Raw genomic sequence first — 230,686 nt, forward strand, 5'->3', positions numbered from 1 at the left:
CGCGTTTGCCTGACGCAAACCCCTCAACAACCGGCCCTTCAGGTGAAATCCCGCCTATTGTGCTTTTCGAGCGCTTGGTTCAGGTCTAGCGGTTGTTCCACGGCCGCTGGACACGGTCACGCCGCTGCGCTCTTCGAGCTCGGTGGCGTGGCCAATTCCACCCTGCGGGTGAACCCAGACCGCCGCGCCGCCTCGCTGGAGGTTCCCACCCGCGTCCACCATCAGCCGCTTGAAGTACTCCGTCTCGAACGCCGGGACCGCCTCGGAAAACGGCAGCTCGAAGCACCCTGGCGAGTTGGGTGACCGGGAGCCGCGCACATCACGCCAAATGGGACATCGATGTCCCATTTGGCGTGATGTGCGCGACCATGGCGGGCGACTGGTTGCTCGCGAGATGCACGGCCAGACCCATTGGATGGGTGCCCTGGGCTCGCGAGATGCATGGCAGACCCATCGGATGGGTGCCGTGCGTGTGGCACGAAGCCGAGGGCCCCCATCCGACGGGGTGCGGGCGCATGCAATCGCGCGGTGACGACCCCTCGGATGGGTCGCCGGTGTATGAATCCTGGCCGGTGGCCCCATCGGATGGGTCCCCCGTCGATGAATCGAAGCCGGTGAACCCATCGGATGGGTCACCGGCCTCGGGGGAGCAACGTCGGGAGGGGTCGATCAGCGACCAAGCGTCGATCAGCGAGCGACCAGCTCGAGGTCCTCGCGGTGCCCCGCGGGGTCGTCGGGCTCCGGGGCAGCGGGCTCGGTCGTGAGGTCGTCGGCACTCTCGGGGCGGCGGCGTTGGGGCTTGCGGCGGGAGCCCCCGCCCGAGCCCCAAGGGGGGATGCGACGCCGCTACACGCATTGGTAGCAGTCGGCGCCGCAGCTCTGCCCGTCGTAGCACTCCCAAAAGCAGTTCAGGTTCTCGCCATCGATGCTCGCGCAGGACTCGTACATCTCCCCCGTGCTGCCGCCCGGTGCCGGATCGCACTGGTTGCAGGCAGCCCCGCAGACCTCGTCGTCCGCGCAGCTCCAGTAGCAGGGATCGCCGGCAGCATCGGTGTCGCTACAGTCGTGATCCGGCTCGAACGTGTAGGGGCACAGCCCCGTCTCGTTGCGGAACATCGAGCAGACGGCGGGGAGGGTGTTGAAGCAGACCTCGCCGGCATTGGGGGTGGGAGCGGCGTCGCACTGGACGTCGTGGCTGTTGCACGTGGTCCCGGCTCCACCCATCGCCTCGCAGGCCTGAGTCCTGGCCCATCCCGGCGGGCTGGGATCGCCGCCCTCGGGTTGGATCCAGCATGCGTAGGAGCTGTTGCTCTGCGGCTCGATGAGACAGTACTTCTGCATCCCCGGCGTCGAGTATTCGAACTCTACGATGTTGATCTGGTGGGCCGCCGTGCTCCCGTCCGGCTTCGTATACGACATGTAGTACTGGCAGATGTTGTAGCCGTTGTTGCGACCCCACATCTCGCACGCATAGGCAAAGTCATCGCAATCGAACAGATCGGTGCCCGGGAGACCGCAGTTGTACTCCATGCCGGCCACGGGACAATTGAAGTTGGTGGGATCACCAGAGACGGGTCCGACCTCGCTCGCGCACGCGGGCACGCAGCACTCTTCCGGGGGTTCGTCGCAGACCGGCACGCACTGTCCCCCGAGGTCGGCGCCCGTGGACGAGCCATCCCCGGGATCTCCCGAGCTGGTGGAGCCGTAGCCGTAGCCTGTGGAGCCGTAGCCGTAGCTGGTCGAGCCGTAGCCTGTGGAGCCGTAGCCCGTGGAGCTGTAGCCTGTGGAGCCGTAGCTGGTCGAGCCGTAGCTCGAGCTCGCCATCATTCGGAGCTCGTAGTCTTCCTCCCGATCGTCACCTGCACCACAGCCGAATGCGAGCATCGACGCCGATGTGAGCGCGAGCGAGCGGAGCCAGGGACGAACGAGGGGTTGAATGTATGTTCCGATCACATCGAAACACGAGGCAAGGGGTGTGCCATGAGGTGTGCTCTTCCGTCCATCTCCCGCTTCGCGTCCGTCGTGCGTCCTACGATGGGGCACTCGGATCCCGACGACCATCGAGCAGGCTCGGATTCGCGGATCGAATGGCCCAGCGCTTGGGCAAGCCGCGCAATCGGTGGGCGAGGTGCCCAGCGATTGCGCGCGCGACGGGGCGGTCGTGGTCGTCCAAGACGGAGCAGCGGCGGCAGGGCTATGGGGATCTTGGCCGACGCGACCCTGCCACGGGGCGCTCGCCAGCCTACGGTCGAGGATCACGGACCACGAGCAACCAAGCGACGCGCTCGAGGGCGCAGCATGCCGCACCATCGGCGGTGGTCGAGCCCGAGATCAGAAACCGAGGCACATCGAATCGGGGAGATTGTTGCAGGGCATGACCCGCGGGCTCGCATCCGGGCGTCGAAGGGTGCGATGATGGTCGCATGCAGCGCTGGGCGGCAACCATGCGGTGGGGTGGACTTGCGGGGATGCTGGCGTTGGCCTGCGGCGCGCCCGGTGGCGAGACCACCGGGCCGGGCTCGACCGGATCGGACGAGACGACGGACGAGCCGGGCTCGGGCACGACGACCGGCTCCGACGGCACGACCGTGGCAGGGAACCCCACGACCGATGGCGGCTCCGAAGGCGTAGACGACACGACCACCACGGGCGAGCCGCCCCTCGGGACGGGTGGGATCTGGATCTCGATCGAAGAGGTCATGGCGCTCCCGACCTCCGGTGCCGCATGGGACGAGCTGCTCGCGGTGGCGATGCAGGGCCCCGGGGTGCCGAACCTCAGCGATCAGGATCAGGACGACAACGTGATGGTCCTGGCCAAGGCGCTGGTGTGCGTGCGGCTCGACGACGGGGCACTGTGCGACGAGGTGCGGGCCTCGGTGATGGCGGCGATGGAGACCGAGAACGGCGGTCGCACCCTCGCGCTGGGTCGCGAGCTGTTGGCCTACGTGGTGGCGGCCGACCTGGTGGGCCTGTCGGACGCCGATGACGCGATGTTTCGAGCATGGCTGGCGGACGTGATCCACGAGGACCTCGAAGGCCGCACGCTGGTCACGACCCACGAGGATCGCCCCAACAATTGGGGCACCCACGCGGGCGCGAGCCGAGTGGCGGTGGCGGTCTATCTCGGCGATCAAGCGGAGATGGACCGCTGCGCCGATGTCTTCCACGGCTGGCTCGGTGATCGCCAGACGTATGCCGGCTTCGCCTACGGCGACTTGTGGTGGCAGAGCGATCCGAGCAACCCGGTGGGGATCAACCCCGTGGGGGCCACCATCATGGGAGAGAACGTCGATGGCGTGCTGCCCGACGACCAGCGCCGGGGCGGTCCCTTCGCCTGGCCGCCTCCCCAGGAGAACTACGTCTACGAGGCCCTCCAGGGTGCGATCGCTCAGGCGGTGATCCTGCATCGCCGCGGCCATGACGTATGGAACTGGGAAGACCAAGCCCTGCTCCGCGCCTACCTGTGGCTCGACCAGCAGGCCTCCTACCCCGCCGCGGGGGACGACACCTGGCAGATGCACCTGGTCAACCACTACTACGGGACCACCCTGCCCGCGCCCGAGGTCGCGTCGTCGGGCAAGAACATGGGCTGGACCGACTGGACGCACGCCGCCCCGGCGCCCTGAGTCGTGCCGCAACCGGCACGAGCATTGCCACGCTCCCGGGCTGACACCCGACGCTGCCTGGCAATACGGCAGGATGAATCCGGTCGTGTTCGGGATGACCTCTGGCACGGCGCCACATCGCAGACCACTTCACCCATCGTCGAGCTCGGCGAGCACCTGCCTCGCGAGCATCACGACCTCGCGATCCTCCGCCGTGATCTCACCATCTTCCGCCTTGGCCTCCGCCTCCATCTCCTCGAACGTCGCGACGTACTCGACGAGCACCTCACGAGCACAGGTCGGCCGGTGGCGACGAAGAAGGCGGATCGCATCCGCCCGTGCGCGCGGGCTCGCGTCGTCGAGCGCTCCGTAGTGGTACTCGGGCGGGTCGTCGACGAAGCGGCCGGTGTAGGCCGTCTTCAGCTCCGGGTCGGGGATCAGCGTGAGCGCCTCGATCGCCGCGATCCGGGTGAGGATGTCCTCGTCGCGGAGCGAGCGGCGGAGCTCCGGCACCGCTGGCCGGTGCCGGAGCTTGCCGAGCGCCGTGGCGGCCTCCATGCGGGTGAGGAAGTACCGATCCTCGAGCGCCTCGATGAGCCGTGGCGCGAGCGCTTCGAGCCCGAGCAGCCCGGCAAAGAGCGCCCCCGCGCGCCGCTCCTCCGACGCCTCGTGGTCGAGCATCGTACGCACGCGCGCCGTGATCGCCTCGCCCAGGGTCGGCAGCGCCTCGCGGATCGCAGCGACCGTCCGCATCTCGCAGTGCACCACGTAGTCGTCCATCAGGATCATGAGGAGCTCGATGTCCCCCCGCTCGGCGGCCCAGCGCGCGACCTCGGGCAGCCGTCGATCGCTTTGCTCGATCAGCGCCTCGATCCAGGCCGAGAACGCCTCGGGATCCCCGTCGAGCGCCTCGAGCCGCGTGCGCGTGTCCTCGTCCGTCACGGGCGCGAGCATACCCCGGCGACTCCGAGTCCCGGATGAACGCCGACAGCCCCGTGATTCACCCCCGCACGCCCTTCACCCCCGCACCACCGCAATCGCCCGTCCTCCAGGCGACTCCACCCGCTCGACCCTCACTCGCCCCGCAAGCCTCCCTGCATTGCTACGCCGGTCGAAGATCACCAGCCACCCCCGATCGAGCCCGAGCCCGCACAGGTATCCATCGAGCTGCTCGAGCCCCTTCGCGATCGGATCGGCCTCCTTGTCGCGCCACACCTTGATCTCGATCGCCACGCGCTCGTCCCCGTACCGCAGCAGCAGATCCATCCTCCCGGACCCGATCGCATACTCCCGCTCGATCGACCCCCCACCGTTGACCACGCGATGCAGGAACGCCATGGTCACCAGGTGCGGCGCGATCTCGTGGTAGGGCGCCGCGGCCAACAGCGGCTCGCCGTGCTGTCGCCAGAACTCGACGAACGAGTCGAGCAATCGCTCGGCATCGAGGCCCGACGCTGCTCCGCTCGTCCCGTTCCCATTCTACTGCGCCCCGCCCAGCTCCACGCTCCGCTCGATCCACCCCACCCGGCAGCTCCCCACCCGCACCGTCACTCGCCCCGCACCCCGCACCACCCAGCGCAGCATCCTCGTGCTCACGCTGCCGCTCCCCCGCGGAAAGCCGGGGCTGCCCAGCGTCATGCCCCGCCCGCGCCCCCAGCCCTCGAGGTGCCCCAGCGCCCGCAGCCCCTCCGCTTCGTCCACCAGCGTCGCCCCCCCGTCCACCGCGACCTCGGCTCGCAGCGGCTCGTTCCACTCGTGAGCCTTCGACGACGGCACCACGTACGTCGCCAGGTAGCCGCGGTTGTCGACCTGCAGCTCGAGCTGCCACAGCCCCTTGGCCAGCGCCGTCACCCGCAGCTCCGAGGCCCAAAGCCGCGGTGCCATCGCGACCAGCCGCAAGAACGCCGCCGTCTGCTGCTCGCACAGCCGCGGCAGCCGCTCGGGCGGCGGGTTGCGAACGCCGAAGCGAATGTCCATGCCCCCCACCTCCACCGGCCCGAGCTGCGGGTGCTCCACCGGTACCCACGGTCGAAACACCCGCGACCCGTTCTCGCTTGCGTCCCATCGCGCCAGCCGATGCAGCAGCTCCCGATCGAAGCGGCCGTAGTGGTCCACGAAGCGAGGCGGACGCGGCATCTCCAGCACGCGGAACAGATCCCACAGCTCGCACACGTAGGCCAGCGCCCCGCGCGAGTGATAGGCGAACTCGGTCAGGTCTCCGTGCAGCGGCGTGTCGGGCTCGTAGGTGAAGTCGGTGAACCCGCTGACCATCGGATACCCGGTCAGCGGCTCCATGAACGCCTCGAGCTCGCGCCAGATCGCGAGATCCCCGGGATGCATCTTGTTGTCGGGCTGGGTTCCCAGCGGTCGAATGAGCACCCCGCCGTAGGTGTGCAGATCGAGCCATGCGAAGATCGTGGGATGCGCCGCCACGAAGTCGACCACCGCGCGCGACTCGGGCTCGGACAGCGCAAACGGACCCGCGCCCGCCTGCACGTGCTCGGGCGCCCAGTCGTAGGGAAAGTTGCGGTTCAGGTCGGGGCTGTTGTCGCCGGTCATCGTGGGCGTGGGCACCGTCCGACCGTCGAAGCCCTCGATGCTGCCCTCGGGCCAGATCTTGTAGAACGGGCCGACGTCGTCGAGCTCGCGAGGCAGCATGAGCCCGGGGATCTCGGTCGACTCCACGAACTCCCCGGTGGGATCGCGCCGCCGCAGCAGCAGCGCCAGGCCGTCGCCGTCGAGATCGTGGCTGCGCCAGCGAGGCGAGCGCTGCGGTCGCTCGTCGCGAGGCACCGAGCGAATGAAGCGACCGGTTCGCAGCACCTCCTCGGCTCCGTCGGGCGACATGCGCGGCAGCACCATCAGGCGAACCTCGCGGATCACCTCGCAAAGATGCGGCGGCAGCCCGTGCACGGCGGCCGAGGCCTGCAGGTGCAGCCGCAGCGCGTCCTCGGCGATCGCCAGCGCCACCGAGCTGCCGGCCAGCTCGGACGCATGCATGTTGGCGTCGACCCACGCGCTCGGCCGCTCGCGCCCGGGCTCCGGGCCGATGAGCAGCAGCCACAGCTCGCGCCCCTGGGGGGTGCGCCCCAGCGAGCGCAGCTCGCAGAGCTCGGGGTAGGCGTCGGCCCACGCGTTCACCTGCTCGGTCAGCGCGTCGTGGTCGAGGATGCGGTCGCGAAAGCCCCGTGAGAGCGAGGCAAGGCCCGTGGGATCGGTCATCGCGAGCGCGATCATAGGCCGCCTCCGGCCGCATGCGATATCGTGGGCCATGCCCGCCGACGACCTCGACTACGGTGCCGCCCACGAGGCCGAGCGCGAGGTCCTGTCCGAGATCATGGGCCATGCGTTCGCCACCACGCCCGCGGGCATGGTGGGCTGGCTCGAGCGGCTGGGCTACGACCAGCTCCGGGTGCTGCGGGGCCCCGATGGCGTGCGCGCATGCCTGGGCCTGGTGCCCATGGGGCAGATCTTCGGCGGGCGCTCGCTCCCGATCGTCGGCATCGTGGGCGTCGCCGTCCGCAGCGACTGGATGCGCCGCGGCATGGCCACCGCGCTGATGGGTCGTGCGCTGCACGAGATCCGCGCGGGTGGGGTCGCGGCGTCGAGCCTGTATGCCTCCACGGCGTCGCTCTACCGCCGCGTGGGCTACGAGTGCGCCGGCTCGCGCCACCTCGCCGAGCTCCTGCCGCTGCTGGCTCCTTCGTTCCGCGAGCCCACACCACCGCTGCGCGCGCGCCAGGCCACGCCCGATGATCTTCCCGCCGTGCAGGCGCTCTACCGAAGCGTGGCCGGTCACCACGAGGGCTTCCTCGATCGCGGCCCGTACGTCTGGGCGCGGCTATGCGACGAGCGCTTCGGCGTTCGTGCCCACGGGCTGCTGTTCGACGACGACGATGGACTCGCGGGCTACCTCTACTACCGCAAGCACCCCGGCGCCGATCGCCACCGCGTGGAGGTGACCGACGCATGTGCCCGCTCCCCCCGGGCCTGGCGGCGGATCTGGATCGCGCTGGGCGACCTCGGCACCATGGTCGATTGCATCGAGCTGCCCACCGCCCCGCACGACCCGCTGTACCTGCACCATCCCGACCCTCGCTTTGCCGTGCGGCTGCAAGAGAACTGGCTGATGCGGGTGACCGACGTGGTCGCGATGCTCGAGGGGCGTGGCTACGCGCCCGGCGTCGCGGGGCGCGTGGAGCTGCGGCTCGAGGACCCCGTGCTGCCCGAGCAGGCGGGCGCGTGGCAGCTCGAGGTCGAGGGCGGTCGCGGCCGCCTGGTGCGAGGCGGCGCGGGCCGGTTGCAGCTCGATGCGAGAGGCCTCGCCGCGTGGTGCTCCGGCTTCGTCTCACCCCATGCGCTCGTCCAGCTCGGGCTCGGGCAGGGGCCGCCGCCGGTGCTCGAGCTCGCTGGCGCGATCATGGCGGGACCGCAGCCGTGGATGCGCGAGATGTTCTGACGCACATCCACGGCCCGCGGTCCCGGGCGCCCGCTCACTTCGCGGTATGGCCGAGGATCGACTTGGTCTCGAGGAACTCGTGCAAGCCCCACTCGCCGAACTCGCGCCCGTTGCCCGACTGCTTGTAGCCGCCGAACGGCACCGTGATGTCGACGTTGGCCCCGTTGATGTGCACTGTGCCCGCCCGAATTCGACCCGCCAGCGCGATCGCCCGCTCGCGATCGGCCGAGCTGACGTAGGCGCACAGCCCATAGGGCGTGTCGTTGGCGATGCGGATCGCGTCGTCCTCGTCGTCGTAGGCGATGATGCACAGCACCGGGCCGAAGATCTCCTCACGGGCGATCCGCATGTCGTTGCGAACGTTGGAGAAGATCGTGGGCTTGACGTAGTAGCCGCGCGACAGCCCCTCGGGGCGACCCAGGCCTCCACACTCGAGCGTGGCACCCTCCTCGATGCCGGCCGCGATGAGCCCCTGGATCTTGTCGAACTGCGCCGCCCCGGCGACCGGGCCGAGCTGCGTGCTCGCGTCGCTGGGGTCTCCGACCGTGATGGCCTCGGCCGTGGCCTTGGCGATCGCCGCGGCCTCGGCCATGCGTGCCCTGGGCACCAGCATGCGCGAGGGTGCGTTGCACGACTGGCCCGAGTTCATGCACATCAGCCCCGTGTCGCGCGCGACCACCGTGGCGAAGTCCACGTCGTCGAGCAGCACGTTGGGCGACTTGCCGCCCAGCTCCTGCGTCACCCGCTTGATGGTCTTGGCCGCATGCTCGGCGACCGAGATCCCCGCGCGGGTCGAGCCGGTGATCGAGATCATGTCGATGTCGGGGTGCGAGGACATCGCCACCCCCGTCGTCGGGCCGTCGCCGTTGACGAGGTTGAACACGCCCGGCGGAACCCCGGCCTCGTGCAGCACCTCGGCGAACAGCAGCGCGCTGAGCGGGGCGAGCTCCGACGGCTTGAGCACGACCGTGCAGCCCATCGCCAGCGCGGGCGCCACCTTGGCGCCGATCTGATTGAGCGGCCAGTTCCACGGCGTGATCAGCCCACACACCCCGATCGGCTCGCGCACCACCACGTGCGGGCCACGCTCCTCCCGCGCGGAGAAGCTCGCCAGCGCCCCACGAGCCGTCGCGAGGTGGCCCAGTCCGCAGGGGGCATGCACGGCCTTGGCCAGGCCCATCGGTGCGCCCATCTCCTGGGAGATCGCGGCGCCGATCTGGGCCATGCGCGTCTGATACTGCCCGATGATCCGATCGAGCAGCGCCAGCCGCTCCTCGACGCTGGTGCGGGAGAAGCTCTCGAACGCGCGACGGGCCGCCTTCACGGCCCGGTCGACGTCCTCGGCTTCGGCCACGGCGATGCTCGCGATGGGCTCCTCGCTCGCGGGGTTGATGACCTCGAGGCGACGCGAGCCGAGCGGCTCGACCCACGCCCCGTCGATGAAGAATTGTCGTTGATGCTCCATGGATCCTCTACGCTCTACCTACGCACTACCCAGCTGGTACGACTCGTGCCATCAAAATCGTCCAGATTCGATCGCTCGCATGCCCGTCGCCCCGAGCGCGAGGACCATCTGGTCGAGCGCCCCGAATCGCGGGTCCTTGGTGTAGCCCTTGCTCCACCGGTAATAGATCTGCTGCAAGATGCCCGCGAGCTTGAGCATGGCGAAGCAGTAGTAGAACAACATGTTCGATACGTCGGTCCCGGTCCGCTCGGCGTAGCGCTCCACCAGCTCGCGGCGGGTCATGGCCCCGGGGGCGGTCGTGGGGCCGAACGCCATCGCCTGCCAGCGCGGATCGTCGTCCTGCTGCACCCAGTAGCCGATCGCGGTGCCCAGATCCATCAACGGGTCGCCCACCGTGCACAGCTCCCAGTCGAGCACCGCCACGATGCGCGTGGGGTCGGCCGGATCGAGCATCACGTTGTCGAACTTGAAGTCGTTGTGAACGAGCGTGGGCTTGCCGTCGGGTGGGATCCGCTCGTGCAGCCAGGCCCCGAGCCGCTCGATGTCGGGGACGTCGCTGGTCTTGGCCCTTTCGAACCGGCCGATCCAACCCTCGACCTGGCGCCGCACGTAGCCCTGCGGCCGGCCGAAGTCCTCCAGCCCCGCCGCCTCGAGATCGACCGCGTGCAGGGCCGCCAGCTCGTCGACGAGCGACTCGCACATGCGCCGAAGCATCGGCGCATCGCCCTTCAGCTCCTTGGGCAGGGTTCGACGCAGGATGATCCCCCGACGCCGCTCCATCACGTAGAACGTGGCGCCGATCACCGAGGGGTCTTCGCACAGCAGCAGGGGTGCGGGCGCATTGGGGTAGATCCCCTGCAGCGCCGCCAGCACCCGATGCTCGCGCTTCATGTCGTGCCCCGAAGCGACCTGCACCGCGAACGGTGGCCGCCGCAGCACCAGCTCGGTGTCGCCCTTGCGCAGCAGATAAGTGAGATTGGAGTAGCCGCTGGGGAACTGCTCGATCACCAGCTCGCCGGACAGCTCGGGTCGGTGCTGCTCGAGGTAGGCGTCGAGCGCCGCCAGATCGAGCGTCTCTCCCTCGCGTACGGGCTTGCTGCCGTCGATGGGCGCGTCGCTGCTCATGCCTCGCTCCCCTTCGTGCTGCCCGCGGACTCGTAGCGGCGCAGGATCCTGCGTGCCACCACCGTCTTGTGCACCTCGTCGGGCCCGTCGTAGATGCGAGCCCCTCGCTCGTGGCGGTAGATCCACGAGAGCACGGTGTCATCGGTGATGCCCAGCGCGCCGTGGCACTGGATCGCGCGGTCGACCACCCGCTGGAGCACCCCCGCGGTGTGGAACTTGATGAGCGAGATGTCCTCGCGCGCGGCCTTGACCCCGACCTCGTCGATGCGCCACGCGGCGTGCAGGACCAACCATCGCGCCGCGTCGATCTCGGCGCGAGACTCGGCAATCCAGTGCTGGACCGTCTGCGTGTCGCCCAGGCGCTCGGTGGGCGACAGCCGGCGCTCGATGGCTCGCTGGGCCATGAGGTCGAACGCTCGCTCGCACAGGCCCAGCCAGCGCATGCAGTGGTGGATGCGCCCCGGCCCGAGCCTCGCCTGCGCCAGCGCAAAGCCCTTGCCGGGCGCTCCCAGCAGGTGGTCGTTGGGGACCCGCACGCCCTCGAGGCGAAGCTCGGAGTGGCTGTTCCAGCCGTCGCCCGGCTCCCCCATGATGGGAATGTTGCGCACGAGCGTGAAGCCCTTGGCGTCGGTGGGCACGATGATCATGCTCGCGCGATCGTGGGGCGCGGCCTCGGGATCGGTCACCGCCATCACGATGCAGAACGCGGCTCCATCGGCGGCGGTGGTGAACCACTTGTGGCCGTCGATCACCCAGTCGTCGCCGTCACGACGGGCGCGGGTGGACATCCACACCGGGTTGCTGCCCGCGTGCTCGGGCTCGGTCATGCCGAAGCAGCTGCGGATCTCGCCGTCGAGCAGCGGGCGCAGCCAGCGTTCGCGCTGCATCGGAGTGCCGAACTCGAGCAGCAGCTCCATGTTGCCGGCGTCGGGAGCCTGGCAGTTGAGCACGTAGAGCCCCAGCGGCGAGCGCCCGAGCACCCCGGTGACCAGGCCGTGCTCGAGCACCGACAGACCCATCCCGCCGTGCTCGGCGGCGATCTGGGGCAGCCACATTCCCTCGGCGCGGGCGCGCCGTCGAAGCTCGCGAAGCCGGGGCTCGACGGCGCCAAAGCCCGCCTCGCGAACCTCGGCCTCCAGCGGCACCAGGTGGTCGTCGACGAGGCTGCGGAGCTTGGCGAGGGTGGGAGCGAGCGACGGAGGGATCGACAGATCCATGGATGCTCCTGGCAAGCGGTCCACGCGTTCGGCGTGGCAAAGGGGGGGTCGTGGAGGGGACCGGACGAGCGGTGGCCCGTCCCTCGAGGGGCTCGGCCGGATGATCACCCGAGCCCCTCGCGTGCATCCGATGATACCACGGAACGCTCGCAAACCAGCACCACTCGAGCCGAATGCGAGCGCACTTCGAGCGGCCTGCGAGGGAGATTACGAGCTCGTCGCCGAGCTCCTCGTCCCGCCGACTCGAGCCATGCGACCGGTCGCGAGAAGGCGTCGACGCCGGCTCGAGCGACGTTCATCGGAACGTCGCTCGAGCCCGACGTGCTCGCGCCTGGTTCCGATGGTCGCGGGCCGGGGACCGACGTCGAGAACGACGAGCAGCGGGCTCCTGGTGCGTCTCGATGGCCGTGTCCACGAAGTCGAGTCGACCGCCGACTCGTGTCAGTGCATCGCCCGTCGAGGGCGCACACTCGTCCTCGTGCACCGTCGTGCGCACCCGTCGATCCTGCACGTCCGCGATCGATCTTTGTTGTTTCGGACCCATTGCAGATGAGACACTGTGACGGTTGGTGTGAGCGGTGAGCGGGGTAGACGAAATGTACCGGGATGACCGGCGCGACGAGGACGTTCCGACCGTCATGGTCCTCAACGCCGCGGCATTGGAGCGGCTCTTGGTCACGGACGGTACGCGGGACGACGCACGCGGCGAGGAGGTCCCGACCGTCATGGTTCGCAGCGCCGCCGTGGCAGGGCCGACCGTGGCCATGGACGGGGCGGGCGTCGACGACCGGACCCTGACCGAGGAGGGGGACCTCCAGCAGATCGGTCACTTCACCGTGCTCCACGAGATCGCCGAGGGGGGCATGGGGGTCGTCTACGCGGCCCACGACGACCAGCTCGGGCGCAAGGTCGCGATCAAGCTCCTGCACGCGCGAGGCGACCACGGCGATCAGGCCCACGAGCGGATGATCCGAGAGGCGCGGGCGTTGGCCCGCCTGTCGCATCCCAACGTGGTGCAGGTGCACGAGGTGGGGACGTTCGAGGGCAAGACCTTCGTGGCCATGGAGTACGTCGAGGGGCAGACCCTGCGGCGGTGGCTCGAGGCCGGGCCCCACTCGTGGCGCGACGTGCTCGACATCTTCCGACAGGCCGGGCAGGGGCTGGCCGCGGCCCACCGGGCCGGCATCGTGCACCGCGACTTCAAGCCCGACAACGTGGTGGTGAGCAAGGACCAGCGGGTCAAGGTGCTCGACTTCGGCCTGGCCCGCTGGAACGCCGACGGAGGCCAGCTCGAGGGCGAGGAGCCCGAGCTCTCCCACGACTCCCATCCGCCCGACGCCGACGAGGAGCGCAGCCTGACCAGGACCGGCTTCGTGCTGGGCACGCCCGCGTACATGTCCCCCGAGCAGCACGAGGGCGAGGCGGCCGATGCCCGTAGCGATCAGTTCGGGTTCTGCGTGGCCCTCTACGAGGCGCTCTACGGCCGTCGCCCGTTTCCGGGGCGCACGTTCGCGAAGCTCTCCCGGGCCATCACCAAGGGCGCGCCGCTGCCCCCGCCCTCCGGCACCGAGGTGCCCAGGTGGGTGCACCAGGTGGTCATGCGCGGGCTGTCGCGCGACCCCTCCGAGCGCTTTCCCTCGATGGACGCGCTGCTGACCGGCTTCGAGGACTTCAAGGCCAGCGTCGACGCCTACAACACCGAGATGCTGCGGCTCGAGTCGGGGCTGGGCACGATCATGGTGCTCGCCTTCTGGATCCTCGACTGGATGTTCGTCCCCGAGCACGTCCTGCTCGCGCTGATCATCCGCCTGGGCATCGGCGGTGCCGCCCTGTCCGTGCACGTGCTGTGCCGGCGCCGCCCACGGCTGGTCGAGCGCCACATCGACGACCTGTCGCTGGTGATCAACATCCTGACCGGATGGGGCATGTCCGCCATCATCTGGCTGGCCGGAGGGTACGAGTCGGGCTACTACGCCGGGCTGAACCTGTTGGTGCTCAGCCTCGGCATCATGTTCCTGTGGACCGTGCGCCGGGCCCTGCTGCTCAACGGGATCGTCTACGCCTTCTACATGGCCCCCCTGGTGCTGGGCCTGGTCGAGGTCCGCGATCCCTCCGTGGTCCTGAGCAATCAGTTCTTCCTGCTGAGCACCATGATCATCGTGGTGGCCGCGCAGCGACAGCGCTACATCCAGCAGCGGCGCCAGTTCATCGCGGAGCAGGAGCGCACCCAGCTCCGCGAGGAGGTCGCCGCCATGGCGCGGGGCCGCCGGCGCGTCGATCTGTACGAGCGCAGCCAGTTCCTGCTGCTGGCCGACGACGAGTTCCAGCGCTCGCGTCGCGATCGACGACCCGTGTGGTGCGTGGTGGTGGGCGTGGACGGCTTTGGCGAGCTCGACGCTCGCTACGGCGACGAGGTGAAGGACGAGCTCCTCGCCGGCCTGCGGCAGCGCCTCGCCGAGGACCTGTGGCGGTTCGATCTGGCGGGTCGGTATCGCGGCGACGAGTTCGTGTTCCTGCTGTCCGATGCCCAGCCGGCCTCGGTCCGGCAGCTGACCGAGCGGCTCCTCGAGGCGCTCGGTGGTGAGCCGGTGCCCACGCAGGCGGGGCCCGTGGCGCTCACCTTGAGCGCGGGTCTGGCCTCGTCGAGCGCCACCGAGCATCTGACGACCCTGCTGTCCCATGCCATCTCGGCGCTGGAGCAGGCCAGGCGGGCAGGAGGGGCCCGCGTCGTGGTGTGGAGCGGCGAGCACCTCGTCACCACCCAGTCGTCCGTGCTGCCCAAGGACGTGGGGGCCTGAACGGCGTTATTCGTCACGAATCATCGTTCACCGGGCATTTACCGGAAAGCCTCGCGCTCCCGCCCCAAATTGACTTGCTTGCTGCCAACAAGTTGTATTAAAAAAGGATCGGTAAAAGGACCAAGGGGAATCGGAAAAACCTGGCAATCGACCAGGCCGGCTCCCCCAATGCTCCCCGAGAGTGACGCGACCATGTCCACCGAGCAGCGAATCATCCCCGCCGCCCAGCGCCGCAACCATTGGATGAACCAGATCGCCGGCCACGCGGCCATGCGACCCGAGGCCACCGCGTTTCGGCACCGCGGCGTCACGACGACCTGGAAGCAGGCTCACGAGCGGATCACCGCGTTCGCGGCGGCCCTCGAGCGACGGGGCGTGGGGTTCGGGGACCGGGTGCTCATGCTGGTCCTCAACCGCACCGAGGTGATCGAGGCCGTGATGGGCATCAACACCCTCGGAGCGATGGCCGTGCCGATCAACGTGCGCCTGGCCCCGCCCGAGATCGCCTACATCGTCGACGACGCCGACGCCGACGTCCTCATCGTCGACGAGCCGCTCGTCCCATTCGTCGCGGCCATTCGTCAGGCCACCGATCGGCTGAAGCGGGTCATCGTGCTCGGGACCGCGCCGGAGGGGTCATCGGGGATGGAAGCGTTCGACGCGCTCGTGGCCGAGGACCCGGGGCAGTGGCAGGCGCCCGACGTCCCCGAGAGCACGCCGGCCCTCATCATGTACACGTCGGGCACCACGGGTCGACCCAAGGGCGCGATGCTCGACCACATCAACATGGGGGCGCAGGCCATCACCTGCATTCGCGCGAACGAGATCTTCAAGGAGGACGACGTCGCGTTCATGACCGCCCCCCTGTTCCACATCGCCGGGCTGGGATCCATCGCGCCCAACTTCATGCTGGGGATCCCCACGGTGATCCACCCGCTGGTGGGCTTCGACGCCGGGGTGCTCCTCGACGCCTACGAGCGGGAGGGGGCCACCATCGTGTTCAACGTACCCGCCCAGTGGCAGGCGATCTGCGCCCACCCCGACGCCAGGGAGAAGGGCCGCAGGCTGCGGATCATCAGCTGGGGAGCGGCGCCCGCCTCGGAGACCCTCTTGCGACAGATGGAAGAGACCTTTCCCGGCGCCCTGAACGTCGCGGTCTTCGGGCAGACCGAGATGTCGCCGATCACCTGCGTGCTGCGGGGTCAGGACTCCCTGCGCAAGCTCGGCTCGGTCGGCCTGCCGATCCCCACGATCCAGGTGCGCATCGTCGACGACGAAATGAACGACGTCCCTCGCGGGCAGGTCGGCGAGATCATCTATCGCGGCCCGACCCTCATGCAGGGGTACTGGCGCAAGCCCAAGGAGACGGCCGAGGCCTTCGAAGGCGGGTGGTTCCACTCGGGCGACCTCGTCCGCCAGGACGACGAGGGCTACGTGTGGGTGGTCGATCGCAAGAAGGACATGATCATCTCGGGCGGCGAGAACGTGTACTGCGCCGAGGTCGAGAACGCCATCGCCTCCCATCCCGACGTGCTCGACGTCGCCGTCTACGGGCGTCCCGACGACAAGTGGGGCGAGGTCCCGGTGGCGGCGGTGGTGCTGGTCGCGGGGTCGAAGCTCGACACCGATGCGCTGCGGACGTTCCTCGGCGATCGCCTCGCCCGCTTCAAGCAGCCCAAGGCCATGGTCGTGATGGACGCGCTCCCCCGCAACGCCGGCGGCAAGGTCACCAAGCACGTCCTGCGAGCGCGCGATCCGGCGGTGAGCTGACCCGAGGAGCCACTACGGGCACCCCACGATTCGCCCACGAACGCCATGAATTCTCCACCCTCCCTCCGAATTGGCTTGACGACGCCCGGCGGTCCAAATAACTTACTTGTCATCAACAAGTAAAAACGGAAGACAGTCGGTGACCAGAAGCAGCGATTTCGAGGAATGCTCGGGTAGATGACGGCGGAGGCAAAACGAAGGACCCAGGAGGAGCGCACGGCCTTGTCCGAGCAGCTGATGACCGAAGCGGCAGTGAGCTTGTTGGTGGAGCGGGGCATCGCCAGCACCACCCTGGCCGCCATCGGCGAGCGCTCGGGCTACTCGCGGGGACTGGTCACCCATCGCTTCGGGTCGAAGGCCGGGCTGCTCGCCCACGTGCACGACAGCGTGGCCGCCGAGTGGGTGAACCGCGTCAACACGCTGGTGGGGCGAGCCACCGGGGTCACCGCGCTGCAGCGCGTGGTCGATGCGCTCTACCAGTTCATCGTCGACGAGCCCGAAGAGCTGCGTGCGATGTACTTGCTGCGCTACTCCAGCATCGATCCGGGGGCCGAGTTTCGGGCCAACGTGGCCAAGGTCAACCGGGCGCACGTGCGGGCGCTCGCGCGGTGGATCGAGGAGGGCAAGACCCACGGCGAGATCCTGCCGATGGTCGATGCCCGCATCGCCGCCGAGCTGTTCGCCAGCGTCGTGGACGGTCTGCTGTATCGCTGGGCCGTCGATCCAGAGATTCCCGTGAGTGAGCTCTACGAGCTGATTCGTGCTCACCTCGGATATGCACTACGGGTGCCCTCCCCCTGAGGGAGGGGAAGCGGCGGGAGGTATCGTATGAACTCGAAGACAATGCGAGCGGGGCGCTTCTTCTTGATCGGAATGCTGGGCGGCTGTGGTGGCGATGCCACCGGCGTCGGGAGCGGTGGCTCCACCGAAGCGGGCACCGACGGCAGCAGCAGCGGCGACGTCACCTTGACCACCGGGATCACGGCCGACTCGACGGGCTCGGAACCGGCCGACTCGAGCAGCGGCGAGCCGCCCGTTCCCACGGCCTGCGGCCAGGGCTTCCCGATCGCCGCGACCGAGCAGGTCCCGGGAGATGCCGACGCCGGCTACTACGCGCTGCTCAACGAGGGCTACGTGACCTGCGGGATCCCGGTGGGACTGTTCCCCATCGCCCAGCCGCTCCTGGGTGCGTTCGCCCAGGGTGATCCCCTGCCGGGCCGCGAGGGTGCCAACGCATGGGTGCCCTACAACTGGACCGTGCACACCGCGGCCAGCGGGGCCGAGATCGTGTCGCTCAATTGCCTCGAGTGCCACGCCGGCGAGTTCAACGGCGAGCTCATCCTCGGCCTTGGCAAGGCCGACGCCGACTACACCGAGGACATCGCCGGGTTCATGGCCGACATCCCGATCCCGGGCATCCCGCTGCCGGGCCTCGAGGAGATGACCCGGATGGCGCAGCGCTATCAGGCGATCGGCGACTACACCCGCATGTACACGGTGGGCACCAACTCGGCCGACAGCCTGGCCGCGGTGCTCTCCGCCCATCGCAACGCCGACACCCTGGAGTGGTACGACGAGCCGCAGATTCCTCCCCCCGATGTCGTCCTGCCGGTCGACACCCCGCCGTGGTGGCACACCAAGAAGAAGACCGGGTTGTTCTGGAACGGCATGTCGCGCGGCGATCACCGCTCCACGATGATCTACGCCAGCGCGCTGTGCACCGACTCGGTGCCCGAGGCCGAGGCCATCCTCTCGTACTTCAACAACATCAGGGCCTACATCGAGTCGATCGAGGCGCCGAGCTACCCGTTCCAGATCGACGAGGAGCTCGCGGCACAGGGGCAGGGGATCTTCGAGAGCGACTGCTCGTGCTGTCACGGTACCTACTCGGCGGATCCCAGCGCCGAGACCTATCCCAACCTGTTGCTGCCGGTCGACGTGATCGGCACCGATCCGCTCCTGGCGGTCGAGGCCGACGCGCGGCCGTTCAAGGACTGGTTCAACGACTCCTGGTACGGCGACATCGGACAGCTCACCACCGGAGAGCCGACGCCGGGCTACGTGGCGCCGCCGCTCGATGGCATCTGGGCCTCGGCCCCGTACTTCCACAACGCCTCGGTGCCCACGCTCGAACTGGTGCTCGACAGCACCGCGCGCCCGCAGTACTGGAAGCGCGAGGACTACGACAGCACCAACTTCGACGAGGACGCGGGCGGGTGGCCGTGGATCGAGCTGCCCTACGGCCAGGACGGAGCGCCCGCCGACGAGCGCAAGCACGTCTACGACACCTCCATCGTCGGCCACTGGAACACGGGCCACACGTTCGGCGACCACCTCGATGCGGACGAGCGACGCGCCGTGATCGAGTACCTCAAGACGCTCTGAGGGGCCCACGGGAGGGCCCACGGGAGGGCCCACGAGAGGGCCCGAGGGCACACGGCGCCCCCGGCTCCCGGGCATCTCCGTCCTTCGGGGCCCGTCACTGGGCCCAGCATTCGGCCAGCCAGCGCCGAATGATGCTCGAACAAGAAACTTGTTGGCAACCAGCAAATTCATGAGGCATGAATGAGCAGGCCAAGAGGGCACCGGATCCCATGACCCCGCGAACCATCTTCGAGCCCGAGCACGAGCTGTTCCGCGACTCGGTAAGGAAGTTCTTCCGCGCCGAGGTCTCGCCCCAGGTGGAGCGCTGGCGCTCGCAGGGCGTGGTCGATCGCGAGACGTTCCTCGCCGCGGGACGGCAGGGCTACCTGCTGATGTGGGCGCCCGAGGAGCTCGGCGGCATGGGCATCACCGACATGCGCTACGAGCAGATCCTGCAGGAGGAGAACTACCTGCACGGTGACCCTGGCCTGTGCCTCACCCTGCACTCGCGCGTGGTGGCCCCGTACATCGGCCACCATGGGACCGACGAGCAGAAGCAGCGCTGGCTCCCCGCGGCGGCGGCCGGCGAGGCGATCCTGGCGGTGGCGATGTCCGAGCCCGCGGCCGGCTCGGATCTGGCGGGCATGCAGACCCATGCCGAGGAGCGCGGTGATCACTGGGTGCTCCACGGCTCCAAGACGTACATCTCCAACGGGCTGCTCGCCGACTTGGTGATCGTGGCCGCGCGCACGAGCCCCGACTCGCGGCATGCCATGGGCCTGTTCGTGGTGGAGGCGGGCATGGCGGGGTTCGAGCGCGGGCGCAAGCTCGTCAAGATGGGCCTCGATGCTCAGGACACCGCCGAGATGTTCTTCGATCAGGTCGCGGTGCCCAAGGCCAACGTGCTGGGCGATCCCACGCAGGGGTTTCGCTACCTCGCCCAGGCGCTCGCGGTCGAGCGCCTGCAGATCGCGATCGGAGCCATCGCGCACGCCCAGGTGGCGTTCGAGCTCACGCTCTCGTTCGTCAAGGAGCGCCGGGCCTTCGGTCGGCCGGTGGGGACGTTCCAGAACCCGCGCTTTCGCCTGGCTCGCATGCGCGCCGAGATCGACGCGACGCAGGCCTACGTGGACCACTGCGTGATGCTGGCCAATGCCGGTACGCTCACGGCCGAGGTGGCCAGCGCGGCCAAGATGCTGGCCACCGAGCTCGAGGGGCGTGTCATCGACGATTGTCTGCAGCTCCACGGCGGCGCGGGCTACATGGAGGAGTACCGCATCTGTCGCATGTATCGCGATGCTCGAGTCACGCGGATCTTCGGAGGCACCAACGAGATCATGGCCGAGATCATCGGCCGTCACTTGGGTCTGGACGAGCGCAAGTTGGGGCTGGACGGGCGCAAGTCGAGGGAGGGATAGTAGGGCGATGGATGGTGGAACCTCGAACGTCGACCGCGCGTCCACACGCGACGCGGCACGGGAGACCACGGAACAGGAGACCTTTCGCGCGTGGTGCCGGGCGTGGTTGCGCGAGCACATGCCGGCGCGGCCGAGCTTCCACCTGCCGCAGGGGCCGCTCGAGATCTCCACGGAGGCCCAGCTCGAGTACCTGTGCGCATGGCAGAAGTCGGCGTACCAGGCGGGGCTGGTGGGCTGCGACTACCCCCGCGAGTATGGCGGCCGGGGCCGACGCGATTGCCAGCGCATCGCCAACGAGGAGCTGCAGACGGCCGGTGCTCCGTTCCTGCCCAACCTGGTGGGTCTGGGCATGGCGGGTCCCACCATCTTGCACCACGGCACCCAGGCGCAGAAGGAGAGGCTCTTGCCGCCCCTGCTGTCCGGCGACGAGATCTGGTGCCAGGGGTTCAGCGAGCCCGGGGCGGGCTCCGACCTCGCCAACGTGCAGGCGTATGCCGAGCGCCGCGGTGACCAGTGGGTCATCAACGGGCACAAGGTATGGACCACCCTCGCGCACTTCGCCACGTGGATGATCCTGCTGTGCCGGACCGACAAGGCCGACAAGTACCGCGGGCTCACCTACTTTGCGGTGCCGATCAAGGCCGCGGTGGGCAAGGGCGTCGAGGTTCGCCCGCTGGTGAAGATGACCGGTGAGGCCGGGTTCAACGAGGTGCTGTTCGAGGATCTCGTGGTGGGCGACGACTGCCGGCTCGACGAAGTGGGCCGGGGGTGGGCGGTCGCCATGACCACCCTGATGCACGAGCGCGGGGCGGGTACCCTGGTCACGCCCTCGTCGGGAAGCTCGGGCGGCGACGAGCTGGGGCCCGATGGGCTCGTCGAGCTGGCATGGCGCAGCCGCCGAGGGGGGCGACCGGCGGCCGAGGACCCGCTGGTCCGCGACGGGATCGTGCGGCTGCTGATGCGCCGTCGCGCGTTCGAGCAGTCGCGGCGACGGGCCTCGGTGCCCGCCTTGGTCGATCATCCGCAGCGGCTTCCCTTGCAGCACAAGCTGGTGCTGTCCGAGATGCTGCAGGACACGGCGCGCCTGGCCTGCGAGATCGAGGGCATGGGCAGCACGCTCGTTCGCACCGACGAGCACGCGCCGGCCGAGGGTCGCTGGCCGCTGGCCTACATGAACTCCTACGGCTTCACCATCGCGGCGGGCTCCAACGAGATCCAGCGCAACATCTTGGGCGAGCGGGTGCTCGGCCTGCCCAAGACCAAGTAGGCAGCGATGACCACGACCCAGCCCACGACCCAGCCCCGAGACTTCGGCTTTGGCGAGGAGGCGCAGCTGCTGCGCGATGCGGCGCGACGTCTGCTGCTCGAGCGCTGCCCCCCCGAGCGGCTCCACCGGCTGGTGGCGGCCGACGAGAGCCCGGCACGCGCCACGGAGTGCGTGTGGGATCCCGAGCTGTGGAGCCAGATGGTGGAGCTCGGCTGGACCGCGGTGGCGGTACCCGAGGAGGCGGGAGGCTTCGGCATGTCGCTGGCCGCGATCGCGGGGCTCTGCGAGGAGCTGGGGCGGGCGGCCGTCCCGTCGCCGCTCATCGGTACCCTGTGCGCCACCCATGTGCTGGCGGCGTGCCAGACCGAGGCCGCGCGCCTGCAGATGCGGCGCATCGCCGAGGGGGCGGCGCTGAGCGTGGCCCTCACCGATCGCTTCGGCTCGTGGGACTTCATGCAGACCGAGGTCGAGGCGGTGGGCTCGGGGCCGGTGCTGCTGCGGGGCACCGCGTGGTTCGTGCAGGACGCTCGCAAGGTCGATGCGTTCGTGGTCAAGGCGCGCGTTCCGGGTGGTGGGGTGGGCCTCTACGTCGTGGATGCCGATGCGCCGGGGGTGACGGTGGTGCCCGATGCGATCGTGGATCTGACCCGCGATCAGGCCCACGTGGAGCTGCGCGACGTGGAGGTCTCGGCCGACCGCGTCGTGGGGCTCATGACCACGCCCGAGCAAGTGGCGCGGGTGCTGGGACGGGCCGAGGCCGCGATGCTGGTGCTGGTGGCCGCCGACATGGTCGGCGCGGCCGAGTGGCAGCTCCAGACCACGGCCGCCTACGCCCGCGAGCGGGTCCAATTCGATCGCCCCATCGGGTTCTTCCAGGCGGTCAAGCACCCGCTGGTCGACATGATGGTGATGATCGACGAGGCGCGCTCGCTGCTCTACGACGCGGCGTGCACGTTCGACCAGGATCCAGAGGCAGCGGAGGTCCCGGCGCGCATGGCCAAGGCCGCCGCCAGCGATGCGGCGTCGTACTGCTCGAGCCGCTCGGTGCAGCTCCACGGGGGCATCGGGTTCACCTGGGAGTGCTTCGTGCAGCTCTACTTCAAGCGGCAGAAGCACAACGAGGTGCTGCTGGGCGATGGCTCTCACCAGCGAGCCAAGCTCGCGGACGTGCTCATCGGGCCCATTCGCGAGGGTGAGGCATGAAGATCGTGGCCGCCGTCGCGCGCGCGGGCCAGCCGTTCTCGCTCGAGGAGTGCGAGCTCGGCCCGCCCGGACCCGGCGAGATCCAGATCGCGGTCGAGGCGTGCGGGATCTGTCAGACCGATCTCTCCGCCAAGGATCACGGCTACGGCACGCCGCTGCCGGCGGTGCTCGGTCACGAGGGCGTGGGTCGGGTCGAGGCGCTGGGCGACGGGGTCCTTGGCCTCGCCAAGGGCGATCGCGTGGTCATGAGCTTTGGTGCGTGCGGGCGCTGCGGCAGCTGCCGCGACCACCATCCGGCCTACTGTCGGCATGCGGTGGGCTACAACGTGCTCGGGCGCCGCGAGGATGGAAGCTCGCCGCTGACGCTGCGAGGCGAGCCGATCACCGGGCACTTCTTCGGGCAGTCGTCGTTCGCCACCCACACGGTCGCTCGCGCCACCAGCGTGGTGCGGGTGCCCGACGACCTGCCGGCCCGGCTGCTGGCGCCGCTTGGCTGCGGGGTCCAGACGGGGGTGGGGGCGGTGGCCGACGTGCTGGCGGCGGGACCCGAGCATGGCCTTTGCGTGCTCGGCTGCGGCACGGTGGGGCTGTCGGCCGTGATGGCGGCCAAGCGGGCCGGGTGCGCGCGCATCGTGGCGGTGGACCTGCGACCCGAGCGGCTCGAGCGAGCGCTGGCGCTGGGGGCCACGCACGCGATCGACAACGGTCGGCAGGAGCTGTCGACCGCGCTGCGCGAGCTGTCACTCGGCCTCGCGCTCGACGTGACCGGCCAGCCCGAGGTGATCGAGGCGACCCTCGCCGCGCTGCGCCCTCGTGGCACGCTGGTGCTGGCCGGCCTCAGCCCGCGCGGGGCCCGACTCTCCCTCGATCCCAACCGGCTGATGGCCAGCGGTCGCACGGTGCGGGGCACGGTGGAGGGCGATGCCGACCCGAAGGTCGCGATCCCGCGGCTGCTGCAGTGGCACCGGCGGGGGCAGCTCCCGCTCGAGGCCATCGTGACCCCTTATCCCTTCGAGCGGATCAACGAGGCCGTCGAAGACATGCGTACGGGCACCACCGTCAAGCCCGTGCTGATGATGCCATCACCATGACCCACCCCGAGCCCTCACTCGTGGCCCCGCCCGGGGACTCACCCGGGGACCCACCCGGGGACCCAGTGGCCCGATTCCAGGCGCTGGCCGATCGCGCCGATCCGATCGCGGTCGACGAGCTGTTCGCGTTCTACGATCAGCTCGCGCCCGTCGACACCGCCTTCATGCTCGGCGAGTGGACCGGTGACGTGCTCCGCACCGGGCACCCCGGCGAGGCCCAGCTCGGGGCGCTGGGCTGGGTCGGCAAGTCGTTCCACCACGAGGACGACGTCGATCCCATCGTGACGCGCAGCCGCGAGGGAGAGCGACGCGCCGATCCGGTGATGGGCAAGGCCTCGCTGCGGGTGGTGCTCTACCGCGGCACCTCCACCGCGACCATGGTCTACGACAAGCACCCCATCTTCGATCACTTTCGCCGGGTTCACGACGATCTGGTCCTGGGTGTGATGGAGCGCAAGGGCCAGGAGCGGCCGTTGTTCTTCTACCTGCAGCGGCTCGTGTCTCGCTCGTCCTCACCTGCATGACCCGGGCGCCTTCATCATCCACGCTCGAGCTCCACGAACTGACACCTCCATGAACACGCTCGAGGGCTCGGCTCGCGCACGAGCGGGACGGCCCTCGACCCAGGCAGGACACCAACGACGATGTCAACGAGTGCCTTCATCTACGACGCAATGCGGACCCCTCGGGGCAAGAACAAGGGCGGTGCGCTGCACGGCATCAAGCCGATCGATCTGGTGGTCGGCTTGCTGCACCAGCTCGAACCACGCAACCCGGGGCTCGAGCTCGGTCGCATCGACGACATCGTGCTCGGGGTCGTGTCGCCGGTCGGGGAGCAAGGCGGTGACATCGCCCGGATCGCCGCGCTGGTGGCCGGGCTGCCCGAGACCGTCGCCGGGGTGCAGATCAACCGCTTTTGTGCCTCGGGGCTCGAGGCGGTCAACATGGCGGCGGCCAAGGTCGCATGCGGCTCGGACGACTGGGTGGTCGCGGGCGGCGTGGAGTCGATGTCGCGGGTGCCGATCGGCTCCGACGGCGGGGCCTACGCCCAGGACCCGATGACCGCCTACGACACCTACTTCGTGCCTCAGGGCATCGGGGCCGATCTCATCGCGACCATGGAGGGCTTCTCCCGCACCGACGTGGACGCGTTCGCGGTCGCGTCGCAGCAGCGGGCCGAGCAGGCGTGGAAGGGCGGCCTCTTCGCGCGCTCGATCGTGCCGGTGGAGGACATGAACGGCCTGGTGGTGCTCGCGGACGACGAGCACCGACGGCCGGACTCCACGGTGGAGTCGCTCGGGCGCCTGTCGGCCTCGTTCGTCAAGATGGGCGAGCTGGGGGGCTTCGATGCGGTCGCGCTGCAGAAGTACCACGGGGTCGAGCGCATCGAGCACGTGCACACGGCGGCCAACTCCTCGGGCATCGTGGACGGCGCGGCGCTGGTGCTCGTGGGGAGCGAGGCCGCCGGCAAGGCGGCGGGGCTGCGGCCGCGGGCGCGCATCGTGTCGATGGCGGTGACGGGCAGCGAGCCCACCATCATGCTCACCGGCCCGACGCCCGCGACCCGCAAGGCGCTGGACCGCGCGGGCCTCACGATCGACGACATCGATCTGTTCGAGCTCAACGAGGCGTTTGCCTCGGTGGTGATGAAGTGGATGCGCGACCTCGACGTTCCGCACGACAAGGTCAACGTCAACGGAGGCGCCATCGCCATGGGGCACCCGCTCGGGGCCACCGGAGCCATGATCCTGGGCACGCTGCTCGACGAGCTCGAGCGCCGCGAGCTCCGCTATGGGCTGGCCACGCTGTGCGTGGGAGCCGGCATGGGCATTGCCACCATCATCGAGCGCGTGTGAGCCGCTCGAAACACCCAACGACCTACGAAGAGACGAGGAGCGACGATGACCACCAAGGCCTCTGCGATCCACTGGCAACGCGATCAAGACGGCGTCGTGATCCTGACGATCGACGACCCGAGCGCGAGCGTCAACACCATGAACCTGGCCTACACCGAGGCGATGGGCGCCGCCGTCGATCGGCTGGTGGCCGAGCGCGACACCGTCAAGGGGGTCGTGCTCGCCAGCGCCAAGAAGAGCTTCTTTGCCGGCGGTGACCTCGAGCTGCTGCGCCGGGTGACGCCCGACAACGTGGCCGAGCACCAGGCCCACATCGAGCGGGTCAAGAGCGACCTGCGGCGGCTCGAGACGCTCGGCCTGCCGGTGGTGGCCGCGATCAACGGTACGGCACTGGGCGGCGGCCTCGAGGTCGCGCTGGCGGCCCACCACCGCATCGTGGCCAACGTCGAGGGGACCGAGCTGGGGCTGCCCGAGGTGACGCTGGGGCTGTTGCCCGGCGGCGGCGGCATCACCCGCACGGTGCGGATGCTGGGGCTGCAAAAGGCGCTCACCCAGGTGATCCTGACGGGCACGAAGTACAAGCCCGCCGATGCGCTCGCGGTGGGCCTGGTAGACGAGGTGGTGGACTCGGTGGACGAGCTGCTGCCGCGGGCCAAGGCCTGGATCGCGGCGCACCCCGAGTCCGTGCAGCCGTGGGACGTGAAGGGCTCTCGCATTCCCGGGGGCTCCGCTGCGAGCCCGGGCGTGGCCACCGTGCTGCCGGCGATGGTCGCCAACGTCCGCAAGCAGGTCCGGGGGGCACCGATGCCCGCGCCCAGGGCCGCGCTCGCGGCCGCGGTGGAGGGCTCGAGCCTCGACTTCGACACCGCCTCGGTGGTGGAGACGCGCTACCTGGTGAGCCTGACCACCGGCAAGGTGGCCAAGAACATGATCAGCGCGATGTTCTTCGACATGCAGGACATCCGCTCGGGCAAGAGCCGCCCGGCCGGCTTCGATCGCTACCAGGCGCGCAAGCTGGGGGTCATCGGGGCGGGCATGATGGGGGCCGGCATCGCCTACGTCGCCGCCAAGGCCGGGATCGAGGTCGTGCTCGAGGACGTGTCGATCGAGGCGGCGCGCCGCGGCAAGGCCTACTCCGAGAAGATCGAGCGCAAGGCGCTCGAGCGCGGCAAGACCACCAAGGAGGCCTCCGAGGCGCTCCTGGCCCGCATCCACCCCACCGCCGACCCGGCCGACTTCGAGGGGGTCGACTTCGTGGTGGAGGCCGTGTTCGAGAACGTCGAGCTCAAGCAGCAGGTGTTCCAGCAGATCCAGCACATCGTGAGCCCCACGGCGGTGCTCGGATCGAACACCTCGACCCTGCCGATCCGCGTGCTGTCGGAAGGGGTCGAGCGGCCGGGTGACTTCATCGGCATCCACTTCTTCTCGCCCGTCGACAAGATGCGCCTGGTCGAGATCGTGCGCGGCACCAACACCTCCGACGAGGTGCTCGCCAAGGTCTTCGACTTCGTGCTGCAGATCCGCAAGACGCCGATCGTGGTCAACGACGCGCGCGGCTTCTTCACGTCGCGGGTGATCGGGTGCTTCACGGCCGAGGCGGTGGCCGCGGTGGGGGAGGGCATCGAGCCGTCCACCATCGAGCAGGCGGCGCTCCAGGCCGGGTATCCGACCGGGGCGCTGCAGCTGCTCGACGAGCTGACCCTCACCCTGACCCAGAAGATCCAGCGCGAGAACAAGCGCGCGGTCGAGCTCGAGGGCAGGACATGGGAGGCCCACCCCTGCGAGGCGGTGTTCGATCGTCTGATCGACGCGCTCGGTCGCAAGGGCCGCTCGACCGGCGGGGGCTTCTACGACTACGACGAGTCGGGGCGGCGCACGGGGCTGTGGCCGGGCCTGCGCGAGGCGTTCGGCTCGGGCTCGCGCCGGATCCCGCTCGTCGACATGCAGGAGCGCATGCTGTTCGCCGAGGCGATCGACACGGTGCGCTGCCTCGACGACGGCGTCCTGACCTCGACCGCCGACGCCAACGTCGGCTCGATCATCGGCATTGGCTTCCCGGCCTGGACGGGAGGCGTGCTGCGCTACATCGACCAGTACGAGGGGGGTCTGCGTGGCTTCGTGGCCCGCGCCCGCGAGCTGGCCGCGGCCTACGGTCCCCACTTCACGCCCCCGCCGTCGCTCGTGGCCAAGGCCGAGGCCGGCGAGACCTACTGCTGACCCCGGCCCCAATTGGTGGTGATCCATGGCTGGCACCCAGCTCGCGAACAAGACCCTGTTCATCACCGGCGCCAGCCGGGGCATCGGCAAGGCCATCGCGCTACGGGCCGCGCGCGACGGCGCGAGCGTCGTCGTGGCGGCCAAGACCGCCGAGCCGCACCCCAAGCTCCCCGGCACCATCTTCACCGCGGCCGAGGAGATCGAGGCGGCCGGCGGCAGGGCGCTCCCCCTCGTGGTCGACGTGCGCCACGAGGACGAGGTCCAGGGAGCGGTGGCCAAGGCCGTCGAGCACTTCGGTGGCATCGACGTCCTGATCAACAATGCATCGGCGATCAGTCTGGGCGGCACGCTGGCCACGTCCATGAAGCGCTACGACCTGATGCACCAGATCAACGCGCGCGGGACGTACCTGTGCTCGCAGGCCTGCCTGCCGCACCTGCTGCGGGCCGAGAACCCGCACGTGCTCAACCTGGCACCGCCGCTCTCCATGGACGCGAAGTGGTTTCGCGACCACGTCGCCTACACCATGGCCAAGTACGGCATGAGCATGTGCGTGCTGGGCATGGCCGAGGAGTTTCGCGGCAAGGTGGCCTTCAATGCGCTGTGGCCCCGCACCATGATCGCGACCGCGGCGATCTCCATGCTCGGCGGCGATCCCATGACGAGGCGATCGCGAACGGTGGAGATCATGGCCGATGCCGCCCACGCGATCCTGGTGCGGCCACACGCCGAGTGCACGGGCAACTTCTTCGTCGACGAGGACGTGCTGCGCGAGGAGGGCGTGACCGACCTGGCGGGCTACGCGGTCGATCCCTCGCAGGAGCTGCTCCTCGACTCCTTCCTCGAGCCCTGAACGCGGCTGCGCGGTCGCGGCCCTGAACACGGTCGCGACGTGAACGCGGTCGCGTCACCGATCACGGCCGCTGGCGGTCCCGGCAAGCGGGCCTGAACGAGCCGAGATTCCGCGTCGGCATCGGACCGCCGTGCCCTCTCGGGTCGCGGCGCTCGTCTCGAGGTCCGACTATGAACGCCGTTCAAGCCCCGATATTGACTCGTTAACAACGTTCTTTAAACCGCGTGATTTTTGGCTTGCCACCCGGTGAATGATTCACATAACTTGCTTGTTGCCAGCAAGTTTCTGGCATCCGGGAGAGCCCCGGGGGGAGCGAGCTCACATGGTGCAGGTTCAACGATCGTCGTCCTTTGCTTCGCTGTTGTTGCTGATGCCGGTGGCATGCAGTCCGGGGCCATCCGAGGTGACCTCCGATACGGCCACCGACACGGATGCGTCCGATACGGGCTCGATCACCTTCGGCCCCGCCGACAGCACCGGGTCCGGCTCCGACACCGAGGCCGACACCGAGGCCGCCGACGAGACCGGGACCGGGGGCGAGGAGGAGGAGCCCTTCTACTGCGGCGACGTCGAGGGCTACGACTCGGTCTCCGATCCCGAGCCCAGCCAGGTGCTGTGGAGCAGCCGCGGCGGCTGGGCGCTGTGGGACTACTGCCTGTGCCGACCGGATGACACGGTGCTGCCTCAGGACCCGCGCTCGATGGTGCAGCCCGGGGTCTCCGATGGCCGAGCGGTGGCGTACAACACGTTCTGGAAGGACTGCCACGTCGACCCCGAAGCGGTCGGTGAGGCGGGACCGCCGACGACCTGCGGCGAGCTGCGCGAGCGGATCGAGGCGGGCGCAAAGCTGATGACCCCCGGTGAGGTGGGCGCGGGCGCCATGTTCTCGGGCACGGAGCCCGTCAGCATCTCGGCCGGGTTCGGCATCGCCACGTTCCCGGCGAGCGCCTACAACAGCATGTGGCTGAGCTGGGGGCTCCCGTTCCGACCGGCCAACTTCGACGAGCTGGTGTCCGAGCGCTACGGGGCGCCGTTCGGTCCCACCCACAACCCGTATCCGCTTCCGGGCGAGGATCCGAACCTGACCAACGGCGGCTCGGGCCAGCTTCCCTACTTCTTCACCCAGATGCGCGAGCCCGACGGAGCCTGGACGGGCACCATCGGCATGAGCTGCCACGGCTGCCACAGCGGTGCGATCACCGGTGTCGACGCCCCCGGGTTCATGCTGGGGAGCGGCAGCCCGCTCGCCGACCACAACCTGTTCCTGCGCGACATGCTGCCGCTGGGCTATCTCGCATCCGTGGCGGTCATCGCCAACCTCAACCGCATTCGCGGAGCGAACAACGCCAGCGACATCAACCTCGCGTTCTTCTTCCCCGAGGCGGGCTATGGCTACGACATCGAGACGTTCCTGGGGCTGCTCAACTCGGGATCGACCGCCGGCATGAACACGCCGGCGTGGTGGAACATGGGGCACCGCGCGCTCAAGTTCGTCGATGGCGTGTTCCCCATGGACTCGCCGCGCATCGACATGGTGTTCTTCACGCCCTTCTTCGGCCTGTTCGGTGGCCTCCTGGGTCCGATCAGCGAGGAGGGTCAGGACTGGATGCGCGAGCACGGTCCACCGGCCAACGACTGGGTCTCGATCCTCAAGTCTCCCGAGTACCCCTACGAGATCGACGAGGAGCTCGCCATGCAGGGGGCGCAGATGTTCCACACCCTGGATCTGTGGGCGCCCGAGCGCGACAACCCGGTGCGCGATCCCGAGGCGGGCAATGGATCCTGCGCGTCGTGCCACGGGGCCTACTCACCCCTCTACTTCAACGACCCGTCGTTCGTGGCCTCGCCACGGATGGAGGGCGTGGCCAGCTACATCACGCCGATCGATGTGATCGGGACCGATCCGGTGCGGCTCGAGACCAACAACGAGGCCGTGCAGCAGGCCGGCTCCTCGAGCTTCTTCGGCTACCCCCAGACCTACGGGACCGATCAGGACTGCGGGCCGCAGAACCGCGAGGATCTGGCGGGCGACCGCGAGCCCGGCTACCTCGCGCCTCCGCTGTTCGGGGTCTGGGCGACCGCGCCGTACTTCCACAACGGGTCGGTGCCCAACCTCTGGGAGGTGCTAAAGCCCGACGATCGCAAGCGCATCTGGGAGCGCCGCTCGACCCCATCGCCGGCCGGTCAGGAGAACATGGTGATGGGCTTCGACATCGACCTCGAGCGTGCCTTCGACAAGGAGCACATCGGCTGGATCTACGACGAGATCGCGTGCGAGGTCTCGCCCCCGTGGGAGCCCAACCCGAGCCCGTACCTCGAGTGCGATCCATCCGGCAACGGGGATCCGCTGCTGCAGATCCTGCTCGCGGAGCTGTTCGACAACATCGTCCTCGCGTGGAACATCCTGTACCTGCCTCCGCTGACCAAGAACCAGATGGAGGAGCGCAAGGTCTTCAATACCCATATGTACGGACAGGGCAACGAGGGCCACGAGTTCACTGCGGTGCTGACCGATTGGGAGCGCGCGGCCCTCATCGAGTACCTCAAGACGCTATAGCCGTAGTAGGGTGGTCGGAGGATCCGCGCATGAACGAGCCCGAGCCCGAGCCCGAGCCCACCACCACCCGCAAGCCATCGACCGGGGAGCACCGCGACCGTGCTCCCCGGCCCCGGTCTCGGCCTCGAGTCGACTACCTGCGTCCGGAGGGAGCTCCCGCCCTCTACGCACCGGACTCGATCGCCTGGCACGTGTTCAAGAACCCGGTGTCGTTGTTCGTGGGTGGCATCGCGGCGGTGCTCCTCGAGCTCGGAGAGCCGCGGGTGCGATCGGGCGTGTGGGGGCACTCGATGTTCCCCTACGACCCGATCACGCGGCTGCGGCGAACGGGGCACGTGACCCACGTTTGTGCCTACGCGCCGCGGGAGGTCGCGCAGCGGGTCATCGCCGGGGTGGTCCGCATGCACGAGCGCGTGCGAGGGCACACCCCCGAGGGCACGCCCTACCACGCCAACGATCCGGAGCTGCTCGACTGGGTGCAGGCCACGGTCGACTACGGCTTCCTCGAGGCCTACGCGGCCCACTGCCGCGCCCTCACCGACCACGATCGCGATCGCTTCTATCGCGAGTCCGTGCCCACGGCCGAGCTGTTCGGAGCCACCGGTGCGCCCCGATCCCTGGCCGAGCAACGCGAGCAGTTCGAGGCCATGCGGCCCAGGCTCGAGCCCCATCCCATCGTGCTGGAGTTCCTCGACATCATGACGCGGACGCCCGCGGTTCCGCGACCGCTCGAGGGCTTGCAGGGCATGATGGTCCGCGCCGGGGTCGATCTGCTCCCCGACTGGGCCATCGAGCGTCTCGAGCTGCGGCGCTACGCCCTGCGCGGGTGGGAGCGCCGAGTGCTCTGGGCCACCGGGCACCTGCTCGAGCGCGTGCCCCTGCCCGGCAGCCCGCCCGTGCTGGCCTCGCGGCGCATGGGGCTGCCCGGCTCGTACCTGTACTGGGGTCGCAGCTGGTCATGAAGGGCCTAGGGTCGGGCCCCCCCGGTGTGGGTTCGGACGTGCGTCGCGATCTCGGCGATGGCTTCGCGGGCCTGTGGGATCCGCATGATCACGAAGGCGTGGACCATGTCCGGGTAGATGGAGAGCGTTGCGTCGACGCCCGCTTCGATCGCCCGGCGGTACAGCAGCCGCGCATCATCGACGAGGGTCTCCACCTCGCCCGCCACGATCAGCAGCGGGGGCAGATCGTGGAGCCGCCCGTGGGCGGGGGAGAGCAGGGGATGGGTGCGGGTGGTGTCACCGGCGTAGCGCGCCGCGTAGAGCGAGAGGATGTGCCGGGGGATGAAGTCGTAGCGATCGTTGGTCTCGATGCTCCGCCCGCTCAGGGTGAGGTCGACCCAGGGAGAGAGCGCGACGGCGGCGGCCGGCAGCGGCTCGCCGGAGTCCCTGGTCTCGAGGAGCGTCGCCATCGCCAGCCCCCCGCCGGCCGATTCCCCGGCGATTGCGACGCGCGACGGGTCGACGCCCTGCGCGAGGAGCCAGCGCCAGGCGACGCGAGCGTCCTCCACCGCGGCCGGGAACGGGTGCTCGGGGGCCAGCCGATAGTCGACCAGGAGCGCCCGCATCCGGGCGGCACGGGCGATGCGGGACACGTAGTGTCGGTGAGAGGCGATGGAGCCGTATGCATAGCCGCCGCCGTGGAAGTAGAGGAGCACGCGCTCGGGATCGGCTCCGTCGGGAATGAGCCACTCTCCGGGGATGCCGTCCATGTTCACGGGCAGCAGCCGCACGTTCCACGGGCGGCGCTTGGGGACGGCGGCATTGATGAGCCTACGCTGGACCGGCAGCGGCACCCAGCTCATGCGCCGTGCGTAGTGGTGCAGCACTCGCGTCAGCGCCTCCACTTCGACGGACCAGCCCTCACGAAGAGGTCCGCGCTGAAGTCTCCTGAGGCGAGTCGCTTCGATCACGGCGCGGCGATAGAGGCGCAGTGGCATGGCCGAAGGATATCGTGCTCATGGCCCGGTCGCACGGGCTCATGAGCGCCAAGTGACCTGAATTCGTAGAGGGTCGCAGAGGGCATCATCACGAGACCATCGAGAGGTGGCAAAGGCACATGCAGAAGCTCAATTTGACCGATACATCATGGTTGCTCGTGGAGTCGCGTGAGACGCCGATGCACATCGGCACCCTCTCGATCTTCTCGTTGCCCAAGGACGCACCGGACGAATTCGTGCAGAACACGGTGGCCCACTTGCGCGACACGCGGACGTTCGCGCCGCCTTGGAGCCTGAAGCTGGCCAGCGGCGCGATCGACAAGGCGATTCCCAATTGGGTCGAGGATCCGCACATCGACATGGACTATCACTTCCGCCACTCGGCGCTGCCCAAGCCGGGGGGCGAGCGCGAGCTCGGGGTGCTGATCTCGCGCTTGCACAGCCATCAGCTCGATCTCAACCGACCGCTGTGGGAGGTGCACTTGATCGAGGGCCTGGAGGGCAACCGGATGGCGCTCTACACCAAGATGCATCACTCGATGATCGACGGGGGCAGCGGGGTGCGGTTGCTGTGTCGCATCTATTCCAGCGACCCCAGTGCACGCAGCATGCTGCCGCCGTGGTCGGTGCCGCCGCCGGCGAGCAAGGATCGCGCGGAGGTGAGCGAGATGGCGCCGCTGCGCGCGTTGCTGTCGCAGGTGCGCTCCGGCGGGAGGACCAGCGCGGCGCTGATCAAGGCGCTGGGCCGCATGATCGAGGGCTCGCGCAGCCAGGAGTCGAGCCTCAAGGTGCCGTTCTCGGCCCCGAGCTCGGCGCTCAACACCCGCATCAAGGGCGGCGCGCGGCGCTTCGCCACCCAGCAGTACGAGCTCGCCCACATCAAGTCGCTGGCCAAGGCCGCGGACTGCACGCTCAACGACATCGTGCTGTACCTGTGCGGGACCGCGATCCGTCGCTTCCTCGGGGAATCCTACCTCTCGGCGAATGCGCCGCTGACCGCGGGGATCCCCGTCGACGTGCGGCCGGCCGACGGCGATCAGAACATGGGCAACGCGCTCAGCCTCATGATCGCCAGCCTGGGCACCGACGTGGCCGATCCGCTGGAGCGCCTCGCGGCGATCAAGGCGTCCACGAAGGAGGCAAAGGAGCACCTGCAGGCGATGCCGAGAACGGCGCTGACCCAGTACATGATGATGATCATGGCGCCGTACATGCTGCAGATGATGACCGGGATCGGGGCGAGGACTCGGCCGGTGTTCAACATCATCATCTCCAATGTTCCGGGGCCCAGGGAGACGCTCTACTTCAACGGCGCCAAGCTCGAGGCGCTCTATCCGGTGTCTCTTCTCGCCCATGGAGGGGCGCTCAACATCACGTGTCTGTCCTATGCGAGCACGCTGAATTTCGGGTTCACCGGCTGTCGCGACAGTCTGCCGCACATGCAGCGCCTGGCGGTGTATACCGGAGACGCGCTGGCGGAGCTCACCGAGCTCCTGCGTCCGGCCACGCCCGATCGGGCGTGACCGCTGCTCGGCCTGGGCAGGCCGAGCAAGTCGCCCGGACGCCCGGAGTCAGGGGCGGAGTCGTTGGCGCCGGCGTGGCGCCGCACCACGCCAGTCGAGCCCCATGGGTCACGACTGGCGGTGCTTGCGGCGGCTCATCAGCCGCAGGCCCTCGTGCATCAGGCGCGACGGCATCACGTCGTTGGCCAGGGTGGCCAGGCGGAATTGCCAGCCCACCGGATTGTGCATCAGCCGGGTGCCGCCGGTGACGACCTCCCAGACCGTCTTTGCCACGTGATGGGCGCTGAGTCCGACCCCGAACCGGTCGATCAGCACCGATGCATTGCTCCTGACCATCCCAGTGTCGACGAATGGCGGCATGATGTCCCGCACCGTGATGTCGTCGTGGCGCCACTCGATCTCCAGCGCCTCGGTGAGCGCCCTGATCGCGGCCTTGGTGGCCGAGTAGGTGGCGAGGTCCGGGGTGCCGTGCAGCGCCGACGCGGAACTCATGTTCACGACCATCGCGCCCGGTGTGTCGCGAAGGTGGCGATGGGCGGCGTGGCTGAGGTTGATCACTCCGGTGATGTTCACGTTCACCAGCTGCGCGTGTGCCTTGGTCGGGATCTCCTCGAACCGCCCCGTCTTGAGCAACCCGGCGTTGTTGAACAGCACGTCGATCCGCCCCTGGTGGTCCTCGGCAAAGGCGTCGACCACCTCCACCGCGGCCTGGGCATCGGTCACGTCGAGCACCCGCGACCAGGTTCCCTGCGGTCCCATGGCGTTGGCGGTGGCGGTGAGCGCGGCCTGGTCGATGTCGGTCAACCCGACCTGCCATCCGTTGCGGTGGAACAGCTCGGCCGTGGCTCGGCCAATACCGGCGGCGGCGCCGGAGATCAGAATGGTCTTCATGTGGGTACCTCTTGCTGCCTGGCTAGTGGTTCGATTCGGCCAGCTCGCGAGCACGGTCGAGGAAGAACTGCAGGTGATCGAAGGCGGGGTCGGTGACGCCGAGGAACTGGCCGACCTCGTCGAGGTGGTCGGCGCTCATCAGGCCGCGGAAGTCGCCCCACTGCGCGCTCTGTACCGTGACCAGGCCGTCGTTGGCCCCCCGGGCGGCCTTGAGGATCCCGTAGGTCAGCGTCCAGATCGGGTCGACCACGTCCTGGCAGTCGTTTTGGGGGTCGAGGAATTCGGCGGGGGCGCAGCTGATTCCGGTGTACGAGATGTACTCGACGCGCGGGTCGTCGGGGTTGTTCGGGTTGAACTCGCTCTGCATGTGGGCCTCGGACAGGCTGTGCAGCGACGCCTCGACGTCGGCCTTCTCGTCGTCGGTGACGGCTCCGAGGAAGTCGAACAGGAGGAACAACACCTCCTGCGATGGCCCCGGTGCGAGGCCGAGCGCCACGTCGACGGCATAGCTGCCCTGGTGCGGCGAGCCGATGGTGACGAGCGCCGCGACGCGATCACCATGGCCCAGCGTGCTGATCAGCGCGCGCGCGTCGATCCCGCCCTGGCTGTGGCCGATGAGGTCGACCTTGCGTGCGCGCCACGAGGACAGCAGCACGTCGACCTGCTCGGCCAGCTGCTCGGCGCGCACGAGGCTGGTGTTGTACTTGTCGGTCTCGGTCACCGACACGGGGTAGCCGCGCTCGGTGAGGTGGCCCGGGACCTCGAAGAAGTAGTCGACGGGGCCGATGTTCGCGAAGCCGGTCCAGCCGTGCACGAGGACCATGGGGAAGCGCGTGGTCTCGAGCTCGCATCCGCTCTCGCAGGTGATCTCGAGCTCGTACTGCGCGTCCGCGAGCTCCTCGGAGGCGGCGATCTGGACGGCGAACTCGCCCGAGCGCGGGGCCTGGAACAGCAGCGTCTCGGTCGCTCTTGCGCCGCTTTCAAGCGGCCCCTGCAGGGTGTCGCCGTCGATCACGGCTGCGAGCTGCGGCACGTCGGGATAGCCCACGAGGGCCTCGACGGCGATGTCGTCGTGACCCGTCAGCGCCAGCTCGACCGTCGAGCCCGCCGGCGCTGCGAAGTACCAGCGATGCCAGCGCTCGCAGGGGGCGAGCTGGACGAGCCCGGTCTGGCCAGGGGTCGGCAGGAAGCTCTGGACGACCTCGGTCTGACCGTCGGAGCACTCGATGCTCGCTGCCGTGGAGTCGGCCTCGAGCGTACTGCTCGATCCCGGGGTGGTCGTCGAACCCGTGGCGGAGGTCTCCCCGCCGCCGGAGCCGAGCACCGAGCCCGGGTCCGCGCAGCCGAGCAGGGGCAGCGCGAGCGCGGGGCCCAGTGCACGCGCCGCGATCGGGGTGACGCGGCGAGTCGGGCGGGGCGCGGATCGGGAGAGGTGGGGCTCACGCGCGGGCATGGTCGAGTCTCGAAGATACTTGTTGACGACAAGTAAGTTATGCCATGGAGCCCGCACGGGTCAAGGGGCCCGGCGAGGTTCACGAGAACGCCGTACCCGTGGGTGCGTCACCCGGGATCGACGAGGGTCGCGGGGCGACCCCACGGCGACGGCCCGGGCTTGCTACTCCGCCGCGTCGGTGCGCCCGGGATCCTTGACGTAGATCTCGCCCCCGGTCGCCTGGAATTCCTCGGCCTTCGCGCGCATGCCCTCCTCGATGGTGGTGTCGAGGTCGCGGACGTCCTGGGTCAGCTTCATCGAGCAGAAGTGGGGCCCGCACATCGAGCAGAAGTGGGCGGTCTTGGCTCCCTCGGCCGGCAGCGTCTGGTCGTGGAAGGCCCGCGCGGTGACGGGGTCGAGGCTCAGGTTGAACTGGTCGACCCAGCGGAACTCGAAGCGGGCCTTGGAGAGGGCGTCGTCGCGGGCCTGGGCGCCGGGGTGACCCTTGGCCACGTCGGCCGCGTGCGCGGCGATCTTGTAGGTGATGACGCCGTCCTTGACGTCCTGCTTGTCGGGCAGCCCCAGGTGCTCCTTGGGCGTGACGTAGCAGAGCATGGCGCAGCCGTACCAGCCGATCATGGCGGCCCCGATCGCCGAGGTGATGTGGTCGTAGCCCGGCGCGATGTCGGTGGTCAGCGGACCCAGCGTGTAGAACGGCGCCTCGTGGCAGTGCTCGAGCTGGAGGTCCATGTTCTCCTTGATCTTGTCCATGGCCACGTGGCCGGGGCCCTCGATCATCACCTGGACGTCGTGCTTCCACGCGATCGTGGTCAGCTCGCCCAGCGTGCGCAGCTCGGCGAACTGGGCCGCGTCGTTGGCATCGCGAAGGCAGCCCGGCCGCAGGCCATCGCCCAGCGAGAACGACACGTCGTACTTCTTCATCACCTCGCAGATGCGCTCGAACTCGGTGTAGAGGAAGCTCTCGCGGTGGTGGTGCAGGCACCACTTGGCCATGATCGAGCCGCCGCGCGACACGATGCCGGTGACGCGGTCCTTGGTGAGCGGGATGAACGGCAGGCGGACTCCGGCGTGGATCGTGAAGTAGTCCACCCCCTGCTCGGCCTGCTCGATCAGCGTCTCCATGAACACGTCGATGTCGAGCTTCTCGGGGCGGCCCTTGACCTTCTCGAGCGCTTGGTAGATGGGCACGGTCCCGATCGGCACCGGCGAGTTGCGGATGATCCACTCGCGGGTCTCGTGGATGTTCTTGCCGGTCGACAGGTCCATGACCGTGTCGGCACCCCAGCGGATCGCCCACTGTAGCTTCTCGACCTCTTCCTCGATCGAGGACGACACGGCCGAGTTGCCGATGTTGGCGTTGATCTTCACCAGGAAGTTGCGGCCGATGATCATCGGCTCGCTCTCGGGGTGGCGCACGTTGGCGGGGATGATGGCGCGGCCCCGGGCGACCTCGTCGCACACGAACTGCGGCGTCACCTGCTCGCGCAGGGCGCAAAAGCGCATCTCCTCGGTGATGATGCCCTGGCGGGCGTAGTGCATCTGGCTGTGGTTGCCGTCGCCCACCTTGGCGTTGGTGGCGGCACGCGCATCGATCCACGGCTGCCGCAGCTTGGGCAGGCCGCGACGCGGATCGGGGTTCTCGGGGCCGGTGGTGTCGTAGACCCGCAGCGACGGCTCGCCGCCGCCGAGCGCGATCTCGCGGAACGGCACGCCGAGCTCTCCTTCGTAGACCCGCCGCGAGCTGGGGAAGTGCTCGTGCAGCGGGGGAAGGGTGGCAATGGGTTGGGTCTCGGGGCTCGCGACCTGCAGTCGCGCGCCGGGGCGCTCGCTCGGATTCTCAGTCATGACGCTTTCCTCCGCCGGAATGACCCGGATCAGGTTCGAGGGGACTCTCTCAGGCGCCCGGAAGAGCCCGGACGCCACCCCCAGCGTTGGTCGCCGACCATACACCACCGGACCGGCGCGCTGCACGAGGTCCGAGGGGGGCGCGATCCGAGGGGTGTGCAGGCTCGGGCGCAGCCGGAGTGGCTGCTATGCTCTGGCCGCGCCGTGCCCGTCTACGCCCTGACGGACGAGATCAGCTTCCCCCCTCCCGAGCTCGCCCGGGACGACGGCCTGCTCGCGGTGGGAGGTGACCTTTCGCCCGAGCGGCTGGTCCTGGCCTATGCCAGCGGGATCTTCCCCTGGACCTGCGGCCCCGGTCCGATCCTCTGGTGGTGTCCGTCCCCCCGGTTCGTGCTGCTCCCCGACGAGCTGCACCTGTCCCGAAGCCTGCGCAAGCAGCAGCGGCGCGCGCCCTATCGGCTGAGCCTCGACGAGGCGTTCCCGCAGGTGATCCGCGAGTGTGCCAACCAGCCGCGGCCCGGCCAGCGCGGCACGTGGATCGACACCGACATGCAGGCCGCCTACACCCGGCTGCACGCGCTGGGGCTGGCGCACTCGGCCGAGGCGTGGGAGGGCTCGACCCTGGTCGGAGGGCTCTACGGGGTGGCCCTGGGCTCGGTGTTCTTCGGCGAGAGCATGTTCGCCCGCCGTCCCGACGCGTCCAAGCTCGCGTTTGCGGCGCTGGTGGAGCAGCTGAGCGCGTGGGGGTTCTCGCTGGTCGATTGCCAGATGCAGACCGAGCACCTCGAGCGCTTCGGGGCGCGTGACATCCCGCTCGAGGAATTCCTGGCCACGCTCGACGAGGGGATCGAGCGGCCCACTCGGCAGGGGCGCTGGCGCTTCGATGGCCAGCCGCCCGAGTCGGCGGCGCCGGTCTCGGGCGGCTGACGTCGGCGACGTCCCGACGCCGTCCGATCCAGATCTAGATCCCGCCGTAGGGCTCCCAGGCCGGCCCGCCGTCGAGCCACCACGCCTCCTTGTCCTCCCAGCACCAGGTGTGGATCTGAACGTTGCTGTTGATCGCCCACTCGGCGCACCACACCGGGTGTCCAGCGCGCGTCCCGTCGTAGTAGTAGAAGTACGCGTCTCCTGCCGCGGGCGGGTTGTAGAGCGACCACGGGATGATCGCCGCGACCACGTAGAACGCCATCACTGCGTCGCCCCCCAGCTTGGGGACGAGCCCGAAGAGCCCGCCGCCCATGCATGCGATTGCGTTCTTCGGATCGCTCTTGCAGACCGCGTCCATCAGCAGGTACGGCGGATCCTCGTTGTCGAGGAACGTCCCCGTGGGCGTGGGCGTGGGCGTCGTCAGCTTGCTCCACGCCGGCCACGCGGGATCCTCGGCGTCCGGCCACGGCTCGCCGGCCCGGGCGTAGGCGGTGAGCCCGTCGTAGGGCAGCGGCGCCGCGCCTCCGGTGACCGACAGGTTGCGGAAGTGCACCGTCTCGAGCGCCTCCGCGAACAGCCCCACCCGACCGCCGTCGTGCTCCGGCCACGGCTCGTCGTGAACGAGCTCGTAGCCGTTGATCGAGATCGTGTGCCGCCGCATGCCTCCGTCGTCCACGTGCTTCACCTCGAGCGTCCCCCAGGGGGCGTTCGGCGGCATGTGCAGCCACCACAGGTCCGGCTCCTCGATCAGCTTGTACGGGACGCCGCCGGTGAACACGGTCAAGTCGACGCCCTGCGATCCGAACCTCAGGCGGTAGTAGTTGTCATCGTCCTGGTAGCCGTAGATGAGGCCCAAGCTGCCGTCGATGCCCGCGTCGTAGCCCATCCTGAAACCGACCGAGATCTCGGTCGGGGATGGGAACGGGAACGCGGGGTCGAGCTCGAAGCGCGGGGGCGCCAGCATGTTGACCCCGCGCTGCACCCTCCAGTGGTTGTCGTTGGTGTAGAGGTTGAGCGCGGCCCCGGTCCAGGTCATCACGTCGGAGACCGGGTCGTAGTCGACGATCCATGCCCCTTCGTCGACCTCGGTGTGCCGCGGCCAGGTGCGGCGCCCGGACTCGAGATCTCCGTGCCAGCGGTAGCTCCACCGCGCCAGGCTCTGGGTGGAGATCACGTGGTCGTAGATCCGCACGTCGGCCAGCGTGGCCTGCAGATGGCCCGCTTCCGCGAGCTGAGGGTTGTGACCGATCCCCATCGGCATGCTCGAGCCCTGCATCAGCCCGCCCGCCGGCCCCTGGCTGCGGGCGCGCACCTTGCCGTCCACCATCAGGCGCAGCTGCCCCGACTCGGCGTCGTACGAGGCCGACAGCGTGCGGGCGTAGTGATGGTCGCCGATTCCCGCCAGATCGGCGGTGGCGGTGAGCGCTCCGTGCCCCGCGATCGTGACCACGGCCGTCGCCGAGGTCTCGTGCAGGTAGAGCTCGTAGCCGCCGTCGAGGCTCCGGTTGGCCACGATCCACTCCGGGCCGTCGGTCGGCGTCGACCACTGGCGGTGCACCCGTCCCCCGAACGTGATCGCCTCCTCCGGCTCGAGCCCGTGGTCGCCCATTGCCATGAGTCCCATCCCCGGTCCGAACTCCCGCTCGTTGCGCTGCCACTCCCCCGACCACAGCAGGCACTCTTGCGGGAACCCGTTCTCGTCCAGCGGGACGTCCGTGCCGTCGTTGGGGCACCAGCCGTCGATCCCGGCCTCGATCGAGCAGCTGGTGAACGCGGTGGTGTCCACGCTGGTCGACACCGGCACCTCGCCGAAGTTGCCGTAGAAGCAGTCGAGCAGCGGCCACGAGCCCAGCAGGCCCGGCTCGGGCACCAGGGCCGTCGTCTGCGCCAGCGCCGCGAGCGGCTCCACGCCCGACGACTCGGTCTCCACCACGTAGAGCGGCCCGGTCTCCAGCGCCGAGCGCAAGCCGCTGGCGTCGCGGCCGATCGAGAGCTGCTCCTGCAGCACCATGTCCTCGAAGTGGATCCCCGGGGCGCTCGACAGCACTTCTTCGCCGTCGATGTACAGGGTCTGCCGGAAGGCGCCCTGCGGGGTGAGGTCCAGCGCCAGCGCGAGCGTGTGCCACTCGTCCTGCGTGGGAGGGTCCATGTTCGCGCTGCTGGCCGTCGCAAAGTGGCGCCCCAGTTTCCAGCGGGTATCGGCCACGTCGTAGTACACGTGGAGCTCCTCGCCGAGCGGCCCCGTGACCCGCAGCCACTCGAAGTTTGGGCTCAGCAGGTCGAGCTGGTCCTGGACGTCCTCGCCCTCGGCGGCGCGCTCCTGGAGGTTGGTCAGCGTCGCGTCCCGGTGCCACCGCACCGCGCTCGTGTAGATCACCGTGCGTCCGCCCTGCACCTCGTGATTCCGCAGATCGGTGGCGCTCCACGAGGGAGACGCGGAATCGATCGACAGCGTGCGGGTGCCGTAGCGCGTGACGGCGAGGCCGATTTCCTCGGCCTCACCGAGGCTCGTGGCCTGGATCTCGTAGGGGTCGTCCAGCCCCACCGCGCACAGCGGCTCGAAGTCCTCGCAGCAGTCGCCGTAGCCGGTGCACAGCTCGTCGCAGTAGCACGTGCCGGCCTGCTGTCCGCACAGCCCGTCGCATGACGACCCGCAGGTCGTGGGGTAGTCGGTACAGCAGTCGCCGTAGCCGGTGCACAGCTCGTCGCAGTAGCAGGTCTCGGTGTCGTTGCTGACCGATCCGTCGCAGGCGCCGGCGCACGACAGCGTCTCCGCCTGCGCGACCGACGGTACCAGCAGCAGCGCTCCGACCCAGCTCAGCGTGCCCACGAGGGTACCGAGCGTCCAATTCATCGTTCTCATCGAGTTCGTCCTTTGCCTGACTCCGCAGGCCTTGGACTAACGCGGGACCCCGTCCCCCTCCATGAGGGCTCCGCCTCATTCGGGGGGAGGGCTCCTCCTCAGCGGGGGTCGGGCGGCGCCTGCATCCGAGGGGCGCTGCCCGTCACCCGCAGCGACAGCGCGAACCGGGTGCCCTTGCCGGGCGCGCTGTCGAGCACCATCTCGCCGCCCAGCGCCTCCACGCGCTCCCGCACGCCCAGCAGCCCAAAGTGCCCGTCCGACACCGCCCGCGGATCGAAGCCCACGCCGTCGTCGGTGATCACCAGCCGCAGCACGCCGCCCCGGCACACCAGCTCCACGTCGATTCGCGTCGCGTCGGCGTGGCGGATCGCGTTGGTCACTCCTTCTTGCAGCATGCGGAACGCCGCGATCGCGGTGTCGGCGGGCGGCTCGGGCGGCTCGACCTCGAGCGCGAGCGCGAGCTCCACGTCGCTGCGCTCGTCGACCTCGGCCACCCACACCCGCACCGCTCCCGCCAGGCCCAGGGCGTCGAGCTCGGCTGGCTGGAGCGCCCGCACGAGGCGCTCCTTGGCCTCGAACATCTGGTCCACGATGGCGTCGAGCCGCGACAGCGGCTGCAGCTGCTCGGGGGCGGCGCGCTGGGCCAGCCGTAGCTCCAGGCGCATCGCGGTCAGCAGCTGGGCCAGCTCGTCGTGCAGGTCCCGGCCCATGCGCTGGCGCTCCTGCTCGCGGCTGCGCTCGAGGTGATCGGTCAGCCGCCGCAGCGACGCGGTGCGCTCGGCCACCCGCTGCTCGAGCGCGTGGGCGCGCACTGCCAGCTGCACGCGCTGCTCGAACGCGGTGCGCAGCAGCCGGAAGTGCGAGTGCCCGATGAGGATGGCCACCAGCGTCGTGCCCACCAGCGCAACCGCGATCGTGGGCAGCTCCGGGGCCTGGAGGTAGCGCGGCTGAGAGAGGAAGTACCCCGCCATGCAGCCCCCCGTCGCCAGCGCAGTGAGCAGCAGCCGCGGGACCAGCGACACCGACAGCGGGAACACGGCCAGGGGCACCACGTAGAGGGTGTGGAACCATGCCTCGTCGGGGCCGCCTGCCGCCGCGAGGGCTCGGCCCGCGCTGGCGGCCAGCAGCAGCGCGAACGACCCGACCCCGCCGATGATGACGAGCGATGGCCAGCGCCGTCCCGTCGGCGCCAGGGCCACCGCCGCCACCGCCAGCCCGATGAGCTCGAGGCGCCACACCCCGAACGCCTGCCGCACCTCGGGCCGCGCGGGGAACAGCAGGCGATCGGTGGGCCACAGCAAGAGCGCCCCCAGCCCGAATGCCACGCACATCATCACGCCGTGCCGCAGGGTGACCAGCGCCGCGTAGCGCTCGAAGCTCCCCGCCTCGAGGGGCTCGGCCGGGGCCGGGATCGTGCGCGTGATCGCGGCCCGCCAGGTGCCCTCGCTACTCATGGATCCACGAGCCCGATCCGGATCGCATGCCGCACCAGATCGGCGAGCGAGTGGGCGTCGAGCTTGCGCATGATCCGAGTGCGATGGTTGTCGATCGTCTTGGCGCTGATGCCCAGCGCGGCCCCGATCTGCGCGTTGGTCAGCCCCTGGCTGACCAGCCGCAGCACCTCGTGCTCGCGCTCGCTGAGGGCGCGTTCCTGGAGCTCCCCGGTGAGCACCCCCCCGGCCAGCGCGGCGCTCACGAACCGCCGGCCCTCCACCGCCGCCCGGATCGCGTAGAGCAGGTCGTCGAATGCGTCCTCCTTGAGCACGATCCCGTGCACCCCGTGCTCGAGCGCGCGGCGGGCCAGCTCGGGGGCGCGGCGGGCCGTCAGCATGACCACGCGGGTGCTCGAGGGGCCGTCGGCCTCGAGCGCCATGGCCACCTCCAGGCCGCTGCGCCCTGGCATCGACATGTCGAGCACCGCCACGTCGGGGACGAGCTCGCGGATCTTGGCCAGCGCCGCGTCTCCGTCGGTGCACTCGGCCTGCACGTGAAGATCGGGCTCGCCGTCGAGCAGGCGTGCCAGCGCCTCGCGGACCAGGTGGTGATCATCGGCGACGACCAGCCGAGTCGGCGTCGTGCTCACCGCCGGATCCTACCCGGATCCAGGGCCACGCGCGGCCCAAGGCGGGTACTTCGTGCGCGTGTTCGCCGCGCCCCCGGCGCGTACGATCGGTCCTCGGCCGCATCCCACGACCGTGGTCGTTGACCACACCATCCATGGAACCGTACATTCGTCCGGTTTTCGCGCCCCGAGACATGGTCCAGATCACCGCCAAGGGCGAGCGCGCCCGCCAGCAGATCCTCGACGTGGCCGAGCGCCTGTTCGCCGCCCGCGGGCTGCACGGGACCTCGGTGCGCGACGTGGCCGGGGAGCTGTCGATCCCCACCGCGTCGCTGCTGCACCACTTTCCCCGCAAGGAGCGGCTCTACGGCGCCGTGCTCCACCGCATCGCCGAGCAGCTCGTCGAGGTGCTCGATCGCGGCACCGCGGGCACGGGCGATCACGCCACCAAGCTGCGGCGGCTGACCCGACGCTTTTGGCGGTGGAGCCAGGCACGCCCCGATCACTGCGTGCTGCTGCTGCGCGACATGCTCGACCGCGGCGCCCGGATCGAGGAAGCCAGCCGGATCCCGCTGGCTCCCGTGATCGAGCGCTGCGCCGCCTTCATCCGTGAAGGACGGGCGGCGGGGGCCTTTCGCCCGATCGACCCGGTGATGTTCGTCATCCACCTCGCGGGCTCGGTGAGCTACTTCGGGGTGGCCCTGCCGGTGCTCGCCCGCGCGGTGGGTCGCGCTCCCCAGTCGCTGGTGAGGGACTACCGGCGGGACCTCAAGGAGTCGGTGGAGCGCCTGGTGCTCGTCGACGGCGGCGAGAGTTGATCCGGCTCGAGCACCAGGCCGGGGGTCGTGTCCGGGCGACGGAGCCAGTGCCCCAGGGTGCTGCGAGGCACGCCCAGCGCCTTGGCGGCGCGACGGATGCTGCCCTGCTCGTCGACCACGTGCCGCAGCAGGGCGCGGTGCATCGTGGAGTAGTCGCCCCGTGGGATCATCACGTAGGGCGGGTGCTCGACGTCGGGCGTGGTGGCCCCCGCCGGCAGCAGCGCATGCGCCTCGATCGGACCGTCGGCCAGGGCCCCGGCCCGCAGCACCGCGTTGCGCAGCGCCCGGATGTTGCCGGGCCACGAGTAGCGGACCGCGGCCGCCACGGCGCCATCGGTGAGCTCCACCGGGTAGCCCAGCTCGCGCGTGGCCCGGGTGGCGAAGTGACGCAGCAGCGCGGGGATGTCCTCGGGGCGCTCGCGCAGCGCCGGCAGCCACACGGTGAGCACGCCCAGGCGGTGGTACAGATCCTCGCGTAGCTCGCCGTCCTCGACCATGGACTCGAGGTCGCGATGGGTGGCGGCGACGATCCGCACGTCGACCGCGATCTCTTGCTCGGCCCCCACGGGCAGCACGCGCCCGGTCTCGAGCACCCGCAGCAGCTTGGCCTGCTGGAGCGGCGGCAGCTCGGCCACCTCGTCCAGCAGCAGGGTGCCGCCATCGGCCCGCAGGAACGCGCCCTGCCGGTCGCGCAGCGCCCCCGTGAATGCGCCCCGGACGTGCCCGAACAGCTCGCTCTCGGCCAGGGCCTCGGGAATGGCCCCGCAGTTGATCGCCACGAACGGATGGTTGCGACGCTCGCTGCCGCGGTGCACCACCCGGGCCGCCATCTCCTTGCCGGTGCCGGTCTCACCGCGCAGCAGCACGGGGGAGCGCACCCGGGCCGCCCGCTCGAGCGTGCGCAGGGCGTCGCGGAACGCCGCGCTGTCGCCCACGACGGGGCCCTCGGGGAGCTGCTCGCGCGCGGCCAGCTCGGCGACGGGCTCGGCGACGGCATGACCCGACACCACGCGCACGCTGACGCGGCCAAAGCGGATGATCGCGCCCAGTCGGGCCCAGCCACGCTCGATGGCCACGCCGTCGACCCAGGTGCCGTTCTTGGAGCCCAGGTCCTCCACCACCACCCCATCGCGCGCGATCCGAACGGTGGCATGGCGGGTGCTGATGTATGGGTCGTCGAGCGGCAGGTCGACCTGCGGGCCGGCGCCGACCGAGAGCGGGCGCTCGGGGTCGATGCGGACCCGCTGGCCGCCGTCGAGCTCGAGGGCGACGGGAAGCGGGCGCTTGGGCCGGGGGCGGACGTCGGACAGGGTACCGACCTCGACCACGGCGGAAGGGGGCAGCTCGAACGCGTGGGGAGGGCAAGAGTCGCTCACGCCTACCTTCATCGGCCACCGACGCCGAGCGTTGCAGGCCGAGGCGAAAAAAGATCGAGAAAAGGCGATCTGCCACGCAGGGGCAGGATCTCAGGGCCCCTGGCCGATCCAGACCGCGCCGCCCTCGGCCACCTCGCGCTTCCAGATCGGGACGTCCCGCTTGAGGGCCTCGATGGCCTCGCGGCACGCGGCGAACGCCTCGGCCCGGTGGGGGGCGCTGGCTGCGATCACCACCGCGGTCTCCCCGACCTCCAGGCGCCCGATGCGGTGATGGATCGCAACCCGGGTCCCCTCGATCTCGGTCTCGATGCGGGCGCGGATCTGGTCCATGACCTGCAGCGCCATGGGCACGTAGGCCTCGTACTCGAGGTGCTCCACCGTCTGGCCACGGCTTTGGCGGCGCACGTTGCCCGTGAAGGTGGCGATGCCTCCGGCCCCCGCGTGCTCGACCGCCTCGACCACGGCCGAGAGCTGCAGGGGAGTCGGGAGGACCGCGACGCGGAGCGGTCCGTCGTGCCCACCGCTGACCGGGGGAATCACGGCGATCTCGCGGGCGCCGGCCACCGGCTCATCGGCACGCACGAACACATGGTCGAGGGCGACCCGACAGGGGGGGAGGCGAGGGGCGAGGGCCGGGTACTGCTCGCCGAGCGCAGCGAGGAGATCTCCCGCAGTGGCGAGATCGCCGAGCTCCACCGCAACGGTGGGTGCGTGGGCGATCTCGCGGAGACCCGCGAACAAGAGCACGTCGACGGTGGGCATGGGCGCGATGAAGGAGGGCAAGCGGTGGGTGTGGGGGGCGATCGGCCGATCTCGGCCAACAAGGCAAATTCACGCCTGGATCGGGGTTCGCGGTCGCCTCGGTCCCGGAATTTCTCGGGCTCGGAGGCAGATCATATCCTAGTCGTGCCTCGACGCTCGCCGCCCACGATGCCGCCATCGAACGCGTGTTCGACCCGGTGGTGAGCTCGTTTCGCGAACGACCACCATGGTTCAAACTCCATTTGGGTGCGCGGCCGCTCCGTGCGCCTCGCCGTCCGCGTTCATGTGTCCTCCTCCCAAGCCGCGGTCCTCCGCGCCGGCCGTTGCTCGGGCCGAGCCCGAAGGCAACCTCGCGCGACGGCTGCCGGTGCCCGAGCCCCAGCCGCCGCCAACGGAACCCTCGCCGTCGGCCGACGAGCTGGATGTTCAGCTCGATCCGATCCTGGATCCCGGCGAGGAAACCGGTGGGGATCCCAGCGGCGAGCACGACGAAGAGCCCATCGCCGCCGGGCGGCTGCGCTGGACCGAGGCCAACGCCGAGCAGCAGGAACGGGCGCGCGCCGAGCTGCAGGACCGCATCGCCGCCTACATGCAGCGCGCGCGACCGCGGGTGGTGCTCACCGACAACCTCCACACGATGCTCTCGATCAAGCGAGGGCACGGCGTGCTCACGTTTCGCCTGCACCACATGTTCGTGGGGGCCCCGGCGGCGGTGATTCGTGCCGTGGCCCGCTACGCCGAGACGCAGGAGCGCGAGGCGGCCAACCTGCTGCGCGACTACGTCGACGCCAACGAGCCGCTGATCCGCCGCCGCGAGGAGCCACGCCCCGTCACCCTCGACGTGCAGGGGCGCTGGCACAACCTGCAGGAGATCTTCGACCAGCTGAACGCGGTCTACTTCGACGGCGCGATCAAGGCCCGCATCACCTGGGGCGCTCGCGGCAAGCGACGACGGGCGCGGGACTCGATCAAGCTCGGCAGCTACACCGTCGAGGACGAGCTCATTCGCATCCACCCGGTGCTCGACGCCAAGGACGTGCCGCGGTTCTTCGTGGAGTGGATCGTCTATCACGAGATGTTGCACGAGGTGCACGACATGCCCGTGGTCGATGGCCGACGCGTCTACCACACGGCGGAATTTCGGCGGGCCGAGACTCGCTTCGAGCGCTACGCCGAGGCCGTGATATGGGAGCACGCCAACCTCCACAAGCTGCTCGAGCGCTGAGAGGCGCGCGCGGCGTCGCGCGTGGGGGCACGGCTGGATCCCCGAGCGGCACGCTTGGATCCCCGGCTGGAATTCCAGGGCGGAGCGAGCGGCTCGGGCGGCGGTGCGAAAAGCCTTGCGCGGACGAGGCGGCGTGGGCGAGTGCTGGCCCTTGGTTGGTCCTCGCCGGCTCCGAGCGGCGCGCCGGCGTGCATGTTGACCGGGTGACCGCTTGGCGGTAGGCCGCTCGTCCGAGACCGCGCCCACGCACGGCATTTGGGGGCTTCGTGAGACGCTTGAAATTCCTCGGCACCGGGCGTTGCCTGCCCGACAAGGTCGTGCGCAACGACGACCTCGCAGTCCGGCTCGAGACCTCGGATGCCTGGATCCGCGAGCGTACGGGGATCGGGGCTCGCAGGACCGTGGAGGGCAAGACCTCCACCTCCGATCTCGCGGCCGGAGCCATCGCCGACGCGTGCCAGGAGGCGGGGATCGAGCCGGGCGAGCTCGACGGCATCATCGTGGGCACCTGCTCGCAGGACACCCTGTTTCCCTCGACCGCGTGCTGGGTGCAGGACCACCTGGGCATTCGGGGCATGCCGGCCTTCGACGTGATGGCGGGGTGCTCGAGCTTCCTCTACGGGCTCGAGGTCGCTGCCAACTGGATCGAAGCGGGACGGGCCAAGCGCGTGGCGGTGTGTGGTGCCGAGGTGTTCAGCAAGATCCTCGACTGGGACGACCGACGCACCTGTGTGCTGTTCGGGGACGGTGCCGGCGCTGCCATCGTGGGCCGGGCCGAGGGCGACTGCGGGATCTTGTCGGCCAACTGGGGCAGCGACGGTACGCTGGCCTCGATCCTCCAGGTTCCCGCCGGTGGCACGCGCCTGCCGGCCAGCCACGCCACCGTCGACGAGCACGCCCACTTCGTCTACATGGAGGGCTCCAAGGTGTTCAAGCACGCGGTGCGGGCGATGAGCGGGAGCCTGTTGCAGGCGATGGAGGACGCGGGCATCGGCCCCGACGACGTCGACGTGTTCATCCCGCACCAGGCCAACATCCGCATCATGGAGGCCAGCCGCGAGCGGGCCGGGATCCCGGTGGAGAAGGTGTACTCGGTGCTCGAGGACTACGGGAACATCTCGGCGGCTTCGATTCCGGTGGCGATCTGCGAGGCCAGGCGAGCGGGGGTGCTCCGCGACGGGCACATCCTGGCGATGACCGCGTTTGGCACCGGGCTGACCTGGGGTGCGGCCTTGATGCGGTACTAGCCATGCCCCCCCGCATCCAGCGGTAGGCAAGCGGTGCATGGGAGGTGCCCCCCGAGGGGGGCATGGTTGGCGTGCATGCGGGGTTGGAGGTAGGGCGCCCCGCATCCAGCGGTAGGCAAGCGGTGCATGGGAGGCCCCCCGAGGGGGGCATGGTTGGCGTGCATGCGGGCGGTAGGCAAGCGGTGCGGCTTGGCCCGGAATTTCTGGGGCGGGAGCGCGGTGGGTACGATCCATGATCGCAGTGCCGTCGCTCGATCTCCGACCCGCGCGTGTGCGCCTGGTGCAGGATCGCGAGCACCACGAGCTCGTGGTCGAGGCGGTGCGTCGGGCCGCACGGAGCGTGTGGATCGCCACCGCCAACCTCAAGGAGCTGCGGGTGCCCGGCCGTCGCAATGGTCGCTACGTCCCGGTGCTCGACGTCTTCGATCAGCTCGCGCGCGACGGGGTCGAGCTGCGGATCCTCCACGCGAGCCTGCCGTCGCGGGCGTTCCGGGCGGCGTTCGATGCTCGACCTCGCCTGGTGGCCGGCGGGCTGCGGCTGCGGCAGTGCGCCCGCGTGCACATGAAGGCAGTGATCATCGACGGCGCGCTGCTCTACCTCGGCAGCGCCAACTGGACCGGGGCAGGCTTGGGTGCCAAGGGCGACGACCGGCGCAACTTCGAGCTGGGCATCGTCACCGACGACGACGCCATGCTCGACGCGGTCCAGGAGCGCTTCGACGCGCTGTGGCGGGGGCGAGCCTGTCGGACCTGCCGGCTCCGAAACGAGTGCGAGGCACCGCTCGACCTCGATGCGAGGCCGCCCGCCCGCGGTCCCCTGGTGCGCCTTCGGCCGCCGACCTGAGGTACCCTGAGCGCCGATGGGATCGCATCGACGCGTGAGGGTCGTGAGGCTCGCAGGCCTCGTCGTGATGCTCGCGCTCGGCTCGGGCTGCGGTGACGACGGCACCAGCGACTCGGGCGCGAGCTCGGTCGGCTCGTCGGACGGCGGCGGGTCGACCGGCACGTCGACCACCAGCGGCTCGACCGGCAGCAGCGAAGACGCCACCAGCTCCAGCAGCACCGGGCCGGGGACCACCAGCGCCGTCGACGACACCAGCGCCAGCACCAGCCTCGATCCGAGCGGCAGCAGCGACGAGACCGCGATCCCCGACGTGGCCTTCGGCGAGGTGCTCGTGGTGATCGGCGACAATTGCTTCTGCCATCGCTCGCCGATGTTCCAGGGCCAGCTCGATCTCCGAGACGATGCGGCGTATGCGTCGCTCGTGAGCGTTCCCTCGATCCAGGCCCCGGGCGTCGATCGCGTGGTTCCCGGCGATCCCAGCGGTAGCTACCTCTATCTCAAGCTCCTGGGCGACCAGGCCACGGTGGGCGGCTCGGGCACGCGGATGCCCCAGGGGTTGCCCATGCTGCCTCCGGAGGAGCTCGACCTGTTCCGTTACTGGATCCAGGGCGGCGCCAACCCTTGACACGCCACGGGGCCCCGGGCCATGGTCCGCCTCCCTCCGCACTCGGTCGAGGACGTCATGGCTCAGGTTTGCATGGTCACCGGAAAGCGCCCCATCGTGGGGATGAACGTGTCGCACTCGCACATCCGCACCAAGCGGCGCCTGATCCCCAACCTTCGGAACAAGCGCTACTGGGTGCCCAGCGAGAACCGCTGGGTGCGCCTGCGGCTGTCCACCAAGGGCATGCGCATCATCGACAAGCTCGGCATCGAGGCCGTGCTCGCCGACATGCGCGGGCGCGGGCTCAAGGTCTGAGCCGGATCCCACTGCGGATCCATCCGCAGCCATCCGCGGATCCATGTGATCCGCGGTGAGCCGGAGTGACCCGGGCGCAATCGTTCCGCCGACGCCATCGCGCCGGTCATGACCAACGATTCTCGTCCGCCATCGTTTGGCGCTGCTCGTGCAAGGGGCACCGGCTGGAGCCCCTGAGATGAACCGCAGCACGACATGGGCCGGATTCGGCTCGCTTTGGCTGAGCAGCGCGCTCGTGATCCCGGCCTGCACGGCCGGGGACGGCAACCTCGGCTTCGATTCCCACGGCACCGCGACCACGGGGGTCACCACCGGCCCCACCGGGAGCTCGGCCGACGATTCCTCCGAGGACACGGGGCCTCGTCTCGACCTCGCCATCGTCGACGTCGAGCCCGACAGCTGTGCCGATGTGATGGCCCAGATCACGCCGGGCGAAGCCACCATTGCGCTGCTCATCGATCAGTCGGGCACGATGTCCGCCTCGCTCGGTGGCTCGGGCGTCGATCGCTGGCAGGCGGTCTACGACACCCTGCTCGACCCCGACACCGGGGTCGTGGCGGGCTACGAGTCGGAGATGAAGTTCGGGATGACGCTCTATACCAACGGCGATCCTCCCCCGGGCTGTCCCGACCTCACCGTGACTCCACCCGCCTACGACAACCGCGATGCCATGGCGGCGTCGTTCGCGATGGCGATGCCCGTGGGCGACACCCCCACCGGCGAGTCGCTGCTGGCGGTGGGCCAGGCCCTCGCGGCCCTCGACGACGGCTCGGCCAAGGCGGTGATCCTGGCCACCGACGGCGAGCCCGACACCTGCGCGTGCCCCAATGCCTGCGCCGGCGCCAGCAAGGGCGTGGCGATCGAGGCCACTGGGCAGCTGTGGGACATGGGGATCCGCGTGTTCGTGATCGCGGTGGGCGACAGCATCACCGATCTGGCGCACCTGCAGTACCTGGCCAACGTGGGGGCCGGCAAGGCGGTGTACTTCGACGATCCGGGCATCGACGAGTGGAACGACCCCTGGGTCATGCCGACCGACCCGCCCGATCCGGCGCCGTTGTTCACCGCCAACGACCCCACCGCGCTCGAGCAGGCGTTCGGCTCGCTCATCGCGGGGTTCGTGCCGTGCGACTTCGTCATCGAGGGGACCATCGAGGACGTGGCGAAGGCCTGCCAGAGCGGCAAGGTGCTGCTCGACGGCGTGGAGCTCGAGTGCCCGGTGGACTGGGAGGTCGTCGACGAGTCGACCCTGCAGCTGCTGGGGGCCTCGTGCGAGGCCCTGCAGGACGGCATGGAGCACGAGGTCACCGCCACCTTCCCGTGTGGCGTGATCATGCAGGGCTGAGCCCTCGGCCCGAGCGTGCGGCCCCTGCCCGCACGCTCGCGAGCGAGGGGCCCCGCACGTCGGCGGCGGCGAGATCGGGAATCAGGGCGCCGCGCGCTGCACGAAGTGGTCGGTGCCCGCGAGCTGGACCGTGTACTCGAACAGCCCGATCTCCTCGGCCACCAGGCGATCACGGGCCTCCTCGGCCAGGCAGGTCTCGCCCCCGGCGCCCCCGTAGTAGTAGCTCGCCATCAGGCCGCTGATGCAGTCGGTCACCTCGGGCGCATCGGCGGCCACCTCGGCCAGCTCGGTCAGGCCATCGAACGTCAGGGGATCGGCGTGTACGTCGACCAGCATGTTCCCCGTGGCATCGATCGGCAGACCGCTCTCGTCGGCGCGGTAGCGGCCCACGTGGTCGAAGTGCTCGAACCCGAAGCCGATGGGGTCGAACAGCCGGTGGCACACGTTGCAGCTCGGATCGGCCGCATGTGCGAGCTCGTAGCGCTCGCGCGTGGTCTGGGCGCCGACGTTCGCGGGCCCGATGGCGGGCACGTCGGCCGGGGGCGAGAGCCGGGCATTGCACAGCAAGCGCTGGAACACCAGCACGCCGCGCAGCGTGGGCGACGATGCATCGGTGTGTGCGTTGGCGGCCAGGAGCGAGCCCTGGGCCAGCAGGCCCCGCGCCCACTGCTCCGGGCGCTCCACACGGGCAAAGTCCCCGCCCGGTGAGCCATAGCCGTAGAACGCAGCCAGCTCGTCGTTCAGCACGGTGTAGGGCGCCGTCAGCAGCTCCCGCACGCCGCCGCCGTCCTCGTAGACCACCGCATCGATGAACCGCCGGGTCTCCTCCTCCATCGAGCCGCGCACGGCCTCGAACTCCGGCTCCTCGGCGCGCACGGTGCCCACCACCTCGCCGTAGCCCACCCACTCGCGGAAGAACCGGCGCAGCACGGTGCCGCCGGGGGTGGTGGCGAGCAGGCGCCGCGCCTCCTCGATGCGCGCGGCGGGATCCTGCAGCTCGCCCGCCTCGGCGCGTGCGAGGAGGATCTCGTCGGGAGGCTGCCCCGCGAAGTCGTACGAGAGCGAGCTGGCGATCTCGTAGGGGTCGAGCCGATACACGTCACCGTCGCGCTGGCCGAGCTCCGAGCGGTAGACCATCTGGGGCGACTGCATCATGGCGACCAGCGTCCAGCGGATCCCCGTGGCGAAGTCGGAGCGCGACGCGATGGAGTCGAAGTGCTCCACGTAGCGGGCGATCTCCTCGTCGTTCAGCGGGCGGCGGAACAGCGCGGCACCGCGTTGCTCCACCAGCTCGGTGGCACAGCCCGCGTCGGGCGAGCTGGCCGCGCACGGGAGCATCGCCTCGAGCGTGCCCGAGGCGACCAGCCGCGTCGCCGCGTCTTGTGCGGTCTCGAGCAGCTCGTCCGCGGTTTGGTTGCCCACCACCAGCGTCTGCGCGTCGTTGCCAAAGCCCAGCTTCGACACCGGATCGGGCCCCACCGCCACGCCGGGCCAGCCCGGCAGCAGCTCCGGGAACGCGGCCTCGATCGTGGCCTGGAGCTCGTTGCGGGTGAGGCGACGCAGCAGCGGGGGGCCGACGCGGCTGTCCTCGCAGCGCGCGGCCACTCCATCGCCACCGCCGTCATCGGGATCGACGGTGTCGAGGCCGTCGTCGTCGGCCTCGCCTTCGCCATTGCGATCGCGGCACCCGGTGGCGAGCAGGCCAACGAGCACCAGGCCCCACGTGGCATGAACGTTCGTGCTCATCCCTTCAGCTCCTCGATGATGCCGACGCCCTGGCCGCCGATCTGGGTCACGGGTACTCCCATGGCATCGCTCAGGGTCGCGAGCATGTCGAGGTGGTTGCGCGACACGTCCACCACCCGACCCGGCGCGAGGTAGCCACCCGCGCCGCCGATCAGCACCGCAGGCAGGTAGGTGTAGCGGCTCATGCCGTCGATCCACACCTCCGACGAGTCGGAGTTGTGGTTGAAGCCGTCGGAGATCTCGCTGCACACGTAGATGAGCGAGTTGTCGAGCACCGTGCGCGTGGGGTCGGTATCGGCCGGGTCGGGCGTGTCGAGCACGGTGAGCATGGTCTGGGCCAGCCGCTCGTAGAACCACCGCTGGCAGCTGGCGAACTCGGCCCGCCCCGCCGCGTCGTTCGAGTGCGAGATCGGCTCGTGGTGCCCCTTGGCGACCCCCGGGCCCCCGGGGAACCCGAAATCGAGGTTCGAGTTGGTGTAGAGGTTCTGCATGGTGATGACCTGCGCCGAGCCGCACACCATGGCGTAGGCGGCCGCCTGCAGCTGGGCGTCGACCACCTTGGCGAAGTTGGCCTGCACCATCGGATCGAGCCCCTGCATGGCATCGACCGCGGGCAGCGAGGGGCGCTCCTCGCAGCTCAGGATCGCGGGGGGACTGCCGCCGCCGCTGGCCTTGAGCTCGCGAATCGCCTCGAGGTGCAGCGCGAGCTTGGTCTGCTCGTCGGTCAGCCCGCTCACCGCGTCGTGCAGATCCTCGAGCTCCCGCTCGGTGAGCGCGAGCGTCTCCTGCCGGAACATCGCGTCGTCGGTGGGCGGGGGCTGGTCGGGCGGCGGCTGGGCCATGCCGAGGCCTTCGAACAGATCGTCGGCGGTCGCGCTGGGATCCTCGGTCGGCCGCACCCAGGTCCCGTGCTTGGTCAGGTGGGAATCGACGCTGAAGCCCGCGATGGGATCGTAGGGCATCGCGCCGATCACATGGGGGGTGACGTCCAGGCCCTTGGCGATCGAGGCATCGATCGAGTCGACGTCGCCGCCCTCGGCAAAGCCGGTGAGCACCGCTCGCACCGCCACATGGTTGTTGGCCCCGTCGTTCATCGAGAGGCCGCGGACCACCGTCACCTTCGACGCAAACGGCTGCAGCGGTCCCAGCACGGTCGACGCCGAGAGCTCGCCCGCGCTCACCGGCTCCACGTGCTCGATGGGCCACCCGTGGGGCACGTAGTACACGAACAGGCGCACGATGCGATCGCCCGGTGCGGCATCGGCTCGCTGGGCGATGCGATAGGCCAGGGGGGCGGCGATCCCCAGGCCCAGCGCCTTGAGGAGCGTCCGACGTCGAAGGAGGTGCTCGGCCCGCATGGAGATTCCTGCTCGGCGATCATGAGGCGCAATTGACCGGGACTCGATGAAAGTTTTTCATCGATTTCCGCTCGCCCGCGTCCCTGGGCAGGCGCCATGGTCTCATGCTGGCGGCGGTGCGCTCCCCTTCTGTTCGTGATCGGTACGGCCTGTGGTGAGGAGCCCCCACCCGAGGATCCGCCCGCATCCACCGGTCTGACGGCGTTCGGGGACAGCGGCACGTCGACGGGAGCCGACGAGGCCCCGCCGGTCGAGACGTCGCCGACGAGTACATCATCGACGACGACCGGGGATGCCGAGGACTCGAGCGGGGCGGACGAGGTCTCCTCGGGCGACCCTCCCTCCACCGATCCCTGTGACGGGGCCGACATCTTGTGCGACGACTTCGAGGATCCCGCGCTCGATCCCCAGTGGGTCTATACCGGGGCCCCTGGCAACATGCCGGTGATCGACGAAGGCCGGGCGTTCGCGGGCACGCGCTCGCTGACCTTTCCCACCACCGACACCCAGGGCGCCTTCGTGTATCCCGCCGCGGGCCTGCCGGTCGCGGGCGATCGGATCTACGTGCGGGCCTACGTCAACTTCGAGCGCGAGATGAGCGCGATGGGCGGGCACGTCTCGTACATCGTGGGAGCCAACGCCCCGTCCAACGGGGCCGAGCTGCGACTGGGCGCCAGCCAGAACTTCGGCAACGGCCAGATGATGGTCGACGTCAACCTGCTCGGCAACGGGCCCGAGTACACGCAGTTCTCCAACGGCGACGTCACCGGCGGTGCTCCCTCCGGGGCGCCGGGCGTGACGCTGGTCGCCGACACCTGGTACTGCATCGAGGCGCTCTACGACGGAAGCGCGCACGAGTTTCGGCTGTGGATCGACGGCATGGAGCTCTCGGCCATGCACGTCACGGACTGGCAGATGGGCGTGACCAACTGGTCGCCCGTGTACTCGGTGGTCAAGATCGGCGGGCAGAACTACAGCGGCTCGCTGGGCCAGATCTGGTTCGACGACGTGGCGATGGGCACCCAGCCGCTCGGCTGTCCGTAGCGTCGCACGGCGTGGCCGATCGTCGGGTCGGGGCTCGGCGCCGGAATCGATCGTGCCCATGCGTGCGGCATGCGGAAGCGTTCGATCCGAGCGAATTCTTTTCATCGATGACGACGGCGGCGTTCCACCTTGGATGTTCGTGGGAAGCCCGCTGATGCACCGAGTCCCGTCCTTCCTCCTCCGCTTCGCCGGGACGTGCACCGTCCTCCTTCCTGCATGCACTGGTACGTCGTCCGACGAGGGTGGGACCGACCCCACCGGCATCAGCGAGGTCGGCGGCAGCACGGGGGACTCGGGCGCGGATGCCACGGCCGGTACCGACGCCGGCTCCGACACCACCGGCCCGGGAACCACCACCGGACCGGGCACCACCACCACCACGGGTCCGGCCGATGACAGCACCGGGCCGTCCAGCGACGACGGTCCGCTCGACTGTCAGGGCGACGTGCTCGAGACCCTGCCCATCGACTCGAGCGGCTGGATCCCGCGCGAGTGCACGATCTTCGAGATCCAGGGCGCCTGGTACTGCTTCGACGACGGCGTGACCGACACCAGCTGCGTGGCGGGCTCGACACCCTACGACGACGATGCCATGTGCCTCAGCGGAACCGCGCTCGGTCCGATGCCGGGAGCCTGGGGCGGAGGGATCGGCGTGGGCCTCAACGAGACCGGCGGCATGGCCTCGGAGAAGCTGCCCTACGACGCGGCGGGCCACGACGTGATCGGGTTCGCGATCGAGATCTCCGGGGACACCGGCGGCAACGAGCTGCGCGTGGGCTTCACCGGATCGGACGCGCCCAGCGGTCCTTCGCCGTTCGTGGCCGTCCCCGGTCCGGGCTCCTACGAGATCATGATCGCCGATGCGCTCGTGCCCGAGTCGTGGATGCTCCCCGAGTCGGGCACGTCGCCCGATCCGAGCGCCATCTACGACGTGCAGGTGCAGATCGCCTCCGACGGCACCCCGGGCCCGTTCGACTTCTGCATCACCAGCCTCACCCCGATCCTCGAGGGTGGGGGCGGAGGCGGCAGCGACGATCCACCGCCGCCCTACGGCACCGAGGTCTGCGGACAGTTCGCGACGATCTCGCTGACGAACCAGTACCTCGTGCACAACAACGTGTGGAACGGCGCGGTGTACGGCAGCGGCGGCTCTCAGTGCGTGAGCGCCCTGTGGGACGGCGTCAGCGACGTGGCGGGCTTCGTGGCCGAGCCGAGCTTCGACGTCAACACCCCGCAGCCCGGCTCCTATCCCGCGATCATCTACGGCTGGCACTACGACTACGACGTGCCTGGCTCGTACGTTCCGCAGCAGATCTCGACGATCTCGGCGATCCCCTCGGAGTGGTCGTGGGACGTGCCCGCCGCGGGTCAGTACAACGTGGCGTACGACCTGTGGATGCACCAGAACCCCGGCGTCACCACCCCCGATGGTGGGCTCGAGCTGATGATCTGGACCCAGACCCGCGACGTCCAGCCGATCGGCTCGTATCAGGGCTACACCATCGACACCGGCGGCGGCACCTGGGAGGTGTGGTACGGCTCGCCCGGCGGCTGGAACACCGTGACCTATCGCCGCACCGTGAACACGGACTCGGTGGACATGGATCTCCTGCCGTTCGTGGAGCACGCGGTGAGCCAGGGCTACGCCCAGCCCTCGTGGTTGCTCTTGGGCGTCGAGGCCGGCTTCGAGATCTGGGAGAGCTTCCAGCCGCTGACCACCACCTGGTACCACGTGCACGTGGAGTGAGCTCCATGCGACCCTCTGGCCCATGCCCGAGTCGGTCGAGTACGAGGACGTCGACGCCGCCTACCTCGAGCAGCGCACCTTGCAGCGCAGCGCCGGGCCCGTGCTCCTGTGGGGGCTGGGCGTCGGCTACGTGATCTCGGGCGACTACTTCGGCTGGAACTTCGGGCTCAACGCGGGCGGCTTTGGTGGCTTGCTCATCGCCACCGCGATCATGGCCACCCTCTACGTGACCATGATCTTCTCCATCGCCGAGCTGGCCACGGCCATGCCGGTGGCGGGCGGTCCCTATGCCTTTGCCCGCCGGGCGCTGGGGCCCTTTGGCGGCTACCTCACGGGGCTCGCGGTCACCATCGAGTACGTGGTGGCGCCGGCGGTCATCGCCACCGGCATCGGGGGCTACGTGGCCGGCATGTTCGCGGCCCCTCCCGCGTGGGTGGAGCCGGTGGTCCCCGTCATCGCCTACGTCGCCTTCGTGGGCGTCAACCTCCTGGGCTCGCGGACCTCACTGCGCTTGCTGCTGGGGATCACGGTGATCTCGGTGGTGGTGCTGCTGCTGTGGGTCGTCGCCGTGCTGCCACACGTGGACTGGTCACGGCTGCTGGACGTGCCGCCCGAGGCCGGCGGCTCTTGGTTCCTGCCCCACGGCCCCTGGGGCGTGCTCGCGGCCCTGCCCGCGGCGGGGTGGTTCTATCTCGCGGTGGAGGGCGTGCCGCAGGCGGCCGAGGAGACGCGCGACCCCGCCCGCGATCTGCCGCGAGGCATGATCGCGGCGATGCTGTCGCTGGTGGTCCTGTCGGCGCTGGTGCTGGTGCTCGGCCCCGCCGCCGCGGGTACGGCCCAGCTGGCCCAGAGCGCCAACCCGCTGCCCGCCGCGATCGAGGCGGTCAGCGGTCGCGGCGTGGTCTACTGGATCACCACCGTCGTGGGTCTGGCCGGTCTGGTGGCGAGCTTCTTCGGGATCATCTTCGCCTACTCGCGGCAGATCTTCGCGCTCTCGCGCGCGGGCTACTTCCCGCGCTGGCTGTCGCGCACCAACCGTCGTCGTGCGCCCCACTGGGCGCTGGTGATCCCGGCTGGCGTGGGCTACGGCACGATCCTCGTCGTCGACGCACTCAACGATGGCCGCGTGGCCACCGGTGACCTCTTGATGCAGGTGGCCGTGTTCGCGGCGCTCTTGTCCTACGTGGCCATGATGGTCAGCCACCTGGTGCTGCGGCGACGCGAGCCCCGGATGCCGCGGCCCTACCGTACTCCGGGATATCCGGTCACCCCCATCGTGGCCCTGGTGCTCTCGCTCGTGGCCATGAGCTCGTCGCTGTTCTACGGCGGGGGGGCGGTGGCGGTGGTGCTGGGCACCGCCGCCATGATCGGGGTGGGCCTGCTCTACTTCGGTCTCTACAGCCGCCATCACCTGGTCGCCCACGCGCCCGAGGAGGAAGCCTCGCTGGTCCGGGCGGCCGAGGCCGAGCTCGATGGCCCGTAGATCGACGGCCCCACGCACGACCGGGCGCGAGGAGGATTTTCGATGTCACCGAATCCCTGGCGGCCCGTAGAGTGGGGCACGATGCCCAAGCGACGCTCCTTTCTCACCCAGGCCGCGCTTCCCCTCCTGCTCCTGCCCTGGGCATGCGCCGGTCAGGCCGATGATCCCGCATCACCCGAGGTTCGCAGCGGCGATGCGCCCGATGCTCCGCTCCAGGCCATGCGGATCGAATTCACCGTGCCCGCCGCACACGCCAACGCCACCGACATCGCCGCGCTGGTCGAGCACATCGAGGGGTTGGCCGACGTCGCGCAGGCCAAGGCGATGGTGCACAAGGCCGATCCCGAGGGCGATGCCGAGGTCGCGATCGATCTCTACGGCCACGACCTGCCCACCGATGACGAGCTGAGCGCGGACCTGACCGCCGAGTTCCCCTATCTGGCCGGCGTACCACTGGCGGTGTCCGGGCTCGATCCCGAGGCCGCGCCGACCCCCGCGGAGGATCACGAGGAAGACCCCGAGGCGCTGCGCCAGCGCATCATCGACGACCTGCGCGCCAAGGGCGTGGAGGGGGAGATCGACGTGGTGATCACCGACCACCCCGACGGTCGCCGCGAGGTCGAGGTGCAGGTCCACGACGACGAGCCGCCGCCCGCGTAGGGCCGAGGCAACGCGGCAAGGACCAACGCGAAGAGGCCGTGCTCCGAAGGAGCACGGCCTCTGGTGATTTCCGGCTGTCAGCGCCTAGCGGCGGCGGCGACGGGCCACGCTGCCGAGCCCGAGCATCAACAGCACCATCGCGCCCATGCCCATTGCCCCGCGGCCGGTGGGATCGACGGTGCAGGAGATCGAGCCGCCGGCCTCACCCTCGCAGCGGCCGTTGGCACAGCTGCCCTCGGCGTAGCCGGTGACCTCGATGTCGAGCAGCACCCGCAGCGAGTCGATGCACTCCTCGAGGTTGCCCCCGTGGTCGACGTACTGGCCGTCGCAGAACAGCGCGCCGTCTCGATCGCACTCGGCCCGGCAGCCCCCGGTCAGCTCGCCCTGGCACTCGACGTAGCCGCTGCGCTGGCACTCGATCTGGCAGTCGACGTTGGCCTCGGCCTGGCAGTAGCCCTGGCAGCTGGCCTGGCACTGACCGCTGCAATCCACGTCGGGGGCCACCAGGTCGCACTGGCCCGAGCACTGGGCCTCGAGGGTCGCCTCGCACGACGCGTAGCACTCGCTGTCGGCACAGCGGCCGTCGCATGACGCTCGTCCCTCCGCGAAGCAGTTGGCCTGGCAGTCGAAGCGTCCCGGGTCGACCTCGCACTCGGCCTGGCAGTCGACCTCGCAGCTCCCCGCGCAGTTCGCCTCGAAGTTCGCGTTGCACTGCCCTTCGCAGCCGACGTAGAGGTCGGCGGCGCACTGGCCCTCGAAGGCGACGGGCTCGCAGCGAGCCTCGCACTCCACGCCCACGCTCACCTCGCACTCGGCGCTGGCCTCGACGTGGATGTTTCCACAAGCACCAAGGCCGGCGTGAGCGACACCGGCCATGGCAAGGGGGGCCACGAAGGCCAAGGAGGGGAGCAGGAACTTCAAGGCAGATCGCATGATGACAAAGACCTTTGAGTGGACGAGGACGCGAGGCTCGCGGTATTGCCGCGCAGGGGCCGGGCGAGCGTGGGGCCTTGGACGAGAGTACCGGGAGTTCGATGCAATGCGGGGGCATTCGTCGTGGTTCGGGTGCTCCTCGTCGCGCACGACGGCCCTCGACCGCGCTCGAGGGGGCTTCCGTATGGCGCAAGCGGCGCGTTCCTGATAGCGTGCCCATCCCCCGTCGACCAGGTCGAGGTCCCGAACGGGCCGCCCGAGGACCGCAACGAGGCGGGGGACGAGGATGCATGCAGGTCGACAAGATCTTCGAGCAAATGCCCGGTCGCTACATCAAGGGCAAGGCGACCAAGAAGACCGTCTACTACTTCTCCATCGGTGACTTTCGCTGCACGGTGACGCTCGAGCCCGAGGGGGTGACGGTGGAACCCGGCAAGAAGGTCGGCGACGCCGACGTGGTCCTCAAGACGACTCCCGAGCTGTTCGAGAAGATGGTGCTCAAGGGCAAGATGCCCGGCCCCATCGACATCGCGCGCGGCAAGGTCAAGACCAACGATCCCGTGGGGCTCAAGGGCCTGCGCGACTACTTCGACTTCAGCGGCCTTTGAGCGACCGCCAAACCGAAACGAGCACGAACCATGTCGTCCATCGCCCGTACCGCCGCGACCGGCGGAGATCTCGATCCCGACTTCCTCGCGTGGTCCACCTCGCTGCCCGTGGATCGCCGCTTGCTCGAGGTGGATTGCCGCGGCAGCGTGGCTCACGTGCGCGGCCTCGAGGCGGCGGGGCTGTTGACCGCCGACGAGGCCAAGATCCTCCGCGAGGCGCTCGAGTCGCTGCCCGGCAAGGTGGCCAGCGGCGAGGTGAAGCTGCGCGAGGACGAGGAAGACGTGCACATGGCGGTCGAGGCCTGGCTCGGCACCGCCGTGGGCGAGGTCTCGGCCAAGCTCCACACCGGCCGCAGCCGCAACGACCAGGTGGCGACCGACCTCAAGCTGTGGTGCCGGGACGCGGTCGCCAAGATCGAGGCGGGCATCGACGTCGTGCTGGAGCGCGCGAAGGAGTGGATCGAGCGTCACGGCGACGTGGCGATGCCCAGCTACACCCACCGCCAGGTGGCGATCCCGGTGATGGGCCGGGTGTGGATGGAGGGCGCGCTGTCGATCGGGCTGCGTCGCGATCGTGCGTTGCTGGGGGCGGTTCGGGAGGAGCTGGCGCGCTCACCCCTGGGCGCCGGAGCCATCGGCGGGACCACCCTGCCCATCGACACCTCGGTGACGGCGGCGGCGCTCGACTTCCAGGCCGGGCCCGAGAACCCCATCGACGCGGTGGGGGAGCGCGACCACGCGATCACGCTGCTGTTCGTGTGCACCCGCATCGGCATGCACGTGGCGCGGTTCTCCACCGACGTCATCGAGCTGTCCTCGGATGCCCTGGTCAAGCTCGGCGGTGCGATCGCGGGGGGCTCGTCGATGATGCCCCACAAGCGCAACCCCGATCTGTTCGAACTGCTGCGCGGACAGTCGGCGCTGCGGCGGGGCGAGCTGGTGGCGCTGATGGGCACGTTCCACGGGCTGGGCAGCGGCTATCACCGCGATCTGCAGCAGGACAAGGAGATCGTGTTTCGGGCCGTCGACGGCACCCTCGACGTGCTGCGCATGATGGCGATCGCGCTTGCGCAATTCGAGCCGGTCGAGGACGCATGCCTCGCCGCGCTCGCCAAGGGCGACGCGATCGCGACCGATCTGTGCGAGATGCTGGTGGCCGCGGGCACGCCGTTCCGCGACGCCTACGGCAAGGTGGGGGCGCTGGTGGTCCGGCAGCGCGAGGCCGGCAAGCGCCTGGTCGATCTGACGGCCGACGACCTGGTCGCCCTGGGCCTGGGCGCCGGCGAGCTGGCGCAGCTGAACCTCAAGGAGAGCGCCCGCCGACGCGCGGCTCGCTTCGGGCTGTAGGCGGCCGATTGCCCGCGTGAGCCCAGGAGCCACGCGGGCCTCACCCACGCAGCACGCGAGCGGAAAGGCGGGCGTCAGACCTTCTTGGCGACCCGCTTGGTGGGCGCTTCCTTGGGCTTGGCCTCGCCCTTCTTCTTGGCCTGCTCGGCGGCCACGGCCGCGTCCTTCTCCTCGGGGAAGTGGCCGATCCAGTAGAGCAGGCGGCCGCAGGACTCGCAGGCCAGGATGTCGTCGCCCTGGCGCAGGTGCACGTAGATCTGGTGGGGGACCACCATCTTGCAGGCGCTGCACCGGCGCTCGCGGACGGCCACGAACGCGAGCCCGCCACCCTTGCGGCGGATCCGCTCGTAGGCAGACAGGGTATCGGGCACGATCTGCGAGGTGAGCTTGGTTCGACGCCCGCGCAGCTTCTCGAGCCGGGCGGCGATCTTGCCCTGGGTCTCGAGCAGTCGACCCTTCTCTTCCTCGGCCTGGGACTGGAGGCCGACCAGGCTGTCGTTCATGGCCGCGATGCGCTGCTCGGCTTCGGCCACGCCGGCCTTGATCTTCTCGATCTCCTCCGCCCGCGAGGCCGAGAGCCGGCGGGTGGTCTCGATCTCGCGCTGGGTCGCGGTGAGCTCCCGGGAGGTCTTGACCTGGTTCAGCTTGGCCTTGCTGTTGCGGATGAGCTCTTCCTCGTCCTCGAGCTGCATCTCTTGAGCACGCTGGAAGCCGCGGGTCTGCTCACACTTCTCCCGCTCGGTGTCGAGCATGGCGCGCAGCTTGTCGAGGTCCTCGTCGAGCTCCTTGATTCGTCGGGGTATCAGATCGAGCTTCCGCTCGAGTCGCCCGAGTTGACGATCCTGTTTCTGAAGCTGATGGAGCGCAGCGATCTGCGGATTCATGAGGTGACGCGGGGGTAAAGGAACGGTGGGCCCACCTGGGCTCGAACCAGGGACCAGCCGGTTATGAGCCGGCCGCTCTGACCGACTGAGCTATAGGCCCATGAAAGAGCGTTCGGTGGGCTGGACGATAGGGATAGGGCCGAAGACCGTCAAATCCGCGGTCGACGCAGGTCTACGGATTTTGCGGATCCTGCGCGCTCAGGCCCCCCTGCGGCTCGGTTTTGGCGACTCGTCGCCGGACCCGGGTTCTCGACCGGGCCAGGGGATCGGCCGGAGGGGCGACTTCGCTCTCGCCCGGGGGCAGCCGCGAGACCAGGTGGGCTCCGCCCCCGGCCACCGAGCGGACGGTGATCCAAGGGGAGGTCGACGCGATGTCGTGCGGAACGATGTCATCGACGAGCCACGCTCGAGAACGGTACGGGCACCGCGAGGGCGGCGGGAAGCTGGCACCGCGCGTCGAGCCATTGTGCTACAACGCCGCCCCGCGACGGTGCCCCATTGGGAGCGGCAGCGTTGCTCTCGTGTTCGCTCGTTCTGGTCGCGCTCTCGTTTCCGAGCTCGATTGCTCCTTCTCCCCAACCAACCACTCATGCAACCACTCCAGGAGGGCTCCCCCATGAAGGGTGTTCTGCGCCGCCCATTGGCGCTCGTTTCCATCTCGATTCCTCTGCTCGTGCTGGCCGCGTTCGTGGCCGAGCCGGCTCTCGCGGCCGGGCTCGGACCGGCGGCCGAGGCTGCGCCCGCCGCTCAGGCTCCGGCCTCGGGCGGCAATGACTTCGTCGCCTGGGTCAGCGCGCATCTCTCCGGACCCGCGCTCAAGATCGGCGGTGCGCTGCTGTTCTTCATCGTGGGCTGGGTCGCCGCCAAGTCGCTGTCCTACGGGGTGTTCACGCTGCTGTCCAAGACCGAGCTCGACAACAAGCTCGCGGAGCGGCTGGGCATCAACCTCCTCATCAAGGAGGGGCGCAAGAGCGAGGACGGCGGTGCGCTCGAGCGCTTCATCGCCCAGGTCGTGTACTGGCTGCTGATGCTGCTGGTGCTGGTGGGCGTGCTGCAGATCGCCGGGTTCACCCAGGTGGCCGAGCCGCTCGCGGGCCTGGTGGACACCGTGGTGCAGGCGCTGCCCCGCGTGGCCAAGGCGGGGCTCATCCTGATCGTGGCCTACGTGGCCGGTCGGATCCTCAAGCTGGTGATCAGCGGCTCGCTCGATCGGCTGGGGGTGGACACCCGCTTTGCCCAGCTCACCGAGAGCAAGGAGGACGACGTCGCGGGCAGCCCGGCCAGCTTCTCGCAGGTCACCGGCACCGTGGTGTTCTGGCTGCTCATCGTGTTCGGTCTGGCCGGCGCCCTCGAGGCCCTGGAGATCGAGCCCCTGGCCGCGCCGCTGCGCAACGCCATCGACCGCGTGGTGGGCCTGCTGCCCTCGCTGGGCGTCTCGATCGTGATCGTGGCGGTCGGCTACGCGCTCGGCCGCATCCTGCGGGTGCTGGTCCGCAACGTGCTGCAGGGTCTGGGCTTCGACCGCCTGGTGGCGCGCGTGGGCCTCGAGAAGCTCACGGGCAGCAGCTCGGCCAGCGATCTGATCGGCCTGGCGCTGATGGTGTTCGTGATGCTGCAGGCGACGATCGCCGCGCTCAACGAGCTGGGTCTCGAGACCCTGGCCGGCCCGCTCACCGGCATGGTGGCGCGGTTCTGGAACATGCTGCCCGCGCTGGCGGCCTCGGTGCTCATCGTGGCGGTGGGCGTGTTCGTGGGCGGCTTGCTGCGCAAGCTCGTCGGCGCTGCGCTGCGCAACCTGGGCTTCGACCGCCTGATGGCGCGGCTGGGCTTCGAGAAGATCTCCGATCGCGAGGATCACCTGGGCGAGTTCTCGGAGATGCTGGCGTTCGCCGTGCAGGTGGGCGTGGTGCTGCTGGCGGTGGCGCAGGCCCTCGACAACCTGGCGCTCGACACCTGGTCGACCTACGTCAACAACTTCCTGTCCTACATGCTCAAGAACGTGGCGGTGGCGCTGGCGATCGTGCTGGTCGGCTTCGTCATCGGCGGCTACGTTCGTGACCTCATCGTGGCTCGCCAGCCCGACGAGGCCGAGGGCAGCAAGTGGATCGGCGAGTTCGCGCGCTACGTGGTGCTGGTGTTCGCCTTCACCATGGCGGTGGCGCACCTCGACGTGGCCGAGAACTTCGTGCTGATGACGTTCGGGCTGTTGTTCGGCGCGCTGTGCCTGGCGATGGCCCTGGCCTTTGGCCTGGGCTCGCGCGACGTGGCGGGCGACATCGTCAAGCGCCGCTACGAGGCGGCTCGCAACAAGATGAGCGCGAGCCGGCCCTCCACGGGCGGCTTCGGCAAGAGCCCGATGGGCGGCGTCAAGCCGCCGTCGGCCGGGTCGGGCACGCCGCCGTCGACCTGAGCCCATCCCTCGTGGGATGCTCCGCCGAGCCCGGTCGCCCCATCATCGGCGCCGGGCTCGCTTCGTTCGGCCCATGTGCACCCTCGTCGTCGCCACTCGCGTGTGGGAGTCCGCCTCGCTGGTGGTGGCGGCCAATCGGGACGAGCAGCTCGCCCGTCCCGCCGCGCCTCCGGCCACGTGGGCGCGCGACGACGAGGCGACGATCTTCGCCCCGCGCGACCTCCAGGCCGGTGGGACCTGGCTGGGGATCCGCGGGGTGGAGTCGTCGGGGGCGACCTCGAAGATCCTGTTCGTGGGCATCACCAATCGCTTCCGTGGCCGGGTCGACGCGCCGGGTCCTCGCTCGCGCGGAGAGCTGGTGCTCGATGCCCTCGCCGAGGGCGACGTGGAGCGAGCCGCAGAGCGGATCGCCGGGCTCGATCCCTCGCTGCACAATCCCTTCCACCTGGTGATCGCCGATCGCGAAGCGGCCCACCTGGTGTGGAACGATGGGGCGCGACATCACCACGAGGTGCTCGCGCCCGGGCTGCACGTGATCAGCGAGCGCAGCCGCGGGGCGGCACCGACCACCCGCGATGCGCTGCTGCAGCGGCGGCTACGGGGCTGGGTGGACGACGGCGAGCCGAGCCTCGACGACTGGCGGAGGCTGCTGTCCGAGCACGCGACCGACCCGCTCGAGGGGTCCTGCGTGCACGCCGACGATCGCGGCTACGGCACGCGATCCTCGACGGTGGTGCGGCTGCCCGCGGGGGGCCTCGCGTTCTTCCACGCCGACGGGCGGCCATGCGTGACGGCCTACGAGGACCTGTCGGCCGAGGCGCTGGCGGGGTTCGGGCTCACGCCGGCTGAGGTCCGAGCAGCTCGCTGACGCGGGCTCGAAGGTCGTTGGCCTCGACCTCGTGCGGGGCGATGGGCTCGCCGCAGCGCAGCTCGAGGCGGGCCCGGAAGCGACGCGGGCGCTTGCGCATCGCGGGACCGTCCTTGCGGCTGAAGAAGCTGCCCCACAGGCCGCGCAGCGCCATGGGGATCACGGGGACTGGAGTGCGGGCCACGATCTGGTCGATGCCTCGGCGGAATTCGTTCATGTGGCCGGTGTGGGTGATCTTGCCCTCGGGGAAGATGCACAGCAGCTCTCCGCGCTCGAGCGCGGCGGCGATCGAGTCGAGGGCACGCTCGAGCGCCACGGGATCCTCGTGCCGGGGGGCGATGGGGATGGTGCCCATCAGGCGGAAGAACCAGTGCAGCGCGGGGCTGCGAAAGATCCGATGGTCCATCACGAAGCGGATCGAGCGGCGCGAGGCCACGCCGAGCAGCAGGGGATCGATGAAGCTGATGTGGTTGCACACCAGCACCGCGGGACCGTGCAGCGGCAGATGATGCAGGCCGTGGGCGCGGAAGCGGTAGGCCACGCGGATCCACGCGGTGATGAGCAGCCGACAAAGGCCCTCGAGCAGCTGCGCGAGGCGAGGCGAGGGGCAGGGGGCGGGGTCGAGCGGGCGAGGCGAGAGGGCTGCGTCCGGCATGGCCCCTCGCCAGGAGCAGCAGACGTGCCGCGGCGGGGGAGGAGCGAAGACTCGTGGAATGGCAGGGGGTTGGCGGCATGGCTCGCGCCTTACGCGCACATCATGTGTTCATCCCATGAACGGCCGATGTACATGGAGTGCACACTGCGTCCCGAACCATCGAGAGCGCCAAGACGCCCGGCGCGCCCACGGTGTTGGGGCCTTCTCGGACAGCGCGCGGCAGGGCTCCTGTACATTGGATGCACATGAAGCTCCCACGCGCCGAGGACCGGGCGTTCTTCGAGCGGGTGTCGGCGGCGGTGTTCTCCAATCCCTTCGGGCCGCAGCGACACGCGATCGATCTGCAGCTGGCCGAGATTGCCGGGGCCAAGCCGTCGGCGGTGGGACGCGAGGCGTTGCTCTCGCGCGTGGTCGGACGGGTCGACGAGCGGCTGCACGCGCTGGCCGAGGGCGGCTCGCTGCGGCTGGCGGCGTGGTCGGAGACCGAGCGACCGCTGGTGGAGCAGGCGCTGTTGTTCTCGTGCTTCCACCGCTTTGCCGACGAGATCGACGTGCACGTCGCGGAGCAGATCACCGCGGGTGCCCGACCGGTCCCGGCCGGGTTCGCGCCCACGCTCCTGCGCGAGCTGGTCCACCACGGGATGCCCCGGCCCCAGGCCACGCGCATGGTCGCGGTGCTGTTCCAGATGCGGCGGGCGTTCACCTTCATCGATCGCACGCTCACGGGCGGCAGCCCCTGCATGCGAGCGCTGCGGCAGGCGCTGTGGAGCAACGTGTTCACCCACGACGTGGGCCGCTACGACCGCTGGCTGTGGAGCCGCATGGAGGACTTCTCGACGATCCTGCTGGGGGGCACCGGGACGGGGAAGGGCACGGCGGCGGCGGCGATCGGGCGCGCGGGGTTCATCCCGTTCGATGCGCGCAAGGGCTGCTTCGTGGAGAGCTTCACCGAGGCGTTCGTGGCGGTGAACCTCTCGCAGTACCCCAAGGGGCTCATCGAGTCGGAGCTGTTCGGACACGTCAAGGGGGCGTTCACCGGGGCGATCGAGCGCTACGACGGCGCGCTCTCGCGGTGCAGCCCGCACGGGGCGATCTTCCTCGACGAGATCGGCGAGGCCGAGACCACGGTGCAGATCAAGCTGCTGCGGGTGCTGCAGGAGCGGGAGCTGGTCCCGGTGGGCAGCCACCAGGCGCAGCGCTTCTCGGGTCGGGTGATCGCGGCCACCAACCGCGACCTCGACGAGCTGCGCCGCAGCGGTCGCATGCGCGACGACTTCTACTACCGGCTGTGCTCGGACGTGATCGAGGTGCCGAGCCTGCGGCAGCGGCTGCGCGAGGATCCGGACGAGCTGCCGCGGCTGCTCGAGGCGGTGCTCGAGCGCATGCTGGGCGAGCCCGCGCCGACGCTGGTGGACGAGGTGGTGGCGGTGATCGGGCGCGAGCTGCCGCGTGACTACCCCTGGCCGGGCAACGTGCGAGAGCTCGAGCAGTGCGTGCGTCGAGTGCTGATCACGCAGCGTTACACCGGTGATCGGACGGTGCGGGTGGCCGCCGGGGCGCGCGAGCGGCTGCGGCGGGCGATCGACGGCGAGGAGCTGTCGGCGCGGGAGCTGCTGCGGGACTACTGCCGGATGCTCTACGAGCGCCACGGGACCTACGAGGAGGTGGCACGCAGGACCGGGCTCGATCGGCGGACCGTCAAGCGGCACGTGGACGAGGCGGGGCCGGCGGGCGCGTGATCCGGTGAGCCGGCACGGCCGTCGATGGCGTGGTCGGGGCTTGGCGCCCGCCCGTCATGCTCTATACTCGCGGACGCCATGGTGATGACGCCTTCGCAGATGCTCTCGCTGGGGACCGAGGCCCCCTCGTTTCGCTTGCCCGATCCCTCCGGGCAGATGGTCTCGCTCGATGATCAGCCCGAGGCGAAGGCCTACCTCGTGGTGTTCATGTGCAACCACTGCCCGTTCGTCAAGCACATCCGCGAGGAGCTGGCCGCGCTGTCGCGCGAGCTGCCCGAGCGCGGGGTGATGATGGTCGGGATCAACAGCAACGACTTCGACAAGTATCCCGACGACAGTCCCTCGCGGATGGCGGACGAGGCGGAGAGCTACGGGTATCGGTTCCCGTACCTGGTGGACGAGAGCCAGGACGTGGCCAAGGCGTTTCGGGCCGCGTGCACGCCCGACTTCTTCCTGTTCGACGGGGAGCGCAAGCTGGTGTACCGCGGTCAGCTCGACGAGAGCCGACCGAGCAACGGCAAGCCGGTCACGGGCAAGGACCTGCGGGCGGCGATCGGCGCGGTGCTCGAGGGGCGCGAGGTGTCGGAGGAGCAGATGCCGAGCATCGGGTGCAACATCAAGTGGCGGGATGGCAACGCGCCCGAGTGGTTCGGGTAGCCACACCGCGACCCCGAACACGCCGCTCACTGCGGCGTCGAGCGCGAGTCGGCCGTCTCCTTGCTACGCTTGCTGCGTGGGGACCCTGCTCCAGGCTGCGCTCACTCCTGCCCTCGCGTGGTTGTACGGCCGCTCGCGCGCGCAGCCGCGAGCACTGCCGGAGGTGCGGGGCCTGTCGCCAGGTCGTTTCCGGGAGAGCTTCTACGACCACGAGGTCCCGGTGGTCCTGCGCGGCCATGCACGTGACTGGCCCGCCGTCGAGAAGTGGGATGCCGAGTACCTGGCCGAACACGCGCACGGCCAGGTCTCGGTGGCGTGCTCGGCCTCGTCGGCGATCCAGACCGGCAGCGCGCACTTCGTGTCGATGGGGGCGACCGATGCCGTGCGGCTCGTCCTGGGCGAGCCCGGGCACGCCGCAGGCGCGGGCTACTACTACATCAAGAACCACAGCCTGCTCCGCGGGGCGTTCGCGTCGGTCTTTGCCGACCTGCGGCGCTGTACGCTGGTTCCGGACGAGGTCGTCCAGCTCACGCCTCACGATCTGGAGCAGCCTCGTCCCGCGTCGTCCACGTCGCCCAGCCTGTGGATCGGGCAGCCGCACGTCTCCACGCCGCTGCACTACGACCCCTGGCCCAACGTCATCGTGCAGATCCGCGGCACCAAGACGGTGACGCTCGCGTCCCCTCGCTCGTCGAGTCACCTCTACCCACGCGACCCTCGGCGAGGCTCGTACTGGTACAGCGAGCTGGGCGATCTGCGTGGCGTGAGCTGGTCCGAGTTCCCCAAGGCCCGCGGTGTGGCGTTCTTCGAGACCACGCTCGAGCCGGGGGATGTGCTGTTCGTTCCCGCCGGCTGGTGGCACCAGGTCGAGAACCGCGTGCCTGCGATCTCGGTCAACTACTTCTGCCCCGCACCCTCGATGCTGCGCCGATGGACCAACCCCAACACGGCCCACTACGCGATCGGGCAGTGGTTCGAGGTCGCTCACTACATCCGCTTCTTGCGCTCGGGCGGCATCGACGAGCAGGCAGTGGCCAACTACCAGGCGCGCATCAACGGTCGGAACCTCGCCCATCAACGGCAGTGGTTCGACGACAAGAAGCGAAACGGCACGATTCTCGACAAGTGGCTGCTGTCCAAGTATCCCGACTTCGAGTCCACGCCGTTCTACCAGACACGGTACCGCGACGGGATCCCGCCCGCGTGAGGCGCGACGAGGCCCTCACCATCAGCTCGAGAGCACGCTCGGCGGCAGCCGGTGCCTGACCGAGGCGAGCAACGGCACCAGCACCACCATGAGGGCGGCGAGCGAGAGCCACAGCACCCGGCTGCCCAGCCCCAGGAGCATGGTGAACAGCAGCGGGCCCATCGTGTCGGCCAGCCCGAACGTGGTCTGGTAGACGGCGCTGTAGCGTCCCTTCATCCCCTCGGGAGCCACCTCGTTGGCTGCGGCCAGCATGAGGGGATTGGAGATGCCCTCGCCGATGGCGCCCACGATCACGCCGGACAGGACCACGACGATGAGCGGCACGCCGTCGAAGAGGTCCGCGGCGGTCAGCAGCAGCAGCGCGGCGAGGTAGCAGGGGATCGAGTACCGCAGCAGCATGCGCGAGCGCGAGCTCCGTGCCGCGAGCATCACGGCCGGGCGCTGCGCGAGGAACAGCACCACGTTGCCGACCACGATGGAGCCGCCGGCCAGCCACTCTGGTCCGTGCCAGAAGTCGACGATGACCAGCGGCAGCACGACCACGAACGAACTCTGCACCAGGATGAACACGGCCAGGCACAGGCAGAGCTGCAGGTACGCGGTGTCGCGCCACACCGAGGTCCGGGGACCCGCGGCGGGCTCGTCGGTCTCGGCCGGGGCGGGCGCGGCGGGCCGACCGAAGCGGCGCACTCCGATCACCAGGAGCAGCGCGGCCACGCCGAAGCTCGCCGCGTTGGCCCAGGCAATGGCGTGCAGTCCGGCGACGCTGTCGGCGAAGAAGCCCGCCGCGGCCGCGCCGAGGCCCACTCCGCCGATCCTCAGCATGTTGTTGGTGGCCAGGAACTGGTCGACCGCGCGGCCGCGCACCAGGGTGCTCACGAACGGCGTGCTCGCAGTCCAGTACAGTCGGCTGGCCGAGGCGGTCACGAACGCCAGCACGCCCAGCTCGGGGATCGTCTGCACGAGGGGATAGAGCGCGAAGGTGCCCACGCGGACGATGTTGCTCAGGAGCACCAGTCGGCCGGGGCCGTAGCGGTCGACCAGCCCGCCGCCGAGCTGTCCCACCACCAGCGCGAGCAGGCTGGCGGTGGAGAGCGCGGCGCCGCAGGCCACCATGGGCAGCTCTTGCGCACGCGTGAAGAAGATCAGGCTGAAGGGGAGCCACAGCCCGCTGCCCACCGAGTCGATGAACAGGGCCACGAACACCACGGGGATGCTCGGAGAACCGGAAGTCCTCGGCTCACCATCGGTCACGGGTGCATGGGTGCACGCACGAGTCGTCGTGTCAAGCGCCGGGAGCCTGGTGGTGGCGGAGGTGGGGAAAGTAATCCTCGCACCCTCCCTCGCGGCGGACGTCCCAGGTCGCGCAGTGCAGCGAGCCGCCGAACTCGTAGACGCTCCTGAATGGCACGGTGAGCACCTCGAAGCCGAGTGAGTCGAGCAGCTCGTGCAAGGGCTCCTCGTGGTGCTCGCAGACGACGGTGGTGGGTGAGAGGCTCAAGACGTTCATGGCCAGCCACTTGGACGACTGGCAGTGGAGCGGCATGTCGCGCTCGTCGAGCACCGGCTGCGGCGCGTCCACGAGCTGCCAGTCGCCGTCGCGGAACATCCTGGCCTCTTGCTCGTGCAGCGGACGCTCGGGATTGGTGAGCACCAGCCCCGGGCGCAAGGGCACGAACGTGCAGTCGATGTGCGAGGGGAAGCGGTCGAGTGGGAAGTGCACCGGGTGCACTCGCAGGCCTCGCGGCTCGAGGTGCCGCGCGAGCCATCGGATCCCTGCGCGGTTGGTGGTCATGGACTCCTGCACCAGGATGTCACGCCCCAGCCGAGCGATGTCGGCGGCGTCGAAGACCACCTCGTCCTGCGAGATGCAGAACTCGAACGAGTGCATGGCCTCGTATCGCTGGGACATCGACCACTCCCAGAACTCGGTGCGGTACATCGAGTCGGCCATGGTGGGCTTGGGAGCCACGGTCCAGCGCGCGTTCGGATCCTCGCTCCAGTATCCCTGGACCAGCCGGCGGTAGCACAGGTGCTCGAAGTACCGCGCGCGACGAGACATGGTGGCCTCGATGATCTCGTTGCCGATGGTGATGAGCACGTCGCGTGGACACGTGGCGCAGTACTGGCTGTCGACCTCGAACGTCGGTGTTCGGAGGGGGCGGGAGAACTCGTAGGGGTCGGGGCGTCGCACCACGATGCCTCGCGACTCGAGCAGCGCGACGAGGCCCTCGAGCTCGTGGTTGGCGCGCTCGATGGTGTCGAGCGGCTTGGGCCCGCTTGGGAAGGGCGGAGCGGGCTGCCCCGGTCGCGCTCGGACCTGCGGGCGATGACCGGGCTCCGTGGGTTCGTAGGCCGCATGGTCGGCGGAGCCGACCACGATCTCTTGCAGAGGATCCCACTCGTTCCAGGAATTGACGAGCTGCGGGGGCGATGCCGACACCTCGCGCATTTACACATGTTCTGAAGCACCGGTCCACCGAGCGACGGGTCGATCCCGGTCGCAGGCTCGGAGCATCGATGACGGATGCCGCGTCGAGACCGGTGGGTGCCGTCCAGTGTCGTGAGGGCGGCCGTGCTAGACTCGTGCCGCCTTGGACACCCTACTGGGCGAGTTGGCGGACGAAGTCCGTGCACTGTGGCGAGGGCGGTACGTGGTCCTGGCCGAGAACCTCGACGGCGCGGCGCGTTCGCTGGTGGCCGAGGTCTCGTCCTCGGGAGGCACCGTGCTCGGCATGGTGGTCGCCAACCATCCTGCGCCCGCGCCCGCGCCCGCGCCCGCGCTCGGGCAGCCGCGGGCGCCCGAGGGCGGCGAGGTGCTCGCGCTCGGCGAGCAGGGCGAGCGGGTGACGCGGGCGGGATTCGCCCGAGCGCTCGAGGCCGCGCCGCCGCGGCTCTCACGGTGGTTGGATGAGGTCGACCCGGAGCGCACGGCGGCCCTCGTCGCCACCAACTTCATCGAGCTGCCCCGCATCGCGGATCGTCGAGTGGTCGGTGCTCGGCCGCCGCGGTGGGCCGCGTTCGAGGACAAGACCACCATCGACGAGATCTTTGCGCGCGTCGCTGTTGGTACGCCGAAGAGCACGATCCTCTCGGCCCGGGATCCCGACGTCGGTCGCTGGGTACGCGAGCTGTGCTCCGAGCTCGGCTGCGTGCTCGCCCTGGACTCCAGCACCGACTACCGCGGCGACTCGCACGGCTTGCGGTGGCTCGGGCCGAAGGCCGAGGGACTCGACGAGATCTCTCGCTGGGCCGGCGAGCACGCCGACCGGATCCGCCTGTCGCGGTTCCACGAGGGGGTGCCGTGCAGCGTGCTGGGCATGGTCGCGAGCACCGGCGTCGCGGTCTTCGATCCGATCGAGATCGTGACCCTGCGCATCGAGGCCTCACGGAGGCTCGTGTTCGTCGGCTCGTCGACGTCGTGGCGGCCCCCCGCGGCCATGGCCGAGGAGATTCGCGAGGCGGGGCGTCGCGTGGGCCAGGAACTCGCGCGCTCGGCGGGCTATCGGGGCTTCTTCAGCGTGGACGGAATCGCCGCGGCCGACGGCTTCGTGGCCACGGAGGTCAACCCGCGGCTGGCATCTGGGCTTGGATTGCGGGCCTTCGCCCCCGCGTTCCCCATCTACTTGCTCGCTCGCTCGCTCCAGGATCCCGAGGATCCGCTGCGCTCGCTCGACGTGGCGGCGTTCGAAGACGTGGTGCGACGGGGGGTCCGTGGCGCGCCGTCGTTCTCCTTGCGCTTGCGCGTGACTGCACCGCTGCGCGCGAGCATGGAGGCCGAAGGCCGGGGCACCACGTCGCGAGCGCTGGCCTCCGGTGCGGAGTACCGCATCGTGAACGACACGGTCGAGATCGTCTCGCTCCCGGCCAGGGGCCCGCAGGAGATCGTGGGTCCCGCGGTGGCCGAACTCGCACGCGCGCTCGGATGGGAGGGCATTGGCTGCTATCGGGTCGTCGACCCGTCGGGTCGAGCCGGGTCCGATCCGTTCGCACTCGAGCCCCGCACCGAGGCCGGGCGCAGGGCCGTGGCCCTGGTTCGATCGCTGGCGCCGCGGCTTGGCGAGCTCGCGGTGGAGCACGACGCCTCCGGCGAGTTTGCCCGACCGAGCGTGGAGCTGCTGTCCCGCGAGGGCGTGCTCGCGATCTGTGCGCCGGTGTCGATGGGGGGCATGGGCGTGTCGTCGCTCTACGACATCTGCGTGGTGCTCGTGGAGCTCGGCCGCATCGATGGCTCGCTCGCGGTGGCGATGTCGATGCACCTGGCGCTCACCGGCTATTACGCGCGCATCGTTCGTACCGCGCCGCCCGAGCGCCCGCCGCTGCTGCAGCGCGAGTGGCTGGCTCGGGTGGGGCGCCGCGCCATGCTCGTCAGCTCCGCGGTCGCGGAGCCGGGGCGGGAGTCGTGGCGCGTCATGACCACCGCCTGCAAGGTCGAGGGCGGATGGTCGATCTCCGGGGAGAAGATCCTGGTGTCCGCGTCGCCAGCCGCCACGCACTTCTACACGCGCCTGCGCGCGGAGACACCCGAGGGCTCGTACGTCATGGCGAGCGCGATGATCCCGGCTCACGCCCCCGGCGTGACCGTGTGCGACGACTGGCAGGGCATGGGGCTTCGCGGCTCGGGGAGCGGCCGGGTGCGGTTCGAGAACGTGCGGATCGAGGACGCGGAGCTGCGCCTGGGCGGCGTGTGGGGCGTGGTCGACCGCAGCGATTTCGAGGGACGCGCCGCGGCCTCGATCCCGATCGTCGCCACCTATCTCGGCATGGCCGAGGCTGCCCACGACCTGGCGGTCGCAGAGGCCAGGCGCACCGGGGACGGGCCCGCGTCGGAGGACCTGCCCATCGCAGCCCAGCACCAGCTCGCCGAGATCTTCATCGCCATGGCCGAGGCACGCTCGGTGATGCACTGCGCCATGAACGAGATCGACGCGGCGTTTCGGACGACCGCACCGCGGACCCTCGATCCCGAGGCCGGTCGCGGCCTGGTGCGCGCATCCCTCATCGCCTCGCTGGTCGTGGAGCGTACGGCCGCCAAGGTCGTGGACGCAGCGATGCGCGTGGTGGGCAGCCGGAGCTACGGCGCGAGCTCGGTGCTCGCTCGCATCTATCGCGACATCAAGGCCGCCACGTTCATGAAGCCGTACTCGCTCAGTCGGCGCTACGTCGAGTTCCTCACCCGAGGTGACCTCCACTAGCGGAGCGATGGTGCACGGAGTCATCGTCAACCGCCGTCCGCTGCTGGGCCGACTCGCCGACTGGATTGCGCAGAGCGGGGCCACGGTGTCGGTCATCGTCGCGCGCTCGTCGGTGACCTCCGAGCACGAGCTGTCGATCTTGCGATCGCGGTGTCGCGAGCTCGTCGTGGTCGACGACTACGACGCGCCGAGCGTGGAGCCGCTCATCCTTCGCACCTGCGCCAGCACGGGCGCGAGCGTGCTGATCTCGACCACCGAGACCGACGTGATCCGCTGCGCGCGGGTGCGCGAGGCGCTGGGGATCTCGGGCCAGAGCATGGCCAGCGCGCTGGCGTATCGCGACAAGCTGGTGATGAAATCGCTGGCCGCGGCGGCGGGCTGCGCCGTGGTGCCGGCGGCGTGCGGCAGCGATGCGGCTGCGCTCGAGGCCCTGGTCCGGGAGGGCCGACCGCTGGTGCTCAAGCCCCGGCGCGGCGTGGCGTCCAAGGGCATTGCGCGGTTCGAGCAGCCCGAGCGCGTGCTCGAGGCGATCGAGCCCAGCATGGCCGATGACGTCTTGGTGGAGCCGTTCGTTCACGCCGCCATGGCCCACGTGGATGGGCTGATGCTCGACGGCGCGCTCTACCACGCGTGGCCGTCGCGATACCTGTACCCGCAGTGGCAGACTCGGCACCTGGGCAAGCCGAGCATCAGCGGGCAGATGTCGCCCGACGATCCGCTGCTGCCCCCGCTGCTCGATGCCACCGCGAGCGTGATCGCCTCGCTGCCCGCGGTGGCCGGCCTGAGCGCATTCCATGCCGAGTACTTCATTGGCCCGTCCGGCGTCACACTGTGCGAGATCGCGTCGCGGGCCGGGGGAGCGGGGATCGCCGAGAGCTACGAGGCGAGCTTTGGCACGAGCCTGTACGGCGCACCGGTCGTACAGCAGCTGACGGGCGGCGCGCTGCCGCCGTGCGCGAGCGTTCCGCCCGGCACGCGTCACGGCTGGGCCTGGTTGCTGCCGCGTGCGGGCACCCTCGTACGCGCGCCCCGCTCGTGCGCGCTGCCCGGGGTGGTCGAGTTCCGCTCGACCATGCGCGCAGGAGACACGTTCACCGCGCCCCACCCCGAAACCCAGCCGGTGATGGAGATCGTGTTCGACATCGAAGGACCGGTGCTCGAGCGGCTGCACGCGTTCGATGCGTGGTGGCACGAGCACATCGAGTGGGCATGACGGATGCCCGGAGAGACGAGCCCTGATGACGCAAGCAGCCAATCGCAGCGACTCCGCCCTGTGGCACCCGTGGACGCCGATCGGTCGATCCGTGAGTCGACCGTTCCTGGTGCGTGGCAGCGGCTACCGTGTGTGGGACCAGGATGGTCGCATGTTCATCGATGCCATGTCGTCGGCGCTCAACGCCAACTGTGGCCACGGCGACCCGCGCATCGCCGATGCGGCCCATCGCCAGATGCAGCGCATCGCACACTTCGATCTGGGGGTGGGCACGCATGCCCCGGCACAGGACCTGGCGCGTGCGCTGGCCTCGGTGATGCCCGATCCGGCCCTGCGCTGGACCACCTTCGTCAACAGCGGCTCGGAGGCCACCGAGGCCGCGATCCGGATCGTGCACGACTACTGGGGCAACCGGGGCGATCCGCGACGCCACGTGGTGTCGTTCGCCGCCGGCTATCACGGCAGCACCGTGCTCGCGAAGTCGCTGACCACGATCCCGCGCAACGCCACCGAGGTCACGCTGAGCTTCCCGATCTCGCGGATCCCCATGCCGGCGCCCCCGCGTGCGCTGCGGGAGGGACTTCCGGATGCGCTGCTCGATGCCTTCCGCGAGGCGATGGAGGCCCAGCCCACGGCCGCCGTCGTGGTCGAGCCGCTGCTCAACGTGGGCGGTGGCATCGTGTTGCCGACCGGGTTCCTGCGCGGGCTACGGGCGCTGTGCGACGAGACGGGGGCGCTGCTCGTGCTCGACGAGGTGTTTTGCGGCCTGGGTCGCACGGGCAGGATGTTCGGCTTCGATCACGAGGGCGTGGTGCCCGACATCGTGACCACCAGCAAGGGCCTGGCGGCGGGCTACGTGCCCATCGCCAGCGTGACCTGCCACCAGACCGTGTACGAGAGCTTCACCCTGCCCGGGGGCCTGGGGGCGCTGCACTACGGCCATACCACGGGTGGACACGCGGTCGGGTGCGCGGCGGCGCTGGAGGTGCTGCGCATCGTTCGGGCCGACGAGCTCTGCGGCAACGCGGCTGCGCGCGGGGCAGAGCTGCTCGAGGGTCTGGGTGCACTCGTACGACACGAGCGCGTGGTCGACGTGCGCGGTCTGGGCCTGGTGGTCAGCGTGGAGCTCGCGTCCGAGGACGACGCGGCCGAGGTGCTCGCGCGTGCGCTCGAGCAGGGCGTCATCCCGCGCCAGCAAGGTCGGCACATCATGGCCGTGCCGCCGCTGGTGCTCGATCGGGCGGGGGTGGACGAGCTGGTGACCAAGCTCTCGGCGGCGGTGGACCAGGTGCTGGGGCACGTCCGATCATGAGCACCGTGCGCGAGCGGCTGGTCCAGCGTGCGCGGGCGCCCGCGCGGGGGCGGACCCCTCGGCGCATCGCCGTGGCCGGGGCCACCGGCGCAGGCAAGTCCACGCTCGCCCGCCGCCTCGGTCGGCTCCACGGCCTGCCCTACATCGACATGGACGGCCTCTACTACGACCGCGGCTGGACGCCGAGGCCCGACTTCATGCTCGAGGCCAGTGCCCGGCTCCAGGCCGAGCGCTGGATCACCGATTGGTACTATGAGTCCATCGCGCCCGTGCTGGTCGAGCGCGCCGAGCTGGTGATCTGGCTCGACTATCCGCTCGCGGTCACGCTCACGAGCACGCTGCTGCGCTCGCTGCTGCGACGGCTGCACCACGAGGTGCTGTGGGCGGGCAACCGCGAGGGCGGCGTGCTCTCGTCGCTGTGGAACGAAGACCACGCGCTGCGCTACGCGGTGCGTGGCCGCGCCCGGGTCCTTGCCAGCCTGTCGGTGCTCCTCGATGCCCCCGGCGTGGAGCTGTGGCGCTTTTGCACCCCGGCCGCGCTGAGCACCTGGCTGGTGGCCGAGCTCGAGACCCCCGAGGACGAGGAGGAGCGGCGAGCATGATCCCCACCCACGTCATCGTGGGCGCGGGCTCGGCGGGCTGCGTCTTGGCCGAGGGTCTGTCCCGGGATCCCCGCCACCATGTGCTGCTGCTCGAGGCGGGGCCCGACTACTCGGGCGAGCGCAGCCTGCCGGACGACCTGCTGCTTGGCGCCACGCCGGCGCTCGCGTCCCATGACTGGGGCCTCTGCGCGGAGGGCCCGCGAGGACGGACGATGCCCTTGCCACAGGGCAAGGTGGTGGGCGGCTGCTCGCAGATCAACAGCTGCATCGCGCTGCGGCCCGATCACGGCGACTTCTCTCCGGTCAACGGGGTGGAGCACCCCGCCTGGGGCTGGGACCGGATGCTCGCTTGCCTGCGAGACATCGAGCACGATCTCGACTTCCCCGATCACGATCACCACGGCGCCACGGGGCCGCTGACCCTTCGACGACCGAGCCCCGAGTCACTGACCCCGGCTGCGCGTGCCTTCCTCGACGCCTGCGTGGCGCTCGGCCACCCGCTCGTGGCCGACCACAACGCGCCCCACACGACGGGCGTGGGCATCGTGGCGATGAACCAGACCGCGAGCGGACACCGGATCTCGGCCAACCTTGCGTTCTTGGGTCCGGCCCGCTCGCGCTCCAACCTCGAGATCCGGGCGCGCACGATGGTCGAGCGCGTGATCATGGAGGGCACCAGGGTCGTGGGCGTCTCGTGTCGTACGGCCTCCGGTCTCGAGACGATCGCGGCGCCGCGGGTGATCCTCGCCGCGGGTGCCTACGCCACGCCTGCCGTGCTGCTGCGCTCCGGGGTGGGGCCACACCAGGACCTCGAGGCATGCGGCATCCCGGTGCGGGTGGATCGACCGGGCGTGGGGCACCACCTGTGCGATCACCCGCAGCTCCCCATCTTGGTGGCGAGCGCCGAGGTGTCCGCGTGGCGCTCGTTGCCCTGCGTGCAGGTGCTGGTTCGCTATGGCTCGAGGGCGGGGCCGTACGCCAACGACATGCAGCTGTGTCTCATCAATCACGTGGAGCTGCAGCTCTTCGAGCCGCAGCTGGCCGCGCGCTGGGGAGCCTCGTGCGCCATGGCGGTGACCACCAACCTCATGGCTGCGGTGTCCCGTGGCTCGGTGCGGCTGTTGCCGGGCCGCTCCGGGCCGAGGGTGGTCATCCAGTATCCGTACGACGAGGACGAGCGCGATCTGGTGCGGCATCGCGAAGGCGTGCGGCACGTCTGCGCGCTGCTGGAGCACCCGAGCTTCGCGCCCCTGGTGCACCACAGCTCGCGACCAGACGAGCGCGTGCTGCACGACGACACGGCACTCGACGCGTGGATCCTCGAGAACGTCCAGACCGGTCACCACCCCATGGGGACCGCCCGCATGGCCGAGCCGAGCGACCCGCTGGGCGTGGTCACGCCGGATCTGGCCGTGCGAGGAACCACCGGCCTGTTCGTGGCGGATGCGTCGATCCTGGCCGGCCCGGTCCGCGCCAACACCAACCTCGCGGTGCTCGCGGTCGCACGCAACGCGGTCGGGATCCTGAGCGCCGAAGCCGGCTCGACTCCGTGATCCGCGGGGCTCGGGTCACTCGATCGGCTCCGCCGCGTCCGGCAGCGAGACACCGAGCAGATGGGCCACCGTGCCTGCGATGCGCAGGGTCGAGACCGGCTCGGGCACCCGCCGTGGTGCGAGCCCCGGAGCCAGGATCATGGCCGGGACGAGACGATCGTCCGGGTTGGCGGAGCCGTGACCGGTGGCCTGATCCGGCGGGGACATCACGACCGAGCCCGGACGCGGCGTGAAGTAGATTTCTCCCGAGCGCTCGGGATCGATGCTGCGACAGACCAGCGCCGCGGTGCCGCGGTGCTGGTCGCAGTCGCCGAGCGCTCGGTCCGTTCGCATCACCAGGCCCACGCCGGGCACGTCGGCGATCGCCTCCGCCATGGCGTCGAGCACTTGGTCCTGGAGCTCCGCGGGCAAGGACCGCGCCGCCTGGTCGAGGTAGACCGTCGGACCGTGACCATCCAGGACCCAGTCGCCCGGGCCCACGATCGCCTGGGCCGCGGCCTCGGCTGCGGCCTCGACGTCGGACGGGCGCACTCGCCAGGCATCGAGGCCGGCCGCGTGGCTCCACTCCGGGGTGTGCGTGGCGCCGTGGTCGCTGGTCACCACGATCGCGTAGCGGTCCTCGCCGATGCGCTCGTCGAGCGCGAGGAGCAGCTCCCCGAGCGCGCGGTCGAGCCACAGCAGGTGCTCGAGCGATTCCCACGACTCGGGTCCGTACACGTGACCGATGTCGTCGTGCGCCGACAGGCTGATGGCCACGAGGTCCGGATCGTCGTCGAGCCCCAGGCCCTCGGCCGAGATCGCATGGAGGGCCGCCTCGAGGACGAGGCGGTCGGCCAGCGGAGTCACGCCCAGGGCGCGGTGTGGCTCGGGGGCTGCCCCCAGGTCGTGGGGGAAGCGAGTGCTCATGCCGAGGGGGGCGGACTCGCCGGGTGCATCGTCCGGGATGCCGGTCTCGCGGGCCAGCAGCTCGGGATCCTCGGCCTGCCAGCGCCACGCGAGCCGGGGAGCGATCGGCTGCTGCTCGGCCAGCGCGCGCAGCCAGGCCGGGGGCTCGCGACCGTAGTAGGTGGACGTGGTGAGCGCGACCTGGGCGGGATCGTAGAACACGGCCACGTCCGCGTCGTGACCGCCCAGCATCACGGCCGCCCGCGCCTTGAGCGACAGCGCGATCGTGTGGCTCCGGCCGCCGGTGGCGCGCTCGAGCACGGTGGCGAGGCCGGCTCCTCGGAGCCGTCGCGGGGAGACGCCCGAGCCGACCGTGTCCCCACCCAGCGGGTGCAGCGAGTCGGTGTCGTCGTGCTCGGCCCAGCGCAAGGACTCCGAGCCGCGCTCGTACCACGCGTTCGCCACGATGCCGGTCGAGGCCGGGGGCCGCCCCGTGGCCAGGGCGGCGTGGCCCGGTGCGGTGGAGCTGGCCGCGTAGGGGAGCTCGGCGTGCGGCACGTACACGCCGCGCTCGAGCAGCCGGGCGAAGCCGCTGCGAAACAGGTGCCGACGAGGTTCGAACGACCAGCTCGGGAGCTGATCGATGACCAGCAGCACCACCAGGCGCGGCCGCGGAGAGGCCGTCGCGAGCGGAGCCACGGGCCGGGCGCGGCATCCACCGGCTGCGACGGCGAGCAGCAGCAGCCACGAGGCGATCCGCATGCACTTCATCGAGCTGCGCTCCACGCTCGCGGTCGGCTACCCGACTCGCCTCATCTTCCATGCAACCGAGACCCGGACTCCGCCGAAGTGGCGGTCTGGCGCGGTGGCGTGGTGTGCAATGGAAGCAGGGAAGAACACGGCTCGGTTGGCCTTGTAGGCGATCGCGCGGAGGATCTCCGCGTGCTCGGGTATGGACTTGCCGTCGCTGTCGAGGAACACCAGGCTCCCGCCCATGCCGGTCACGAGCTCCGGGCCGGGGTAGTACAGGAAGGTCAGCTCGCCGTCGTCGTGGTGGGGCATGCCGGACTGACACGCGGTCTGGCCGTTGGCGTAGCACCGCACGAGCTCGAGCGGCCGGCCCAGCCGCTCGCAGACGAGGCCGAACAAGGTGGTGCGGTAGAACTCCTCCTGCTCGAGCCCGTCCATGTGCCAGAACCTCGAGTGCGCGAAGCCGCCGGTGAAGCTCCACTTCGGCCGCTGCATGTCCTCGAGCACGCGCTGGCGGAGCGCCTCGTCCAAGAACTCGTCGAAGATCTCGATCTCCTCGATTGCGTGGTTCATGTGTCGATCTCGTGGTGGGGCTCGGGCTTGGCGCGCATGCGCCAGCTCTCGGCCAGGAACATGGCCCACAGGGCGACGACCGCCAGGGTCATGAAGGTCGGGAACACGTGCTCGAAGAGCACGCCGCCCAGGAACGCTCGCTCGTAGGTCAGGCCGGTGAGCATGATGGCCAGCAGGAGCACGACGGTGAGGACACGCGTGGCTCGGGTCGTGCGCTCGGCGAGCACCATGTCGCGCAGGGCGACCAGGCACGCGGGCAGGATGAACATGGTGTGGTGCTGCCAGCTGGTGGGCAGCACCAGGAACGCGGCCAGGGCGAGGATCGACAGCTCGTGATCGGTTCGTCGTGCACGGGCGTGGTCATCGGCGTGTGCTCGTCCGGCGCGCAGTGAGACCACCACGGTCGCGATGCTCGCTGCGAGCACCCCGATCACCGCGATCGTCACCAGCGGCGCGGCGAGGTCCGGCGCGTCGAGCACGGGCCGGACATGACGGTTGGGCACGAGCAGACGGCTGCCGAGCGACGCCAGGCTGCGGTTCCAGGGCGCTCCGACGGGGATCTCCTCGCCCGCCGGGAGGTTGTGCGCGACCGACATGGGCGTGATCGGACGGACGATGTTGGACAGCCAGCTCGTGAGCAGGCCGTCGGGCAGCAGCAGGACGGTGGCCAGCAGCGAGCACGTCAGCGTCAGCCCAATCCCGAGCCAGAAGCGTGGACGCGGGCGACCGAGCGTGGCCAGGCCGAGCACGGCGTAGTGGGGCTTGAACAGCGCGCAGCCGACGATGAAGGACGAGCCGCCCAGCACCGACGAGCCGGGCTGCCTCAGCGTGCGCCAGAACAGCCACATGAAGAACGCCAGCACGATGTTGACCTGGCCGAACGCAATCGTGCAGAAGATGCCGCCGAAGAGCGCGATGTAGAGCGTGGCGTACGGCCAGAAGCGTGGCGAGGTCGCGATGCTCGACAGATCGCGCGGCAGGCCGGCCAGGAGCACCAGCGCGAGCACGGCGTTGACGACCCACATCAGCAACCCCGAGCCGCTCTCGCTCAGCAACGAGCTGGGATAGAAGAACAGCAGTGCCGGCGGCGAGTAGACGAACTCGTCGGTCGAGCGCACCTCGTTGGCGTCGGTGTACGGATCCTTGCCTTCTTTGAAGACCTCCTGGGCCGCGTTCCAGTAGGCGGCGTGGTCGTAGTCGTTGACGTCGGTCAGCCACAGGTGCACCACGAACGCGACCAGCCCGAGCACGAGGATCACGGCGCGCGAGCCTTCGAGGTGAAGCCGGTGGCGGAGGAACATCGTCGGGAGCGGCGGCGAGGCAGCGCGTGCGGCAGGAGCCTCGAGCGATCGCAGGCTCCACCCGAGCTCGCCTTCATGTCAAGGCGATGCGCGCACGTCCACCGTCACCAACTCGTGCATCTCCTTGCCCGTCTCCAGCGTCACCACCTTGGTCTCGACCTCCTCGTTCGCCCGTCCCCAGTTGCGGGTGATGGTGGCGTGGACCTTGGTGCGGGCGCTGGCGCGGTTGGCATCGGAGGCGAAGTACTTGGCGCGCACCCGGTACTGGCCCGGCGGGGCCTTGGCCAGCACGTACATCTCGGGACCGTAGCCCTGGGTCACGTCGCGGGTGAGCCGGCCGCCGCTACGCGTGTTGGGGTGCGAGTAGAAGCACTCCTCGCCGCTGGGCTCGAGCACGTGCAGATCGACGTCGGTGTTGTCGGTGTTCCAGGTGATGGTGACCAGGATGTCGGCCTCGGCCACGTCGACCCGGCCGCGCAGCACCTCGGCCCGGTGCGTGGCGTAGTCGGCGAGGCTCGGATGCAGGCCCGCGGCCGTCGTGCCCTGCAAGAACCGAAGGTAGTCCTGCATCAGGATCTGCTGGAACTCGCCGAAGCGCGCGTCCCACTGGCCGCCGAGGCCGAGCTCGAAGTAGGCGAGCGCGAGCTCGGGCCGGTTCATGGCGGCGAGGGTGAGCGCCATGGCGCGATAGGTCTGGGGCTCGTGGGGCCGCATGGCCGCGACGCGGGCGAACAGGCCGTAGGCCTGACCGTGCAGGCCCCACTCCATGGCGGAGAAGCCGATGTCTCGTGCGAGCACGCCGTCGCCGGGCTGGGCTTCGACGAGGCTGCTGAGGGCCTTGAGCGCGTCGGAGGGCGAGACCTCGCGATGGCGGCGCTCGGCCTCGGCGGTGAGGGTGTCGTACTCGGGAGCCTGAGCGGCGAGCTGCTCGAGCACGGGCTTGGGGATGCCGTCGCGGGTGCGGCTCTTGGTGCGCAGCGGGGGCACGAGCACCTCGTACGACTCGCGCGGCAGCGCGGCGAGCAAGGTGTCGAGCGGCTTGGGCAGTGCCACCATGGCCCCGGGGGTCTTGGCCAGCCGCAGCAGCCGACCCAGGAACGCGGCCTTGGGGTCGCCCAGGCGCGTGGCGAGCAGCTCGAGCGCTCGAGCCACGAGGGTCGCGGCGGGGTTCTCGATCACGGTGTCGCCGTCTCGCTTGGGCTCGATGCCGAAGCGCTGGTAGTCCTCCTCGGTCTCGAGCATCAAGAGCGAGGTGGACTTGCCGGTCACGCGAAAGTGTCGGGCGTAGGCACCCGCCTCGGTCTCGGTGGCGTCGAGGAATTCCTCGAGCTGCTCGACGGCGAGCTCGCCGTAGGCCCGCAGCGCCAGATCGGACTCGAGCACCACCGGCAGCGGCACGCTGACCCGCTTGGTGGTGGCGCCCTGCGAGAGCTCGAGCACGAGCTGGGCGCCGGGCCTGGGAGCGCCGCGGCCGGTGACGAGCAGGCGCTGGCCGGGAAACACCGCGCGCGGACGCCCGGCCACCAGCAGATCGGTGGCGCCTTCGAGGCTCACGCCCTGCAAGAGCCACGGGCGCGAGGTGTGGGCGGTGGCGGCCGCAGCCACCTCGGACTCGCCCACCACCGAGAACACCGCACCGCCGGTCTGCCGGGTGATGTGGCGCAGCATGGCGTCGTCGCCCCCGGCCATCCCGGTGGTGTAGGCGAACACCGAGCCGGCAAGGCCCCCGCGCAGCGCTTCCGAGAGCGCGTAGGCGTCGGCCTCGCCCCAGGTGGCCGCACCATCGCCGAGCAGGAACACGTCGTAGGGGGGCAGCTCTTCGCCACCACCCATGACCGGGCCGAGCCACGAGGGGTGGCTGGCCTCGCGCAGCGCGGCGCCGAGGTCGGTGGCGCCCTCGAGCGCGAGCGTGCCCGCATGCTCGAGCAGCGCGTCCACGTTCTCGGGCGTGTTGGACACGAACTCCTCGCGAAACCACGCGGTCTCCACGTTGAAGAACACCACCGCGAACTGCTCGATCGTGCCGCGGTCGTCCTCGAGCAAGCGGCGCATCAGCATGAGCCAGACGTTGAAGCGATCGGGGTTGGCGCTGAGCGAGGTGTCGACCATCAGCACCGCACGGGGCGAGCCCTGGGCCTTGGCGCTGCCCTTGGTGCCGACGGGGAGGGAAGGCTCGACGCGGGCGGCGAAGATCGGCCCGACCGAGAGGTCGGTGCCCGCGAGCGCGATGCCCTTGGCCTTGCCCAGGCGCACCGTCACCTCCTGGCCGCTGACGTCGGTGAGCCGTCCGAAGCGGCGCGTGCCCTCGGCGTCGAGCTCGGCGGTGGGGGTGACCTCGAGCGTGGTGCCCTTGGGCACGCTGATGGCGAGATCCACCGTCGAGCTGGGCAGGCCCTCGGGAACCGGCAGCCGCAGCTCGAGGTCGTCGCCCACCGCGGTCAGATCCACGTCGTAGCCGACCACGACCCGGTGCAGCCGGTTGGGGGCGATGGGGAAGATCCGCGCGTCGAACACCCCGGCGCCCGCCCACTCCATCAGCGCGGGGTCGACCCGCTGGCGCACGGTGGCGCCGTAGGCGACCGCGGCGGTCTCTCGCGGCACCATGCGGGCCTCCTTGGGCTCGATCCAGCTCGCCTCGCGGGCCCGCATGATCGCGTCGGGCATCAGCTCCTGCGCCCGCACCTGCGCCCGCTCGTCGTACTGCGGGGACTTGGCGGGCCCGGCCGGGGACTCCCACGCGCTCTGCCCAAAGGCCAGGAACCACGGCGAGGCCCCGCTGGGCAGCCGCAGCTCGAAGTTGCCCTCGTACTGGCGATCGTGGGGATTGAGGAAGAAGAAGTCGATGAGCACGCGCGCTCGAAAGCCATCGATGCGGGCGCGCACGTGCATGCCCTGGAGCGGGAGCGACTCGTCGTCGCCGATCATCAGCCGCGAGGTGTTGGCGACCAGCGTCGAGCGCTTCCAGGTCTCGGGCTTGGTATCCTCGTCCTCACCGCCGTCCTTCTTGGCCTTGTTCTCCTCCATCGCGGCCGGGGCCGCGGCGTCCTCTCTGGCCTCCTCCTTCTTCTCGTCGGCCCGGCGGGTGGGCTCGGCCTCTGCGGCGGCCGAGTCGTCGTTGCGGCTGCAACCGCTCGGCCCGGGTGCGAGCACCAGCAGGAGGAACGCCAACGAGAGGAGCGTGCGAAGGCTCGGCATCGCGGACAATGAGACGGCCTTCGCGGGCGGGATGCAATCACCGAACGTCCCGGACGGCCGCAGCCGTGGGGGCGACGCTCATGAGCCCGCCGTTCTCATGCCCGAGCCCGAGCCCAGCAGGTCGAGCATCGACGCCATCATGCGCGAGCGATAGGCGATGGCTGCCTCGACGTTGCGCATGTGGAGGTCGTAGAGCACCGTGTCGATCTCCCACTTGCCCTCGGCGTTCTTCGACGCCGGGACCTCCGACAGGTTGTCGCCGTCGAGGCTGATGACGGTGCGAGCCGCGAGCACCGACTCCTGGGTGGAGCCCGCTTCGAGGGTTCGGGTCTCGACCTTGAGCACCGCCGCGTCGCTGACGAATTGCGAGACCTTCTCGGCCACCGTGCGCAGGGCTCCCTTGATTTCCGTGACCGCCATGTCGTTTCTACTCCTGCTCGTATCTGGTTGGATCAGCCGATCGAATCGGCGCCCGAGGTGCTCCATCGTCGATGGACGTCTCGGACGCACTTGAAGGCGATGGGCAAGGCCATCAAGGCTCCGCTGGGGGCTGCGATTGCGCTGGCGATCGTGGCGGCTGCGCTCACGATCTTCGCCAGCACGTACATGCGATGGGCGCTCTGGGTGAGCGAGGCCTCGGTCGTGGCCACATGGGCGGCCAGCAGGCTCGCGGGGACGCCGGGCGCGGTCTCGGTGCGGGTGTCTCCCAGCCAGCCCATGCGCGTGCGGATGTACGCTGGACCTTCCCCGGTCTCGATGACGTGGGGGGTGGCGAGGGACGAGAGCAGGCCATCGAGCTTCTCGGCGCTCTCGCGGTAGAGCCGGGCGATCCTGCCCTCGTGGGTCTCGTCGGCGTCGCCGACCTCGAAGCTGATCGGTGCCTCGTCGTCGCGAGCGAGCCCGGCGGGATCGCGCGCCTGCTCGATCATCCACCACAGCTCCTCCACGTCGGCCTCGCCCACGTCGAAGGCGACCATGCCGTCGCCGTTGTCAGCGGCGTTGGCTCGCCGCAGCAGGGCCTGCAGGGTGGCGTCGAGCATCGCGTCGAGCTCGGCCAGCTCGCGCTCGCGGATCACTTGGTGAGCCCCGCGAGGCTGGTGGCGGCCTGGATCACCGTCTCGAGCATCCTCGACCGGGCCTGCTGGGCCTGCTGCACCATCGCGGTGTGGAGGTCGAGGGCGGATCGGTCGATCTCTCCGTCGCGCTCGGGCACCACGACCACCGTGTCACCGTCGAGGCTGATGCGGGTGTAGGCGCGCAGCTCGGCGCCGAGGACCCGTCCGTCCTGGACCCGAACCTCGCTCATCTCCTTGGCGACGTAGGTGGTGACCTCGAGCGTGCCCATGTCGCTGATGGCTTCGGAGATCTTGTCGCCGAGCTTGGCCACGAAGCTTCGCAGCGAGTCGACGACGCCACCGCTGGCAGGGGTGGCCGGGGCCGCGTTCGTGCCCTCGTCCTGGAGCTTGGGCTTGGAGAACAGGCCGAAGGCATCGCCGGCGTCGCCCTCCGAGGGCGTCGTCGAGGCATTGGACGGAGGGGGCGGCTCCTGCTGGACCGCTGCCCCCGTGGCCGCCTGGGGGGGAGGGCTCGCCTTCAGCTCCAAGACGGGTCGTGGTCGGGCCTGCGCATCGTCGGCCACGGGCACACGAACCGCGGGGTCGCCGAGGATCAAGTAGTTGCGGGCGTCGTTGTTCGCGGTCCAGTCGTTGGCGATCTCGAGCTCCGTGACGTCGCCGCCGTACTTCAGCTCCTCGAGCTTGTCGACCAGGCCCGCGGACAGCTCGCCGTAGCGGCTGCCAAAGCACTCCATCGCATGGCCGATGGGCTTGCCCAGCAGCAGCTCGTACATGAAGCTCTCGAACACCGCGATCTGGTGACCGACCTTGGGGGTGTAGAACGAGCAGCCCCACGCGCGCTCCACATGACCCACGGCGGCCAGGGCTCCGCCACGCGGGTGCGACAGCATGCGCCGGGGGAGCCGAGCGAAGAACGGCGTGGGGGCGAGCTCGGTGCGCTCGCCCGAGCGGTGGAAGAAGGCGTCGTGCCTGGGCGTGCCGCCGCCGTAGCAGGCGAACAGGAACGCGATGAGCCCGGCCAGACTCGCGGAGTCGGACAGATCCTCGCCGGAGAAGTAGGCGTCGCGGGGGACCTCGCCGGGCTCGGGCTCCCAGTCCTGACACAAGAGCGCCCCCTGGTGCTGGAGCTGGCCCGCGTAGCCGTTGGGGAAGCCCATGCCGTGGCTGGCGGTGAACAGCACCGCGGGGGTCTCGGGGCCGCCCAGCATGCTCGCGAGCCGAGCCTTGGTGGCCTCGGCCTCGGTGTGCACGTCGATGCTCCAGGCGGGGAGCTTGTGCCGGGCATGCGGGTTGTTCGGTTGCTCTCGCACGTACCGGTCGAGACCGGCGATCAGGCCCTCGGCGCTCAGCCTGGTGGCGCGGTCGTTCTCGACCCCGAACAGGCCCAGGCGCCGCGGCAGCTCGAGCTCACCTCGCTCGGCTGCGAGTACGGTGCGCGCGTAGTTTGCGTACTCGTCGGGGGTGTCGAAGTGGAGGCGACCCACCGCGTTCTGGAGCCCGAGATGGGACTGGAACTCGGTGGGGATCGTCTCGGGGCTGCCCACGATCAAGAGGTAGTAGGGCATGCGGTCGGGGTCGACTGGGCCCGACGTGGGCGCATTCTGCCGCTTGAGGAACGCCGGCTTGCGCTCGCCGGGACGGTAGGCCTTCGAGCCCCAGAACTCGCGGTAGCGCTGCTCGGTGATGCCGGTGGCCTGACTCTTGCGGAAGTCGAGCAGCGGCTGCAGGGCCTCGCGCACCGCGGGGTCCTCGTCATGGGCGAAGATCACCCCCCAGCCGGCCTGGGCGATCACGGTGGGGTCCACGTCGGCCCGGGGAGCGAAGTGCGGCTGCTGCTTCTCCTCGTAGCGCCTGGCGGCGGCCTCCTGCACCTCGTCGAGCGTGCGGCCCTGCGCGAGCTCGGCGATCTGGTGCACGGTCATCGGAGGCGTGATGTAGCCGCCGGTTGCACCGTTGATTCCATTGAAGACGAACTCCTGATCTTCCTCTTCGGCCATTCGTAGCTCTTCGAGAACGATCACTATCATGTTCTGCACTTCGGCGGGTCGATGTGCCCGGAAAACGACATCGACCGGTGTTCGGATCGACGCGGCGGCGGCGATGCTCGATTTCGGACGATTTCGCGGAGCGGTGCAGCTGATCTTCGTCGTCGATCCTGCGATGCTGGATGCTGCATCCGTGCCCATGTCGAACGACGATCTGCTGTACTTCAATGGGATCGACATCGCGACCGGTGGCTACGGGATGCCGCCGATGACTCCCGAGGCGATGAAGGCCCTCGTGCTCGACGAGCCCGACCCCGAGAACATGGAGGACCTCGAGGCTCGGAAGATCGCGGTCCAGACGGAGAGGGAAGGTCACCTCGGGGTCAAGGAAGGCGTGGACCCGCTCGACCTCGCGCAGGCGGGATGGGGCGTGATCTTCCCGGCCACGGCCGATGTCGACGCACGGGCGGCCCAGGCTGCGATTCGGGAGGCGCTGACCGAGCTGCTGGCGCTGCGGCACTCGCAGGCGGGACCGAGGTTTCGGATCTACGAGGGCCCCAGAGGGCACCGCCCCGGGCAGAGCAAGGCCAAGTGGCTGCAGAACAACGGCGCCGCGCCCTCGGGACCAGCCGACCCCGACAAGGTGCCGTACTACCTCTTGATCGTGGGCAGCCCCGAGGAGATTCCCTACTCGTTCCAGTACCAGCTCGACGTGCAGTATGCGGTGGGGAGGCTGTGGTTTCCCACGGTGGCGGAGTACGCCAGCTACGCGCGCAGCGTGGTGGACGTGGAGGTGCAGGGGCTGACCGAGCGCCGCAAGCGACGGCTCTGCTTCTTCGGAGCGCGCACCGAGGGCGATCGCGCGACCGAGCTGAGCTCGACCCGGCTGGTCGAGCCGCTGGTGCAGCAGCTGACCGGCAACGACCACGGCTGGGAGGTGCACGGCTTCGTGGGGCAGGAGGCCACGCACGCCAACCTGCAGACCCTGCTGGGGGGCGAGCAGACCCCGGCGCTGCTGTTCACGGCCAGCCATGGCGCGGAGCTCCCGATGGACGATCCGCGCCAGCGCGCGCACCAGGGCGCGCTCGTCTGCAGCGACTGGCCCGGGCCGCAGCAGTGGCGCGAGCCGCTCCCCGAGCGCTTCTACTTCGCCGGCGAGCACCTGTCGCCCGACGCCGACGTGGCGGGCATGATGCTGCTGTGCTTCGCCTGCTTCGGCGCCGGGACGCCGCAGTACGACGAGTTCTCACGGCTTCGACGAGCCGAGCGTCGCAGGCCGATCGCTCCGGCGCCGTTCATGGGCGCGCTGCCGCTGTCGTTGCTCGGGCGCGGAGCGCTGGCGGTGATCGGGCACGTGGATCGGGCGTGGGGCTGCTCGTTCACCGACGGGGGGCCGCGGGCCAAGAGCCACACCGCCACGTTCGAGAGCACGCTGCGGCGGCTCTTGCAGGAGCAGCCGGTGGGGCATGCGTTCGACTACTTCGACATCCGCTACGCCGAGCTGTCGACCGAGCTGAGCGAAGAGCTGCAGGACGAGTGGAAGGAGCACGACGCCAATGATCTGACGATGCTGTGGACGGCGAACAACGATGCTCGCGGCTACGTGGTGCTTGGTGACCCCGCGGCGCGGCTGACCTTCCGCGGGGGGGCGAAGCGACCGGATGGCGCGGTGCTCCCGACGTCGTTGCAGCCTTCGTCGCCAGTGGGGGAGGCCGACGACCGGGATGCGCCCATACCCGAGGTGATCGCGCGGCCGCCCGAGATCAGCGAGGAAGACTGGAGACACACCCCCCTGGCGGTGCAGAGGTACATCGATCGCCGACGCCAGTGACTCGACCGATGTCGGGAGGGCCGTCACCGCGCTGGGGCGGAGGCATGATCGGCGTGCCACGCTTCGATCTGGTCGACCAACGGGGCGCCGCGCTCTCCGAGGCGCTGGGCCTCGTCACGCGCCCGCTCGAGCAGCCGCAGGCCCTCGTCGCGCGCTCCGTCGTCCCACCGCGCCTGGGCGAGCAGGATTCGCATGCTGATGAGGCTCTCGGGATCGAGCCCTGCCGTCTCGAGCAGCGTCACCGCGCGTTGCAGGTCGGCCGTCCCTCGCGCCGGGTGTCCCATCAGCGTGTGCGTCTGTCCGCGCCCGGCCAGGGTGTAGGCCAGCTCGGGGTGCTGGGGGCCCAGCGCCTGCTCGAGGATCTCGATCGCGCGGTCGAAGCCGGCGAGGGCCTCGTGGAGCTGCCCGGAGTCTCGGTCGACCTCGGCGAGGTTGCCCAGGAGGATCCCGAGCTCGGGGTGATCGGGCCGCAGGTGCTCCTCGAAGATCTCGCGTGCGCGCGCGTAGGTGGCCCGTGCCTCGTCGCGACGCTCGAGCCGGTGCAAGAGCGGGCCCATGTTCATCAGCGATCGACCCACGAGGAACGCCTGCGGTCCGAGCGAGCGCTCGAGCAGCTCCTTGGCCTGCTGGTGCATGCGCAGCGCCTGCTCGAAGCGCCCCATCAGGTAGGTGGTGTTGGCCAAATTGGTCAGGAGCTGCGGGTAGAGCGGGTGCTCGAGTCCCACCGATGCCCGCAGGCCATCGAGGGCCTGCTGGGTGTGCTCGGCCGAGGCCGGGAGCTCGCCGAGCATCTGCTCCACGACGCCGAGGTTGCCCAGGGTGGCGCTGACCTCCGGGTGTCCCGGGCCGTAGACCGCGATGCGATCGGACAAGAGCTCGGTGAGCTGCGCGCGGGCTCGGGCATGGTCGCCGAGGTCGTGGTGGATGAGGGCGAGGTTGCCGCGCATGTCGAGCGCCTCGGGGTGGAGCGGGCTCGAGCGCGCGATGGTGCTGGCGAGCGCGCGCTCGTAGTGCTCGCGCGCACGCTCGGGCTCGCCGCTGGCGCGCCGAAGATTGCCCAGCGTGCCCTCGAGGAAGGTCCTGGTGTCGGTGGGGTCGGCAAGGCGCTCGATGGCGGCACGCGCATGGCGAGCCCAGCGCTCGGCGTCGTCGGGGCGCCGCAGGTGCACGCCCTCGAGCGACACGAGCTGGATGCTCGCTCGGGCGGCGAGCGGGTCGTCGCCCACCGCCTGGGCCTGGTGCCAGGCCTCGACGAGCTCGCGCCGGGCTGCATCGTAGTCACCGTCGGCCATGAGCATCGACCCGTAGAGCTGCTGAGCCTCGGCGGTCAGGGGGGCGTGGCCGAGCGCGGTGGCGGTTGCGCGGGCCAGCTCCGCCTGCGCGAGCGCGCGGTCGTAGTGCCCGGATCGCTTCATCGCCAGCGCGCGTGCGATGTCGTCGTGGACGCGCTCCACGTCGGCCGCGATCGAGGGCGGAGGGGGCGGGGTGGTGGCCACCGCGGCCTCGGCCTCGCACTCGGACGGCGACCGCAGGGCGCCGACGGCCTGTACGGCATTGCGAACGGTGTCGGCGTCGGCGTGCGCGAGCTCCTCGACCGTGCCGCGCAGCTCGGAGAGGCGGCGGCCGAGGCAGGTGAGTCTCCGGTCGTGCTGCGGCCCTCGAGCGTCACCGTGGCGTCCGTCCTCGCATGCGCGCTGGCGTGCGTCCGCCAGCGCCAGCGCGTGCTCGTCGAGACTGCGGTCGAGGCCCCGCAGGGTCTGCTCGACGTAGGGCATGCCCGAGCGGACGAAGGCCTCGTGCACCGTGGCGCGCACCGAGTCGTTCCAGACCCCTTCCACCGCCTCGGCCGCCTGCTCGCACGCGGGCCCAGCGTCCGGGGCGAGCGCGAGCCAGAGCCCAGCCGCGGCCGCTGCGGTCGACGTGATGGCTGCGCCGAGCCACCGACGAGAGCGGGGTCGAGGGGGTCGCAGCCGCTCGATGATCTCGGCCATCGAGGGCCAGCGATCCTCGGGCGCGACCGACAGCCCCCGCACGACGAGCTCGCGCAGGGCCGCAGGGACGCGGGGATCATCGGGTGGCTGCGGCGGTCCGCGTCGCACCTGCTGCATCAGCTCGAACACGCTGCCTCCCGGGTAGGGCCGCGCGCCGTAGAGCGCCTCGTAGAGGGAGGCGCAGAAGCTCCATTGATCGCTGCGTGCATCCAGTGGTCCGCCGGCATAGGCCTCGGGGGCCATGTAGCCGGGGGTGCCCACCGCGTGCCCGGTGGCGGTCATGCGCATGTCCAGGATGTGCCCTTGGCCTTCGTCGGATTGCAGCGTGGGTTGCTCTTCGTCGCCGCGGATCGGGGCCGCCAGGCCGAAGTCGGCCACGAGGATGCGACCGTTGTCGCTTCGCAGCACGTTGGCCGGCTTGAAGTCGCGGTGCACCAGTCCGGCCCGATGGGCGGCCAGCAGGCCCTGGCCGGCCTGCGCGAACGCATCGAGGATCTCGGGCAGCGGACGCTCCTGGCAGAGCCAGGTGTGGAGGCTGCCGCCCGCGACGAAGGCCATGGCGATGAACACGCGGTCGTCGCTCATGCCCACGTCGTACACGTCGATCACGTTGGGGTGCGAGAGCTTGGCCAGCGCCTGGGCCTCTCGCAGCAAGCGGGGGGTGCCATCGGTGCGATCGTGCCGGCGGGCGTGCAGCAGCTTGATCGCCACCTCGCGGTCGAGCTCGGGATCGAGGGCGCGCAGCACCACCCCCATGCCGCCCTCGCCAATGCGCCCGAGCATCACGTAGCGACCCACCTGCTGCGGGAGCTCCGACCACGGTGGCGCCATCGGCTCGGTCGGCGCGGCGCGTGCGTGATCGAGGGGTTCGTCCGAGGCAATGGTTGGGATCGAGGATTGCACCGAGCCCACTCGATGGTTTCAGGCGGTCACGTGACGTCTCCGCGAACGGATCGTAACAGCCCGCAAAACCGTGGATCTACACGAATGCGCGCGAGCGTGGTAGGACCGCGATCGAGCCACCATGAGCGCACCACCCCAAGACACCCGCCTGGGCGCCTCCATCGCGGAGGTGCTGTTCTCGGCCGAGGCGATTGCGAGCAAGGTCTCCCAGATGGGAGCCGCGCTGGCCGCTCACTACGAGGGCAAGCGCCCGCTGGTGGTGGGGATCCTCAATGGCTGCTTCCCGTTCATCGCCGATCTCGTGCGCGCAATGGACATCGAGCTCGAGGTGGATTTCATGTCGGTGTCGTCCTACGGCGCCGGGACCAAGAGCACGGGCGTGGTCCGCTTCATCAAGGATCTCGAGGAGCCCATCGAGGGACGGCACGTGCTCCTGGTGGAGGACATCATCGACACCGGGCTCACGCTGCGCTACCTCACCGAGGCCTTGTACACGCGCAAGCCGGCGTCGATCGAGGTGTGTGCGCTGCTCGACAAGCAGCAGGCCCGCACCCAGAACATCGAGGTACAGTGGCGAGGCTTCGTGTGCCCCGATGCGTTCGTGGTGGGCTACGGGCTCGACTACGCGGGGCGCTACCGCAACCTGCCCTACGTGGGTGTGCTCGATCCTTCGGTGTACACCAAGGGCTGATCGTCCACGGGCCGCGGTCGCTCGGGGGGCTCGCACCGCATGGCGTCCCACGCGGGAAAGCGAGCCGCGAGCTGCTGGCGGTTGAGCCACGCGAGCACGGGGAGCAGGTCCGTCGCGGCCGCCGGGGGCTGACCCGACGGCCGCGATCGAGGGATGGGGGACGCAGCCATGACGGGATGCCGCTACGGCTTGGTGGCGATGACGTCGTCGGGATCGGGTCGCTTGCACTGATCCTCGCCGAGGTCGGCGCAGACGTCGGTGGCGGGCCGCAAGGGCTCCACGATCTCGAGGGCCTGATCGCAGGCCGGAAGCAGCGCAGTGGCGATGAGCAACGACAGGGTGATGGGCTTGGACATCGGGTGGTCTCCAGGGAAGGGGACGACGACGCCCCGCGACGTTCCATGCGCGTGCGGAGGGAGCACCGAGCGGGTCTACCGGATCGGGCCGTGCCCATCCATGGACGGTAGCCATGGGTGGTCGTGGCCGCTCACGGGACGCCGCGGGGGTCGTCGACCGGTTCGCTTGGTTCGACCCAGCCTCGCGACCAACGGTTTTCGTGCTTGACGGCTGTTCTCGTGACCGATGTGGGCCACCGACGAGCTCGGTGTCAACCCAGCACGTCGTCGAGCCACGCCGCCACCGCCGCCGCACCGTCGGGCGGGCAGGTCTGGCGGGCCGCTTCGCGCATGCCGTCACGACGCTCGCGATCGCCGAGCAGCTCGAGCAGCACCGGCGTGAGCAGCTCGGCGTTGCGCTCGGGGTCGATCTCGTCGCGCAGCATGATCGCACCGCCGCCGTCGACCATGGGCTGGGCGTTGTGCCGCTGGTGCTGATCGCGGTGGTAGGGATTGGGCAGGAACACGGTGGGCGCGGCGTTGGCCCAGGCCTCGGCGACGCTGCCGGCGCCGGCGCGGCTCACCGCCAGGTCGGCCGCCGACCAGGCCTGGCCCATGGCTTCGAGGTAGTCGACGACCTTGGCGTGGATCTTCGCGTCATCGTAGGCGCGCTGGAGGCCGGGCACGTCGTGGGTGCCGCACTGATGCAGCACTTGCCAGCCGGCCAGCGCCTCCACGATCGCGGGCCGCCGCAGCAGCGCCTCCATGGTGTGGATGATCGAGGTGGCGCCGTGGGTGGCTCCGGTGACGAACAGGAGCGGACGCTCGGGGGGGAGACCGAGGGCCGCTCGGGCCTTGGCGGGATCGCGGTCGCCCACCGAGGCGGCGCGCATCGGCAGGCCGATCGCATCGGCGCCGGGCAGCAGCTCGGAGCGGTAGGCGGTGAAGACCCGCGAGCACCGGCGCACGAGCAGGCGGTTGGCCTGGCCGGGGACCGCATCGAGGTTGACCATGGCGCGTGGCAATCCAGCGCTGGCCGCCACCGCGATCGCGGGTCCGGAGACGAAGCCGCCGGTGGCCACCACGGCCGCGATGCGGTGCTCGGACAACAAGCGCCGCAGCTGTGCGGTGCCCTGGCGCCACGCGAGCAGGAACGGGAGCGCCTGCCACGGCTTGCGCAGCGAAGGCAGCGGCCGCACGGGGCTCTGCGAGTAGGCCTCGCCCAGGCGCTCCATGATCTTGGGGTCGCCGGGCCGATCGGAGACGAGGAAGCGCACCTTGGCGTCGGGGCGACGCGCGCGGAGGGCTTCCATGATTCCGACGTTGGGATAGATGTGTCCGCCGGTGCCCCCGCCGGCGAGGAGCACGGTGCCTGGGCCCCGTCCAGGACCGTCGTTGGGATCGCGGTCGCTCACGGTCCCGTTCGGTGTGCCACGGGGGGAGCCAGCGCACCAAGAAACCCGGAGAAAGCCTTGCTGGCGGCCGCGGATGCGCGAGCGCCATGGGTGGCGGTAGAGTGTCGCGCGTGGCCGTGCGGGATCGGACGAGACGGGAGGGGTGGACGCTTCTGCTGCTGGGCGGGCTCGCGTGCGGTGGCGGCGACGATGGGCCGTCGGCATGGGACCCCGTGGTGACCGTGGGCGACTCGGGCTCGACCTCGGGCACGCTCACGGAGGGCGAGGGGGAGACCGGTGCGGACGGTACCGAATCGGGCGAGTCGTGCGAGCCGGGGCAGACGGGACCGTGCCTGTGTCCCGATGGCCTGAGCCTGGGGCAGCACGAGTGCGAGGCCGACGGCATGGGCTTTGGCGCCTGCGAGTGCGAGGGCGACGACTCGACCACGGCCGACCCGATGCCGCCGCTGCCGGCTCAGATCTGCTACCTGGGCGGTGATCGGGCCGGGACCACGTGCCTGCCGCTGCAGGCGTTCTACGCCGATCTTCCCGTGGGCTACGAGTACCCCGCGTCCATGCTGCCCGACGGGCAGGACCGTGCGCCGCTGGGGCTCGTGGACATCGAAGGCGCCGATCCGGCGATGATGCTGGCGCCCAACTTCGCGCTCGACGAGCTCGCGCGGCTCGAGGTGGGTCGCTGGGCGGTGGTGCAACCGCATGCGGTGGAATCGCTGCAGGCGATGCGCGACCAGGTGGGCAGCATCGGGGTCGTCGACGGCTATCTCTCGCCGGCTGCCAATGCGGCGATGGGGGGAGCGCTCTACGCCCGGCACCAGTACGGCGATGGCTTCGATCTCACGCCCAATGCAGCCACGATCGGCGAGCTGTCGGCGGCATGTACCGCGGAGGGCGGGTCGGCGGTGGAGTTCGCGACGTTCGTGCACTGCGAGTGGTCGAGCGTGCCGGTGGACGAGGACTTCTTCGGTCCGGCGCCAGGAGCCGCTCCGCCGGGCTCGGACGGCGCCGAGGTGGCGACCGGCGAAGACGAGCTGCCGGGACACGACGCGTGGATCGAGCCCGATGGTCACCAGCTCTGGGCGCCCGCGGTGGGCTTCGTGGAGGGCGAGCCGCGACGGGTATGGACGGCGCTCGACGCCACCGGCACCGAGCTGGCCACCGGCGAGGGGCGCTCGTTCGAGCCGCCGCCGGGCACCGCGGTGGTCGAGGTCACCGTGGGCGGGCGGCTACGGCGGAGCTTCACCATCGACTGAAACCAATGGCCGTGTTTCGGCGAGCCGGAGGGCGAAGCCCGACCACTGGTGAGGGGGTGGAGGTGGAGCGAGGTAGGCGGCGACCCCCTTGGGAGGGGGTGGAGGTGCAACCGTGGTAGGCGGTGACCCCCTCACGAGGGGGTGGAGGTGCAACGAAAGGTCCGTGGCAACCCCCTCGTGAGGGGTGGAGGTGAAACCTGAGGTTCGTGGAGACCCCCTCGTGAGGGGGTGGAGGTGGAACGGAGGTTCGAGGCGACCCCCTCGGGAGGGGTCGTCCTCGAAACGAGGTTGCGCTCGCTGGGCCTCATGGGGGCAAGCGGCCTCAGGGTGATTCGGTCGGTGATCCGTTCGCCGGGTGGATCCGTTCGGTATTCGGGCTACTGCCCGGTTGCAGGGACCGGATGGACTTGATCGTAGCCCCCCGAGACCAGGGAGACCGTCGCGACCTTCTGGCGGCTGATGGCGGCAGGCCCCGGGCCATCCGCGAAGCGCAAGGCGTAGTTGATGACCAGGCACGGTGGCCGGGTGGCGGTGGCTTCGTGGGGACCGAGGAGCACGCCCACGCGCTCTTGCTCGATCAAGATCGAGGCTCCGGGAAACCGGCCCTGCTCGGATGCGATGAAGGCATCGTGGGCCTGGGTGAGCGTGACCGGCATCTGCCCCTGGTCGAGCGCCTGGACCTTCACGTCCGTCAGTCGCACGCTCGAGAGCGTCCCGTTGCGATCGATGCCGATGCGGACGCCCGCGTCGATGATCTGCAGGCCGGCGACGCGTCGGTTGAGGGTGTACTGATACTCGACGATCCATTCCGCTTCGAGCGCGGGCCCGCGGCCTTCGTGCTCCCGCCAGAGGCCCAGGTGCGCCTCATCGGCGTCGTAGCCGTTCGGCAGCACGCTCGTGGCGACGAGTGAGGCCAGCGTGGCGGCCATGACTTCGCGAGCGGTGACCTCACCCACACCTGCGTCCGCAACGACGGGAGCGGGGCCATGCTGGAGCTCGGGCCTGGCCTGCTGCCGCTCGACGTCGAAGATCATCAGGTCATCCTCCCAGGGCTGGTAGAGGACGACGAGCCCGGGCGCCGCCTCGGGGAGCGGGTGGAACTGCAGCGTCTCGTGTGGGTCGGCCAGCGCCTGCTGGGCCCACTGGTGCAGTCGATCGGGCTCGGGCTCTGCGTTGGAGAACAGTGTGAGCACCGACCGTGTGCGCAAGGCGAGGTCGTTCGGGGTTCGTTGGATGCGCGAGAGGTGTACCTGCCGCGCGGCCACGATTGGCTGCTGATCCGCGGGAATCGCCGGCGCGGGGCCGGCCGGGCTCGCCAGGGTGGTGGCGGGAAGGATGCCGAGGATGGCCGAGAGTGCGGACGCTAGGGCTCGCATGTTGGGCTCGTTCCGTGGTCGACCCACGCGTAGTTGTAGATGTCCGGATTCTGGGGCTCGGGGATGACGTTCTCGAGCCCGATGCCAAGACGCATGCGGGCATTGAAGTGACGGTCGACGACCTCCGGTGCGGTCTGGCCGGGGGTGTACACGACCGGCGAGTTCCGCGAGAGTCCGGGCTTGGACTGACCGATGCCGATGAACGCTTCGCGGTTGTGCACGGGAACGATCGTGTCCTTGCCGTCGATGATCGAGGTGCCGGTCTGGTCGAAGAACGAGGCGAGCAGCGGGTCGGAGATGTGCGGCGAGTTGTGCCAGCCGAAGTGCTGGCCGATCTGCGCGCCGACGAAGAGGGTCTCGATCAGCTTGTTGTCGTGGACGTACGCGGTGCAGCTGGTGGCGTAGATGGCCGCGCCCGAGATGTCGCCCACGAGCGATCCGAGCCGCATGGCATCGTTGATAATGAGCTGACACACGCCTTCCGCTCCGGTCGGCGTGGGGCCTGGCTGGCCCCATTGCAGGAAGTTGATGTTTCCGTGGCTGGCATAGACGGTCACGCGTCGCGAGTCGGCGAAGGTCCCCTCCTGACCGAAGGGCGAGCCCTCACTGGCAAATGGATCGTTGAAGTGGTAGGTGGAGCCCTGGGCGTTGTTCAAATACTCTCCCGTCCAACCCGCAGCGAGCATCGCCTGCTGTAGCTGGCTCCCCACGTTGTTGAGGTCGTCGTTGTTGCACCCGGCAACGCCTGGCACCGGAGCAAACTGCGTGGTCTCCTCGATGAAGAAGGTCAATGGGTCGCCGGGGAATTCTTGCTCGCTCCCGCCGCCGGTCGAATCGGCAGTGGCAGTGGCAGTGGCAGTGGCAGTGACGTCTCCCGTCCCTCCACTGTCGGTGGCCGTGATCGTGACGTTTTCGGGTTCGGGACTACTACACGCAACCGCAAGCAGCAGACCCAGGAGCCAGGCATGGGGGACACGGATCGACATTGGCGTCTGGGCCGTCTGGGCCTCATTCAACGGCATAGCTGCCGTTGAATGAGGCGCATCTGCCTTCGATGAAATTATCGAACATCAAACCGGCGGGCCGACTTCTCACTGCCCGTCGGGTATCGTCGATCTGCTGCCCTTGGTGCCGAGCCGCTCACCCGCTCGCGCTGCCCACCCACTCCATGAGCAATCTATTGAAGCCGCTATGTTCCATGATCGCTCCGTCCCGGGTCGGCTCGAATTCGCCGCGAAAGTACAGGTTTCCCGAGGTCTTCGTGGGCAACTCAGGCGAGAGCGGGTAGACACCATAGCCCAGACGAAAGTAGTAGCTCTCGTTGTCGAACGGCTCCGGGGGATCGGGGTTGGGGATTATCTGGAGCTTCTCGATGATGCCAGAGTCCTCGGCGTCGATCTCCGTCCCTACGTTGCCCGCCGCGATGCCGAACGAAACAACCGTCTCCCAGGCCTCGTCGAGCACGCCATCGTCCGTGCGGAGGTGGATCGTGGCTCCAAAGTCGAATGCGTTCGGACAGGCGAGCGAGACGTCCCCCCCGTCCCCCCGCCGATACTCGACCCCGGGCACCCGCCGATACACCGTGGTGCCGTCATGCACCAACCAGGACGAGAAGCCGGTCGTCCCCTCGCTCGGTGTCATGGACGCCCAGTTCCCGCCGCCATTCCACGTCAGCGTCCCCTGCATGGGCACCGTGATGAGCTCGAGGATCTTGCCCGGCTGGAGGTCGTAGCTGAGATCCCCGCCCCAGGGCCCTAGCGAGTAGTCCAGCGGCACATCTTCTTCGACCCACTTGCAGTAGGGTCCATCGTCCTCGTCCCGGCAGCCGGTCACGGATGCGGCGATGGCGAGCACGAGGCACGAGGTCGCCCAGCGACTCGGAACCCACCACGACGAAATGGACCAGCGCATCCCATGATCGTAGGCCGTGGTGGACGACCAAGCAACGCGGCCAAGTGGCCGCCTTGCTGAGGGCCCGCGAAGCCCCGCCGTGAAGGCTCAAGGATCGGAGAGCAGCACGCGGATCACCGCTTCCTCGAAGCTGCCCACCACGATGTCGAGCGCGCCGTCGTGGTCGAGGTCGGCCACCGCGATCTGATCGACGGGGGCGTCGAGCTCGATGAGGGTGGGGCCGTCGAAGCGGCCGTCCGGGTCACCGAGCCAGACCTCGAGGCGGGTGCTCCCCGGCTGCACGCGCAGCAGGTCGAGGTTGCCGTCGGCGTCGAGGTCGTCGAGCACGGCCGGGCCGGGGCTCAGGCCCGGGAGCACGGAGCGGTTGCGCTCCACGAAGAGCGACGAGCCGGGCGGCGGCAGGTCGAGGACGATCAGCGCTTCGTCCTCGAAGCTGATCGCGAGCACCTCGTCGCGGCCATCGCCGTCGAGGTCGCGAACGGTGGCGCCGTCGAGGCGCAGGCCCGGCGGCGCCACGAGCGAGACCTGGGAGAACCACAGGCCCTCGGAGCCCAGCGCCACGCCCAGACCCTCGACGCGTCCGCCGTGCACGAGCAGGAGGTCGGAGTGGGGGTCGCCGTCGTGATCGAGCACGCCGAAGGAGGACGGCTGGAAGTCGGGGGCGGGGCCGACCAGGGGGCTCAGCGCGGGAGGGTCGAAGGCGCCGCCCGGCTGGCGCTCGGACACCGACAACGACACCAGCCCATCGGCGTCGGGCCCCAGCACCACCACCTCGCGCCGGCCATCACCGTCGAGGTCGAGCATGGCCGAGCTGGTGGTCGCCACGCCGGTGGTCACGGTGATCGCGGGCTCGTAGACCCCGGTGGGAGTGCCGCGAAACAGCGACATGGTGGGGGCGCAATCATCGATGAGCACGTCGAGGATCTCGTCGTCGTCGATGTGGCCGAGGGCCGGATGCGCGCTGCAGCCGGTGAGCCCGGGATCCACGGGGAGGACGAAGCCCCCCGCACCGTCGCCGGCCCAGATCTGGGCGGTGACGCTGCCGGCGGGGCCGAGGCCCAGGACCATCAGATCGGCGCGGCCGTCGTCGCCGAAGTCGGCCACGCGCAGGGCGAGCGGGGCGAGGGCATCGATGGTGACGGCGGGCTGGAAGCCCTCGCCCAGGCACACCTCGCCGGGCGAGAGCCGGCCGTCGCCGCAGATGCGGTCGTGGATCACCCGGTCGACGCAGGCGGATGGAACGAGGGCGAGCACGACCACCGCGAGGCCGCGGAGGGCGAGGCCTTCGCGTCGAAGGCTCGTGCGCGTCGTGGGCCTTGGCATGGCGGCGAGGGTCGATCGTAGCGGCAGACGAGGCGCCGCGTCCGAGACCACACGCACGAGCGGGTCCTCGGTTGCCACGGCGCTCGTGCGCAATGCTCGCGGGGGCTCGGGTCGGGCTCGATCAGAACCGCGATTCGAATTGGAACCGGATCCAGTGCTCGGGGTTGGGGTTGCGCACGGTGATCAGCTCGCCGTTCTGGACGTAGAGGACGGTGCTGTCTCGCCGATCGAGGTAGGTGTAGATGTCGTAGCGGATCGAGGGGATCGCCCAGCGGCGGATCTGGTAGCGGGCTTCCACGTAGGCCCAGACCGAGTGCTCGAAGCGGCTGTTGTCGGCGATGTCCTCCCAGTACCAGCGCACGCGGCCGCGCAGGCGCAGGTCGTCGGTGAGCTTGGCGGTGACCATCAAGAACGCGTTGATGTCCTGACGGAGACGATTGCGGCGCTCGAACCGCTCGCGGTCGTCGCTGGAGCCCGAGAATTGGCCCGGCAGCAGGACGCCGCCGGTATAGTCCTCGGTGTCCACGGTGCTGCTGCCGGTTGGATCCTCGAAGTCGTTGTCACGCGGCAGGTCGGTGTCGACGTACTCGGAGTTCTGGAATTCGTGGCGATACTGGAGCGTGAAGTGGAGCTTCTTGTGGGGCTGGAAGCGCGAGCGCGCGGTGAGCTGGACGCGCTGGCCACCGCAGATGATGGGGGTCGTGATCGTCGCGCTGCCCTGCGGGAGCTCCTCGAGCTCGGTGCACTGCGCGAAGCTCCACTTCGACATGTCCTGGGTCTGGTACTCGAGCCACAGCCCCGGGCGCCACCACTTGGTCACGTCGGCGTCGGCACGCACGAAGCTCCGCATGCGGACGCGCTTGCTCTCCGTACGCACCCACACGTCGTTGAAGGCGCGTAGATCCACGCGCTCGGCGAGCGTGCCGTTGTAGCGCACGCGCACGCCGGCCTCGTCTCGCCCCTGGTTGCCGTCGTAGCGGTCGCGCGACGAGATCGGCCGCGCGTAGGGGTTGGCGAAGCGCTGGTCGTAGTAGCGCGCGCTGACCTCGAGCTCCTGATCCTTCCACGAGGCGGTGTGGCGCAGGATCCCCGCAAAGCCCCCGCCACCGTTCTGCTCGCTCGGCGTGCCGTCGAAGCTGCGGGACACCTCGCCGAACACGTCGGCCCAGCGATGCCCCCATGAGAAATCGGCCCCGACCGCTCCGAAGGCGCCGCCCCGGGGGTAGCGCTCGGCCGTCTGGAAGTCGAGGTCGGCCCCCTCGACCCGCCAGCGCGGCACGCTGCCGTAGCCGGTCACCCCGAGGTGGTTGCGCTCGTCGGCCCACCAGGCCAGGTTGGCGCCCTGGGTGACGAGGTCGACCATGTTGGGGAGGGTGGCGTAGCGATAGGCGGTGGTCGGGGCCAGCGGGTCGTCCTGCGCCTTGTAGATGGTGGGAGAGCGGCACGCGGCGTCGTCGCTGCGCGGGTCTTCGCAGGCGGTGCGGTCGTAGATGCGGTACTGATAGAGGTCGAGGTTCTGCATCGACCAGAACACGTAGGCCTGCATCCAGCCCACGGGCAGCGGCAGGTGCTTGGCCCCGGCGGCCGCGCCTTGCAGACCGGGGCTCATCTGGAAGCTCGGGGCGACCCGCAGCGCGGAGCTGTCACACGGGGCCTGCTGCAGCTCGCCGGCCGTCTCCCGGCAGGAGCTGGTGAGGTCGTAGCGATTGACGAGCGCGTCGTCGAGATAGAGGCCGTTGGGGGTGTAGCGACGGCTGTTGTCGAAGGTGAGCCGCTGGCCGAAGCCCGCGCGGTAGGTGCCGGCGATGAGGCTCCACCGGGCCGTGTCCCACTGCACGAACGCCTTGGGGAGGCGCGGCCGCAGACCATAGGGCTCGGCGAGCAGGGCATCGCGGTTGGGGTCGTGGCTCACGGGTCCCATCCGCTGGGGGTCGAGCATCGCGGCCACGCCCATGGTGAGGTTGCCGAGCGCCTTGATCCGCGCCTGCAGGGCCATGGGGGGCACGCGCGGATCCTGGGCCGCGTAGGTCATGCGATAGCGGATCCTCCCGCTCACGCCGCCGCCCTTGGCGGTGGGGTCGGGGACCAGGAGGAACGCCGCGATCGCAGCCAGCTTGCGCCGCGTGAGCACGCCGGCCACCACGAGGTCGGCGGGGTCGGCGATCCGCCCCGCCTCGGCGCGATAGGCCAGGATGCGGTCGACCTCCTCGTAGCTGAGGTTGGGCAGGGCGTAGAGCTCGTCGCGGCTGGCCTCGTCGAGGTTGGTGCCGCGGCGCAGCAGCTCGACGAGATCCTGGTAGGTCTCGTCGCTGATCTGATCGTTGAGGCTCAGCTCGTCGAGATCCTCCTCGTCGTCGACGTCGACGAAGATCTCGTACTCGATGGCCGAGGCCGTCCGTGGCAGGCAAAGCCCTCCCACGGTCAGCGCGAGCGCGAGCGATCCGCCGCGCCCCAGGCCCGACCAGAGCCTAGCCACACGGCGCCTCCACGCCCACGCACGCGCCCCACAGGCCGACCATGCCCGCCTGGGCCCGGTCCTCCGCCGCGCGGTACTCGTCGACGCGATCGGAGCCGTTGGGCGGGATGTGCAGCACGCAGGCCAGGCCGCGCTCGATCAGCAGCTCGTTGACGCTGCGCCCGTCGGCGAGCTCGACGTAGGCGAGCAGCCGATCGTAGCGATCGGTGCACTCGTCGTCGTACGAGAGCCGGACCGTCTTGCCCTCGACGATCGAGCGATTGAAGTCCTTGGCCTCGAACCCGTAGCACTCGGCGGTTCCGCTGGTCTCGGGGGTGTCGACCAGGAGATAGCGGATGTGGTAGGGCGTGCCCGTCACGGGGTCCTCGGCGTCGATCTCGATGGTGTCGCCATCGATCACGCGGGTGACCACGGCCTCGGTCGGACCGCAGTTGGGCGGCTGCTCGGTCTCGCAGGCGGTGCCCAGGACGAGGCCGGCGAGCAGGCCCGCCACTGCGGCGGGGACCAGCTTGGAGGGGGTGATCGAGGTCAGCACGGGGGATTGGCCGCTCCGGGGGTGCCGTCGTTGTCGACGCTGTAAGGGGTGGTTGCGACGCAGAGGTTGCCGGGGACGTCGTTGCCGGCCGGGGTCAGGCTGCCGGGGTCGAGCTGGGTGGCGGCGCCGGCCGTCGAGGTCGCGTACACGACCTGGTCGAGGATCACGTCGGCCACGCCCACGCCGATGCCGGCGTCGGTGTTGTTGAGGCCAAAGGTGAACACGTGATCGGCCGCGGGCAGGCCGCCGTTGATCATGGGATCGAGGTTGCGGGCGAAGACCACGAAGCTGCCGGCGGTGACCGGCAGGCAATCGGCGGAGGTGATCGTGGTCTGCACCGTGAACGGGCCCGCCGCGTCGGTGGCCCGATGGAGCTGCACGTCGTTCAGATCGACGTTGGCGCCCACGTGGACCTCGAACCACTCGCCATTGGCATCGGTGACCACGTCGGGGTTGGGCATCCACTCGGTGATCACCAGGTCGCCGGCCATCGGAGAGACGATGGCCCGCGGCACGCCCCCCTGCAGGCACATGCCGTCTCCCGTCATCATGCCGCACGCGGGGCCCTGGGCGCCCGGGGTGCCCCGATCGCCCGCACCGTAGGGATCGGTGGCCACGCACCAGCTCATGGGGTCGTCGTTGCTCACGGGATCCTCGGCCGCGGGATCGAGCGTCCAGGCCGCGCCGGGGGTGCTGCCGTTCCAGGTCACGGTATCGAAGGCCATGTTGCCCAGGCCGACCGACAAGGTGCCGCCGCCGTTGGTCAGGCTGAAGCTGCCCTGGAGCGCGGCGGGCAGGCCACCGTTGACCATGGGGTCGGCACTGCGGGCGATCACCACGCGCTCGCCGGCCCCCACCGCGATGCAATCGCCGCCCACCGGCAGCGTGCCGTCGGGGCTGCTCGGGTCGTCGCCGAACTGCAGACCATTGAGGTCCACGCTGGCGGTGGCGAGGACCTCGAACCACTCGCCGCTGGTGTCACCGACGGCAGCGGGGTCGGGCATGAGCTCGGTGAGGACGAGGTCACCCGGCTGCGGGGGCACCACGTCGCGCTCGGCACCACCGTCGAGGCAGGTGCCGCTGGGGATCGTCCCGCAGCCGACGTTCTCCTCCCCGGGGGTGCCGAGATCGCCGTCGCCGTAGGCCTCGGTGGCGGGACAGAAGTTGGCCTCGTCGTCGTTGGCGGCGGGATCGGTGGCCGCGGGGTCGAGCTGGGTCGCGGCGCCGGTGGTCGACGAGCTCCAGGTGATGGCGTCGACCGGAGCTTCCACGCTGCCGCCGATCCACACGCCCTCGTCGTTGTTGCGCAGCGAGAAGTCGAAGATCCCGTGGACCTGCGGCAGGGCGCCGTTGACGGTCGGGTCGGCGTTGCGGGCGATCACCGCGTAGTCCCCGGCGCTCAGGGTCGTACAGGCGCCGCCCAGGGTCTCCACCACGTCGTCGTCCGAGCCGTCGACGCGACCGAGGGGCAGCCCGCTGAGATCGAACGAGCCGGTGGCCAGGATCTCGATCCACTCGCCGTCCTCGTCGGCGGCCGCATCGGGGTTGGGCAGGACCTCGGTGATGACGAGGTCTCCGTCCGAGGGGAGAATCACCTCGCGCAGGGAGCCGCCGTCGAAGCACTGCCCCTCGGGAGGCACGATGGCACACTCCACGTTGGCCTCGCCGGGCGTGCCGAGATCGCCGTTGCCGTAGGGGGTGTTCGCGTCGCAGCTGAACCCACGCACGTCGTTGTCCGCCGCGGTGTGGAAGTCCGGATCGAGGTTCCACGCCACGCCCGTGTCGGTGGTCCCGTAGGCGTACTCGTCGAGCATCGTGCCCTGGTAGCTCAGCACGAGCTGGCCGTTGTCCTGGTTGATGCTGAAGTCGAACAGCGCATCCACGCGAGGCAGCCCGCCGTTGAGCGCGGGGTCGAGGTCCTGGCCGAACACCAGGCGGGTGCCCGCGGCCACCGGCACGCAGTCGTTGAGCGCGACGGGGGTGGCGTCGGTCAGGTCGAGCTTCTTGCCCACGGCCACGCCGTTGAGGTCGAAGTCGGCCATCGTGTAGACCTCGAACCATTCCTTGCCGTCGTCGTCGTCGCTCGGGTCGCTCATGATCTCGGAGATCAGGAGGTCGCCCACCGCGGGGGCCACGGCCTCGCGGGCCTCGCCGGTGTCGGGATCGATGCAGGCGATCGGGCCGGAGCCAACGCAGAGATCGTTGCGCTCACCCGGCGTGCCCTTCGACTCGGCATCGAGCGCGGTGGTGGAGTCGCACCACAGGTCGAGGTCGTCGTTGCCCAGGGCGTCCGGGAGCCGGTCGCCGCTGTAGATCCGGGAGGCGGCCTGGGTGGGCTCGCCATAGAGGACGTCGTCGATGGTCTCGTCGCCGCAGGCGATCGCCAGACGACCCGCGGTGTTGCTCATGTCGCCGAGATCGTCCGCGTAGCCGTAGTCCACGTAGGGCACCACGGCGAGCACGGTCTCGTCGTCGAGCAGGGCTCCGACCACGCCGTATTCCTGCGGCCCGAGCACCCAGCTGCGCGCGATCAGGTGGGCCTTGGCCGAGGTTCCATCTTCCTTGCTCAGGATCAGGGTGGTGCCGGCAAGATCGATCTCGTTGGAGCTGGCGTTGTAGATCTCGAACCACTCGCGGCCCGAGTCTGCGCCCGGAGCATCGGCCATGATCTCGGAGATCACCAGGTCGCCCGGAAGCAGCAGGCCGCCGTTGCAGTCCCCGTTCCCGTCGGTGTCGCCGTCGCCACTACCGCCGCAGCCCTCGCCGTCGCCACCGGCACAGCCGGCGATGGCGAGCAGGGAACCCCACGTGATCAAGGTCTGCAGCGGGCGGTGGGGGCGGTGAGCGGTCATGGCAGTCCTCGAGGTCCAGGGCTAGGGGCGAAGCGAGCTGCGGGCAGGCGTGGGTTGGGGCTGCTTGGTGGGCTCGGGTTCGGTGACTTCTTCCGAGGCTCCGGGAGGTGCGGAGTCCTCGGGCCCGGTGGGCTCTGGCCCGGTGGGCTCTGGCCCGGTGGGCTCTGGCCCAGTGGGCTCTGGCCCGGTGGGCTCTGGCCCAGTGGGCTCCGCCGCGGGCGGAGGTTCCACGATCGCGGCTGGAGGCTCGGGCTCGGGCGTCGCGGAGGGGAAGCGAGCCGGTCGCGTGTCGACGAAGGCGATCTGCTCGGGGCGACGGATCTGGATCTGCAGCTGCGACCGCGGCTCCTCGTCCTTCTTGGCCTTGCCGGCGCGCTGGCGGCGGGACTTGAACACGTAGCGACTCACGGTGCCCTGCACCCGCACGTACTCGCCCTTGGCCTCCGCGACCCCCGAGCGCTCGAGCACCTCGTCGTCGAAGAAGATGAGCGGGAAGTCGCTGAACATCTTGCGCGAGAGCATCACCCGGGCGGGTCGCTTGCCCTCGCGAGGGCGGATGTCGCCCACGGTGGCCAGCACCACCACTTCCTTGCCCTCGAGCGCCTCGAGCCGCTCGACCGCGTCCCAATTGGTCAGGGCGATCCAGTCCTCGCGGCCGGCGGCCTCCGCTTCGAAGCGTGCGATGACCTCGGCGCGAGCGTTCCACCAGCGCAGCCTGACGTCGTAGTCGCGGTAGTGCTCGAGCGCGGGGTCCCAGATCCCGCGCTCGGCTGCCATGGCCTCGGCCTGCGCCTGCACGAACTGCTCGTGGAAGCGCCGCGAGTAGCCATACTTGGTGAAGTAGGGGCTCATCCCCGCGCGCACGCACTCGACGTTGTAGTTGATCCAGCGGCCGTCCTTCTCCACGAAGACGTAGGAGAGCAGACGACCGTAGCGACCGCGCAGCTCCTTGGGATGATCGCGCTCGAGCCGGACCGTGCGCACGCCCTCGAAGAACTCCTCGGCCCAGTGCTTGGCGTCCATGCCCAGGGGCGTGGCGACCTTGACCGGGCGCGTGCTGTCGCCCTGCTTCTTGGCCAGGTAGACGTCGAAGCCCTCGTCGTAGAGGCGCAGATCCTTGTCGGACTTGAAGGTCTCCTCGGTGTCGATGGCCAACAGGCGCAGCGTGCCCTCGATGCCGACCACCTTGATGGTGTCGCCGTCGACCACGGCCGGGCTCTGCGGGGTGAACTCGCCGATCACCAGGCCCGCGTCGGGCGCGGGAGCGGCGAGGGACTGGGCGAGCTGGCCACGGTCGTAGTGCCCCACGCCCTGGGGTCCGCATCCGAGCCCGAGCCCGAGCCCGAGCCCAAGCCCGAGCGAGACGAGGGCGAGCTGGCCGAGGGCGAGCCTTCGTGAGGCCCATCGGACGTGGCTGGCGCTCACGCGCATGGTCGGTTGGCCTCCCCGCCCGTGCCCGGGAGTCCGGTCGCCGTCTGGGGGCCGCCGGCGGGCGCCTCGGCGGCGTCGGTGCACCACCGCTGGAGATCGTCGTTGTCCTCGGCGTCGAGCGGGCCGTCGTAGCTCAACGTGCCCTCCTCGGGGAGCTCGGAGTAGACGAGCTCGTCGACGAGGCGATCGCAGGCGTGGAACTGCAGGATGGCGTTGCCGAACAGACTGCGCGGGTCGGCGTTCTCGTCGGGCGGGAGCTCGACCACTCCGCTGGTGACCGTCTCGATGACGGGAGGCTCGCGACGGAAGTCGTCGTTGATGCTGTAGTCGAGCTCGGGGCGCCGCGACTCGTCGAGCGGCAGCGTCCCCAGGACCACGTAGGCGCCCGCCTCCACCTCGAGCGAGTCGCGAACGAGGAACGTCAGGGCCACGTCACCGTCGACCTCCGAGCCCTTGAGCGGTCGCATCGTGCCCCGCAGCCCGTAGAGGTCGAGGGTTCGATCGGTGGCGTTGTACAGCTCGAACCACTCGCCGCGGCTGCCGTCCTGAGGTCCGCGGATCTCGGTGAGCACCAGGTCCCCTTCCTGCAGATCGGCGAGGCACTCGGCGGGCTCGCGCGCGCACCCGCTCGCCGTCATCGCGGACCCGAGCAGCGCGATCGCGGCCACGGTGCGCAGCCACGGGCGTGCGCGCCGTACGGGGTGGAGTTCGCGGACCAGCTCGAACACGAAGGGACCCTGAGCGGGTGCCCAGTCTAGGGCAGCGCCGGGGGGCGATACCACCCCGCGATCGGGCTCGGAGCGGCGCCGAGATCCTCGATTCGAGACGCGCGCTGATCCCGATCTGCGCCCCCCGCGGGTGATCGTGGCGCATGTACGGTGACGTTCGTGCGACAGCGTACTCGTAGGGCTTGCGTGACGAGGCAAGGCATGGTGGCAGCCCCTTTCCCTGCCACCGCCAGAGCGATAGAACGTCTCATGGGTCCTCTGCCGCTCTCGGTGTTCCAGCGCCTGCCCAAGACCGATCTCCATGTCCATCTGGATGGATCGATGCGGCTCGAGACGGTGCTGGAGCTCGCGCGGCAGCAGAAGATCGAGCTGCCGGCGGACGATGTGCCCGGCTTGCGGGCCGCAATGCACCTGGGGGAGATCTCCGGGAGCCTGGTCAAGTACCTCGAGGCGTTCGACGTGACGCTCAAGGTGCTGCAGACCCGAGAAGCGCTGTACCGGGCGGCGTACGAGCTGGCCGAGGACGCGGCGGCCGAGAACGTGCGCTACATGGAGGTCCGGTACTCGCCCATGCTCCACACCCGTCGGGGGCTGCGCACGACCACGGTGGTGGAGACCGTGCTCAAGGGGCTGCACGACGCCGAGCTGCAGCATGGGATCATCAGTCGACTCATCGTCTGTGGGATCCGCAACATCTCACCGGCGTCGTCGCTCGAGATGGCCGAGCTGGTGGTCGCCTACAAGAATCGCGGGGTGGTGGGCTTCGATCTGGCCGGGGCCGAGGACGATCACCCGGCCAAGGATCACCAGGATGCATTCTCGCTGGTGCGGCACAACAACATCAACGTGACGATCCATGCCGGCGAGGCGTATGGACCGCCATCGATCGCCCAGGCGCTGCACATCTGCGGAGCGCATCGCATCGGCCACGGCTGCCGGCTGCGCGAGGATGGCGATCTGCTGCACTACGTGGTCGACCACCGCATCCCGCTGGAGTGCTGCCCCTCGTCCAACGTGCAGACGGGGGCGGTCGGCAGCCTCGATGCCCACCCCATGCGCCTCTACTTCAACCTCGGCGCTCGCGTCACCGTCAACACGGACAACCGCCTCATCACGGACACTTCGGTGTCCAAGGAGCTCTACCTCGTGCATGCGCACATGGGGATGCCGCTGGCCGACATCAAGCAGCTCGTCCTCAACGGGTTCAAGAGCTCGTTCATGCCGTTCCACGAGAAGCGTCGCTTCCTCGAGACCATCAGCGCCGAGCTCCAGGCGTTCGATCCGGGGGTGGACGTGGGGCCGGAGACCGAGCCGGCGCATCCACCCGCCGGGGTGGTGGCGGCGAGGGCTCCCGGTTCGACGGCCGGAACTCTGGGCGCGGTTGGCTAGCCGTGATACGCAGGGGTCGTGGATCCCTCGCGCCTCGTGTCCGTCGTCGGTGCCCTGGTCATGCTGGGCGTGGCCTATGGGCTGTCCACCCACCGACGGGCGGTGAAGCGACGCGTGGTGTTGTGGGGCGTGGGGGCGCAGTGGCTGCTGGGCGTGCTGCTGCTGCGGGTGCCGCAGGGTCGGCAGGCCCTTGCGGACGTCTCCGAAGGGGTGCAGGCCGTGCTCGAGCAGAGCTACGAGGGCAGCCGCTTCGTGTTCGGCTCGCTGGGGGCGCAGCAGGGCGGTGACTCCGGGCTGGGCACGATCTTCGCATTCCAGGTGCTGCCCACCATCATCTTCATCGCCTCGCTGTTCTCGATCCTCTATTACATCGGGGTCATGCAGCTCATCGTGCGCGGGCTGGCATGGCTGATGATGCGCACCATGGGCACCAGCGGCGCCGAGTCGCTGTCGGTGGCGGCGAGCGTGTTCATGGGGCAGACCGAGGCGCCGCTGACCATCCGGCCGTTCCTCGACCGCCTCACCGAGTCGGAGCTGTTCGTGGTGATGGTGGGCGGCATGGCCTCGGTGTCGGGTGCGATCCTGGGCGCCTACGTGGCGATCGGTCAGGTGCCCATCGCTCACCTGCTCACGGCGGTGGCCATGACCGCGCCGATCTCGATCGTGATGGCCAAGCTGATGGTGCCCGAGACCGAGGAGCCGGAGACGATGGGGCGGGTGGACGTGGAGATCCCCAAGACCGACGCCAACGTGCTCGACGCGGCCGCCAGCGGGGCCAGCGATGGCCTCAAGCTCGCGCTCAACGTGGGGGCCATGCTGATCGCATTCGTGGCATTGGTCGCGCTGTGCAACGTGCTGCTGGGCGTGATCCCGGTGGGGGGCGAGCCGCTGACGCTGCAGCGCGTCATGGGCTGGTTGTTCTTCCCCGTGGCCCTGGTCATGGGCGTGCCCTGGGAGGAGGCGCAGTCGGTGGGGAGCGTGCTCGGCACTCGCATCGTGCTCAACGAGCTCTACGGCTTCGACATGATCCGGGGGATGGCCGAGCAGCTCTCGGTGCGCTCGGAGGCGATCGCGACCTTTGCCATCTATGGGTTCTCGAGCATCTCGAGCATCGGCATCCTCATCGGGGGGCTGGGTGGGCTTGCGCCCGCCCGCAAGCACGACATCGCGCGCCTGGGCCTGCGTGCGCTGGTGGCGGCCACGCTGTCCAACTTTGCGTCGGCGTGCGTGGCCGGAGCGCTGCTCTAGATCTAGCAAGCCTCTCGCGTCGATGACCGGTGGATGCCACGATCGCGTCCATGAGCCACGTTCGCTTGGCCATCCCGCTGCTCCTCCTGTTGGTCTGGGTGGTCGTCGTCACCCGGCCCGCTGTGCCAGCTGGGCGGGCTTCGGTGCTGACGGAGCGGGCCGTGCCGTCGTTGGAGACGGCGCAGGTGGATTCGGCTCCGAAGTCGATCGACGAGCTGCGCGCGCGCATCGAGGCGGTGCTCCGGCGCGAGGGGGTTGCGGGCGTGGGGCTGGCGCTGGTCGATCGCGACGGCGTGCGCTGGGCCGGCGGCGTGGGGGTGGCCGATCGCCAGACCGGCGTGCCGGTGACCGGCGACACCGTGTTCAGGGTGGCGTCGATCACCAAGAGCGTGGTGGGGCTGGGCGTGGCCCGGTTGGCATGGCAGGGGCGCCTGTCGCTGGACGAGCCGCTGTCGCGCTCGCTGCCCGAGCTGGTGATCCCCAACCCATGGGACGCCGAGCGGCCGGTCACGCTGGCGCACGCGCTCGAGCACACCGCGGGCTTCGACGACATGCGCTTCAACGAGTGGTTCTCCGAGGACGAGTCGATGGACCCGGCCTCGGCGCTCGGCATCAACCCCCGCTCGCGCGCGGTGCGATGGCGTCCGGGCAGCCGCATGGCCTACAGCAACGTGGGCTATACGGTGGCCGCGCTGGCGATCGAGCGCGCCACGGGAGAGCCGTTCGACGCATGGCTCTCGGCCGAGGTGCTGGCACCGCTGGGCATGGGGAATGCGGCGTTTCGTCGAACCCCCGAGCGCATGGCCCGGTTGGCGACCGGCTATGTCGAGCCCGATCGCCCTGCTCCGTTCTCGCCGATCGCCCATCGTCCCGCGGGGGCGCTGTTGGCCTCTTCGGCCGAGCTGGGCCGGCTGGTGCACTTTTGGCTGCGGCGTGGCGAGGGCCTTCCGGAGATCGTACCGCCCGCGGGTCTTCGGCGCGTGGAGCAGACGGCGACCCTGGCCGCTCCGCCCACCGATGCATCCTATGGCCTGGGCAACTACGGCGACGTGGCCCATCCCGTGCGCGCGCGCGGGCACGACGGTGGGCTGCCGGGGTTCCTGTCGTGCTATCGCTACTTCCCCGAGCTCGGGGTGGGCTACGTGATGCTGCTCAACGGCACGTTCTCGTCGCGTGCCTACGGGGAGATCCGGGCGCTGCTGTTCGCCCACCTCACCCATGGCATGCGGCTGCCCAGTCCCCCGAGCGTCCGTCCCGATCCCGCACGCGCGCGCGACACGGGCTACTACGCCCTGGCCAACCCACGCAGTGAGCTATTCGGGTTCCTCGAGCGTGCGGTGGTGGGCTTTGGCGTCAGCCCCAGCCTCGAGGGGATCTGGTTGAGCCCGCTGCAAGGAGGTTCGGTGGAGCTTCAGGCCAGCGAGCCAGGGGGTGGGTATCGCCATCCGCTGCAGAGCGGGACCTCGGTGCGGCTCCACCGGGACGACCAGGGGCGAGCCACGGTGACGGCGGGATGGATCCATGCCGAGCCCGCGTCGTTCTGGGCGGCGTCGTTGCAGTTCTACCTGCTCGGGCTGACCATGGTGCTGCTGCAGCTCGCACCGCCGTTGGCGGTGGGGTGGCTGGTGATCCGCGTCATCCGGCGACGGTGGTTCTCGGGGGCGGGCCTTTGGCTATGGCCCGCGCTGGCGGGGCTCGCCATGAGCTCGATCCCGGTCCTGCTCTCCGAGGCGTCGGCTCGCGATGCGCTCGGACGCGTCGACGTGACCACGGTGGGCTTGTGCGTGGCCACGCTGGTGCTCGCCTTGGCATCCACGTTCGGGCTCGCGTCGGCGGTGCGCGCGGCCGTGGCTCGCGATCGGATCTCATGGGTGGTGCGTATCTTGCCCACACTCACCAGCACGCTGGCGGTGGGCCTCACCCTCTGGCTGGGCGCGCACGGGATCATCGGGCTTCGCACCTGGGCCTGGTAGGCGCCGTTCGTGGTATCACCGGCGTCGACCAATGGGACACCTCGTCGTCGTTCGCCATGGCCAGGCCTCCTTGATGAAGACCGACTACGACGAGCTCTCCGAGCAGGGCAGGGCGCAGGCCACTGCGCTCGGAGAGCACCTCGCGGCCAGCGGTCAGTGCTTCGACGTGATCTATACCGGGCCTGCGCGTCGACACCACGACACCGCGGCGCTGGCGGCCGAGGCGGTGCGGGCCACCGGCCTGTCCTGGCCCGACGCACAGGAGCTGCCCGAGCTGGACGAGCACGATGCATTCGGTTTGTTTCGGGCGGCCGCTGGGCTCGAGGACGAGCCCGAGCTCGCCGCCGGCCTCCAGGCGCTCTCGCGGACTCGGACCCACGCCGAGCGTTCGCGGGCCTTCCAGATCGTGTTCGAGCAGCTCATGACACGCTGGCTCTCGGGCCAGCTCGAGCCCGAGGGGGTGGAGACCTGGCCTCGGTTCCGCGAGCGCGTGCTCTCGGCGCTGCGCCACATGGTCGAGCGCGCCGCCGGGAGCCCGGGCACGCGGGTGCTGGCGTTCAGCTCGGTGGGACCCCTGGCGGTGCTGCTCCAGCAGGCGCTGCACACCGACGACGCCGCCAGCTTCCGCACCGCGTGGCGCCTGCGCAACGCCTCGATCAACACGTTCGTATTCGATGGCAAGGGGCGCTTCACCCTCGATGGTTTCAACGCGCTCCCTCACCTGCCAACCTCCCAGGCGTGGACCTTTCGCTGAGAGGGACGCAGGGAGCGAGCTCGTCGCCTCGGCACTCGCCTAGGTGAGCACGTCGTCGACGGTCGGCTCGGTGAGCACTCGCTCGGCCCATGCGTCGAGCTGCTCGGACGTTGCAGCATCCACTCGTGTGAGCACGGCCTGCGGCAGCGGGCCAAAGCGCTTGGTCAACAGCCGCAGCAGGAGCGCCGCCTTGCCCTCGTTGCAGCCCTTGGTGCGGCCCTCGTCCCAGCCCTTGGTGCGGCCCTCGTCCCAGCCCTTGGTGCGGCCCTCGTCCCAGCCCTGGTTCCACCCCGTCTGTGTGGCCCTCTCGAGGTTGGCTCGGAGCTCGATCTCGTAGAGCCGGAGATCGTCCTCCCGCCGCTGGGCCCGACGGCGGGCCTCGGGATCCCGTGAGAGTGCTTCGAGGGTTTGCTTGGCCAGGGCCATCATCGGATCCTCTGCAGCGAGGCGCTCGAGCTCGACGGGATCGTCGTAGCGCGTGAAGAACCGCGCCCATCGCTCGACCACCGCATCATAGCCGCTCGCCTCGCTCGTCGACAGCGCCTGGCGCTGCGGCGCACCGAGCTGCAAGAGGTGGATCGACAGCTCCTCGCCGAACGGTGTGCGGCTGTCGCGCTCACCCGCTTCGAACACCACGTGGAGCTGGTTCAGCGAAGGTCAGTGGTCTCGAGGAGGTGGGCGATGCTCGTGGGCGGCTGGCTGCCTTCATGGCCGCTCACGATCGGATCGACAGTTGCCGTGTCACCCGCTGGCCGCGGCGGTCGACCGTGACCTCGATGTGCGACGCATGGCGGAGCTTGCCGTAGAGTCCGGCCACCGCGTCCATCGTCAGCGGCGTACCGCCGACCTCGGTGATCACGTCGCCGTTCTTCAACCCCAGGAGATCGGGCAGGGTGCCCTTGCGGACGCCACGCAGACGAAAGCCAGGGGCGCCGTCCTCGGTGGTGGCCGGGGCTGCACCTCCTTGACCCATCAGCAGCTTGGGCTGGGCGATGAGCTGCTCCACGAACGCGCGATCGACCGTGCAGTCGCCCTTGTCGGTGCACTGGATCGCCTCCTCGGCCCCGGGGATCGAGCGGCTGTTGGCGGGCTCCGCCTTCTTGCCCTCGTCCTTGGTGCGGGTGGTGGGGGCGGTCTTGGGCGTTGGAGGCGGCGCGTCGAAGGGGATGTACTCGAGCTGGCCAGCGTTGCGAATGTGCACCACTCCGGTGGCCACGGCCACGATCTCGACGTCGTCGCCGAGCGTGTCACCCACGCCGTAAAGACCCCCCACGCCCTGCTCCACGTCGACAACGGTGGCCAGCGAGAGCATGGGGTCATCGGCCTCCATGGTGGCGGCGACCACCAGCGGGAGTGCGCTGCGACGGGCACCAGACAGATCGTCCGAGTCGGTGCGCTCCGCTGGGTCCTCCGCGGCGGGAGGCGGAGTGGGACCGCAGGTGGGGCAAAACGGGCTATAGCCCAGGATCCGCTCGGCGGCGCGCTCGGCTCGGCGTGCGCGGTCGTCCGCGCGGGCGCTCGGGGTCGGTACGGTCGAGGCCAGCGCCGTCTCGTCCTCGTCCTCCGTCGGATCGCCGTCCGTCTCGGGGGAGGTGGACGGGGTGGGTGGAGACGAGAGCAGGTACAGACCCAGCACGGTCGTGGTGGTGTTGGCCGCCAGTGCGGTCACGACGACGAGCCCCAGCACCTTGACCAGCCAGAAGTTGTGTCGCAGCAGCCACTCCACGAGCGGAGGAGAACAGCAAGCGCCCGGCCAGGATCCATTTGCTCGTGCTGTCGACGACTTGCCAATTCGTCACCGCACCCACGACCGGTCGATGCGTCGCAGGAGGCCGAGCGCATGTGCCAGGTTGGCACGCCAAGCGGCTCGCTCTAGCTGGCGTCGGCCATGGTCGGCGCTCCCACGCTCCCGGGCTCGCCCTCGCTGGGCAGCAAGCAGCGCACGTAGCCCTCGTGGGTCCGTGTGCGGGTCACGCCGCCCTGACGCCGTGCGAGGCTGGCCTCGGAGAGCTCCTGATACTCGCCGCCTTCGCACACCCGCCGCGCGGTGGCCTTCCAGCGGGAGCGCAACACCCGGGGCGAGGTCAAGGGCCCCCCTTCCACGGCCAGGTAGCGGGTGCCGTCCTCGCCGGGTGGCGACACCATGGTGCGCTCGGACGGGATCGCGGAGGCAACGAGCGGCTTGGCCACGGCACAGCCACCGGAGCCGAGCCCGGATACGAGCAACCATGCGAGCAGGCGGACGCGGAGCATCGCGCTCGCACCGTGCCACGACCGCGCGGGGGCACCAAGAATGTGACCGGAGCCCGGGTGTGGGTCGGCTTCGCACGCTCCTGGCCGAGCGTGGGCTGGTCGATGCGAGCGATGCCGCGCGCTCGATCTCGCGTTGCCTGGCTGCGCTCGGCCATGGGAAGCTCGCCGCGAGGGGCCTGGCGACTTGGCCTACACACCGTAATGAGCACCAACGATACCACCACGCAAAACCTCTTGTTCTTGCTTGCTGCGGCTCCGCTGGGGCTGGGTTGCGTCATCGTCACCGACGATGGCGACGACACCCAGGCCGGGACCACGGGCTCCCAGACCACGGGCTCCCAGACCACGGGTGAGACCGAGAACACGGGTCCGCTGACCAGCGAGGGCACCTCCGAGGGCTCGTCCGGCGGCTCGACCGGGGCCGATGGCTCGACCGGAGTGGTCGACGGATCGTCGGGTGCCGACTCCACGGGAGGCGTGGACCCCAGCGCGTGCGTGGCCTTCGGCGATCACTCCGTGAAGTGCATGATCCCGTACGCCGACTCCACGACCGACTACTGCTACTACAACCTCGACTACCAGGGGTACACCTCGGAGGAGTGTGCCGCCGCGTTCCTCGACTACGTGGCGTGCCTCTCGGAGCTGCCGTGCGAGGACCTCATGGGCGCCATGCCGTGCCAGACCGAGCTCGACGCCCTGCTCGCGATGGGCTGCCCGACGGTGGAATTCTAGCGCTGCGTTCGCTGGCCCTCGGGCCCCCGCGTCATTGGGTCCGCGGCCACCCGGCCGTGGAGCACCGGGCGGGGAGCGGGGGCCTCGTCGCTCAGCTCGATGGCCTGCAGCAGCGCCCGAGCGCAGGCCTCGGCCTGGGCCTCGTCGCGCGCATGGACGACGCACAGCGGAGCCTCGGGTCCAAGCTCGGTCCCCAGGCTCTGCATGCGGCTCAGACCGACGCCGGGATCGATCGCGTCTTCGGTCCTTCGCCGACCGCCGCCCATCGCCAGCAGCGACAGGCCCACCGCGCGCACGTTCATCTTGGCCAGGTACCCCCGTCGGGTTGGGCACACCGGCCGTTCCACGGACCCCAGCGGCAGGTGGTGCTCGGGACGCTGCAGCAGATCGGCAGGTCCTCCCAGCGCCTTCACCATGGCCGCGAAGCGCTCGGCCGCGCTGCCGTCGTCGAGCACCTGCTGTGCCCTGGCGCGTGCGGCCTCGGCATCTTCGGCGAGCCCCGTGTGCTGGAGCAGCTCGGCAGCGAGCGCCACCGTGACCTCGTGCAGCCGCGGCTCGCGGTGCTTGCCGGTGAGGTGATCGATCGACTCGAGCACCTCGTTGGCGTGCCCGGCCGTGAGCCCCAGCACCTGGTCCATGTCGGTGAGCAGGGCCGAGCACGGCAGGCCCGCGCCGTTGGCCACCTCGACCAGGCTATGGGCGAGGTCGCGGGCGCGATCCGGCTCGGGGATGAACGCGCCGCTGCCCACCTTCACGTCGAGCACCAGGCGCTGCAGGCCCGCCGCGAGCTTCTTGCTCAGGATCGAGGCGGTGATGAGCGGGATCGACTCCACCGTCGCGGTCACGTCGCGAATGGCATAGAAGCGCTTGTCGGCGGGGGCCAGGCTGGCGGTCTGGCCGATCACCGCACACCCGACCTCCTTCAGCACCTCGCCGAAGCGCTCGTCGCTCGGCCGCACGTCGTAGCCGGGGATGCTCTCGAGCTTGTCGAGGGTGCCGCCGGTGTGGCCCAGGCCCCGCCCGGAGATCATCGGCACCACCGCGCCGCAGGCGGCCAGCATGGGGGCGAGGATCAGGCTGACCTTGTCGCCCACGCCCCCGGTGGAGTGCTTGTCGACCACGGGCCCGGGCAGGTCGTGGCTCGACCAGTCGAGTACGGTGCCCGATTCCTTCATGGCCAGGGTGAGCGCCACGCACTCGTCTCGGGTCAAGCCGCGGAAGAACACCGCCATCGCGAACGCGGCCACCTGGCCCTCGCTGAGGCGCTCGTCGTGCAGCGCCTCCACGAAGAACCGGACCTCCGCCTCGGAGAGCGCGATGCCGTCGCGGACCCGGCGGATGATCTCCTGCGGAATGAAGCCTTGCCCGCGATTCGTCCCATTACTCGCCATAGGGAACCCAGATGTTCTTGACCTGCACCGCGTGGCGCATGAATTCGCGGCCTTCGCCCTGCTGCCGGTCGAACCAGTCGCGTCGGCGCCCGTTGTTGACCCACGTGCGCTTCATGTTGCCCACCGAGAGGGTCTCGACCAGCTTGCTGCCGGGCTTGGGACCCACGTACCAGTAGGCGTCCACGCGGTCGTGGGCCGCGAGCACGCGGGTGAGGCCCTCGCGCTCGCCGGTGACGATGTTGATCACGCCCCCGGGCACGTCGGAGGTGTCGAGCACCTGGTAGAAGTCGGTGGCGCACAGCGGGTAGCGCTCGGAAGGGATCACCACCACCGTGTTGCCGGTGGCCACCGCGGGGGCCCACAGCGACACGAACGACAGCAGCGGCGCATCGTCGGGGCAGGTGATGCCCACCACGCCGATCGGCTCGTTCATGGCGATGGTCACGTTGCGCATGGGCGGGCTGTGGACCCGCCCCTCGAACTTGTCGGCCCAGGCACCATAGGAGAACAGGCGCGAGACGGTCGCCTGGACCTCGCGGTCGGCGGCGGCCCGGCTGGCTCCGGTCATCGCGACCAGGCGCCGGGCGAATTCGTCGGCGCGTGCCTCGAGGTTCTCGGCCACGTAATAGAGGATCTGGGCCCTGGTGTGGGTGGCAGCGCTGGCCCAGCCCAGGGCAGCGGCAGCGGCCTCGACCGCGTCGCGCACGTCCTTGCGGTTGCCCTCGCCCACCTCGCCCACGAGCGCCCCGTCGGGGCCGAGCACGGGGCGGCTGTAGCCGCCATCGGGTCGCTTCTGCTTGCCGCCGACGTAGAGCTTGGGGGTGCGGTCGATGGAGGGCAGGCCCTCGCCCACGGCGGCCGGGCCGGCTCGCTCGGGCGGCGGTGCGGGGTCCTCGTAGCGCGGCAGCCCGTGCACGAACGCGGGCTCGAGGTAGGCCATCATGCCCTCGATGCCGCCCTCGCGGCCGAAGCCCGACTCGCGGTAGCCCCCGAAGCCGCAGGCGGCGTCGAACATGTTGGTGCTGTTGATCCACACCACGCCGGCGCAAAGGCGCGGGGCCACGTCGAGCGCGAGGTTGATGCTCTCGCTCCACACGCTGGCGGCCAGGCCGTAGCGGGTGTTGTTGGCGATCTCCACCGCCTCGTCGGGGGTTCGGAAGGTCATCGCCACCAGCACTGGGCCGAAGACTTCTTCCTGGGCGAGGGTGGCGGCCGGCTGCACGTTGGTGAGCAGGGTGGGGGGGTAGAAGCAGCCTTCCTTCGGGCACGCCCAGCTGGGCTGGAACAGCGTGGCGCCCTCGCTCACGCCCTGCGCCACCAGGGCCTCCACGCGACGAAGCTGCACGGGCGCCACGATCGCACCGATGTCGATGCACTTGTCGAGCGGGTTGCCGATCCGCAGCGCCTCCATGCGCACCTCGAGCTTGGCGATCATCGCCTCGGCGATGTCCTCCTGTAGCAGCAGGCGCGAGCCGGCGCAGCACACCTGCCCCTGGTTGAACCAGATCGCATCCACCACCCCCTCGACGGCCGAGTCGAGGTCGGCGTCGTTGAACACGATGAACGGGGACTTGCCGCCCAGTTCGAGGGTGAGGTGCTTGCCCTGGCCCGCGGTGGCCTTGCGGATGATCCGACCCACCTCGGTCGAGCCGGTGAACGCGACCTTGTCGATGTCGTCGTGCGCGACGATGAGCGCCCCGGTGGAGCCATCACCGGTCACGAGGTTCAGCACCCCCGGGGGCAGTCCGGCCTGGGCCGCGAGCTCCGCGAACAGCAACGCGGTGAGGCTGGTGAACTCCGCCGGCTTGAGCACCACGGTATTGCCGGCGGCCAGCGCCGGCGCCACCTTCCACGCCAGCATCAAGAGCGGGAAGTTCCAGGGGATCACCTGTCCCACGACGCCCAGCGGGGCCATGCCGGGAAGCTCGGTGTCCATGAGCTGGGCCCAGCCGGCGTGGTGGTAGAAGTGGCGGGCCACCAGCGGGATGTCGATGTCGCGGGTCTCGCGGATCGGCTTGCCGTTGTCGAGGCTCTCGAGGGTGGCCAGCAGGCGGCTGTGGCGCTGCACCATGCGGGCGAGCGCGTAGAGGTGGCGCGCGCGGCCGTGCCCCCCGAGGGCGGCCCAGCCCGGCTGCGCACGGCGGGCCGCCTTCACGGCCGCGTCCACGCTGGCTTCTCCGGCCTGGGCCACGCGCCCGAGCACCTTGCCGGTGGCGGGATCGATCGAGTCGAAGTGCTTGCCCGTGTCGGGGTCTTGCCAGCGGCCGTCGATGAACAGGCCGAACTTGGCGTCGTGGCGGGCGAGCCACTGGCGGGCGGGCCCGTCGCTCTCGGGCGCGGGCCCGTAGTCCATGCTGTGGAAGATCTCGGCGACGCTGGTCATGACGTTTTGGGCGGGTGGCAGGCCGTGGAAGACAGGGATGGCGTGGAGCGCGGGAGGACGGGAGGACGGGAGGACGGGAGGACGGGAGGACGGGAGGACGGGAGGACGGGAGGACGGGAGGACGGGAGGGCGGGAGGACGGGCCCCCCCTTGGGGGGCAGCTGGTTGGTCGCTTGCCTACAGGCGGTCGCGGGGGGGCTAGGCCAGCGGATGGCGGAACTCGGCCGAGTAGCGGCCGGTGACGAAGTGCTCGAGCTGTCGCTCGAGGTCCGACACGAGGGTGGAGGCGCCAAAGCGGAACAGCTCGGGCTCGAGGTAGTCGCGGGGCAGCTCGTCCTTCATGAGCGCGAGGTAGCCCAGGGTCTGCTTGGCGGAGCGGATCCCCCCCGCGGCCTTGAAGCCCACGCGATGGCCGGTGCGCTCCAGATAGGCCCGGATCATCCGCACCATGACCAGGGTCACCGGGAGCGTGGCGTTGACCGCCTCCTTGCCGGTGGAGGTCTTGATGAAGTCGGCGCCCGCCATCATGCACACCAGGCTCGCGCGGGCGATGTTGCGCAGCAGCTGCAGGTCGCCGGTGGCCAGGATCGTCTTGAGGTGGGCGTCGCCGCAGGCCTGCCGGAACGCCTTGACCTCGTCGTACATGGCCTGCCAGTTGCCGGTGAACAGGTGGGCGCGGTTGATGACGATGTCGATCTCCTCGGCGCCTGCGGCCACGGAGGCCTCGACCTCCTTGATCCGCTCGTGCAGCGGCGACAGGCCGGCGGGGAAGCCCGCGGCCACGGCGGCCACCGGGATCCCGCTGCCCTCGAGCGCATCGAGGGCGGTGGGGATCATCTCGTGATAGACGCACACGGCGGCCACCCGCAGGTCGAGGTCGCCCACGCCCATCGCGTCGAGCAGGTCCTGACGTACGGGGCGACGGGCCTTGGCGCACAGTCGCCGCACCCGGCCGGGGGTGTCGTCGCCCGCGAGGGTGGTGAGGTCGGTGCAAGCGATCGCGCGCAGGTACCACGCGGCCTGCCATTCCTTCTTCACGCTGCGGCGGGTGGGAATGGTGGCGGCACGGCGCTCCACCGCGGAGCGGTTGATGCGGACGTCGCGGACCCAGTCGAGCTGCAGCGGCATGCCCGGGTTGCGCTCGTGGGCGTCCTGCGGCGCGGGTGGCGGTACGGCGCGCACGTGACCCTTGTCCTTCTTCTTGTCCTTGCCCATCCGCGGTGCTCCTCGGGGTGGAATCCGGCGTCCTGCGCGGACGCAGGGCGGAGGGCGATTCTGCCCGAAGATGCAGGGGGATGCGAGGCGGGGCCGGCCGGGCGCGGGAGGGGGCCAAACGATGATTGGGGGGAGATCGCCGGCCGATCCGTCGATCGCAGCGGCGGCGCGTGATCGAAGCGCCGTGCGGCGGCACTACCCGTGGCGGAAGACCGTCATCCATGCACTCGTCCTGGCTCGCTCGCTCATCCGCCGTCCTGCTCGCTTCGTCGATCTCGTTCGCCTCGGGGTGCCTGGGAGGAGGGGGCAGCGCCGACGCCGATCCGAGCGCGGGGGACGGCGGCGGCCTCGACGATGGCGACGCGAACGACGACGCCGACGAGCCCGAGGAAGGGGTGAAGGACCCCCACACGGGAGCCCACATCTCGATCGAGCCGCTCGCCGCGTGCACGCGGGGGATGACCCTCGCGGAGATCGAGGATGCGGTGTCCATCACCTTCGACTTCGAACAGAGCGCCCACGAGATGGTGGCCTGCGGGGGGCTGGTGTTCGGGATCGTGAGCGCGCTGGTGGAGGGGATCATCGAGCTGGCCGAGGATCCCTCGGCCTCGACCCTGCCCGAGGGCTACACCTACGACGGCGAGGGCACCTACTACGTCGACCCGGCCACGTTCAACGATCTGCGCATGGAGGTGCGGTTCTACCTCGATCGCGACTACTCGTTCGGATCCAGGGGCGAGCTGGTGCCGGGCAACCTGTTCCTCATGTCGTCGTTCCTGCAGGACGCCCAGACCACGATCGAGATCGACGACAGCGGGCTGTTCCCCGTGATCGACATGCGGATCCACCACGAGGGTCCAGGCCCCATGGTGGAGCTGCTGGGGCTCGGGCCCAACCCGCCGAGCCCCATCGTGGTGACCGACGACGTGTGGACGGCCGCCTACGAGACCCTCGGCGCGCTCGAGGTCGAGGCGGTGATCTTCTTCCGGGATCATCCTGGTGTGTCGACCATCGAGTACGACGTGGACTCGCCGCGCATGCTCGCCAGGTCGTTCCTCGAGGGCTCGGCGATGAGCCTGAACATGGTCGGGGCCGACGGCTGGCGGGCCGACCTCGGGCAGGACCTCGACGTGGACGTGTGGACGGTGGAGTACGCCGACGGGAGCGTGGGGGCGCTCGACGGCGACATCGACTTCACGGTGCGGGGAGGGCCGTTCGACTACGTGTCGAAGCTTCGGTACCACCACTCGGGGTGGCCGGTGATCGGGCTCGAGTGCGCGGGGCAGTAGGGAAGCGAGGCCCGAGCCTCGCCGCTTCGCGTCAGTCGCCGGCCCTGGACCGGTTCCATCGCGCATGGGCGTCGCACAGCGCCTCGAGCAGCGACTCGTCGTCGGTGCCCGTGGGGAAGCCCTGCGAGAAGCTGGCCACGTGCTCGGTGGTCCCGGTGCGGTGGAGCTGGCCGTCGTCGCCGCAAAAGAGGTGGAGGTCGTAGATGTGCTGGCCGGCGTCGTCGACCACGTCGAGCAGCTCGATCAGCGACTCGCCATCCTCACCGTCCGACTCGGCCTGCTCGAGCAAGGGTCCGAGCTGCGCGCGGAGCAGCTCGGGCATCTCGTCGAACGGGGGAGTCGGACGATGGCGGAAGTGAAGGCCCATGGGCGGAAGATGGCAGATTCCGGGCTCGAGCGGGAGCTCGCCGAGCAGCCCTCCTACCCGGCCGTCCCCTGCGCCGCCAGGAACCCCAGCACCAGTCGCGTCAGATCCTCGGCCGCCGCCTGCCCGTAGTGCAGCGTCTGCTCGTGGCTGAGCACCTCGTCCGACAGCCCCGCTGCGAGGTTGGTCAGCACCGACACCGCGGCGCACCGCAGCCCGCAGTGCCGCGCCACGATCACCTCGGGCACCGTCGACATCCCCACCGCGTTGGCCCCCAGCCGTCCGAACGCGCGCACCTCGGCGTGGCTCTCGAAGCTCGGACCCAGCGTGGCCAGGTACACCCCCTCGCGCACGGGCAGCCCGAGGTCGTCGGCCACCCGCCGCAGCGTTGCCAGGTGCTGCGCGTCGTAGGCCCCGTCCATCGCAGGGAACCGCGGCCCGAAGCTCTCGTCGTTGTGCCCCACCAATGGGTTGCCGCCCTGCATGTTGATGTGATCGTTGATGAGCATCAGCTGCCCCGGCACTGCATCGGGATCGAGCGCGCCCGCGGCGTTGGTCGCAAAGTACGTCTCGCACCCGAGCAGCCGAAGCGTGCGCACCAGCGGCACCACCGCCTGTGGCGGATGCCCTTCGTAGAGGTGCACCCGCCCCTGCAGGCACGCCACGTCTTGCCCGCCCAGCCGCCCGAGCACCAGCCGGCCGTGGTGCCCCTCGACGCTCGGCCTGGGAAACCCCGGCAGCTCGCCGAAGTCGACGACGGTGGCGTCCTCCACCCGCTCGGCCAGCGCCCCGAGCCCCGAGCCCAGTGTGATCCCCACCCGCGGGCGAAATCCCGGGACCTTCTGCGCCACCACTGCCGCTGCCTTGCGCGCTTGCTCGCTCATGCCGATCCTTGCCTTCGCCGCCGTGCGATCGGCGTCATGCGATCGCGACGCGTCCGAGACTATCGAAGGACTGCCCCATGAGCGAGGGACGACCGATCCGCCTGCCCCGAGGCACGCTGCCCCACCTACGCCGCGCCGACGCGGGCCTCGCCCGTGTGATCGACCAGGTCGGCCGCTGCCGCATGCGAGTGGGCTACGCCGAGACCCACCTGGCCTCGCTGGTCCGCGCCATCGTCTACCAGCAGCTCTCGGGCAAGGCGGCCGCCACCATCTACGGCCGCTTTCGTGCGCTCTACCCCGAGGAGTGCTTTCCCTCGGCGCAGCAGATCCGCGGCACCCACCATGCCACCTTGCGCAAGTGCGGCCTCTCCCGTCAGAAGCAGGCGGCGCTGCGCGACCTGTGCAAGCACGTGGCGGAGGGACGCCTGCCGCTGCACGACGTGCACGAGCACGACGACGAGGTCCTCATCGAGCGCCTCACCGCGGTGCGGGGAATCGGTCGCTGGTCGGCGCAGATGTTCCTCATGTTCCAGCTCGGTCGGCTCGATCAATGGCCGGTGGACGACCTGGGCGTGCGCAAGGGGGTGGCCCTGATCCTGGGCATGGATGGCGAGCTGCCGGACAAGCGCGCGATGGAGGCGTGGGGCGAGCGCTGCCGGCCCTACCGCACGGTGGCGAGCTGGTACCTGTGGCGGTCGCTGGAGATCGAGACGCCGGAGATCTGAGTCCGCGGGTCCACCACGCGGGACGAGCCCGAAACAGTCGTGCCTGGACGCGGTCGCGCGGCTGGCGACCCCGGGATCGACCCCCGACGTTCCTGGGCGTACCCTTCGTTCGAGCCATGCACCCTTCGTTCAACATCGCCGGCCCCTGCATCCGAGGCGAGCACTACATGCTTCCGCCCGAGCGCCGGCTGGATCGCGTGACCGAGCTCATCGACGAGCATCGCTACTTCACGCTGCACGCGGGGCGCCAGGTCGGCAAGACCACCAGCGCTCGCTGGCTGGTGCAGCGCTACAACGCCGGCGACCGCTTCTGCGCGCTGTGGGTCGACATCCAGGATGCGCGCGAGCTGCCCGATCCGACCCGGGCATTCGAGCTCGTGCTCGACGATCTCGATCGCGCCGTGGAGGTCGACCTTCCCGGGCTGGCGCTTCCATCTGGCCCGGCACGTGCTCTCGAGCCCGCGCATAGCTCCATCCGCCGCTACCTCCAAGACCTCGCGGCCCGCGCCCCCAAGCCGCTGGTCGTGCTCTTCGACGAGGCCGACGGCGTGGTCGGCGAGGCGATGGTCTCGTTCCTCACCCAGCTTCGCCAGGGCTACATTGCGCGCGTGGCTCGGCCCTTTCCCGCGAGCGTGGTGCTGGTGGGCCAGCGCCAGGTGCGGGACTACGTTCTTCGCGAGGAAGATCGCCGCGCGGTCGCCTGGCTGGGAACGACCTCGCCGTTCAACATCAACGCCGAGGCGACCACGCTGGTCGCCTTCACCGAGGCCGAGGTGGGCGAGCTGCTCTCGCAGCATACGGAAGCCACCGGCCAGCGCTTCTCCCCCGAGGCCGTGACGCGGATCTACGAGCTGGGCCAGGGCCATCCGTGGCTCACCAATGCGCTTGCCGATCAGATCGTGCGCCGCGATGCAAAGGATCGCTCCATCGAGGTGACGGCCGCCCACGTCCACGCCGCCAAGGAGACGATCATCCTCGAGCGCCGCACGCACATCGACTCGCTGATGGCAAGGCTCCGGGAGGATCGGGTGCGGCGGGTCCTCGCGCCCATGCTCGCGGGCGACGCGGTCGAGTCGGACGTGCTCGACGACGACTTCTCCTACGTGCTGGGCCTGGGGCTCGTGCGCGATCGAGGCGGTCGCTACGAGCTGGCCAACCCGATCTATCGAGAAGTCGTGCCGCGAGCGCTCACCCATCACCAGCAGCGACAGATCTTCAACGAGCCCACCTGGTACGTGCGCCCCGACGGCGCGCTCGACATGCCCAAGTTGATGGCCGACTGGCAGGTGTTCTGGCGCAAGGACGGGCACCTGGCGGCGGAGGGCTTTCGCTACCGCGAGGCCGGGCCGCACCTGATGCTCATGGCGTTCTTGCAGCGGATCGTCAACGGCGGCGGCCGCATCGAGCGGGAGTACGGCCTGGGGCGTGGCGCGCTCGACTTGGTGATCGAGTGGCAAGGGCAGCAGCACGCGATCGAGGTCAAGCTGCGGCGGGACACCGAGACCGAGGGCGAGGCGCTCGATCAGGTGACGGGCTACCTCGATCACCTGGGGCTGCCCGAGGGCTGGCTCGTCATGTTCGACCTGCGCAAGGGCAAGCGCTGGGACGAGCGCCTCACCACGCGCGAGGTGGAGCACCGCGGCAAGCGGATCCATCTGATCGGTTGTTGACGATTCCGGTCGATCTCGCCGCCAAACCCCCACCAGCCCCCGAATTCACCAACTTGCGCCCTCGCTGCAAGCGCGGCGCGCCGGCCGGCGTTCGGGCGGCATGAAGACAGCAACATCCCTTGCCCTGAGCATGTTGGCGGCCGCGGCCGTGGCATGCGGTCCCAAGGCCGACACGGCCAACCCCGATGATGCAGCGGCCAGCGGCGCCGAGGCCACCGAGGCCGAAGCGGCCGATGGAGCCGAGGAGGCGGAAGAGGCGGCGGCCGATGGGGCCGAGGAGGCGGAGGAGGCCGAGGCGGACGAGGCCTCGGAGGAGGAGGCGGCGGCCGAGGAGTAGCCCTCGACACCGCCTCGCTGACGACATGGGTCGGTCTGCGACGGGGTCATGACCTCGCCGCAGGCCGACCTCCTTCTTTCTTGGATCGGTACCTGGGCGGAGCCCGGTGGCTCAGCGCCCGCCCTTCATCATGCGGTCGTAGAGCACATTGGGCAGCGCGGCCATGGTGCGACCCGCTGCGGCCATCGGCAGCGGAAACGCCAGCACCCGGCGTCGCGCCGCGATCGCCTTGCAGATCCGCTGCGCCGCGTCCTCGGCGGTGACGAGGAACGGCATCTTGCCGTTGCCGGCCGTCATCGCCGTCTCCACGTAGCCGGGGCGAACGTCGGTCACGGTCACGCCCGTGCCGCGCAGGTCGATCCGCAGACCCTCGAGGAACGTGCTGAGGTAGGCCTTGCTGCCGCTGTACACGGCGAGCCGGGGGAGCCCACGATAGCCGGCGATGCTCGAGATCCCCACCAGGTGCCCACGCTTGCGCTTGACCATGCGGGGCAGCACGGCCACCAGGGTCGCGGTGGCACCGGCCACGTTGACGGCGAGCACCTGCGCGCAGTCGTCCCAGCCGAGCTTGCCGCTCCACTGCGTCGTGCCCACCCCGGCGTTGGCCACCACCAGATCGAGGCCGCCGACCGCATCGTCGACGGCCCGCACCGCGGCCACGGTGGCCTCGGGATCGGACACGTCGACGGGGTGAATCGACGCCCGCCCACCGGCTTGCTCGATCGCATCGGCGAGCTCCTGCAGCGCTTCGCGGCGGCGCGCGAGCAGAGCGACCTCGATCCCCTGCGCCGCGAGCTGCTTGGCCAGCGCGGCTCCGATTCCGCTGGATGCTCCGGTGACGAGGGCGGTGCGGAACTGGTCTTGGCTCTGGGCGGACGACATGGCGGCGCCCGCTCCATACCAGAGGTCGACGATGCCCGTCACCGTGGGCGTGCGTGCGGCCCGGGAATCGGGGCCGCACGAGCGGCCCGCGAGCGCGCCCGCGCCCGCACTCAGCCCTTGCCGAGGCGACCGAGGAACTCGTTCATCTGCTGCTGGAGCTCCTTGCCGGCCGCCTTGACCTCATCGGTGAGCTTGTCTCGCGCGGCCTCCGCCTTGCGTTCGAACTCGTGGAGCCTGGGCTCGAGCTTGGCCCAGGCGTCCTTGGCGTCCATGCCCGCGAGGTGGATCTTCACGCGAATCTCGTCGGCCACCCGGCGAAGGTCGCCAACGATGGGCAGGTCGGAGGACGATGGGCCCTGGTCTTTGGTCGTGCTCTGCATTCCGACCCTGGTCTGCCCCAAGAACCTCGAGTTGCAAGCGTCCGGATCAGAACGCGTGATCGGTGGTGAAGTAGATCGCCTGGCCCTCGGGAGAGAAACCCGCGTCCACGCGAAACACGAAGAAGCGATCCCACACGATGTACGCCCCGGGCCCCCCGGAGATGATCGGTCGGGCATCGTCTTGGCCCGGTCCTCGCACGTAGCCCACGTCCATGAACGCCTTGAGGGCCGGGGTGAGCGTGCGCTTGCGGATGCGGATCTCGTAGGGTTCCACCCGCAGCTCCACGCTGCCATAGAGCTTGAGCGGCCCGACGAACCTGCGCCGGAAGTACCCGCGGCCGGTGTCGCGCCCGCCGATCCCCTCGCGCACCAGCAGACCGCCCAGCTCGCCCTGATTCCACAGCGGCGCGTCGCCGACGATCGCATCGGCGAGGAACTGATTGGCCAGGATCACCTTCGGGCTGACGATGGGGCGATAGAAGCGGAACGAGCCGTTGAAGCGGGTGAACACCTGCGTGCTGCCCACCCACGGACCACCCAGCTCGACCGAGACGTCGTGGAGCGAGCCCTTGGTGGGGCTCCAGCCGTTGTCGCGGCTGTCCCATGCCAGCCCCCCGAACACGGAGCCCCGGCGCAGGCTCGTCGCCAGGGGGTTGCCGTCGTCGATCCAGCGCGTGTCGGGCTCGGACTCGATGCGATCGTGGGCGAAGCGGGCCCCCACCAGCCATCGTGCGTAGCCCGTGGTCTCGATGCCGAGCTGCCCCGGCTCGAACACCGCGAACGGCTGCTGATAGTCCATCGCACCCCCGATCGAGCGCACGTGCACGCGCTGCGGAGGTGCCTGCAGCTGGTCCCGAGACAGCGGCTCGAAGTTGGCGATGCCGATGTAGGGAAACACGGGGTCGTCGACGAAGCGAAGGCCGAGGTCGAGGATCTCCTGGCGATGCAAGAGGTCGCGCAGCTGCAGATCGAGGGTATGGTCTTGCACGCGCTTGGTGGACACGCGGCCCACCACGTCGAGGCGGGCGTGGTCGAACGTCTCGCCCGGCGGGCGGTATACGTAGCGCGCACGCAGACCCAGGGTGAGCCCCACCGAGGGCTCGGCCCGAATCGTGGGGACGGGCAGGATGCGGTGCCCCTGCACCCGAAAGCCGCGCGGCTCCTCTTCCTTGGGAGACAGCCGGGGGCCGGGCGCAGGGCGATCCGGAGCCTTGCGCCTGGCCAGCACGCGCCCGGCGGCGGCTCGGGCGGCCGCGCCGAACGAGCCCCCCGGGCCGATCGCCGTGGGAGGCGACGACCCCGGGGCAACCGCGAGGGCGACGGCGAGCCCGAGCGTCCCGAGCATCGTGCGCGCGAGAGTACCAAGGCCCGTGCCTCCCGTGCCCCCAATGCCGTCCCATGTCGCCCCCTGTCGTTGGTTTGGGGCATTGGCCGCGTCCGCGGCGTCGGGTCGGACTGCACTCGGCTCGGCGTCAGGACACGGTCAGGTGGAACCCCGCCATGGCGAGGTATTGCTGCTGCTGGCGCAGATCGGCCGCCGTCATGGGGTGCCCGTCGAGCCAGCCCCCGGGAAGACGCAGCTCGAGCACGGGGCCCGCGGCCGTGAGCTGCAGCGGCGGGAGCTGGGTCGGATCGCGCGCGCGGTTGAGGGTGGCGGCCAGCCGCAGCAGCGCCGCCAGCCGCAGCGCGACCTCGCCTCCGGCCGCCCGCAGCGCCTCCACGCGCTCGGGCTTGGGCCGCCTGCGGTGGGCGGCCACCAGCGCGGCGAGGTAGGCCTGCTGGTCGCGGGAGAAGCCCGGCATGTCGCTGTGGGTCAGCAGGTAGGCCCCGTGGGTGTGGAAGCCCGAGAAGCTCACGATGAGGCCGATCTCGTGCAGGCGCGCGGCCCAGTCGAGCAGCATGCCGTACTCGGGGTGGTGCAGCGACCATGCATGCGCCACCTGGGTCAGGCACGCACGGGCGGTCTGCTGCACCCGCAGCGCCTGATCGCGGTCGATGCCATAGCGCTCGGAGAGCCGCTCGATCGTGCGGTCGCGAACGTCCTCGTGCTGGATGCGGCCGAGCGTGTCGTAGAGCAGGCCCTCGCGCAGGGCTCCCGTGGCCGCGGTCATGCGGTCGATCCGCAGGCTCTTGAACGCGGCCATCAGGATCGCCAGGCCCCCGGGCAGCACCGACGCCCGCTCCTCGGTGAGCCCCGCGATGGTCAGGCGGTCCAGTCGTCCCTGCTCGATCATCGCCTCGCGGAGCGCCTTGAGGCCCGCGTAGGTGATGCCCTCGCTCCAGCCCCATGAGTTGGTGCGCAGGATCGAGTCGATGGCGAGGATGGTGCCCGACGAGCCAACCGCCGACACCCAGCCGAGCCTCCGGAAGTCGCGCTTGATCGGCTCGAGCTCGACCTGCGCCTCGGTGATGGCCTCGCGAAACCCATCGCGCCGCAGCCGGCCGTCGCCGAAGAACGCCGCGGTATGGCTCACGCAGCCCATGTGCAGGCTCTCGGTGCGACGGGCCTCGAAGCGCTCGCCCAGGATCGCCTCGGTGCTGCCGCCCCCGATGTCGATCACCAGGCGGCGCCCCGCGTCGTCGCTGAGATCATGGGCAACCCCGAGGTAGACGATGCGTGCCTCCTCTCGCCCCGAGATCACCTCGATGGGGTGTCCCAGCGCCGTGCGAGCACGACCCAGGAACTCCCGCGCGTTGCGGGCCCGTCGCAGCGTGTTGGTGCCGACCGCCCGCACGCGTGCGTGGGGCAGGGGCCGCAGGCGCTGGGCGAAGCGCTCGAGGCACTCGAGGGCGCGGCGCTGGGCTTCCTCGGTCAGGTGCTTGTTGGCGTCGAGGCCGGCGGCGAGCTTGACCCGCTCGCGCATGCGATCGACGACGTCGAGCTGCCCCCCGACCACCCGAGCGATGACCATGTGGAAGCTGTTGGATCCCAGATCGATCGCCACGAGCTCCGACGGGGTCTCGTCGTCGATGGCTTCGGTGGCTTCGCTGGCCGGCTTTGGGTCCATCCGCGTATGCCCTGGTACCGCGAACGCGGAGCGGGCGCCAGAGTCGGACGCGGGCCCGGCTCCGGCTCAGCTCACGAGGTAGCCTCACACCTTCCGTGCGTCGGTGCTCGTGCGGCTTCAGGTCGCCATCGTCGGCAGGGGATCGGCCACCTCGAACGCGCACCCGGTCTTGGCGCGAACCTCGTCGACGGTGACGCCCGGTGCGATCTCCTGCAGGCGCAGGCCCTGCGGGCTCACCGTGAAGTACCCGAGCTCGGTGATGATCTCCTTGACCACGCCCTTGCCCGTCAGCGGCAGCGTACAGTGCTCGAGGATCTTGGGGTCGCCGCTCTTGGTGGTGTGCTCCATGGTGACGATCACCCGCGGGGAGCCGGCCACCAGGTCCATGGCGCCGCCCATGCCCTTGACCTTCTTGCCCGGGATCATCCAGTTGGCCAGGTCGCCGGTGCGGCTGACCTCCATGGCTCCGAGCACGCACAGATCGATGTGGCCGCCGCGGATCATTGCGAACGAGTCGTGGCTGCCGAAGAACGAGGCCCCCTTGTTGGCGGTGACCGTCTGCTTGCCGGCGTTGATGAGGTCGGGATCGACCTCGTCCTCGGTGGGGAACGGTCCCATGCCCAGCAGGCCGTTCTCGCTCTGGAGCACCACCTCGATGCCCTCGGGGACGTAGTTGGCGACCATGGTCGGCATGCCGATGCCGAGGTTGACGTAGTCACCATCGCGCAGCTCCTTGGCCACGCGTCGACAGATCTGCTCACGGGTCAGCGCCATGGTGGTCTCCTGGATCGATTAAGGTGGTCGCGGGGGGGCTGGATGGCCCCCTTGGGGGCAGCTGGTCGGTTGCTTGCCCGAGGTGGTCGCGGGGGGGCTAAGGAGTCGTCGTACGGAATTCGATGGGCTTTTCGTAGTCGCGTCCCTGGATGATGCGATCGACGAAGACGCCCGGCGTGTGGATGAAGTTGGGGTCGAGTTCCCCGGCCGGCACCAGCTCTTCGACCTCGGCGATGGTGATGCGTCCCGCGGTCGCCATGGCCTGGTTGAAGTTGTTGGCCGTGTAGCGATAGACGAGGTTGCCGTGGGTGTCGCCCTTCCACGCCTTGACGATCGCGAAGTCGGTGCGGATCGCGTGCTCGAGCACCACCATGCGACCGTCGAGCTCGCGGACCTCCTTGCCCTCGGCGACCGGGGTGCCGTAGCCGGTGGGCGTATAGAAGGCCGGGATGCCCGCGCCACCCGCCCGTAGGCGCTCGGCCAGGGTGCCCTGGGGGACCAGCTCGAGCTCGAGCTCCCCCGTGAGATAGAGGCGCTCGAAGGTCTTGTTCTCGCCTACGTAGGACGAGGTCATCTTCTTGATCTGGCCCGCCTGCAGCAGGATGCCCAGGCCCTTGTCGTCGACGCCGCAGTTGTTGGACACGACGCTCAGCCCCTTGATCCCCTTGCGATGGATGGCGGCGATCAGGTTCTCGGGGTTGCCGCACAGGCCAAAGCCGCCCGAGGCGAGGGTGATGCCGTCGACCATGTCCTCGATGGCCGCATCCGCGGAGGGGTAGGTCTTGTCCATGAGCCGGAGCATTGTCGAATGGGCGGAGGCGCGCTGCAAGCTCACGCGAGCTCGCACGACAGAAGCCGGCGGCGGCCGCGATGGGCCGCCCATCGACCCGCCGTCTGCAATCAGGACCTCCGGCCGGGTACATTGCGGCCGATGCGACGTCACGTGCTCCCGCTGCTCCTCTCGATCGTGGCCTGCGATTCGAGCCCCAACGAGCCGCACGCAGACGCGTCCCCCGCGGAGCAAGAGCGCCCTGCGCCCGCCCGGACCGCGCCCGTGCCATCTGCCGAGCCCGAGCCTCCCGTCTCGGTCGCCGCCGCGGCCGAGCCCGCTGTGCCCGAGCCCGCTGCGCCCGATCCACCGTCCGCTCTCGCCCCCACGCTCGACGAGCTCGAGCTCGATCCGATCTCCTGCTACCGCTCCCGGACCCGCAAGGCGCCCGGGCTCTCGCCGCACACCGCCCCTGCGGGCAAGACCTACCTCGAGCTGCGCTCGCAGCTGACCAACCCGAGCCCGCGCCAAGCCACGTTCGACGGCTTTGCGACGCTCCGGCAGGAGGGGCCGCTCGCGCCGCAAGAGACCACGCTGATGAAGCAGATGGCCAAGGGGGGCTCGGAGTACGCTCGGTTCGCGCGGCCGTTGACCATCGCGGCGAGCGACACGGAGCGGGTCGCCTGGATCTTCTTGGTCGACGATGACCTCCGCTCGATGGTGATGGAGGTCCGCGATTCCAAGAATGCCCACCGCATCGTGGTCCCGGTGTCGTGTGAGCCATGAGCACGTTCGCACTGCCAGATCGACCGGGCCAGATCGACCGGGGGCTCGCGACCGGGGCTCGAGAGCAAGCCCGTCCGACGCGCGCTCGGTCGATGTGAGCCGTTTCGACGCTTGACCCGTGGCCCTCGCTCACTTCCCGGGCTCCTTGGCGTGAGCGCCGACGAGCGTGGCCAGCTCCTGCGCGCGGGGATCGTCGGGCCACTTCTCCATGAAGCGAGCGGCGTGGTGGCGTGCCTCCTCGTGCACGTTGCGATTCCAGGTGAGCACCACGAGGTTGTAGCGGGCCTCGGGATGGTCCTCGCGTGCGCGCAGGGCCGAGAGGTAGCCCGACCGAGCCTCGTTGTAGCGCCCACGGCGTTGGGCTATCAGGCCGAGGTTGTAGTGGGCATCGGCGTCCTTGGGGTCGGCCTCGGTCAGGGAGCGCAGCCATCCCTCGGCGTCGTCCCAGCGCTCGCGCAGGATGGCGACCTTGGCCGCCTGCAAGCTCGCGGAGCGTCCGCCTCCGGCGTCGATCGATTCCTGGGCCGCCTCCGCGGCCAGCTCGAGCTGGCCCTGCTGTTCGAAGGACATCGACCGGAGGAGCGCTGCCTCGGCGAGCCCGGCGTCCGCGGGCGGAGCGGGCGATGATGCGTCCGGCACGGCGGGCGTCGGGGTCGGGCTGGGCGCTGCGTCCTGGGTGGGTGTTGGCGGGGGAGCTCCGCATGCCATCACCAGTGCGATCAACACCATGGGTGCCGGGGGTGGACGAAGGGGCAAGCGCACGAGCGCCATCGTACCGCTGCCTCCTGCCGGATTCACCCGTGCACCCGGCCACCTCGACGACGGCGTGCTCGCAGGCGAGCCCGCTTGATCGTCGAGGACCGACGCCGTATCTTGGCAAGACCGCGTCGGTCTCCTACTTGCCCGGCGCGACCCTTGACTTCGAGCAAATGGCTTGGTGTGGACATGCAGTCGTCTTCGTGGCTCCCGTGGTTGGGAGCAAGCCGTCGTGTGCACCGGGAGGCACTGGTCGTGCTGGTGGGCGGGCTACTGGCGTGCGAAGGTAGCGCGAGCAGCACGACCCAGGACCCGAGCAATCCGACCGGAGCTGGAACCGAGGCCGGTGACGAGGCCCACGAGCCCGCGTCCGAGTGCGCCACGGCCCCGGTGTGCTCGGCCGATGCGCTGTGCGAGGTGACGTCCTGCGGCGGCAAGACGGCGGCCTTCAACCATTTCGGCTGCGCTCGTACCACCTGCGAGGCCGATGTCGACTGCATGCCGACCGAGTCCTGCTATCCGCGGGCGATGGGGGCAAGCTGCCTGCCGTCGAGCGAGACCTGCAACGAGGACGACGGCAGCTGTGGATGCGTCGTCACGCAGGACTGCAGCGGGGTCCTTGGTGCCCACTGCTTGCCCACCGAGTTCTATCCGGTGGATGGGTACTGCGACGTCGGTGCGTTCACGTGCGACACCATGGCCGAGTGGCAGGCCGGGCTGCGCGCTGCGCTGGCCCATCACGAGGGGGCAGGGCGAGCCGAGCTCGTCGAGCGCCTGTCGAGCTGCAGCGTGACCGTGGCGGACGCTCGCTCCGCTTGCGGCGAGTCGCCGTGTGCGCTGCTGTGCGGGCTATCGGAGTGCGAGGGGACCGATGCGAGTGCCTGCGTCGCCGCCTGTGAGGGCAGCCCCCTCGATGCCACCGAGCTGCAGGCGTCGATCCTCGCGCTCGCGGCTCGTGGTGCCCCGTCGTGCGTATGCGAGATCTGCGAGTCCGGATCGGCCTGCGAGGCGACATGGGGATGCTGAGGAGCATCACCGCCAGCATGGCCCTGTTGTGCGCCTGCAACGCTCCGCAGGTGGACCTCGATCTCTCGCGAGGCCCCGTGTGTGCGCAGACGGACGCGCGGGCGATCCCTCCGACGACCAACTACCACGGGGATGCCGCTCGCCTCGGCTGGAACGACGCCGAGAGCATCCTGACCCCCGAGGTCGTACGTCGCAATGGGCTCGAGCCGGGGTGGGTCTCGGCCCGCTTCGACGAGGCGGTGATCGACGGCGTGGCGTTCGAGCCCATGGCCTATGCGGCCCCGCTCCATGCCGACGACGTACGGGTCATCACCGCGGACGGCACTGCCCTCGCGTCGATGGTGCTCGCCGCCACCAGCAACGGCTGGGTCTACGCCACTGCGGCCGAGAGCGCGCAGGGGCCCTGTGCCCTCGCGCCGGGCGATCCGTTGTGGCGCACGCAGGTGGTTCGGCCGCTGCCGCTCGAGCGGCTCGACGGCGGGGTGCCCATGGGCGTGCTGAGCACCCCGATCCTCGATCTCGAGGCGTCGATTCCACGGATCTACGTGGTCGGTCTCGATGCCGCCGATGGCTGGCAGGCGTTCGCGCTGGCGCTGGACGACGGACGGATCCTCGATGGCTGGCCCGTGGGGATCGACGACCTCGGCCTCGCTGCGGTCGACACCAACGGGCCGGCTCGCTTCTGGGGCGCCGAGATCATGTCGCAGCGGGGGGCCCTGCGCCTGTCTCCCGGCGGTGAGCGGCTCTACGTGACCTTCGGGACGTTCTGGGGCGAAGGCGCGGGCTGGATCGTCGCCATGGACACCGAGGAGCCCGCGGTCGTGGCCGCATTCTCCTCGGCACCCTCGAGCGAGGGGCGCAGCAACGGTGGCATCTGGGGCTCGGGGGGGCCGGCCGTCGACGACGAGGGGCGAGTATGGCTGAGCACGGGCAACAGCCCTCCGGGCAGCGGCTCGAGCCCGGGGGTCTGGGGCAGCAGCCTGCTCGAGCTGGACGCCGACCTCGTGCTGCGTCGGGCGTACAGCCCGTTCAACCACTGCGTGCTCGACGACGCCAACATGGACCTGGGGGCGAGCCAGCCCGTGCTGCTGCCCCCGTTGCCCGAGACCTCCACCCCTCGGGTGGTCGCGTTCGGTGGCAAGCAGGGCAACGTGTACCTGGTGGATCGCGACGCGCTCGCCGTGGCCGGGGAAGGCCGTGCGCCGTGCCGCGACGATGCCTCCACCGACGCGTCGCTGCTTCCCCCGGAGATCCAGCCCCAGTTCGGGACCCGCGGGCCGCTCAACGTGTTCGGGCCCTACTCCGACGAGTTCGGTCAGATCGACCACGCGAAGATGCGCACCAAGCTGGCCCATTGGCGGGATGCCATGGGACGCTCGTATCTGTTCGCGACCGGCTCCACCAAGGCCGCGCCCGACTCCACCGTGAACGTGCCGCCCTCGATCGCCAAGCTACGGGTGGTCACTCCACGCGATCGGCCCGCCTGGCTGGAGGTGGAGGCGGTCGAGCCCGAGGTGGTGTTCCACAACCCCGGCTCTCCGATCGTCACCAGCCACGAGGGACGCGACGGCATCGTGTGGGTGATCGACCGCAACGCGCCCCGCACCGCCTCGCTGCTCGATCCGAATACGCCCGGCGCCGTCGTGTATGCGTTCGACGCGGACACGCTCGAGCTGCTGTGGCAGTCCGAGCCCGACCAGCTCGGGCCCATCGGCAAGTACGGGACCCCCATCGTCGTGCGCGGGCGGCTGATCGTCGCAAGCGATCGAATCCAGACCTTCTCGCTGCGTTCCGCTCCGCCCGCCCCCGGGCGCGATCGATGAGCGCGTGGCGTACGAGCGCGTGATGCGACGCGAGAGCGGACACGAAGCCTCCTGCTCGTGCCTAGCTCCCGGCCCCCTCGCGAATGGCTGCGATCGCGCCGGCATACGTGGGGTGTCGCGGGTTGCGGAACACGGCCGAGCCCGCCACGAACGCATCGGCGCCGTCGCTCCACAGCTCGCCCACGTTGCGCTCGTCGACGCCGCCGTCGACCTGCACGCGCGTGGGCAGGTCCGCCGCGTCGATGGCGGCTCGCAGCGCGCGGATCTTGGGCCGCACCAGGGGAATGAAGCGCTGGCCGCCGAAGCCCGGGTTGACGCTCATCACCAGCACCAGATCGCACAGCGGCAGGACGTCGCGGATCGATTCCCACGGGGTGTGGGGATTGAGGCTCACCCCCGCCATGACTCGGCCGCCGCCGTGGTGGGGCAAGGCGCGGATCTGCTCGAGGTTGCGGTGCAGGTGCCGGCAGGCCTCCACGTGCACGGTGATGAGGTCGGCGCCGGCCTGCGCGAAGTCTGCGACCAGCCGCTCGGGTTCCTCGATCATCAGGTGGCAGTCGAGAGGCTTGTCGGTGGTGGGGCGCAGGGCCGCGACCACCGGAGCCCCGATGGTCAGGTTGGGCACGAACCGACCGTCCATCACGTCGACGTGGATCCAGTCGGCGCCGGCCTCGTCGATGGCGCGGAGCTCCTCGCCGAGGCGGGCGAAATCGGCGCTGAGGATCGAGGGGGCGATGACCGGGGGCGACTTCGGCATGGGCCCCGATCTACCTCGGAACGGCGCCCTCGGTGTAGGTCGGCGGCACGAAGGCGATGGAGCCGATCAGCCGTCGAGGCGCGGCGCTTGGGGAGAACGCCGCGCCTCGCTGCCTCGCGATCGTCGGTTCCGAGGGCGTGCTCCCTATGGGCAATAGAACTTCACCCGGTAGTCCTCGCACTGGTTGTCGGGCTGGCTGGCGTTCGTGCAGCCCAGCCCGCTGGCCGTGCACGACACGTTCTCACCCATCGAGGTCCACGGCTCGCCGTCGAGGGTCTCGCAGATCGCGTACGACGGGCTGGCACAGACATCGGCCGAGTTGTAGAGGTGGTGGAGCTCGTAGTCGCCGTCGCCGCCGGGAGTGTCGCGATTGAGCCAGCCCGTCCACTCGCCGGTCAACGGCCCCAGATCCTCGATGTAGAAGATCAGATCACAGTCCTGCGCGTCGGCCTTGCTGCGGATGTGGCCACCGTTCCACTCGTTGCCGTAGAGGCTCACCCCGTCGGCGTGGTTGCGGATGCGGTAGCCGCCCATGTACGGGATCAGCTCGAACTCCAGCGCGGGATCGCTCCAGCACTCCGAGTGGCCCACCTCGGCCCCGTCGGTCGAGAGGGTATAAAGGCACTGGTCGGTGCCTTCGTGGCGGATGCGGTAGCGACCGTTCCCCGCGTCGTCGAGCACGAACACCATGCCGGGGCTGTCCCAGCAGCTCCAGTTGCGGGTGTAGCCGGTGTTGGTTCCCCGCGCGTAGATGCACTTGTCGGAGTGCGCGTGGCGGAGCCGCACGCGGGTGCCGTCCGCGAACGGGGTCTGCACGGGGTCGACGGCAGCGGCCAGCGCGTCGAGGTCTTCGAAGTCCTCGGTGTCGCCGAAGACCTCGATGTCGGGATCGGGCTCGACGTCGCAGGCGGCGGTGGCCAGGCCGAGGCCGGCCACGCCGAGGGCGAAGACGCGGGCCACGGCCAGGGCGTCGAGGATGCGGGGCAGACGAATGGGGGCTACGGTGAGCATTGGGTTGTCCTTTCCTTGGGTGGAGCATCGAGGCGTCCGGCGCCTCGCCGACCCCTATCCGCCGAGTCTTCGCGATCCAACGCGGCCCGATGCCACGACCGGTCAACGGCCCCTTCGGGGATCCGAGCCCAGCCAGCATCAGGCCACCGACGGGGCCTTCAGTGCCCCGACGCCGTTGCTCACCGCCGCGACGCGTCCCGATCTACCGCGGAGCGGCGCCCTCGGTGTAGGTCAGCAGCACGAAGGCGATGAAGCCGATCACCAGCAGCATGCCCTCCCAGCGCACGACCCTTCGACCCGTGAGCGCAAACCATCCGGCGAGCGCGGCGCTGACGATCATGGCGATCGCACCCACCCGAAAGTTCGGGGCGATCGTGGACGGCCCGATGACCGACGCGGAACCGGCCACGGCCAGCGCATTGAAGAGGTTGGACCCGAGCACGTTGCCGACGACCAGGTCGCTCTCGTTGCGGCGCACGCCGGCGACCGAGGTGGCGAGCTCGGGGAGGCTGGTGCCCACCGCGACCACGGTCATGCCGATGAAGGCTGGGCCCACGCCCATGGCCGCGGCCAGCGAGGAGCCGCCGCGGACGAGGAGCTCGGCCCCCGCGAGCGTGGCGGCCAGCGAGAGCACGCCGAGCACCGCCTCCTTGCCCACGCTGACCTCGGGCGGGGTGTCCTGCTCGAGCGAGGCCACGCCCACCGCTGCGTCGGCCTTGGACCAGCGCACGATCAACACGGTGCACACCGCCATGCCGCCGAGCAGCACGAGTCCCTCGGTGCGGGTGAGCTCCAGATCCCAGATCATGACGCCGAGGGTGATCACGGCCAGGAGCATGGCGATGCCCTCGCGGCGTAGGACCTTGGCGCTGCCCACCAGCGGAGCCACCAGCGCGGTGACCCCGATCACCATGGACACGTTGGTGACGTTGGAGCCGACCACGTTGCCGATGGCCAGATCGAGCTCGCCTTCGACGGCGGCGAGCACCGAGACCAGCAGCTCCGGCGACGAGGTGCCCATGCCCACGATGAGCGCACCCACCAGCACGGGTGAGACGCCCCAGCGCCGCGACAGCCGGGCCGCGGCCACCACGAAGCGGTCGGCCGCGAACGCGAGGATCGCAAGGCCGCCCACGAGCATGACGATGTCGAGGGTCACGAGCGCAGAGCGTAGGGCGCCCGCGGGGGCGGCGGCCAGCGATTTCTTGCGGAGCGAAGGGGAGCCGCCTCGGCAAGCCGCTCGTGGCGATCGCTGACACGCAAGGGCAACGCCGGCCGCCGCCCGGCGGCGGGTCCATCGAGCCCGATCTCGTCATCCTCGCGCCCGTCCTGGGCGCCGAGTCCGTCCTTGGATGCGGTGGTCCGGCCCCGGCGACCTGGCCCTGCGCCCGTCCTGGGCGTCCCTACGCGCCGTTGAGCACGCTCATGCGCTCGGCCAGGCCCGTCGGATCTCTTCGCACGCGGCCCCGATGTCGCGCCAGCGGCGGCGATGGCCGGAGGGGGCGGTGGCGAGGCCACCCGAGAACACGTCGATCACCATGCACGCGTCCTCGAGAGCTCGGCCGCGATCGCCCATGCGCTCGTGGGCGTACATGCGCAGGAGCGTGGCCACGTACTCGGCCGAGGTCTCGGTGTGCGGGTGAGCCTTGGGAAAGTGCAGCTTGATGGCTCCCACGCGCGGGCGACCCCGTGCGTCACGACCCTCGAGCACCACGTCGGGATACACGCTGATCGCCACCCCCTCGACATCGAGCTTGTCGTGCTCGGGCACGTGGACGGGGGTCAGGCCGCGCAGGTCGAGCCGAGGCTCGAGGTCGAGGAAGCGCAGCACCGCCTCGGCGCTGCCGTGGGCCTGGTGATGAGCGTAGCGGGACTCGTGCTTGGCCATCACCAGCCCCATCGTCCGGCGCAGCATGCCTTCGCGATCCGTGCGGCCCAGCAGGAAGTCGACGATGATCGATCGCGCGGGCTCGTAGTAGGCCCCGATGAACGAGCACGGGTACTTCTGGCGCTCGATGATGTCGCGGCGGCGCAGCGGCGGCGACACGAGGTACTCGCCGAGCTTGTTGGCGGAGATTCGGGGATGGACGCGAGGGGCAGGGCTGCTGGTTTGGGCTGGAGTCATGGATTCACCACCGGCCTTCGTCACGGTCGCCCACGAGCGCCCGCTCGCGTGCTCCGTGGTTGCCGACTTTGTCAGTATACGAGGCGAAATTCGGATGACCAGGGCAGGTCAAGGCCGATCCCGACAGTAGTTGTCAGGAGTCGGGGACCGCCAGAGTGGGCCCGACGGCGTGCAAGAACCCCGTTTCAAGCCCGCTCGAGCCGTGCCACGAAGAAGCCCTCGGTGGCGTCGTCCTCGGGGGTGTAGCAGCGCGACGCGGACACCGAGAACCCGTGGTCATCCTCGGCGAGCACGGCTTCGATCACGCCGGGTCCCTCCTCGGGCTCGGGGCTGCACACGGCGTAGACCAGGCGGCCGCCGGGGCGCACGCGAGCGAGGTGCCGTCGCAGCAGCGCGCGCTGCAGCGTGGCCCGGGCCGCGATGTCCTCGAAGCGGCGAAGCCAGCGGATCTCGGGGTGGCGGGCGAGGTTGCCGAGCCCGGTGCACGGCACGTCGAGCAGCACGGCGTCGAACGCAGCCTCGGGGCCATCGAGCGCGGGAACGGCCTCGGTGAGGTCGGAGACCACGTAGCGATGCTCGAGCGCAGCCTCGGGGCTCCCACGAAGCGGCAGCCGCCCGCGCTGCGCGAGGTCCTCGTGGTCACGGGCATGGCGAGGATCGAGGTCGGCGGCGATCACCGTGCCCTGGCGATGCATCAGCTCGCACAGCTGCAGGGTCTTGACCCCGAGCCCGGCGCACGCATCGAGCACGCGCTCGCCCGGCCTTGGGGCGAGCCAGCGCGCGGGCTGCTGGGCGGCCAGGCCCTGCACCGACAGCAGACCTTCGTCGTGCAGCGGACCGTGGAACAGGTCGCCGGCGCCACGCAGTCGCAGTGCCTCGGGGTGCTCGGGGACCTCCTCGATGGTGGCGCGCGGGTGGTCGGCGGCGAGCCGCTGCAGCAGCCGGGCTCGATCGCCGCGGTCGAGATCGAGCCGCACGTCGATCGGCGGAGCCTCGGCCAGGGCGCGGGCGCGGAGCAGCGCCCGCTCGTCACCGAGCTGCTTGCGCCAGCGCCCCGCGAGCCAGCGAGGGATCGAGAAGCGGCGCTCGAGCACGTCGAGCGCTGCGGCCTCCTCGAGCGTGCGGTCGAGCGCCTCACCCTCGGCCGCGACCTCGGCCAGGATTCCATGCACGGCGCGGCGCAGGCCCTCGCCGCCGCGCAGCCGGGCCGTGGCGTGCCCCACCTCGGAGAGCACCGCGTGGGGGGGGTGGCCGAGCTCTCGCAGCTCGAGCGCGCCCACCCGCAAGAGTTGCCGCACCTCGCCGCGCAGCCCGGCCGGACGGACGGCGTGGGCGTCGACGTGGGCGTCGAGCCGCGTGCGATGCCGCAGCACGCCATAGACGAGCGTGGTGACCAGGCCTCGATCGCGTGGATCCCAGCCGGGGTTGCGCTCGAGGTGCTCGGAGAGCACGCGGTTGCTGAACGCCCCGCGCTGCTCGATCTCCTGCAGCACGCGAGCCGCGAGCCCGCGGGCGTGTCCCGCCGCGGGGCCCTTGCCCGCCGCTCGGCCCCTCGGTTGGGTCGCCATCGAGGCCCTAGCCCTCGTCATTGCGCAGGATCGTCTCGCCGGTGACGTCGATGGCCAGGGTCCAGCGATACATGGGAATGAAGCCGGTCTCGCGGAAGGCCAGGCGGCCCTGCGCATCGACGACGATCAAGGCGCTGTCCTCGGGGCCGAGGCCGAACGCCTCGCGTGCGTCGGCGTCGTCGGAGAGGGTCGTCCAGCCCTTCAGATCCAGGCCCTCGGTCTCCCCCACCAGCACCCCGTGGGAGCGGGTGATGGGCACGCGCATGGCCGAGGCGGCGAGGCGGATCTCGGGGCGACGCATGCGTTCGAAGCACTCGGTACGGCCGCCCTCGAAGCCGTCCTCGATCCAGGGGATGTCGGTGCGCGCCACGGGCTTGCCCAGGAACACGAACAGACACGGCCTTTGGCGGCAGGCCGCGTCGTCGACGTCGCCGAGCTGGAACTTCGGCGCCGGCGGTGGCTCGGGGGGCTCGCTGGCGCCGACGAGCGCGCGCAGCTCGTCGAGCTCGGTGCCACGGAGGCCGCCGCTCTTGCGCAGCAGCACCTGCCCGTCCTCGCCGAGCACGATGAGGCCGTGATGGCCCTTGACGAGCTTGAACACGTCGCCCATCTGTCCATCCCAGTCGACGTAGATCGGAAAGCGCAGCTCCTCGGCGAAGAAGCCCACGAACTGGGTGGCCCGGTCCTCGAACACCCGCATGCCCTCGCCATCCCAGACGATGTAGCCCTTGGTGTCGTCGGGGAGGATCCAGCGGTTGAGGGCGCGGTTGACCTCCTTGCCCTGCTCGCTGCGCATGGACTGGACGCCCTCGAACACGATCACGCTCCGCTGGCCCCGGAGGTCGCGCAGCGGCAGGTCCGGGCCATGGCCGACCGACGACAGCACGACCTCGTCGGGGCTGCGCTCCATGGCGGGGAGCTCGTCGGGCAGCTCCTCGACCCGCAGCACCTGCCAGCCCCAGGCGCCGCCCAGGCACAGGACGGCCGCGAGGAGGCCGCCGAGGATGTAGAGGAGCTTGCGGCGGGCACGGGGCACGGCGCGGGGGAGTATACGTTGGATCCCGTGTCGGATCAGGGGGCGGCGGGCGCGAGGGTGCCGAGCGCGAGCTCACCCTCGACCACGCAGGCCAGCGGCACCTCGCCGTCGGCGTTGGGGCGATCGGCGAGGGCCACCGAGGCACACCGAAGCGAGTCGAGCGCGACGACCTGTCCGGTGCTCCCGGTGGAGTAGGCCGCGTGCACGGCCTCGTCGGCGCCATAGGGCACGAGGAACACCGGCAGGCCTCCCACCGACGAGGTGGCCGGCTCGCCCGTGACGAGGTCGAGCGGCGGCATGTCGTCGGCGCCCAGCGAGGTCTCGTCGACGCCTCCGTCACCGATGTCGTCGATGCCGGTGATGCGCATGCGGCCATTGGCGTGAGCGATGAGCCCGGCGACCGTACGCGAGCCGAAGGCTCCCACCACGGTGGCGAGCGGGAGATCGACGAAGGTGAAGCTGCGATCGCGCCCATCGACCACGGTGGGTCGCATGCGCAGGCCGCCGGCTGGATCGTGCTCGAGCACGAGGGGTTGGTGCTGGTCGGCGCGAATGGTGACCAGCGCGGGCCCGCCTGCCTCGGCCGTCACGCGGTCGAGCGCCGGCCCGAGCCGGTCGAGGTCGACCAGGGAGCCGAGCACGAAGATCCGCTGCGGGGAATCGAGGCTCAGCGGCGGGTCGTCGGGGGCTGCGTTGGGCTGGTCGTGCACGCGCGTCCACAGCAGCGCATGGTCACCGGGGCGCGGCGCCTCCACGTCGACCGGTGCCCACAGCTCGGCGACGAGCAGCTCGCCCAGCAGCCACGGTCGGCCGAGCTCGGCCCACTCGGGGGCGGATCCCGTCACCGCTCCGGCCACGGCGTCGGGCAGCGACAGCGAGGTCCCGGGCGGATGCTCGGGGCTCGCGTCGTCCCAGGCCACGTCGAGCACGTCGATGCGGGTACCGGGGGCGCCCACGCGCCAGGCCACGCGCAGCCGGCCGGGTTCGCTGGCGGTCCGGCCATGGCGGAGGGCGGTCACGGGCAGCACGCGGGGCTCGGTGTCGAGGTCGAGGCCCGCCACGGTCACGGTGCGTCGCCCGTCGAGGTCCCAGCCCTCGTCGGTACGGGGCAGCAGGTGCACGACCGGTTGGCTGGGCTCGGTGTCATCGAGCACCACCAGCAGCGCATCGTCGCCCGTGCCTTGGGCGAGCACGTGACGGGCGGACAGCGCGGTCACCGACGGCGGGTCGGCGGCGGGGATCACCTCGAGGTCGCGGAGGAGCTCGACGTCGATGACCGACGACTCGGTGATCTCGACCGCGTCGAGGGTGCGCATGACCATCTCGTGTCGGCCCGCGACCATGGCGCCGCGCAGGCGCACGGTGAGCTGCTCGGCCTCGAGTCGGCCCGCGCTGGCGCCAGCGCCGAGGAACCCGAGGGTGCGGCCGTCGACCAGCAGCTCGGTCTTGCCGGGCAGGACGTCGTGGACCTTGAGCACGAGATCGTCGCTGCGGGAGGTGGGCAGCAAGAGCATGCCGCTGACCGGCTCGGAGAACAGCGGCCGGGGTGGGGCCTGATCGCCGGTGGTCGAGTCGCCGGCGTCGTCGCGCATGGGGGAGGCGTCGTCGCCGGTGCATCCCAGGCCGAGCACCACGCACAGGCCCAGGGCGGCCGAGCACGGGCGGGGGGCGGGCAGGAGCATCCACGCGACGTTAGCCGGCGAACGCGGTCCACACCAGCGCAGCCGCGGTGCCGTGCAGCGCGCCGAGCCACAGGGCCGCCATGCGGAGCTGGCGGGCCGAGGAGGTCAGCCGCAAGAGCGCGCACAGCAGCAGGCCCGCCACGAACGGAGCGAGCGCGAGCCATGGCTCGGGCACGGGGCCCTCGCCCAGCACCGGGCGACCGCCGAGCACGAGCAGGCCCAGGGCCGACCACCATGCGAGGCGCTCTCCGAGCGCCCGCAGCGGGCGGCGATGGCGTCGGGCGCCGCGGCCCAGTGCGCGCAAGCCCGCGTCCGAGAGCCGCAGCGCGGTGGCCAGCCCTCGGCGGATCACGGGCGCCGCGGCGCGACCGAAGCGGTGACCGAAGCGGCGACAGGCCGCGAGGGCAGAGGGGACGGCAGCGGGCATCGCTGCGAGGGTGGGGGAGCGGACGCGTCCGGGGCAAGTTCTTGACGGATTGGCGGGCCCGGGCCCGGGCGGCATACTCGGAGGCGGTGAGCACTCCCATGAGCGCATGGCTGCTCGCGACCGCCTTGCTGGCGGCGCCCTCGGGTCGGGACTGGAAGCCGGCCGAAGCGCCGCCTCCCACGCCATGGGCCAAGGCCGGGGCGCGGGGCTGGCGGCTTTGCCAGGAGGCCGAGCGTCAGGCTCGGATCGCGCACACCAACGATGGGACCCGGGGGTCGACCAACGACGATCAATCGATGTGGCGGCGCCGTGCCGAGCAGTGCCCGCATGCGGTCGAGGTGCTCACCCAGGCGGCCCGGGGCGAGATCGTGGAGGCGGCCGGGCTGTTCGCCGAGATCGAGGGGGATGGCTTCGGCGACGAGGAACTCACCAAGGCTTCGGTCCAGGCGGTGGTCGATCGCCATCGCGAGCAGGTGCAGCGAGCCCTTCGCTGGCTCGACGCGGCGATCGCCGAGTCCGAGCGCCGCGGTGATCGCCCGCCTCGCGAGGCGCTCTACTACCGGTCCTACGCGCTCACCTCGTTGGGGCGGCTGCCCGAGGCTCGCGAGGCGCTCGCGGTGGTCATCGCGGTCGGCGACGTGGAGCGCTGGCGAAGCGAGCGCATGGCCGCGCTGGTGGAGGTGCAGGCCGGCGACGTGCAGGCGGCGCTGGCCCGTGCGCAGCGCGGGGTGTTCGACGCGCCGCCCGAGGATCGGCTGATCTCCCGCTACATCCGGGCCCTGGTGCTCGATCGGGCGGGGGCCTCGGCGGCCGCGTTCGTCGAGCTGCAGGCGCTGCGTCGCGAGCCTGGCTCTCCGTTCGCGCGGGTCGCCATGGAGAGCGTGCTGCCGGTCCACGAGCGCCTGTTCCTGCGGGGCCTCGATCACCTGGCCAACGACGAGCGCAGCCCCGCGCTGCGCTTCTTGCAGGCCTACCTCGATCGCGCCGAGCCCGAGGAGCCCGAGCGCGTGCTCGCCCGGCGCCACCTCGACGAGCTGATCCCCACCCCGGCCCGGGTCGGCGGCCCCTGAGCACGCGCATGGGGTCCCTCGGGCCCGCTCACGGCTCGTGAGCGACGTTCTTGCGCAGGCGGGGACACTCGCGCCGGCCTGGCGCGTGTTGGGCGGCAAGGGAGGACTTCGACCGCTTGGTCCATGGAGCCGTTTTGGCTACCCTGGATCGTCCAGGGGGCGCTGGCCCTGCAACGGCCCCCGCTCGTCCTCGTTCGGGGATCGGGATCGACGATGACCTGGCTCGTGCACGTGGTGATGACGCTCGTGAGCATGACGTGGCTGTGGAACGGCCACGTCGCGCAGGACGTCGCACGGCCCGAGCCCGAGCCCCCGCTCGGGGCTTCGGCATCGCCGCGCCCGCCGTTGGTGGTGGTGCGCGCGCTCGGTCCGGTCCCCGGCGAGCAGCTGCGTGGGGTGTGCCGAGTGCTGCTCGCCGAGCATCCGGTGCGGTGCGTGGTTCGGGGCAGCCGCAGCGTGACCGAGGCGTTCGAGGCCTGGGATCCCGAGCGCGAGCAGCTCGATGCCCGGCACGCCCTCGACCTGTTGTTCGAGAGCCGCGGTCGCGATGCGGTGGTCGAGCTCGACGTGACCACGCTCGATCTCTACGAGGACGGCAAGCCCTACGTGTTCGGTCTGGCCAGCCTGCCCGATCGCACCGCGCTGCTGTCCACGGCGCGGCTTCGCGACGACGATCCCAAGCGAGCGGAGGCCCGGCTGCGCACCCTGGTGCGCCACGAGTTCGGCCACGCGGTCGGGCTGGCACACCACGACGTGGCCGGGTGCGTGATGCGTCAGGATCCCACCGTGGCCGAGCTCGACGGTGCGCCCGACGGCCCCTGCGAGGTCTGCCACGGCGCGCTCGCGAGTCGGCTCGATCGCCTGGGTCGTCCCGGGCAGACGGCGCTGGATCGCGCCCGAGGCCTGCTCGTTCGCGATCGTCGCGAGGACGCACGCCAGACCTTGGTCGAGGCGCTGTGGGCCTATCGCCTCGACGTTCCCCTGCTCGAGGACTTCGCTCGCGTGTTCTACGAGGCGGGTCAGTACAACGAGACGATCTCGCTGTTGCGCCACGCGATCGAGCAGGATCCCGGGCATCCGTCCACGCACGTGCAGCTCGGGCTGGCCTACCAGCGACGGGGGCGTGAGGGCGATCTGGCGCTGGCGATCGACAGGTTCGAACAGGCGCTCGAGCTGCGGCCCGACTGGGAGTCGGTGGCCGAGCACCTCGCGGTCACGCGCGAGGAGCTGCGGGCTCAGGGTCCCTAGCGCTCGCCGGTCGGGCCCGGCGATGTTCCCCGCGGGGCGCTCCGTGCTAAGCAGCGCCCCATGAAGATCCTGCGCGATCCGGCCGAGGTCCGAGCGTGGCGCCGCGCCCTGCCCCCCGAGCGGCGCGTGGCCATGGTGCCCACGATGGGCTTTTTGCACGAGGGGCACCTGTCGCTGCTGCGCGAGGCTCGGCGTCGGGTCCCGGTCGGGGAGGGCGAGGTGGTGCTCACGATCTTCGTCAACCCCACCCAGTTCGGGCCCAGCGAGGATCTCGATCGCTACCCTCGCGACGAGGAGGGCGATCTGGCCAAGGCGCGCGAGTGCGGGGTCGACCTGGCGTTTTGTCCCCTCGATCCCCACGCGATGTATCCCTCGCGCAGCACCTGGGTCGACGTGGAGGGGCTCTCGGCCGGGCTGTGCGGGAGCAGCCGCCCCGGGCACTTTCGAGGGGTGTGCACGATCGTCTCCAAGCTGTGGAACCTCGTTCGGCCCGACCTTGCGTTGTTCGGCGAGAAGGACTACCAGCAGCTGGCGATCATCCGCCGCATGCACGCCGATCTCATGCTCGACGGTCAGGTGGTGGGGATGCCGATCGTGCGCGAGCCCGACGGGCTGGCGATGTCGAGCCGCAACGCCAACCTCGATGCCGACGCCCGCCGGGACGCGCTGGCGCTGTCGCGATGGCTGCACACGGTGCGGGCGCGGTTCGAGACGGGCGAGCGAAGGGTCGACGCGCTGCTGGCCGGGGCCAGCGAGGCGCTGGCGCCCGGGCGGCCCGACTACATGGAGATCGTCGATGCCGAGGATCTGCGGCCCATCGAGGTGATCGAGCGCCCAGCCCTGTGCGCGCTGGCGGTGTTCGTGAGCGGAGTGCGGCTCATCGACAATGCGGTGCTGCGGCCGTAGCGTGTTGCCGCCTCAGACGTCGGCGCACGAGTAGCCGATCGGCGCATCGAGGTTGCAGCGCACGCTCACTGCGGTCCCGGCCGGCACCGGCACGCCCTCGCGGCGCTCGACCACCAGCTCCACGTTGGAGCCCAGCGTCACGCACTGCGGGGACATGTCGTCGGTGGCCTCGGGCGTCTCGAAGGCGGGGTCGGTCAGCACGCGATAGCACGCGTGCACGTCGGGCGCGGGGAAGTCCCAGCCCCAGTCGACGATGGCGCAGGGCACCACCGCGCGGTCGGGCGTGCCGTCGGCGAAGGTCTCGGTCAGCGCACACTCGGCCTGCATCCCGGGGATGTCGTAGCGCGCATCGCTGACGCACCCCGCCACGCAGGCGCGCGTGTTGACGTCGCCGATCGCATCGGCGATGCCCTCGAGCGCCACGCCGTAGTCGTCGTTGCAGACCGAGAAGATGTTGCGGCTGCCTGCCGATGCGAACGCCTCGGCGAATTCGCGCAGCCGTACCGAGGGGATCCCGGGCGGATCGTCGAGCGTCTCGGTGCCGCGGTTGCACGAGGGCCCGATCCCGTATTCCTGGTTGAACTCCTCGTCGGGCGAGTCGGCGTAGAGGTGCACCCCGGTCTCGGGGTAGTCGAGCGGCACGCCGGCGAGCACTGCGATGAGCACCTCGCTCTGGCCTCCTTGCGCCTGCTTGCGCGCGGCGAGCTCGGTGAGGGTGTCGACGTAGCGCTGCACGGGGTAGACCACGCTCGCGTCGGGAGCGGTGGGCAGGCCGTCCTGGCCCTTGTTCTCGGAGAAGCAGTCCTCGAACACGCCCGGGCCGCCGATGCAGCTCACTCCCGCGAGCCAGCACGAGCCCGACGACGGTCGGTCGGGCGACGACCAGAACACGTCGCCCTCGTAGAGCAGCCAGTCGCGATTGGTCAGCGACATCGAGCAGTCGATCTCGTCGGTGACGAAGATGACGGCCAGGATCGCGTCGTTGCGCAGGAACCCGCTGTCGTCGTCGAGCAGCGCCAGGCGCATCGACTCGAGCGGCGCCTCGAAGCCGTCGCCCGAGATCCCCTGCGGCCCGATGCACTGGAGCGCCTGCGTCATGTCGACGCCGGTGGGCAGGTTGGTCTGGCCGTTGCCCTTCTCCACCCAGGGCTCGGCCAGGGGAATCGAGTCGAGCGCGCAGTTGTCGAGGCAGCCGCGCTGGCGCTCGTCCTTGTCGCCGAACATGCTCGACGATTCGAACTCGTCGAGGCGCGAGCGGCAGCTGGTGGCGCGCAGCGTCCCGCCGGGGGTGTAGAAGTTGTCGGTGGTGGTGATGCCGATGCGATAGTTGGCGCCCACCTGCTGCGACTCGAGCACCTGCACGAACGTGCCGAAGCTGTCGGCGAGCGCGCCCTGCTCGCTGCCCATCGACCCCGAGTTGTCGATCACGAACAGGATGTCGACCGCGCGGCGCAGCGACAGCTCGGCCACGCACAGCTCGGGGGCATCGATGCAGGTGACCTGGCCGCTGGAATCGCTGACGGTGGGCCCGGTGCTGGAGGACCCGTCGCCGCCGCCCCCCCCGGCGTGCGGCGGGAAGTCCATCGGCGTGCGGCCACACGCGAGGGCGACGAGCGCGAACGGGCTCGCGCGGCGCAGCATCGACGAGAGAGCCATGGGGTACGCATGATGGTAGCGCGAACCGTGGGCTCGTGCGCGGCCGAGCCCGAGGTAGCATGCACGCGATGTCGGCGACCCCCTCCCCACGGTCCGCATCGGGCGCCGATGGCCACACCGATGCCCGGCCCGACGCAAGGCCTGACGCCGGGCCTGAAGCCAGGTCTGAAGCCAGATCTGAAGCCAGGTCTGAAGCCAGGTCTGAAGCCAGATCCGATGTCTGGACGTGGATCGACGCGACACCTGGTCTCGAGGCGTTGGTGGAGCGGCTGCGCCAGGCGCCGCGCTTTGCCCTCGACACCGAGTCCAACAGCATGCACGCCCATCGCGAGCGCATCTGCCTGGTGCAGGTCTCGCTGCCCGACGGCGATGCGCTCATCGATCCGCTGGCGGTGGATCTGCGCCCGCTCGCGCCCGTGCTGGCCGATCCGTCGATCGAGAAGGTCATGCACGGGGCGGACTACGACATCCTGTGCTTCAAGCGCGAGTATGGGTTCTCGCTCGCGGGGCTCTACGACACCATGCTCGCGGCGCGGGTGCTGGGCTGGCGCAGCCATGGCCTGGGGCCGATCTTGCACGAGCGCTACGGGGTGGTGGCCAACAAGCGCATGCAGCGGTTCGACTGGGGGCGCCGCCCGCTGCCCGAGGGCGCCCTCGACTATGCGCGCCAGGACACGCGGTACTTGCTCGAGCTGCGGGAGCAGCAGCTGGCGGAGCTGCGTGGGGTCGATCGCGAGGACGAGCTGCTGCACGCGTGCGTGCGCCAGGAGCGGGTCGAGCCCCGGCCGTCGCGTGCGGATGCGCTGGGGATGTGGCGGATCAAGGGCGCGCGCGGGCTGCCGGCGGGGGCTCGCGGGGTGCTTCGGGGGCTGTACGAGCTGCGGGAGGCGGTGGCCGAGCAGCTCGATCGCCCGGTGTTCCAGGTGATGAGCGATGCGCTCATGCTGTCGATCGCGCGGCAGCCTCCCAAGGACGAGCGCGCGCTCGCGGAGCTCCGTGGCCTGCACCCGACGCTGCGCGGGCGCGGTGGGGCGCGGGTGCTGCGGGCGATCGAGGCTGCTCGGGAGGCCGAGCCGCCCCGGCCTCCGGCGGTCGATCGAGGCCCGGGGCGCGAGGTGGTGGCGAGGTTCGATGCGCTACGGGCCTGGCGCAAGGCAACCGCGGCCGAGCGCGGGCTCGAGCCCGACCTCGTGCTGGGCAAGGACACGCTGATGGCACTGGCCGTGGCGGCACCACGGACGATGGAGGAGCTACGGGCGAGCGGGGCGCTCGATGAGTGGGAGGAGCGGCGCTACGGGGATGGGGTGCTGGGGGTGCTGCGGGGGGGCGGCTAGACCGGCCCGAGCACGCCACGGTGCATGATGGGTGCTCGCGCGCGCTTAGATGCAGTCCGAGCAGACCCAGCCTTCGTCGCACACGCCCAGCTGCACCTCGTGGGTGGCGACCAAGCAGTCGAAGCGAGCGAGGTCGTCGGGGTCGGCCAGGCAGGCATCGTAGGCCTCGGGAGTCGGCAGCTCGCCGAGCACGGCATCGCTGACCACGAAGTTCAGGTCCTCCCGCAGCCAGTTGCGCCGCACCGCACTGCCGTCCTCGTTGACGAGCACGTAGCCGTTGTCGCTGATGAGCCCCGTGGCCTCCGAACGGCTCCATGTCACGATCCCGGGGGTGCGGTCCCGCAGCGCCATCAGGGCGCACTCCAGCGCGGCTGGGTCGTCGAGCTCGAACGGAGCGCCCAGCTCACAGAGGTCCTCCGTGCAAGCACCGGCGACGTGGGGGCAGAGCTCCTCGCCGCAGGTGGGGGCGGCCGGTGCCGAATTCAGGTCGGCCGGGTCTTCGTCGAGGATGCACTCGCAGCCGACAATCGGGTCGTCGGTGTCGGTGTCGGTGTCGGGCGGGGCGGTGTCGGTCTCGGTCTCGGTCTCGCCGGGCGAGGTCGTGCTGGTCTCCTCGGTGGGTGAGGTCTGCGTGGTCGACGACGGGTCCTCGGCGGCGGTCGGATCCTCGTTGGTCGTGGAATCGGCCGCGCCCTCATCCCCGGTGTCGCTGTCGGGGCAGCCGGTGAGCAGGGGGAGCGGCAGACAGAGCAAGAGGGCGATGGACGGCAAGCGCATGAGCGATTCGAGCCTCTGTCCACCCGAGTGTCGACGTCGAGCCGCTCGATCGGTCGCGCCGCAAAAATCCCACCCGCGCTCGAGCGGCTCCGACGCGGCGGATGGTCCATCGGGCCTCGGACAGGGTCGTGCCACGAGCCGCCCACCCCCGCTCACGGCATGCAGAACATCCCCAGCACCGGGCACGTCCCCGGGTTGCAGCTGCACGGATCGTGCGGCCCGAGGATCTCCCCGATCGTACACGCCGAGCAGTTGTAGTTCGTCCCGGCGGGGTCGTTCGCGGTGCAGTACCAGCGCCACTCGTTCGAGGGCGGCCCGCAGTTGGATCCGGGGCTCTGCCCCGGCCCGTAGCCCACGATCCCTCCGTTTTGCACCGAGCAGTTGGGCCACTGCGCCATGCAGGCGGCCATCGCCGCCGCCACCGGATCGGGGGCGCAATCCGAGTAGAGACACTGGGCGGTGCACAGCGCGGCCGGCCCTCCCTCGCACTCCTCGCCCGCGGTCGCGTTGACCGTGTCGTCGCCACACACCGCCAGCGTGCAGTCGTCGTCGCAGGCGGCCGACTCCCCCGCGTCGTCGCACTCCTCGGCCAGCGCCACGTTGGCGTAGCCGTCGCCGCACGAGGGCGCGGTGCAGTCCCCATCACAGGTGGCGGTGTCGCCCCCCTCGTCGCACTCCTCGCCCGCGGTCAGGTTGAGCTGGCCGTCGCCGCACGCAGCTGCGGTGCAGTCGGCGTTGCACGTGGCGGTCTCGCCCTGGTCGTCGCAGGTCTCCCCCGCGGTGGCGTTGACGACCCCGTCTCCGCACGCCGCGACGGTGCAGTCGGCGTTGCAGGTGGCCGACTCCCCGCCGTCGTCGCAGTCCTCGTCGCCGGAGAGCACCCCGTCGCCACACCCACTCATCGTGCACTGCGCAGTGCACGTCGGCGAGGGCCCGCCCTCGTCGCACTCCTCGCCCTCCTGCACGATCCCGTCCCCGCACGATCCCCCCAGGCAGACCTGGTTCTGGCAGATCCCCGAGCTGCAGTCGTCGCCGGCGATGCACCCCTGTCCGTCTCCACAGGGCGCACAGCTCCCTCCGCAGTCCACGTCGGTCTCGTCGCCGCCCTGGGCCCCGTCGCTGCACGATGCGGGCAGCTCACCGCTGCTGTCGGCCTCGTCGTTCGACGAGGTGCTCACGCCGGTGGTCGAGGGGTCGACGGGTCCGAAGGTCGGGTCGGTCGTCTCCGTGCTCCCCGGATTGAAGCAGGCGGCGCATACGAGGCTCAGGGCGAGGAATCGGCGCATCACGGCTCCGATGCTGCGGGCCCGATCGCGATGTCGTCAAACGAATTCTCTCGCGAGCGAGCGCGATCGCGCACGAACGGCGTGGTGCATCACGACGCCTGCAAGCACGCCTGGAACTCCACGTCCTCGTCCGCGCAGGGGTAGCTGCCGCCCAGCATGTCGCCCTCGAGCCAGGCCTGGGCCTCGTCGCACGACAGCGCGGTCACGCACTCCTGCTGGGCGATGTACTCGCTCTCGCAGCCGGCCACGTCGCTGTCGATGGTGGCGCAGGGGATTCCGCAGTTGGGGATCATGACCAGCTCGCAGGCCACCAGGTGCTCGCACGCGGTCATGCACACGCCGAGCGGGTCGGGCCCCGTGCCCGTGGCGCTGCCGCTGCCCTCCCCAGGGGCGGTGGAGGGGCCGGTGGAGGAGGTGCCGTCGGCAGAGCCGACCGAGGTCGGCTCGCTCGTCTGCCCGGTCTCGGTTCCCCCGGTGCTGGTGCCGGTGCCGGTGGCGTCCGCGGTGCCGCTGTCAGCCACGGTGGTGTCGGAGGCGTCGTCGCTCCCGGGGCAGGCCAGCAGCAAGGTGCAAGCAAAGGCGATGAAGGTACGGTTCATGGACCGATCCAACCCCAACTCCGACGTCGGATGCAACGACGAGCGCCGACCGGCCCCATTGCCCTCCGGTCGGCCACTGCCCGCGGTCGGCCACCGCGGCCCTGGGCGACCGCCCGAGGTCAGCCGCCGAATTCCCCGATCACCGTGACCACCACGTCGAGCTCGACCACCAGCTCGGGCTGCTCGAACGGTCGTAGACGCACCCAGAGGTGAGCGGGCAGGCCCTCGATGTCCTCGGGGTCGATACCGTCGGGCACGATGATCGGCAGGAACGACGACTGGTAGCTCCCGTCGGGCATCACCACCCAGTCGAGGGTGTAGTTGGCGATCCGCTTGAAGTGTCCGCCGGGGCCGTCGTTGTAGCCCTCGATGTCCATCTCCATGTCGACCAGCGGTCCGGTCTCGTCCATCCAGCTGGTGGGGTTGCCCGGCAGGTAGAACTCGGCGCCGCGCAGGGGCATGGGGAACATCTGCGCTCCCTGGCCGCCGAGCACGATGGGAAAGTCGTCGCCGTCGGCGAGGGGGACGTACTCGCCGTCGCCCCAGCCCACCTCGAACCATCCCACGGGCTCCACGGTGTCGCCCATCGAGGTGTCCGGGATGGTGGTGGAGGTCGTGGGACCCACGCTGGTCGCCGTTGGATTGGAGTCGGACTCCGAGTCGTCGTCACCGTCGTCGTCGGACGAGACCTGGGGTCCACAGCCCAGGAGCAGCGCCAGCGCGCTGGCCAGCAGCGTGGGGGAGCGGAAGCGGCGTGCCCACCAGGGGTTCATGAGTGCCTCGTGACGAACGAAGGAGTAGGCGAGGAAGGGAGAGGGCCCGGCCCGGCCGGCGGCATGAAGCCGGTGCGCAGGCCCTCCCGACAAGGGTGTGGGACGTGACCGTCCCGCGCAAGTGTCGAAGATGTCGGGTCGGATTCAGCTCCCCAGCGCCTTGGTGGTCAGCTCGAACACGTCGCGAGAGAGTCCGTCGCGACGGGAGATCCGCAAGAGCTGCTCGCGCATGCGCTCGCGCCGACCCGCATCGTAGCGCTGCCAGTGCCCCAGGGGCCCCAGCAGGCGCGCGGCCGCCTGCGGGTTGCGGCGGTCGAGCTCGAGCACGTGGTCGGCCAGCAGCGCATAGCCGCGGCCGTCGATCGCGTGGAAGTGGACCTGGTTGCGAACCGAGAACGCACCCAGCAGCGAGCGCACGCGGTTGGGGTTCTTGAGCGTGAAGTCGGGATGCTCGGTGAGCCCGATCACCCGCTCGAGGGTGTCGTGCCCCCCGGACACCGCCTGCACCGAGAACCACTTGTCGATCACCAGCGGGTCGTCCTTCCACTGCGCATGGAAGTCGTCGAGCGCGGCCTGGCGCGCGGGGTCGCCTGCCTCCACCAGGCACATCAGCGCCGCCTCGGCGTCGGTCATGTTGTCGGCGTCTCGCAGCTGGGCCTGCGCCCATGCCACCGCCTGGGCGCGTCCGTCGGCGTCGCTCTGCTCGCCCAGCAGCCACAGCACGCTCGCACGCAGGCGGCGGGCCGCGATCGCCTCGCGATCGAGGCGATAGGGCCCCCCCCGAGGGCCGGGCAGGGCGTCCTCGTAGGTCCGACGCAGCGCCTGCGCATGGGCATCGGCCAGGGCTCGCAGCACGGCCTTGCGCGCGTCGTGGATCCCATCGACGTCGATCTCGTCCATCGCCTGCCCCAGCACGCGCTCGTCGGGCAGGGTCAGCATCAGCGACTTGAGCGAGCCGTCGAGCCGAGGATCGACCAGGATCTTGCCCCAGGCGTCCACGAGACCGGCATCGGCCCGCATGGTCCGGCCGCGGGCGCGGTCGGCCACCATGCCCAGGATCATGCGCTGCGCATAGCTCTGCGCCGCGTCCCAGCGGTTGAACGGGTCGGGGTCGTGCCCCATCGCGAACGCCAGCTCCTGCTCGTCGCGCGGCAGCTCGAGCTTGACGGGCGCCGAGAACCCGCGCAGCACCGAGGGCACGGGGCGCCTGTCGATGCCATGGAAGGTGAAGGTCTGCTCGGGCTCCCGCAGCTCGAGCAGCGCCGTGCCGTCCTGCAGCCGCGCGGCCGGCTCGATGCGCGAGGGCACCTGGTCGCGCCCGTCGGGGTCCACCAGGCCCACCCTCACCGGAATGTGCAGGGGCTCGATCGCACCCTGGGCGGTGGCGGGAGGGCGCTGGCGCAAGGTGAGGGTGTAGCGGCTCTCGCCCTCGTCCCAGACCCCCGCCGCCTCCACCACCGGGGTGCCCACTTGATCGTACCAGCGCGCGAACTGTCGCAGATCGACCCCGCTGCCGTCGGCCATGGCGGCCACGAAGTCGTCGCAGGTCACGGCCCGACCGTCGTGGCGCTCGAAGTAGAGATCCATGCCCTTGCGGAAGCCCTCGGGTCCCAGGAGCGTGTGGATCATGCGGATGACCTCGGCGCCCTTGCTGTACACCGTGACCGTGTAGAAGTTGTTCATCTCGATGTACGCATCGGGGCGGATCGGATGTGCGGTGGGCGAGGCATCCTCGGCGAACTGCGCCGTGCGGAGCGTGCGGACGTCCATGATCCGCTTGACCGCGGGCGAGCCCATGTCGGCCGAGAACTGCTCGTCGCGAAACACGGTCAGGCCCTCCTTGAGGGTGAGCTGGAACCAGTCGCGGCAGGTCACCCGGTTGCCGGTCCAGTTGTGGAAGTACTCGTGGGCGATGACCCCCTCGATGTTCTCGAAGTCGTCGTCGGTGGCGGTGCGCGGCCGGGCCAGCACGAACTTGTCGTTGAAGATGTTCAGGCCCTTGTTCTCCATCGCCGCCATGTTGAAGTCGCTGACCGCGACGACCATGTAGACGTCGAGGTCGTACTCGAGCCCGAACACCTCCTCGTCCCAGGCCATGGCCTTGTGCAGCGATCGCAGCGCGTGCTCGCACGCGTCGACGTTGTGGGGCTCGACCCAGATCTCGGTGCGGACGGTCCGGCCCGAGCGGGTGGTGAAGGTGCCCGCGTGGCAGCGCAGGTCGGCGGCGACCAGCGCGAACAGGTAGCAGGGCTTGGGGAACGGATCGCGCCAGCGCACGAAGTGGCGGCCGTCGGGCAGCTCGCCCTCGCCCTCGCGATTGCCGTTGGACAGCAGCACCGGGTAGCGCTCGCGCTCGGCCTCGATCGTGGTGGTGTAGCGCGCCATCACGTCGGGGCGATCGAGGAAGTAGGTGATGCGACGAAAGCCCTCGGCCTCGCACTGGGTGCAGAACGTGCGGCCCGAGCGGTAGAGCCCTTCCAGCTGAGTGTTGCTCTGGGGCTCGGTGCGGACCACGGTGGACAGCACGAAGCGCTCGGGGACGTCGACGAGGGTCAGGCTCTGATCGTCGACCCGGTAGTGCTCCGGCGTGAGCGCGGTGCCATCGAGCGTCACTTGCTCGAGGGTGAGCGTCTCGCCCTGCAGGACCAGCGGGTGCGGAGGCGTCGTTGGCTCGACGGCCGGGTTGCGCCGCACGTGCAGCGTGGCGTGGGTCCTGGCGTGGTCCTCGAACAGACACACCCGCAGCTCCACCTCGTCGATGAGGTAGGCGGGCGGGCGGTAGTCCTTGCGATGGATGGGTTGCGGGCGAGGATCTTTCATCGGGCCCTCGGGTGGTTCGGTGCCAGCATACGGAAGCCCGGCCATCGGGGCTTGCCCTCGCGACTGGCGCGTTGCCATCACCACCACCGGCAGGGGCGCCTCGGGGGAATGACTCAAATTGGTATGACCAGTTGACCATCGGTCCGAGATCCACTACGGTAGGCAAGAAGGTACGCACCACCCATGGGCCTGCGCCGAATCGCCAAGAAGACGCTCTCCGACGAGGTCTACGACCAGCTCTCGGGGGAGATCGTCGCGGGGCGGCTTGGCCCGGGGGTGAGCCTGCCGGCCGAGCGTCAGCTCTGCGACATGCTCGGGGTCAACCGCGGAGCGGTCCGCGAGGCCCTCAAGCGGCTCGCCCAGGCCGGGCTGGTGACCATCTCCCAAGGGGGTGGGACCAAGGTGCTCGACTTTCGCCGCAGCGCTGGCCTCGACTTCCTCGGTCGCCTGCTGTTCCGGCGCGATGGGACCATCGACCTCCAGGTGGCCCGCAGCGTGATGGAGATGCGCGCGGCCCTGGCCCCCGACATTGCGCGGCTGTGCGCGTGTCGGGCCGACTCGGGTGATGCGGCCGTGCTGCGGCAGCTGGTCCAGCACATGGACACGGCGGCCAAGGCCGACGACCTGCTCGAGCTGCAGGGGCTGTCGCTTCGCTTCTGGGACGCGATGGTTCGCGGCTCCGGCAACATCGCCTACGAGCTGGCGTTCAACACGCTGCGCGAGACCTACGACCAGCTGCGCGAGCTGCTGGTCCACGTGATGGAGGACGAGGTTCGCGACGTTCGCAGCCATCGTGCCATCGCCGAGGCGGTCGCGCGCGCCGACGAGCTGTCGGCCAAGCACGTGTCGGCGGCCTTGATGGAGCAGGGCACCCGCCGGGTGCTCGAGCTGGTGGCCGCGCTCGAGGATGCAAATCGCCGCGGCGGTGGTTCACCCGCCGACGACTCGCCCGATTCGTTCTTCGTGGGCGACGGCGACGACTCCTAGATTCCCTTCTCTCGATCGCGGGTCTCGCCGCGATTGCTGGCCTGGTCCTGGCCCACGTCACCATGGGGGTGGCGGGGCGCTCGCCGACCCCTGGTCGGCCCATGTTCGAATCCGAAGAAGGAGCACGGTGATGAACGCCGCGAGCTCCACCGTGGCGGGCCGGCGAGCCCGCCCGGTGGCCCACGATCCACGCGCGCCTGGGCTGTCCCTGCGCGATGCCTTCCTCATCTTCACCCGTCAGCTGTCGGCGCGAATCATCGCGGGGATGCTGGCGGTCGCGCTCGTCGTCCGGCTGGCGGTGGGCGGCTTGCGGGGCTGGGACCTCGTGGTCCTGGTTGCGCTCTTGTTGGCCCATCCCTTCGTCGAGTGGGTGATCCACGTGGGCGTCCTGCACTGGCGACCGCGGCGGCTGGGGCGGCGGGTCGTCGACACCGAGCTCGCTCGCGAGCACCGGGCCCACCACCGGTCGCCCCACGACCCGCGGCACTGGTTCATCCCCATGCGCGGCGGCCTGCTCGGCTTCTGGCTGGTTGCGGGCCTGCTGGGCCTGGTCGCGCCCACCTTCGCGCTATGGCTGACCTTCCTGGTGGGGGCCTCGGCGCTGGCGCTGGCCTACGAGTGGACCCACTACCTGTGCCACACCAGCTATCGCCCGCGAGGGCGGGTGTACAAGCGGCTGTGGAAGCACCATCGGCTGCACCACTTCAAGAACGAGCACTACTGGATGGGGGTGACCATGCACATGGGCGATCGGGTGCTGCACACCAATCCCGACCCCAGGAACGTGGAGACCTCGCCGACCTGCCGCAACCTGCTGGGGCGCAACCTGCTCGGCCAGGCCGATCCGGCTTGAGACGAGACGAGGCTCGACCGCTCCGCCATGGAAGGCTCGGGGCGGTCGAGGGGCTCGATGCGCCGAGTCAGCGACGGCGTCGGCGACCGAAGCCGAGCACGCCCAGCCCCAGCAGCCAGGCGAAGCCGGTGAGCGGGCGCTCCTGGCCCGCCACGCAGCCGCAGCCACCGCCGCCGTCGGAGATACCGCCCGAGTCCGTGTCCGTGTCGGTCTCGCCGGTTCCGCTCGCATCGGCCCCCGTCATCGGTCCCCCGGTGGTGCCGGCGCTGGCGCCCCCGCTCCCTCCGCCGCTCTCGTCCAGACCGTCGCCCGTGGTGCCGGGCTCCGGCTCGATCGTGCAGTCGCTGCGGCAGCCGTCGCCGTCCTCGAGGTTGCCGTCGTCGCACTCCTCGACGCCGTCGTGCACGAAGCCGTCACCGCACGCGGCGGGGAGGCAGGCCGACGTGCACTCGTCGCCGTCGTCGGTGTTGCCGTCGTCGCACTCCTCCACTCCGTCCTGCAAGAAGCCATCGCCGCAGCTGGCGGCCAGGCAGGTCGTGAGGCAGTCGTCGGTGTCGTCGTCGTTGGTGTCGTCGCAATCCTCCCCGGGGTCGACCAGGCCGTTGCCGCAGCAGATCACCGGGATCTCCACGACCGCGTTGGAGGACGTGCCGTCGTTGAGCTCCACCAGGGCATAGACGAACGGGGTCTCGCCCAGGCCTCGCGCGGCGATGGCGGTGGTGCTCAGCATGTTCTGCACCGTGAAGTCGCCCACCATGTCGTCGTCGACGTCGATGCTGTCGGCGAACGTGGTGAGCACCGGCAGCGACGAGGCCCCCAGGTCGGCCGCGTTGCACGAGAAGAAGATCGTCTCGCGGAAGCTGCCGGCCATCTGGTAGCCCCAGGCGTGCGTGGCCTGGCCCTGGTCGTTGATGGAGGCGAAGCGCAGCGAGGCCTGGGTCTGCAGCGTGACCCCGCCGATCACGTCGCCCTCGCGGATCGTGATCGCGCCGTTGTAGGCGAGGAACTCGTCGGTCGCCTCGTCGGTGTCGGTGTTGCCGGTCGCCAGGTAGTCGCCGTTGGCGTTGATCGACACCAGATCGAAGGAGGCCCAGTTGTCGCCCATGCCGGTGGGCTCGCCCTCTCGCATCACGACGACGTCGTCCACGACCACCACCACGTCGAACGCGGAGTCGCCCTCGACGTTGAGCACGTGGATCCGGTGCGCACCGTCCTCCGAGATCGCATAGTCGCTGTCGACGCCGCCGTCGGAGCCCGAGCCCGCGTCGTCGACCACCAGGCCGTCGACCATGTCGCCGGTGCGGAGCACGACCTCGATGGAGCCCGCGGTGCCGTCGGGGGTGCGGTACAGCGCCTTGTCGTCGGCGGCCGGGCTGCCGCCGGTGTTGATGCCCGCGACCCAGTAGATCGTGCCGTCGGCGGTCATCGTGGGGCGCGAGTGGAACACGTAGGTCGATCCGGGCGCGTAGCCGACGGCCTGATCGTTCGCGATGGCCAGCTGACCCATGTCGGTGAACAGGGCGTCCACTCCGTTGGCCGACGGCGAGTACACGAAGCCGCCCGCGGCGGTGCTGTCCATGGTGGGCTCGCCGATTCCGAGGAACGCCCCCATGAACATGCTGCCCTGCCACACCGCGGCACCGTCGACGAGCAGGGCGTGATCGCCGTCTTGAAGGGTGGCGAGCAGACCCACCGCGCCGCCGTCGTTGACGAAGGGCTCGTACACCGCGGTGACCGGCACGCCGCCGATCGAGTCGTCGGTGCGAAGGATCACTCGACCCGGTACGACGGCGGCGCTGGCCGACGTGGAGGCCAGCACGACCAGCGAGGCGAGGCCGGGGGTGACGATGGAGCGGGAGCGCAGGGAACGTGCGAGAGCGGGGGGTACGACAAGGCCCATACGGCCCAACGATACCAGTCTCCCGAACGCCGAGGCGCTCGCATGAAGGGGCGTCCGCGGCGTCGAGGGAGCGCTGGGTGCGTCCGGAACCTACGCCCCGAACCCAGGCCCGAACCTAGGCCTTGCGAAAACGCCTGAGCAGCCACCCGCCCTTCTCGCGCGCGTAGATTTCGCGCATCAGCACCGCGGCCTTGGGGTGGGCGATACGGCCGGTCACCAGGTCCTTCATGATCTGGGCCGACTCGTGGTACCGGCGGGCACCATCGAGGAAGTCGAGCCAGCCCTCGAGCCAGCTCACCAGCGGCTCTCGCCAATTGGACTTCTTCTTCTTGCGGTTGGGGTCGGCCGGGGCGTTGCCGCCCACGAGGGCGTCGAGGGTGGCCTTGCGCCGTTGGTAATCTGGCTCGACCTTGCTGCGCAGGCGGTCGAGCACGGGCCGCTCGGCGGGGAGCTGGGACTCGTATTCGTCCAGGAACCGCATCAGGAGCCCGAGATCGACCACGCCATGGTCGGCGAAGGCGATGATCCGCTCGAGCGCCGCGATCTTGCCCTCGACGTCGGCCGCCTGGACGTGGGCCCGCAGGTCGCCGAGCACGGCATCGATGGCCAGCCAGCGGTACACGAAGTCGAGGCCGGTGCCCTTGATGTTCTGGGTGCCCATGATGCGCACGTAGGTCCCGGGGGGCACACAACGTGCGCAGGTCTGGACGATGGCATCGCCCTTGGTCTTGGGATCCTCGACGACGACGATCATGTCCTCGAACAGCACCCGGTAGGCCTCGCGGACGCGACCCTCGAACGCGGCCACGTCGTCCGAGCGACGGTCGCGATGGAGCGCGTCGAGCTGACGTGCGAGGCGGGCGTGGATCACCGAGCGGGCGAGCTGCCGCAGGAAGTGGGCGTGCAGCTCGTTGCGTGAGCAGGGGCCGAGCACCTCGGGGAGCCCGTCGGGGCCGGAGGCCGGGCGCTCGCGCAGACCCTGCTCGAGCGCGGCCTGCAGCGCGCGGTCGTGCTCGAGGTCGTGCAGGACCTTGGGCAGCTCGAGCGAGCCGTCACGCTGCAGCGCTCGCTGGAGCTCCGTGGCCAGCGCCGCCTCGGTCGGTGCCGCCGCGGCAGCCTCGGCGAGCTCGAGCCCGCAGCCAGCCGCATACGTCGACAGGCACCGCAGCAGCGCAGCGGGCTCGGGCGCGGGGATCCGCAAGCGCCGCATCAGGGTGGCCAGACGGGCGCTGGTCCGCTGGGCACCCTCGGGCGCTTCGAGGTCGCCGGGGCGCACGATCTGAACGTTGGGCAGGTAGACCGCGAGGCTTCCGCGGACGAATGCCTGCAGACCTCGCAGGTTGGTGCCGATGAGCACGTGGCGGTCGACCACGGTGTCGTTGACCAGGATGCGCGCGAAGACCTCGCTGCGGCTGATGCGGTCGTCGCGGTTGTTGACCACGGTGATCACGACCTGCTCGGGGTCGTCGCTGCCGGCCAGCGCGGCGCAGCCGGTGCGGTCCCAGTTGGCCATGAAGCCGGCGCGCTCGTTGGCGGAGCAGCCGTTGATGAACTCGAGCACCCGCCCGCGCATGCGCACCTTGGGGTAGCTCTTGAGCACGCCGAGGTCGGGCACCACGTGCTGGGCCATGGTGACGATCGCCAGCTCGCGGTCGATCCCGAGCTCCTCGGCCATCGTGGCGACCAACGCGATGTTGCGCGGGTGCTCCTGGTAGGGGAAGAGGTCGAGCAGCTCGCGTGCGATGAGGTCGCCGTCGCGGTTGCCCAGGGCCACCATGGTGCTCCGCTGGCGCTGGCACACCTCGCGAAACAGCGGCAGGAAGTTGATCTCGCTGGTGATCACCTTGCCCCGTGGGGGGATGAAGCACGCGATCGTGGAGGCCACGTCGATGCCGGACGGGCCCTGGATGTCCTCGTGGTCGGGGTACGCGTTGGTGAGGGTGCACAGGTCGTCGCGCATCCACTTGTGCTGCAGCACCTGCACGTACTTGGGATTGAGCGCCATGCACTCCCACAGGAACACGTCGCAGCGCAGGGCCGCGCCGAGCTGGAGCAGGGTGCGCTGCTCCCAGATCGTGGCCTTGCCGTAGGGACGAAACACGAAGATCTCCGAGGAGGGGCCCTCGGGGATCGAGTGGATCATCATGGCCTCGCAGCCGGTGGTCTTGGAGAACACCTGGTAGCCCAGGCCGTGGAACAGGCCCGCCTTGATCCGCTCCGTGCCAGACTTGCCGCGCGTTCCCCAGCCGCCGATCGACAGGGGAATCGACGCTCGGGCGCGGTCGATGGCACGGCGACGGCGATAGGATTCGCCCAGGAACAACCCGAACGCCCCCACGAAGAATGCGGCCAGCGAGTCCTGCTGGTTGGCCTGGATCGACAGGAAGTAGTGAGCGTGGGTCTGGAGCCAGTCCTGGAGCGGCGAGAACGTGGTCGACACCAGACCGCTCGGCGGCAGCAGGGCCAGCGCACGGGTGGGCGGGGTGGATGGATCGTCGTCGTCGGAGGGCGACCTGCGGGTCGCCGCCCTCATGCGCCGCTCCTTTCGAGCCGCTCGCTTCTCGGCCTTCGTCCGCTGCTTCCTCCCGGGTTTGTGGGGGGCCTCGGTGCGCGCGGGGGCCTCGGTGGGCTCGGGGGCCTCTGCGCGCTCGGGGGTCTCGATGCGCGCGGGTGCCATCGCGCGCTCGGGGATCTCGGTGCGCTCGGCCTTCTCCTTCTCTCGCTGTCGCTCCTTCTTCCGGCTCCTCCTCGTCCCTCTCTTCTTCCTGCGGGCGGTGCCCTCGTTCCGGGCCGTGGTGCTCGAGGCCCTCGCCGACGCGGGCTCGTCGCGGTCCGGTGCGCCCTTCTTTGCTGCGTCGGCTCGACGGGGTGCGGCGGGCAACAGCGAGGTGATGCGGCCGGGGAGGCGGCGCTCGTGACCGGCGGTGGGGGGCGGCGGCTCGAACTCCACCTCCACGCCGTACTGATCGCGGAGCATGGTGAGGTAGCGACGCCGCTCCTCGGGCTCGGGCGAGTCGAGGCTGATGCTGCGCTGCGCCGCGACCTCGGGGTAGCGTCGGACCAGGCGCAGGCGGGCCCACAGCCGGCGGACCAGCGAGCGCGCGGGGCGTAGCCTCGTCACTCCGAAGCTGCTGTAGATCTCGACGGGTCGTGGACGCAGCACGGGCAGCGAGCCGGCATCGTCGGCGGTGGGGATGTGGCGGCCCCAGCCCCCGTCGCCCCGAATGGTGACGCGCTCGCCGGGGACGACGGTGGGGGTGACCTCGTCCAGTCGGCCGCTGTGGGCACGAACGTCGCCGATCAGCGTGCGCCCAATGGTGTGACGAAAGCCCTGACGCTTGTTGGGGGCGGGGTGTCGCAGCTCGTGGAGCACCCGCCAGAGCTTGGTGGCGAAGCGATCGCCTCGGTGTAGCCACAGCGTGCGTCGTGACATCGAGCCGAACACGCCCCAGTCGTCACGGGTGAGCTCGGCGAGGGCGCGGCCCACCTCGGTGGGCGTGGCGGCGTCGTGGGGCAGGGGCACCCGGCAGCTCCCCGGGACCCGGGTGTCCTCGAGCGCGGCCCGCAGGCGCCGCACGAGGTTGCGGCGCGGGCCGCTGCGGATCCGATCGAGGGCCTCGAGGGTGGCCGCGGCCTCTTCGTGCACGGCCGCCGCCAGCCCGTCCGTACACGAGAGCTCGACGAGCGCGGGGACGAGCCGATCGAGCGCCGCAAAGGCGCGGTCGTGCTCATCGGCGAGGCGCTGCGCCTGCTGCCGTAGATCCTCGCACATCACCAGCAGCGGCAGTGGATCGCGCTCGTGCTCGAGGCTGATCCGCAGCAGCTCGAGCGCGCGCTCGGTCAGCGGCTCGAGCGGGGGGGCGCTGCCCAGCTCGATCCGCGAGTCGTTCCCCGGCTCGAGCCGGGGCAGCAGCGTCCCCAGCACGCCAACGAGCGACTTGGCCGCGTGGGCTCGCACGCGCGCGCTGCCGTCGCCGGGCCCCTCCGCCGAGGTTCCGAGCTGGGCGAGCACCTCGAGCGCCTCGGGATGGCCGGGCAGCAGGCGCGGCGCCATGACGGCGATGCCGATGCGGACGTGCTCGGTGGGCTCGTCGCGGGTGACCAGCTCCTCGAGCAATCCCACGGCCCACACGTCGTCGCGGTCGACGCGATCGAGCAGCAAGCGTCGCACCAGGAAGTCGAGCTCGTGATCGCCGGGTCGCAGCAGACGCTGCGCGGTGATCGACTTGGCCAGCTCGGGCGCGGCGCGCCACAGCACGTCGATCACGGCGGCGGCGACCCAGGGATGCTCGTTGGGCTCGTCCAGGCGGTCGCGGAGTCGATCGAGCGTTGCCGGGGGGAGCTCGTCGCCGATCCGGATCGTGGCCTCGAGCGCCAGCAGGGCGGCGCGTCGCGTCTGCCAGCGCGGTGAGCGTCCCACGCAGCCCGACAGGAACGCGACGAGATCCGAGCGCTCGAGCAGGGCCCGGGCCTCGTTGGCATCGGCCACGGCGTGGAGCGCCCCCGCGATGAAGGCGAGCAGCAGCTCGATCGAGGCGAGCAGGCGGTGGCGCTCTGCATCGTGGCGCTCCTTGAGCGCGGCCAGATCGAGGTGTCGTCGCAGGGCCGCCTGGTCGGCGCGCGCGCGCCAGCGGTCGGGGGCGGCCCGCCGCAGGTGCTCGGCCAGCAGCCGCTGCCGGGCCTCGGGGGTGGGCTGCGCGTCGTGGGCTCGGCTGAGGCGCCGGAACTGGGCCACCGCGGCGGCGTGCTCCTCCTCGAGCGCAGTCACCACGTAGCGGGCGTGCAACGCGGTCGCGGCCACTCGCGTGGGGCCCACCAGCTCGCGGTAGAGGTCGCTCTCGCCCTCGCGCTCGGCGATCCGACGCGCGAGCTCGTCGAGCATCCGGCGGCGGATCTTGACCTGCAACGGTGGCAGGTGGTCGGCCAGCAGCTTGGCAATGGCACGGCGATGGGTGCCGCTGCGCACGAAGAGCTGCAGCCGGGGATCGGCGGTTCGCCGCAGGCGGGCCAGGGCGGGGATCCGCAGGGTCACGGCGCTCCCTCCTCGACCGGAGGCCTCCACCACTGGGTGCGGTACAGGGGACGGAACAGCAGCTCCATGGGCGCGGTGTCGCGGATGCCCCGGCCGAGGGTGAGCTCGAACGAGAGCACGATGTCGAAGCCGTTTCGGACGGCGAACGGCCGCGAGAGATAGAGCGTATCGCGAACGTCGAGATTGAGGCGACCGATTGCGGGGAAGAGGTAGGTCAGCCCAGCGTTGAGGCTGGGCCCATGGCGCAGGAACGTACGGCTGCGGTCCTCGTCCGCGAGGCGCAGCGACCCACCGTAGCTCCCACCGTAGCGCACGAGCAGCGGCCGGCGGGTGTCCACGATGCCCTGCAGGTCGAGGCTCGCGTCGAGGTGGTCGATGGTGGCCATGTTGGCGTTGGGGGTGGTGCTCACCTCGCCGGCGAGCTGCAGGTCCTGGAACGGGAACCACCGCAGGCGGGCACCGGGCGTGAGTGCCAGCGGATGATCCTCGAGATAGGGCGAGTAGACCTGCGGATGGCTGGGCTCGGCGTCCGGGGCGTAGTCGGGCTCGTCGAGCGACTGATGGATGTAGTCGGCGCGGACGAAGGGCACCAGCACGAGCGCTGGACGAATCGCCATGGGACGATCGATCCGCAGCGTGGCATGCAGGCTCCACGCCGGGGCGCCGGCGTAGCGCTCGGACCACGCCGATACCGAGGCCATGCCACGCAGGCGCCGGGGGCCGCGCTGCGCGTAGAGGGTTGCGGCGGCACCTCCGGCTGCTCCCGCTCCGTCGCGACCTTGGCCATGCCCTGCCAGCTTGATCCACACGTGGCTGGGAGCCAGCTCGCGGCGCCACAGCACGCTGCCGCGGAGCTGGTTGCGGGGTCGAGGATCATCGGCCTCGGCGATGTCGGTGCGGCTGAACGCGAGCGCGGTCTGCCACGAGCCCAGCGGGCTGACGCGCTCGAGGTAGGGCTCGCCCACGTGCTCCCACGGGGTCGCGGCGAGCCCCGACGGCCACAGGATCCGCGCGCGCTCGAATGCCGGGCCGAGCGAGAGGCGCGAGGCGGGCCGTCGACGGGCGGCCTCGGCCTCGTCTTCGGCCTCGCCCTCGTCGGGTGCGGGGGCGGTCGTGGAGCCTCGACGCAGGGAGAGGCGGACCAACACCCCGCCCGTGGCGGCATCGACGACCACGCGTCGGGGTCCGGGCTCCGGCACGAGCACCAGTGCGGGCTCGCCGTTGGTGGGGACCGAGACGACCCGAGCATCGGTCCCATCGAGGCCGCCGAGCGTGACCGTCGCGGGGGCGGCCGTGCCCTCGCGCTCGGGGGCCAGGGTCACCTCCAAGGTCGTGGGCCCCAGCACGATCGACTCCACCGGAGAGTTCGGTCGCGCGAGCAGCCAGCGCATCGGTCGCTCGGGAGCGGGCGGGGGCTCGGTGGGCTCGATCACGGTCCAGCGCAGGGCGCAGCGCTGCTCCTGGTGCCCTGCGGGCAGCGAGACCTCGAGCCGCAGCGAGCCCTCCGAGGCGGGGAGCCGCAGGCGCGTCACCGTCCGCGGACTCGGGACCAGTGCATGCGTGGTGGTGGGGCCCTTGGCTTCGCCCACGCGAACCCGTAGCGGCGCGAGTCCCTGGTCTGGGTCTGGGTCTGGGTCGGGGTCGGGGGCCGACGGTCGGCGCTCGGAGTCGTCGCAGAATGCCTCGAGATCGAGCGTCTGCGGCTCGGGATGCTCGAGCCGCACCACGACCTGCGTGCCCGCACGCAGCACCCGGGCCTCGGTCGGGGACCAGGGCGGTGCGAGCAGAGCCCAGTGCAATCGCTCGCTCGGCGTGGGCTCGTGCCTCGCTCGCTCTTCCCCACGGTCGCGCGTGCCCGCGCTGCGCTCGGCCAGGCGCAATGGATTCCACTCGCTGCTGCTCGCAACGTGGTAGTGGAGCCGACGCAGGACGGGAGTATCGAGCTGCTCTCGCACCGAAGCGGTGATCCCGAATGCGAGCGGCTGCAGGGGCTCGAGGGCGGGATCCACGGGCTCGTCGGCGGTGCGGGGCAGAGCGGCCGCCAGCGCGAGCGCGGCGGCATAGCCGGTCGCGAGCGCATGGGTGCGGGTGTAGATTCGGGCGTGGGCCTCGAAGGCCTCCGCGAGGCGCCCCTCGTGCGCCGCAACGTCGGCGGCCAGCACCTCGGCGCGCAGGGGATCGGAAGGCGCGAGCGCGGCCACGGCCGGCTGCAGCACGATCGGCCGGCCGGTGAACCCGGGCCCAACCTCGACGAAATCGTCGCCGAGGTAGGCGTCGATCCGGGCCTGGAGCGCACGAACGGGCAGCACCAGGGGATCGGAGGGCGACAGCGGCCTGGTCTCGAGCATGCGGACCAGCTCGCCGCGGGCGCGTCGTACGTCGCCCACGTCGAGCAACCGGTGGGCGTGCTCGAGGCGGAGCGAGGCCGAGTGCGGCTCGTCGGCGAGGCTTCGGGTCGACGCCGCGAGGCGCTCGTAGGCATCTTCCCCTGAAGGCACGGATCGAGCACGGAGCGAAGGCGCGGACGCGGAGGTCGAGCCTCGCCCGTCGCTCGCCGCTCCCGCCTCGGTCGACGGACGCACGGGCAGCACGGTGGCCGCCTCGGGGGTCTCCCAGCGCCGCAGCTTGGCCGAGACCGCCACCGCGGCCCCGCCCGTGGGCACGACCCACAGCCGGGTCGCCTTGGCGGACACTGGCACCACCACCCGGGCGCGATCGGAGCTGTGAGTGGACGGCGCTCGCATCGTCAGCAGCCCGTGCGCGGCCGGGCCCGGATCGAGCCACACGCGGTGCCGGCTGCCGTCGTCGAAGTGGATCCACACCTCGATGGGGGCGGCCCGCGAGGGACGCTCGGGCACCCCGACCACGCGCAGGTCGAGCTGCGCCAGCGTGTCTCGTGACAGCGCTCCGAGCTCGAAGCTCACCGGGTGTCCCTCCGAGCGATCGGGCCACATCACGGTGCGCAGCGGGGTCGTCCGCATCGGCGCATCGGTGCCCGGCGCCGGGTGGAGCGTGCTGAACGCCTGGACCCCGGCGGGCGCCTCGAGTCGGACCGAGTGCACGCCGGTCGGGACCGCGACCTCGAACACGTCCGAGGTCCCTTGCATCGGTGCCGACCAGCGCTGGCCATCCACCTCGAGCACGATCATGCCGTCGATCGCCTCGCGGGCGTAGAGCAGCATGCGAAGCACCGGGGTGCGTCCGGCCTCGAAGGGGTGGGGCTCCGCCCGCAGCTGCACCGTGGTCCGCAGCGGCATCGACCACAGCGTCCCCGGCTCGGTCGGCGAAGACGTCGGGGGGCCTGGTGGCGCAGTCTCGATCCACATCCAGGGGCTCACATCGGTGGACGGTCGGAGCCGCGACCACTGCGTCCAGGTCCACAGGCGTACGTGCGCGCTGCGAAGCCGGGCCGTCAGCGGGGCCCGCGTCGCGACCGCGTCGAGGGCTCCCTCCAGGGGCCACAGCGCGCTGGGATCCTCGACGGCATCGACGAGCGCGGGCAGCTCGTCGCCGTTCAGCCACTGCGCCTGCGGGCGCAGGACCTCCACCGCGGCTCGCGGCTGCTCGGCGGCCATGAGCTGCTCGAACACCTCCATGCGCAGCTCGGTGTCGAGCGGGTCGCGCTGGCCCGCGTCGGGGAGGGCGGCGGCGATGCGATCGGCGCGGCTCGCTCGCTCCACCGCGCTCGCGTCCGAGTGGGCGAGCTGCTCGAGCTCGAGCAGCGCTCGGACTCGAGGTACGCGCTCGAGGGCCTGCGGCAGCTCGTCGGGACCCATCCACGGATCGGAGAGCAGCGCTCGCATCACGCTCGCGGCGGGGGACGAGTGATCCTCGAGCGCCGTGCGGGCGCGGCGGAGCGCGCGGGCTCGCGTGTGCGGAGCGTCCGCGCCGAGGGCACGCGGCAGCACGCGACCGAGCCGAGCCGTGAGCCCCACGTCCCCACCGCGCGTCTCCACCCGATACCGGTGCCGCCCTGGCCGCAGCGGCACGGCGAGCACGTACTCCTTGGAGACCCGCTGCCCGGTGCTGGCCACCGCATCCACCAGGGTGGGTATGGGCACATCGCGCTGCGCCGGGTCGGTGGTCCTCAGCGGTGTGGCGATCGTGTCGAGCCGTGCCACCACGCGCTCACGGCCATCGTCGTCGTGGCCGAGCACCACCAGCGAGATCGGCTCGGTCGCCGGGCCCTCGGGGGGAAACAGCGCACGGACCCCCAGGCGGAGCACGCTGGGGCCGCGCACCACGAAGCTCCACGGAGCCGACAGCCGCACGAGGGAGCCGGGCTCGCCGGGAGCGGGAGGCTGGTCGGGATCGTCGGTCACGTGCGGCAGCCACAGGGGCGTCGCTCCCGAGGGCTGCACGCTCTGCAGCTGCGACAGCGGGCGCAGGGTCTCCAGCTCGAGCGAGGCCCGGTGCGAGCGCCAGGCCACCAGCGCTCGCTCGACGTCCTCGTCGTACCCGGGCAGGCGGGCGAGCGCCTCGCCGATCTGGTGATCGGCGATCCGGCGCCGCAGGTAGCGCTCCGAGCCCGGCACCGCCGGGAGCCGCGGCAGCGAGCCCTCGCCCTCGATCCAGGCGATCGTCGCGTCGTGCACGTACTCCCAGATCCGGCTCCCGCGACGGGCCACCGCCTGCTCCACCACGATCGTCGTCGCGTGGTCCGACTCGATGACCCACGGGGCGCCCCAGCCGACGGGATTGTGGAGCAGCCACGACCCCTCGCCCTTGCGCTCGCCGGGCACGTCGACCCGCGCGTGGGCGCTGCCCGTGGCCGGCTCGACTCGACCAAAGCGCAGGGTGCCCGACGTCCCCGCTCGTGGCTTGCGAACGCGTACGGTGGCGAAGCCACGCATCCACACCACCACCGCCTTGCCGGGCGCGACCTCCACCGGCCCCGTGCGCGACGGGGTGCCCGCGGGCACGAACGGCGCCTCGGCGCGCACGTCGTCCGGGGCCACGCCGTGGTGGACCGGGACGGCCTGCCAGATCCACTCGGCGCGCTCGGACGGGGGAGGGACGGGAATGGCATGGGCGCCGCGGGCCACGAGCCCCACCACGAGCAGCATCAGCATCGCGGTCAGCCAGCGGCTCACGGCACCTCTTCGGGTCCAGGGTCCGGTCCAGGGGCGGGCTCGGGGGCGGTCGCCGGACCGCGCTCGGGCTCGGGCTCGGGCTCGAGCTCGAACTCGGGCTCGAGCCCGGAAGGGATCGCGGTGGCGCGCAGGGCCGCGGCGAAGCGCGCGGCGGCGCCATCACGACGACGAAGTTCCTTGCGCAGCATCCCGGACAGCTCGATGTGCAGGAAGCTGGCGCTCGGCTCCCGACGCAGGCGCCGGCCGATCACGTTGGTGACGCCGCCGAGCTCGGCTACGTCCTCCGGATAGCGAGCGATCGGCACGCCGAGCGCGTCCTGCAGGGCCGCGGCCACGGCCTCGACGCGGGGCCCTCCGTCGTCATCCGCGCCCGCGCTCACCACGGCGCGCGCCTCGGGCCGATCGGGCAGCACGTGGTCGTCGGCGTAGCCGTGGAGCTGCACCACCTCGATGGCCCCCACCGCTCGCACCACGCCCATCGTGGCCGCCACGAACGCGTGCGCGTCGTTGTGGCACACGTCGGATGGGTTGTCCTCGCCCTCTTGCTTGCGCTTGTCTCCGTCGAGCTGCACGTAGCGGTGCATGGTGTTGGTGAACAAGCCGCGAAAGCTCGCGGGCTCGGCCAGCAGGATCTCGAGCGCCAGCTCTCCCGTGCCCAGATCGTGGAACGCGTGCGGAGCCTGGAGCAGCCGCTCGGGCCCCGACGGCGGGCCGATGCGCAGCAGGAAGGCGCCCGTGCTCCCGCGCTCGGACGAGCGCTCGAGCAGGGCCAGATAGTGGTGTCTCCCCACGCGCCAGCGCTCGACGACCAGCCCTGCCGCATGCGCGATCCGGGGCACGGGCTCGAGGCTCGCGAGACCGAGCGCATGGAGGGTGGCGGCGTGGAGCGCCGCCTCGGTCGCCTCGAGACGGGCCGCATCGGGAGCCACGTACGGCGTACGGCCCAGCTGTGGCCACAGGGTGCCCCGAATGGATCGAAGGCTCATCTCCTGCTCGTCGCCCACCGTGGCCACCTGTTCGACGGGGGTGGAACCTCGACCCTCGTGCGCGGCGTCGTCGCGCCCCGCCAGCACGCAGCTCGCCGCCGTCGCGAACCACAGGATCTCTCGTGAGCGGGTCATCGGCGTCATGGTGCCCCCGCCTCGTCGGTGAGGTCGAGCGCCGGGCCGAGGTCGAGCACGCGCTCGGTCCACTCCATCGTGCGTGCCTCCTCGGGCGCGCCCGTGCCCCGCCGAAACAGGCGCACCCACACCGCCGGTCCGTCGTCCAGCCTCAGGGCGATGCGGTGGCGCCCTGGGCTCAGGTCGGAGCCCAGCGGGATCGGGATGCGCCCCAGCGTCTCGCACCTTGCCTGGGCCCGATCGAAGAACACCAGCTCCGCGCGCTCACCATGGGCCGGTAGCTGGCGCTTGCGCGTGGCCGCCGTCACTCGATCCACGGGAACCGCCCGGCGGCGCAAGGGAACGCCCTCGTCGAGCACCACGCTCAGTCGGCCCTCGTCGAAGCGGTCGCAGCGATACGCGAGCGCGTTGACGTAGTCGCGTGCATTCCCGGATTTCTCGAACCACAGCCCCATGAGCCTGCGATCGAGTCGGTAGAGGGTGATCACCCGGTAGACCTCGGCCACGCCGCGGTCCGGGCGTAGCGTCGGGCGATCGATGTAGACCCGCACCCCGTCGGGTACTGCGCCCAGCTCGAGCTGGTGGAGCCCGCGGCCCATGGCGGGCAGTCGAGACGTGCTGCGCGTGCTGACGATCGGCACGCGCTGCGGCCGACCGTCGAGCGTGAGCTCGAGCTCCCGACCCAGCGCGGCCGCGGGGTCGCCGTCCACCAGCACCACCAGCGTCGCCCCCCAGTCGTCGTCGAGCGCGAGCGTGGCCCGACCGGGGCGCCAGCGCGCGTAGCGAGCCCACGGGGAATCGATCTCGGTGCGCTCGAGCACGGTGCGCCGCTCGTGTCTGGTGTAGGGCACGATGCTGACCCACGGCGAGCTCGTCGGCTCGGACGCCCGCCCGGCCGCGAGATCCTCGTCCTCGCTCCCGTCATGGCGTCGGCGCATCCAGTAGTCGCCGTCGCCCTCGCCCAGCAGCTCGAGCCGGATCGGCCCGTGCAGGTCGACCACCTGCCCCTGGTCTTGCAGGTCGGGAGTGTTGTGGGGCTGCAGGCGGAACCACCGCAGGTAGTCGATCGGGATCCTCCTCCACCGCGTACCCACCAGCATCGCTTCGTCATAGGGCGGATGCGGCGTGGGGGCCTCGGTCATGCCCGACCAGTAGGTATGGACCGAGACGATGGCCTCGGCGTCGGACTCGATCCGCAGGTGATGGGTGCCCTCGGGCACGATGATGCGGGCGATCTTCGCCGGGCTCACCCAGTACTCCCGATCGGCGTCGGCCGCATCCACCACCCACTCGTACTCCTCGAGGTGAGCGTCGGGCTCCACCACCCACTCACCATCCTCGATCGGGCGGCCGTGGCGGTCGATGAACGAGAACCGCACGGTGGCCGGACGCTGGGCGTCGGGGGTGCTGCGAGGCGGCACGGGAAGCTGCACGCGGATCTGCAGCATGGCCGACTCCAGATCGTCGGGCTCGACGAGCGCGTAGTCGGCGTGCAGTCCTCCGGGAAACAGGCGCACCCGCGGAGAGCGGGTCACCGTGGGTCGAAACGGACGCCCCAGTTCGAACCCGGGCAGCAGCTGTGCCTCTTCGCGAAAGTCGTCGTACCAGGCCTCGACCGTGGTCGGCGGCAGGTCGTGGCCTCGTATGTGCAGCGTGTGCGGCCCTGCGGGCAGCCACACGTCGAACTCCTCCCCTTCGCAGGGATCGACGACATCAGCGTCCACCACGCCCATCGCGTCGATGTGCACCACGTCGACCGCGGGGAGCGGATCCTCGGGCTCGGTGGGTCCGGGCTCGCGGGGCCCGGGCTCGCTGCGCTCGCGGCACTCGGCGTGGATCGAGACCGTGAGCAGCCCCGGTCCCCAGGCGGTGAGCGCGGTGGCTCGATCGTCCACCAGGGTGGTGGGCGGCGGAGGGGGCAGCTCGGCCGGAGGCGCTCGAAAGCCGGTGTAGAAGATCGTGTCGACCTCGTAGTCGACCCCCAGCTCGCCCACCGCCGACAGTCGATTCCAGCGCAGTCGCAGGCGCTCGAGCTTCTTCTCCTCCGTCAAGACGTCCCACGGCAGGTAGGTCAGGCGCCCGACCAGGCGCTCCTCGTCCTCGCGCGCGGGGCCGAAGTACGCCATCGCCAGGCCCAGCGAGGTGTCGTGGGAGCGCTCGTAGGCGCGCAGCAGCCCGTGGGAGGCCGCGGGGGCCTCGAGCGTGAACGAGATCCGCGAGCCGTAGGGGATGTTGCGCGGCAGGCTGATGAGGTGGACGCGATCGTCGGTGACCTCGGTGCCGGGCTCCAGGCCGAAGGCGTTCTCGCGCATCCAGTAGCCGTCGAGCCACTCGTCCTTGCTCTGGCGCGTCGACGTGTAGACCACCCGGTTCCAGATCGTCTGGCGGTTGGGATCCTCGATGCGCAGGCGCAGGCCGTAGTCGTAGGTGCGATCGGAGGCGTAGGCATGGCCGGGGGCGAGCACCAGATGAGTGATGAGGCGTAGCTCGGTCTCGTCGCCGTCGAGGTGGAACGAGGGACCGCTGCTGCCGTCGAAGCGGTAGTTGACCACGCGATCGGCCGTCTGCATCTTGCGCTGCAGCGGCGAATTGGCGACCTGTGACAGCGATCTTCGCAGCTCGCCGAGCTGCCAGATGCTCCACAGGGTGGCCGCGAAGATCGACGCCGCCAGGAGGTCACGGAGCACGCGACGATCCTCCGGACGGTGTGCTGCGTACCACCACTGCCGCGCTGCGCTGGAGCAGGGCTCGACCCAGGTGGAACCGCAGGTTGGGATCGTCGGTCATCAGCGTGTCACGTCGATCGGTGGCCTCGTCGAGCAGGGCCAGGCCGCGCAGGCTCCAGTCGGCCCCCTGGGCTTGCAGCAGCAGGGTCGGTCGCTTGGTGAGCCGACCTTGCCCCATCGAGACCTCGAACGCGCCGCCCGCCTCGGCCCGGACCAGCAGCCTCCGCAGCGCGTGGATGTCTCCCGACTTGCGGTAGTCCGATGCCAGGTGCAGCAGCTCGTCGAGCTCGACCGTTCGCTCGTCCGGCGGGGCTGCGGTTGGCGCGGTGTCGGTGTGGGGAAGCAAGCGATGGATCTCGGAGATCTCCCCGTACTCGATGTCCAGCGCCAACGCCCGTCGTTCCTCCTCGCCATCGCCTCGTCGTACGAAGCGCCCACGGACCTCCGGCGAGAACCACAGCAGCGCCACGTCGGCCGAGCCCAGCTCCAGCGAGTACTCCACCGCCGGACTGCCCAGGCCGGAGAGCGCGTGCAGCAGCGGCGAGCCGTCGCTCGTCAGCGGATCGCGGACCCAACCCAGCGGACCCTCGTCCTTGCGGAGCACCGACTGGAGCTTGAGCGGGAGGCGGCCCTTCTCGAGCACCGGTCGCCCCAGGCCGATCACGAGATCGGTGTCGAGCGCACGCTCCACCCCGAAGCCCAGCACCTGCATGATCAGCGGCCGCGTGGCACCGTCGCCCAGCGTGCGATCGAGGGCCTGATGGAACGGCAGCATGGGCGAGTGGATGTTGCCCACGGAGAGCGGATCCACGTGCTCGTCGGACGTGCTGGGCGCGATGTAGATCGCACGGGCGTCGAGCTGATGCCATAGCTCCAGCCCCAGCTGGTGGGTCCCGATCGCGCGACCGGGGCGCGGGACCTCCACCGCCATCGCACGAGCGCTGCCGCGGTGGACGAGCAAGGCGCCCCAGCCCAGACCTTCGCGACCGAGGGGGTCGAGGAGGGCCAGGCACGGCAGACCATCGCCGCAGTCGTCGATCCGCCACAGCTCGAGTCGCAGCTGGGTGGCACGCCAGGCCAGGCGCTCGAGCTCGCTCTCCGACGCTCGTCCCGCCGCCACGTCGATGAGCGGAGCGACCAGCTCGAGCTCCAGGTAGCGCGCTTCCTGGGCCGACGGCGACGGCGACGACGCCAGCGTGTGCACCAGGGGGTCCCGCTCGCGCTGCTCGATCCACGGCGGAGGCTCTGGCTCGTCGTGCACCGCCGCCGTCGAGCTCATGCGCATCAGCGTCTCCACGTCTCGCGGGCGAAGCCGCAGCGTTCCTCCGAACTTGGGGAGCGGTCCGGCCGACTCCACCGGGGGAGCCGACCACTCCAGCCCGATCTCCGCGGTCCACTCCTGTCGCAGATCGATCGACGGCGGCAGCGCGGCCCCCACGTGGAGGACGGGGTTGTCGCCCACGGCGGGGTCGCGGCGAAGCACCAGCATGGGCTGCTCGCGCAGGGCGTGGCGGGCGATGTCGTACGACGCGGTGGAGAGCCCCAGCCATGGGTCGCGCGTGACGTCGGCGCCCGCCACCAGCAACGCGCGGCAGCGCATGCGTCGGCAGAGCGCCGAGGCGGCCTCGGCCAGCGGTTCCTCCGCCACGGGACGTGGCACCGCGAGCACGGGGCCCGGCGCGCCCGGCACGAGCAGCGCCGTCTCCCATCCGTGCACGATGGCTCCGTCGCGCTCGAACAGCGCATAGGCGGCCCGGCCCTCGAGCTCTCCCACCGGCACGAGATCGAGGTCGAGCTCGTCGAGCTGCCGATCCAGGGTGGCTCGCAGCAGGGGATCGGGAGCCTCGATCCAGCGCGCCAGTCCGTCCCACGCCTCCTGGTAGCGCACGTTGTGTGCGTGGTCGGGCTCGCGATCGCTGCGCTCCAGCGCGCGGAGGTGTCCCAGCGCCGCCACCCCCTCGGGGCTCCGCAGCAGGCGGGTGCTGCTCCCGGGACCAAACGACGCGGAGGCTCGTGGCTGCGCGGTGGGGGGCGGATCCAGGAAGCTGAGCCCGAACCCCACCATGCTCCCCAGGACGAAGCCGCTGAACGAGGCGACCACGGTGGGAAGGAGCACCGCACGCATCGACTTGCGCTGCGTCATCTTGACGACCAGCAGCGAAGGCAGCAGATAGCCGAATCCGTAGAGATCGGTGATCTTGAGCGTGGGCAGGGAGTCTCCCATCGACCAGCCTATGATCCACTTGAGCAGCACGCTCGAAGTGAACACCAGCGCCAGCTTGCGCGGGCCCTCGATGGTGAGGCGCCGCAGACCCGGCGCCTTCGGCAGCCGCTGCGTCAAGAAGAACACCACGATCGCCTCGCCGAACGTGGTGGCGAGCTTGGCCGGGTGGAACCACAGCAGGCCCAGGAGTGCCGGGACCAGGATCCCGTTGAAATCCCAGCCATAGTAGAGGTTCAGCTGGGCCGCGACGTACGCCGTGCACAGGAAGATGATGTAGGCCTTGGCGTTGCCCACGAAGTCGATCGCGGTGTCCTCGTAGCTCAGCTCGAGCGCGCTGTACGACAGCGTGGTGTCGGGCAGCAGCCACCACGCCAGCAGCGCGTAGGTCGTGCCCGCGGTCACCAGCATCTGCCACGTGCCGCGGCGAAGATCGAGCTTCCACAGCAGGTTCGCCATCAGCGGCACCAGCACGATGCCGATGCTGCTGAACCCGCGCTGGAAGCTCATCGGCAGCTCGAGCCACGGACTGGCCGCCTCGATCGTCAGCGGCCACACCCAGGTCTGAGTGTGCTGGCGAACGAACACGCTCACGATCACCAGCAAGAAGAAGCGCTCGCGTCCGAAGAATTCGCTGCTGGCGCCCCCTCGTCCCAGGAGCTGCTCGAGCACCTTGGCGGTCGCGTAGGTCAGCACCGAGTCGAGCATCACCGCCAGGCCGGCCGCGGGCTGGATCACCAGCACCGAGGCGAGGTAGCCGGGCACGACAACGCCCACGAACACCCAGCCAAAGCTCTCCGCGAGCACGAACGTGACCAGGAAGCCCACGAGCACCGCGAGGAGGATCGACTGCTCGAGGCCACGGGGGATCTGGAATAGGAACTCGGTGGCGGGATCCATGATCCTCGCGAGATCGTCAGGCCGAACGAATCAACATGTCCAACGACTCGAGGTCGTTGGGGATCGCAACCAGCACCAAGCGGGTGGCCGAGCCGCCGGCCTGGAGCTCGTCTTCGGTGCCTTGTCCATGGTGCCGCATGGGCATGAGCACGTAGGTCGTGCTGCGCTCCTCGGACGAACGCGGGCGCAGCCGGCAGGTCTTGCCCGCGCGCACCACCGTTCGCATGATGTCGTGGACCCCCTTGATCGTGGTACCGGTGATCTTCGACAGCACGGCGCACAGATCGTTGTTGGGGATGCCGTCGGGGAGCTCGATCGCCAGCTGCTCCCGCAGCGCCGCGTTGATCTGCAAGATGTGCCCCCACACGTCCGCGATGAGCAGTCCCACCGGCAGTGCCTCGAACGTGCCGACCACCTGCTGCTTGTCCTCACCGAGGGCCTCGACTCCCTCGACCAGCTGCGTGAGTCGAGTCGATACATCGGCGCCACCCATCGCGTCGGGCACGCCCTGGCTGTTGGCGCGCCGCATCGCGGCGATGCTGCGGCCGAGCTCCGTGCCGAGGCGCTCCATCGCGTCGATCTCGGATCCATCGAGCTCCATGTCCTTGGGGACGCAGACCATCCACATCCCGTAGAGTCGCCCCTGATGGGCGAGGGGCACGACCATCGTGTAGTGATCGTCGACCAGGCCGAATCGCCGGTCGAAGCGAGCGATGCGCTGGGTCAGGAACGCGGCGCGGTAGGGTGGGCGACGCACGTCGCGTCGGCGCTCGCCGATCTGGGCCTCGGTCATGCCCATGAAGGCGCGCAGCTCGAGGTGCCACCGCCCCGTGGGGAGCTCGGCGATGACGCCGTCGAGATCGACGCGAAGGTAGGCGCGGACCAGCTCGGCCATGTCGCGCCAGAACCAGTCCTGCGGCGCGGTGGCCGACGGCTCGATCACGAGCTGCTCGGTGAGCTGCTCGGAGACCGTCTCCATGATCTCCACGCTGTGCTGCTGGGTCAGGTACCAGTTGGCGAGCATCACCGTGAGCACCACCAGGAACTCGTTGGCGATGCCCCAATGGACCCAGCTCATCACGAAGCAGGTCAGGTCGGCGAGCACCAGCACCGTCATGATGCCAGCCACCCGCAGCACCGCCTGGGCCGGCGTGGTGCGCCACAGGGCCAGGGCGGTGGCGATCAGCACCAACGCCAGCACGAGCGTGCGGACCAGCCACGACGGCTGGTACCAGTCGCGGCCGTCGGCCAGCATCGCCAGGGCGTGGCTGACGATCTCCGGCGTGGTCAGGGCGCCCACGGGGGTCGGGAGGGGATCGCGAAGGGTGCGGCTGGTCAGGCCGAGTACGATCACCTTGTCCTGGAAGACCGACAGGGGGACGTCGCCCCGCTCGATGCGCTGGAACGAGATCGTGGGCAGGCGCGACGTCGGCGACAAATAGTGGATCGGCAGCTCCTGGGTCAACGGGAGCGACCGGTCGAGCGCGCGCATCACCGGCATCAGTCGCGGCAGCTGCAGCGCATGGGCATCGAGCGACTCCACGATCGCGGTGTTGGGATCGAGCTGCGGCTCGAGCACCACCGTGGAGATCGGGTCCGGCGAGTCCTCGGGACGAATCTCGAACATGCGCGCTCGATCGAGCTCCACCACCGCCGCGGGGTGCCCCGCCGCGATCCGGGCCAGCAACGCCTTGCGCCGCTCGGCGGGCCACACCGGCGCGTCGTCGGCGACGGTGGCGTGGTCGGCCTCGACCAACAGCACGCGCTGGCTCGTCTCGGCGGACGCGGCGACGCGGTAGTAGAGCGATCTCATCGCGACGTCGATCGCCTCGGGCACTCGCGTGGAGCGGAGCGCGGCAACCAACATCAACGCGAGCAACAGCAGCGCGCCAATGCTCCGTAGGTGGCTCGACCGTCCTGGTCTCGGGTGCTCAGCCACCGTACCTCCCCACGTGGCACTGGCAGTACGAGGCTGCAATGTCGATCGTGGTCATGGTCAATCGAAGCCTTGCGACGGGGGAGGGAACGTCATAATGCCGGACCCTATCGACCCTGCACACAGGGTAGGATCACCCACGGGACTATTCTAGCCGTTACCTACCTGTAACCTTCCTTTTTCGCTCGCGTCGCTCGCGTCGGGCGCAGGTCTCGGGGGATCCCGCAGAGAACTACGACCCGGAGCCATCCACGGCCGCCCTGGGGCATTTGCGCGCAGCAGGGGAGGATGAGTGTGGCCTTGGAGTACAGCCTGCCACCATATCGCTTGACGCCTGGGTCCTCGACTGGGGCTCTTTGCCCCGATCGTACCTCCGATCGTACCAAAGTAGGACGGGATAGTGACAGTGTATGTCCCAGACCGCTCCTGCCCGGTCGTCTCCCGCGGCGGCTCGAGGCGAGCGTGAGGTGGCGCTGGCCGCCTTCGCCCCCACGAGGGCCGCGATCGGTCGAGTCGACGCCGGCCGAGGGCGCCACGAAGTGCGGGTGCGCTCGGAGCCGAGGTCGAGCGACGGCGGCGGCGCGACAGGGCGAATGCTCGCAGCCTCTCCTACCCTGCGCATGTGCAGGTCCTCGCGACGCTCTGGATCGACTGCCTCATGGTATCGCGGGGGCCGAAGTGTTAACGTTTCGGACGGTGGAGATCGGCATGAAGCGATTGGTGACCGCGTTGGGACTCGTAGCCGCAGCTTCGGGCTGCAAGGATCGTGAGCCCGATCCGATGACGACCGAGCGCTGCGCGGAGCTCGACGTCCCGCAGCTGTTCGTCGAGAAGTGCTCGACCGCCGCTTGCCACGAGGGCTCGACGCCCGCGGCCGATCTCGACCTGGTGTCGCCCGGTCTCGAGACGCGGCTGGTGCTCAAGCCCGCGACGCAGTGCCCCGGCGTGATCGCCGATCCCTCGGATCCGGAAGGCAGCGTGCTGGTGGAGAAGCTGCAGCCCGATCCCTCGTGCGGGGTGGTGATGCCGCTGGGCATGGAGCCGCTGCCGGAAGAGGACGTCGCGTGCGTGATCGAGTGGGTCTCGGGGCTGGTGCCGCCGACCGGCGACGGGACCAGCACCTCCAGCGACACCGACGACGGCTCCACCAGCGACACCGACGATCCCGTGCCCGAGATGTGCACGCCCGGAGAGATGCGCGCCTGCTACTCGGGCCTGCCCGAGACCGAGGGCGTCGCCATGTGCATCGGCGGCATGCAGAGCTGTCTGGCCGATCTCAGCTGGGGGCCGTGTGAGGGCGAGGTGCCGCCGGTGGGCGAGAACTGCAACACCGCGACCGACGAGAACTGCGACGGCCAGACCCCGGCGTGCTCGGACGTGTGGGTGATCGGCTACAACCAGATCGACAACCAACAGGCGCGTGCCGTCGCGGTCGATCGCACCAACGACGACGTGATCGTGGTCGGCGACTTCGAGGGCACGGTGGTGTTCGGCGACGGCCCCCACGCCTCCGACAACGGCAAGCACGACATCTTCCTGCAGCGCTACGACCACTTCGGCAACCCGATCTGGACCCGCATCTTCGGCGACAGCAGCAACCAGTACGCCGGCGACGTCATCGTCGACGGCGACGGGAGCATCATCCTCATCGGGCGAGCGTTCGGCATCATCGACTTCGGCGGGGCTCCGCTCGACGCGCGGGGCACCGACGACGTCTTCATCGCCAAGCTCGGCGCCAACGGCAATCACATCTGGAGCTCCATGGTCGGCGGGATCGACCCCGACCGCAGCGAGCGCGTGGCCGTCGACCCGTCGGGCAACGTCTACGTGACCGGCACGTTCACCGGCGACGCCACCTTCGGCGGCACGCAGTTCGCCAGCCTGGGTCTGCGGGACATGTTCCTGGTCAAGCTCGCCGCGAACAACGGCACCATCGAGTGGGCTCAGCGCGTGGGCGGTGCCGGCGACGACTACGGCTGGGGGGTGGCGGCCGACGACACGGGCGTGTACTTCACCGGCTACTTCGGCGAGACCGTGAGCGTGGACGGCACCCAGCTCTCGGCCGACGACGAGGCCGACGTGATGCTCGGCAAGTTCGATCCCGACGGCGTGGTGCTGTGGGCGCTCTCGGCCGGCGGGGTGGGGCACGACCAGGGCTACGACCTCGCGCTCGCGCCGGGCGGCGAGATCGTGGTCACGGGGGCCTTCACCACTTCGCTCGACTTCGGCGGGGTGAGCTCGGCGCTCACCTCTGCTGGCCTGCGCGACATCTTCCTCGCGCGCTTCTCCCCCGACGGCACCGCGCTGTGGGCCAACGCCTACGGCGACGACCGCGATCAGTTCGAGAACGACTTCGAGGTCAACACCTGGCCCTCGCTCGCGATCGGCGACGACGGCACGATCCACCTCGCCGGCTCGCTCGCGGGCGCGGCGTACTTCGGTGGCCCCGGCGACATGATCAGCGCGGGCAAGGTCGACGCCTACCTCGTGCGCTTCGACGCCGACGGCAACTGGCTGTCGGCGCAGCGCTGGGGCGGGGCGGGCACCGAGAGCGCGGTTGGGGTCGACGCCGACTCGACGGGCGCCTCGCTCATCGCCGGTCGCTACTTCTCCTCGGGCTTCGAAATCGTGCCCGCTGGGCCGCTGGTCGGCTACGGCAACGCCGATGGTTTCGTCGCCAAGCTTCCCCCTCCCTGACGAGTGGCTCCCTCGCTCATCGGGCTTCATCCTTCAGGAGGATCTTCATCATGAATCGACTGCTCTCGATCACGGCCTCGTTGCTGCTCGCGCTGACGGCGGGGTGTCGTGACGATGGCGACGACGGCGGTGCGCTGGCTGGCGCGGGTGACCCCGGTCCGTCGCCGCTGCGCCGCCTCACTCGCATCGAGTACAACAACGCCATCTTCCAGCTGTTCGGCGACACCTCGAGCCCGGCCAGCGCCTTCGTGCCCGAGGAGACGGCGCTGGGGTACGACAACCAAGCCGCCGCCCTGGTGGTGAGCTCGCTGCTGGCCGAGCAGCTGCTCAATGCCGCCGAGACGCTCGCCGCTCGGCACGCCCCGGCCATCCTCGACTCCCTGGCCAGCTGCAAGAGCGCGTCCAGCCTCGACGGCAGCTGCACCACCCAGGCGCAGGCGTGGGTGCGCAGCTTCGGCAAGGAGGTGTTCCGCCGCCCACTCGACGACGCCGAGGCCGACGAATGGTTCGCCATGTTCTCCGATGGTGCCGCGCTCGGCGGCGGCTTCGATGCGCGCGGCGGGGTGGAGATGGTGGTGGCCGGCATGCTGCAGTCGCCCCACTTCATCTATCGCGTGGAGTCGGGGCGAGGTGAGCCCAACGACCAGGGCATCGACGAGCTGTCGCCGTACGAGATGGCCAATCGGCTCTCGTTCTTGTTCTGGAACAGCCCGCCCGATCGAATCCTGATGGACGCCGCCGATGCCGACGAGCTGCGCACGCCCGAGCAGATCGAGGCGCAGGCGCGCCGCCTACTGCGAGCGCCGCGAGCCCGCGAGGCCGTGCGCAACTTCCATCGCCAGTGGCTGGGGCTCAGGAAGATCACCGAGGTGCTCACCGGGATCGGCAAGGACGTGGAGATGTTCCCGGACTACGACCCCGCGATCCTGCCGCTGCTGCAGCAGGAGACCGAGGCGTTCTTCGAGTTCGCGATCTTCGACGCCGACGCCTCGCTCGACGTGCTGTTCACGGCGCCGTTCACCATCGTCAACGCGCCGCTGGCCGAGTTCTACGGGGTCTCGGCGCCCTCGGCCACCGACGATCACTACGCGCGGGTCGAGCTGCCGAGCGACCGCTACTCCGGCTTCCTGTCGCAGGCGGGCCTCCTGGCGCTCTATGCCAAGCCCGATCGCTCGGCCCCCGTGCTGCGCGGCAAGTTCGTGCGCGAGCGCCTGCTGTGCCAGGTTCCGCCGCCCCCGCCCGACGTGGTGCCCGAGGCACCCGAGGTCGATCTGACCAAGACCACCCGCGAGCAGCTCGAGCAGCACGAGGTCGACCCGCTGTGCGCGGGCTGCCACCAGATGCTCGATCCCATCGGGCTGGGCTTCGAGCACTTCGACGCCATGGGTCGCTGGCGTGCCGACGAGCACGGCCTGGCGATCGACGCCAGCGGCGAGATCATCGGCACCTCGGACGCCGACGGAACGTTCGATGGCGTGATCGAGCTCGGCGCCATGCTCGGCAACAGCGATCAGGTTCGCAACTGTGTCATCACCCAGTGGTTCCGCTTCGCCCACGGACGGGCGGAGACCGACGACGACGAGCAGAGCATCCAGCGGATCCGCGAGGCGTTTGCCGCGTCCGACTACCGCATCCAGGAGCTACTCGTTGCGCTGACCCAGACCGACGCGTTCCGCTACCGGCGCGTGCCCGGCCTGTGGAGCCCGAGTGAAGAGGAGTAGATCCATGAGCATCATTCGTCCCACTCGACGCGACTTGCTGCGCTACCTCGGCACCTCGGCCCTGGCTCTCCCCATCGTGGGGGGTCGGCGCCCGGCGTTCGCCGATCACGGTGAGGCGCACAAGCGGATCATCTTCTTCTACACCCCCAACGGCACCGTACCGGTCAATTTCTGGCCCTCCGGCGGGGAGACCGACTTCGTGCTGTCGCCGATCCTCGAGCCGCTCGCCGAGCACCGCGACGATCTGCTCATCCTCGGCAACGTCGACATGGAGTCGGCCTTCAACGGTCCCGGCGATGCCCACCAAAAGGGCACCGGCCAGTGCCTGACCGCGACCGAGCTGCTCGAGGGCACCTTTGCCGGCGACGCGGGCGAGTCCGCGGGCTGGGCCGGCGGCATCTCCATCGACCAGAAGATCGCCGAGGTGACCGGGGAGCAGACCCTGTTCCCCTCGATCGAGCTCGGCGTGCTGGTGGGGCGCAGCGATGTTGGCGGTCGCATCAACTACCGCGGCGCGGGTGAGCCCGTGCCGCCCGAGAACGATCCCGCGGCCGCCTACACGCGGATCTTCGGCGACCCCGACGCGTCGTCGAGCGATCTGGAGACCCAGCGGATGCGCCGGCAGCGGCTGCTCGAGCAGGTCTCGATGGATTATCAGCGCCTCGCCGATCGCATGGAGGATCAGGATCGGGAGAAGCTCGACATCCACATCTCCTCGCTCGCCGACATCCAGGACCGCCTGCAGCAGAACGGCGTGCAGTTCGGGGGCGAGTGCCAGATGCTCGACCTCGGGGCGCCCATCGATCCCACGCGGGTCGACATGCTGCCGGAGATCGGGCGCCTGCAGATGGACATCATGGCCATGGCCATGGCCTGCGATCTGACGCGCGTGGGCACGCTGATGTGGACGCACTCGGTGGCGGACTACGTGTATTCGTTCCTCGGCGAGGACATCAAGGACGGGCACCACTCACTGGCCCACAAGGGCGACGAGGACGCGCCGAAGGTCGAGCACAACACCCGGCTCAACGTGTGGTTCGCCGAGCAATTCGGCTACCTCATCTCGAGGCTCAAGGCGATTCCCGAGGGCGACGGCACGGTGTTCGACAACACGGTCATCGTGTGGGTCAACGAGCAGGCCAAGGGCAACAACCACGACCGTCACGCGATGCCCTACGTGATGGCCGGCAGCGCAGGCGGGTTCTTCTCCACCGGGCGCTACGTGATTCAGGACAAGGCCGCCGCGCACAACCAGCTGTTCGTGTCGCTGCAGAATGCGATGGGGATCGAGGACGACGAGTTCGGCAACACGGCCTACGGCAAGGGCGAGCTACCGGGGCTGCGCGGCTGAGGCCGCGGGCCATTCATATGCCCCCCGCATCCGTCACGGCCGGGCGGTACAGCCAGCTTGCCCCCCAGGAGGGGGGCGAGGGAGGCGTTTCGGTGCGTTGTACTGGGCTCTCGCCCCGCATCCGTCACGGTCGGGCTCATAGGTCGAGGCTCAGCATCACGTAGTAGGTCTCCTGATCCGTCCACGGGTTGTCGATGACTCCTCGCGGACGGATCAGCTCGACCTGCGGCATCACCCGAAAGCGCTTGCGCCAGATCAGGTTCACGCCGAGCACCGAGCGGATTGCGTCGTTCTGGCTCACCTCGATGTTGCTGTCGACCCACTCGGCGAGCGCCACGGGCTGCAGGATCAGCTTCTTGGGCAGATCGACGTCGTAGCTGGCATAGCCGACCAGGCCCAGCATGAAGGGCTCGCCGGGGATCAGGTAGTCCTGGCCCATCACCAGGTCTCCCAGGACGTAGAGGCCCTTCCACTTCACGCGGAAGTCGGCGCCGAACGAGCCGACGTCGACCATCTCTCCGATGCCGTTCTCGACGCGCTTGTAGCTGCCGTTGGCTCCGATCGATAGCCACGGCCACGGATCGGCCGCAAGTCGTCCGACCACGTCGATGCCCTTGGTTCGCAGGGCCGGGGCGAACGCCCCCGCGTACCACGAGAGCCGTGCGGGGGCGATCCTCCCCCACAGCATGGTGCCCACCGAGCGATCGCCGTAGTTGCGATCCTCGATGATGCGGCCGTTGGCGAGACCGCGGCCGCGGACGGGTAGGTCCCCCGGACCGCGCAGCTCGAGGCGGGAGAACGGCCGCTTGAAGTAGCCGAATTGCAGGCGCGCTGCGTCGTGGAAGCGCACCAGCCCGTAGGCGTTGCGGAGGTAGGAGACGCGATCGAAGTTGGGAGCGTCGAGCGCATCGGCGAGGTCGAAGCTCGTGCGGATCTTGAAGCGCTTCTTGTAGTCGACCCGAAGCTTGACCCGTGCCTGGCGAAGGAACGGCTCTTGCTTGGTCTGTGCGGGCTCGTCGACCGGGCGCTCGCGCTCGACCTCCCATCCGCCCATGATGCGCCCGCCGATCGACCACGATAGGTCGTCGCTCTTGATCTTGCCCGCGTTGCCGCCCTTGGGCTCGTCTGGCGGTGCCGCGATGGTGGCGTCATCGGAGCGGGCCGGACCCGCAGGGGGCGTCGCGCCGGGGGTCGTGTTCTCCGAATCGCTCGGACGCGACTCGAGCTCGTCCGGCGAGGGATCGGACGTGGTCGGATCCGGATTCGGCTGCGCCACGGTCTGGCTCGGATCCTCGCTTGGATCCTGGCTTGGATCCTGGCTCGGATCCGACACGGTCTCGCTCGAACCAGGGTCCGGACCCGACACCACCTCGCCCGACGTCGCATCGGTCGTGGGCTCGTTGGTCTCGGGTTCCCGTGGCTCGCTCGCCCCCCCGCTGGGCTCGTCGGCCGAAGGACGGCGCGTGGAGGCCGAGGGGGAGGGGGCCGGTCCCACCGCCAGCGCCAGCAGCAAGCTCAGGAGGTGCGTCATGGGTCCTTGTGGTTCTGTGCGCGGAGCATGGCTTCGGAGGCCGCCAAGAACTTGCTGGTGCGTGCGAGCTCTCCTGCGTGGGTGTCGAGTGCCTCTTGCAGCCACGGCGGGAGCCCGCCGAGGCACTTGACCTCGACGATGTACAGCGGATCCCACCCCAGCTTGGGTCCGAGGTGCTGGCGCTCGAGGCGAGGCGAGTGCGGCCACGTGTTCGCGGCGGCGGCGAAGAACGCCAGGTCGCGATCGATCGTCACCCGCAGCGACTCGTCCTCGTCCTGCCAGGCGGTTCTGCGGTAGTTGACCACCACGCTCGGACACAGCGGGGTGGTGAAGCGACGGCAGACCTCGACCAACGCGTCGAGCACCTCTTGCGAGGCCGTCGCGTAGGTCCGTCGCTGGATCTCGAGCATCTGCTCGGTGATCTGGCCGGTGGCGAAGAAGCGCGCGACCTCGTGCTTGGGGATCCCGATCCGCCGCTTGCGAGAGCGGCCCGTGACCGACTCCTTGAGCTCCACCCACAGGATGGGCGACGAATGCACCAACGCGGCGCGTGTGCGCACCAGCTCGGTCAGCGCCAGGTTCTCATCGTAGTACTCCTTGGCGCGCACCTTGAGGCTGCCCTCGCAGGTCCGTGCCGCCTGGTAGAGCTCGAAGTCGGCCGTGTCGAAGTACACGGTGGTCACGAAGTGGCGGGCCCCCGGCAACGCGTTGGCCCCCGGCCCCGTGAAGCGATGCTGAGGCAGGCGCTCCGAGAGCACGCGAGCCAGCAAGCGGGCTCCCGTGGGGGGAACCCGAAACTTCAGCTCCCGTCGGTCGGCGGTGAGCTGGTTGTCGACATGGGGAGCTTGACTCACGGGATGGAGTACTCGATGAGCTCTTCGGACTTGCCGCTGCCTACGGTCTCGTGCCTCACCTTGCCCACACCGCGGGCGAACCAGTAGCGCTTGATCTCGCCGTTGTCGAGGCGCTCGCGCCGAAGCTGCACGCAATCGAAGGTGCCGGCCGGTACCGTGACCGAGGTCGAGGTCGACTCGACCGTGAAGATCATCAAGCGCGACTCGACCATGCCGACCATGGCTCCGCCTGCGTCGTACTCGGTGCGTTCGTAGTTCCAGTCGAGCGAGTCTCCGTCGGATGCATTGCCGAAGCTCTCGTCGAAGCGCAAGAAACCCGGGTCGTAGTCGACCGACGCGATCGGCACCCCGGCCAGGCTGACGTCCTTGTGGATGCGGTGGGTCATCGTGCCGTCGCGGAAGAGGGTCGCGATGGTGCTCTCGTTGTTCGCGTCCTCGTTGTCCTCCGCCTCGTAGGCCGTCATCCCCATGTACTCGACCTCGCGCATGTGCACGAGCTCGTCCCAGACCGCCCCGACCTCGTCCGTGTGACGATAGGTCCAGGTCGCGCCGTCGACCAACGGGTAGTAGTCGCCCTCGAGCGGCGGCGGGCCGCTGTCGGTCTGGTCGTCGGTCGTCGGGGTCTCGTCACCGGTGTCCGTGGTGGGCTGGGTGGGCCCGTCGGCCGTGTCACCGGAGCTCGGCTCGAGGTCGCCGCCGTCGGTGCTCGGGTCTTCACCCGTGTCGCTGGCACCGTCGGTGGACACCATCGGGTCGGCTTGATTGCAGGCCATCGGCGCGCCGGTCAGCGCGCCGATGCAGAGCATTCGGACGAAGATGTGGCGCATATCCTAGTCTTCCGTTCCTTCGAGGTCCTCGCCGCGTTTCCAGGCCGGTCGTTGGTCTCGTTCCTCGCGTGCGGCAAACTGGCGAAGGACGTGCACGTCACCGGCACCATGGGCCTTGCATCGGTCTAGCAAGGCCTCGATGCGAGCGCTGGGCGCCAGCGCAGACACGCTGCCGGCCACGGTGGAGGGCCAGCGCTCGGCAAGCTCCTCTCGGAGCTCGAGCGAGGGCTCGTCGTCGAGCGAGCCCAGGCTCTCGATCACCTCGCGTCCGGCGCTGAGCAGCTCGCGGCGCAGGCCGTGGGCGAAGTCGCGGCCGTCGTTGACCATGGCTTGCAGCACGGCCTTGGGCGCCAGGGGAGCGTAGCGCTCGAGCCGCTGGCGGCTTCGGTCGTCGTGCAGCCCCTTGAGGCTGCGCAGGGCCATCGCCGGGTCGCGCTCGAACAGCTCGTCTCGGAGTCGCCAAGCGTCCTCGCCGTGGCACCCCGCGATGCCGATGGCCGCCTGCGCCACGTTGCCTGCGCTCCACAGGCGCTGCCGCAGCGCGCGGGCCAGGTCGTCCTCGCGTCCGGCGAGGCTCTCGAGGACCTCGCCCGGCGCGTGCTCGGCCAGCTGCTCGCGCATGCGATCGGAGCGCTCGTCGTCGAGATGGCGCAGCGCTCGCGCCACCGCAGCGGGTGCGCTTGCCATCAGCCGAACGCGCAGATCGTCGTCGTCGAGCGGGCGGCGGATCCACCCCGAGAGCGCGTGCTCGGGCACCTGCGTGGCGAGGTCGGGCAGCAGCGGATCCTCGACGTCCAGCGCCCATGCGACCAGCCTGGGCTCTCGCGTCGCGGCGCTGCGGCGGAGCGCGCGACCTGCGATGAGGTTGCGGGTCATGTAGAGCGCGATGTTCTCGGGCAGCTCGGCGAGGGCCTCGGTCAGACCGTGCTCGGGCGCCGTCTGCCAGACCGGCACTCCGTCGCTCGGATCCTCGAGCGTCGAGGGCGGGGCGCCGGTCGCCAGCGCCTCCACCACGCGCTCGGCCACGGTGGACGGTCCCACGCGCTCGGTGTGGAACAGCAGGTAGCCGCGCTCGGCGGCCAGCTCGCGGTAGCCCTCGCGGATCCGTTCCTTGAGGCCCGAGCCCGACAGCCCCTTGCGGGAGGGATCGCGGACCTTGGGATTGCGGGCGCGATCGAGACGCTTGCGGATCTTGCTGGTGCGCGGGTGGACGTCGAGGATCACGGTGACGTCGGGGTCGAGGCCGCCGCTGGCCATGCGTGCCGCCATCTCGCACTCGTCGCGCGGCAGGCCGCGGCCGTACGCGCCCAGCACCACCGCGGTGAGGATCGAACGATCGAGGAGCACCGTCTCGCCACGAGCGATGGCCGGGCGTACCTGCTCGTCGAGGATCTGAGCCTCGCGCGCGCAGTAGAGCTCTCGTTCGGCGCGCGGGCGCAGCTCGAGGTTGACGCGATCGCGGGTGAGCTCGCGAATCATCCGTGCGGGGCGGGAGGAGTGATCCTTTCCCGATCGTGGCAAGAACACGGTACAGCCGGCCTGGCGCAGTCGCTTGGACAGTACCCCGAGTACCGTGGACTTGCCGGCCCCGTCCAGCCCCTCGAAGGCGATGACCTTCCCAGCCAGCTTTGCGAGCCCGCTCTCCATCATGCTCCTCTTCCCGATGTCACGGCACAGTAGCAGAATCTCAAGACTCGGACGCAGCAAGTGGTAGGCTCGCAAAACGTTGCCGAACGCCATAAGCCAGGTATGGAGAGGTCCTTTCGTTCAGTGAGCGCCGTCGACGACTGTCGTGAAAGGTGGCACCGATGCAGCGGGAGGTGCCGCGCGTGTTGACGCCACCCTCGCCATCGTGGCTGCGGACGCGGGCGTTTCGCGTGGCCCTGTGGTGGCTGCTCGCCATCGTGCTCGTGGTGGTGGGAGCGCTCGACGACGACGACGATGACGACGACGGGGCGGGCGAATCCGAGCCCGCGGCCGTGGTGCTCGACGGTGTGCTCGAGATCGCCTCGGTCAAGCCCGTGGAGGCCTACGCGGGGTCGGCGGTGATCGTCCGTGTGCAGGGCCACGACGACATCCCCATCGGCGCGCTCGGGGTCGAGATCGGCACGCGGCTCGTGCCCGTGCTGCACGCTTCGGAGGACCAGCTGGTGGTCGAGGTCCCCGCCGATGCGGAGCCAGGCTCGACCTCCTTGCGCCTGGTCACGAGCGAGCGGAGGACGGCGCCTCAGACCATCCGCATCAAGCGGCTGAGAACCCGCAGGCTGCTGCGCAGCCTGGTGGGGGGCCTGGCGCTGTTCGTGTTCGGCTTGCGTACCCTCGCCCACGGGCTGCGGGGCTACGCCGGTCAGCCCATGCGCGCGGCCATCGGGCGCTGGACGGGGGCGCCCCTGCGCGGGCTGGGCCTGGGTGTCGTCGCTGGCGGGGTCGGTCAGTCGATGCTGTCGGTGGCCGCGTTCGTGGTGGGCCTCATCGAGTCTCGCCTGCTCTCCTTCAGTGCGGCGCTGGTGGTGCTGCTGGGTGCCCACCTGGGAGTCGCGGCCGCCATTCTCGTGCTCCCGCTCGGGCTCTCACGGCAGGCGCTGTGGATCGTGGCGGCTGGTGTCGCCTTGCTGACCATGGCGCGCCATCGTCGCGGCGAGTCGGCGGGCGAGCTGGTGCTGGGGATGGGCCTGCTGTTCTACGGGCTCGGCGTGCTGCGCAGCGGCTTCCAGCCGATCATGGGCGATCCCGACGTGCTGCCCTATCTCGATGCTCTGCGCGAGGATGGCGTGGCGGGGCTGGGGGCGCGGCTGCTGGCGGGGACGGTGCTGGGGGCGCTGCTGCAGGGGCCAGGGGCGGCGTTCGGCCTGGTGCTCAGCATCAGTGAGTCGACCGCCTTGCTCAGTCCCCGGCAGGGGCTCGAGATCGTCGCGGCCACCAACATCGGCGCGAGCCTGGGAACGTTCGTGCTGGCCCTGCCATTCGGCCGCGGGGCCGCGCGCCTGGCGGTGGGGCACGTGCTCCTCTGCACGGGATGCACGGCGGTGTTCCTGCTGCTGGTGCCCCCCGTCGTCACGCTGGGCGAGCTGGTGCTGGGGACCGATCCGGGCCAGCTGGCGTACGGCAAGAAGATCTTGCTGCCCAACCTCGCGTCCCACCTGGCCCTGTCGTTCGTGGTGGTGCAGGCATTCGCCGTGCTGGTGATGACGCCGGTGGTGCCGTCGGCGGCTGCCGCGGTGCTGCGGGCGTTGCCCGGGAAGCACCGCGGGAGCGCCGATGCGGTGCCCGTGCGCCGGCCCTCGACCGTCGACGATCCGATCATGCTGGTGTCCGATGCGCTGGTGCTGAGCCTCCGGAGCGACCGGCGCACGATGGAAGCGACCATGGCCCTCTTGCGGCACGGCGAGCGCCGGGAGGCGGTCCGTGGCGACGAAGGGATCTCCGGTGCGCGGGCCGACATCAAGCGCGCGGTGGTGGAGCTGGCCCGCTCCGACGATCCGGCCGTGGCCAGGGCCACGGCCGCGTGCGTGGCGGTGCTGCACTTGCAGCGCTCGCTCGAGGAGCTGCAGCAGCTCGCGGAGCGCGGGATCGAGAAGGACTATGGGGTCGACAAGGTCGCGCTCGAGGCCTTCACCACGATGTACGAGCTGACGCGGGGCGGACTCGATCGGGCCATCGAGCACCTGCGGGGCCGAACCCGGCTCGACATCGAGCAATCGCGCATGCGGGAGATCGACATCAACGCGCAGGAGACGGAGCTACGGTCGCGGCTGCTGGCCCAGCTGCCCGAGTCGCGGGGGCGCGAGCATGCGATCCTGTGGAGGATCGAGGTGATCAGCACGTTCGAGAACGTGGGCAATCACGTGTATCGGATCGCGGAGGTGCTGGTGGAGGCGGCGGAGGACGATTTCTAGGAGGGTGGAAGAGGTAGGGAAATGGGGTCGGAGGGTGTGGGTGGGGTGGTGCGTTTCTTGGCTGTTTTTGGCGGCCCCCTTGGGGGGCGTCGCCTGGCGGCGCCGCGGGGCCTTCCGGCCGGCTCCGCCGGCCTCATACCGTATCCCAGCTCACCGCCCCCCGCTCGGCCTCGGGCAGGCTGTCGAAGCGGCTCTCGATCGCCTTGCGGCCCACGCCGCGGGGGGCCCGGTAGACGAATGTCGCGATGCCCTTCTCGATGTAGCGCTCCTCGCCCACGATCGAACAGCCGGCCTCGGTGAGCACGCGGGTGTAGCCGGCCGCGGCCGAGGCAATGATCTCGCGAGGCAGGCCCTGGACCACGAGCTTGCCTACCGTGTGCCCCTCGAGGGCAAAGATGAGCACCCAGCCCGAGAGGGTGGCGAGCACCGCGATCACGTAGAGCTCGAGACCACAGCAAAGGCCCACCACCGTGACCAGGATCACCCGACCCGTGTCCTTGGCCTGTCCCACGTTGGTCCGAAAGCGAAGCAAACCCCCGATGCCGAAGACCACCAGCGCCATGCTCGGCTGCACCTTCACGATGAGGGCGATGAGCGCGGCCACGATGGAGTACATGATGAAGGTCTTGGGCTGCTCGAGCTCCTCGAGCGTGGACGCCTTGCGCCGAATCGACGGGTGGTAGCCAATGATGACCGCGAGCACCACGGCGGACAGGAGCACACCACCCATCTGCGCAATGAAGCGCATGTCACCAAAGCCCTCCCAACCGACGAGTTGATCGCGTAGCTCGGGGACCCGACTGCCGAAGACTTCCATGGCGGAGTGGGAGGGTAGCACCGTCGGAGGGGCCGATTCCTCGGCTCCGGCGTTCGGGCCGATGGCGTGCATACATCGGCTCCCCAGCGACCACGTGGATCGGTGGTCGGTGTGCGGGTGGCGGTGGATCCACGACTGTATGGGCGACTGTACGGGTGCCTGGGAGACCGCCCCCTCCCGCAAGAACGCCTGCGGAATGATTCGATGGACGGTGCTCCGATGACGCCGTGGTGGTAACCTCGTGTCCGGGTGGTGGTACCGTGCGGTATCGCGCTGACGCATGACGATGAGAATTGGCAATCGATGGCGGTGGGTTCTGCTGTGTGGGGGCGTGATCGCGTGCACCAACGAGTCCCCTTCGGGCTCGGATGGCACGGAGGACACGACCACCATGGACGCGACGACGGGCTCCACGAGTACGGAGTCCGGCGATGCGACCACGAGCTCGGCCGAGGTCTCCACGAGTACGGATGACTCCGGATCGAGCGGGTCGGGCGAGTCGAGCTCGAGCACGGGAGAGCCCCATGATCCCAACGAAGACATCCCGCCGCTCGACGAGGAGGGCTGCCATGGGCTCTACGCCCAGGACATCATGCCCACGTTCGAGTTGACCATCCACCCCACGATCTGGGAGCAGCTGGAGTGGGAGTGGAACAACGGCCCGGCCAACGAAGACGCGGGCGTCGAGACCGCCCCCTATCACTCGCTGCAGGAGTTCCGCTACGGCGACATCGTGATCACCGACGCTTCGATCCGGCTGCGCGGCAACCCGACGTGGTGGACACCGCTGCCCGGGGACAAGATGCAGTTCCAGATCGGCTTCCACACCCAGGACCCCGAGGGGCGCTTCCTCGGGCTGCGACGGCTGGCGCTCGATGCCGCGACGTTCAATCGTCACATGCTGCGGGATCGGCTGGCGCTGGCCGTCATGCGTCGTGTGGGGATCCGGGCGCCTTGTGCCAACCACGCACGGGTCAACGTCAATGGCGAGTACTACGGGCTGTTCACCAACATCGAGAAGCTCGACGAGGAATTCCTCGAGCGCACCATGGAGGACCCCACGGGCGACCTGTGGAAGCGGGCCAACTGGCAGCTCAAGACCAACGAGGACACGGCCAGTCTCTACCGGCTCAACGAGCTGCGCAACGCGGTCGACGTGACCACGCTCGACTACTTCTTCGACATCGAGCAGGCGCTGCGGGTGTATGCGGCCGAGGCGGTGATCCCCGACTCCGATGGCGCCTGGGCGGGTGGTCTCAACTGGTACCTCTACGATGATCCCCACCGCGGCAAGTTCATGCTGCTGCCCTGGGACAAGGACAACACCTTCGAGCGCTTCGACGACGAGCCCGACGGCGACTACCCCCTCAACCCCGATCCGTTCACGTGGGAGAAACCCACGACCCACGGGCGGAAGTTCTACGACCTCGCGCTGACGGATCCCGCGAACTTCGCCCTCTACATCGACATCGTCGACGAGGTCCTGCACCAGGGGTACGACCCCGACCAGATGCTGGCATGGATCGACGAGTGGTCGGCGCAGATCGAGCAGGCCGTGCTCGACGACGTCAACAAGCCGTACTCCAACAACCTCTACTACAACCGGCTCGAAGACCTCCGCGAGTACGTCCCGCAGCGCTACGACTTCGTCGACCAGTGGCTGGCGTGCTGGCAGCAGGGCGGAGTCGACGACGGCACCGGCCACTGCGTCGAGCTCTGAGCCGCCGAGGACGACCGGGCGCCCTGGACGGACGGAGACAGGGGCGCTCGGGTCGTGTGACGTCGACCTCGACGCTCGCTGCGTGACGCGGCGGGCGGGCCACCGTACGCGACGGCGACCCCGACCTGGGGCGCCGATGCGAAACCTCGGCCGATGCGAACCTCGGCCGAGGCGAACCTCGACCGATGCGATCCTCCGATTGGTTTCGCTGCGGCGCCGAGGATCCGTCCTAGCTTGATCGATGGGCGGGCTCCCGTGCGAGTGAACGCCGGTGGCTCGCCCGAGGCAAGGACATGGCTGTGGCGAATCGACGATTGTTGGTGGTTGCGTGCTGCGGCGCCGTCGGGTGCTACACGGGGCTCTCGGACGGCCCGGCGGACTCGGCGTACATGACCGGCGAGGAGGTCGGCGTGGACTCGGCGGAGGACTCGGGCGGTCAGGCGCCCTTGCCGGGACGGGTGCCCGTTCCCGACGCCGATGACACGACGTCGGGCGGCGAGCCGAGCCCCGCGGGGGAGACCGGCTCGATCCCCGAGCCTCCGCCCGAGGAGACCTACCCGCTCGACGAGGAGGGCTGCCACATCATCTACGCCCAGGACGTCTTGCCCACGTTCGAGCTGACCATCCATCCGGGGATCTGGGAGCAGCTGCAGTACGAGTGGGACACCGGACACATCTACGAGGACGTCGAGGGGTACGACGTCAAGCCATACCACTCGTTGGCCGAGTTCAGGTACGAGGACACGGTGATCACGAACGCCTCGATCCGCCTGCGCGGCAACGCGGAGATGTGGGAGCCGCTCCCCGACGACAAGATGCAGTTCCAGATCGGCTTCCACGTGCAGGATCCCGAGGGGAGCTTCATGGGGCTGCGGCGCATGGCGCTCGATGCCGCCACCGGAAACAAGCACTTCCTGCGCGATCGGCTGGCGCTGGCGGTCATGCGCAGGGTGGGATTGCGGGCGCCGTGTGCCAACCACGCGCGCCTGATGATCAACGGCGAGTACTACGGCCTCTTCACCAACATGGAGAAGATCGACGAGATCTTCCTCGAGCGCACGATGGAGGATCCCACCGGGGATCTGTGGAAGCGAGCGAAGTGGGAGATCAAGACCAACGAGGGCATCGCGACCAGCGAGCGGCTGGATGCGATGATCGGGGCGGACACGACCGAGGCGCTCGGCGAGTACCTCGACATCGAGCAGGCACTGCTGCTGTGGGCGACGGAGGCGGTCATCCCCAACTCGGACGGGTTCTGGGCGGGCGGCCTCAACGGCTACTACTACGATGACCCGCATCGCGGCAAGTTCATGCTGCTGCCCTGGGACCTCGACGGCTCGTTCGAGCGCTTCAACGGCGGGTCTGGCGGTGCCTTCCCCGACTATCCCGATCCGATCACGTGGGAGAGGGCCACGAGCCACGGGCGCCCGTTCTATGACCTCGCGCTGGAGGATCCGGAGTACTTCGACCTCTACATCGGCTTCATCGACCAGATCACGCACGAGCACTACCAGCCCGCGGAGATGCTGGCCACGATCGACGAGTGGTCGGCGCAGATCGAGCAGGCCGTGCTCGAGGACACCCACAAGCCGTGGGACGACGACAGGTACTACGAGGATCGTGAGGCGCTGCGCGAATTCGTGGTCAATCGCTACGAGTTCATCGAGGCGTGGCTCGAGTGCTGGCAGGACGGCGGGGAGAACGACACCTCCGGGCACTGCGAGGACTAGCCGCCCGGCGGCCGACCCCGGCGGCCGACGAGCCCCGGGCCTGGTGCAGGTCCGGGGCTCGGGGCCTTTACAGACCACCGGCTCGGACGCTCTACTGCGGGCCATGCGATCGGCGTGGTCGGACGACGAGGCTCGCGCGGCGGTGGAGCACTGGGGCCGCGGGCCCGGGTGCAACGAGGACGTGGCGCTGCGCGTCTACAGCTCCCGGCTCATCGGACGAGAGCCGTCGCTGGTGCTGCACGGCGGCGGCAATACCTCGGTCAAGACGGTGCTGCCCGATGATCTGGGCGAGCCCACCGAGGTGCTGTGCGTCAAGGGCAGCGGCTGGGACCTGGCCGACATCGAGCCGGCGGGGCTGCCCGCGGTGCGCCTGGGGACGCTCGCTGCGCTGCGGGGGCGGCCGGCGCTGTCGGACGAGGACATGGTCAATGCGGCGCGCGTGCGGCTGCTCGATGCGGCAGCGCCCAACCCCTCGGTGGAGACGCTGCTCCACGCCTTCTTGCCGCACAAGTTCATCGATCACAGCCATGCCGATGCGATCCTCGCGTTGGTCGACCAGCCCGATGCGGCGGTGCGCTGCAAGGAGATCTTCGGCGACCGGCTGGCGGTGGTGCCCTACGTGATGCCGGGCTTCGCCCTCGCCAAGCTCGCGGCCGAGGTCTACGAGGCGGAGCCCGCGTGCGAGGGGCTGCTGCTGCTCCAGCACGGGCTGTTCACGTTCGGCGACACGGCGCGGCAGAGCTACGAGCGCCACGTGGCCGCGGTGTCTCGCGCCGAGCAGGTGATCGCCGAGCACCACACCAAGGTCGGACTGGCGGTGGTGCCTCGGGCCGATGTGGACTGGCCCGCGCTCGCGCCGATGCTGCGCGGGGCGCTGGGGGAACGGCGGCGGCGCTACGTGCTGCACCTGCGCCGCAGCACCCGGATTCGGGCGTTCGTCGACGACGTGGAGCTGTCGGACCTGGCCACGCGCGGGCCGATCACGCCCGACCACGTGATCCGGACCAAGCCGTGGCCGCTGCTGCTCGATCCGGAGCATGCGCGGGGCTCGGTGGCCGAGCACGTCGAGGACGCGCTGCGGGCGTTTCGCGAGCACTATCACCGCTACGTGCAGGCCGAGCTGCGGGCGCGTGGGGTGGCCAAGGTGCCGCTCGATCCGGATCCGCGGGTGGTGCTGATCCCGGGCCTGGGGCTCATCGGGGTGGGCGCCACGCCCAAGGCGGCCGCGGTGGCGGCCGACCTCTACGAGCACACGATCGGGGTGATCCGCGATGCCGAGGCGGTGGGGCGCTACCAGGCCCTGCCCGACGAGGATCTGTTCGACATGGAGTACTGGTCGCTCGAGCAGGCCAAGCTGGGCAAGCAGTCGCCGCGCCCGCTGCAGGGGGCCGTGGTGCTGGTGACCGGGGCGGCATCGGGGATCGGGGCTGCCACGGCTCGTGCCTTCGCGGCGCAGGGGGCCGCGCTCTACCTGGTGGATCGCGAGCCGCGGCGGCTCTCGGAGGTGGCCCGTGAGCTCGGGGCACCCCACGAGGTCGTCGACGTGCGCGATCGTGGCGCCGTCGAGGCGTGCGTCTGGGCGGCGGTGGCGTGCTACGGCGGGCTCGATGGCGTGGTGTCCAACGCGGGCACTGCTCCGCAGGCTCCGATCGATCGCTGTCCGCCCGAGCTACTCACCGACAGCCTGGCGGTCAACCTGTTGTCGCACCAGTGGTTGGCCGCGGCGGCGACGGCCGTGATGCGGGCCCAGGGCACGGGGGGGTTCTTGCTGTTCAATGCGAGCAAGTCGGCGTTCAACCCCGGTCCGGGCTTTGGGCCCTACGCGATCGCGAAGGCGGGCCTGGTCGCGTTGATGAAGCAGTATGCGATCGAGGGCGGCGAGGCCGGGATCCGGGCCAATGCGATCAACGCCGATCGGGTGCGGACCAGCCTGCTCGATCCGCAGGACGTGGAGGCACGGGCCAACGCCCGGGGGCTGAGCGCCGACGACTACTTCCGCAGCAACCTCCTGCGGCGCGAGGTCACGGCCCAGGACGTCGCGGCGGGGTTCGTCGCCCTGGCGCTGGCCGAGGCCACCACCGGCACCGTGCTGACGGTCGACGGGGGCAACATCGCGGCGGCACCCCGCTGAGGGCCGTCCCGACGGTTGGCAAACGCCGGGGCGGGTGATCGGGCGATCCGCCAGGTCATCACCCCGGATCCGTGTGCGTGGACACCACCACCTCGTCGCCCACCCGCAGCCAGCCGTGGTCGTCGGCCACGAAGTACGCGCCGAACCACACCTTGCCGTGCTCGCGCCGATACTCTGCGAGCGTTCGCAAGGGCTCGACCCCCTTGTCGCCGGAGAGCGGATCGAGCGTGGTCATCACGCAGCGAGAGCAGCGCCCGACCCCGCGCAGGCCGATCGCTCCGATGCGCACGGTCGCCCAGGCATCCTCGGCGTGCGGCGGGGCGCCCTCCACCACGAGGTTGGGCCGAAAGCGAGTGACCGGCAGCGCGGGCTCGCGCACGCGCTCGTTGAGCCCGTCGATCGAGCCCTGGCCCACGAGCAGCAGCGCCTCCGAGTCGGCGAGCGACACTCGATCACCGGGGCGCGTCGAGTCTTGCACCACACGTAGCGCGTCGGCGGGCTGGTACACCAGGCGCAGTGGTCGTCGTAGGTACCGGGAGAAGAATGCGCTGCCCGCTTCGTGCTCGATCGCCTCGAGGCTCGAACGCCACACGCGAACGCCGACGCGCGGGCCGTCGTGCTGCAGCGGGATCTCGATCGCCTCCCCGGTGGCACCCACCCGGATTCCCCCGTCGAAGAGGCCCACCGTCAGCCGCGCCAGCGCCGGATCCTCGCGCTGCGTCACGAACGTCCCCGCTTCGTCCACGAGCATCCACCGCCGGTCGTGCTCGAGCCCTCCGACCCGCGTCCGTGCCGCCCTCACCGACACGCCTCGTAGGGACTTGATGGGGTAGACATGGATCGCGGACAGCTTCATGGGGGGGCGCCTACTCGAGCCCAAGGTACCAGAGCCGCGGGTTCTGCTACGATCCTCCGGTGATGGCGGGCGAGACGGCGGGCGATGCGGCCCACGACCTGAGCTACGAGCAGTACCTCGCGCTCGCCGAGTCCGCCGAGGACTGGCTCGAGTATCACGATGGCATCATCGTGGCGATGGTGGCTCCTTCGCCGGAGCATGCGCGGATCGTGGCCCAGCTCGTGCGCCTGCTGTCGCCAAGGGAAGCACGTCCGTGCGCCGCGCTGCCCGCTGGTCTCAAGGTCCGCGTCGAGGCGACCAACCGCACGCTCCTGCCGGATGTGACCGTGGTGTGCGGCTCGCTCGAGCGCTCGGTCGTGGACCCCCAGGCCATCACCAATCCCGTGGTGGTGTTCGAGGTGCTCTCGCCCAGCACCGAGGACTACGACCTCGGGCCCAAGTTTCACCAGTACCGTCGCCTCGCGTCGCTTCGCGAGTACGTGGTGATCGCCCAGGAGCGGCGGTTCGCATCGATCTCTCGCCGTGCGGGGGACCTGTGGGCGTTCGAGGACGTCGGCCCCGGAGACGAGCTTCGCTTGCCCTCGCTCGAGCTGCAGCTGCCCCTCGACGCCCTCTACCGCGATGCGCTCGGGGAGATCGTCCCGCGAGCGAGATGAGCGGAGCTGCGCGCGTCACCCCGCGAGCGCACGCTTGTCCTGCATCGATGCCCCCCAAAACTCCCGCAGCGCCCGCCGCAGCCCCGACAGCCGCCCCCCGGCCACGTGGGGCCGCAGGCGTCGCGAGAAGCCCAGCGCCACGCGGTTGGCGTGGTGGTAGCGGCGGGCGAGCTCGTCGCTCATCGGGTGCAGTTCGAAGCGGTAGTAGAGCCGGTCCACCAGGCGATCGAAGCTCTGCTCCGCCTGCGGCCAGCGCTGCAGCAGGCACAGGCCCAGCTTGTCGACCTCGGCCTGGGTCTCGAGCTCGAGCCCGCTCACCGGGCGACCGCGCCGGGCCGCCTCGGCCACGTAGACCAGGTGGCTGAGGCCCTCGATCACCGGCAGCGCATCCTCGAGGTGCTCGTCGCAGAAGGTCCGCTGTCGCGTCACGGTGGCTTCGAACCGCGCCAGGACCTCCGCGTCGATCACCAGCGCGACCTCGAGCTCGCCGTCGTCGGCCTCGCGCAGCAAGAGCTGCTCGCGTGCTCCGCTTTCTCCGGCCGGGCGGCGCACCACCAGCGATTCCGGATCCACCCCGGTCTCGGTCTGGTAGAGCACCTCGAGCCCGCGATAGAGCCGCCGCAGCGGCGTGTCCTCGTCACCCGTCCCTCGCATGGGGTCACTGCATCTGGTCGGTTCCGTGGGTGTCGAGCAGCACGCCGGCGGCCAGGAGCCGCTTGCGATCGCGAGGATCGCCCTCGCGGCGCCATCGCTCGTAGATCATCAAGAGGTTGTGCGTGGGCACGCGGGCCTCGAGGTCGACGATCTCGGCGATGACCTCGGCCACGTCCTCGAAGTCCTCGGCCAGCTCGCCCAGCACGGCCAGGGCACCTCCCCACTGGCCATGGCTCTGGGCTCGATCGACCACCTCGCGATAGGCCGCCTCGCCGATGCCCCGCACGTAGCGGACGTTCACCGGGGTCCGTGACAGGCTCCGCGGCGCCACCCCGCTGATGTAGAGCGCCCGGTCGCCCACCCCCCGCAGCGCCTGGGCTCGGGCGGCGCCGGTCTGGCCCCGCGCCCTCAGATAGTCGAGGGCCAGCGGCTCGCTGCGCCGGCCGGCCACCGCCGTGCGCCGCGCGAAGCGGGCCAGCAAGCTCACCACGTAGGCCTCGACTTCGGGGCTCAGTACGTGGCCGCTACGCTCCTTGGCGCGCTCGATCTCATCGAAGAAGAAGGATTCCAGGGTGCCGTGGTGGATCTCCATCGTGGGCATGGGCCATTCACCTCGTGAGTGATCGCGTGCGTCCCGGTCCTGCCGCGGTGGGTCGAAAACGGCCGCCATCCGCCCGTGGACGCCGTTCCTTTCATTGTGAGTCAGCCCACGGCTCGACGCACGCTCGATGATGATTTTTCGTGAGTGGTCGGGTTGACCGCCCGGGCCCCTGCCTTAGACTGCGGCCGCCTAGCACTCGGGGGGTCCGAGTGCCAAAGAGGGAATCCTCTGCAATCTCGCGAGGATACCCGGGAACCCTACGGCCGACGTCCGCGAACGCGACGCGACCGACTCACCCACACCCCAGACGACTTTCGAATCTCAGGAGAATCCACCATGAAGCTCCGACCCCTGCACGACCGCATCGTGGTCAAGCGCGTCGCCGAAGAGGCCAAGACCGCCGGCGGCCTGTTCATCCCCGACTCCGCCAAGGAGAAGCCCGCGCGCGGCAAGGTCATCGCCGTCGGCGAGGGCAAGCGCGATTCCGACGGCAAGCGGATCGCTCTCGACGTCAAGAAGGACGACGAGGTGTTGTTCGGCAAGTACGCCGGTACCGAGCTGAAGCTCGATGGTGAGGAGCACATCGTCCTGCGCGAGGAGGAGATCCTCGCCGTGATCGAGAAGTGAGCCAAGCGAGCCCAATCGCAGAATTCCCAGACGCTCTAGGAGAGTAAAGAACATGGCAGCCAAGGAAGTACGTTTCGACGACAACGCCCGCTCGGCGATCCTCAAGGGGGTCAACACCCTCGCCGACGCGGTGAAGGTCACCCTCGGGCCTCGGGGCCGCAACGTGGTGATCGAGAAGTCGTGGGGCTCCCCCACGGTCACCAAGGACGGCGTCACGGTGGCCAAGGAGATCGAGCTCGAGGACAAGTTCGAGAACATGGGCGCGCAGATGGTCAAGGAGGTCGCCTCCAAGACCTCCGACATCGCGGGCGACGGCACCACCACCGCCACCGTGCTGGCCCAGGCGCTGTTCCGCGAGGGCATCAAGATGGTCACCGCGGGCCACGACCCGATGGAGATCAAGCGTGGCGTCGATCAGGCCGTCGAGGCCGTGATCGGGGCGATCAAGAAGCTCTCCAAGGCCACCAAGGGCGAGGAAGAGATCGCCCAGGTCGGCACCATCAGCGCCAACGGCGACGAGGAGATCGGCAAGCTCATCGCCGAGGCCATGGGCAAGGTCGGCAAGGAGGGCGTGATCACGGTCGAGGAGAACAAGGCCAACACCACCGAGCTCGACGTGGTGGAGGGCATGCAGTTCGACCGCGGCTACCTCAGCCCCTACTTCGTGACCGACCAGGAGCGCATGGAGGTCTCGCTGAGCGAGTGCTACATCCTCCTGCACGAGAAGAAGATCTCGAACATGAAGGACCTGCTCCCGGTGCTCGAGCAGGTGGCCAAGCAGGGCCGCTCGCTGCTCATCATCGCCGAGGACGTCGATGGCGAGGCGCTGGCCACGCTCGTGGTCAACAAGCTGCGTGGCACCCTGCACGTGTGCGCGGTCAAGGCTCCGGGCTTCGGTGATCGCCGCAAGGAGATGCTCAAGGACATCGCCATCCTCACCGGCGGCAAGGCGCTGACCGAGGACCTCGGCGAGAAGCTCGAGAACGTCACCCTCAAGGATCTCGGCACCGCCAAGCAGATCACCGTCGACAAGGACAACACCACCATCGTCGACGGCGGCGGCAAGAAGGCCGACATCCAGGGCCGGGTCAAGCAGATCCGCGGGCAGATCGAGGAGACCACCAGCGACTACGACCGCGAGAAGCTCCAGGAGCGCCTGGCCAAGCTCGTCGGTGGCGTGGCCGTGATCAAGGTGGGTGCGGCCTCCGAGGTCGAGATGAAGGAGAAGAAGGCTCGCGTCGAGGATGCCCTGCACGCGACCCGTGCCGCCGTCGAGGAGGGCATCGTCCCCGGTGGCGGCGTGGCCCTCATCCGCGGCCAGAAGGCGCTCGAGAAGCTCGAGGTCGCCTCCGAGGAGCAGAAGGCCGGCGTGGCGCTGGTGCGTCGCGCGATCGAGGAGCCGCTGCGTCAGATCGTGGCCAACGCGGGCGCCGAGGCCAGCGTGATCGTCAACGAGGTGCGCAACGGGAAGAACTCCTACGGCTACAACGCCCGCACCGGCCAGTACGTCGACATGCTCGCCGACGGCGTCATCGACCCCACCAAGGTCGTGCGCACCGCCCTGCAGAACGCCGCCAGCGTGGCCGGCATGATGCTCACCACCGAGGCCATGATCGCCGAGAAGCCCAAGAAGGAAGCTCCGGCTCCGGGCCCCGGCGGCGGCATGGGTGGCATGGACATGTAGGAGATCTCCATGGTGTCGGCGGCCCTTCGGGGCATGGCCGACGCTGCGAGATGCGAGGGCGGTGGGTCGCACGTGGGTGCGGCCCATCGCCTTTTCGCGTGCGGGCGGTTACGCTCCATGGGGCGATCTCGATGGGTGAGCGGATCCGAGGCATGGGGCGACGGGTGGCGATCGGTGCGCTGCTCTCGTCCGCGTGCAGCCTCGAGGACGCGCTCGGCGTCGACGGCGATGGCGGCGGTACCACGTCGGGCCAGACGCAGGGCCAGACCCAGAGCCAGACCCAAGGGCAGACCCAGGCGGGTCCCGCTGGCACCGCGGTCGACGACACCACCATGGACGGCGCGACCGAGCCGGCCGACGAGACCGCGACCACGGCGGACCCCGAGCCCACCGCCTGCGAGGGCCGGTCGCTGCGGGTGGCCGGCTTCAACGTCGAGAGCCTGGGCGCCCAGGGCTCCGAGAGCTTCGAGGCACTCGCGTCGGTCCTCGCGCGCATCGACGCCGACATCGTGTGCCTCGAGGAGGTCGACTTCTGGGACACGGCCACCCTGTTCGCGCTGGCCAATCAAGCGGGCTACCCCGACGTCATCCAGGCCAACGAGCCTCCCGCGATCGGGGGCGACTTCACCAACGCCTGCCTGAGCCGCTCTTCGCTGTCCATGGTGGGCTCGTACAGCGGCTGGGACCTCTCGAGCGATTCCGAGGCCAACGACGTGGGCCGCGACATCTTGGTGGTGCGGGCCGATCTGTCGGGCCCCGGCGAGCCTCCCTGCGCGGTGGGGGTGGTCTCGCTGCACCTCAAGTCGGGTCAGGAACCGATCGACTGGTTTCGGCGCCAGGTCGAGGCCGAGCGCGTGGTGCAGGCGGTGGCGCTCTACCGCGACGCATACCCCGACGATCCCATGGTGATCATGGGGGACCTCAACGAGAGCCTCGACGACCCTGCGCTCGGCTCGACCTTCACCGGGCTTCCCGAGGGCCTGCCGCCGTCCTATCACATGGGTGCGGACATCGAGCTGCCGCTGGTCTACCAGCCGTTCGATACCTTCGAGGGCCTGGGCTTCTCGATCGCTCCCGCCACCCAGGAGGACTCGAGCCGCGACCAGACCTGGAACGATGCGGTGCGGCTCGACTATGTGCTGCATGCCGACGCGCAGCTGCAAGGAGCGTTGGTCTACAACGCCTGCCGCGACGACGGCACCGATGACCCGCCCGCCGGGCAGTGGCTGCCCCTGGCCGGCGAGCCGCTCGATTGCTCGCTCTCGGACCTGGCGTCGGACCACTTCCCGGTGATGGCGGATCTCGTGCTGCCGTAGGCGGGTGAGGTACCCTGCGGCCCGCATGAAGGCGCTGGTCACGGGAAGCAACGGCACGGTGGGTTCGGTGTTGTGCCACAAGCTCGCGCGCGCGGGTTGGGGGCTGGTGCGCTGGGATCGCAGCGAGGTGCCCATCGACCACTACGAGTCGATGGAGGCGTTCATCCGTCGCGAGCGCCCCGACGTGCTGTTCCACCTCGCGGCTGCGTCGCAGCCCGCTCAGGGCACCCCGCGCGCCGAGGAATCGTGGAAGGTCAACTACGAGTGGACCAGCGAGCTGGCCTGGATCACCCGCGAGCTGGGGATCGGCTTCGTGTTCACCAGCACGGTGATGGTGTTCACCGACGCGCGCCCCGGCCCCTACACCATCGCCAGCCGACCCGATGCGGCCCACGACTACGGCATGGAGAAGCGTCGCGCCGAGGAGCGGGTGCTCGATCAAAACCCGCAGGCCAAGGTCGCCCGCCTGGGCTGGCAGATCGGCCAGGACCTCCAGGGCAACCAGATGGCCGCGTGGTTGGCCCAGCGCAGCCACGTGCGGGCCAGCGCGCGCTGGATCCCCGCCTGCTCGTTCCTCGAGGACACCGCCGACGCGCTCCTGTGGATCGCGGCGGCGCGACCCGGCCTCTATCACGTCGACAGCAACGAGGGCTGGAGCTTCCACGATCTCGCCTGCGCGCTGCGAAAGCGCCACGGCACCCAGTGGACCATCGAGCCGACGTGGGCCTGGGCCTACGATCAGCGCCTGCTGGACGCCAGGGTGGCCATGCCCACGCTGGCCAAGCGGCTGCCCGAGCTCGGACGCTAGCGCCTCGCACCGCTGGTCGCCTGCTCGACGGACGTGATGCGTTGTTTGCGCAAGTCCAAGGGGCAGTCGATGGCGGGCACTCAGGGCGTGTTGGCGCGTCTTTGGCGGGTGCTCACGCCGACGGCTCCGCGGAAGTCGGGCCGGCTACGGCATGCTCCCGGCACCCATGCCAGTTCCCTCCAGTCGCACCGTCCTTGGCGATCTCGTGTGGGCGCCATGGTCGGTCGTGGGCTGGACGGGCACGTTGGCGTGGATGGGCACCATCGCCGCCGTTGCGCTGCCGATGACGCTGGCCGGGGTGCCGTTCGAGAACCTCCAGGTGCGGCTGGGTTGGCAGCCGGCGGTCGCGTGGCCGCTGTGGTTGATGCTCTCGCCGCTGCGCGTCACCTACGATCCCCGCTACGACAAGGCGCGGGTCAGCGTGTTCACGCAAAACCACGTGTCCGTGCTCGATGCCAACATCGCGTGCGGCACGATCCCGGTGCCCCTGTGTGGGCTGGAGAACGCCGCGCACCTGCAGCTGCCGGGCTATGGCTGGTTGCTGCGCATGAGCAATGCGATCCCCGTGCGCAAGGGTGAGGGGCGCTTCTCCGAGATCGCCGATGCGTTTCGCGAGCGGGCCTCTCGCGGCGTGTCGGTGCTCGCGTTTCCCGAGGCGCACCGCACCATCGACGGCAAGCTGCGTCCGTTCAAGTCGGGGGTGTTTCGGGCCGCTCGCGACGCGGGTCTGCCGATCGTACCCATCGTGTCGCGCGGGATGTATCGGATGCTGCCCAAGGGGTCGGTCACCGTGCGGCCCAGCCGCATCGAGGTCTACGTGGCGCCGCAGATCGAGACCGAGGGCCTGAGCGACGACCAGCTCCCGGCGCTGATGGATCGCGTGCGCACGGTGATGGAGGCGTGGATCGAGCGCAAGGAGATGCTCGGCGACCTGTGCCTCGAGCCGCTCTGAGAGCGCACCGGGGACGTCGACGATGACGGGCAGCATCGCGCTGGCGCTTTGGTTGGGAACCCTGGCGCCGCCCTCGCCCTGTACCGACACGGTGGAGGGGCGGGTGGTCGACGAGAGCACGGGCGAGCCCGTGGCCGGTGCGCTGGTGCGGTTGGGCGAGGCGAGCGTCGAGACCGACCAGACCGGCCACTTCGAGCTGCACGACGTGTGCCCCGGCGACCATGCGCTCACGGTGGAGCGGCCCGAGTACCACACGGTGCGGCAGCAGGTGGCGGTCGACGGCGACACCGCGGTCGACGTGCATGCGCTGCCCCGCGAGGTCGAGCACGACGACCACGTGCTGGTGAAGGTGGCGGCCACGGCGGCCACCGAGACCCGAGCGAGCGATACGCTCGAAGGCGAGGCGCTCGCGCGTACCCGCGGCAAGGGCTTTGCCGATGCGGTCGCGGGGGTGCCCGGGGTCACGGTGCTGCGCTCGTCGGCGGGGGGGCTGGGCAAGCCGATCATCCGTGGGCAGTACGGGCGCCGCAACCTCCTGCTGTTCGACGGCGTGAGGCACCAGGGGCAGGAGTGGGGGATCGATCACGCGCCCGAGATCGATCCGTTCTCGGCCGGCAGCATCACCGTGATCAAGGGCGCGGGCTCGATCCGCCACGGACCCGACGCGGTGGGCGGGGTGGTGTTGGTGGATCCTCCGCCGCTGCCGCGTGAGCCCGGCGTGCGCGGGCAGGCGCACCTCGTGGGGGTCAGCAATGGCCGGCAGGGGGTGTCGGCGCTGCGGATCGACGGGACGCATCGGCGGCTGCCGGGCTTCGCGTGGCGGGTGGAGGGCAACGCCACGCGCGCGGCGGGACTCTCGGCGCCCGACTACCCGCTCGACAACACCGGGTCCTTGGTGTGGAACGCGGGCGGGAGCCTCGGCTACCAGCGCGATGCGTTCGAGGTGCGGCTGTCGTATCGCCGTCACTTCCAGCAGGCGGGGATCTGCACGTGCCTCACCATCGACTCGCCCGAGTCGTTCGCCCAGACGATCGAGCGCGGGGTCCCGGTGGGGGTCGAGCAGTATACCTCGGAGTACCGCATCGAGCGGCCGTTCCAGCGCGTCACCCACGATCTGGCCGCGGCACGCGGACGGGTGATGCTCCCGCGCGCGGGGCAGCTGCACGCCACCTACGCCTTCCAGGACAACCACCGCCAGGAGTACGCGGTGGTGCGGCAGGGCGTGGAGGGCCCGCAGATCGAGCTGCGCCTGCGCACGCACACCGGCGACGTGGCGTTCGAGCACGCCCCGGTGCCGCTCTCCGAGGGGCTGTGGCTCGAGGGCGTGGCGGGGGTGGGCGGGCTCCACCAGCGCAACGCGTTCGACAGCAACCAGACGCTGATCCCCGACTACGTGCAGCTCTCGGGCGGCGCGTTCGTGCTCGAGCGGGTGGTGACCGAGCGCTTCGAGATGCAGTGGGGCGTGCGTTACGACGGCATGCAGCGCACCTCGATGCTGGGCGAGCGCGACTACCTGGGGCAGACCGGCACGGGGCGCCTCGATCCCGACGATTGCGAGCGCACTCCGAACGGCGGGGGCCGCTGCCGGTTCCCGTTCCACGCGCCCTCGGGCTCCTACGGCGTGCTGGTGCGAGCGGCCCGGGGGCTCGAGCTACGTGCCGATCTCACCTCGACCGCGCGCTTCCCCAACGTCGACGAGCACTTCCTCAACGGCATCGCGCCGTCGTTCCCCGTGCTGGGGCTGGGTGGATCGGCGCTGGGGGTCGAGCGCACCTGGGGCAGCTCGCTCACCGCGAGCACGTCCCATCGGTGGCTGCGCACGGAGACCTCGGGGTTCTTCAACTACGTCGACGAGTACATCTACTTCGCGCCAGAGCCCACCGACGGGCCGCTGGGGCTCAACGAGACCATCCGTGGCACCTACCAGGTGTTCTCGTTCCGCCCGGTCGACGCGGTGTTCTACGGGGCGGAGCATGCGTTCGTGGTGGCACCGCCGCGCTGGCCGGTCTCGATCGACGGGCAGCTGTCGGTGGTTCGCGCGCGTGACGTGACCCACCAGGGGTTCTTGGTGTTCGTGCCACCCGGTCGCTATCGCCTGGGCGTGACCTACCGCTGGCCCGAAGCGTGGCGGCTGCGCAACGGCTACGTCTCGGTGGGCGGCACGCTCGTCGATCATCAGCGCCGCTACGATCTCGCCGCCGACTTCGCCCCGCCGCCGCCGGCATACTTCCTGCTGGGCGCCGCGGCCGGGGTAGAGCTGCCGCTGGGCGATCAGGTGCTGTCGCTGGGGCTCGAGGGCGGCAACCTCACCAATGCGCGCTATCGGCAGTACACGAGCCTGCTGCGCTACTTTGCCGACGAGCCGGGCTGGGAGCTGCGGCTGCGGCTGTCGCTGGATTTCGCGCTCGATCGACCGGGGCGGCACGAGCACGGGCGGCACGAGCACCACCACCGCTGAGCCGCTGGCACCGGGCCCGGCGGGGCGCTCCGTTGCAGGCCGGATGCACTTGCAATTGGGTTACATCTGTGGCGTCATCTCGCATCATGTCGATTCGACGCTCGCCTCGGTTCTCCCGCTCGTTGACCTCGCTCGGCCTGGCCGCGGCGCTCGCCTTGCTGGGGGGGTGCGAGGAAGGCCACGAGCACGACGAGCACGGGCACGAGCACGACCATGAGTCGGAGGTGATCACCACGGTGCGGCTCACCTTCGCCCCGCAAGGGGGCGCCGACGCGGTGGTGGCCTCGTTCACCGATCCCGATGGCGACGGTGGGATGTCGGGCTCGGCCGATCCGATCGCGCTGATGGCCGGCACCACCTATGACCTGCGGGTGGAGTTCCTCAACGAGCTCGAGGATCCGGCCGAGGACATCACGGCCGAGATCGAGGAGGAGGCCGAGGAGCACCAGGTGCTCATCAGCGGCACGGCGGTCGAGGGCCCCGCGACCGCCGCCGATCCCCAGACGCCGGTCCTGCACGCCTACGCCGACACCGAGAGCCGCTACGGGGCCAACGCGGAGGGCGAGGATCTGCCGGTCGGGCTCGCCCACACCATCACCGCGCGCACGGTGGGGACGGGGACCTTCGTGGTCATGCTGCGGCACCTGCCCGAGCTCAACGGCGCGCCGCAGAAGGAGGCCGATCTGGCGGCGATGCTGGCCGCGGGCGAGGCGCTGCCGGGCGACGTGGATGCGTTGGTGGAGTTCGAACTGACGGTGCCGTAGTGGTCGTTCGACTTGTAATGCAATTTGGTTGCAGCGGAGGTTGGCTCCGGCCAACACGAGCGATCGAAGCATCGGCAGACACGATAGGCTCGAGCCGATGGCCAAGCTCAGCGCGGCGGGGCGCTCGCGCCGAGGTCGTGGTTGACCATGGCCGCGGCTTGGGCCCCGGTCGCAGCCGCGAAGATCGCCCCCTGGGCGCGCGTGGTCAGGTCGCCGGCCGCGTAGAGACCCGGCGTCGAGGTCTGTCGCGTCATCGGGTCGACCTGCACGTAGCCCAGCCCGTCGAGGGCCAGCTCGAGCCGCTGCACGACCTCGACGTGGCGCTGAGGCGGATGAGCGTACAGGATCTCGCATGCGACGCGCTCTCCGTCGGCGAGCTCGACGTGGGTCAGCCGCTCTCCTGCGACGACGAGGCGGGCCACCGGACGGGACTCGAGCTGCACACCGCTGCGCTGGAGCGCATCGCGGATCTCGCTCGGCACGTCCAAGCTCGCGTTGGTGAAGACGACGACGTCTTCGGTCCAGCTGCGCAGGAGAGTCGCAAACCCGTGCTGCAGCGCATCGAGATCGAGGGCCAGGTAGCCCCAGCGGCGCCCGCGGACCTCCCAGCCGTGGCAGTACGGGCACTGGAAGATCGAGTGCCCCCACGCCTCGGAGAACCCCGGGAGCGCGAGCTCCTCGTCGAGCATGCCGGTGCAGAGGATGACTCGGCGTGCTCGCACGGTGCCGGACGACGTCTGCACCTCGAAGTCATCGCGAGTGCCACCGATGGACTCGACGTGCGCGTCCCGGAGCTCGACCGTCGTGTAGGGCGCGAGCTGGGCGCGACCGATCGCGCGAAACTCCGACGGCGGCGTCCCGTCTCGCGTGACGAAGTTGTGAATGTGAGTCGCGACGGCATTCCGCGGAATGCCGGCATCGCAGAGCAGGACATGCCGGCACGCGCGTCCGAGGGTGAGCGCGGCGGCGAGCCCGGCCGGGCCACCACCGATGATCGCGACATCGAAATCCGACGACGTGTCGACTTGCGACATGAGTGAACCTCCTGGTCATGGCTTGCTCGTCGAGGTTGCGATCCGACGAGGGTCTCGACGAACATCCCACACTTGCAATTGTATTGCAATACATCGTCCAGTCCACGAACGGTGCGGCTCGACGGCCACGCCATTGCGGCTCGACGAACCCGTGTTCGGCCTCGACCCCCGGGCCTCGTCGAGTCCTCGCAGCTCGTGTGCCGGTCGTGCTGAGAGGACGTCATGGGCTTGGTCGCGCCGCCGCCAAGCCTGCTCGTACGCCAGCGCGTCGAGCGCGATGCCTCGGCCTTCGTACGGCTTGCCGCACCCTGCATTGCGGTGCCAGACTCGCACCTTGGGCCGACCGATGGGGAAGCCAGATCCGCACCAAGCGCTGCGCGCCGCGCTGCACGAGGCCGGCCTGCGGGCGACTCCAGCGCGGATGGCCGTGCTGCAGGCCTTGCAGGAGGCCGCAGCGCCGCTGACCCACTCCGAGGTGGTGGCGCGGCTGCACGGCGGCGCGTGGGATCCCGCCACCGTGTTTCGCAACCTGGTGGCGCTGGTCGAGGCGGGCTTCTTGCGGCGCACCGATGTGGGTGACCACGTGTGGCGCTTCGAGTTGCTGGACGACGAGCACGAGGCCGATGCCGCCGCTCACGAGCACGCGCACTTCCTGTGCACCGAGTGCGGCGAGGTCACCTGCATGCCCCAGCTCGAGCTCGCGCTGCCCCGCGGCAGCCGGGTCCCTCGCTCGGTTCGGACCCGGGAGGTTCGGATCCAGCTCCAGGGGCGCTGCGACGAGTGCCGTTGACAACCGCCGTACCACACCTGCATGGGGAACAGCACGCCGTCGGCGGTGGGGTTCTCGGCGAATCCGGCGCACGACGAGGAGCGCTCGGGGCTCACGTGAGGCGAGCGCCGGAGGCGATCGTCTCGTCGACCGCCGCGAGCACGGCGTCGATCTCGGTGAGCGAATTCGGCCAGTGAGGGGCGAAGCGAAGCCGGCCGTCGGGGGTCGTGCACGCGATGCCGCGCTGCTGCAGGCCCTGGTGGAGCGGCCCGAGCTCGACGCCCGCGGGAGGCTGCACGGCGAGGATGCCCGAGCGCTGCGCGGGGATCGGGCTGCGCTCGCTGCCGAAGCCGCGCTCGAGCAGGCCTCGCTCGAGCGCGTCGTCGTAGGCGCCCACGTGCTCGAGGATCGCCGGCACCCCGAGCGCGGCGATCGGCTCCACCGAGGCCTCGAGTGCCGCGAACAGGATGTTCGGGGTGGCACCGCCCTCCACCAGATCGGCACGCGCTCGGATCGGGCGATCGTAGCGCAGGTGCCCCGCGCCCTCGAACAAGAACCGCAGGCCCTCCTCGTGGCTCAGCCATCCAGCGACCACCGGACGCAGCGCCGCTGCTCGCTCTCGCCTCGCGTAGACGAACGCCACCCCCTCGAGCCCCATCAGCCACTTGTGGCTGCCGCACGAGAGGTAGTCGATCTGCATGGCCTCCACGTCGATCGGCACCACCCCGCAGCCCTGGATCGCATCGACGAACAGCTCGGCTCCGTGGGCGCGACAGAGCGCTCCGATCTCGGCAAGCGGCATGCGCAGCCCGGTCTGGAATTGCACCGCCGAGACCGCGACCATCCGGGCACCCAGCCGCAGCGCGTCCTCGAGGGTCTGCAGACCCGCGCCCAAGGATCCGAAGAAGTCCTGGGCTCGCAGCCACGAGAGCCGAAGACCGAACAGCTCGGCCGCGCGCTGCCACGGGGTCACGTTGGCCGGGAACTCGCCATCGAGCAGCACCACGCGATCGCGGGCGCGCCACGGTACGCACAGCGCCACCGCACGCACGCCCGCGGTGGTGTTGGCCACGTAGCCCAGCTCGTCCGGTGCGGCTCCGACCAGCGCGGCGAGCCGCTGGCGCAGACGCTCGCGCTGCTCGAGCGAGTGAGACAGCGCGCCCACGCCTTGCGCGGCGTAGCGGCTCATCAGCTCGACCACGGCCGCCTGCACCCGCTGCGAGGGCGGTGAGATCGCAGCGTGGTTCAGATAGGCGCGCGCCTCCAGGGCCGGGAAGAGGCTGCGGTCGCCGAGCCGAGGGGAGGGCAGAGTGGGCTCCACCAGGCCCACGCTAGCAGTCGAGTCGAGGATGGGGGCGTTCAGCCCGTGGGCGGGTTGTAGACCAGGCCCAGCCCGGCGCCGGTCATGTCCGAGTAGGTATAGGGCCCCACCAGGCCACTGGTCACGCTCGTGGCGTAGGTGGTGGGATCCATCTTGAAGGCAAGGTTGGCGCCCTGGTCTGGGATCCACACCATGCCGTCGATGTCGATGCTCACCCCCACCGGGGTGGCGCAGCCCGGCAAGGGGATCAGCGCGTTGACCACGGTCTTGGTGTTGGTATCGAACTGCGCGACCCCGCAGCCGTTGTTGACGGCGGCCCACAGCATGCCGTTGCGGTCGATCTGAAGGCCGCGAAGTCGATTGCCGATCTGGAACTGCTCGAAGGCCTGTGTGGCGGGGTCGAAGTGCACCAGGTGCCCGTTCCAGCCCGCGGTCCACGGGTGGCCGTTGGCATCCACGGTCATGCCATAGGGATCGGTGTCGCCGGGGAAGTCCCAGCGCTGCACGTCGAGCGTGACCGCGTCGATGCGCACGAGGTTGCCCCACAGGCCCGTGACCCAGAAGTTGCCGTTGGCGTCCACCGCCCCGCCGTAGGGGCCATAGTTGGTGCCGTAGGGATCCCAGCCCGGCGCGGTGACCTCGTCGAGGATCGTGCCGTCGTTGCCGGCGAGCCGGTAGAAGCGCCCGACGCTCGCCGGCAGATCGTAGTAGCCCACCCACACGCGAAAGCCGTCGGGGGCGCAGGGGTTGTTGCTCGCGCCCGCGTCCCAGGCCGTGGGGCGCGGGCCCTGCTGATTGCTGCCGCCGTTGGGCAGCGGCACGTGCCACAGCAGACACTCGTCCTGGCCGAACGGGCGCACGTCGCCGGGGCCGGTCGAGGTGTCGATGACCCCGTTGCCGTTGGTGTCCACGCACTGCTCCTCGCGGGCGGCGATCTTCACGATGCCACCCGCGCGATTGGTCACCGCCACGTCGCCCGCGAGATTGACCGAGGTGCGCGAGGGATCGTCGGAACCATTGGTGGGACCGGTGTAGTAGCGGGCCAGCTCGACGCCGCTGACCGTGTCGATCTTGGAGACGGTGCCCTCGGGCGAGTTGGCGATCCAGATGATGCTGAAGTCGACCTCGCCCTGCATGCCGCCGCCGCCGGGGCAGTCGCCTCCGTTGCCGCCCAGATCGGTGCCTCCCACGTCGAACTTGTCGCCCGTGTCGTCGACGACGCTGTCGTCGTTGTCGGTGAGGCCGGTGGTGGGGCCGAAGGTGTTCAGGCTCGTGCCGCCGCCGCTGCCGTCGCCTCGCCCGTCGTCATCGCCTCCGCAGGCGCAGCCCAGCACCAGTGCCCCCACGCCTGCCCATCGCGTCGCCCCCATCCATGCCATGGTGGATCGAGGATAGGGCATCGGGGAGGGCGAAATCCACGGCCGGAGTCGTCGGCTCGCCTCGCGCTGCAAGCCGGTGACGGGAGTGCAACGGGGCTCAATGAAACGGCGCGTGGTGTCACGGGGCGTGCGGTGTCGAAGCGGCGGTCACCCGGGGTGCGGTCCCGCGATCGGGCAGCACGAAGATGCGCCGTGCGAGCGGATCGGCGAGCGTGGACTCGTGGTAGTACCGCAGCGGCAGGGCGCGAGCGTCGAGCAGATCCGGGTGCGCGGCCAGCAGTGCTTCGAAGCTCGGCGCGGGGACGCGAGCCATGCGCTCCTGCACCACCAGCAGCCAGAGCGCGGTCAGGGTGAGGTGCACCTTCTCGGGGTGACCGTGCGCGGTGGCTAGCCGACGAAGCGCACGGTCGACATGGGGGAGCACGGTGGTTGCGTCGCCATGACACAGCGACTCGTAGGCGAGCCGAAGGTGTGCGCGATGAGACGTACCCATCGCTCCGGACGCAAATTGCTCCCACGGCGGGACGGGGTCGGAGCCCGTGGTCGATGCCGGTGCGGTCATTCCCCCTCCTTGAGTCGATGCGCGTGGCTGGCATCGAGGTCGAGTCCGTAGATCCGCTTGAGGTCGCCGATCTTGGCCAGGGTCTCCGGGGAGAACGGCGCCTTGCCCTCGAACGCATGCAGCACGATTCCCTCGAGCAGATCGCCGAGGGTGAGATCGTGGATCTCGGCCAGGCCCTTGAGCACCTTGAGCAGCCGCTTCTCGAGCCGAACGCCGGTCTGGACGCGCTCGACCGGGACCCGGGCCTCCCGTTTGGTCTCCATGGATCGATGGTACGGTGGTACCAAGTTACCCTCAAGCGAGAGGGGACCCGAGACTGACCTCGGAATTCGGTAGTAATACTCGTAATGGTGGATTTCGATCGATGGGATGGTCGAGGCCGTTTTCAGGGGTTCACAGCCCGAGCTGGCGTGATGCGAGGTCCTTCATGATCTCCTCGGCCCCGCCGCCGATCGAGAGCACCTTGGTCTCCCGGTAGATCCGCTCGACCTTGGCGCCCAGGACATAGCCGGCGCCGCCGAGGATCTGCACCGCCTCCTTGGCGCAGTGCTCCAGGCACTGGGTGGCCTGGTTCTTGAGCATGCAGACCTCCGCGATCGGCCACTGCCCTCGGTCCACGCGCCAGGCGATCGCCTCGAGGTAGGCCCGGGTGGCGCCGATGTCCTGGGCCATGTCGACGAGCTTGTGGCGGATCACCTGGCGCGTGATGAGGGGCCGCCCGAAGGTCTCGCGCTGGCGTGCGTAGGCAACCGCCTCGTCGTAGCAGACCTGGGCCATGCCGATCGCCACGGCGGCGATGCCCAGCCGCTCGCCGTTGAAGTTGCTCATGATCGCCGCAAAGCCCTGGTTGACCATGCCCACCAGGTTGCCAACGGGCACGCGGCAGTCCTCGAAGTAGAGGGTGGCGGTGTCCGAGCACCACCATCCCATCTTCTGCAGCGGCGTCCGTGACAGGCCCGGGGCATCGCCGGGGATCACCAGCAGCGACACGCCCTCCATGCCCTCGCCGCCGGTGCGCACCGCCGTGGTGATGTAGTCGGCCTGCATGCCCGAGGTGATCAAGGTCTTGCTGCCGTCGACCACCCAGTGATCGCCATCGAGGCGGGCGCGGGTGCGGAGGTTGGCCACGTCGGAGCCCCCGCTGGGCTCGGTGATCGCCAGGGCGGCGATCTTCTCGCCGCGCAGCACCGGGGGCAGCACCTGTGCCTTGAGCTGCGGCGAGCCGAGCCTGGCCACGGGCGGCATGCCGATCCCGTGGCTCATGAGGCTGGCGACGAGGCCGCCCGAGCCGGCGCGACACAGCTCCTCGGTGGCGACGAACTGTGCGAACTGATCGCCAGGGGTGCCGCCGTACTCCTCGGGGAAGCCGAGCCCGAGCAGGCCGATCTCGCCCGCCGCGAGGTAGAGCGCGCGGGGCAGCGCGCCATCGCGTTCCCACTGGTCGATGTGGGGGACGACCTCGCGCTCGACGAAGCGACGCACGGTGCTGCGCAGGGCTTCGTGATCCTCGGTGTAGTAGGGGCTGCGGGGGGCGGGCACGAAGCGATGGTAGCATCGTGCGCCCACGGGACGGCGGACCGATGGACTCGACCGCCATGTGACAACTTCGAGGACGGGCTTGCCATGACCCACGGGCTTCGTAACCCCTGGGGGTGCGCTCTCGAACGTTCACACGCCTCCTCGCGCTCGCTGCGGTGCTCACGGGCGCTTGCGACGATGACTCCCAGGACCCGTTCGCGCCCGAGCTCGACGCGCTTGCCGAGCGCCGCGCCAGCGAGGTCGGGGTCGAGGTCGGCGGCAGCCTCGAGATCCATCGCATCGGTCGCTACGCCTCCGGCTCCCTCGTCGGCCTCTTCGACCAGGGGGCCGCCGAGATTGCGGCGTATGATCCCGAGTCGTCGACGCTGCTGGTCACCAACGGCATGGCCAAGTCGGTCGACGTCGTCGACCTGAGCGACCCCACCTCGCCCGCGTTCGTGCGTGCGATCCCGTTCCCCGATCGGACCCTGGGGGCACCCACCTCGGTGGCGGTGCGCGACGGGGTCGTCGCCGTGGCCGTACCGAGCGCCATCATCACCAACCCGGGGCGGGTGTCGTTCTTCGACCTCGACGGCAACCCGCTCGCTTCGGTGACGGTGGGGGCCCTGCCCGACATGGTGACCTTCAGTCCCGACGGCACCACCGTGCTGACCGCCAACGAGGGCGAGCCCTCGGGCTATGGTGGCGGCCACGTCGATCCGGAGGGCTCGGTGAGCCTCATCGACGTCTCGGGCGGGGTGGCCGGCGTGCAGCAGGCCGATGTCACTACCGTGGGTTTTGGCGCGCTCGTGCCCGGGGATCTCGACGCGACCACTCGAGTCTTCGGTCCTCGCGCGTCGATCGCCAAGGACCTCGAGCCCGAGTTCCTGGCGGTGGCTCCCGACGGCAGCACCGCGTTCGTGACCCTGCAGGAGAACAACGCCATGGCCATCGTCGATCTGGCGGGCGCCGCCGTCACCAGCGTGGTGGGGATGGGGCTGGTGGATCACTCCGTCACCGGTCTCGATGCCAGCGATCAGGACGGTGTGATCGAGATCGGCGCCTGGCCCGTGTGGGGCATGCGCCAGCCCGATGCGATCGCCGTGTTCGAGGTCGGCGGCAGCACCTACCTGGTCACGGCCAACGAGGGCGATGCCCGTGAATACGACGGGTTCGACGAGCAGGTGCGGATCGCCGACGTGATCCTCGACCCCGGCGCATTCCCGGACGCGGTCCATCTGCAGCAGGACGAGCACCTCGGTCGTCTGCGCGTCAGCAGCAGCTGCGGTGACCTCGACGGCGATGGTGATCTCGACGAGCTCTGGGCGTTCGGCTCGCGCTCGATCAGCATCTTCGACGCGAGCGGAACGCTCGTGTGGGACAGCGGGGCCGTGATCGAGCAGACGGTCGCGGCCGTGTTCCCCGAGGGCTTCAACACCGACAACGACGCCAATGACTCGCTCGACTCTCGCAGCGACGACAAGGGCCCCGAGCCCGAGGGGCTGGCGGTCGGGGAGGCGTTCGGCTCCACCTATGTGTTCGTGGGCCTCGAGCGGGTCGGCGGGTTCATGGTGTGGAACGTCGACGATCCGCTCGCGCCGGTGCCGTGGGGCTACGTCAACCCCCGTGACTTCGCCGGCGATGCCGCGCTGGGTACCGCCGGCGATCTCGGACCCGAGGGCCTCGTGTTCATCGCGGCGATCGACAGCCCCACCGGCAACCCGCTGCTCGTGGTGACCCACGAGACAAGCGGTACCGTGTCGATCTACGAGCTCGTGTTGGCATAGGTCTTGGTTGGCCCAGGTCTCGAGTCAGGAGCTCAGCGACCAGGGGTAGGGGTCGTCGTTGAAGCCGAAGTCGGGGGGCTCGCAGTAGCCGTCGTCCGAGTGCTCGTCGTCGGCCACGCAGGGGTGCCGGTCGATGGCCTCGAAGGTCTCGGGCTGCCAGTGCACGACCTGGGTGGTGAAGCTGGGGTCGCAGGTGCATGAGTCGCCGATGCAGTCCATGGTCACCACGGCGACGGTGCCCGTCTCGCGATCGGCGTAGACGCGGTAGGGCATCGACCGTACGCTCTCGGCGAGCGGGTGCCGTTCGAAGACCCTGACCCCGACGATGCGCACGATGATCTCCTCGTGCTGGATGAGCACCTGGACCGGCCGCTCTTCGGGTGGCGTCTCCCGGTAGTACTCCATGATGGAGTTGTCCGGGTAGAACGGCTCGAGGGGCAGCGGCTCCATCGCGCGCCAGGATTGCTCGGCGAGGGCGCGGTTGGCCGTCCGCGCATGCTTGCGAATCTCGCGGGAGACCCGAGGGCACTCCGCCTCCCAGGTGAGGCCGTCGTCGAAGGCGGTGATGGGATCGGTGCGGGTCACCTCGCCGGTGGCGACGTCGTGCCACTTCAGGTCGAGCGAGCCGGGGAAGGTGCTCAGCTGCAGGTGGTCGGCCTGCGGCACGACCACGGTCCTTCCGTCGACGGAGATCGCGGGGAAGCCCCGTGACTCCACGCTCCAGCACGGATCCTCGCCGCGGTCGGGCTCGAACCGAGGGGCCGAGCCGCGGCGTACGAGCGCGGGCGTCTCGAACTCGGGCTCGTCGGTGGTCGAGGGGGGCGGACGCACGCCATCGGGAACGGCGTGGAGCTCCGCGGGGCCCAGGAACTCGTCGTCGTCGGCGAGCACCAGGTCCTCGGCCTCGGGCGGGGCCATGCAGGCGACGAGGGCCAGCGCCAGCAGGGCGGGAGCGAGCGTGCGCATCGCTGCCCGTACGATCGGCAGCAGGGGTTGCATTCCCGGGGGCGGCCGGGTCCAGGACGCCGGTGCCCGACGGTGTACGCTTGGGGCCGTCATGTGCGGACGAGGCGTGCGCCCCGATGGGGTCGAGCTGGCGGAGGCGATCGAGGCCGACCTCGTGGATCCAGAGGTCCGGGTGCTGCCGGTTCGCCACAACCTCGCGCCCACCGATCCGCTGGGGGTGCTGCGGCGCGACGATGCGGGGCGTCACCTGCTGCTCGCGCGGTGGGGCGTGCCGCGGCATCGCGGGGGGATCGCCATCAATGCACGCGATGATCGCCTGCGCGGGCCCATGTGGCGCACGATGCTGCGGCGGGGGAGGGCGGTGGTGCCCCTGCGCGGGTTCTACGAGTGGGAGGGCCCGCAGCGGCAGCCGTGGTACTTCCGGCGGGGGGATGGAGGGCTGCTGCTGCTCGCGGGGTTGGTGCTCGCCGATGCCGAGGGCCTGCATGCCACGATCGTGACCACCGAACCCTCGCGGGACATCGGAGGCGTGCACGATCGCATGCCGGCCGTGCTCGAGCCCGACATGGTCGAGCCGTGGCTGCGGGGCGAGGACCCCCAGATGCTGCTCGCGCTCGTACGGCCGGCGCCCGACGGCACACTGCTGCGCCACACGGTGGGAAGGCGCGTCAACTCGGTGCGCAACGACGGCCCCGAGCTGGTCGAGCCGGTGGCTCCGATTGCGACGCAGGGTGAGCTGTTCTAAGCAGGGGCTCATGACCTCGCTGCTCGTGCTGCGCTGGGTGCACCTGTTGGCGGCCGCCACCTGGACCGGAGGGCTCATCGTCCTGGCCGCGCTGGTGGTGGCGCTGCGTCGAGCCGGGGCCGAGCGCTCGCTGCTGCAGGCGGCGGCACGCCAGTTCGGGCGGGTGAGCTGGGCGGCGATGGGGGTGGCGCTGGTGACCGGCGTGGTGCAGGTGGAGCTGCACGGGTGGCCGTGGACCTACGGTCGGCTGCACACCAAGCTGGGCCTGGTGGCGCTCACGGTGGGGCTTGCCGCCTACCACCAGCGCACCGCGTCTCGCAGCTCACCCGCGTTGCGTGGGGTGGTGCAGCTGCTGATCCTGATTGCGAGCCTCGGGGTGTTCGGAGCCGCGGTGGCGCTGCGGGCCGGCTGAGCGTCGTCCGAGGGCCGTCCGAGCAAGCGGCGGCTCAGCGAGTTGCCCCGAGGCGTTGGGCAACTTGCCCAGAGGACGATCTCGAGGTCGATCCTCCCACCGAGATCGCATGCGTTCTTCGTTGGCACGCCGATTGCTCAGGCGACGGTCACCATGACCCACGCGCCTCGTCCCTTGGCCCCGCTCGCCGTCGCGCTCCTGCTGACGACCCTCGCCGTCGGCTGCGACGTGGAGGATGGCCGTCGCCCTTCACCCCTCGTGTTCGGTCAGGGGACGCCTCCGACCGACGATCCCGATCCGGTGCCCGTGGAGCAGGGCATGACCAAGCTCGAGGTGGCCGAGCTGACCTCGATTGGCGCCGCGGCATGGGGGGACGACATCTGTGCGCTGTCGACCAACGACCTCGGCCAGAACTGGTACGAGGACGACGAGTGCGACTGGTACTGCCCACGGCCCGACGCGGCGTGCAATGTGGGTCCAGTCGGGCCCGATCCCGAGGGGAGCGCGGCCCAGTACCCGCTGGTGCTGGTGCATGGGTTCATGGACAAGGGGGGCGCCTTCATTGGGCTCGAGCCGGCGCTGCGCGCCGATGGACACGAAGTCGAGCGGGTGTCGCTGCCGCCCATTGCTCCGGTGGCGGTGCGGGCCGAGCACCTCGCGGCGCAGGTCGACGCGATCCTCGAGCAGTACGGGGTGGAGAAGGTCAACCTCATCGGCCACTCGATGGGTGGGCTCGACTCGCGCTACCTGGTGCACCACCTCGGCTATGCCGATCGCGTGGCCTCGGTCACCACCATCGCCACGCCGCACCGCGGCTCGGTGGTGGCCGACACGGTGCTCGGCTGGACCGACGCCGACAACGAGTGGGTGGACTGGCTGATGGACAAGGTCGTCGCTGCGCTCGAGAACAACTTCGAGGGCGGCGACGACGAGGATCTGATCGGCGCGCTCGAGGATCTCTCGACCGCGGGCACGGCCGTCTTCAACGCCAACACTCCCGACGACGCCGAGGTCTTCTATCAGTCATGGGCGGGGGTCTCCAGCCCCATCGCCAAGTGGCAGGACGGCGTGGAGGCGCAGTGCGGCGACGTGCTGGCGGCCGAGCCGTACTTCTTCGGCTTTGGCAACGATCGCATGGCGGCGATGCTGATCCCGCTGTCGGCCGTGGTCGGGGGAATCAACGACGGCGTGGTCTCGGTGCACAGCGCAACGTGGGGGCGCATGCGAGGCTGCATCCCGGCCGATCACCTCGATCAGGTCAAGGACCAGGGCGGCCCGCTGTGGATCACGGGCTACGACTCGGCTCGGTTCCTGCGACAGGTGGCGTTCGGGCTGTCCAAGCGCGGGTACTGAGCCCTCGGCCCACGAGCTGGCGGTCGCCTTGGGACGGTCTTGCGGCCGCTCGCGCCCGCGCACGAGCTCGGCGACCGCTCGTGGGCGGCCGCCGAGCCCGATGCATGGCTCGATCCTTTCGAATCGCGCCGAGCGACCCGTCGATCGGAGTTCCGTGCCACGGGATGGTGGGGATCGCGGGAACCGATTAGGCTCGTCCGTGGTTGTCGCGCGCGCCCGGAGCTACGGGCCAGCGAGCCTCGGGGTCGAGGCGGAGGGAGCAGGACATCAGTGAGCAAGGGTCTCAAGATCGGCATCGTCATCGCGGTCGTCCTCGGCGTGATGGTCCTCTCGTGCCAGGTGATCGGCTACAACTCGATCATCGACGAGGACGAGGCCGTGATGGCGTCGTGGGGCGAGGTGGAGAACCAGTACCAGCGGCGGGCGGAGCTCATCCCCAACCTGGTGGCCACGGTCAAGGGCGAGGCGGACTTCGAAAAGGACACGCTGACCGAGCTCACGGAGGCGCGGTCGAGCGTGGCTGGCATCAAGGTCGATGCCTCGATGCTCGATGATCCCGAGCGCTTCCAACAGTACGAGCAGGCGCAGCGGCGGCTGTCGAGCTCGCTGTCGCGGCTGCTGATGGTGTCGGAGCGCTATCCCACGCTGCAGGCCAACCAGGCGTTCCGGGACCTGCGCTCGCAGCTCGAGGGCACCGAGAACCGCATTGCCGTCGCGCGCAAGCGCTACATCGACAGCGTGGCCCAGTACAACGCCCAGGTCCGCAAGTTCCCCACGAGCGTGGGCGCCTCGATGCGAGGGCTCGATGTTCGCCCCACCTTCCAGGCCACGGTCCCGGGCGCCGACGTGGCGCCGAAGGTGGAGTTTTGAGCGCACGAGCGCTGCGACCGGCTCGTCTGCCGCGGGGGTGGATCGGGTGGTGGTGTGGGGTGGTCGCGGTGCTCTGGCTGTGGGTGAGCCCGGCGGCGCTGGCGAGGGACGTACCGGCGCTGCGGGGTCGGGTCACCGATGAAGCGGGGGTGCTGACCGCCTCCGAGGCAGGGCGGCTCGAGCAGCGCCTGGGGGACTACGAGCAGGCCACGGGGCGGCAATTCGCGGTGCTCGTCGTTGCGTCGCTGCAAGGCGATCCGATCGAAGAGTTCTCGATCCGCGTGGTCGAGGCCTGGAGGCTCGGTCGCGAGGGCCACGACGACGGGTTGCTGCTGCTGCTGGCGGTCGAGGACCACAAGGTCAGGATCGAGGTCGGCTACGGGCTCGAGGGCGAGGTGACCGATCTGATCTCGGCGCGCATCATCCACGAGGTGATGCGCCCGTATCTGCGCAGTGGGCGATACGGCCAGGCGCTCGCGGCGGGAGTCGAAGCGTTGATCGAGGTGGCTGGGCCCACCACGGCCCCGCCCGAGGCACCTCCGCGGAGCTGGTGGACCCGCACGTTGGCCGGTCACACCCCATTGTGGTACGGGCTGATGGCGCTCGTGTGCCTGGGCGTCGTCACCGTGTGCTGGTGGCGGCCGCTCATCGGGGTGTTGGCGGTGCTGCTGATGTGGAACACATGGTGGCCGGCGTCGCTGCTCGGGGCATTGGGTCTCTACTTGCGCTGGCGGTGGGAGCGGCGTCGTCGGCTGCGAAGCGGGTACGGAGAGGTGCGGGGCCTGGTGTCGCGCAGGCGCCCGCGGGAGGACGTCGAGGGGTCGCTGTGGCGCGGCTCTGGGATCCTGGCCGTGCTGTCGATGGTGGGGAGCTGGTTGACCTCGCGATCGGGCCGCGAAGGCACCGAGGGCATCGGCCTCATGATCGCAGGACGGGCCGCACGCAAGTTCATGGGCAAGGGCGGCGGCTTCGGTGGCGGCGGAGCGAGCGGGGGGTGGTAGGGCGATGACGCGATCGAGCGCGGCGGATGATCGAGCGATCGAGGCAGCAATTGCGGCGGCCGAGGCTCGTACGGCAGCCGAGCTGGTGGTGATGGTGATTCCGCGCAGCGACGACCATGCGCGAGGACGCGCGCTGCTGGCCGGCGTGGGGGCGATCGCGCTGACCACCGCGGTCGACTGGGCCTGGCCCTCGATCTCCGCCGCGATCCCGAGCGTGATGGATGCCCTCCCGCTCGATCCGCTGACGTGGTTGCTCCCACTGCAGGCGCTGGTGGCCGCGGGTCTTTGGTGGCTGGGAGGGCGGCTGCCTGCCCGCTGGCTCGTCT

178 protein-coding genes, 1 tRNA gene and 1 riboswitch (1 of these 180 cut by a window edge) are annotated in these 230,686 nt (G+C 70.1%); of the genes, 85 read left to right on the forward strand and 94 right to left on the reverse strand.

Translation table 11 applies throughout. The annotated features are described in order from the left end of the window. Positions 1–846 precede the first annotated feature (846 nt). Positions 847–1,884, reverse strand: coding sequence for a hypothetical protein (locus OEB96_RS31335; protein WP_266220485.1), 1,038 nt, complete (start codon positions 1,882–1,884; stop codon positions 847–849). 539 nt (positions 1,885–2,423) lie between these two features. On the opposite strand from OEB96_RS31335, the gene OEB96_RS31340 reads away from it, so the two are divergent. After that, complete coding sequence (locus OEB96_RS31340; RefSeq protein WP_266220486.1) at positions 2,424–3,626, forward strand: alginate lyase family protein; 1,203 nt, start codon at positions 2,424–2,426, stop codon at positions 3,624–3,626. A gap of 129 nt (positions 3,627–3,755) precedes the next feature. Here the strand turns inward: OEB96_RS31340 and OEB96_RS31345 are convergent, their stop codons facing one another. The 3 genes from OEB96_RS31345 to OEB96_RS31355 form a co-directional block, all read right to left on the reverse strand. Next, positions 3,756–4,547: a HEAT repeat domain-containing protein gene (locus tag OEB96_RS31345; protein ID WP_266220487.1), complete on the reverse strand. Its 792-nt coding sequence runs from the start codon at positions 4,545–4,547 to the stop codon at positions 3,756–3,758. A 75-nt stretch (positions 4,548–4,622) separates the two neighbouring features. Beyond that, positions 4,623–5,036 (reverse strand): PDDEXK family nuclease, encoded by a 414-nt coding sequence (locus tag OEB96_RS31350; protein WP_266220488.1) that lies wholly within the window; start codon positions 5,034–5,036, stop codon positions 4,623–4,625. A 48-nt stretch (positions 5,037–5,084) separates the two neighbouring features. Continuing rightward, a complete protein-coding gene (locus tag OEB96_RS31355) occupies positions 5,085–6,827 on the reverse strand; it encodes a M14 family metallopeptidase (RefSeq protein ID WP_266220489.1) in 1,743 nt (580 codons plus the stop codon). A gap of 49 nt (positions 6,828–6,876) precedes the next feature. Between OEB96_RS31355 and OEB96_RS31360 the strand changes: the two genes are divergently transcribed. Beyond that, positions 6,877–8,064 carry a GNAT family N-acetyltransferase gene (locus tag OEB96_RS31360; protein ID WP_266220490.1) on the forward strand — a complete coding sequence of 396 codons (1,188 nt, stop codon included), beginning with the start codon at positions 6,877–6,879 and terminating at the stop codon, positions 8,062–8,064. A 34-nt stretch (positions 8,065–8,098) separates the two neighbouring features. Here the strand turns inward: OEB96_RS31360 and OEB96_RS31365 are convergent, their stop codons facing one another. The 3 genes from OEB96_RS31365 to OEB96_RS31375 are packed head-to-tail and all read right to left on the reverse strand — an operon-like array spanning position 8,099 to position 11,871. Then, positions 8,099–9,529, reverse strand: coding sequence for an aldehyde dehydrogenase family protein (locus OEB96_RS31365; RefSeq protein ID WP_266220491.1), 1,431 nt, complete (start codon positions 9,527–9,529; stop codon positions 8,099–8,101). Between the two features lie 51 nt (positions 9,530–9,580). Continuing rightward, positions 9,581–10,654: a phosphotransferase family protein gene (locus OEB96_RS31370; RefSeq protein WP_266220492.1), complete on the reverse strand. Its 1,074-nt coding sequence runs from the start codon at positions 10,652–10,654 to the stop codon at positions 9,581–9,583. Next, on the reverse strand, positions 10,651–11,871 hold the full coding sequence (locus tag OEB96_RS31375) for an acyl-CoA dehydrogenase family protein (RefSeq protein WP_266220493.1): 1,221 nt from the start codon (positions 11,869–11,871) through the stop codon (positions 10,651–10,653). The genes OEB96_RS31370 and OEB96_RS31375 overlap by 4 nt, the downstream gene beginning before the upstream one ends. Before the next feature lie 638 nt (positions 11,872–12,509). Here OEB96_RS31375 and OEB96_RS31380 point away from each other — a divergent pair. The 14 genes from OEB96_RS31380 to OEB96_RS31445 all read left to right on the forward strand — a co-directional run bounded on the left by OEB96_RS31380 (position 12,510) and on the right by OEB96_RS31445 (position 32,227). Beyond that, positions 12,510–14,669 carry a protein kinase domain-containing protein gene (locus OEB96_RS31380; protein ID WP_266220494.1) on the forward strand — a complete coding sequence of 720 codons (2,160 nt, stop codon included), beginning with the start codon at positions 12,510–12,512 and terminating at the stop codon, positions 14,667–14,669. A 192-nt stretch (positions 14,670–14,861) separates the two neighbouring features. After that, entirely contained in the window at positions 14,862–16,439 is a 1,578-nt protein-coding gene (gene fadD5, locus OEB96_RS31385) for a fatty-acid--CoA ligase FadD5 (RefSeq protein WP_266220495.1), read from the forward strand. A 177-nt stretch (positions 16,440–16,616) separates the two neighbouring features. Next, positions 16,617–17,240 (forward strand): TetR/AcrR family transcriptional regulator, encoded by a 624-nt coding sequence (locus tag OEB96_RS31390; protein ID WP_266220496.1) that lies wholly within the window; start codon positions 16,617–16,619, stop codon positions 17,238–17,240. Positions 17,241–17,267: 27 nt separating this feature from the next. Continuing rightward, a complete protein-coding gene (locus tag OEB96_RS31395) occupies positions 17,268–18,824 on the forward strand; it encodes a c-type cytochrome (RefSeq protein WP_266220497.1) in 1,557 nt (518 codons plus the stop codon). A gap of 209 nt (positions 18,825–19,033) precedes the next feature. Continuing rightward, on the forward strand, positions 19,034–20,221 hold the full coding sequence (locus tag OEB96_RS31400) for an acyl-CoA dehydrogenase family protein (RefSeq protein ID WP_266220498.1): 1,188 nt from the start codon (positions 19,034–19,036) through the stop codon (positions 20,219–20,221). Between the two features lie 7 nt (positions 20,222–20,228). Next, positions 20,229–21,488, forward strand: a complete 1,260-nt coding sequence (locus tag OEB96_RS31405) for an acyl-CoA dehydrogenase family protein (protein ID WP_266220499.1) — start codon at positions 20,229–20,231, stop codon at positions 21,486–21,488. Between the two features lie 6 nt (positions 21,489–21,494). After that, positions 21,495–22,691 (forward strand): acyl-CoA dehydrogenase family protein, encoded by a 1,197-nt coding sequence (locus OEB96_RS31410; protein ID WP_266220500.1) that lies wholly within the window; start codon positions 21,495–21,497, stop codon positions 22,689–22,691. Beyond that, positions 22,688–23,782 (forward strand): NAD(P)-dependent alcohol dehydrogenase, encoded by a 1,095-nt coding sequence (locus tag OEB96_RS31415; protein WP_266220501.1) that lies wholly within the window; start codon positions 22,688–22,690, stop codon positions 23,780–23,782. The genes OEB96_RS31410 and OEB96_RS31415 overlap by 4 nt, the downstream gene beginning before the upstream one ends. Next, on the forward strand, positions 23,779–24,306 hold the full coding sequence (locus tag OEB96_RS31420) for a DUF4334 domain-containing protein (RefSeq protein ID WP_266220502.1): 528 nt from the start codon (positions 23,779–23,781) through the stop codon (positions 24,304–24,306). Before OEB96_RS31415 ends, OEB96_RS31420 begins: the two co-directional genes overlap by 4 nt. A 120-nt stretch (positions 24,307–24,426) precedes the next feature. Continuing rightward, a complete protein-coding gene (locus OEB96_RS31425) occupies positions 24,427–25,638 on the forward strand; it encodes an acetyl-CoA C-acetyltransferase (RefSeq protein ID WP_266220503.1) in 1,212 nt (403 codons plus the stop codon). 45 nt (positions 25,639–25,683) lie between these two features. Further along, positions 25,684–27,855, forward strand: coding sequence for a 3-hydroxyacyl-CoA dehydrogenase NAD-binding domain-containing protein (locus tag OEB96_RS31430; protein WP_266220504.1), 2,172 nt, complete (start codon positions 25,684–25,686; stop codon positions 27,853–27,855). Positions 27,856–27,880: 25 nt separating this feature from the next. Beyond that, positions 27,881–28,708: an SDR family oxidoreductase gene (locus OEB96_RS31435; RefSeq protein WP_266220505.1), complete on the forward strand. Its 828-nt coding sequence runs from the start codon at positions 27,881–27,883 to the stop codon at positions 28,706–28,708. A 322-nt stretch (positions 28,709–29,030) separates the two neighbouring features. After that, positions 29,031–31,265: a rubber dioxygenase RoxB gene (gene roxB / locus OEB96_RS31440; protein WP_266220506.1), complete on the forward strand. Its 2,235-nt coding sequence runs from the start codon at positions 29,031–29,033 to the stop codon at positions 31,263–31,265. A gap of 29 nt (positions 31,266–31,294) precedes the next feature. Beyond that, positions 31,295–32,227 (forward strand): oxygenase MpaB family protein, encoded by a 933-nt coding sequence (locus OEB96_RS31445; RefSeq protein WP_266220507.1) that lies wholly within the window; start codon positions 31,295–31,297, stop codon positions 32,225–32,227. A 5-nt stretch (positions 32,228–32,232) separates the two neighbouring features. Here the strand turns inward: OEB96_RS31445 and OEB96_RS31450 are convergent, their stop codons facing one another. Beyond that, positions 32,233–33,204, reverse strand: coding sequence for an alpha/beta hydrolase (locus OEB96_RS31450; RefSeq protein ID WP_266220508.1), 972 nt, complete (start codon positions 33,202–33,204; stop codon positions 32,233–32,235). A 119-nt stretch (positions 33,205–33,323) separates the two neighbouring features. Here OEB96_RS31450 and OEB96_RS31455 point away from each other — a divergent pair, with 119 nt between their 5' ends. Continuing rightward, on the forward strand, positions 33,324–34,727 hold the full coding sequence (locus OEB96_RS31455; RefSeq protein ID WP_266220509.1) for a WS/DGAT/MGAT family O-acyltransferase: 1,404 nt from the start codon (positions 33,324–33,326) through the stop codon (positions 34,725–34,727). Between the two features lie 108 nt (positions 34,728–34,835). Here OEB96_RS31455 and OEB96_RS31460 read toward each other — a convergent pair whose 3' ends face one another. The 3 genes from OEB96_RS31460 to thiC all read right to left on the reverse strand — a co-directional run bounded on the left by OEB96_RS31460 (position 34,836) and on the right by thiC (position 38,916). After that, complete coding sequence (locus tag OEB96_RS31460; RefSeq protein WP_266220510.1) at positions 34,836–35,618, reverse strand: SDR family oxidoreductase; 783 nt, start codon at positions 35,616–35,618, stop codon at positions 34,836–34,838. Positions 35,619–35,640: 22 nt separating this feature from the next. Further along, positions 35,641–37,071, reverse strand: a complete 1,431-nt coding sequence (locus OEB96_RS31465; RefSeq protein WP_266220511.1) for an esterase/lipase family protein — start codon at positions 37,069–37,071, stop codon at positions 35,641–35,643. 162 nt (positions 37,072–37,233) lie between these two features. Then, positions 37,234–38,916, reverse strand: coding sequence for a phosphomethylpyrimidine synthase ThiC (thiC, locus tag OEB96_RS31470; protein ID WP_266220512.1), 1,683 nt, complete (start codon positions 38,914–38,916; stop codon positions 37,234–37,236). After that, a riboswitch (TPP riboswitch) is annotated at positions 38,906–39,008 on the reverse strand. Its footprint overlaps the gene before it by 11 nt. Before the next feature lie 112 nt (positions 39,009–39,120). Here thiC and aat point away from each other — a divergent pair. After that, positions 39,121–39,843: a leucyl/phenylalanyl-tRNA--protein transferase gene (gene aat, locus OEB96_RS31475; RefSeq protein ID WP_266220513.1), complete on the forward strand. Its 723-nt coding sequence runs from the start codon at positions 39,121–39,123 to the stop codon at positions 39,841–39,843. Between the two features lie 34 nt (positions 39,844–39,877). Here aat and OEB96_RS31480 read toward each other — a convergent pair whose 3' ends face one another. The 3 genes from OEB96_RS31480 to OEB96_RS31490 form a co-directional block, all read right to left on the reverse strand. Then, positions 39,878–42,697 (reverse strand): LamG-like jellyroll fold domain-containing protein, encoded by a 2,820-nt coding sequence (locus tag OEB96_RS31480; RefSeq protein ID WP_266220514.1) that lies wholly within the window; start codon positions 42,695–42,697, stop codon positions 39,878–39,880. Positions 42,698–42,804: 107 nt separating this feature from the next. Continuing rightward, the gene (locus tag OEB96_RS31485; protein ID WP_266220515.1) at positions 42,805–44,160 is read right to left on the reverse strand and encodes a sensor histidine kinase; all 1,356 of its coding nucleotides are present in this window, start codon (positions 44,158–44,160) and stop codon (positions 42,805–42,807) included. Next, positions 44,157–44,789: a response regulator transcription factor gene (locus OEB96_RS31490; RefSeq protein ID WP_266220516.1), complete on the reverse strand. Its 633-nt coding sequence runs from the start codon at positions 44,787–44,789 to the stop codon at positions 44,157–44,159. The genes OEB96_RS31485 and OEB96_RS31490 overlap by 4 nt, the downstream gene beginning before the upstream one ends. A gap of 173 nt (positions 44,790–44,962) precedes the next feature. Between OEB96_RS31490 and OEB96_RS31495 the strand changes: the two genes are divergently transcribed. Continuing rightward, positions 44,963–45,586 (forward strand): TetR/AcrR family transcriptional regulator, encoded by a 624-nt coding sequence (locus OEB96_RS31495; protein ID WP_266220517.1) that lies wholly within the window; start codon positions 44,963–44,965, stop codon positions 45,584–45,586. Here OEB96_RS31495 and OEB96_RS31500 read toward each other — a convergent pair. After that, positions 45,523–46,962: a sigma 54-interacting transcriptional regulator gene (locus OEB96_RS31500; RefSeq protein WP_266220518.1), complete on the reverse strand. Its 1,440-nt coding sequence runs from the start codon at positions 46,960–46,962 to the stop codon at positions 45,523–45,525. The two genes, OEB96_RS31495 and OEB96_RS31500, sit on opposite strands and share 64 nt — an antisense overlap. A 90-nt stretch (positions 46,963–47,052) precedes the next feature. Then, the gene (locus OEB96_RS31505) at positions 47,053–47,724 is read right to left on the reverse strand and encodes a molybdenum cofactor biosynthesis protein (RefSeq protein ID WP_266220519.1); all 672 of its coding nucleotides are present in this window, start codon (positions 47,722–47,724) and stop codon (positions 47,053–47,055) included. Positions 47,725–48,007: 283 nt separating this feature from the next. Between OEB96_RS31505 and OEB96_RS31510 the strand changes: the two genes are divergently transcribed. From OEB96_RS31510 to OEB96_RS31535, 6 genes are all read left to right on the forward strand, one after another. Then, on the forward strand, positions 48,008–48,949 hold the full coding sequence (locus OEB96_RS31510) for a hypothetical protein (RefSeq protein WP_266220520.1): 942 nt from the start codon (positions 48,008–48,010) through the stop codon (positions 48,947–48,949). A 266-nt stretch (positions 48,950–49,215) separates the two neighbouring features. Continuing rightward, a complete protein-coding gene (locus tag OEB96_RS31515; protein ID WP_266220521.1) occupies positions 49,216–50,196 on the forward strand; it encodes a beta-ketoacyl-ACP synthase III in 981 nt (326 codons plus the stop codon). Positions 50,197–50,428: 232 nt separating this feature from the next. Beyond that, the gene (locus OEB96_RS31520; protein WP_266220522.1) at positions 50,429–51,040 is read left to right on the forward strand and encodes a phospholipase D-like domain-containing protein; all 612 of its coding nucleotides are present in this window, start codon (positions 50,429–50,431) and stop codon (positions 51,038–51,040) included. Between the two features lie 43 nt (positions 51,041–51,083). Beyond that, entirely contained in the window at positions 51,084–51,665 is a 582-nt protein-coding gene (locus OEB96_RS31525) for a hypothetical protein (protein WP_266220523.1), read from the forward strand. Positions 51,666–51,722: 57 nt separating this feature from the next. Then, entirely contained in the window at positions 51,723–51,959 is a 237-nt protein-coding gene (gene rpmB / locus OEB96_RS31530; protein ID WP_266220524.1) for a 50S ribosomal protein L28, read from the forward strand. A 178-nt stretch (positions 51,960–52,137) separates the two neighbouring features. Then, on the forward strand, positions 52,138–53,304 hold the full coding sequence (locus OEB96_RS31535; protein ID WP_266220525.1) for a vWA domain-containing protein: 1,167 nt from the start codon (positions 52,138–52,140) through the stop codon (positions 53,302–53,304). A gap of 81 nt (positions 53,305–53,385) precedes the next feature. On the opposite strand, the gene OEB96_RS31540 is transcribed toward OEB96_RS31535, so the two are convergent. Both OEB96_RS31540 and OEB96_RS31545 read right to left on the reverse strand, forming a co-directional pair. Beyond that, positions 53,386–55,050, reverse strand: coding sequence for a DUF1592 domain-containing protein (locus OEB96_RS31540; protein ID WP_266220526.1), 1,665 nt, complete (start codon positions 55,048–55,050; stop codon positions 53,386–53,388). Next, positions 55,047–56,408, reverse strand: coding sequence for a DUF1552 domain-containing protein (locus OEB96_RS31545; protein ID WP_266220527.1), 1,362 nt, complete (start codon positions 56,406–56,408; stop codon positions 55,047–55,049). Before OEB96_RS31545 ends, OEB96_RS31540 begins: the two co-directional genes overlap by 4 nt. A 135-nt stretch (positions 56,409–56,543) precedes the next feature. Between OEB96_RS31545 and OEB96_RS31550 the strand changes: the two genes are divergently transcribed. The 4 genes from OEB96_RS31550 (at position 56,544) to OEB96_RS31565 (ending at position 61,342) form a co-directional block, all read left to right on the forward strand. Then, positions 56,544–57,452 (forward strand): hypothetical protein, encoded by a 909-nt coding sequence (locus OEB96_RS31550; protein ID WP_266220528.1) that lies wholly within the window; start codon positions 56,544–56,546, stop codon positions 57,450–57,452. 133 nt (positions 57,453–57,585) lie between these two features. Next, positions 57,586–59,199, forward strand: coding sequence for a GH12 family glycosyl hydrolase domain-containing protein (locus tag OEB96_RS31555; protein ID WP_266220529.1), 1,614 nt, complete (start codon positions 57,586–57,588; stop codon positions 59,197–59,199). Between the two features lie 22 nt (positions 59,200–59,221). After that, positions 59,222–60,682: an ethanolamine permease gene (eat, locus tag OEB96_RS31560; RefSeq protein ID WP_266220530.1), complete on the forward strand. Its 1,461-nt coding sequence runs from the start codon at positions 59,222–59,224 to the stop codon at positions 60,680–60,682. A gap of 81 nt (positions 60,683–60,763) precedes the next feature. Then, positions 60,764–61,342, forward strand: a complete 579-nt coding sequence (locus tag OEB96_RS31565; protein WP_266220531.1) for a hypothetical protein — start codon at positions 60,764–60,766, stop codon at positions 61,340–61,342. Between the two features lie 84 nt (positions 61,343–61,426). Here the strand turns inward: OEB96_RS31565 and OEB96_RS31570 are convergent, their stop codons facing one another. After that, positions 61,427–62,275: an MYXO-CTERM sorting domain-containing protein gene (locus OEB96_RS31570; RefSeq protein ID WP_266220532.1), complete on the reverse strand. Its 849-nt coding sequence runs from the start codon at positions 62,273–62,275 to the stop codon at positions 61,427–61,429. A 290-nt stretch (positions 62,276–62,565) separates the two neighbouring features. Here OEB96_RS31570 and OEB96_RS31575 point away from each other — a divergent pair, with 290 nt between their 5' ends. Beyond that, positions 62,566–62,883: a hypothetical protein gene (locus tag OEB96_RS31575; protein WP_266220533.1), complete on the forward strand. Its 318-nt coding sequence runs from the start codon at positions 62,566–62,568 to the stop codon at positions 62,881–62,883. A 30-nt stretch (positions 62,884–62,913) separates the two neighbouring features. Further along, on the forward strand, positions 62,914–64,230 hold the full coding sequence (gene argH / locus OEB96_RS31580) for an argininosuccinate lyase (RefSeq protein ID WP_266220534.1): 1,317 nt from the start codon (positions 62,914–62,916) through the stop codon (positions 64,228–64,230). 74 nt (positions 64,231–64,304) lie between these two features. Here argH and OEB96_RS31585 read toward each other — a convergent pair whose 3' ends face one another. Next, positions 64,305–65,114 (reverse strand): zinc ribbon domain-containing protein, encoded by an 810-nt coding sequence (locus tag OEB96_RS31585; RefSeq protein WP_266220535.1) that lies wholly within the window; start codon positions 65,112–65,114, stop codon positions 64,305–64,307. A 26-nt stretch (positions 65,115–65,140) separates the two neighbouring features. Continuing rightward, positions 65,141–65,214, reverse strand: a tRNA-Ile gene (locus OEB96_RS31590). A gap of 516 nt (positions 65,215–65,730) precedes the next feature. On the opposite strand from OEB96_RS31590, the gene OEB96_RS31595 reads away from it, so the two are divergent. Both OEB96_RS31595 and OEB96_RS31600 read left to right on the forward strand, forming a co-directional pair. Further along, the gene (locus tag OEB96_RS31595) at positions 65,731–67,524 is read left to right on the forward strand and encodes a mechanosensitive ion channel (RefSeq protein WP_266220536.1); all 1,794 of its coding nucleotides are present in this window, start codon (positions 65,731–65,733) and stop codon (positions 67,522–67,524) included. Positions 67,525–67,597: 73 nt separating this feature from the next. Next, on the forward strand, positions 67,598–68,392 hold the full coding sequence (locus tag OEB96_RS31600; protein WP_266220537.1) for an NRDE family protein: 795 nt from the start codon (positions 67,598–67,600) through the stop codon (positions 68,390–68,392). On the opposite strand, the gene OEB96_RS31605 is transcribed toward OEB96_RS31600, so the two are convergent. Next, positions 68,361–69,047: a 1-acyl-sn-glycerol-3-phosphate acyltransferase gene (locus OEB96_RS31605; protein WP_266220538.1), complete on the reverse strand. Its 687-nt coding sequence runs from the start codon at positions 69,045–69,047 to the stop codon at positions 68,361–68,363. The two genes, OEB96_RS31600 and OEB96_RS31605, sit on opposite strands and share 32 nt — an antisense overlap. Positions 69,048–69,292: 245 nt before the next feature. On the opposite strand from OEB96_RS31605, the gene OEB96_RS31610 reads away from it, so the two are divergent. The 3 genes from OEB96_RS31610 to OEB96_RS31620 all read left to right on the forward strand — a co-directional run bounded on the left by OEB96_RS31610 (position 69,293) and on the right by OEB96_RS31620 (position 72,650). Next, complete coding sequence (locus tag OEB96_RS31610; RefSeq protein ID WP_266220539.1) at positions 69,293–70,786, forward strand: sigma 54-interacting transcriptional regulator; 1,494 nt, start codon at positions 69,293–69,295, stop codon at positions 70,784–70,786. A 78-nt stretch (positions 70,787–70,864) separates the two neighbouring features. Further along, a complete protein-coding gene (locus OEB96_RS31615) occupies positions 70,865–71,443 on the forward strand; it encodes a thioredoxin family protein (RefSeq protein WP_266220540.1) in 579 nt (192 codons plus the stop codon). A gap of 76 nt (positions 71,444–71,519) precedes the next feature. Beyond that, positions 71,520–72,650: a cupin-like domain-containing protein gene (locus tag OEB96_RS31620; RefSeq protein ID WP_266220541.1), complete on the forward strand. Its 1,131-nt coding sequence runs from the start codon at positions 71,520–71,522 to the stop codon at positions 72,648–72,650. Between the two features lie 21 nt (positions 72,651–72,671). Here the strand turns inward: OEB96_RS31620 and OEB96_RS31625 are convergent, their stop codons facing one another. Both OEB96_RS31625 and OEB96_RS31630 read right to left on the reverse strand, forming a co-directional pair. Next, positions 72,672–73,904 carry an MFS transporter gene (locus OEB96_RS31625; RefSeq protein ID WP_266220542.1) on the reverse strand — a complete coding sequence of 411 codons (1,233 nt, stop codon included), beginning with the start codon at positions 73,902–73,904 and terminating at the stop codon, positions 72,672–72,674. 31 nt (positions 73,905–73,935) lie between these two features. Next, positions 73,936–75,102, reverse strand: a complete 1,167-nt coding sequence (locus OEB96_RS31630; protein ID WP_266220543.1) for a serine/threonine protein kinase — start codon at positions 75,100–75,102, stop codon at positions 73,936–73,938. Positions 75,103–75,244: 142 nt separating this feature from the next. Here OEB96_RS31630 and OEB96_RS31635 point away from each other — a divergent pair, with 142 nt between their 5' ends. The 5 genes from OEB96_RS31635 to OEB96_RS31655 all read left to right on the forward strand — a co-directional run bounded on the left by OEB96_RS31635 (position 75,245) and on the right by OEB96_RS31655 (position 82,525). After that, on the forward strand, positions 75,245–77,845 hold the full coding sequence (locus OEB96_RS31635; protein ID WP_266220544.1) for an acyl-CoA dehydrogenase family protein: 2,601 nt from the start codon (positions 75,245–75,247) through the stop codon (positions 77,843–77,845). Positions 77,846–77,852: 7 nt separating this feature from the next. Beyond that, positions 77,853–79,058 carry an ATP-grasp domain-containing protein gene (locus OEB96_RS31640; RefSeq protein ID WP_266220545.1) on the forward strand — a complete coding sequence of 402 codons (1,206 nt, stop codon included), beginning with the start codon at positions 77,853–77,855 and terminating at the stop codon, positions 79,056–79,058. A 91-nt stretch (positions 79,059–79,149) separates the two neighbouring features. Further along, positions 79,150–80,370 carry an aminotransferase family protein gene (locus tag OEB96_RS31645; RefSeq protein WP_266220546.1) on the forward strand — a complete coding sequence of 407 codons (1,221 nt, stop codon included), beginning with the start codon at positions 79,150–79,152 and terminating at the stop codon, positions 80,368–80,370. Beyond that, complete coding sequence (locus OEB96_RS31650) at positions 80,367–80,972, forward strand: P-loop NTPase family protein (protein ID WP_266220547.1); 606 nt, start codon at positions 80,367–80,369, stop codon at positions 80,970–80,972. The genes OEB96_RS31645 and OEB96_RS31650 overlap by 4 nt, the downstream gene beginning before the upstream one ends. Continuing rightward, positions 80,969–82,525, forward strand: a complete 1,557-nt coding sequence (locus OEB96_RS31655; RefSeq protein ID WP_266220548.1) for a GMC family oxidoreductase — start codon at positions 80,969–80,971, stop codon at positions 82,523–82,525. The genes OEB96_RS31650 and OEB96_RS31655 overlap by 4 nt, the downstream gene beginning before the upstream one ends. 15 nt (positions 82,526–82,540) lie before the next feature. Here the strand turns inward: OEB96_RS31655 and OEB96_RS31660 are convergent, their stop codons facing one another. From OEB96_RS31660 to OEB96_RS31690, 7 genes are all read right to left on the reverse strand, one after another. Further along, positions 82,541–84,172: an alkaline phosphatase family protein gene (locus tag OEB96_RS31660; RefSeq protein WP_266220549.1), complete on the reverse strand. Its 1,632-nt coding sequence runs from the start codon at positions 84,170–84,172 to the stop codon at positions 82,541–82,543. 36 nt (positions 84,173–84,208) lie between these two features. Continuing rightward, positions 84,209–84,733, reverse strand: a complete 525-nt coding sequence (locus OEB96_RS31665) for a hypothetical protein (RefSeq protein WP_266220550.1) — start codon at positions 84,731–84,733, stop codon at positions 84,209–84,211. Beyond that, entirely contained in the window at positions 84,730–85,992 is a 1,263-nt protein-coding gene (locus OEB96_RS31670) for a glycosyltransferase family 87 protein (protein ID WP_266220551.1), read from the reverse strand. The genes OEB96_RS31665 and OEB96_RS31670 overlap by 4 nt, the downstream gene beginning before the upstream one ends. A 120-nt stretch (positions 85,993–86,112) precedes the next feature. Then, positions 86,113–89,229, reverse strand: a complete 3,117-nt coding sequence (locus OEB96_RS31675) for a DUF2135 domain-containing protein (RefSeq protein ID WP_266220552.1) — start codon at positions 89,227–89,229, stop codon at positions 86,113–86,115. A gap of 78 nt (positions 89,230–89,307) precedes the next feature. Further along, positions 89,308–89,649, reverse strand: coding sequence for a hypothetical protein (locus OEB96_RS31680; RefSeq protein ID WP_266220553.1), 342 nt, complete (start codon positions 89,647–89,649; stop codon positions 89,308–89,310). A gap of 32 nt (positions 89,650–89,681) precedes the next feature. Further along, complete coding sequence (locus tag OEB96_RS31685; protein ID WP_266220554.1) at positions 89,682–90,305, reverse strand: hypothetical protein; 624 nt, start codon at positions 90,303–90,305, stop codon at positions 89,682–89,684. Next, positions 90,302–92,332, reverse strand: coding sequence for a hypothetical protein (locus OEB96_RS31690; protein WP_266220555.1), 2,031 nt, complete (start codon positions 92,330–92,332; stop codon positions 90,302–90,304). Before OEB96_RS31690 ends, OEB96_RS31685 begins: the two co-directional genes overlap by 4 nt. Before the next feature lie 103 nt (positions 92,333–92,435). Here OEB96_RS31690 and OEB96_RS31695 point away from each other — a divergent pair, with 103 nt between their 5' ends. Next, positions 92,436–94,121, forward strand: a complete 1,686-nt coding sequence (locus OEB96_RS31695; protein ID WP_266220556.1) for a hypothetical protein — start codon at positions 92,436–92,438, stop codon at positions 94,119–94,121. A gap of 23 nt (positions 94,122–94,144) precedes the next feature. Here OEB96_RS31695 and OEB96_RS31700 read toward each other — a convergent pair whose 3' ends face one another. Then, entirely contained in the window at positions 94,145–97,015 is a 2,871-nt protein-coding gene (locus OEB96_RS31700) for a serine/threonine-protein kinase (RefSeq protein ID WP_266220557.1), read from the reverse strand. 121 nt (positions 97,016–97,136) lie between these two features. Here OEB96_RS31700 and hpt point away from each other — a divergent pair, with 121 nt between their 5' ends. Further along, the gene (gene hpt, locus OEB96_RS31705) at positions 97,137–97,706 is read left to right on the forward strand and encodes a hypoxanthine phosphoribosyltransferase (protein WP_266220558.1); all 570 of its coding nucleotides are present in this window, start codon (positions 97,137–97,139) and stop codon (positions 97,704–97,706) included. 182 nt (positions 97,707–97,888) lie between these two features. Here hpt and OEB96_RS31710 read toward each other — a convergent pair whose 3' ends face one another. Further along, positions 97,889–98,062 (reverse strand): hypothetical protein, encoded by a 174-nt coding sequence (locus OEB96_RS31710; protein ID WP_266220559.1) that lies wholly within the window; start codon positions 98,060–98,062, stop codon positions 97,889–97,891. Positions 98,063–98,313: 251 nt separating this feature from the next. After that, positions 98,314–99,456 carry a UDP-N-acetylglucosamine--N-acetylmuramyl-(pentapeptide) pyrophosphoryl-undecaprenol N-acetylglucosamine transferase gene (locus OEB96_RS31715; protein WP_266220560.1) on the reverse strand — a complete coding sequence of 381 codons (1,143 nt, stop codon included), beginning with the start codon at positions 99,454–99,456 and terminating at the stop codon, positions 98,314–98,316. A 110-nt stretch (positions 99,457–99,566) separates the two neighbouring features. Here OEB96_RS31715 and OEB96_RS31720 point away from each other — a divergent pair, with 110 nt between their 5' ends. Further along, the gene (locus tag OEB96_RS31720; protein ID WP_266220561.1) at positions 99,567–100,706 is read left to right on the forward strand and encodes a D-Ala-D-Ala carboxypeptidase family metallohydrolase; all 1,140 of its coding nucleotides are present in this window, start codon (positions 99,567–99,569) and stop codon (positions 100,704–100,706) included. Between the two features lie 377 nt (positions 100,707–101,083). On the opposite strand, the gene OEB96_RS31725 is transcribed toward OEB96_RS31720, so the two are convergent. From OEB96_RS31725 to OEB96_RS31765, 9 genes are all read right to left on the reverse strand, one after another. Then, positions 101,084–102,082 carry a hypothetical protein gene (locus OEB96_RS31725; RefSeq protein ID WP_266220562.1) on the reverse strand — a complete coding sequence of 333 codons (999 nt, stop codon included), beginning with the start codon at positions 102,080–102,082 and terminating at the stop codon, positions 101,084–101,086. Continuing rightward, the gene (locus OEB96_RS31730) at positions 102,070–103,068 is read right to left on the reverse strand and encodes a hypothetical protein (RefSeq protein WP_266220563.1); all 999 of its coding nucleotides are present in this window, start codon (positions 103,066–103,068) and stop codon (positions 102,070–102,072) included. The genes OEB96_RS31725 and OEB96_RS31730 overlap by 13 nt, the downstream gene beginning before the upstream one ends. Positions 103,069–103,222: 154 nt before the next feature. Further along, positions 103,223–103,993 (reverse strand): hypothetical protein, encoded by a 771-nt coding sequence (locus OEB96_RS31735; protein ID WP_266220564.1) that lies wholly within the window; start codon positions 103,991–103,993, stop codon positions 103,223–103,225. Positions 103,994–104,080: 87 nt separating this feature from the next. Continuing rightward, positions 104,081–105,316 (reverse strand): FG-GAP repeat domain-containing protein, encoded by a 1,236-nt coding sequence (locus OEB96_RS31740; protein ID WP_266220565.1) that lies wholly within the window; start codon positions 105,314–105,316, stop codon positions 104,081–104,083. A gap of 121 nt (positions 105,317–105,437) precedes the next feature. Continuing rightward, complete coding sequence (locus OEB96_RS31745; RefSeq protein WP_266220566.1) at positions 105,438–107,792, reverse strand: hypothetical protein; 2,355 nt, start codon at positions 107,790–107,792, stop codon at positions 105,438–105,440. Further along, positions 107,785–108,327: a thermonuclease family protein gene (locus OEB96_RS31750; RefSeq protein ID WP_266220567.1), complete on the reverse strand. Its 543-nt coding sequence runs from the start codon at positions 108,325–108,327 to the stop codon at positions 107,785–107,787. Before OEB96_RS31750 ends, OEB96_RS31745 begins: the two co-directional genes overlap by 8 nt. After that, entirely contained in the window at positions 108,321–111,179 is a 2,859-nt protein-coding gene (locus tag OEB96_RS31755) for a lamin tail domain-containing protein (RefSeq protein ID WP_266220568.1), read from the reverse strand. Before OEB96_RS31755 ends, OEB96_RS31750 begins: the two co-directional genes overlap by 7 nt. Positions 111,180–111,200: 21 nt before the next feature. Then, entirely contained in the window at positions 111,201–112,604 is a 1,404-nt protein-coding gene (locus OEB96_RS31760; RefSeq protein ID WP_266220569.1) for a thermonuclease family protein, read from the reverse strand. Then, positions 112,601–113,338 (reverse strand): lamin tail domain-containing protein, encoded by a 738-nt coding sequence (locus OEB96_RS31765; RefSeq protein ID WP_266220570.1) that lies wholly within the window; start codon positions 113,336–113,338, stop codon positions 112,601–112,603. The genes OEB96_RS31760 and OEB96_RS31765 overlap by 4 nt, the downstream gene beginning before the upstream one ends. Before the next feature lie 249 nt (positions 113,339–113,587). On the opposite strand from OEB96_RS31765, the gene add reads away from it, so the two are divergent. Genes add through OEB96_RS31785 form a run of 4 tightly spaced genes read left to right on the forward strand, consistent with a single transcriptional unit; the run spans position 113,588 to position 118,702 of the window. Beyond that, a complete protein-coding gene (gene add / locus OEB96_RS31770; RefSeq protein WP_266220571.1) occupies positions 113,588–114,727 on the forward strand; it encodes an adenosine deaminase in 1,140 nt (379 codons plus the stop codon). 18 nt (positions 114,728–114,745) lie between these two features. After that, positions 114,746–115,975 (forward strand): NupC/NupG family nucleoside CNT transporter, encoded by a 1,230-nt coding sequence (locus OEB96_RS31775; protein ID WP_266220572.1) that lies wholly within the window; start codon positions 114,746–114,748, stop codon positions 115,973–115,975. Between the two features lie 50 nt (positions 115,976–116,025). Further along, positions 116,026–117,948: a serine hydrolase domain-containing protein gene (locus OEB96_RS31780; RefSeq protein WP_266220573.1), complete on the forward strand. Its 1,923-nt coding sequence runs from the start codon at positions 116,026–116,028 to the stop codon at positions 117,946–117,948. Positions 117,949–117,979: 31 nt separating this feature from the next. Continuing rightward, positions 117,980–118,702, forward strand: coding sequence for a histidine phosphatase family protein (locus OEB96_RS31785; RefSeq protein WP_266220574.1), 723 nt, complete (start codon positions 117,980–117,982; stop codon positions 118,700–118,702). Between the two features lie 39 nt (positions 118,703–118,741). On the opposite strand, the gene OEB96_RS31790 is transcribed toward OEB96_RS31785, so the two are convergent. The 3 genes from OEB96_RS31790 to OEB96_RS31800 all read right to left on the reverse strand — a co-directional run bounded on the left by OEB96_RS31790 (position 118,742) and on the right by OEB96_RS31800 (position 120,955). Next, on the reverse strand, positions 118,742–119,335 hold the full coding sequence (locus tag OEB96_RS31790; protein ID WP_266220575.1) for a DUF4351 domain-containing protein: 594 nt from the start codon (positions 119,333–119,335) through the stop codon (positions 118,742–118,744). 82 nt (positions 119,336–119,417) lie between these two features. Beyond that, a complete protein-coding gene (gspC, locus tag OEB96_RS31795) occupies positions 119,418–120,428 on the reverse strand; it encodes a type II secretion system protein GspC (protein ID WP_266220576.1) in 1,011 nt (336 codons plus the stop codon). Positions 120,429–120,574: 146 nt separating this feature from the next. Further along, positions 120,575–120,955 carry a hypothetical protein gene (locus tag OEB96_RS31800; protein ID WP_266220577.1) on the reverse strand — a complete coding sequence of 127 codons (381 nt, stop codon included), beginning with the start codon at positions 120,953–120,955 and terminating at the stop codon, positions 120,575–120,577. Positions 120,956–121,156: 201 nt separating this feature from the next. Here OEB96_RS31800 and OEB96_RS31805 point away from each other — a divergent pair, with 201 nt between their 5' ends. Next, a complete protein-coding gene (locus tag OEB96_RS31805; protein ID WP_266220578.1) occupies positions 121,157–121,687 on the forward strand; it encodes a hypothetical protein in 531 nt (176 codons plus the stop codon). Here the strand turns inward: OEB96_RS31805 and deoA are convergent. From deoA to deoC, 3 genes are all read right to left on the reverse strand, one after another. Continuing rightward, positions 121,684–123,078 carry a thymidine phosphorylase gene (gene deoA, locus OEB96_RS31810; protein ID WP_266220579.1) on the reverse strand — a complete coding sequence of 465 codons (1,395 nt, stop codon included), beginning with the start codon at positions 123,076–123,078 and terminating at the stop codon, positions 121,684–121,686. The two genes, OEB96_RS31805 and deoA, sit on opposite strands and share 4 nt — an antisense overlap. Then, entirely contained in the window at positions 123,068–125,461 is a 2,394-nt protein-coding gene (locus OEB96_RS31815; protein ID WP_266220580.1) for an aldehyde dehydrogenase family protein, read from the reverse strand. The genes deoA and OEB96_RS31815 overlap by 11 nt, the downstream gene beginning before the upstream one ends. Positions 125,462–125,658: 197 nt before the next feature. Continuing rightward, entirely contained in the window at positions 125,659–126,675 is a 1,017-nt protein-coding gene (gene deoC / locus OEB96_RS31820) for a deoxyribose-phosphate aldolase (protein WP_266220581.1), read from the reverse strand. 221 nt (positions 126,676–126,896) lie between these two features. Here deoC and OEB96_RS31825 point away from each other — a divergent pair, with 221 nt between their 5' ends. Continuing rightward, a complete protein-coding gene (locus OEB96_RS31825; RefSeq protein ID WP_266220582.1) occupies positions 126,897–127,964 on the forward strand; it encodes a hypothetical protein in 1,068 nt (355 codons plus the stop codon). A 31-nt stretch (positions 127,965–127,995) separates the two neighbouring features. Here the strand turns inward: OEB96_RS31825 and OEB96_RS31830 are convergent, their stop codons facing one another. Together OEB96_RS31830 and OEB96_RS31835 are read right to left on the reverse strand one after the other, a co-directional pair. Beyond that, positions 127,996–128,331, reverse strand: coding sequence for a hypothetical protein (locus tag OEB96_RS31830; RefSeq protein ID WP_266220583.1), 336 nt, complete (start codon positions 128,329–128,331; stop codon positions 127,996–127,998). A gap of 53 nt (positions 128,332–128,384) precedes the next feature. Continuing rightward, positions 128,385–129,212, reverse strand: coding sequence for a purine-nucleoside phosphorylase (locus OEB96_RS31835; RefSeq protein ID WP_266220584.1), 828 nt, complete (start codon positions 129,210–129,212; stop codon positions 128,385–128,387). A gap of 77 nt (positions 129,213–129,289) precedes the next feature. Between OEB96_RS31835 and OEB96_RS31840 the strand changes: the two genes are divergently transcribed. From OEB96_RS31840 to OEB96_RS31850, 3 genes are all read left to right on the forward strand, one after another. Beyond that, positions 129,290–129,937, forward strand: a complete 648-nt coding sequence (locus OEB96_RS31840) for a DNA-3-methyladenine glycosylase family protein (protein ID WP_266220585.1) — start codon at positions 129,290–129,292, stop codon at positions 129,935–129,937. Positions 129,938–130,053: 116 nt separating this feature from the next. After that, entirely contained in the window at positions 130,054–131,607 is a 1,554-nt protein-coding gene (locus tag OEB96_RS31845) for an ATP-binding protein (protein ID WP_266220586.1), read from the forward strand. A gap of 100 nt (positions 131,608–131,707) precedes the next feature. Further along, positions 131,708–131,944: a hypothetical protein gene (locus OEB96_RS31850; protein ID WP_266220587.1), complete on the forward strand. Its 237-nt coding sequence runs from the start codon at positions 131,708–131,710 to the stop codon at positions 131,942–131,944. 111 nt (positions 131,945–132,055) lie between these two features. On the opposite strand, the gene OEB96_RS31855 is transcribed toward OEB96_RS31850, so the two are convergent. The 6 genes from OEB96_RS31855 to OEB96_RS31880 form a co-directional block, all read right to left on the reverse strand. After that, positions 132,056–132,826, reverse strand: coding sequence for an SDR family NAD(P)-dependent oxidoreductase (locus tag OEB96_RS31855; protein ID WP_266220588.1), 771 nt, complete (start codon positions 132,824–132,826; stop codon positions 132,056–132,058). Positions 132,827–132,936: 110 nt separating this feature from the next. Continuing rightward, positions 132,937–133,206, reverse strand: coding sequence for a hypothetical protein (locus OEB96_RS31860; protein WP_266220589.1), 270 nt, complete (start codon positions 133,204–133,206; stop codon positions 132,937–132,939). Between the two features lie 46 nt (positions 133,207–133,252). After that, complete coding sequence (locus tag OEB96_RS31865; protein ID WP_266220590.1) at positions 133,253–134,551, reverse strand: BamA/TamA family outer membrane protein; 1,299 nt, start codon at positions 134,549–134,551, stop codon at positions 133,253–133,255. A 127-nt stretch (positions 134,552–134,678) separates the two neighbouring features. Further along, positions 134,679–136,214 (reverse strand): exopolyphosphatase, encoded by a 1,536-nt coding sequence (ppx, locus tag OEB96_RS31870; RefSeq protein ID WP_266220591.1) that lies wholly within the window; start codon positions 136,212–136,214, stop codon positions 134,679–134,681. 117 nt (positions 136,215–136,331) lie between these two features. Then, positions 136,332–136,988, reverse strand: coding sequence for a CoA transferase subunit B (locus tag OEB96_RS31875; RefSeq protein ID WP_266220592.1), 657 nt, complete (start codon positions 136,986–136,988; stop codon positions 136,332–136,334). Between the two features lie 97 nt (positions 136,989–137,085). Further along, positions 137,086–137,778, reverse strand: a complete 693-nt coding sequence (locus tag OEB96_RS31880) for a CoA transferase subunit A (RefSeq protein WP_266220593.1) — start codon at positions 137,776–137,778, stop codon at positions 137,086–137,088. 141 nt (positions 137,779–137,919) lie between these two features. Between OEB96_RS31880 and OEB96_RS31885 the strand changes: the two genes are divergently transcribed. Further along, a complete protein-coding gene (locus tag OEB96_RS31885) occupies positions 137,920–138,543 on the forward strand; it encodes a hypothetical protein (RefSeq protein WP_266220594.1) in 624 nt (207 codons plus the stop codon). Between the two features lie 129 nt (positions 138,544–138,672). Here OEB96_RS31885 and OEB96_RS31890 read toward each other — a convergent pair whose 3' ends face one another. Next, the gene (locus OEB96_RS31890; protein WP_266220595.1) at positions 138,673–139,113 is read right to left on the reverse strand and encodes a tetratricopeptide repeat protein; all 441 of its coding nucleotides are present in this window, start codon (positions 139,111–139,113) and stop codon (positions 138,673–138,675) included. Between the two features lie 420 nt (positions 139,114–139,533). On the opposite strand from OEB96_RS31890, the gene OEB96_RS31895 reads away from it, so the two are divergent. Further along, entirely contained in the window at positions 139,534–140,325 is a 792-nt protein-coding gene (locus OEB96_RS31895; protein ID WP_266220596.1) for a hypothetical protein, read from the forward strand. Beyond that, entirely contained in the window at positions 140,319–142,148 is a 1,830-nt protein-coding gene (locus OEB96_RS31900; protein ID WP_266220597.1) for a serine protease family protein, read from the forward strand. The genes OEB96_RS31895 and OEB96_RS31900 overlap by 7 nt, the downstream gene beginning before the upstream one ends. A 61-nt stretch (positions 142,149–142,209) precedes the next feature. Here the strand turns inward: OEB96_RS31900 and rpe are convergent, their stop codons facing one another. From rpe to OEB96_RS31940, 8 genes are all read right to left on the reverse strand, one after another. Continuing rightward, a complete protein-coding gene (gene rpe, locus OEB96_RS31905) occupies positions 142,210–142,905 on the reverse strand; it encodes a ribulose-phosphate 3-epimerase (protein WP_266220598.1) in 696 nt (231 codons plus the stop codon). A 144-nt stretch (positions 142,906–143,049) separates the two neighbouring features. Then, the gene (locus tag OEB96_RS31910; RefSeq protein ID WP_266220599.1) at positions 143,050–143,916 is read right to left on the reverse strand and encodes a hypothetical protein; all 867 of its coding nucleotides are present in this window, start codon (positions 143,914–143,916) and stop codon (positions 143,050–143,052) included. Between the two features lie 202 nt (positions 143,917–144,118). Then, a complete protein-coding gene (locus OEB96_RS31915) occupies positions 144,119–145,075 on the reverse strand; it encodes a calcium/sodium antiporter (protein ID WP_266220600.1) in 957 nt (318 codons plus the stop codon). Between the two features lie 264 nt (positions 145,076–145,339). After that, the gene (locus OEB96_RS31920) at positions 145,340–146,041 is read right to left on the reverse strand and encodes a hypothetical protein (RefSeq protein WP_266220601.1); all 702 of its coding nucleotides are present in this window, start codon (positions 146,039–146,041) and stop codon (positions 145,340–145,342) included. Positions 146,042–146,226: 185 nt separating this feature from the next. Beyond that, positions 146,227–147,609, reverse strand: coding sequence for an RsmB/NOP family class I SAM-dependent RNA methyltransferase (locus OEB96_RS31925; protein ID WP_266220602.1), 1,383 nt, complete (start codon positions 147,607–147,609; stop codon positions 146,227–146,229). 7 nt (positions 147,610–147,616) lie between these two features. Beyond that, entirely contained in the window at positions 147,617–148,645 is a 1,029-nt protein-coding gene (locus OEB96_RS31930) for a hypothetical protein (RefSeq protein WP_266220603.1), read from the reverse strand. Positions 148,646–148,680: 35 nt separating this feature from the next. Beyond that, positions 148,681–150,327, reverse strand: coding sequence for a hypothetical protein (locus tag OEB96_RS31935; RefSeq protein ID WP_266220604.1), 1,647 nt, complete (start codon positions 150,325–150,327; stop codon positions 148,681–148,683). A gap of 10 nt (positions 150,328–150,337) precedes the next feature. Further along, on the reverse strand, positions 150,338–150,754 hold the full coding sequence (locus tag OEB96_RS31940; protein WP_266220605.1) for a hypothetical protein: 417 nt from the start codon (positions 150,752–150,754) through the stop codon (positions 150,338–150,340). An 86-nt stretch (positions 150,755–150,840) separates the two neighbouring features. On the opposite strand from OEB96_RS31940, the gene OEB96_RS31945 reads away from it, so the two are divergent. From OEB96_RS31945 to panC, 3 genes are all read left to right on the forward strand, one after another. Beyond that, on the forward strand, positions 150,841–151,824 hold the full coding sequence (locus OEB96_RS31945) for a hypothetical protein (protein WP_266220606.1): 984 nt from the start codon (positions 150,841–150,843) through the stop codon (positions 151,822–151,824). Between the two features lie 213 nt (positions 151,825–152,037). Further along, positions 152,038–153,072, forward strand: coding sequence for a hypothetical protein (locus OEB96_RS31950; protein WP_266220607.1), 1,035 nt, complete (start codon positions 152,038–152,040; stop codon positions 153,070–153,072). Positions 153,073–153,132: 60 nt separating this feature from the next. Next, positions 153,133–153,978 carry a pantoate--beta-alanine ligase gene (gene panC / locus OEB96_RS31955; protein WP_266220608.1) on the forward strand — a complete coding sequence of 282 codons (846 nt, stop codon included), beginning with the start codon at positions 153,133–153,135 and terminating at the stop codon, positions 153,976–153,978. 12 nt (positions 153,979–153,990) lie between these two features. On the opposite strand, the gene OEB96_RS31960 is transcribed toward panC, so the two are convergent. After that, positions 153,991–155,634, reverse strand: coding sequence for a hypothetical protein (locus OEB96_RS31960; protein ID WP_266220609.1), 1,644 nt, complete (start codon positions 155,632–155,634; stop codon positions 153,991–153,993). Positions 155,635–155,702: 68 nt separating this feature from the next. Between OEB96_RS31960 and OEB96_RS31965 the strand changes: the two genes are divergently transcribed. Continuing rightward, on the forward strand, positions 155,703–156,968 hold the full coding sequence (locus tag OEB96_RS31965) for a ribonuclease D (protein WP_266220610.1): 1,266 nt from the start codon (positions 155,703–155,705) through the stop codon (positions 156,966–156,968). Between the two features lie 45 nt (positions 156,969–157,013). On the opposite strand, the gene OEB96_RS31970 is transcribed toward OEB96_RS31965, so the two are convergent. The 5 genes from OEB96_RS31970 to pepN all read right to left on the reverse strand — a co-directional run bounded on the left by OEB96_RS31970 (position 157,014) and on the right by pepN (position 163,223). Next, positions 157,014–157,745 (reverse strand): hypothetical protein, encoded by a 732-nt coding sequence (locus OEB96_RS31970; RefSeq protein WP_266220611.1) that lies wholly within the window; start codon positions 157,743–157,745, stop codon positions 157,014–157,016. 152 nt (positions 157,746–157,897) lie between these two features. Next, positions 157,898–159,034, reverse strand: coding sequence for a hypothetical protein (locus OEB96_RS31975; protein WP_266220612.1), 1,137 nt, complete (start codon positions 159,032–159,034; stop codon positions 157,898–157,900). An 86-nt stretch (positions 159,035–159,120) separates the two neighbouring features. Beyond that, the gene (locus OEB96_RS31980; protein WP_266220613.1) at positions 159,121–159,630 is read right to left on the reverse strand and encodes a hypothetical protein; all 510 of its coding nucleotides are present in this window, start codon (positions 159,628–159,630) and stop codon (positions 159,121–159,123) included. Positions 159,631–159,749: 119 nt separating this feature from the next. Further along, entirely contained in the window at positions 159,750–160,403 is a 654-nt protein-coding gene (locus OEB96_RS31985) for a hypothetical protein (protein ID WP_266220614.1), read from the reverse strand. A gap of 144 nt (positions 160,404–160,547) precedes the next feature. Then, on the reverse strand, positions 160,548–163,223 hold the full coding sequence (pepN, locus tag OEB96_RS31990) for an aminopeptidase N (protein ID WP_266220615.1): 2,676 nt from the start codon (positions 163,221–163,223) through the stop codon (positions 160,548–160,550). Positions 163,224–163,406: 183 nt separating this feature from the next. Here pepN and OEB96_RS31995 point away from each other — a divergent pair, with 183 nt between their 5' ends. Both OEB96_RS31995 and OEB96_RS32000 read left to right on the forward strand, forming a co-directional pair. Then, positions 163,407–164,210 carry a FadR/GntR family transcriptional regulator gene (locus OEB96_RS31995; protein WP_266220616.1) on the forward strand — a complete coding sequence of 268 codons (804 nt, stop codon included), beginning with the start codon at positions 163,407–163,409 and terminating at the stop codon, positions 164,208–164,210. Between the two features lie 130 nt (positions 164,211–164,340). Beyond that, entirely contained in the window at positions 164,341–165,063 is a 723-nt protein-coding gene (locus OEB96_RS32000) for a sterol desaturase family protein (RefSeq protein ID WP_266220617.1), read from the forward strand. Positions 165,064–165,130: 67 nt separating this feature from the next. Here the strand turns inward: OEB96_RS32000 and OEB96_RS32005 are convergent, their stop codons facing one another. The 7 genes from OEB96_RS32005 to OEB96_RS32035 form a co-directional block, all read right to left on the reverse strand. Then, positions 165,131–166,882: a DUF4215 domain-containing protein gene (locus tag OEB96_RS32005; RefSeq protein WP_266220618.1), complete on the reverse strand. Its 1,752-nt coding sequence runs from the start codon at positions 166,880–166,882 to the stop codon at positions 165,131–165,133. A gap of 196 nt (positions 166,883–167,078) precedes the next feature. Then, positions 167,079–171,995, reverse strand: coding sequence for a hypothetical protein (locus OEB96_RS32010; protein WP_266220619.1), 4,917 nt, complete (start codon positions 171,993–171,995; stop codon positions 167,079–167,081). Beyond that, positions 171,992–177,088: a hypothetical protein gene (locus tag OEB96_RS32015; protein WP_266220620.1), complete on the reverse strand. Its 5,097-nt coding sequence runs from the start codon at positions 177,086–177,088 to the stop codon at positions 171,992–171,994. The genes OEB96_RS32010 and OEB96_RS32015 overlap by 4 nt, the downstream gene beginning before the upstream one ends. Then, positions 177,085–178,209 carry a hypothetical protein gene (locus tag OEB96_RS32020; RefSeq protein ID WP_266220621.1) on the reverse strand — a complete coding sequence of 375 codons (1,125 nt, stop codon included), beginning with the start codon at positions 178,207–178,209 and terminating at the stop codon, positions 177,085–177,087. The genes OEB96_RS32015 and OEB96_RS32020 overlap by 4 nt, the downstream gene beginning before the upstream one ends. 5 nt (positions 178,210–178,214) lie before the next feature. Beyond that, complete coding sequence (locus tag OEB96_RS32025; RefSeq protein WP_266220622.1) at positions 178,215–180,896, reverse strand: hypothetical protein; 2,682 nt, start codon at positions 180,894–180,896, stop codon at positions 178,215–178,217. Then, positions 180,886–184,056 carry a poly-gamma-glutamate biosynthesis protein PgsC/CapC gene (locus OEB96_RS32030; RefSeq protein WP_266220623.1) on the reverse strand — a complete coding sequence of 1,057 codons (3,171 nt, stop codon included), beginning with the start codon at positions 184,054–184,056 and terminating at the stop codon, positions 180,886–180,888. The genes OEB96_RS32025 and OEB96_RS32030 overlap by 11 nt, the downstream gene beginning before the upstream one ends. Positions 184,057–184,072: 16 nt before the next feature. Then, positions 184,073–185,923: a CHASE2 domain-containing protein gene (locus OEB96_RS32035; protein ID WP_407674704.1), complete on the reverse strand. Its 1,851-nt coding sequence runs from the start codon at positions 185,921–185,923 to the stop codon at positions 184,073–184,075. Positions 185,924–186,700: 777 nt separating this feature from the next. On the opposite strand from OEB96_RS32035, the gene OEB96_RS32040 reads away from it, so the two are divergent. The 3 genes from OEB96_RS32040 to OEB96_RS32050 are packed head-to-tail and all read left to right on the forward strand — an operon-like array spanning position 186,701 to position 191,761. Continuing rightward, complete coding sequence (locus OEB96_RS32040; RefSeq protein WP_266220625.1) at positions 186,701–188,689, forward strand: nucleotide-binding protein; 1,989 nt, start codon at positions 186,701–186,703, stop codon at positions 188,687–188,689. A gap of 50 nt (positions 188,690–188,739) precedes the next feature. Beyond that, positions 188,740–190,410: a DUF1592 domain-containing protein gene (locus tag OEB96_RS32045; protein WP_266220626.1), complete on the forward strand. Its 1,671-nt coding sequence runs from the start codon at positions 188,740–188,742 to the stop codon at positions 190,408–190,410. A 4-nt stretch (positions 190,411–190,414) separates the two neighbouring features. After that, entirely contained in the window at positions 190,415–191,761 is a 1,347-nt protein-coding gene (locus OEB96_RS32050) for a DUF1552 domain-containing protein (RefSeq protein WP_266220627.1), read from the forward strand. Positions 191,762–191,897: 136 nt separating this feature from the next. Here OEB96_RS32050 and OEB96_RS32055 read toward each other — a convergent pair whose 3' ends face one another. The 4 genes from OEB96_RS32055 to OEB96_RS32070 are packed head-to-tail and all read right to left on the reverse strand — an operon-like array spanning position 191,898 to position 196,623. After that, positions 191,898–193,292 carry a porin gene (locus OEB96_RS32055; RefSeq protein ID WP_266220628.1) on the reverse strand — a complete coding sequence of 465 codons (1,395 nt, stop codon included), beginning with the start codon at positions 193,290–193,292 and terminating at the stop codon, positions 191,898–191,900. Next, on the reverse strand, positions 193,289–194,146 hold the full coding sequence (locus tag OEB96_RS32060) for a polyphosphate polymerase domain-containing protein (RefSeq protein WP_266220629.1): 858 nt from the start codon (positions 194,144–194,146) through the stop codon (positions 193,289–193,291). The genes OEB96_RS32055 and OEB96_RS32060 overlap by 4 nt, the downstream gene beginning before the upstream one ends. Further along, on the reverse strand, positions 194,143–194,973 hold the full coding sequence (locus tag OEB96_RS32065; RefSeq protein ID WP_266220630.1) for a hypothetical protein: 831 nt from the start codon (positions 194,971–194,973) through the stop codon (positions 194,143–194,145). The genes OEB96_RS32060 and OEB96_RS32065 overlap by 4 nt, the downstream gene beginning before the upstream one ends. Positions 194,974–194,976: 3 nt before the next feature. Further along, on the reverse strand, positions 194,977–196,623 hold the full coding sequence (locus OEB96_RS32070) for a dTMP kinase (RefSeq protein ID WP_266220631.1): 1,647 nt from the start codon (positions 196,621–196,623) through the stop codon (positions 194,977–194,979). 179 nt (positions 196,624–196,802) lie between these two features. Here OEB96_RS32070 and OEB96_RS32075 point away from each other — a divergent pair, with 179 nt between their 5' ends. Further along, entirely contained in the window at positions 196,803–198,869 is a 2,067-nt protein-coding gene (locus tag OEB96_RS32075) for a Na/Pi symporter (RefSeq protein WP_266220632.1), read from the forward strand. Between the two features lie 133 nt (positions 198,870–199,002). Here OEB96_RS32075 and OEB96_RS32080 read toward each other — a convergent pair whose 3' ends face one another. Then, positions 199,003–199,686 carry an MgtC/SapB family protein gene (locus OEB96_RS32080; RefSeq protein WP_266220633.1) on the reverse strand — a complete coding sequence of 228 codons (684 nt, stop codon included), beginning with the start codon at positions 199,684–199,686 and terminating at the stop codon, positions 199,003–199,005. 280 nt (positions 199,687–199,966) lie between these two features. Here OEB96_RS32080 and OEB96_RS32085 point away from each other — a divergent pair, with 280 nt between their 5' ends. From OEB96_RS32085 to OEB96_RS32095, 3 genes are all read left to right on the forward strand, one after another. Then, complete coding sequence (locus OEB96_RS32085) at positions 199,967–201,406, forward strand: CotH kinase family protein (protein WP_266220634.1); 1,440 nt, start codon at positions 199,967–199,969, stop codon at positions 201,404–201,406. A gap of 299 nt (positions 201,407–201,705) precedes the next feature. Continuing rightward, positions 201,706–203,136: a CotH kinase family protein gene (locus OEB96_RS32090; protein WP_266220635.1), complete on the forward strand. Its 1,431-nt coding sequence runs from the start codon at positions 201,706–201,708 to the stop codon at positions 203,134–203,136. 103 nt (positions 203,137–203,239) lie between these two features. Then, positions 203,240–205,267 carry a bifunctional aldolase/short-chain dehydrogenase gene (locus tag OEB96_RS32095; protein WP_266220636.1) on the forward strand — a complete coding sequence of 676 codons (2,028 nt, stop codon included), beginning with the start codon at positions 203,240–203,242 and terminating at the stop codon, positions 205,265–205,267. A gap of 58 nt (positions 205,268–205,325) precedes the next feature. Here the strand turns inward: OEB96_RS32095 and OEB96_RS32100 are convergent, their stop codons facing one another. Beyond that, positions 205,326–206,123, reverse strand: a complete 798-nt coding sequence (locus OEB96_RS32100; protein ID WP_266220637.1) for an MOSC domain-containing protein — start codon at positions 206,121–206,123, stop codon at positions 205,326–205,328. A 62-nt stretch (positions 206,124–206,185) separates the two neighbouring features. Between OEB96_RS32100 and OEB96_RS32105 the strand changes: the two genes are divergently transcribed. Further along, positions 206,186–206,779, forward strand: coding sequence for a Uma2 family endonuclease (locus tag OEB96_RS32105; RefSeq protein ID WP_266220638.1), 594 nt, complete (start codon positions 206,186–206,188; stop codon positions 206,777–206,779). Positions 206,780–206,794: 15 nt separating this feature from the next. Here OEB96_RS32105 and OEB96_RS32110 read toward each other — a convergent pair whose 3' ends face one another. Together OEB96_RS32110 and OEB96_RS32115 are read right to left on the reverse strand one after the other, a co-directional pair. After that, positions 206,795–207,433 (reverse strand): hypothetical protein, encoded by a 639-nt coding sequence (locus OEB96_RS32110; RefSeq protein ID WP_266220639.1) that lies wholly within the window; start codon positions 207,431–207,433, stop codon positions 206,795–206,797. Positions 207,434–207,437: 4 nt separating this feature from the next. Further along, positions 207,438–208,034, reverse strand: a complete 597-nt coding sequence (locus OEB96_RS32115) for a hypothetical protein (protein ID WP_266220640.1) — start codon at positions 208,032–208,034, stop codon at positions 207,438–207,440. 336 nt (positions 208,035–208,370) lie between these two features. On the opposite strand from OEB96_RS32115, the gene groES reads away from it, so the two are divergent. The 7 genes from groES (at position 208,371) to OEB96_RS32150 (ending at position 216,643) form a co-directional block, all read left to right on the forward strand. After that, positions 208,371–208,661, forward strand: a complete 291-nt coding sequence (groES, locus tag OEB96_RS32120; protein WP_266220641.1) for a co-chaperone GroES — start codon at positions 208,371–208,373, stop codon at positions 208,659–208,661. Between the two features lie 52 nt (positions 208,662–208,713). Beyond that, positions 208,714–210,345 carry a chaperonin GroEL gene (groL, locus tag OEB96_RS32125; protein ID WP_266220642.1) on the forward strand — a complete coding sequence of 544 codons (1,632 nt, stop codon included), beginning with the start codon at positions 208,714–208,716 and terminating at the stop codon, positions 210,343–210,345. Positions 210,346–210,476: 131 nt separating this feature from the next. Next, positions 210,477–211,661, forward strand: coding sequence for an endonuclease/exonuclease/phosphatase family protein (locus OEB96_RS32130; protein WP_266220643.1), 1,185 nt, complete (start codon positions 210,477–210,479; stop codon positions 211,659–211,661). 25 nt (positions 211,662–211,686) lie between these two features. Next, positions 211,687–212,469 carry a sugar nucleotide-binding protein gene (locus tag OEB96_RS32135; RefSeq protein ID WP_266220644.1) on the forward strand — a complete coding sequence of 261 codons (783 nt, stop codon included), beginning with the start codon at positions 211,687–211,689 and terminating at the stop codon, positions 212,467–212,469. A 166-nt stretch (positions 212,470–212,635) separates the two neighbouring features. Beyond that, the gene (locus tag OEB96_RS32140) at positions 212,636–213,421 is read left to right on the forward strand and encodes a lysophospholipid acyltransferase family protein (protein WP_266220645.1); all 786 of its coding nucleotides are present in this window, start codon (positions 212,636–212,638) and stop codon (positions 213,419–213,421) included. Positions 213,422–213,443: 22 nt separating this feature from the next. After that, positions 213,444–215,879: a TonB-dependent receptor gene (locus OEB96_RS32145; protein WP_266220646.1), complete on the forward strand. Its 2,436-nt coding sequence runs from the start codon at positions 213,444–213,446 to the stop codon at positions 215,877–215,879. Between the two features lie 86 nt (positions 215,880–215,965). Continuing rightward, positions 215,966–216,643: a hypothetical protein gene (locus tag OEB96_RS32150; RefSeq protein ID WP_266220647.1), complete on the forward strand. Its 678-nt coding sequence runs from the start codon at positions 215,966–215,968 to the stop codon at positions 216,641–216,643. Between the two features lie 107 nt (positions 216,644–216,750). Here the strand turns inward: OEB96_RS32150 and OEB96_RS32155 are convergent, their stop codons facing one another. Further along, positions 216,751–217,677, reverse strand: coding sequence for an NAD(P)/FAD-dependent oxidoreductase (locus OEB96_RS32155; RefSeq protein WP_266220648.1), 927 nt, complete (start codon positions 217,675–217,677; stop codon positions 216,751–216,753). Positions 217,678–218,023: 346 nt separating this feature from the next. Here OEB96_RS32155 and OEB96_RS32160 point away from each other — a divergent pair, with 346 nt between their 5' ends. Beyond that, entirely contained in the window at positions 218,024–218,467 is a 444-nt protein-coding gene (locus OEB96_RS32160; protein WP_266220649.1) for a Fur family transcriptional regulator, read from the forward strand. Between the two features lie 91 nt (positions 218,468–218,558). On the opposite strand, the gene OEB96_RS32165 is transcribed toward OEB96_RS32160, so the two are convergent. From OEB96_RS32165 to OEB96_RS32185, 5 genes are all read right to left on the reverse strand, one after another. Further along, entirely contained in the window at positions 218,559–219,767 is a 1,209-nt protein-coding gene (locus OEB96_RS32165; protein ID WP_266220650.1) for an aminotransferase class V-fold PLP-dependent enzyme, read from the reverse strand. Positions 219,768–219,805: 38 nt separating this feature from the next. Continuing rightward, positions 219,806–221,146 (reverse strand): Vgb family protein, encoded by a 1,341-nt coding sequence (locus tag OEB96_RS32170; protein WP_266220651.1) that lies wholly within the window; start codon positions 221,144–221,146, stop codon positions 219,806–219,808. 118 nt (positions 221,147–221,264) lie between these two features. Further along, a complete protein-coding gene (locus OEB96_RS32175; protein WP_266220652.1) occupies positions 221,265–221,639 on the reverse strand; it encodes a hypothetical protein in 375 nt (124 codons plus the stop codon). A 65-nt stretch (positions 221,640–221,704) separates the two neighbouring features. Then, positions 221,705–221,971 (reverse strand): hypothetical protein, encoded by a 267-nt coding sequence (locus OEB96_RS32180; RefSeq protein WP_266220653.1) that lies wholly within the window; start codon positions 221,969–221,971, stop codon positions 221,705–221,707. A gap of 130 nt (positions 221,972–222,101) precedes the next feature. Continuing rightward, positions 222,102–223,247, reverse strand: coding sequence for an acyl-CoA dehydrogenase family protein (locus OEB96_RS32185; protein ID WP_266220654.1), 1,146 nt, complete (start codon positions 223,245–223,247; stop codon positions 222,102–222,104). Positions 223,248–223,360: 113 nt separating this feature from the next. On the opposite strand from OEB96_RS32185, the gene OEB96_RS32190 reads away from it, so the two are divergent. Continuing rightward, entirely contained in the window at positions 223,361–225,013 is a 1,653-nt protein-coding gene (locus OEB96_RS32190) for a choice-of-anchor I family protein (RefSeq protein ID WP_266220655.1), read from the forward strand. A gap of 24 nt (positions 225,014–225,037) precedes the next feature. On the opposite strand, the gene OEB96_RS32195 is transcribed toward OEB96_RS32190, so the two are convergent. Next, positions 225,038–225,979 (reverse strand): hypothetical protein, encoded by a 942-nt coding sequence (locus OEB96_RS32195; protein WP_266220656.1) that lies wholly within the window; start codon positions 225,977–225,979, stop codon positions 225,038–225,040. A 91-nt stretch (positions 225,980–226,070) separates the two neighbouring features. Between OEB96_RS32195 and OEB96_RS32200 the strand changes: the two genes are divergently transcribed. From OEB96_RS32200 to OEB96_RS32225, 6 genes are all read left to right on the forward strand, one after another. Then, the gene (locus OEB96_RS32200; RefSeq protein WP_266220657.1) at positions 226,071–226,724 is read left to right on the forward strand and encodes an SOS response-associated peptidase; all 654 of its coding nucleotides are present in this window, start codon (positions 226,071–226,073) and stop codon (positions 226,722–226,724) included. A gap of 10 nt (positions 226,725–226,734) precedes the next feature. Continuing rightward, entirely contained in the window at positions 226,735–227,136 is a 402-nt protein-coding gene (locus OEB96_RS32205) for a hypothetical protein (RefSeq protein WP_266220658.1), read from the forward strand. 153 nt (positions 227,137–227,289) lie between these two features. Next, positions 227,290–228,489, forward strand: a complete 1,200-nt coding sequence (locus OEB96_RS32210) for an esterase/lipase family protein (protein ID WP_266220659.1) — start codon at positions 227,290–227,292, stop codon at positions 228,487–228,489. Positions 228,490–228,759: 270 nt separating this feature from the next. Next, entirely contained in the window at positions 228,760–229,359 is a 600-nt protein-coding gene (locus OEB96_RS32215) for a LemA family protein (protein WP_266220660.1), read from the forward strand. A gap of 68 nt (positions 229,360–229,427) precedes the next feature. After that, positions 229,428–230,360, forward strand: a complete 933-nt coding sequence (locus OEB96_RS32220) for a TPM domain-containing protein (RefSeq protein WP_266220661.1) — start codon at positions 229,428–229,430, stop codon at positions 230,358–230,360. 4 nt (positions 230,361–230,364) lie between these two features. Next, on the forward strand, positions 230,365–230,686 hold the beginning of the coding sequence (locus tag OEB96_RS32225; protein WP_266220662.1) for a TPM domain-containing protein. The gene runs 338 nt beyond the window's last position; only the first 322 of its 660 coding nucleotides appear in the window; its start codon is at positions 230,365–230,367; its stop codon lies beyond the right edge, outside the window.

Origin of the sequence: Paraliomyxa miuraensis, assembly GCF_026337845.1 — a bacterium.
Classification (GTDB): domain Bacteria; phylum Myxococcota_A; class Polyangia; order Nannocystales; family Nannocystaceae; genus Paraliomyxa; species Paraliomyxa miuraensis.

Coding starts and splice junctions, on each gene's coding strand:
- OEB96_RS31605 (WP_266220538.1), bottom strand. CDS start 69,047: ATGCCGGACGCAGCCCTCTCGCCTCGCCCGCTCGACCCCGCCCCCTGC.
- OEB96_RS31610 (WP_266220539.1), top strand. CDS start 69,293: ATGAAGCTCCCACGCGCCGAGGACCGGGCGTTCTTCGAGCGGGTGTCG.
- OEB96_RS31680 (WP_266220553.1), bottom strand. CDS start 89,649: ATGGCGGTCACGGAAATCAAGGGAGCCCTGCGCACGGTGGCCGAGAAG.
- OEB96_RS32145 (WP_266220646.1), top strand. CDS start 213,444: ATGACGGGCAGCATCGCGCTGGCGCTTTGGTTGGGAACCCTGGCGCCG.
- OEB96_RS32155 (WP_266220648.1), bottom strand. CDS start 217,677: ATGTCGCAAGTCGACACGTCGTCGGATTTCGATGTCGCGATCATCGGT.
- OEB96_RS32020 (WP_266220621.1), bottom strand. CDS start 178,209: ATGACCCGCTCACGAGAGATCCTGTGGTTCGCGACGGCGGCGAGCTGC.
- OEB96_RS31435 (WP_266220505.1), top strand. CDS start 27,881: ATGGCTGGCACCCAGCTCGCGAACAAGACCCTGTTCATCACCGGCGCC.
- OEB96_RS32160 (WP_266220649.1), top strand. CDS start 218,024: ATGGGGAAGCCAGATCCGCACCAAGCGCTGCGCGCCGCGCTGCACGAG.
- OEB96_RS31675 (WP_266220552.1), bottom strand. CDS start 89,229: ATGCCGAGCCTTCGCACGCTCCTCTCGTTGGCGTTCCTCCTGCTGGTG.
- OEB96_RS31890 (WP_266220595.1), bottom strand. CDS start 139,113: ATGTCCTTCGAACAGCAGGGCCAGCTCGAGCTGGCCGCGGAGGCGGCC.
- OEB96_RS31935 (WP_266220604.1), bottom strand. CDS start 150,327: ATGCTCCTGCCCGCCCCCCGCCCGTGCTCGGCCGCCCTGGGCCTGTGC.
- OEB96_RS31520 (WP_266220522.1), top strand. CDS start 50,429: ATGATCGCAGTGCCGTCGCTCGATCTCCGACCCGCGCGTGTGCGCCTG.
- OEB96_RS31875 (WP_266220592.1), bottom strand. CDS start 136,988: ATGGCGCTGACCCGTGAGCAGATCTGTCGACGCGTGGCCAAGGAGCTG.
- OEB96_RS32150 (WP_266220647.1), top strand. CDS start 215,966: ATGTCGATTCGACGCTCGCCTCGGTTCTCCCGCTCGTTGACCTCGCTC.
- pepN (WP_266220615.1), bottom strand. CDS start 163,223: ATGAAAGATCCTCGCCCGCAACCCATCCATCGCAAGGACTACCGCCCG.
- OEB96_RS31730 (WP_266220563.1), bottom strand. CDS start 103,068: ATGTCGATCCGTGTCCCCCATGCCTGGCTCCTGGGTCTGCTGCTTGCG.
- OEB96_RS31805 (WP_266220578.1), top strand. CDS start 121,157: ATGAGCACCAACGATACCACCACGCAAAACCTCTTGTTCTTGCTTGCT.
- OEB96_RS31815 (WP_266220580.1), bottom strand. CDS start 125,461: ATGACCAGCGTCGCCGAGATCTTCCACAGCATGGACTACGGGCCCGCG.
- OEB96_RS31660 (WP_266220549.1), bottom strand. CDS start 84,172: ATGCGGATCGCCTCGTGGCTGCTGCTGCTCGCCGTCGCAGCCGGTGGA.
- OEB96_RS31940 (WP_266220605.1), bottom strand. CDS start 150,754: ATGCCCGCTGCCGTCCCCTCTGCCCTCGCGGCCTGTCGCCGCTTCGGT.
- OEB96_RS31840 (WP_266220585.1), top strand. CDS start 129,290: ATGAGCGAGGGACGACCGATCCGCCTGCCCCGAGGCACGCTGCCCCAC.
- OEB96_RS31455 (WP_266220509.1), top strand. CDS start 33,324: ATGCAGAAGCTCAATTTGACCGATACATCATGGTTGCTCGTGGAGTCG.
- argH (WP_266220534.1), top strand. CDS start 62,914: ATGTCGTCCATCGCCCGTACCGCCGCGACCGGCGGAGATCTCGATCCC.
- OEB96_RS31495 (WP_266220517.1), top strand. CDS start 44,963: ATGGTCCAGATCACCGCCAAGGGCGAGCGCGCCCGCCAGCAGATCCTC.
- OEB96_RS31710 (WP_266220559.1), bottom strand. CDS start 98,062: ATGTCCAAGCCCATCACCCTGTCGTTGCTCATCGCCACTGCGCTGCTT.
- OEB96_RS31835 (WP_266220584.1), bottom strand. CDS start 129,212: ATGAGCGAGCAAGCGCGCAAGGCAGCGGCAGTGGTGGCGCAGAAGGTC.
- OEB96_RS31650 (WP_266220547.1), top strand. CDS start 80,367: ATGAGCACCGTGCGCGAGCGGCTGGTCCAGCGTGCGCGGGCGCCCGCG.
- OEB96_RS32095 (WP_266220636.1), top strand. CDS start 203,240: ATGCGATCGGCGTGGTCGGACGACGAGGCTCGCGCGGCGGTGGAGCAC.
- OEB96_RS31505 (WP_266220519.1), bottom strand. CDS start 47,724: ATGCCCACCGTCGACGTGCTCTTGTTCGCGGGTCTCCGCGAGATCGCC.
- OEB96_RS31855 (WP_266220588.1), bottom strand. CDS start 132,826: ATGTCGTCCGCCCAGAGCCAAGACCAGTTCCGCACCGCCCTCGTCACC.
- OEB96_RS31390 (WP_266220496.1), top strand. CDS start 16,617: ATGACGGCGGAGGCAAAACGAAGGACCCAGGAGGAGCGCACGGCCTTG.
- OEB96_RS31950 (WP_266220607.1), top strand. CDS start 152,038: ATGACCTGGCTCGTGCACGTGGTGATGACGCTCGTGAGCATGACGTGG.
- OEB96_RS32210 (WP_266220659.1), top strand. CDS start 227,290: ATGACCCACGCGCCTCGTCCCTTGGCCCCGCTCGCCGTCGCGCTCCTG.
- OEB96_RS31860 (WP_266220589.1), bottom strand. CDS start 133,206: ATGCAGAGCACGACCAAAGACCAGGGCCCATCGTCCTCCGACCTGCCC.
- OEB96_RS31615 (WP_266220540.1), top strand. CDS start 70,865: ATGGTGATGACGCCTTCGCAGATGCTCTCGCTGGGGACCGAGGCCCCC.
- OEB96_RS32000 (WP_266220617.1), top strand. CDS start 164,341: ATGAACGCCGCGAGCTCCACCGTGGCGGGCCGGCGAGCCCGCCCGGTG.
- OEB96_RS31360 (WP_266220490.1), top strand. CDS start 6,877: ATGCCCGCCGACGACCTCGACTACGGTGCCGCCCACGAGGCCGAGCGC.
- OEB96_RS31735 (WP_266220564.1), bottom strand. CDS start 103,993: ATGCGCTGGTCCATTTCGTCGTGGTGGGTTCCGAGTCGCTGGGCGACC.
- OEB96_RS31845 (WP_266220586.1), top strand. CDS start 130,054: ATGCACCCTTCGTTCAACATCGCCGGCCCCTGCATCCGAGGCGAGCAC.
- OEB96_RS31740 (WP_266220565.1), bottom strand. CDS start 105,316: ATGCCAAGGCCCACGACGCGCACGAGCCTTCGACGCGAAGGCCTCGCC.
- OEB96_RS31725 (WP_266220562.1), bottom strand. CDS start 102,082: ATGCGAGCCCTAGCGTCCGCACTCTCGGCCATCCTCGGCATCCTTCCC.
- groES (WP_266220641.1), top strand. CDS start 208,371: ATGAAGCTCCGACCCCTGCACGACCGCATCGTGGTCAAGCGCGTCGCC.
- OEB96_RS32070 (WP_266220631.1), bottom strand. CDS start 196,623: ATGATGGAGAGCGGGCTCGCAAAGCTGGCTGGGAAGGTCATCGCCTTC.
- OEB96_RS32130 (WP_266220643.1), top strand. CDS start 210,477: ATGGGTGAGCGGATCCGAGGCATGGGGCGACGGGTGGCGATCGGTGCG.
- OEB96_RS31395 (WP_266220497.1), top strand. CDS start 17,268: ATGAACTCGAAGACAATGCGAGCGGGGCGCTTCTTCTTGATCGGAATG.
- OEB96_RS31405 (WP_266220499.1), top strand. CDS start 20,229: ATGGATGGTGGAACCTCGAACGTCGACCGCGCGTCCACACGCGACGCG.
- hpt (WP_266220558.1), top strand. CDS start 97,137: ATGAGCGCACCACCCCAAGACACCCGCCTGGGCGCCTCCATCGCGGAG.
- OEB96_RS31910 (WP_266220599.1), bottom strand. CDS start 143,916: ATGCTCACCGTAGCCCCCATTCGTCTGCCCCGCATCCTCGACGCCCTG.
- OEB96_RS31995 (WP_266220616.1), top strand. CDS start 163,407: ATGGGCCTGCGCCGAATCGCCAAGAAGACGCTCTCCGACGAGGTCTAC.
- OEB96_RS31430 (WP_266220504.1), top strand. CDS start 25,684: ATGACCACCAAGGCCTCTGCGATCCACTGGCAACGCGATCAAGACGGC.
- OEB96_RS31485 (WP_266220515.1), bottom strand. CDS start 44,160: ATGAGTAGCGAGGGCACCTGGCGGGCCGCGATCACGCGCACGATCCCG.
- OEB96_RS32040 (WP_266220625.1), top strand. CDS start 186,701: ATGAAGCGATTGGTGACCGCGTTGGGACTCGTAGCCGCAGCTTCGGGC.
- OEB96_RS31690 (WP_266220555.1), bottom strand. CDS start 92,332: ATGATAGTGATCGTTCTCGAAGAGCTACGAATGGCCGAAGAGGAAGAT.
- OEB96_RS31415 (WP_266220501.1), top strand. CDS start 22,688: ATGAAGATCGTGGCCGCCGTCGCGCGCGCGGGCCAGCCGTTCTCGCTC.
- ppx (WP_266220591.1), bottom strand. CDS start 136,214: ATGGACCCAAAGCCGGCCAGCGAAGCCACCGAAGCCATCGACGACGAG.
- OEB96_RS31960 (WP_266220609.1), bottom strand. CDS start 155,634: ATGGCTCTCTCGTCGATGCTGCGCCGCGCGAGCCCGTTCGCGCTCGTC.
- OEB96_RS31465 (WP_266220511.1), bottom strand. CDS start 37,071: ATGCCCGCGCGTGAGCCCCACCTCTCCCGATCCGCGCCCCGCCCGACT.
- OEB96_RS32065 (WP_266220630.1), bottom strand. CDS start 194,973: ATGCGCCACATCTTCGTCCGAATGCTCTGCATCGGCGCGCTGACCGGC.
- OEB96_RS32195 (WP_266220656.1), bottom strand. CDS start 225,979: ATGCGCACGCTCGCTCCCGCCCTGCTGGCGCTGGCCCTCGTCGCCTGC.
- rpe (WP_266220598.1), bottom strand. CDS start 142,905: ATGCCGAAGTCGCCCCCGGTCATCGCCCCCTCGATCCTCAGCGCCGAT.
- OEB96_RS31825 (WP_266220582.1), top strand. CDS start 126,897: ATGCACTCGTCCTGGCTCGCTCGCTCATCCGCCGTCCTGCTCGCTTCG.
- OEB96_RS32175 (WP_266220652.1), bottom strand. CDS start 221,639: ATGGGTACGTCTCATCGCGCACACCTTCGGCTCGCCTACGAGTCGCTG.
- OEB96_RS31420 (WP_266220502.1), top strand. CDS start 23,779: ATGACCCACCCCGAGCCCTCACTCGTGGCCCCGCCCGGGGACTCACCC.
- OEB96_RS31370 (WP_266220492.1), bottom strand. CDS start 10,654: ATGAGCAGCGACGCGCCCATCGACGGCAGCAAGCCCGTACGCGAGGGA.
- deoC (WP_266220581.1), bottom strand. CDS start 126,675: ATGGGCAAGGACAAGAAGAAGGACAAGGGTCACGTGCGCGCCGTACCG.
- panC (WP_266220608.1), top strand. CDS start 153,133: ATGAAGATCCTGCGCGATCCGGCCGAGGTCCGAGCGTGGCGCCGCGCC.
- OEB96_RS32050 (WP_266220627.1), top strand. CDS start 190,415: ATGAGCATCATTCGTCCCACTCGACGCGACTTGCTGCGCTACCTCGGC.
- OEB96_RS31980 (WP_266220613.1), bottom strand. CDS start 159,630: ATGAACCGTACCTTCATCGCCTTTGCTTGCACCTTGCTGCTGGCCTGC.
- OEB96_RS31425 (WP_266220503.1), top strand. CDS start 24,427: ATGTCAACGAGTGCCTTCATCTACGACGCAATGCGGACCCCTCGGGGC.
- OEB96_RS32030 (WP_266220623.1), bottom strand. CDS start 184,056: ATGGATCCCGCCACCGAGTTCCTATTCCAGATCCCCCGTGGCCTCGAG.
- fadD5 (WP_266220495.1), top strand. CDS start 14,862: ATGTCCACCGAGCAGCGAATCATCCCCGCCGCCCAGCGCCGCAACCAT.
- OEB96_RS31410 (WP_266220500.1), top strand. CDS start 21,495: ATGACCACGACCCAGCCCACGACCCAGCCCCGAGACTTCGGCTTTGGC.
- OEB96_RS31880 (WP_266220593.1), bottom strand. CDS start 137,778: ATGGACAAGACCTACCCCTCCGCGGATGCGGCCATCGAGGACATGGTC.
- OEB96_RS31510 (WP_266220520.1), top strand. CDS start 48,008: ATGTGTCCTCCTCCCAAGCCGCGGTCCTCCGCGCCGGCCGTTGCTCGG.
- OEB96_RS31755 (WP_266220568.1), bottom strand. CDS start 111,179: ATGACCGCTCACCGCCCCCACCGCCCGCTGCAGACCTTGATCACGTGG.
- roxB (WP_266220506.1), top strand. CDS start 29,031: ATGGTGCAGGTTCAACGATCGTCGTCCTTTGCTTCGCTGTTGTTGCTG.
- rpmB (WP_266220524.1), top strand. CDS start 51,723: ATGGCTCAGGTTTGCATGGTCACCGGAAAGCGCCCCATCGTGGGGATG.
- OEB96_RS31540 (WP_266220526.1), bottom strand. CDS start 55,050: ATGAGCACGAACGTTCATGCCACGTGGGGCCTGGTGCTCGTTGGCCTG.
- OEB96_RS31355 (WP_266220489.1), bottom strand. CDS start 6,827: ATGACCGATCCCACGGGCCTTGCCTCGCTCTCACGGGGCTTTCGCGAC.
- OEB96_RS31865 (WP_266220590.1), bottom strand. CDS start 134,551: ATGCTCGGGACGCTCGGGCTCGCCGTCGCCCTCGCGGTTGCCCCGGGG.
- OEB96_RS32170 (WP_266220651.1), bottom strand. CDS start 221,146: ATGGCATGGATGGGGGCGACGCGATGGGCAGGCGTGGGGGCACTGGTG.
- OEB96_RS32140 (WP_266220645.1), top strand. CDS start 212,636: ATGCCAGTTCCCTCCAGTCGCACCGTCCTTGGCGATCTCGTGTGGGCG.
- OEB96_RS31565 (WP_266220531.1), top strand. CDS start 60,764: ATGCCCAAGCGACGCTCCTTTCTCACCCAGGCCGCGCTTCCCCTCCTG.
- OEB96_RS31920 (WP_266220601.1), bottom strand. CDS start 146,041: ATGACTCCAGCCCAAACCAGCAGCCCTGCCCCTCGCGTCCATCCCCGA.
- OEB96_RS31785 (WP_266220574.1), top strand. CDS start 117,980: ATGGGACACCTCGTCGTCGTTCGCCATGGCCAGGCCTCCTTGATGAAG.
- OEB96_RS31985 (WP_266220614.1), bottom strand. CDS start 160,403: ATGAACCCCTGGTGGGCACGCCGCTTCCGCTCCCCCACGCTGCTGGCC.
- OEB96_RS31555 (WP_266220529.1), top strand. CDS start 57,586: ATGTTCGTGGGAAGCCCGCTGATGCACCGAGTCCCGTCCTTCCTCCTC.
- OEB96_RS32080 (WP_266220633.1), bottom strand. CDS start 199,686: ATGGAAGTCTTCGGCAGTCGGGTCCCCGAGCTACGCGATCAACTCGTC.
- OEB96_RS31970 (WP_266220611.1), bottom strand. CDS start 157,745: ATGCGCTTGCCGTCCATCGCCCTCTTGCTCTGTCTGCCGCTCCCCCTG.
- OEB96_RS31600 (WP_266220537.1), top strand. CDS start 67,598: ATGTGCACCCTCGTCGTCGCCACTCGCGTGTGGGAGTCCGCCTCGCTG.
- OEB96_RS32200 (WP_266220657.1), top strand. CDS start 226,071: ATGTGCGGACGAGGCGTGCGCCCCGATGGGGTCGAGCTGGCGGAGGCG.
- OEB96_RS31780 (WP_266220573.1), top strand. CDS start 116,026: ATGAGCCACGTTCGCTTGGCCATCCCGCTGCTCCTCCTGTTGGTCTGG.
- OEB96_RS31655 (WP_266220548.1), top strand. CDS start 80,969: ATGATCCCCACCCACGTCATCGTGGGCGCGGGCTCGGCGGGCTGCGTC.
- OEB96_RS31545 (WP_266220527.1), bottom strand. CDS start 56,408: ATGCGGGCCGAGCACCTCCTTCGACGTCGGACGCTCCTCAAGGCGCTG.
- eat (WP_266220530.1), top strand. CDS start 59,222: ATGCCCGAGTCGGTCGAGTACGAGGACGTCGACGCCGCCTACCTCGAG.
- OEB96_RS31375 (WP_266220493.1), bottom strand. CDS start 11,871: ATGGATCTGTCGATCCCTCCGTCGCTCGCTCCCACCCTCGCCAAGCTC.
- OEB96_RS32110 (WP_266220639.1), bottom strand. CDS start 207,433: ATGCGAGGGACGGGTGACGAGGACACGCCGCTGCGGCGGCTCTATCGC.
- OEB96_RS32100 (WP_266220637.1), bottom strand. CDS start 206,123: ATGAAGCTGTCCGCGATCCATGTCTACCCCATCAAGTCCCTACGAGGC.
- OEB96_RS31965 (WP_266220610.1), top strand. CDS start 155,703: ATGTCGGCGACCCCCTCCCCACGGTCCGCATCGGGCGCCGATGGCCAC.
- OEB96_RS31535 (WP_266220525.1), top strand. CDS start 52,138: ATGAACCGCAGCACGACATGGGCCGGATTCGGCTCGCTTTGGCTGAGC.
- OEB96_RS31665 (WP_266220550.1), bottom strand. CDS start 84,733: ATGAACCACGCAATCGAGGAGATCGAGATCTTCGACGAGTTCTTGGAC.
- add (WP_266220571.1), top strand. CDS start 113,588: ATGGGTCCTCTGCCGCTCTCGGTGTTCCAGCGCCTGCCCAAGACCGAT.
- groL (WP_266220642.1), top strand. CDS start 208,714: ATGGCAGCCAAGGAAGTACGTTTCGACGACAACGCCCGCTCGGCGATC.
- OEB96_RS32135 (WP_266220644.1), top strand. CDS start 211,687: ATGAAGGCGCTGGTCACGGGAAGCAACGGCACGGTGGGTTCGGTGTTG.
- OEB96_RS31365 (WP_266220491.1), bottom strand. CDS start 9,529: ATGGAGCATCAACGACAATTCTTCATCGACGGGGCGTGGGTCGAGCCG.
- OEB96_RS31830 (WP_266220583.1), bottom strand. CDS start 128,331: ATGGGCCTTCACTTCCGCCATCGTCCGACTCCCCCGTTCGACGAGATG.
- OEB96_RS31340 (WP_266220486.1), top strand. CDS start 2,424: ATGCAGCGCTGGGCGGCAACCATGCGGTGGGGTGGACTTGCGGGGATG.
- OEB96_RS31800 (WP_266220577.1), bottom strand. CDS start 120,955: ATGCTCCGCGTCCGCCTGCTCGCATGGTTGCTCGTATCCGGGCTCGGC.
- OEB96_RS31885 (WP_266220594.1), top strand. CDS start 137,920: ATGCGACGTCACGTGCTCCCGCTGCTCCTCTCGATCGTGGCCTGCGAT.
- OEB96_RS31335 (WP_266220485.1), bottom strand. CDS start 1,884: ATGCTCGCATTCGGCTGTGGTGCAGGTGACGATCGGGAGGAAGACTAC.
- OEB96_RS32105 (WP_266220638.1), top strand. CDS start 206,186: ATGGCGGGCGAGACGGCGGGCGATGCGGCCCACGACCTGAGCTACGAG.
- OEB96_RS31575 (WP_266220533.1), top strand. CDS start 62,566: ATGCAGGTCGACAAGATCTTCGAGCAAATGCCCGGTCGCTACATCAAG.
- OEB96_RS31640 (WP_266220545.1), top strand. CDS start 77,853: ATGGTGCACGGAGTCATCGTCAACCGCCGTCCGCTGCTGGGCCGACTC.
- thiC (WP_266220512.1), bottom strand. CDS start 38,916: ATGACTGAGAATCCGAGCGAGCGCCCCGGCGCGCGACTGCAGGTCGCG.
- OEB96_RS31585 (WP_266220535.1), bottom strand. CDS start 65,114: ATGAATCCGCAGATCGCTGCGCTCCATCAGCTTCAGAAACAGGATCGT.
- OEB96_RS31445 (WP_266220507.1), top strand. CDS start 31,295: ATGAACGAGCCCGAGCCCGAGCCCGAGCCCACCACCACCCGCAAGCCA.
- OEB96_RS31850 (WP_266220587.1), top strand. CDS start 131,708: ATGAAGACAGCAACATCCCTTGCCCTGAGCATGTTGGCGGCCGCGGCC.
- OEB96_RS32045 (WP_266220626.1), top strand. CDS start 188,740: ATGAATCGACTGCTCTCGATCACGGCCTCGTTGCTGCTCGCGCTGACG.
- OEB96_RS32035 (WP_407674704.1), bottom strand. CDS start 185,923: ATGTTGGTTGCCGCGCTCCGCTCCACGCGAGTGCCCGAGGCGATCGAC.
- OEB96_RS31570 (WP_266220532.1), bottom strand. CDS start 62,275: ATGCGATCTGCCTTGAAGTTCCTGCTCCCCTCCTTGGCCTTCGTGGCC.
- OEB96_RS31630 (WP_266220543.1), bottom strand. CDS start 75,102: ATGCGCGAGGTGTCGGCATCGCCCCCGCAGCTCGTCAATTCCTGGAAC.
- OEB96_RS31595 (WP_266220536.1), top strand. CDS start 65,731: ATGAAGGGTGTTCTGCGCCGCCCATTGGCGCTCGTTTCCATCTCGATT.
- OEB96_RS32180 (WP_266220653.1), bottom strand. CDS start 221,971: ATGGAGACCAAACGGGAGGCCCGGGTCCCGGTCGAGCGCGTCCAGACC.
- OEB96_RS31925 (WP_266220602.1), bottom strand. CDS start 147,609: ATGGCGACCCAACCGAGGGGCCGAGCGGCGGGCAAGGGCCCCGCGGCG.
- OEB96_RS31900 (WP_266220597.1), top strand. CDS start 140,319: ATGCTGAGGAGCATCACCGCCAGCATGGCCCTGTTGTGCGCCTGCAAC.
- OEB96_RS31450 (WP_266220508.1), bottom strand. CDS start 33,204: ATGCCACTGCGCCTCTATCGCCGCGCCGTGATCGAAGCGACTCGCCTC.
- OEB96_RS32115 (WP_266220640.1), bottom strand. CDS start 208,034: ATGCCCACGATGGAGATCCACCACGGCACCCTGGAATCCTTCTTCTTC.
- OEB96_RS32205 (WP_266220658.1), top strand. CDS start 226,735: ATGACCTCGCTGCTCGTGCTGCGCTGGGTGCACCTGTTGGCGGCCGCC.
- OEB96_RS31480 (WP_266220514.1), bottom strand. CDS start 42,697: ATGAATTGGACGCTCGGTACCCTCGTGGGCACGCTGAGCTGGGTCGGA.
- OEB96_RS32085 (WP_266220634.1), top strand. CDS start 199,967: ATGACGATGAGAATTGGCAATCGATGGCGGTGGGTTCTGCTGTGTGGG.
- OEB96_RS31380 (WP_266220494.1), top strand. CDS start 12,510: ATGGTCCTCAACGCCGCGGCATTGGAGCGGCTCTTGGTCACGGACGGT.
- deoA (WP_266220579.1), bottom strand. CDS start 123,078: ATGGCGAGTAATGGGACGAATCGCGGGCAAGGCTTCATTCCGCAGGAG.
- OEB96_RS32055 (WP_266220628.1), bottom strand. CDS start 193,292: ATGACGCACCTCCTGAGCTTGCTGCTGGCGCTGGCGGTGGGACCGGCC.
- OEB96_RS31460 (WP_266220510.1), bottom strand. CDS start 35,618: ATGAAGACCATTCTGATCTCCGGCGCCGCCGCCGGTATTGGCCGAGCC.
- OEB96_RS31400 (WP_266220498.1), top strand. CDS start 19,034: ATGACCCCGCGAACCATCTTCGAGCCCGAGCACGAGCTGTTCCGCGAC.